At 65.6% G+C, this 226,660-nt stretch carries 207 protein-coding genes, 4 tRNA genes and 1 rRNA gene (1 of these 212 cut by a window edge); 108 read left to right on the forward strand and 104 right to left on the reverse strand.

Translation table 11 applies throughout. The annotated features are described in order from the left end of the window. Positions 1-264, reverse strand: a 16S ribosomal RNA gene (locus NO876_RS03270); the annotation flags it as partial. 682 nt (positions 265-946) lie between these two features. On the opposite strand from NO876_RS03270, the gene NO876_RS03275 reads away from it, so the two are divergent. From NO876_RS03275 to NO876_RS03320, 10 genes are all read left to right on the forward strand, one after another. Beyond that, complete coding sequence (locus NO876_RS03275) at positions 947-1,507, forward strand: TATA-box-binding protein (RefSeq protein WP_089769931.1); 561 nt, start codon at positions 947-949, stop codon at positions 1,505-1,507. Positions 1,508-1,574: 67 nt separating this feature from the next. Beyond that, positions 1,575-2,351: a helix-turn-helix transcriptional regulator gene (locus tag NO876_RS03280; protein WP_256420252.1), complete on the forward strand. Its 777-nt coding sequence runs from the start codon at positions 1,575-1,577 to the stop codon at positions 2,349-2,351. A gap of 170 nt (positions 2,352-2,521) precedes the next feature. Then, complete coding sequence (locus NO876_RS03285) at positions 2,522-3,670, forward strand: Cdc6/Cdc18 family protein (protein ID WP_256420253.1); 1,149 nt, start codon at positions 2,522-2,524, stop codon at positions 3,668-3,670. Continuing rightward, positions 3,670-5,265: an FGGY family carbohydrate kinase gene (locus NO876_RS03290; protein WP_256420254.1), complete on the forward strand. Its 1,596-nt coding sequence runs from the start codon at positions 3,670-3,672 to the stop codon at positions 5,263-5,265. Before NO876_RS03285 ends, NO876_RS03290 begins: the two co-directional genes overlap by 1 nt. Positions 5,266-5,662: 397 nt before the next feature. Further along, positions 5,663-6,793, forward strand: a complete 1,131-nt coding sequence (locus NO876_RS03295) for an extracellular solute-binding protein (protein WP_390278609.1) — start codon at positions 5,663-5,665, stop codon at positions 6,791-6,793. 3 nt (positions 6,794-6,796) lie between these two features. Further along, a complete protein-coding gene (locus tag NO876_RS03300; RefSeq protein WP_256420256.1) occupies positions 6,797-7,720 on the forward strand; it encodes an ABC transporter permease in 924 nt (307 codons plus the stop codon). Continuing rightward, on the forward strand, positions 7,720-8,553 hold the full coding sequence (locus tag NO876_RS03305) for an ABC transporter permease (RefSeq protein ID WP_256420257.1): 834 nt from the start codon (positions 7,720-7,722) through the stop codon (positions 8,551-8,553). The genes NO876_RS03300 and NO876_RS03305 overlap by 1 nt, the downstream gene beginning before the upstream one ends. A gap of 3 nt (positions 8,554-8,556) precedes the next feature. Beyond that, positions 8,557-9,588 carry an ABC transporter ATP-binding protein gene (locus NO876_RS03310; RefSeq protein WP_256420258.1) on the forward strand — a complete coding sequence of 344 codons (1,032 nt, stop codon included), beginning with the start codon at positions 8,557-8,559 and terminating at the stop codon, positions 9,586-9,588. A gap of 185 nt (positions 9,589-9,773) precedes the next feature. Then, on the forward strand, positions 9,774-11,117 hold the full coding sequence (locus NO876_RS03315; RefSeq protein ID WP_256420259.1) for a hypothetical protein: 1,344 nt from the start codon (positions 9,774-9,776) through the stop codon (positions 11,115-11,117). A 242-nt stretch (positions 11,118-11,359) separates the two neighbouring features. Next, the gene (locus NO876_RS03320; protein WP_256420260.1) at positions 11,360-12,175 is read left to right on the forward strand and encodes an HAD-IIA family hydrolase; all 816 of its coding nucleotides are present in this window, start codon (positions 11,360-11,362) and stop codon (positions 12,173-12,175) included. 24 nt (positions 12,176-12,199) lie between these two features. On the opposite strand, the gene NO876_RS03325 is transcribed toward NO876_RS03320, so the two are convergent. After that, positions 12,200-13,402, reverse strand: a complete 1,203-nt coding sequence (locus NO876_RS03325; RefSeq protein ID WP_256420261.1) for a Cdc6/Cdc18 family protein — start codon at positions 13,400-13,402, stop codon at positions 12,200-12,202. A 912-nt stretch (positions 13,403-14,314) separates the two neighbouring features. Between NO876_RS03325 and NO876_RS03330 the strand changes: the two genes are divergently transcribed. The 3 genes from NO876_RS03330 (at position 14,315) to NO876_RS03340 (ending at position 19,124) form a co-directional block, all read left to right on the forward strand. Beyond that, positions 14,315-16,420 carry a DEAD/DEAH box helicase gene (locus NO876_RS03330; protein ID WP_256420262.1) on the forward strand — a complete coding sequence of 702 codons (2,106 nt, stop codon included), beginning with the start codon at positions 14,315-14,317 and terminating at the stop codon, positions 16,418-16,420. A gap of 8 nt (positions 16,421-16,428) precedes the next feature. Beyond that, positions 16,429-18,963 carry a DNA methyltransferase family protein gene (locus tag NO876_RS03335; protein ID WP_256420263.1) on the forward strand — a complete coding sequence of 845 codons (2,535 nt, stop codon included), beginning with the start codon at positions 16,429-16,431 and terminating at the stop codon, positions 18,961-18,963. An 87-nt stretch (positions 18,964-19,050) separates the two neighbouring features. Then, positions 19,051-19,124: transfer RNA gene (locus NO876_RS03340), tRNA-Tyr, on the forward strand. 106 nt (positions 19,125-19,230) lie between these two features. On the opposite strand, the gene NO876_RS03345 is transcribed toward NO876_RS03340, so the two are convergent. Beyond that, entirely contained in the window at positions 19,231-19,950 is a 720-nt protein-coding gene (locus NO876_RS03345) for an SDR family NAD(P)-dependent oxidoreductase (protein WP_256420264.1), read from the reverse strand. A 118-nt stretch (positions 19,951-20,068) separates the two neighbouring features. On the opposite strand from NO876_RS03345, the gene cutA reads away from it, so the two are divergent. Continuing rightward, on the forward strand, positions 20,069-20,374 hold the full coding sequence (gene cutA, locus NO876_RS03350; protein WP_256420265.1) for a divalent-cation tolerance protein CutA: 306 nt from the start codon (positions 20,069-20,071) through the stop codon (positions 20,372-20,374). A 53-nt stretch (positions 20,375-20,427) separates the two neighbouring features. On the opposite strand, the gene NO876_RS03355 is transcribed toward cutA, so the two are convergent. Beyond that, entirely contained in the window at positions 20,428-22,074 is a 1,647-nt protein-coding gene (locus NO876_RS03355; protein ID WP_256420266.1) for an aldehyde dehydrogenase family protein, read from the reverse strand. Positions 22,075-22,206: 132 nt separating this feature from the next. Here NO876_RS03355 and NO876_RS03360 point away from each other — a divergent pair, with 132 nt between their 5' ends. Further along, a complete protein-coding gene (locus NO876_RS03360; protein ID WP_256420267.1) occupies positions 22,207-22,794 on the forward strand; it encodes an NAD(P)/FAD-dependent oxidoreductase in 588 nt (195 codons plus the stop codon). A gap of 139 nt (positions 22,795-22,933) precedes the next feature. On the opposite strand, the gene NO876_RS03365 is transcribed toward NO876_RS03360, so the two are convergent. From NO876_RS03365 to NO876_RS03375, 3 genes are all read right to left on the reverse strand, one after another. After that, a complete protein-coding gene (locus NO876_RS03365) occupies positions 22,934-25,645 on the reverse strand; it encodes an outer membrane protein assembly factor BamB family protein (RefSeq protein ID WP_256420268.1) in 2,712 nt (903 codons plus the stop codon). A 57-nt stretch (positions 25,646-25,702) separates the two neighbouring features. After that, positions 25,703-26,182 carry an SRPBCC family protein gene (locus NO876_RS03370; RefSeq protein WP_256420269.1) on the reverse strand — a complete coding sequence of 160 codons (480 nt, stop codon included), beginning with the start codon at positions 26,180-26,182 and terminating at the stop codon, positions 25,703-25,705. Between the two features lie 430 nt (positions 26,183-26,612). After that, the gene (locus tag NO876_RS03375; protein WP_256420270.1) at positions 26,613-31,163 is read right to left on the reverse strand and encodes a DUF7997 domain-containing protein; all 4,551 of its coding nucleotides are present in this window, start codon (positions 31,161-31,163) and stop codon (positions 26,613-26,615) included. A gap of 134 nt (positions 31,164-31,297) precedes the next feature. Between NO876_RS03375 and malA the strand changes: the two genes are divergently transcribed. From malA to NO876_RS03390, 3 genes are all read left to right on the forward strand, one after another. After that, positions 31,298-33,325, forward strand: coding sequence for an alpha-amylase MalA (gene malA / locus NO876_RS03380; protein WP_256420271.1), 2,028 nt, complete (start codon positions 31,298-31,300; stop codon positions 33,323-33,325). Further along, positions 33,325-35,802 carry a glucosylglycerol hydrolase gene (gghA, locus tag NO876_RS03385; protein WP_256420272.1) on the forward strand — a complete coding sequence of 826 codons (2,478 nt, stop codon included), beginning with the start codon at positions 33,325-33,327 and terminating at the stop codon, positions 35,800-35,802. The genes malA and gghA overlap by 1 nt, the downstream gene beginning before the upstream one ends. 80 nt (positions 35,803-35,882) lie before the next feature. Beyond that, complete coding sequence (locus tag NO876_RS03390; RefSeq protein ID WP_256420273.1) at positions 35,883-36,134, forward strand: hypothetical protein; 252 nt, start codon at positions 35,883-35,885, stop codon at positions 36,132-36,134. Between the two features lie 53 nt (positions 36,135-36,187). Here NO876_RS03390 and NO876_RS03395 read toward each other — a convergent pair whose 3' ends face one another. The 7 genes from NO876_RS03395 to NO876_RS03425 all read right to left on the reverse strand — a co-directional run bounded on the left by NO876_RS03395 (position 36,188) and on the right by NO876_RS03425 (position 47,482). Continuing rightward, on the reverse strand, positions 36,188-38,413 hold the full coding sequence (locus NO876_RS03395; RefSeq protein WP_256420274.1) for a DUF7846 domain-containing protein: 2,226 nt from the start codon (positions 38,411-38,413) through the stop codon (positions 36,188-36,190). A 3-nt stretch (positions 38,414-38,416) separates the two neighbouring features. Beyond that, on the reverse strand, positions 38,417-39,637 hold the full coding sequence (locus NO876_RS03400; RefSeq protein WP_256420276.1) for an ABC transporter ATP-binding protein: 1,221 nt from the start codon (positions 39,635-39,637) through the stop codon (positions 38,417-38,419). Continuing rightward, on the reverse strand, positions 39,627-41,240 hold the full coding sequence (locus NO876_RS03405; protein WP_256420277.1) for an ABC transporter permease: 1,614 nt from the start codon (positions 41,238-41,240) through the stop codon (positions 39,627-39,629). Before NO876_RS03405 ends, NO876_RS03400 begins: the two co-directional genes overlap by 11 nt. A 25-nt stretch (positions 41,241-41,265) precedes the next feature. Then, complete coding sequence (locus tag NO876_RS03410) at positions 41,266-42,447, reverse strand: iron ABC transporter substrate-binding protein (protein ID WP_256420278.1); 1,182 nt, start codon at positions 42,445-42,447, stop codon at positions 41,266-41,268. Positions 42,448-42,687: 240 nt separating this feature from the next. Then, a complete protein-coding gene (locus NO876_RS03415; protein WP_256420279.1) occupies positions 42,688-44,454 on the reverse strand; it encodes a PAS domain S-box protein in 1,767 nt (588 codons plus the stop codon). Positions 44,455-44,469: 15 nt separating this feature from the next. Beyond that, a complete protein-coding gene (locus NO876_RS03420) occupies positions 44,470-45,954 on the reverse strand; it encodes an ATPase domain-containing protein (protein WP_256420280.1) in 1,485 nt (494 codons plus the stop codon). 355 nt (positions 45,955-46,309) lie between these two features. Next, positions 46,310-47,482: an alpha-1 4-glucan-protein synthase gene (locus tag NO876_RS03425; RefSeq protein WP_256420281.1), complete on the reverse strand. Its 1,173-nt coding sequence runs from the start codon at positions 47,480-47,482 to the stop codon at positions 46,310-46,312. 106 nt (positions 47,483-47,588) lie between these two features. On the opposite strand from NO876_RS03425, the gene NO876_RS03430 reads away from it, so the two are divergent. After that, complete coding sequence (locus tag NO876_RS03430) at positions 47,589-48,071, forward strand: HPP family protein (protein WP_256420282.1); 483 nt, start codon at positions 47,589-47,591, stop codon at positions 48,069-48,071. A 42-nt stretch (positions 48,072-48,113) separates the two neighbouring features. On the opposite strand, the gene NO876_RS03435 is transcribed toward NO876_RS03430, so the two are convergent. Then, positions 48,114-50,504 (reverse strand): DEAD/DEAH box helicase, encoded by a 2,391-nt coding sequence (locus NO876_RS03435; protein WP_256420589.1) that lies wholly within the window; start codon positions 50,502-50,504, stop codon positions 48,114-48,116. Positions 50,505-50,693: 189 nt separating this feature from the next. Between NO876_RS03435 and NO876_RS03440 the strand changes: the two genes are divergently transcribed. Continuing rightward, positions 50,694-51,122 (forward strand): DCC1-like thiol-disulfide oxidoreductase family protein, encoded by a 429-nt coding sequence (locus NO876_RS03440; RefSeq protein WP_256420283.1) that lies wholly within the window; start codon positions 50,694-50,696, stop codon positions 51,120-51,122. Beyond that, positions 51,119-51,652, forward strand: coding sequence for a GIY-YIG nuclease family protein (locus NO876_RS03445; protein WP_256420285.1), 534 nt, complete (start codon positions 51,119-51,121; stop codon positions 51,650-51,652). Before NO876_RS03440 ends, NO876_RS03445 begins: the two co-directional genes overlap by 4 nt. Positions 51,653-52,032: 380 nt before the next feature. Here the strand turns inward: NO876_RS03445 and NO876_RS03450 are convergent, their stop codons facing one another. After that, positions 52,033-53,040 carry a PLP-dependent cysteine synthase family protein gene (locus NO876_RS03450; protein WP_256420287.1) on the reverse strand — a complete coding sequence of 336 codons (1,008 nt, stop codon included), beginning with the start codon at positions 53,038-53,040 and terminating at the stop codon, positions 52,033-52,035. 128 nt (positions 53,041-53,168) lie between these two features. Here NO876_RS03450 and NO876_RS03455 point away from each other — a divergent pair, with 128 nt between their 5' ends. Then, positions 53,169-53,561 carry a thioredoxin family protein gene (locus NO876_RS03455; protein ID WP_256420288.1) on the forward strand — a complete coding sequence of 131 codons (393 nt, stop codon included), beginning with the start codon at positions 53,169-53,171 and terminating at the stop codon, positions 53,559-53,561. A 35-nt stretch (positions 53,562-53,596) separates the two neighbouring features. On the opposite strand, the gene NO876_RS03460 is transcribed toward NO876_RS03455, so the two are convergent. Continuing rightward, positions 53,597-54,214 carry a DUF7509 family protein gene (locus NO876_RS03460; protein WP_256420289.1) on the reverse strand — a complete coding sequence of 206 codons (618 nt, stop codon included), beginning with the start codon at positions 54,212-54,214 and terminating at the stop codon, positions 53,597-53,599. Between the two features lie 97 nt (positions 54,215-54,311). Between NO876_RS03460 and NO876_RS03465 the strand changes: the two genes are divergently transcribed. Next, a complete protein-coding gene (locus tag NO876_RS03465) occupies positions 54,312-54,722 on the forward strand; it encodes an ArsR/SmtB family transcription factor (RefSeq protein ID WP_256420290.1) in 411 nt (136 codons plus the stop codon). 18 nt (positions 54,723-54,740) lie between these two features. Here the strand turns inward: NO876_RS03465 and NO876_RS03470 are convergent, their stop codons facing one another. Next, complete coding sequence (locus NO876_RS03470) at positions 54,741-57,035, reverse strand: thioredoxin domain-containing protein (RefSeq protein WP_256420291.1); 2,295 nt, start codon at positions 57,033-57,035, stop codon at positions 54,741-54,743. Between the two features lie 163 nt (positions 57,036-57,198). Between NO876_RS03470 and purD the strand changes: the two genes are divergently transcribed. Further along, positions 57,199-58,497, forward strand: coding sequence for a phosphoribosylamine--glycine ligase (gene purD / locus NO876_RS03475; RefSeq protein ID WP_256420292.1), 1,299 nt, complete (start codon positions 57,199-57,201; stop codon positions 58,495-58,497). 247 nt (positions 58,498-58,744) lie between these two features. Beyond that, positions 58,745-59,212 carry an acyltransferase gene (locus NO876_RS03480; RefSeq protein ID WP_256420590.1) on the forward strand — a complete coding sequence of 156 codons (468 nt, stop codon included), beginning with the start codon at positions 58,745-58,747 and terminating at the stop codon, positions 59,210-59,212. A 115-nt stretch (positions 59,213-59,327) separates the two neighbouring features. Here NO876_RS03480 and NO876_RS03485 read toward each other — a convergent pair whose 3' ends face one another. The 5 genes from NO876_RS03485 to NO876_RS03505 all read right to left on the reverse strand — a co-directional run bounded on the left by NO876_RS03485 (position 59,328) and on the right by NO876_RS03505 (position 63,592). Next, positions 59,328-59,687, reverse strand: coding sequence for a DUF7534 family protein (locus tag NO876_RS03485; RefSeq protein WP_256420293.1), 360 nt, complete (start codon positions 59,685-59,687; stop codon positions 59,328-59,330). 6 nt (positions 59,688-59,693) lie between these two features. After that, the gene (locus NO876_RS03490; RefSeq protein ID WP_390278595.1) at positions 59,694-60,560 is read right to left on the reverse strand and encodes a mechanosensitive ion channel domain-containing protein; all 867 of its coding nucleotides are present in this window, start codon (positions 60,558-60,560) and stop codon (positions 59,694-59,696) included. Further along, a complete protein-coding gene (gene dacZ, locus NO876_RS03495; protein ID WP_256420294.1) occupies positions 60,560-61,375 on the reverse strand; it encodes a diadenylate cyclase in 816 nt (271 codons plus the stop codon). The genes NO876_RS03490 and dacZ overlap by 1 nt, the downstream gene beginning before the upstream one ends. Before the next feature lie 183 nt (positions 61,376-61,558). Further along, complete coding sequence (gene proS, locus NO876_RS03500) at positions 61,559-63,025, reverse strand: proline--tRNA ligase (RefSeq protein WP_256420295.1); 1,467 nt, start codon at positions 63,023-63,025, stop codon at positions 61,559-61,561. 75 nt (positions 63,026-63,100) lie between these two features. Then, a complete protein-coding gene (locus tag NO876_RS03505; protein WP_256420296.1) occupies positions 63,101-63,592 on the reverse strand; it encodes a DUF7984 family protein in 492 nt (163 codons plus the stop codon). A gap of 262 nt (positions 63,593-63,854) precedes the next feature. On the opposite strand from NO876_RS03505, the gene NO876_RS03510 reads away from it, so the two are divergent. The 3 genes from NO876_RS03510 to NO876_RS03520 all read left to right on the forward strand — a co-directional run bounded on the left by NO876_RS03510 (position 63,855) and on the right by NO876_RS03520 (position 66,880). Beyond that, the gene (locus NO876_RS03510; protein ID WP_256420297.1) at positions 63,855-65,771 is read left to right on the forward strand and encodes a beta-CASP ribonuclease aCPSF1; all 1,917 of its coding nucleotides are present in this window, start codon (positions 63,855-63,857) and stop codon (positions 65,769-65,771) included. A gap of 97 nt (positions 65,772-65,868) precedes the next feature. After that, the gene (gene mgsA, locus NO876_RS03515; RefSeq protein WP_256420298.1) at positions 65,869-66,267 is read left to right on the forward strand and encodes a methylglyoxal synthase; all 399 of its coding nucleotides are present in this window, start codon (positions 65,869-65,871) and stop codon (positions 66,265-66,267) included. Positions 66,268-66,388: 121 nt separating this feature from the next. Then, a complete protein-coding gene (locus NO876_RS03520) occupies positions 66,389-66,880 on the forward strand; it encodes a DUF7332 family protein (RefSeq protein ID WP_256420300.1) in 492 nt (163 codons plus the stop codon). An 88-nt stretch (positions 66,881-66,968) separates the two neighbouring features. Here NO876_RS03520 and NO876_RS03525 read toward each other — a convergent pair whose 3' ends face one another. From NO876_RS03525 to NO876_RS03535, 3 genes are read right to left on the reverse strand one after another with little or no spacing between them, the layout of a single operon-like run. Further along, entirely contained in the window at positions 66,969-68,111 is a 1,143-nt protein-coding gene (locus NO876_RS03525) for an ABC transporter permease (RefSeq protein WP_256420301.1), read from the reverse strand. After that, positions 68,108-68,773, reverse strand: coding sequence for an ABC transporter ATP-binding protein (locus tag NO876_RS03530; protein ID WP_256420592.1), 666 nt, complete (start codon positions 68,771-68,773; stop codon positions 68,108-68,110). The genes NO876_RS03525 and NO876_RS03530 overlap by 4 nt, the downstream gene beginning before the upstream one ends. After that, complete coding sequence (locus NO876_RS03535) at positions 68,770-69,957, reverse strand: COG1361 family protein (protein WP_256420302.1); 1,188 nt, start codon at positions 69,955-69,957, stop codon at positions 68,770-68,772. Before NO876_RS03535 ends, NO876_RS03530 begins: the two co-directional genes overlap by 4 nt. A 127-nt stretch (positions 69,958-70,084) precedes the next feature. Here NO876_RS03535 and NO876_RS03540 point away from each other — a divergent pair, with 127 nt between their 5' ends. Continuing rightward, the gene (locus NO876_RS03540) at positions 70,085-70,582 is read left to right on the forward strand and encodes a VOC family protein (RefSeq protein WP_256420303.1); all 498 of its coding nucleotides are present in this window, start codon (positions 70,085-70,087) and stop codon (positions 70,580-70,582) included. A gap of 42 nt (positions 70,583-70,624) precedes the next feature. Here the strand turns inward: NO876_RS03540 and NO876_RS03545 are convergent, their stop codons facing one another. The 3 genes from NO876_RS03545 to NO876_RS03555 all read right to left on the reverse strand — a co-directional run bounded on the left by NO876_RS03545 (position 70,625) and on the right by NO876_RS03555 (position 72,652). Continuing rightward, a complete protein-coding gene (locus NO876_RS03545) occupies positions 70,625-71,107 on the reverse strand; it encodes a preprotein translocase subunit SecD family protein (RefSeq protein ID WP_256420304.1) in 483 nt (160 codons plus the stop codon). A 90-nt stretch (positions 71,108-71,197) separates the two neighbouring features. Further along, a complete protein-coding gene (locus NO876_RS03550) occupies positions 71,198-72,073 on the reverse strand; it encodes an endonuclease III domain-containing protein (protein WP_256420305.1) in 876 nt (291 codons plus the stop codon). A gap of 129 nt (positions 72,074-72,202) precedes the next feature. Beyond that, a complete protein-coding gene (locus NO876_RS03555; RefSeq protein ID WP_256420306.1) occupies positions 72,203-72,652 on the reverse strand; it encodes a DUF371 domain-containing protein in 450 nt (149 codons plus the stop codon). Between the two features lie 335 nt (positions 72,653-72,987). Here NO876_RS03555 and NO876_RS03560 point away from each other — a divergent pair, with 335 nt between their 5' ends. Beyond that, positions 72,988-73,911 (forward strand): coiled-coil protein, encoded by a 924-nt coding sequence (locus NO876_RS03560; RefSeq protein WP_256420308.1) that lies wholly within the window; start codon positions 72,988-72,990, stop codon positions 73,909-73,911. A gap of 140 nt (positions 73,912-74,051) precedes the next feature. Continuing rightward, on the forward strand, positions 74,052-75,158 hold the full coding sequence (locus NO876_RS03565; protein ID WP_256420309.1) for a DUF373 family protein: 1,107 nt from the start codon (positions 74,052-74,054) through the stop codon (positions 75,156-75,158). A gap of 21 nt (positions 75,159-75,179) precedes the next feature. On the opposite strand, the gene NO876_RS03570 is transcribed toward NO876_RS03565, so the two are convergent. Both NO876_RS03570 and NO876_RS03575 read right to left on the reverse strand, forming a co-directional pair. Continuing rightward, positions 75,180-75,374, reverse strand: a complete 195-nt coding sequence (locus NO876_RS03570; protein WP_256420310.1) for a DUF7333 family protein — start codon at positions 75,372-75,374, stop codon at positions 75,180-75,182. A 115-nt stretch (positions 75,375-75,489) separates the two neighbouring features. Then, on the reverse strand, positions 75,490-76,272 hold the full coding sequence (locus NO876_RS03575; protein ID WP_256420593.1) for an aldo/keto reductase: 783 nt from the start codon (positions 76,270-76,272) through the stop codon (positions 75,490-75,492). A 434-nt stretch (positions 76,273-76,706) separates the two neighbouring features. On the opposite strand from NO876_RS03575, the gene NO876_RS03580 reads away from it, so the two are divergent. Beyond that, positions 76,707-78,806 (forward strand): methyl-accepting chemotaxis protein, encoded by a 2,100-nt coding sequence (locus NO876_RS03580; RefSeq protein ID WP_256420311.1) that lies wholly within the window; start codon positions 76,707-76,709, stop codon positions 78,804-78,806. A 139-nt stretch (positions 78,807-78,945) separates the two neighbouring features. On the opposite strand, the gene NO876_RS03585 is transcribed toward NO876_RS03580, so the two are convergent. The 3 genes from NO876_RS03585 to NO876_RS03595 form a co-directional block, all read right to left on the reverse strand. Continuing rightward, positions 78,946-80,181: a digeranylgeranylglycerophospholipid reductase gene (locus NO876_RS03585; RefSeq protein ID WP_256420313.1), complete on the reverse strand. Its 1,236-nt coding sequence runs from the start codon at positions 80,179-80,181 to the stop codon at positions 78,946-78,948. 438 nt (positions 80,182-80,619) lie between these two features. Then, positions 80,620-81,483, reverse strand: a complete 864-nt coding sequence (locus NO876_RS03590) for a 2-oxoacid:ferredoxin oxidoreductase subunit beta (RefSeq protein WP_256420314.1) — start codon at positions 81,481-81,483, stop codon at positions 80,620-80,622. Then, on the reverse strand, positions 81,480-83,234 hold the full coding sequence (locus NO876_RS03595) for a 2-oxoacid:acceptor oxidoreductase subunit alpha (RefSeq protein WP_256420315.1): 1,755 nt from the start codon (positions 83,232-83,234) through the stop codon (positions 81,480-81,482). The genes NO876_RS03590 and NO876_RS03595 overlap by 4 nt, the downstream gene beginning before the upstream one ends. A gap of 266 nt (positions 83,235-83,500) precedes the next feature. Between NO876_RS03595 and NO876_RS03600 the strand changes: the two genes are divergently transcribed. Next, positions 83,501-84,145: an FAD-dependent oxidoreductase gene (locus NO876_RS03600; RefSeq protein ID WP_256420316.1), complete on the forward strand. Its 645-nt coding sequence runs from the start codon at positions 83,501-83,503 to the stop codon at positions 84,143-84,145. A gap of 60 nt (positions 84,146-84,205) precedes the next feature. Here NO876_RS03600 and NO876_RS03605 read toward each other — a convergent pair whose 3' ends face one another. The 4 genes from NO876_RS03605 to NO876_RS03620 all read right to left on the reverse strand — a co-directional run bounded on the left by NO876_RS03605 (position 84,206) and on the right by NO876_RS03620 (position 88,776). After that, positions 84,206-85,021 (reverse strand): ABC transporter permease, encoded by an 816-nt coding sequence (locus tag NO876_RS03605; RefSeq protein ID WP_256420594.1) that lies wholly within the window; start codon positions 85,019-85,021, stop codon positions 84,206-84,208. 133 nt (positions 85,022-85,154) lie between these two features. Continuing rightward, positions 85,155-86,024, reverse strand: a complete 870-nt coding sequence (locus NO876_RS03610; protein WP_256420317.1) for an ABC transporter ATP-binding protein — start codon at positions 86,022-86,024, stop codon at positions 85,155-85,157. Further along, positions 86,021-88,150 carry a NosD domain-containing protein gene (locus tag NO876_RS03615; RefSeq protein WP_256420318.1) on the reverse strand — a complete coding sequence of 710 codons (2,130 nt, stop codon included), beginning with the start codon at positions 88,148-88,150 and terminating at the stop codon, positions 86,021-86,023. The genes NO876_RS03610 and NO876_RS03615 overlap by 4 nt, the downstream gene beginning before the upstream one ends. Beyond that, the gene (locus NO876_RS03620) at positions 88,150-88,776 is read right to left on the reverse strand and encodes a nitrous oxide reductase accessory protein NosL (RefSeq protein WP_256420319.1); all 627 of its coding nucleotides are present in this window, start codon (positions 88,774-88,776) and stop codon (positions 88,150-88,152) included. The genes NO876_RS03615 and NO876_RS03620 overlap by 1 nt, the downstream gene beginning before the upstream one ends. A gap of 173 nt (positions 88,777-88,949) precedes the next feature. On the opposite strand from NO876_RS03620, the gene acs reads away from it, so the two are divergent. Beyond that, the gene (acs, locus tag NO876_RS03625; RefSeq protein WP_256420320.1) at positions 88,950-90,932 is read left to right on the forward strand and encodes an acetate--CoA ligase; all 1,983 of its coding nucleotides are present in this window, start codon (positions 88,950-88,952) and stop codon (positions 90,930-90,932) included. A gap of 894 nt (positions 90,933-91,826) precedes the next feature. Here acs and NO876_RS03630 read toward each other — a convergent pair. Next, complete coding sequence (locus tag NO876_RS03630) at positions 91,827-92,945, reverse strand: hypothetical protein (protein ID WP_256420321.1); 1,119 nt, start codon at positions 92,943-92,945, stop codon at positions 91,827-91,829. Positions 92,946-93,238: 293 nt separating this feature from the next. Continuing rightward, on the reverse strand, positions 93,239-93,997 hold the full coding sequence (locus tag NO876_RS03635) for a GNAT family N-acetyltransferase (RefSeq protein ID WP_256420322.1): 759 nt from the start codon (positions 93,995-93,997) through the stop codon (positions 93,239-93,241). 146 nt (positions 93,998-94,143) lie between these two features. Between NO876_RS03635 and NO876_RS03640 the strand changes: the two genes are divergently transcribed. After that, complete coding sequence (locus tag NO876_RS03640; RefSeq protein ID WP_256420323.1) at positions 94,144-94,548, forward strand: DUF7510 family protein; 405 nt, start codon at positions 94,144-94,146, stop codon at positions 94,546-94,548. A gap of 75 nt (positions 94,549-94,623) precedes the next feature. On the opposite strand, the gene NO876_RS03645 is transcribed toward NO876_RS03640, so the two are convergent. Continuing rightward, positions 94,624-95,649: a glycosyltransferase family 4 protein gene (locus NO876_RS03645; RefSeq protein WP_256420595.1), complete on the reverse strand. Its 1,026-nt coding sequence runs from the start codon at positions 95,647-95,649 to the stop codon at positions 94,624-94,626. A 130-nt stretch (positions 95,650-95,779) separates the two neighbouring features. Between NO876_RS03645 and NO876_RS03650 the strand changes: the two genes are divergently transcribed. Beyond that, positions 95,780-96,451 carry a 2,5-diamino-6-(ribosylamino)-4(3H)-pyrimidinone 5'-phosphate reductase gene (locus NO876_RS03650; RefSeq protein ID WP_256420324.1) on the forward strand — a complete coding sequence of 224 codons (672 nt, stop codon included), beginning with the start codon at positions 95,780-95,782 and terminating at the stop codon, positions 96,449-96,451. Positions 96,452-96,627: 176 nt separating this feature from the next. Then, the gene (trxA, locus tag NO876_RS03655) at positions 96,628-96,966 is read left to right on the forward strand and encodes a thioredoxin (protein ID WP_256420325.1); all 339 of its coding nucleotides are present in this window, start codon (positions 96,628-96,630) and stop codon (positions 96,964-96,966) included. 58 nt (positions 96,967-97,024) lie between these two features. On the opposite strand, the gene NO876_RS03660 is transcribed toward trxA, so the two are convergent. Next, positions 97,025-97,213, reverse strand: coding sequence for a hypothetical protein (locus tag NO876_RS03660; protein ID WP_256420326.1), 189 nt, complete (start codon positions 97,211-97,213; stop codon positions 97,025-97,027). A gap of 197 nt (positions 97,214-97,410) precedes the next feature. Here NO876_RS03660 and NO876_RS03665 point away from each other — a divergent pair, with 197 nt between their 5' ends. Continuing rightward, entirely contained in the window at positions 97,411-98,136 is a 726-nt protein-coding gene (locus NO876_RS03665) for a ribosome assembly factor SBDS (RefSeq protein WP_256420327.1), read from the forward strand. Positions 98,137-98,166: 30 nt separating this feature from the next. On the opposite strand, the gene NO876_RS03670 is transcribed toward NO876_RS03665, so the two are convergent. Together NO876_RS03670 and NO876_RS03675 are read right to left on the reverse strand one after the other, a co-directional pair. Continuing rightward, positions 98,167-98,499, reverse strand: coding sequence for an FUN14 domain-containing protein (locus NO876_RS03670; protein WP_256420328.1), 333 nt, complete (start codon positions 98,497-98,499; stop codon positions 98,167-98,169). Between the two features lie 86 nt (positions 98,500-98,585). Next, on the reverse strand, positions 98,586-99,422 hold the full coding sequence (locus NO876_RS03675; RefSeq protein WP_256420329.1) for a bacteriorhodopsin: 837 nt from the start codon (positions 99,420-99,422) through the stop codon (positions 98,586-98,588). Positions 99,423-99,590: 168 nt separating this feature from the next. Between NO876_RS03675 and NO876_RS03680 the strand changes: the two genes are divergently transcribed. The 4 genes from NO876_RS03680 (at position 99,591) to NO876_RS03695 (ending at position 103,727) form a co-directional block, all read left to right on the forward strand. After that, a complete protein-coding gene (locus tag NO876_RS03680) occupies positions 99,591-100,076 on the forward strand; it encodes an Lrp/AsnC family transcriptional regulator (RefSeq protein ID WP_256420330.1) in 486 nt (161 codons plus the stop codon). Between the two features lie 219 nt (positions 100,077-100,295). Beyond that, positions 100,296-102,362 (forward strand): PAS domain S-box protein, encoded by a 2,067-nt coding sequence (locus tag NO876_RS03685; RefSeq protein WP_256420331.1) that lies wholly within the window; start codon positions 100,296-100,298, stop codon positions 102,360-102,362. Positions 102,363-102,405: 43 nt separating this feature from the next. Continuing rightward, positions 102,406-103,074, forward strand: a complete 669-nt coding sequence (locus NO876_RS03690) for a response regulator (RefSeq protein WP_256420333.1) — start codon at positions 102,406-102,408, stop codon at positions 103,072-103,074. After that, positions 103,071-103,727, forward strand: coding sequence for an RAD55 family ATPase (locus NO876_RS03695; RefSeq protein ID WP_256420334.1), 657 nt, complete (start codon positions 103,071-103,073; stop codon positions 103,725-103,727). Before NO876_RS03690 ends, NO876_RS03695 begins: the two co-directional genes overlap by 4 nt. Positions 103,728-103,881: 154 nt before the next feature. Here the strand turns inward: NO876_RS03695 and NO876_RS03700 are convergent. Then, positions 103,882-103,955 (reverse strand) — tRNA-Lys (locus tag NO876_RS03700). Positions 103,956-104,133: 178 nt separating this feature from the next. Here NO876_RS03700 and NO876_RS03705 point away from each other — a divergent pair. Together NO876_RS03705 and NO876_RS03710 are read left to right on the forward strand one after the other, a co-directional pair. Continuing rightward, positions 104,134-105,588, forward strand: a complete 1,455-nt coding sequence (locus NO876_RS03705) for a DHH family phosphoesterase (protein ID WP_256420335.1) — start codon at positions 104,134-104,136, stop codon at positions 105,586-105,588. Between the two features lie 134 nt (positions 105,589-105,722). Then, positions 105,723-106,154, forward strand: coding sequence for a universal stress protein (locus NO876_RS03710; protein WP_256420336.1), 432 nt, complete (start codon positions 105,723-105,725; stop codon positions 106,152-106,154). A 6-nt stretch (positions 106,155-106,160) separates the two neighbouring features. Here NO876_RS03710 and NO876_RS03715 read toward each other — a convergent pair whose 3' ends face one another. After that, positions 106,161-107,366 (reverse strand): inorganic phosphate transporter, encoded by a 1,206-nt coding sequence (locus tag NO876_RS03715; RefSeq protein WP_256420337.1) that lies wholly within the window; start codon positions 107,364-107,366, stop codon positions 106,161-106,163. Between the two features lie 177 nt (positions 107,367-107,543). Between NO876_RS03715 and NO876_RS03720 the strand changes: the two genes are divergently transcribed. Then, complete coding sequence (locus tag NO876_RS03720; RefSeq protein WP_256420338.1) at positions 107,544-109,400, forward strand: cation:proton antiporter domain-containing protein; 1,857 nt, start codon at positions 107,544-107,546, stop codon at positions 109,398-109,400. Between the two features lie 1,252 nt (positions 109,401-110,652). Here NO876_RS03720 and NO876_RS03725 read toward each other — a convergent pair. Beyond that, positions 110,653-111,393 carry an Lrp/AsnC family transcriptional regulator gene (locus NO876_RS03725; protein ID WP_256420339.1) on the reverse strand — a complete coding sequence of 247 codons (741 nt, stop codon included), beginning with the start codon at positions 111,391-111,393 and terminating at the stop codon, positions 110,653-110,655. Positions 111,394-111,804: 411 nt separating this feature from the next. Here NO876_RS03725 and NO876_RS03730 point away from each other — a divergent pair, with 411 nt between their 5' ends. The 5 genes from NO876_RS03730 to NO876_RS03750 are packed head-to-tail and all read left to right on the forward strand — an operon-like array spanning position 111,805 to position 115,388. Beyond that, on the forward strand, positions 111,805-112,263 hold the full coding sequence (locus NO876_RS03730) for a hypothetical protein (RefSeq protein WP_256420340.1): 459 nt from the start codon (positions 111,805-111,807) through the stop codon (positions 112,261-112,263). Position 112,264: 1 nt separating this feature from the next. Next, a complete protein-coding gene (locus tag NO876_RS03735) occupies positions 112,265-112,708 on the forward strand; it encodes a universal stress protein (RefSeq protein WP_256420341.1) in 444 nt (147 codons plus the stop codon). A 55-nt stretch (positions 112,709-112,763) separates the two neighbouring features. Then, positions 112,764-113,450: a potassium channel family protein gene (locus NO876_RS03740; protein ID WP_256420342.1), complete on the forward strand. Its 687-nt coding sequence runs from the start codon at positions 112,764-112,766 to the stop codon at positions 113,448-113,450. Positions 113,451-113,474: 24 nt separating this feature from the next. Then, positions 113,475-113,813 carry a hypothetical protein gene (locus NO876_RS03745; protein WP_256420343.1) on the forward strand — a complete coding sequence of 113 codons (339 nt, stop codon included), beginning with the start codon at positions 113,475-113,477 and terminating at the stop codon, positions 113,811-113,813. Between the two features lie 21 nt (positions 113,814-113,834). Beyond that, on the forward strand, positions 113,835-115,388 hold the full coding sequence (locus NO876_RS03750; protein ID WP_256420596.1) for a TrkH family potassium uptake protein: 1,554 nt from the start codon (positions 113,835-113,837) through the stop codon (positions 115,386-115,388). A gap of 320 nt (positions 115,389-115,708) precedes the next feature. On the opposite strand, the gene NO876_RS03755 is transcribed toward NO876_RS03750, so the two are convergent. Then, a complete protein-coding gene (locus tag NO876_RS03755; protein WP_256420344.1) occupies positions 115,709-116,140 on the reverse strand; it encodes an SWIM zinc finger family protein in 432 nt (143 codons plus the stop codon). A gap of 174 nt (positions 116,141-116,314) precedes the next feature. Here NO876_RS03755 and NO876_RS03760 point away from each other — a divergent pair, with 174 nt between their 5' ends. Continuing rightward, the gene (locus NO876_RS03760; RefSeq protein WP_256420345.1) at positions 116,315-116,557 is read left to right on the forward strand and encodes a helix-turn-helix domain-containing protein; all 243 of its coding nucleotides are present in this window, start codon (positions 116,315-116,317) and stop codon (positions 116,555-116,557) included. Positions 116,558-117,297: 740 nt separating this feature from the next. Here the strand turns inward: NO876_RS03760 and NO876_RS03765 are convergent. From NO876_RS03765 to NO876_RS03775, 3 genes are all read right to left on the reverse strand, one after another. Then, positions 117,298-119,145, reverse strand: a complete 1,848-nt coding sequence (locus NO876_RS03765; protein WP_256420346.1) for a hypothetical protein — start codon at positions 119,143-119,145, stop codon at positions 117,298-117,300. 385 nt (positions 119,146-119,530) lie between these two features. Further along, positions 119,531-120,694, reverse strand: a complete 1,164-nt coding sequence (locus NO876_RS03770) for a tyrosine-type recombinase/integrase (protein ID WP_256420347.1) — start codon at positions 120,692-120,694, stop codon at positions 119,531-119,533. 47 nt (positions 120,695-120,741) lie between these two features. Then, positions 120,742-120,824: transfer RNA gene (locus NO876_RS03775), tRNA-Leu, on the reverse strand. A gap of 82 nt (positions 120,825-120,906) precedes the next feature. Between NO876_RS03775 and NO876_RS03780 the strand changes: the two genes are divergently transcribed. Then, positions 120,907-121,215: a cyclin family protein gene (locus NO876_RS03780; RefSeq protein WP_256420348.1), complete on the forward strand. Its 309-nt coding sequence runs from the start codon at positions 120,907-120,909 to the stop codon at positions 121,213-121,215. Positions 121,216-121,290: 75 nt separating this feature from the next. On the opposite strand, the gene NO876_RS03785 is transcribed toward NO876_RS03780, so the two are convergent. From NO876_RS03785 to NO876_RS03810, 6 genes are all read right to left on the reverse strand, one after another. Beyond that, positions 121,291-121,797: a phosphopantetheine adenylyltransferase gene (locus NO876_RS03785; protein WP_256420349.1), complete on the reverse strand. Its 507-nt coding sequence runs from the start codon at positions 121,795-121,797 to the stop codon at positions 121,291-121,293. 130 nt (positions 121,798-121,927) lie between these two features. Beyond that, positions 121,928-123,016 carry a tyrosine-type recombinase/integrase gene (locus NO876_RS03790; protein WP_256420350.1) on the reverse strand — a complete coding sequence of 363 codons (1,089 nt, stop codon included), beginning with the start codon at positions 123,014-123,016 and terminating at the stop codon, positions 121,928-121,930. Then, complete coding sequence (locus tag NO876_RS03795; RefSeq protein WP_256420351.1) at positions 123,013-123,453, reverse strand: DUF5805 domain-containing protein; 441 nt, start codon at positions 123,451-123,453, stop codon at positions 123,013-123,015. The genes NO876_RS03790 and NO876_RS03795 overlap by 4 nt, the downstream gene beginning before the upstream one ends. Positions 123,454-124,324: 871 nt before the next feature. Next, positions 124,325-124,708 carry a DUF7344 domain-containing protein gene (locus NO876_RS03800; RefSeq protein ID WP_256420352.1) on the reverse strand — a complete coding sequence of 128 codons (384 nt, stop codon included), beginning with the start codon at positions 124,706-124,708 and terminating at the stop codon, positions 124,325-124,327. Positions 124,709-124,885: 177 nt separating this feature from the next. Beyond that, the gene (locus NO876_RS03805; RefSeq protein WP_256420353.1) at positions 124,886-126,373 is read right to left on the reverse strand and encodes an MATE family efflux transporter; all 1,488 of its coding nucleotides are present in this window, start codon (positions 126,371-126,373) and stop codon (positions 124,886-124,888) included. Between the two features lie 144 nt (positions 126,374-126,517). Then, entirely contained in the window at positions 126,518-127,630 is a 1,113-nt protein-coding gene (locus tag NO876_RS03810) for a putative sulfate/molybdate transporter (protein WP_256420354.1), read from the reverse strand. 145 nt (positions 127,631-127,775) lie between these two features. Here NO876_RS03810 and NO876_RS03815 point away from each other — a divergent pair, with 145 nt between their 5' ends. From NO876_RS03815 to NO876_RS03830, 4 genes are read left to right on the forward strand one after another with little or no spacing between them, the layout of a single operon-like run. After that, entirely contained in the window at positions 127,776-128,819 is a 1,044-nt protein-coding gene (locus NO876_RS03815; RefSeq protein ID WP_256420597.1) for an ABC transporter substrate-binding protein, read from the forward strand. Positions 128,820-128,825: 6 nt separating this feature from the next. Beyond that, a complete protein-coding gene (locus NO876_RS03820; RefSeq protein ID WP_256420355.1) occupies positions 128,826-129,581 on the forward strand; it encodes an ABC transporter permease in 756 nt (251 codons plus the stop codon). Between the two features lie 34 nt (positions 129,582-129,615). Next, positions 129,616-130,452 (forward strand): ABC transporter ATP-binding protein, encoded by an 837-nt coding sequence (locus tag NO876_RS03825; RefSeq protein WP_256420356.1) that lies wholly within the window; start codon positions 129,616-129,618, stop codon positions 130,450-130,452. A gap of 3 nt (positions 130,453-130,455) precedes the next feature. Continuing rightward, positions 130,456-131,304, forward strand: a complete 849-nt coding sequence (locus NO876_RS03830; RefSeq protein ID WP_256420357.1) for a TOBE domain-containing protein — start codon at positions 130,456-130,458, stop codon at positions 131,302-131,304. 3 nt (positions 131,305-131,307) lie between these two features. On the opposite strand, the gene NO876_RS03835 is transcribed toward NO876_RS03830, so the two are convergent. Next, entirely contained in the window at positions 131,308-132,036 is a 729-nt protein-coding gene (locus NO876_RS03835; protein ID WP_256420358.1) for an SOS response-associated peptidase, read from the reverse strand. Between the two features lie 120 nt (positions 132,037-132,156). On the opposite strand from NO876_RS03835, the gene NO876_RS03840 reads away from it, so the two are divergent. Next, entirely contained in the window at positions 132,157-132,942 is a 786-nt protein-coding gene (locus tag NO876_RS03840; protein WP_256420359.1) for a ribonuclease H-like domain-containing protein, read from the forward strand. A gap of 76 nt (positions 132,943-133,018) precedes the next feature. Continuing rightward, a complete protein-coding gene (locus tag NO876_RS03845) occupies positions 133,019-133,702 on the forward strand; it encodes a dolichyl-phosphate hexose transferase (RefSeq protein ID WP_256420360.1) in 684 nt (227 codons plus the stop codon). Between the two features lie 52 nt (positions 133,703-133,754). Here NO876_RS03845 and NO876_RS03850 read toward each other — a convergent pair whose 3' ends face one another. Next, a complete protein-coding gene (locus NO876_RS03850) occupies positions 133,755-133,952 on the reverse strand; it encodes a DUF5800 family protein (protein ID WP_256420361.1) in 198 nt (65 codons plus the stop codon). 474 nt (positions 133,953-134,426) lie between these two features. Here NO876_RS03850 and NO876_RS03855 point away from each other — a divergent pair, with 474 nt between their 5' ends. From NO876_RS03855 to NO876_RS03880, 6 genes are all read left to right on the forward strand, one after another. Then, positions 134,427-135,692: a TRAP transporter substrate-binding protein gene (locus tag NO876_RS03855; RefSeq protein WP_256420362.1), complete on the forward strand. Its 1,266-nt coding sequence runs from the start codon at positions 134,427-134,429 to the stop codon at positions 135,690-135,692. Between the two features lie 14 nt (positions 135,693-135,706). Further along, a complete protein-coding gene (locus NO876_RS03860) occupies positions 135,707-136,282 on the forward strand; it encodes a TRAP transporter small permease (RefSeq protein WP_256420363.1) in 576 nt (191 codons plus the stop codon). Next, complete coding sequence (locus NO876_RS03865; protein WP_256420364.1) at positions 136,279-137,592, forward strand: TRAP transporter large permease; 1,314 nt, start codon at positions 136,279-136,281, stop codon at positions 137,590-137,592. Before NO876_RS03860 ends, NO876_RS03865 begins: the two co-directional genes overlap by 4 nt. Before the next feature lie 129 nt (positions 137,593-137,721). After that, positions 137,722-138,078 carry a DsrE family protein gene (locus NO876_RS03870; protein ID WP_256420365.1) on the forward strand — a complete coding sequence of 119 codons (357 nt, stop codon included), beginning with the start codon at positions 137,722-137,724 and terminating at the stop codon, positions 138,076-138,078. A 130-nt stretch (positions 138,079-138,208) separates the two neighbouring features. After that, complete coding sequence (locus NO876_RS03875; RefSeq protein ID WP_256420366.1) at positions 138,209-139,060, forward strand: polymer-forming cytoskeletal protein; 852 nt, start codon at positions 138,209-138,211, stop codon at positions 139,058-139,060. 121 nt (positions 139,061-139,181) lie between these two features. Next, complete coding sequence (locus NO876_RS03880) at positions 139,182-140,123, forward strand: DUF4349 domain-containing protein (protein WP_256420367.1); 942 nt, start codon at positions 139,182-139,184, stop codon at positions 140,121-140,123. 39 nt (positions 140,124-140,162) lie between these two features. Here the strand turns inward: NO876_RS03880 and grpE are convergent, their stop codons facing one another. Together grpE and NO876_RS03890 are read right to left on the reverse strand one after the other, a co-directional pair. Beyond that, positions 140,163-140,897, reverse strand: a complete 735-nt coding sequence (gene grpE, locus NO876_RS03885) for a nucleotide exchange factor GrpE (protein ID WP_256420368.1) — start codon at positions 140,895-140,897, stop codon at positions 140,163-140,165. 199 nt (positions 140,898-141,096) lie between these two features. Next, positions 141,097-141,840, reverse strand: a complete 744-nt coding sequence (locus tag NO876_RS03890) for a proteasome assembly chaperone family protein (protein ID WP_256420369.1) — start codon at positions 141,838-141,840, stop codon at positions 141,097-141,099. 187 nt (positions 141,841-142,027) lie between these two features. Here NO876_RS03890 and NO876_RS03895 point away from each other — a divergent pair, with 187 nt between their 5' ends. Together NO876_RS03895 and NO876_RS03900 are read left to right on the forward strand one after the other, a co-directional pair. Then, positions 142,028-142,966, forward strand: a complete 939-nt coding sequence (locus tag NO876_RS03895) for an RsmB/NOP family class I SAM-dependent RNA methyltransferase (RefSeq protein WP_256420370.1) — start codon at positions 142,028-142,030, stop codon at positions 142,964-142,966. Continuing rightward, the gene (locus NO876_RS03900; protein ID WP_256420371.1) at positions 142,963-143,610 is read left to right on the forward strand and encodes a DUF7122 family protein; all 648 of its coding nucleotides are present in this window, start codon (positions 142,963-142,965) and stop codon (positions 143,608-143,610) included. The genes NO876_RS03895 and NO876_RS03900 overlap by 4 nt, the downstream gene beginning before the upstream one ends. A 45-nt stretch (positions 143,611-143,655) precedes the next feature. Here the strand turns inward: NO876_RS03900 and NO876_RS03905 are convergent, their stop codons facing one another. After that, positions 143,656-145,245 carry a DUF790 family protein gene (locus NO876_RS03905; RefSeq protein ID WP_256420372.1) on the reverse strand — a complete coding sequence of 530 codons (1,590 nt, stop codon included), beginning with the start codon at positions 145,243-145,245 and terminating at the stop codon, positions 143,656-143,658. 100 nt (positions 145,246-145,345) lie between these two features. Between NO876_RS03905 and NO876_RS03910 the strand changes: the two genes are divergently transcribed. After that, entirely contained in the window at positions 145,346-145,747 is a 402-nt protein-coding gene (locus tag NO876_RS03910; protein WP_256420373.1) for a transcriptional initiation protein Tat, read from the forward strand. Positions 145,748-145,772: 25 nt separating this feature from the next. Here NO876_RS03910 and NO876_RS03915 read toward each other — a convergent pair whose 3' ends face one another. After that, positions 145,773-147,122, reverse strand: a complete 1,350-nt coding sequence (locus NO876_RS03915; RefSeq protein WP_256420374.1) for a DEAD/DEAH box helicase — start codon at positions 147,120-147,122, stop codon at positions 145,773-145,775. Between the two features lie 212 nt (positions 147,123-147,334). Here NO876_RS03915 and NO876_RS03920 point away from each other — a divergent pair, with 212 nt between their 5' ends. Further along, positions 147,335-147,547, forward strand: a complete 213-nt coding sequence (locus NO876_RS03920) for a hypothetical protein (RefSeq protein ID WP_256420601.1) — start codon at positions 147,335-147,337, stop codon at positions 147,545-147,547. 29 nt (positions 147,548-147,576) lie between these two features. Here NO876_RS03920 and NO876_RS03925 read toward each other — a convergent pair whose 3' ends face one another. The 3 genes from NO876_RS03925 to NO876_RS03935 are packed head-to-tail and all read right to left on the reverse strand — an operon-like array spanning position 147,577 to position 150,319. After that, positions 147,577-148,368, reverse strand: coding sequence for an ABC transporter ATP-binding protein (locus tag NO876_RS03925; RefSeq protein WP_256420375.1), 792 nt, complete (start codon positions 148,366-148,368; stop codon positions 147,577-147,579). After that, positions 148,356-149,249, reverse strand: a complete 894-nt coding sequence (locus tag NO876_RS03930) for an ABC transporter permease (protein WP_345780727.1) — start codon at positions 149,247-149,249, stop codon at positions 148,356-148,358. Before NO876_RS03930 ends, NO876_RS03925 begins: the two co-directional genes overlap by 13 nt. Further along, positions 149,246-150,319, reverse strand: coding sequence for an ABC transporter substrate-binding protein (locus NO876_RS03935; RefSeq protein ID WP_256420376.1), 1,074 nt, complete (start codon positions 150,317-150,319; stop codon positions 149,246-149,248). The genes NO876_RS03930 and NO876_RS03935 overlap by 4 nt, the downstream gene beginning before the upstream one ends. 255 nt (positions 150,320-150,574) lie before the next feature. Here NO876_RS03935 and NO876_RS03940 point away from each other — a divergent pair, with 255 nt between their 5' ends. Next, positions 150,575-151,699, forward strand: coding sequence for a pyridoxal phosphate-dependent aminotransferase (locus NO876_RS03940; RefSeq protein WP_256420377.1), 1,125 nt, complete (start codon positions 150,575-150,577; stop codon positions 151,697-151,699). 48 nt (positions 151,700-151,747) lie between these two features. On the opposite strand, the gene NO876_RS03945 is transcribed toward NO876_RS03940, so the two are convergent. From NO876_RS03945 to aglM, 4 genes are read right to left on the reverse strand one after another with little or no spacing between them, the layout of a single operon-like run. Next, positions 151,748-152,923 (reverse strand): redox-regulated ATPase YchF, encoded by a 1,176-nt coding sequence (locus NO876_RS03945; protein WP_256420378.1) that lies wholly within the window; start codon positions 152,921-152,923, stop codon positions 151,748-151,750. A 50-nt stretch (positions 152,924-152,973) separates the two neighbouring features. Next, positions 152,974-153,363 (reverse strand): PIN domain-containing protein, encoded by a 390-nt coding sequence (locus NO876_RS03950; protein WP_256420379.1) that lies wholly within the window; start codon positions 153,361-153,363, stop codon positions 152,974-152,976. Beyond that, positions 153,360-153,512, reverse strand: coding sequence for a hypothetical protein (locus NO876_RS03955; protein ID WP_256420380.1), 153 nt, complete (start codon positions 153,510-153,512; stop codon positions 153,360-153,362). Before NO876_RS03955 ends, NO876_RS03950 begins: the two co-directional genes overlap by 4 nt. A gap of 42 nt (positions 153,513-153,554) precedes the next feature. Then, entirely contained in the window at positions 153,555-154,847 is a 1,293-nt protein-coding gene (gene aglM / locus NO876_RS03960) for a UDP-glucose 6-dehydrogenase AglM (protein WP_256420381.1), read from the reverse strand. Positions 154,848-155,080: 233 nt separating this feature from the next. On the opposite strand from aglM, the gene NO876_RS03965 reads away from it, so the two are divergent. Further along, positions 155,081-155,992, forward strand: coding sequence for a DUF368 domain-containing protein (locus NO876_RS03965; RefSeq protein WP_256420599.1), 912 nt, complete (start codon positions 155,081-155,083; stop codon positions 155,990-155,992). A 293-nt stretch (positions 155,993-156,285) separates the two neighbouring features. Here NO876_RS03965 and NO876_RS03970 read toward each other — a convergent pair whose 3' ends face one another. Continuing rightward, on the reverse strand, positions 156,286-156,435 hold the full coding sequence (locus NO876_RS03970; protein WP_256420382.1) for a DUF7129 domain-containing putative zinc-binding protein: 150 nt from the start codon (positions 156,433-156,435) through the stop codon (positions 156,286-156,288). 109 nt (positions 156,436-156,544) lie between these two features. Beyond that, on the reverse strand, positions 156,545-157,099 hold the full coding sequence (locus tag NO876_RS03975) for a class I SAM-dependent methyltransferase (protein WP_256420383.1): 555 nt from the start codon (positions 157,097-157,099) through the stop codon (positions 156,545-156,547). Between the two features lie 151 nt (positions 157,100-157,250). Between NO876_RS03975 and NO876_RS03980 the strand changes: the two genes are divergently transcribed. After that, positions 157,251-157,454, forward strand: coding sequence for an HEWD family protein (locus NO876_RS03980; protein ID WP_256420384.1), 204 nt, complete (start codon positions 157,251-157,253; stop codon positions 157,452-157,454). Between the two features lie 53 nt (positions 157,455-157,507). On the opposite strand, the gene NO876_RS03985 is transcribed toward NO876_RS03980, so the two are convergent. After that, positions 157,508-158,188, reverse strand: coding sequence for a phosphoglycolate phosphatase (locus NO876_RS03985; RefSeq protein ID WP_256420385.1), 681 nt, complete (start codon positions 158,186-158,188; stop codon positions 157,508-157,510). A 205-nt stretch (positions 158,189-158,393) separates the two neighbouring features. On the opposite strand from NO876_RS03985, the gene glpA reads away from it, so the two are divergent. The 3 genes from glpA (at position 158,394) to NO876_RS04000 (ending at position 162,961) form a co-directional block, all read left to right on the forward strand. Continuing rightward, positions 158,394-160,199, forward strand: coding sequence for an anaerobic glycerol-3-phosphate dehydrogenase subunit GlpA (glpA, locus tag NO876_RS03990; RefSeq protein ID WP_256420386.1), 1,806 nt, complete (start codon positions 158,394-158,396; stop codon positions 160,197-160,199). Beyond that, positions 160,186-161,514, forward strand: a complete 1,329-nt coding sequence (gene glpB, locus NO876_RS03995; protein WP_256420387.1) for a glycerol-3-phosphate dehydrogenase subunit GlpB — start codon at positions 160,186-160,188, stop codon at positions 161,512-161,514. Before glpA ends, glpB begins: the two co-directional genes overlap by 14 nt. A 70-nt stretch (positions 161,515-161,584) precedes the next feature. Beyond that, entirely contained in the window at positions 161,585-162,961 is a 1,377-nt protein-coding gene (locus tag NO876_RS04000; protein ID WP_256420388.1) for an anaerobic glycerol-3-phosphate dehydrogenase subunit C, read from the forward strand. 37 nt (positions 162,962-162,998) lie between these two features. Here the strand turns inward: NO876_RS04000 and ileS are convergent, their stop codons facing one another. From ileS to NO876_RS04020, 4 genes are all read right to left on the reverse strand, one after another. Next, positions 162,999-166,130 carry an isoleucine--tRNA ligase gene (ileS, locus tag NO876_RS04005; RefSeq protein ID WP_256420389.1) on the reverse strand — a complete coding sequence of 1,044 codons (3,132 nt, stop codon included), beginning with the start codon at positions 166,128-166,130 and terminating at the stop codon, positions 162,999-163,001. A 280-nt stretch (positions 166,131-166,410) separates the two neighbouring features. Then, a complete protein-coding gene (locus NO876_RS04010) occupies positions 166,411-166,869 on the reverse strand; it encodes a DUF7992 family protein (RefSeq protein WP_256420390.1) in 459 nt (152 codons plus the stop codon). An 81-nt stretch (positions 166,870-166,950) separates the two neighbouring features. Next, positions 166,951-167,457, reverse strand: a complete 507-nt coding sequence (locus NO876_RS04015) for a bifunctional nuclease family protein (protein WP_256420391.1) — start codon at positions 167,455-167,457, stop codon at positions 166,951-166,953. A 363-nt stretch (positions 167,458-167,820) separates the two neighbouring features. After that, complete coding sequence (locus NO876_RS04020; protein ID WP_256420392.1) at positions 167,821-168,441, reverse strand: ArsR/SmtB family transcription factor; 621 nt, start codon at positions 168,439-168,441, stop codon at positions 167,821-167,823. Positions 168,442-168,589: 148 nt separating this feature from the next. Between NO876_RS04020 and NO876_RS04025 the strand changes: the two genes are divergently transcribed. Beyond that, the gene (locus NO876_RS04025; protein ID WP_256420393.1) at positions 168,590-169,177 is read left to right on the forward strand and encodes a GNAT family N-acetyltransferase; all 588 of its coding nucleotides are present in this window, start codon (positions 168,590-168,592) and stop codon (positions 169,175-169,177) included. 41 nt (positions 169,178-169,218) lie between these two features. Here the strand turns inward: NO876_RS04025 and NO876_RS04030 are convergent, their stop codons facing one another. Both NO876_RS04030 and NO876_RS04035 read right to left on the reverse strand, forming a co-directional pair. Continuing rightward, a complete protein-coding gene (locus NO876_RS04030) occupies positions 169,219-169,500 on the reverse strand; it encodes a DUF8142 family protein (RefSeq protein WP_256420394.1) in 282 nt (93 codons plus the stop codon). Positions 169,501-169,581: 81 nt separating this feature from the next. After that, positions 169,582-169,878 carry a DUF7520 family protein gene (locus NO876_RS04035; protein ID WP_256420395.1) on the reverse strand — a complete coding sequence of 99 codons (297 nt, stop codon included), beginning with the start codon at positions 169,876-169,878 and terminating at the stop codon, positions 169,582-169,584. Between the two features lie 149 nt (positions 169,879-170,027). Here NO876_RS04035 and cdd point away from each other — a divergent pair, with 149 nt between their 5' ends. From cdd to NO876_RS04050, 3 genes are all read left to right on the forward strand, one after another. Further along, on the forward strand, positions 170,028-170,507 hold the full coding sequence (cdd, locus tag NO876_RS04040) for a cytidine deaminase (protein WP_256420396.1): 480 nt from the start codon (positions 170,028-170,030) through the stop codon (positions 170,505-170,507). A gap of 76 nt (positions 170,508-170,583) precedes the next feature. Continuing rightward, positions 170,584-171,402 carry a nucleoside phosphorylase gene (locus NO876_RS04045; protein ID WP_256420397.1) on the forward strand — a complete coding sequence of 273 codons (819 nt, stop codon included), beginning with the start codon at positions 170,584-170,586 and terminating at the stop codon, positions 171,400-171,402. A 100-nt stretch (positions 171,403-171,502) separates the two neighbouring features. Next, positions 171,503-172,687 (forward strand): NAD(P)/FAD-dependent oxidoreductase, encoded by a 1,185-nt coding sequence (locus tag NO876_RS04050; RefSeq protein WP_256420398.1) that lies wholly within the window; start codon positions 171,503-171,505, stop codon positions 172,685-172,687. A 229-nt stretch (positions 172,688-172,916) separates the two neighbouring features. Here NO876_RS04050 and NO876_RS04055 read toward each other — a convergent pair whose 3' ends face one another. Beyond that, the gene (locus tag NO876_RS04055) at positions 172,917-173,450 is read right to left on the reverse strand and encodes an Rrf2 family transcriptional regulator (protein ID WP_103990019.1); all 534 of its coding nucleotides are present in this window, start codon (positions 173,448-173,450) and stop codon (positions 172,917-172,919) included. Positions 173,451-173,744: 294 nt separating this feature from the next. Here NO876_RS04055 and NO876_RS04060 point away from each other — a divergent pair, with 294 nt between their 5' ends. Then, positions 173,745-174,662 (forward strand): NAD-dependent epimerase/dehydratase family protein, encoded by a 918-nt coding sequence (locus NO876_RS04060; RefSeq protein WP_256420399.1) that lies wholly within the window; start codon positions 173,745-173,747, stop codon positions 174,660-174,662. 4 nt (positions 174,663-174,666) lie between these two features. Next, complete coding sequence (gene rocF, locus NO876_RS04065; protein WP_256420400.1) at positions 174,667-175,575, forward strand: arginase; 909 nt, start codon at positions 174,667-174,669, stop codon at positions 175,573-175,575. A gap of 113 nt (positions 175,576-175,688) precedes the next feature. On the opposite strand, the gene gyrA is transcribed toward rocF, so the two are convergent. Then, positions 175,689-178,319 carry a DNA gyrase subunit A gene (gene gyrA / locus NO876_RS04070; RefSeq protein WP_256420401.1) on the reverse strand — a complete coding sequence of 877 codons (2,631 nt, stop codon included), beginning with the start codon at positions 178,317-178,319 and terminating at the stop codon, positions 175,689-175,691. A gap of 31 nt (positions 178,320-178,350) precedes the next feature. Beyond that, positions 178,351-180,300, reverse strand: a complete 1,950-nt coding sequence (gyrB, locus tag NO876_RS04075) for a DNA topoisomerase (ATP-hydrolyzing) subunit B (protein ID WP_256420402.1) — start codon at positions 180,298-180,300, stop codon at positions 178,351-178,353. Between the two features lie 203 nt (positions 180,301-180,503). Here gyrB and NO876_RS04080 point away from each other — a divergent pair, with 203 nt between their 5' ends. The 6 genes from NO876_RS04080 (at position 180,504) to NO876_RS04105 (ending at position 182,271) form a co-directional block, all read left to right on the forward strand. Continuing rightward, on the forward strand, positions 180,504-180,854 hold the full coding sequence (locus NO876_RS04080) for a ferredoxin (protein ID WP_256420403.1): 351 nt from the start codon (positions 180,504-180,506) through the stop codon (positions 180,852-180,854). A 56-nt stretch (positions 180,855-180,910) separates the two neighbouring features. Further along, a tRNA-Leu gene (locus tag NO876_RS04085) sits at positions 180,911-180,995 on the forward strand. Positions 180,996-181,175: 180 nt separating this feature from the next. Continuing rightward, complete coding sequence (locus tag NO876_RS04090) at positions 181,176-181,334, forward strand: hypothetical protein (RefSeq protein ID WP_256420404.1); 159 nt, start codon at positions 181,176-181,178, stop codon at positions 181,332-181,334. Further along, positions 181,324-181,473 (forward strand): hypothetical protein, encoded by a 150-nt coding sequence (locus tag NO876_RS04095; RefSeq protein ID WP_256420405.1) that lies wholly within the window; start codon positions 181,324-181,326, stop codon positions 181,471-181,473. The genes NO876_RS04090 and NO876_RS04095 overlap by 11 nt, the downstream gene beginning before the upstream one ends. A 53-nt stretch (positions 181,474-181,526) precedes the next feature. Next, a complete protein-coding gene (locus NO876_RS04100; RefSeq protein WP_256420406.1) occupies positions 181,527-181,811 on the forward strand; it encodes an AbrB/MazE/SpoVT family DNA-binding domain-containing protein in 285 nt (94 codons plus the stop codon). Then, positions 181,804-182,271 carry a type II toxin-antitoxin system VapC family toxin gene (locus tag NO876_RS04105; protein ID WP_256420407.1) on the forward strand — a complete coding sequence of 156 codons (468 nt, stop codon included), beginning with the start codon at positions 181,804-181,806 and terminating at the stop codon, positions 182,269-182,271. Before NO876_RS04100 ends, NO876_RS04105 begins: the two co-directional genes overlap by 8 nt. A 406-nt stretch (positions 182,272-182,677) precedes the next feature. Here the strand turns inward: NO876_RS04105 and NO876_RS04110 are convergent, their stop codons facing one another. Beyond that, positions 182,678-183,493 carry a hypothetical protein gene (locus tag NO876_RS04110; protein ID WP_256420408.1) on the reverse strand — a complete coding sequence of 272 codons (816 nt, stop codon included), beginning with the start codon at positions 183,491-183,493 and terminating at the stop codon, positions 182,678-182,680. A 127-nt stretch (positions 183,494-183,620) separates the two neighbouring features. On the opposite strand from NO876_RS04110, the gene NO876_RS04115 reads away from it, so the two are divergent. Both NO876_RS04115 and NO876_RS04120 read left to right on the forward strand, forming a co-directional pair. Continuing rightward, positions 183,621-185,285: a TraB/GumN family protein gene (locus NO876_RS04115; protein WP_256420409.1), complete on the forward strand. Its 1,665-nt coding sequence runs from the start codon at positions 183,621-183,623 to the stop codon at positions 185,283-185,285. After that, entirely contained in the window at positions 185,282-185,917 is a 636-nt protein-coding gene (locus tag NO876_RS04120; protein WP_256420410.1) for a zinc metalloprotease, read from the forward strand. Before NO876_RS04115 ends, NO876_RS04120 begins: the two co-directional genes overlap by 4 nt. A 165-nt stretch (positions 185,918-186,082) precedes the next feature. On the opposite strand, the gene NO876_RS04125 is transcribed toward NO876_RS04120, so the two are convergent. Next, positions 186,083-186,349, reverse strand: a complete 267-nt coding sequence (locus NO876_RS04125; RefSeq protein ID WP_256420411.1) for a DUF8028 family protein — start codon at positions 186,347-186,349, stop codon at positions 186,083-186,085. A gap of 252 nt (positions 186,350-186,601) precedes the next feature. Here NO876_RS04125 and purM point away from each other — a divergent pair, with 252 nt between their 5' ends. Both purM and NO876_RS04135 read left to right on the forward strand, forming a co-directional pair. After that, positions 186,602-187,621, forward strand: coding sequence for a phosphoribosylformylglycinamidine cyclo-ligase (gene purM / locus NO876_RS04130; RefSeq protein ID WP_256420412.1), 1,020 nt, complete (start codon positions 186,602-186,604; stop codon positions 187,619-187,621). A gap of 11 nt (positions 187,622-187,632) precedes the next feature. Continuing rightward, complete coding sequence (locus NO876_RS04135) at positions 187,633-188,967, forward strand: cytochrome P450 (protein WP_256420413.1); 1,335 nt, start codon at positions 187,633-187,635, stop codon at positions 188,965-188,967. A 20-nt stretch (positions 188,968-188,987) separates the two neighbouring features. Here the strand turns inward: NO876_RS04135 and NO876_RS04140 are convergent, their stop codons facing one another. Both NO876_RS04140 and NO876_RS04145 read right to left on the reverse strand, forming a co-directional pair. Continuing rightward, complete coding sequence (locus NO876_RS04140) at positions 188,988-189,530, reverse strand: CBS domain-containing protein (RefSeq protein WP_256420414.1); 543 nt, start codon at positions 189,528-189,530, stop codon at positions 188,988-188,990. A 62-nt stretch (positions 189,531-189,592) separates the two neighbouring features. Beyond that, positions 189,593-189,961, reverse strand: coding sequence for a DUF555 domain-containing protein (locus tag NO876_RS04145; RefSeq protein WP_256420415.1), 369 nt, complete (start codon positions 189,959-189,961; stop codon positions 189,593-189,595). Positions 189,962-190,256: 295 nt separating this feature from the next. Here NO876_RS04145 and NO876_RS04150 point away from each other — a divergent pair, with 295 nt between their 5' ends. Together NO876_RS04150 and psmB are read left to right on the forward strand one after the other, a co-directional pair. Next, positions 190,257-190,442, forward strand: coding sequence for a hypothetical protein (locus NO876_RS04150; RefSeq protein WP_256420416.1), 186 nt, complete (start codon positions 190,257-190,259; stop codon positions 190,440-190,442). Positions 190,443-190,594: 152 nt separating this feature from the next. Further along, entirely contained in the window at positions 190,595-191,326 is a 732-nt protein-coding gene (gene psmB / locus NO876_RS04155) for an archaeal proteasome endopeptidase complex subunit beta (RefSeq protein WP_256420417.1), read from the forward strand. Between the two features lie 76 nt (positions 191,327-191,402). Here the strand turns inward: psmB and NO876_RS04160 are convergent, their stop codons facing one another. Then, positions 191,403-192,935 (reverse strand): glutamate-cysteine ligase family protein, encoded by a 1,533-nt coding sequence (locus tag NO876_RS04160; RefSeq protein ID WP_256420418.1) that lies wholly within the window; start codon positions 192,933-192,935, stop codon positions 191,403-191,405. A 280-nt stretch (positions 192,936-193,215) separates the two neighbouring features. Between NO876_RS04160 and NO876_RS04165 the strand changes: the two genes are divergently transcribed. Further along, a complete protein-coding gene (locus NO876_RS04165) occupies positions 193,216-195,234 on the forward strand; it encodes an ATP-dependent DNA ligase (protein WP_256420419.1) in 2,019 nt (672 codons plus the stop codon). A 54-nt stretch (positions 195,235-195,288) separates the two neighbouring features. On the opposite strand, the gene NO876_RS04170 is transcribed toward NO876_RS04165, so the two are convergent. The 5 genes from NO876_RS04170 to NO876_RS04190 form a co-directional block, all read right to left on the reverse strand. Beyond that, on the reverse strand, positions 195,289-196,383 hold the full coding sequence (locus NO876_RS04170; RefSeq protein WP_256420420.1) for a DNA topoisomerase IV subunit A: 1,095 nt from the start codon (positions 196,381-196,383) through the stop codon (positions 195,289-195,291). A 4-nt stretch (positions 196,384-196,387) separates the two neighbouring features. Next, positions 196,388-198,799, reverse strand: a complete 2,412-nt coding sequence (locus tag NO876_RS04175) for a DNA topoisomerase VI subunit B (RefSeq protein WP_256420421.1) — start codon at positions 198,797-198,799, stop codon at positions 196,388-196,390. 126 nt (positions 198,800-198,925) lie between these two features. Beyond that, complete coding sequence (locus tag NO876_RS04180; RefSeq protein ID WP_256420422.1) at positions 198,926-199,468, reverse strand: peptidylprolyl isomerase; 543 nt, start codon at positions 199,466-199,468, stop codon at positions 198,926-198,928. A gap of 63 nt (positions 199,469-199,531) precedes the next feature. After that, complete coding sequence (locus NO876_RS04185; protein WP_256420423.1) at positions 199,532-199,945, reverse strand: nuclear transport factor 2 family protein; 414 nt, start codon at positions 199,943-199,945, stop codon at positions 199,532-199,534. A 117-nt stretch (positions 199,946-200,062) separates the two neighbouring features. Then, positions 200,063-201,136, reverse strand: a complete 1,074-nt coding sequence (locus NO876_RS04190; protein WP_256420424.1) for an anthranilate phosphoribosyltransferase — start codon at positions 201,134-201,136, stop codon at positions 200,063-200,065. Positions 201,137-201,332: 196 nt separating this feature from the next. Between NO876_RS04190 and ahbB the strand changes: the two genes are divergently transcribed. Then, positions 201,333-202,394 carry a siroheme decarboxylase subunit beta gene (ahbB, locus tag NO876_RS04195; RefSeq protein ID WP_256420425.1) on the forward strand — a complete coding sequence of 354 codons (1,062 nt, stop codon included), beginning with the start codon at positions 201,333-201,335 and terminating at the stop codon, positions 202,392-202,394. A 103-nt stretch (positions 202,395-202,497) separates the two neighbouring features. Here ahbB and NO876_RS04200 read toward each other — a convergent pair whose 3' ends face one another. The 3 genes from NO876_RS04200 to NO876_RS04210 form a co-directional block, all read right to left on the reverse strand. After that, the gene (locus NO876_RS04200; RefSeq protein WP_256420426.1) at positions 202,498-202,848 is read right to left on the reverse strand and encodes a DUF5802 family protein; all 351 of its coding nucleotides are present in this window, start codon (positions 202,846-202,848) and stop codon (positions 202,498-202,500) included. Positions 202,849-202,962: 114 nt separating this feature from the next. Then, positions 202,963-203,262, reverse strand: coding sequence for a DUF7977 family protein (locus NO876_RS04205; protein WP_256420427.1), 300 nt, complete (start codon positions 203,260-203,262; stop codon positions 202,963-202,965). After that, complete coding sequence (locus NO876_RS04210) at positions 203,252-204,316, reverse strand: zinc-binding dehydrogenase (RefSeq protein WP_256420428.1); 1,065 nt, start codon at positions 204,314-204,316, stop codon at positions 203,252-203,254. The genes NO876_RS04205 and NO876_RS04210 overlap by 11 nt, the downstream gene beginning before the upstream one ends. A 171-nt stretch (positions 204,317-204,487) precedes the next feature. Here NO876_RS04210 and dnaJ point away from each other — a divergent pair, with 171 nt between their 5' ends. The 4 genes from dnaJ to NO876_RS04230 all read left to right on the forward strand — a co-directional run bounded on the left by dnaJ (position 204,488) and on the right by NO876_RS04230 (position 209,449). After that, entirely contained in the window at positions 204,488-205,660 is a 1,173-nt protein-coding gene (gene dnaJ / locus NO876_RS04215) for a molecular chaperone DnaJ (protein WP_256420429.1), read from the forward strand. A gap of 461 nt (positions 205,661-206,121) precedes the next feature. Then, a complete protein-coding gene (locus tag NO876_RS04220; RefSeq protein ID WP_256420430.1) occupies positions 206,122-207,102 on the forward strand; it encodes a calcium/sodium antiporter in 981 nt (326 codons plus the stop codon). A gap of 205 nt (positions 207,103-207,307) precedes the next feature. Further along, entirely contained in the window at positions 207,308-207,733 is a 426-nt protein-coding gene (locus tag NO876_RS04225; RefSeq protein ID WP_256420431.1) for a hypothetical protein, read from the forward strand. 102 nt (positions 207,734-207,835) lie between these two features. Beyond that, positions 207,836-209,449, forward strand: coding sequence for a succinic semialdehyde dehydrogenase (locus tag NO876_RS04230; RefSeq protein WP_256420432.1), 1,614 nt, complete (start codon positions 207,836-207,838; stop codon positions 209,447-209,449). 197 nt (positions 209,450-209,646) lie between these two features. Here NO876_RS04230 and NO876_RS04235 read toward each other — a convergent pair whose 3' ends face one another. Together NO876_RS04235 and NO876_RS04240 are read right to left on the reverse strand one after the other, a co-directional pair. Next, complete coding sequence (locus tag NO876_RS04235) at positions 209,647-209,943, reverse strand: ester cyclase (protein ID WP_256420433.1); 297 nt, start codon at positions 209,941-209,943, stop codon at positions 209,647-209,649. Next, positions 209,937-210,101, reverse strand: coding sequence for a hypothetical protein (locus NO876_RS04240; RefSeq protein ID WP_256420434.1), 165 nt, complete (start codon positions 210,099-210,101; stop codon positions 209,937-209,939). The genes NO876_RS04235 and NO876_RS04240 overlap by 7 nt, the downstream gene beginning before the upstream one ends. A gap of 122 nt (positions 210,102-210,223) precedes the next feature. Between NO876_RS04240 and NO876_RS04245 the strand changes: the two genes are divergently transcribed. The 5 genes from NO876_RS04245 to NO876_RS04265 all read left to right on the forward strand — a co-directional run bounded on the left by NO876_RS04245 (position 210,224) and on the right by NO876_RS04265 (position 212,751). Continuing rightward, positions 210,224-210,541, forward strand: a complete 318-nt coding sequence (locus tag NO876_RS04245; RefSeq protein WP_256420435.1) for a cupin domain-containing protein — start codon at positions 210,224-210,226, stop codon at positions 210,539-210,541. Positions 210,542-210,713: 172 nt separating this feature from the next. Continuing rightward, a complete protein-coding gene (locus NO876_RS04250; protein WP_256420436.1) occupies positions 210,714-211,439 on the forward strand; it encodes an AMP-binding protein in 726 nt (241 codons plus the stop codon). Between the two features lie 93 nt (positions 211,440-211,532). Continuing rightward, entirely contained in the window at positions 211,533-211,742 is a 210-nt protein-coding gene (locus tag NO876_RS04255) for a hypothetical protein (protein ID WP_256420437.1), read from the forward strand. A 130-nt stretch (positions 211,743-211,872) separates the two neighbouring features. After that, the gene (locus tag NO876_RS04260) at positions 211,873-212,325 is read left to right on the forward strand and encodes a DUF2240 family protein (protein WP_256420438.1); all 453 of its coding nucleotides are present in this window, start codon (positions 211,873-211,875) and stop codon (positions 212,323-212,325) included. Between the two features lie 45 nt (positions 212,326-212,370). Then, positions 212,371-212,751 carry a DUF7993 family protein gene (locus tag NO876_RS04265; protein WP_256420439.1) on the forward strand — a complete coding sequence of 127 codons (381 nt, stop codon included), beginning with the start codon at positions 212,371-212,373 and terminating at the stop codon, positions 212,749-212,751. 43 nt (positions 212,752-212,794) lie between these two features. Here the strand turns inward: NO876_RS04265 and NO876_RS04270 are convergent, their stop codons facing one another. Further along, positions 212,795-213,454, reverse strand: a complete 660-nt coding sequence (locus tag NO876_RS04270; RefSeq protein WP_256420440.1) for an HAD family hydrolase — start codon at positions 213,452-213,454, stop codon at positions 212,795-212,797. A gap of 59 nt (positions 213,455-213,513) precedes the next feature. Here NO876_RS04270 and NO876_RS04275 point away from each other — a divergent pair, with 59 nt between their 5' ends. Then, the gene (locus tag NO876_RS04275) at positions 213,514-214,806 is read left to right on the forward strand and encodes a DNA double-strand break repair nuclease NurA (RefSeq protein WP_256420441.1); all 1,293 of its coding nucleotides are present in this window, start codon (positions 213,514-213,516) and stop codon (positions 214,804-214,806) included. A gap of 95 nt (positions 214,807-214,901) precedes the next feature. Here the strand turns inward: NO876_RS04275 and NO876_RS04280 are convergent, their stop codons facing one another. After that, positions 214,902-215,249 (reverse strand): DUF7113 family protein, encoded by a 348-nt coding sequence (locus tag NO876_RS04280; protein ID WP_256420442.1) that lies wholly within the window; start codon positions 215,247-215,249, stop codon positions 214,902-214,904. 118 nt (positions 215,250-215,367) lie between these two features. Here NO876_RS04280 and NO876_RS04285 point away from each other — a divergent pair, with 118 nt between their 5' ends. After that, positions 215,368-217,350, forward strand: coding sequence for an ATP-binding protein (locus tag NO876_RS04285; RefSeq protein ID WP_256420443.1), 1,983 nt, complete (start codon positions 215,368-215,370; stop codon positions 217,348-217,350). A gap of 448 nt (positions 217,351-217,798) precedes the next feature. Then, positions 217,799-218,221 carry a universal stress protein gene (locus NO876_RS04290; protein WP_256420444.1) on the forward strand — a complete coding sequence of 141 codons (423 nt, stop codon included), beginning with the start codon at positions 217,799-217,801 and terminating at the stop codon, positions 218,219-218,221. Between the two features lie 27 nt (positions 218,222-218,248). On the opposite strand, the gene NO876_RS04295 is transcribed toward NO876_RS04290, so the two are convergent. Together NO876_RS04295 and NO876_RS04300 are read right to left on the reverse strand one after the other, a co-directional pair. After that, complete coding sequence (locus NO876_RS04295) at positions 218,249-218,905, reverse strand: lactate utilization protein (protein WP_256420445.1); 657 nt, start codon at positions 218,903-218,905, stop codon at positions 218,249-218,251. 151 nt (positions 218,906-219,056) lie between these two features. Next, positions 219,057-221,282, reverse strand: coding sequence for a CDC48 family AAA ATPase (locus NO876_RS04300; RefSeq protein WP_256420446.1), 2,226 nt, complete (start codon positions 221,280-221,282; stop codon positions 219,057-219,059). Positions 221,283-221,472: 190 nt separating this feature from the next. On the opposite strand from NO876_RS04300, the gene larC reads away from it, so the two are divergent. Beyond that, on the forward strand, positions 221,473-222,942 hold the full coding sequence (gene larC, locus NO876_RS04305; protein WP_256420447.1) for a nickel pincer cofactor biosynthesis protein LarC: 1,470 nt from the start codon (positions 221,473-221,475) through the stop codon (positions 222,940-222,942). 69 nt (positions 222,943-223,011) lie between these two features. On the opposite strand, the gene NO876_RS04310 is transcribed toward larC, so the two are convergent. Next, on the reverse strand, positions 223,012-223,827 hold the full coding sequence (locus NO876_RS04310) for a hypothetical protein (RefSeq protein WP_256420448.1): 816 nt from the start codon (positions 223,825-223,827) through the stop codon (positions 223,012-223,014). 145 nt (positions 223,828-223,972) lie between these two features. Between NO876_RS04310 and radB the strand changes: the two genes are divergently transcribed. Continuing rightward, positions 223,973-224,668 (forward strand): DNA repair and recombination protein RadB, encoded by a 696-nt coding sequence (gene radB, locus NO876_RS04315; protein ID WP_256420449.1) that lies wholly within the window; start codon positions 223,973-223,975, stop codon positions 224,666-224,668. 65 nt (positions 224,669-224,733) lie between these two features. Here the strand turns inward: radB and NO876_RS04320 are convergent, their stop codons facing one another. Together NO876_RS04320 and fer are read right to left on the reverse strand one after the other, a co-directional pair. Then, positions 224,734-225,879 (reverse strand): CBS domain-containing protein, encoded by a 1,146-nt coding sequence (locus NO876_RS04320; protein ID WP_256420450.1) that lies wholly within the window; start codon positions 225,877-225,879, stop codon positions 224,734-224,736. Between the two features lie 115 nt (positions 225,880-225,994). Continuing rightward, positions 225,995-226,660, reverse strand: the 3' portion of a protein-coding gene (gene fer, locus NO876_RS04325) for a ferredoxin Fer (protein WP_256420451.1). 102 nt of this gene lie beyond the right edge of the window; only the last 666 of its 768 coding nucleotides appear in the window; its start codon lies beyond the right edge, outside the window — the gene reads right to left on this strand; the stop codon is at positions 225,995-225,997.

A 226,660-nucleotide genomic window follows, 5' to 3' on the forward strand; every position in this document is an offset into this window, starting at 1 on the left:
CGATTATGGGCACGGTGGGCCGTTACCCCACCGTCTACCTAATCGGCCGCAGCCTCATCCTACAGCACCGTAGTGTTTGTGACTCCCGGCGTTCCAGCGTGGGAGTTGTATACTGAGTTGGCCTCAGTTTCCCGAGGTTGTTCAGTTCTGTAGGGTAGGTTGGCCACGTGTTACTGAGCTATCTGCCACGAGTGTGAACTCGTGCGACTAGCATGGCTAAATCGGACTCCGATAGCAATGGCCTCCGGCAGGATCAACCGGAATGGGTCTCCCCGGTGAAGGGGAGGGGTGTGGCGGGATTCCTTCCAGATGGAAGGGAATCACCAATCGTCATTGCGTGGTCCGTTCAGTGGTTCGGTGGACACCAGACAGGTGTCACCGAACCACCAAGGCTAACATCAGATTCCATCTGTACGGCGGACCGCAGGGGTGGAATCCTCATTCCGTGTCCGACTCAGTCGAATCGGCGTACGGGTATAAACCCGTTGAATCCGATCCGACCCGCGGCGTCGATCGCCGCGGGAGTCGGAGAGCGAGCGCGGACGGAGTTCAACCGCCCGCAGTCGCGTAGTGTTCTTCGCATTACTGTCTGATGCGTGGGTTGTACTTAACCTCGTTGATCTCGAACGATTTTCGAAAAATTGTGGAAGATATGTGTGATCGTCTAACAACGGAGGATGAAAACGGATTGAGGTGAACGTTCGGCCAGTGACAGAAGATCATTGGTGAGATCGTTTACGCGCGTGAGCGCGGAAGAGAGCAAGGGCGGTGGCTGCGGTGTACTGTCCTTTCGGCGATCACCGACGGCTGTACGCACGTCCGTCTCGGTGCATCGATTCCGTCTCACCGATCCCGGATCTCGGTCGACTGTTCCCTCGCGACCGCCGAATCACCCTCTTTATAACGGGGGCCTTTATAAGGGAGGGGGAAGATAATCCGACAGAGTATGAGTGCGCCGGCAGATTCAATCGAGATTCAGAACGTTGTCGCATCGACCGGTATCGGCCAAGAGCTCGATCTCGAGGCCCTCGCCGAGGACCTGCCCGGAGCGGATTTCAACCCGGACAACTTCCCCGGCCTCGTCTACCGGACCCAGGAACCGAAGGCAGCGGCGCTCATCTTCCGTTCCGGAAAGATCGTCTGCACGGGCGCAAAGAGCATCGACGACGTCCACGAGGCGCTTGGAATCATCTTCGAGAAACTCCGGGGACTGAGCATCCCCGTCGACGAAGACCCCGAGATCACCGTCCAGAACATCGTCTCCAGCGCGGACCTGGGGCACAACCTGAACCTGAACGCGCTCGCGATCGGTCTCGGCCTCGAAGACGTCGAGTACGAACCCGAGCAGTTCCCCGGCCTCGTCTACCGGATGGACGAACCCGAGGTCGTCATCCTGCTTTTCGGCTCCGGAAAGATCGTCATCACCGGCGGGAAGCGAACCGACGACGCGAAGACCGCAGTCGAGGAGATCGTCAAGCGGATCGACGACCTGGGGCTGCTGGGTTAACAGCGAGTGAGTTGTCCGGGAGGCGAGTGGATACCGTGATGACGGTCGAACCGAACGGAGTGATGCGATGAACGCCCGTGACGACATCGCGTTTCTGGCCGGATCGGAGGTCCGAGTCGACGTCCTCCGAGCGCTGCGTTCGGAGACGGCGCGGCCGAGCGAACTGGCCGAGGAGTGTTCGTGTGCACGCGAGACCGCACAGCGAGCGATCAGCGCGTTCGTCGAGCGGGGCTGGGCGGAAAAAGTCTCCCCCGAGCGAGGATATCGTCTCACGCGCGCGGGAGAGCTGGTGGCAGGTGGATACGACGAGTTCGAGCGGTGTGTAGTCGTCTCGAACCGATTCCGGGAACTGCTGGCGAACCTCGGAACGATCTCGGAGCGGATCGACTGCGAAACCCTCTCGGAGGCGACGTACGCCCGGGCGACTGCGGAAAACCCGCACGCGCCGATCGACCGCTTTCTCGCGGTCGTCGGCGACGAGCCCGTCGAACAGTTCCACGGGATCACGCCGATCGTGAGTCGCGTATTCAACCAGGCCGCCGGGCGCGTGATCGGACCGGAGACGGACGTCCAACTGATCCTCGACAGAGACGTCCTCGCGACGTCCGCCTCGGAGTATCCGGAGGCTCTCGAGCGGGCAGAAGAACTGGATGGGTTCACGCTGTACGTCGCTGAGGAGTCGCTGGAATCGGGGTTGATGATCGTCGACGGCCACGCGTACCTGGGCGCGTACGACGACGGCGGGAATCTGGTCGCGAGCGCTGATAGTTCCGGAGAGACGTTCGTGTCGTGGGCAGAGCGAACGTTCGAGAGCGTCCGCCAACGGACCTCGGAGTGGTCCTGATACCCCGGTGGTGCTGTTTGGTCCGTCCGAAGTCGATCGGATAGACGGGGAGCGACACGATGCCAGGTCCCGACCGAAAGCGACGCCTCGACCAGTCGTGTAACCCCGCGACACAGCAAAAAGAGTTTTACCGCCAGTGGTCCGTGTACTGTGTAATTCACCGTTAGCCTATGGATCTCACAGAGCGCATCGAACGGCGACGAACCCGGCGGAGTAAGAACGAACTCATCGTCGACCGCGACGCACTGAATCCAGCAGTGCACCTCTCGGAACCGGTCGGTCGAGAGACGCTCTTCGAGGCGTTGTTGAACGCGGTCGACCCGCTTTTCGACCGAGCAGTCCCGCCCAACACCTACGTCTGGGGGCCGCGGGGCTCAGGGAAGTCCGCCATCGTGACAGCGCTCATCTCGGCGCTCGACGCGGAGGTGACCGGAAAGGAGCCCTTTTACACCGCCACACGTGGGGGAAGCGACCGTCCCGACGTGCTCTTCGTCTACTTGGACGCGCGGCGGGCGACGAGTCGGTTCCGACTCTACCGGGAGTTACTCGACAGCCTCCTCGTCGAGAGCGTCCCCAAGCGCGGCATTAGCACCGACGCGCTCAGAGAACGGATCGCCGACGTCACCGAGACGAGCGAGACGGTCCTGGTCGCCGTCGACCACGTCGAGGAGGCCGGAACGCCGGATCTCGCAGAACTGTACGCTACCTTCGAACCGTTCGACGATCTGGCGTGGATCGGCGTGGGTCGAACGTCGCCCGAGGACCTCTCACTCCCCATCCCGGAACAGCAGGTCCACGTCCCAGCGTACACCTACGAACTGGTCGACGTCCTCACTGTCCGGGGCTCGCGCGGCCTCTCACAGACCCTGGATCACGTTCACGCCAAGCGGCTCGCCGAGTGGGCCGACGGCGACGCCCACGACGCGCTGGCGGCGCTCTTCGTGGCCGCGACCAACGCGGAGGCCGACGGGGCGACCCGACTCCGCGACGATGATATCGACGTCGGAACCGCGGCCGTCCCGCTCGGCGGCGTTCCGATCGGAACGGTGTTGGCCCTCTCCGACAACGAGCAACTCGTGTTAGAACAGTTGGTCGAGCGAGCGCTCCACGGCGAGGTCAGAATCGAGACGGCCGCCGAACGGATCGCAGCGCAGACGGATCTGACCGGCGGGACGGTCAAACGACTCCTGTACGAACTCGCACAGCGCGGCGTGCTGGAGCGACACGAGGTGGCCGTCGGCACGCGGATGACCGGGCGTCGACCGAGTGGCGTCGCGCTGAACTTCTCGGAGCGGTTGTTCACGACGCTCAGAGACTGATGAGCGAAACGTCTCACCTCGGCGCGCTCGATCAGGGGACCAGCGGGACGCGGTTCGTCATTTTCGACGAGAGCGGAACTCCGATCTCGGAGGCGTTCACGACCCATCAACCGCGGACGACCGGTGCCGACAGGATCGAATACGACCCGCTGAAACTGTGGGGATGCGCGACGGACGCGATCCGACGCGGACTCGCCGGGGCCGACCTCGACGCGTCGGAGTTGCGCGCACTCGGGATTTCGAGTCAACGGCAGACGGTCCTCCTCTGGGACGCCGAATCGGGACGACCGTGCACCAGCGCGCTGAGTTGGCGGGACCGCCGGACGACGGCGCAGATCAACGCACTCAACGGCGAGGAACGGCGACTGATCCGCGAGCGCACGGGGTTAGAGCCCGACGCGTACTTCGCCGCGCCGAAGGTCAAGTGGCTCCTCGACGAGGGCGGCGATGAGAATCAGAGCACCGGACGAGACGAGGGCGCAACCGGGCGAAGCCGGAGTGCTGGGGAGGAAAGAGACGTAGCCGGACCCGACGACAGTCGCGGCGACGCCGACTTGCGGGAACGGGCAGCGCGTGGTGAGGTCCTACTCGGAACTGTCGACTCGTGGTTGTGCTACAACCTCACCGGGAGACACGTGACGGACGTCACCAACGCCGCACAGACGATGCTCTTCGACATCCGCAGACGCGAGTGGGACGAGGACCTCCTCGCCCTGTTCGACGTTCCCAGGTCGGCGCTTCCGACGGTTCGACCCTCCAGCGATCCCGAGGGGTTCGGAGTGACTGACCCGGACGGTGTCCTCAACGCGGAAGTGCCGGTGACGGGCGTCATGGGCGATCAACAGGCCGCACTGCTCGGACGAGTCGCCTGCACGGAGAGCAACGCGAAGGTCACCTACGGGACCGGGAACTTCTTTTTGCAGAACACCGGCACCGAACCGATCGAGGCCGACGGGGAGTTGCTGACGACGATATGGTTCCAGCGAGCGGGGGAAGACCCGTACTACGGCCTCGAAGGACCGGTGTTCGCGACGGGCGCAGTCTTGGAGTGGCTACGGACGGTCGGACTGCTCGAAGACGCCGCCGAACTGAATCAGCCCGGGTGTACGGATCGCGACGAGGCGGTCCACTTCGTGCCGGCGTTCGGCGGTCTCGGTGCGCCGGAGTGGGTCCCGGACGCCAGAGGCGGCGTGTTCGGACTGCACAGAGACACCGATCGCGACGACGTGTTGCGGGCGGCCGTCGAGGCGATCGGGTTCGGGACTCGCGCGGTGGTCGAATCAGCCGAGGCGGCGACGGGTGTCGACCAAAACTGCCTCCTCGTCGACGGCGGGGCGATCCAAAACGACGAGTTCGCGCAGTGTCAGGCCGACCTGATCGATCGACCGCTGATCAGATCGGACGTGACACAAACGACGGCGCTCGGGGCGTGCTTCGCCGCGGGGCTGGCGGTGGGGGTCTGGGAGTCGATGGACGACCTCGAACCCTGCCGACCGACCGGTCGGACGTTCTCACCGAGCGGCGACTCGGCGGCCGTCGCCGACTCGTATCGACGCTGGCGAGACGTGGTCGAAACCGTGGCACAGATGACTTAGACGGACCGGGGGTCGGACCATCGCTTCGAGCGATGACGTTCCGGATCAAAGAATTTACTCACAGTATGGTGTGTACAAATAACTTATGTGAGTCGAATGAGTCCGTCGAATGAGAGAGATCTACGCGAGAGACACGGGAGTCTGGCGAGAGATATACCAGCAGACAATATATAGTGAAACATAGTCGTGTACAGAGATATCAAAAAGAACGGGTGGTACAGTTGTTCTATCGCATCAGAATTGGATATATACCCAGACCAGGCACCCATAAATTTATCACAATTTGTCACAAACCGCTTTACCGACGCTCGCTATGGTGCCAATGAACGATCCAACAACGCGTCGAAAGGTCCTCGCATCGAGTGGTGCAATCATCGGCGGAAGTCTGGCCGGGTGTATGGGCGGCGGCAGCGGCGACGGGAGTGGCGATGGCGGCGGCGACTCCGGCGATAGCAGTGGCGACGGGAGCGGCGACAGCAGCGGCGGCAGTTGTTCCGGGGAGACCTACGAGGTCGGATACGGCGACTCCCAGACGACGGTCTGTTCGGACGACTTCCCGACCGACGAGAAGCTCTACGTCTACGCGGTGCAGTCCGGCTGGATGAATTGGCCGTCTGTGATGGCAGCCTTCGACGAGCAGTACGGCGTCGAACTCAACGACGACGACCGTTCGTCCGGGGAGGCGCTACAGGACGCGCGGTCGCACGCGCAGAATCCGACCCACTCCGCGTTCAACGGCGGCTACACCTTCGCGATCCAGGCGATGAACGACGGTCTGACTCAGGCGTACAAGCCGGCAAACTGGGACAAGGTCCCGGACAACGCGAAGACCGACAACGGCCACTGTATCGGGACCCGAAAGGTGACGACGGCGCTCACCTATCGGAAGGACATCTTCGAGGAGCGCGGCCTCGACGAGCCCGAGACCTGGGAAGACCTCAAACATCCGGACATTATGCAGGATCTGGCTCTGCAGACGCCGCAGGCGGCCGTCGGGCTCGCGGCGGCGCTGTCGATCAACAACGCTTACGGCGGGAGCCTCGACGACGTCCAGCCGGTGATCGACTACTACAACACCATCCAAGAGGGCGGCGCTGAGTTCACCGACAACTTCCTGGCGCAGTTCACGAGCGGGGAGTACTCCTCGTTCATCCGGTACGACTACTCGGGACTGGACCTGAAGTACAACGTCGAGGATCTCGACGAGGAGCAGGTCGGCGTCGCGTTGCTCGAAGGACCGGACGGCAACGCCGGCGCGTACAACGCGCTGTACGGGTACGCGATGCTCGCGAACGCGCCGAACCCGGAAGCCGTCAAGCTGTTCATGGACTACGTCCTCTCGATCGAGGGTCAGCAGCACTTCCTCGACGCCTACGCGCGGCCGATCCGCGCGCCCGAGATGGATATGCCGGACGAGTTCCCGCCGCAGAGCCGGTACGACGAGACGCAGTTCACCGTCGATCAGACGGAACTCATCGAGAAGCAGGAGTCGGTCATCCAGGACATCACGCGCGGGGCCAGCATCTGAACGATGGCCGCCGATCAAGTATCGACGGGCACGCGGGCGGTGGAGTCGGTTCGGACCACCGTCGGGTCGCTGGTGTCGCCCGCGTCCGAGCGACAGCGGGAGATACGGCGTATCGTCGCCCTCTGTCTCCCGTTCTCAGTGCTCCTCCTCTTTTCCGGCGTGTTCCCGTTGACGGAGATGTTTCGGATCAGTTTCTCGGAGAGCAGACTGGTGACCGAGGGGTTCACCGTCGAGTACTACCGGGCGATGGTGACGGACCCCTACTACCGGAACATCGCGTTCAACACGCTCTGGTTCGCGGCGGCGACGACCGTCACGTCCATCGCCGTCGCGGTGCCGGTGGCGCACGCCCTCGAGAAGTACGCCCTCCCCGCGAAGTCGGTGATCCTCACGGTGCTCTCGTTCCCGAACAGCCTCCCGGGGATCGTGGCGGCGTTCATGATCATCATCCTGTTCGGTAACACAGGAATCCTGAGCAACGTGTTCGCCTTCCTCTCCGGGCAGTCCCGGATCGACGTCGCGATCGCGACGAGCGTCGGCGGACTGTTCTTCGCGTACATCTACTCGATGATCCCGCGCGCGCTGCTGTTGCTGCGCGGGACGTACGCCGAGGTGAACACCGACGCCGAGGAGGCGGCGCGGGTGCTGGGCGCGACGCCCCTGCAGACGTTCCGCTACGTCACGCTACCGCAGATCAAGCCGGGACTCATCGGGGCGTCCATCCTCGTGTTCAGGACCGGACTGGCCATCTTCGGAACAGTCCTGATCCTGAAGGGCCTGCTCGTCTGGACGCTCCAGATCGACCGCGAACTGGCACAGGGGTTCAACATCGCACAGGCGTCGGCGATGGCGACCGTCTGGTTCGTCTTCGTCTTCGGGTTCACCGTGCTGATGCTGCGCTACACGTCCGCGGAGGTGAGCATCTGATGAGCGGACGTTTCCGAGAGGGGAGCCTCTCCGCCCGATTCGGCCGGCAGTTCGTCACCCTCGTGCTGGCGTTGACGCTGTTCTTCCTGGCCGTCCCGGTCGTGATGACGTTCGTCAGTTCCTTCGCGTCCGACTGGTTCGGCGTGTTCCCGACGGGGTTCGTCACCCTCGGAAACTGGGAGGACGTCATCGTCGGAACTGGTGTCGGAGCCGACGTGTCCGTGGGCTCCTCGCTGGCGTACAGTACCGGCCTCGCGCTGGGTGGCGTCGTCATCAACCTCATCGTCGGCGTCCCGATCGCCTACGCCGTCGCGCGCTACGAGTTCTGGGGGCGCGACTGGGTCAACGTCTTCGCGATACTTCCGCTTGCGCCCGGGATCATCCTCGGCGTGGCCTTCCTCCGGACGTATCCGGACCTCTCGACGTCGGGAATCGCCCTGATCATCGGCTACTCGCTGCTGAAAGCACCGTATATGGTGATGGCCGTCCAGTCGAGCTTCCAGTCGATGGACCTTCAACAGATCGAAGAGAGCGCGCGCTCGCTCGGCGCGTCGTGGCCGCGGACGTTCCTCACGGTGATCGTCCCGAACGCCCGCACGGGCATCATCGCCGGGTCGATCATCTCCTGGACGCTCGCCGCAGCGGAGTTCAACTTCTCGTACATCGTGTACTCGCGGGGGACGCCGCCGCTGGCGATCTTCCTGTTCAACAACATCACCAACGCGTCGTTCCTGAACGCCGCGGCCGCGGTGTCGGTGTTCTTCCTCTTGATCGCGTTGGTCACGATCGCCCTGCAAATAATCGGTAACCGCGGAGCGGTGCGGAGGATCTAACCTATGTCCGAAGTTTCACTCGAACGCGTCACGAAGCGATTCGACTCGACAGTCGCCGTCAACGACGTCTCGATCGACATCGACGACGGTGAAGTGATGGGTATCGTCGGGCCCTCCGGCTGCGGGAAGACGACCGCGTTGCGACTCGTCGCCGGGTTCGAGACGCCGACGGACGGGACCATCCGCTACGACGGCGATGACGTCACACACGTTCCGCCGGAGAACCGCAACGTCGGGTTGGTATTCCAGTCGTACGCGCTGTTCAACAATATGAGCGTGCTCAAGAACGTCACGTTCGGCCCGAAGATGCACGGCGTCGGCAAGGAGGAACGCCGGGAGCGCGCCCACGAACTGCTCGAACTGCTCGACATCGAGGAACTCGCGGATCGGAATCCGAAGACGCTCTCCGGGGGTCAGCAACAGCGCGTCGGTCTGGCCCGGGCCCTCGCGATCGAGCCCCACATCCTCTTGTTGGACGAGCCGATGACGGGCCTCGACGCAAAGCTGAAACAGACGCTGCGACAGGAACTCGGCCAGTTGCTCGACGATCTCGGCGTGACGACGCTCTACGTCACCCACGATCAGGAGCAGGCGATGTCGATGTGCGACCGGATCGCGGTGATGAACGAGGGACACCTCGAACAGATCGGAACGCCGGCGGAGATCTACGAGGAACCGGCCAACGAGTTCGTCGCGGGGTTCATCGGCACGGCGAACCTGCTCGACGGGACCGTGCGCGACGGGACGCTCTCGCTCGGATTCGAGGACGTCGACACGCCCGAGGCGGTCGCCTCGAACGGAGCGGTGACGGTGCTGGTCCGACCGGACGACATCCCGGTCGGCTCGGGGCCGATCGACGTCGAGGTGACGAACCTCTTCTATCAGGGCGAGCACATCCAGGCGACCGGAGAACTCCCCGACGGTCGGGAACTAACACTTCGATTAGATCGGTCCGAGACGGCCGTCGGTATCGGAGATACGATATCGATCGACTTCGATCCGGAATCGCTCCACATCATCGAATCGACCCGGTGACAGACCTGCAGTGCCCTCGATGAGCGGCCCGCCACTGACTCGTTGATCGCCGCGTTTCGGGGGCAACACAGCGATTCCCCGTCATCACGCACTGGGGGCGTCTCCAAGTCCTCGGGCGGAGATATTTACTAACACCACCCATATCAGTGGTAATTTTTAAGTCGGTTACCCCGAGATGGAAAGGTATGCCCGAGCGAAGCCTCGAAGACGCGCTCGAATCAGCCGGTAGCCCTCCAGAACTCCTCCGCCAAAATCGCGGTCGACACCCCTATCCCGTGCCCTCCGAGCACACGAACTGGATCGAGGAGGTTCGGAGCTGGCGGGAGACCTGCAGTCTGTCGGACCTCTCGCACCACCAGAAGGACCTGTACGTGAGGGGTCCGGAAGCGCTCGACGTGTTCGCCGATCTCGGGGTCAACGACTTCAGCGAGTTCGAACCCGGGCAGGCGAAGCAGTTCGTCGCGTGTAACACCGATGGATACCTCATCGGCGACGCCATCCTGTTTTACCTCGGCGACGGGGAACTGAAACTTACCGGAACCCCCATCGCTCCCAACTGGGTGGAATACAACCTCGAGAGGGGAGAATACGACGCGACGTCGGAGGCCGACGAGCGGTATCACGACAAGGAGGAGCCGCACAAGACCTTTCGGTATCAGCTCCAGGGGCCGAACGCGCTCGACGTGATGCGGGACGCCGTCGACGGGGAGATCCCCGACATTCCGTTCTTCAACTTCGACGAGGTGACGATTGCGGGCGTCGACGCCCACGCGCTGAAGCACTCGATGGCCTCGAACGTCGGCTTCGAGATCTGGGGCCCCTGGGAGGCACACGAGACCGTCCGCGACGCCCTCGTCGCGGCCGGCGAGCCCCACGGTCTGCGGCAGTTGGGCGAGAAGAGTTACAAGGCCCAGGGCCAGGAGAAAGGCTGGATCGCACGCCCGGTGCCGGCCATCTACGGCGAGGAGATGACGGAGTACCGCGAGTGGCTCGACGCCGACAGCTACGAGGCGATCAGCACCCTGGGCGGGAGCTTCGACGCCGACGACATCTCGGAGTACTACCTCAACCCGATCGAACTGGGTTACGAGCGCTTCGTCGACTTCGATCACGACTTCGTCGGTCGAGAGGCGGTGCGGGAGATGGCCGAAGCGCCCCAGCGCGAGAAGGTGACGCTCGTCTGGGACGACGAGGACGTCCTAGAGCTCTTCGCCTCGCTCCTGCGCGACGGAGAGACGTACAAGTACTTCGACCTCTCGATGCCGTACTGGGCGGTGTTCCACTACGACGAGGTACTGAAAGACGGAGACTCCGTCGGCCTCGCGAAGTACTTCGGGTACACGTACAACGAGCGGGCGGTGCTCTCGCTGGCCCTCGTCGACGAGGAGTACGCCGAACCCGGAACCGAGGTGACGCTCGTGTGGGGAGAACCCGACGGGGAATCGGCGAACCCGAAAGTCGAGTCGCACACGCAGACGGAGATTACCGCGACCGTCGCACCGAACCCGTACGTCGACGCGGAGCGGTAGATACGTTCGACGGTAGCGACAGTCGAACGCACCGGAGACACCTGTCCCCAGCTCCGAGCGACAGGATGTTACAGACGCTGTGACGACAAGATTTATTTGGGAATGTGTGGCAATTGTTTATTGATGGAGTGGATAGCGCCCGTAATTTTACCCGAGAATCGCTCCAGTTCAGACCGTCAGGCGATTCTTGGTTCCGACAGGAGAGCGCAGATGCCACAGCGCGGGAAGCGAAGGAACCGACGATGAGCGGGGGCGCTTTGGAATCGTCGGGAGAGCCCTGCGAAGCCGCCATCCTCGACTTGGACGGGACCGTCTACTTGGGCGATCGACTCATCGCCGGCGCCGGCGAAAGCATCGCGACGCTCCGGGACCGTGTCGGAACGGTCCTGTTTCTCACGAACAAGGCGATCGCTCGTCGGCAAGACTACAGCGAGAAATTACGGGGGCTCGGTGTCGAAGCCACCGTCGACGACGTCGTCAACTCCGGATGGGTGACGGCGCAGTACGTTCGTGAGAGGTATCCCGACGGGAAGGCGTTCGTCGTCGGAGAAGCCCCGTTGCTCGACGAGTTCCACGACGCCGGCATAGAGACAACGACGGATCGTCCCGGAGATCTGGTCGTGGCGTCGATGGACCGCGAGTTCGACTACGAGGCGCTGGACGTCGCGATGCGCACTCTCGACGGTGGCGCGCCGTTCCTGGCGACGAACCCCGACCGTACCTGCCCGACAGAGAGCGGTGCGATCCCCGACGCGGCCGGGATGATCGGCGCGATAGAAGGCGTGACCGGAGAGACAGTGGACGAAGTGCTCGGGAAGCCCTCCCCGCGAATGATCGAGACCGCCCTCGGCCGAGTCGGTGTCGACCCAGAACGCTGTCTGATGGTCGGCGACCGAATCGAGACGGACATCCGGATGGGAGAACGCGCCGGGATGACGACCGTGCTGGTGCTCTCCGGCGTGACCGACCGCGAGACGATAGCGAAGGTCGGTGTCGAACCGGACTACGTACTGGACTCGCTGGCCGATATCGACGACGTGCTCGCCGGAGAAATGTAACGGGAACGGGCCTCTCCGACAGTATCAGGCCACGTCCTCGGTCAACACGTCCTTGACGACCTGCGGGTCTTCGAGCAGTTGGTGTTTCGTGTAGCTTCCTTCCGCGCTGCCGCCGCTGTGTTTCGACTGTTCGATGATGTCGAGGAAAGCGTGTTCCTTGAGGAGGTCGCGTACGCGCCGGAGCGAGAGCGTGTCCGACCCCTGGCCGTCGCAGATGTTCTCGTAGACCTCGTAGACCCGGCTCGTTCGAAAGCCTTCCTGACGATCGCTCGACAGCGAGAGGATCGCGAGCGCCTGCAGGACGTATCGGGAGTGCGGCGTCGAGCCACGGATGAGTTCTCGGAACCGATCGGTCTCCGCGCGCTCGCGGGCCTGCGTGACGAACTCCTCGCGGACGGTCTGTGCGCCCGTCGACTGCGCGATCTCGCCGGCGTACCGGAGGATGTCGATCGCTTTCCTGGCGTCGCCGTGCTCTCGGGCGGCGAGGGCGGCCGCTCGCGGGATCGTCGAGGCGTCGAGGACCCCGTCGCGGAAGGCGTCCGAGCGCGCCTCCATAATCTCCCGGAGTTGGTTCGCGTCGTACGGCGGGAAGACGAACTCCCGCTCACACAGGCTGGATTTGACCCGTTCGTCCATCCGATCCTTGTACTGGATCTTGTTGCTGATGCCGATGACGCCGAGTTTGCACTGCTCGATCTTGCCCGCCTCGCCGGCCCGCGAGAGCTGCATCAGGATGTCGTCGTCGGAGAGTTTGTCTATCTCGTCGAGGAGGATGAGAACGACGTCGTACTGCGCGTCGAGGATCCGCCACAGTCGCTTGTAGTACGTCGAGGTGCTGAGTCCCTTATCCGGGACTTTGATCCCGGTAACCTGGGACTCGTTGACGCCGTCGGCGATGGTCTGGACCGCCTGCGTTTCGGTGGTGTCTTGCGCGCAGTCGACGTAGGCGAAGGTCGCTTTCACGTCCTCCTCGCCGGCCGTATCGACCAGTCGCTGTGAGACGTACTTCGCACAGAGGGATTTCCCGGTCCCGGTCTTCCCGTAGATGAGGACGTTGCTGGGACTCTGACCGAAGATAGCGGGGTTGACTGCGGCCGCGAGGTCAGAGATCTCGTCGTCGCGACCGACGATTCGTCCCTCTCCGGGGAGGTGGTTGATCTCGAGTAACTCCTTGTTGGAGAAGATGGGGTCCTCCCGCGTGAAGAGATCGTCGCTGGTGTCCGGCATACTACAGGACACCGCGTTTCCGGTGAAATACGTTGTTATTCCTCGCGACTCACGGGGCGGTACCCACCGTCGGGACGCGTCTGTTCTCCTTCGGAATCGGGGGATATTTCCATAGCGGACACACACCGAGTTTCCGGTGAAACCGGGGATGGGAGGGGGAGGTTGGAGTCGAAGCGAGGGGTCTGTTCACCGGAAACACGGTGTGATCCTCGTGGAGGCCGGGGCCAGTCGCGGGGGGAGAAGGCCCAGTTATCGGGCCCAGGACATCAGTTTATCAGTCAGTATTGAAACTCCAGAACTGCATCGAGATTTCAGGGCTGCATCGAGACTTCAGGGCTGCATCGAGATTTCAGGACTGGTAGCTACCGACGACGTTTCGACCGGAACAGGCTCGACGAGCCTTATTCACTAGCGTGCGACGGAGTCATTGGTAGATAACGAAATTAGGCTATTTAATTGTTGCTTTTTGAAGGACAAAATTGTCAGAGTTCGTTGTCGAACTGTCATCGGCAAATCTGGTCTCGCTCGGTCAAACGGATCAGTTCCAGCGCATTTCACCGGAAACGCGGTGTGTCTCTCCCGGATGACGCCGTCTTCGAGGAATCCCCCAGAACCGGTTCACCGAAAACTCAGTTTTCACCGGAAACGTGGTGTGCCTTCGCGTAATCCGATTCTTCCCGAACCGTGGTTGGCGAGTCGCTCGTAACGCCGACGACGTTTCACCGGGAAAAGGCGATTTTCACCGGAAATCCGGTGTGTCCGTTCACGGGCTTCCCTCGTCAAACGTTCCCGCTCGCGGACTTCTCCCTCGACGGACTTCTCCCTCGACAGATTTCTCCCTCGTCAGTCAAGTCTGCGAGACCACCGAGAGAGTCGCAAGCCGTTTCCCAGTCGGGAGCCTTCCGGAAGACAATGACCGACGAGGAGGGGAGGACCGAATCAGACACCGACGGCCGTTCCGGATCGGACGAGACTTCCGATCGCACGGCCGAACCTGTCGACGTCGAGACCGCCAGCGTCGAAACAGTCGATGTCGAAACCGTCGACATCGAGGGATTCCGGGACGTACTGGAGGCCGAGAGACGCCCCGTGGTGACGGCGTCGGAAGTCGCCCGGCGACTCGACACGACGCAGTCAGCCGCCGCGGAGAAACTCGATGACCTCTCCGAATCGGGCTCGATAGAGCGCGTGAACGTCGAATCGGATCCGGTCGTCTACTTTCCGGCCGAGTGGAGCGAACTCGCCGAACGCGAGCGGATCGTGCTGTTCCCCGAGCGTCGGGAGGTCGTCGTCGACCGACCCACGCAGTACACTCGCGCGCAACTCTCGCAGTTCGCCCACCTGGTCGACTCCACTGGGAAGCGACAGCGGACCACTGCGGACCGAGAGACGAACACCCGCGGGTACATCTACGAGATCAGACAGGAAGACGTCTGGCAGGCCCCGTTCGACGACGTGTCCGACCTGCTCTCGCTGATGCGCTCGGTGCTCCCCCGACGCTCACCGCACCTCGAATCGTGGGTGCAGTCGCAGTGGAAGCGCGCGAACCGGTTCAGGCTGTTCACCCACGAGGACGGCTACGTCGTCATCGAGGCCGCCACCGAGAATCTGATGGGCAACGTCGCCCGCCAGAAACTCGACGAGGAGCAGTTGGTGGCGCCGATCTCCGACACCCAGAGCTGGGTCCGCGACGGCGCGGAAGCGGAGATCAAGCGCATCCTCTACGAGGCGGGATATCCGGTCATCGACGACCGGGACCTCGACACCGGCGACCCGCTCGACGTCGAACTGACCGTCGACCTTCGCGAGTACCAGCAAGACTGGGTCGAACGGTTCCTCGATCAACGCTCGGGCGTCCTCGTCGGGCCCTCCGGTGCGGGCAAGACCGTGACGGCGATCGGTGTACTGGCCGCCGTGGGCGGCGAGACGCTCGTGCTGGTCCCGTCCCGGGAGCTCGCCACCCAGTGGCGCGAAGAACTCCTTCGACACACGACGCTCACAGCCGAGCAGATCGGCGAGTACCACGGCGGGCAGAAGGAGATCCGGCCGGTGACGATCGCGACGTACCAGACCGCCGGGATGGACCGTCATCGCTCGCTGTTCGACTCCCGCGGGTGGGGACTCGTCGTCTACGACGAGGTGCACCACATCCCTTCGCGGATCTACCGACGGAGCGCGGACCTCCAGACGAAGCATCGCCTGGGCCTGTCGGCGACTCCCGTGCGCGAGGACGACAAGGAGAAGGAGATCTTCACGCTGATCGGGCCCCCGATCGGGACCGACTGGTCGAAGCTCTTCGAGGCCGGATACGTCCAGGAGCCGGAGGTCCAGATTCGCTATCTCCCGTGGGCCGACGACCTCGCACGCAACGAGTGGTCGAGCGCGGAGGGGCGAGACAGACACCGGATCGCCGCGGAGAACCCCCAGAAGATCGAAGAGACTCGGCGGCTGCTCGACGCTCACTCGGGCGCGAAGGCGCTCGTTTTCGTCGACTGGCTCGAACAAGGCGAAGCCCTTGCGGAGGCGCTCGACGTGCCGTTCGTCAGCGGCGAGATGCCGCACCACCGTCGCCAGCGCGTGTTCGATTCGTTCCGCGACGGCGACCTCGACACGCTCGTGATCTCGCGCGTCGGCGACGAGGGGATCGACCTCCCGAACGCGGAGCTCGCGATCGTCGCGTCGGGACTCGGCGGGTCGCGCCGACAGGGCGCACAGCGCGCCGGACGGACGATGCGCCCCGCCGGCGGATCGCGGGTGTACGTGCTGGCCACCCGCGGTACTTCCGAAGAGGACTTCGCACAGCGGCGGATGCGTCATCTCGCCGAGAAGGGGGTTCGCGTGACCGAATCCGACCGCACCCAGGAGGCGGCAGTCGACCAGGCTGGATCGGAAAGCGACGACCGGGACGAATCGGAAAGCGACGACCGGGATGAATCGGAAAGCGACGACCGGACGGATCCGTCCCGTACGGACACGGATCCGTCCGATCGAGATGACCTCCGAGAAACCGGAGACTGACCCGCAAGATGTCCGGGCGAGACCGACCTGCCGATCTCGAAGCCGTCTCCGAACGCTGTTCACGAGTTCTCGACACCGACCTCGTCCAACAGTACCGATCGACTCTCGAAGCCTCGTTGAGCGATCCGACGATCCGATCGGAGTTCGCCGCCTGGCGGGAGTACATCATCGAGAGACACGGCGACGTCTTCGCCGATCTTGCCGACGAGGGAGTTGATTACCGACGCCGAGAGAGTCCGCAGACGGCCGGTGCTGACCCGCCACGAGTCAGTGTCGATCAGGCGGATCAAGCGCTGTTCGTCGAGACGCTGACGTTCGATTTCCTGCTCACCGAACTGCTCGACAGGCTCGAGACTCGGGTCGACTGCACCGTTTCCAGGCCACTCGCTGCCGATGCAGGCGTTCCCTTCGAGGCGTGTTTCGCGGCCGTCCACGAGCGGATTGCCACAGAGATATCTCCGGAAGCGGTCTCTTCGTTCGATTCCGCAGCCATCGAATTTCTCGACTCGGCGAAGCCGTACGACGTCGGGATCCTCCACCGCGAGTGCGTCTCGCCGGTCGCCCGCCGCGCGTTCGGACGCTACGACACGCCAGGCGGACTCGCAGAACTCGCGGTCGACGAGGTTTTCGACGGCTCCGGCGCCTTCTATAGTGAGGAGGAGGAGGATTCTGAGACGACCGAATGCGAGGCGATGCACTCCGAAGCGTTTCCGACCGTGGTCGATCCAGGCTGTGGTGCGGGAGCTCTCCTCGCGGCCGCAGCGACGCGCCTCGCGGGGGCTCAACGGGATGCACCGGCCGCGGATCGAATCCGAACCATCTTCGATTCCGTCCGCGGTTTCGACGTCGCGCCGAACGCCGTTCGGGCCTCGCGAGTCGCGCTCGTGCTCGCCGTTCGACCGCTGCTCGAAGCGGCCGCCGATTCGGGACCCTCGCCCGACGAGCCTCCCACGTTCACTCCTCGCGTCGTTCTCGGCGACGCGTCGGAAGCGACGGTCGAGGATCCTCCGCTCGACGGACAGCGTGCGAACGCGTTATTAATAAACCCCCCGTGGCTGACCTGGGATTCGCTGCCGGAGACGGCGAAGGAGCGCTGGCGAACCGATCCGGGGAATGAGACCGAACCGGACCTGTTCGACCGCCGTGGTCTCGACGCCCGACTCGGCTACGCGAACGACGATCTTTCGGTTCCGTACACGTTGCGATGCGTGCATCATCTGCTCCGCGACGGGGGGCGCGCGTCGGTGATCCTGAAACGGGACCTTCTCACCGGTCCCGCGGGAGAAGGTCTCCGACGGGCGGGCCTCGGCGGGCGGGCGGTCGTCTACGACTGCATCCACGATTTCGGCTCGCTGAGCCCCTTCTCCGGCGTCGACGCGGGAACCGCACTGTTCACGCTCCGGATCGAGACGAGCGCGGATCCGAACGGCTGTTGCGCTCCGTTCCCGGTCGAGGTCGGGGGAGACGGTGACGAGGAAAATGACTACGACGGGGAGGGTCCGAGCAACGACGTCGACGAGGGAAACGAGAACGGCCTCCCGGACGGCGTCCCGACGGTCCGGTGGCATAGTGCTTCTCCCTCCGAGACGGAATCCGCAGTCTCGGTCTCACAACCTAACGCCGTTTCTTTCGGATCGCTGTCGACGATGCAATCCACGTTCGATCGCACACGGACGCGCCTCGTCCCGGCCGAACCGGACGTTCCGTCGTCGTCCTGGCTCCGTGCCGATGCGGAGCGAGCGGCGATCGGAACGTGCACCTACCGGATCCGACACGGCGTGAAAGACGACGCGAAGGCGGTTTACGCCGTCGACCGGGAGACGATCGAACGTCATAGTCTCGGACCCGACCACATCTATCCGTATCTGAAGTCGAAGCACATCGTGAAGTACGGCCTCTTCGGTCACGACCTGCAACTCGTCCCCCAGCGACGGATCGACGAGGACAACGAAGACGAACTCCGACGGGAGACGCCGGCGACGTACGCGTACCTCGACGCACACCGCGATCGACTGCTGGACCGCGGATCCTCGTGGTTCGACGACGGGCCGTTCTACTCGCTGTTCGGAGTCGGAGCGTACACGTGGGCGGAGTACAAAGTGGTCTGGTGTCGCCTCGGATTCAAGCCGCACTTTGCCGTCGTCTCGACGGTCTCCGACCCGATCGTCGGTGAAAAGACCGTCGTCCCGGGCGATCACTGTATGTTCGTCGGCACCGACGACGAGCGCGAGGCCCACTACCTCTGTGCGCTCCTCAACTCCGCGCCGTATCAGCGGTGTCTTCGCGACATCTCCTCCGGCGGGAAATCGAGCCTCTCGAAGTCGACGGTCGAACGGCTGGCACTGCCCGAGTGGACGGCACGGCCCAAACAGCAGCGACTCGCCGACCTGTCCCAGCAGGCGCACTCGATCGTCCCCGACCACGTCGACTGCTCGAAGCGGGCCTACAACAAGAAGACGATTCCCGAACTGGCTGCCGTTCAACACGAGATCGATACGATGGTAGAGCAGTTCTTAGTCGATGGCGTCGACGACGCGGCGTGAGAGCCGCCTGTTAGGTATCCCCACAGAATCGGCTGACGGCTCCGATGAGTAACCCTTAAGTCCGACAGCGGCGCTACGTAGAGTTGCCCGCCCTTAGCTCAGCCTGGTAGAGCAGCCGACTGTAGATCGGCTTGTCCCCCGTTCAATTCGGGGAGGGCGGACTTTCTCTCAAGTCGAGTCACGGTGGACGATGTGACTTCACCTCCTCGCTCTCGCGGAGGGTGGTGAACGGGAGGCAGCGATCGCCGTTCGATCCACTCGACTGTTTTAGAGAAACTCCGTATTCTGCGGCCCGTTCGTGATGTGCACCTCGAAGGGTTGCGTGCCGACGTCGTCCTGTTCGACGAGGTGCCAGTAGGTTTCGGCCATCTCGTCGGGGTCGAGGAACGTGTCCGCGGATCGATCGGGGTTTCGTTCGCGCGTCCCGGGATTGTCGATTTGGCCGTCGATAACGACGTGTGCGACGTGGACACCGTCGGGGCCGAACTCCTGAGCGATGTCCATCGCCATCCCGCGCGCCGCGAACTTCGCGGCCGTGAACCCGATCGTCCCACCGAGGCTCCGCACCGCCGAGGTCGCACCCGTGAAGATGACCGTTCCACCATCCGATGTTACCATATCGCCGACGGCCTCCTTCGAGCAGACGAACGCGCCGCGCCCGCCGACCTCCCACGCGTTCTCGAACTCCTCGATACTCAGATCCATCAGCCCCTTCCAGGAGGCCGCGCTCGCGTGATTGACGAGCACGTCGACGGGTCCGAACGCCTCTCGGACGGTCGCGAACCCCTCTCTGATCTCCTCGACGTCACGCAGATCAGTCGGGACTGCGAGCCCCTCACCGGGATCGGGAAGGTCGGCCGCCAATTCCTCGACGAAGTCCGCCGTCCGGGCGAACAGCGCGACGCGGCACCCCTCGGCGGCGAACTTTCGAGCGAGCGACTCGCCGAGCCCGGGGCCGACGCCGGCGATAACGGCAGTACGTGCCATACCACCACAACGCGGGGTCGCTCAAAAACTGTGGGGGTTCCGGCGGGGGCACGATGCAACCGAATTCACAGCGTACGCTGGGCACAATTTAATCGAACTCCGAGCGTAACCTGAGACGATGCCGACCGTGTACATCACTGCGCCCCGAGACGCAGCGAGCGATCTGGCCGCGTTTCTGATCGAGGAGAAGTTGGCCGCGTGCGTCAACGTCGTCGACTGCGATTCGTACTACCGATGGGACGGGGAAGTCTTCGAAGGCGACGAGGAAGCGATCCTCTTCGCGAAGACGACGGCGGATCGATACCCCAAACTGAGAGAGAGGCTCGAAGCCGAACATCCCAACGACGTCCCCTGCGTCGAACGGTTCGACGAGGCCGACGTGCTCGATTCGTACGCGGCCTGGGTCGAAGCAGAAGTACGGTAAGCGGCGGCGAGAGCGCGAGTCGGAACCGACTACCACTGACTGGGGCCGAGCGGCTACCGCCTGCCCACGTCGCCGACGACCGTTCGACTCCGTTCGCGCAGGAACTGCGGGAGGTACCAGTAGCCGCCCGCGAACTTGCTCGTCGTTCCCGAGGCCTTCCAGCCGCCGAACGGCTGGGCCTGAACGAGCGCGCCCGTCGTCGCGCTCTGCTCGCGGTTCACGTAGCACATCCCCGATTCGATCCGCTCGAACCAGGCGTCGATCTCGGCCTCGTCCTCGGTGAAGAGCCCGGCACACAACCCATAGGTACTATCGTTGGCCTTCGTGACCGCCTCGTCCAGCCCCGAAACGGAATGAACCGTCACGAACGGGACGAAGTGTTCCTCGCGTGCGAGTTCGTGATCGTGCGGAACGTCGGTCACGACCGTCGGCTCGACGAACCGGCCGGCGGAGAGGTCGCCAGCACGGTGGTTGTCGGCGGTTCCCTCACCGGATCGGTCGCCGCTGGACACGACCTCTCCGCCCGTCAGGACCGTCCCCTCCCGCCGGGCCGTTTCGCAGATTTCCACGTACCGTTCGAGCGCGTCGTCGTCGATCAGCGGCGAGACGAACGCCTCCTCGGTTCGCGGTTGGTCGATCACCAGTTCCTCGGTCGCTTCGACCAGCCGATCGGTGAACGCCTCGATCACGCGCTCGTCGACGTAGACGCGGCTGGTCGCCGAGCACTTCTGTCCGCTGTAGCCGAACGCGCCGTTTTTAACGCCCGAGACCGCCTTCTCCAGGTCAGCGTTCGCGGTGACGATCACGGGATTCTTGCCGCCGAGTTCGGCGATCACCGGGCCGGACTTTTCGAGGTCGAAGAACGTCCGGCGGATACGCCGACCGACTGCTCTGGAACCGGTGAAGACGACGCCCGCGACGTCCTCGTGCTCGACGAGCGGTCGGCCGACGTCCCGCCCGCTGCCGGTGACGAGGTTCACGACGCCGTCGGGAACGCCGGCGTCGACGAGGATTTCGACGGCCTTGTGCGCGATCAACGGCGTCGCGCTCGCGGGTTTCGCGACGGCCGTGTTCCCAGTGAGCAACGCACCCGAGAGCATCCCGCAAAAGATGGCGAAGGGGAAGTTGAACGGCCCGATCACGGCGAAGACGCCGAACGGCTCCAGCGCGTTCGTGCAGTGCTGGCCGGGCGTCGGCTCTCCGGTGTCGTACTCGTAGCCGTCGTTGCGTTCGAGTTCGCGGGCGTAGAAGCGGAGGAAGTCGATTCCTTCGTCTATGTCCGCCATCGCCTCGGCCCGGTTCTTCCCGTTTTCGAGGGTCAGCGTCGCAGCGAGTTCGAACTTGCGCTCACGTATCAGATCCACTGCACGCCGGAAGATCTCGATCCGATCGCTCCAGTGCGTCCTCCGCCACTCGTCGAAGGCGTCGCTCGCTGCCGCGACCGCCCGATCGACCTCGGTCGCTCCGCCGGCGGCGAACCGACCGATGTCGAGTTCTCCATCGGCCGGACTCGTGACTCCGTACGCGTCGTCGACTTCGACCCACCGACCGTCGATCCACAGCGAGTGGGACGCTCCCAACTCGGACTCGACGGCCGCGACCGCGTCAGCGTAGGCCCGATGGAACTCGTCGAGGCTCCCGTTCTCTCTGTGTGCGGCGAACGTGAGTTCGTTCTCGAAGGGCTGTGGGTTCATCGGCATCTATTATTATCATTCGGCCGAGATCATAATAAAGCTGAGTCACGCTCGTTGTTGGTCTCAAACTATAATCTTCCCCTACGAGCGCTTCCGTCGGCCAAACACTCAACCCTGTAGAATTCGTATTGAGAACGAATGACACGAGTTGCAATCGTCGGCGGCGGTCCCGCCGGACTCTCGGCAGCACTGTTCGCGGCGAAGAACGGCCTCGAAGCCGTCGTGTTCGACACCGACGGGACGTGGATGCACAAGGCCCACCTGTTCAACTACCCCGGCGTCGGTTCTCTCGACGGGTCGGCGTTTATGCAGACGGCGCGTCAGCAGGCGGACGACTTCGGCGCGGAGCGCCACCAAGACGCGGAGGTCACGGACGTCGAGTCCACAGACGACGGGTTCGCCGTCACCGCCGAAGGGGAGGAGCACGAGGCCGACTACCTCGTCCTCGCGACCGGCGCGAGCCGCGACCTCGCGGAGTCGCTCGGGTGTGCGTTCTCCGACGACGACACCGTCGACGTCGACGTCTCGATGGAGACGAGCGTGGAGAACGCCTACGCCACGGGCGGGATGGTCCGCGCCGAGGAGTGGCAGGCGGTCATCTCCGCCGGAGACGGGGCCGCGGCGGCGCTGAACATCCTCTCGAAGGAGAAGGGCGAACACTACCACGACTTCGACACGCCGGCGACCGCCGAGGAGGTCTTCGGCGGCCTGCGCGACGAGGTCTGATAATGAGTACTCTCACTTTGTACCGCCAAGCGCCACCACCGTTGACGGCGCTCGGCGTCAGAGACGAGAGTACTCATTATGAGACGACGCGGAGGACCGTCTCGCTCTCTGCCCCGCGGTCGACTGCGTTCCAGACCCCTCACTCCCCGACGATCGCGTACACGTTCCCGGTCTGATCGGCGACGAACACCGCCCCGTGACCGACCGCCGGCGGGGAGTCCACCCACCGACCGATCGACAACTGCCAGCGGACGTCTCCGTTCGCCGCGTCGAACGCCCAGAGCGTTCCCCCGTGATCGCCGACGTACACCGTCTCGCCACCGATCGCGGGCGTCGCCCGAACCTCGCCGTCGGTCGGGTTTCGCCAGGACACCGACCCATCGCTCCGACGCAGGGCCACTACCTCGCCCGCCTCCGTCCCGACGAACACCCGGTCGTCGATCACCGACGGGCCGCCGAAGACCGCGTCGCCGACGTCACGACGCCAGCGGCGCTCGCCCGCGACGTCGTGGGCGGCCACGCGACCCGACTCGTCGGCGACGAAGACCGATTCGTCGACCGCGACGGGGCCGGCACGGGCCGCACCGTCCAGTGACACCTCCCACTCGATTCCGGGGCGAGCCACTCCGCTCCCGCTCTCGCTATCGCCCGCACCGTCGGACGACGTTCCCTCCCCAGAATCACCGTCGGTTGAACCCTCCCCAGCATCACCGTCGGTTGAATCCTCACCCGGATCGACTGCCACGAGCCGTCCTGCGTCGGTCGCGACGAACACGCGCCCTTCCGACACCGCCGGCGCTCCGCTCACGAGCCCGTCGCCGTCGTTCGCGTCGCCGTCGTTCCCCTCCAGCGAGAGCTGCCACAGCAATTGACCGTTCCGCGGATCGACGGCGGCGAGTCCCTCGTCGGTCCCGAGGTACGCCCGTCCGTCGGCGTACGTGACCGGCGAACGCGGGCGAACGTCGAGTTCTCGCTCCCAGAGCGGTTCCGTCTCCGGAAGGTCGATGTGCGGCGTCGGCGTCCGCGTCGGCTCCCCCGGTTCGGGTGTCGCCGTCGGCGTCGGCGTGGGTCGGAGTCCGTCTCCCGGCGGCTCCCCGTAGTCGACCGTCCGGACGCGGAACAGCGAGCCGTCGGAGCCGCCGCCGAGGAGCGTCTCGATCGCCGGAGAACCCCCCCGTCCTTCCGTCCTCGTCGGCGAGGCCGCGCTCCCCTCGCCCCCCGCCTCGGAACCGCTCCCGCCCGTCTCGTCCCTCAGGAACACCGGCGTGATCGCGGGCGTGGCCGCGCCGCCGACGAGCGACAGCTCCTGGCCCTGGCTGGCGAGGACGTCGTACGTCCCGCCGTCCAGACTCCCGCCGGCGACCGTGCGCGGGCCGACGACCGGTCCGGGCATCGTCGCCGGGCGAAACGGGAACTCCCAGCGTCGCTCCCCGGTCGACGCGTCGAACGCCCAGACCGTCCCGTACTGGTCGCCGGCGTAGACGACGCCGTCGCGGAGACGAACGTCGAACTGGACCGCCGCGTCGGTGTCGCCGCGCCAACTCAACTCGCCGTCGTCCCGACCGACTGCGACGACGCCGTCGTCGGTGCCGAGGACGACGTCGTCCGCGGTGAGGACGGGATTCGTCCCGCCACCGACGTCGGACCGCCACGAGACGGCCCCGTCGTGATCCAGTTTCACGGGACCCGCTCCGAGTACGACAGCGTACACGCCGTCCGCGCCGGCGGTCGGTCCCCGGGTCACCCAGTCGCCGACGGCCTCCCGCCAGATTCGGTCCCCGGACTCGGCGTCGACCCCGAACACCGACCCCTGGTTCGTGCCGGCGTAGACGACGCCGTCGTGATGCCCCGGTGGCGCGGTCGGCGGGCCGTCGAGCGAGAGCTCCCACAGCCGATCACCCGTCTCGGCGTCGAGCGCAGCGAGAACACCCGGTGCGTCGCCACCGTCATCTGTCTCCCACCGTCTCGCGGTGACGTATGCGACGCCGTCGGCGACGATCGGCGGGTACGCTCGACTGGGATCGCCGTCCTGCCAGCGCGTTTCGCCGCTCTCCACGTCGACGGCGACGACGCCGTTCGAGAACGTCCCGACGAGCGCCCGCGTCCCGTCGAGCGTCGGCGCGTAAAGGACGCCGCCGGGGAGCTCGATCGATCTGAGGCGCTCACCGCTCGCGGCGTCGAATACGACGAGTCCCTCGCGCTGCGGGACGACGACGAACCCGGCCCCGGCCGCGGGCGGGAACTGTCCGTCGCCGACGGTTGTTCGCCAGCGGGCGTCGCCCGCCGAATCGAGCGCCGCAACGCGGCCGTCTTCGCCGACGACGAACGGGCCGGCTGTCGCATTGCGGGCGTCGCCATCGCCACTGTCGCTGACACTGCTGTCGCCCTGCACCACCGTGGCCGCACCGACGGCAGCGCCGACCGTCCCGGCGCTGTCCGTCGTCCACCGGAGGCTCGGCGCCGGGGCCGGTCCCGACGCGTCGACGGAGCCGGTGTTCCCCGCGTCCGCGCGGGCCTGCGGCCACGGGCCGATTACCTCGGGTGCCGGACCGAACTCGGAGGGTGTTGCCTCGGTCGGCGATCCGTCGGTTCCGTCCGTGTCACCGCCCGTTCCGGGGCCGGGCGTCCCCGTCCCGCCACACCCGGCGAGCAGGCCGCCGACACCGACTGCGAGACTCGCGAGAACTTGCCGTCGGGTGAGTGTCGCTGCTTCGGATGCGCTATCGAGGTCGGCGGTATCGACGACGCCTTCGGCCTTCTTGCCGTCCCGGGGCGGTTCGGTCCCGGCCGGCGTGTCTCTGAATTTCGAGGCCTCGGCCGACGAGCCGGAACCGCGTGGAGGGCGTTTCATACCGCCCCCTGTCTCGCCTTTCGATAAGTGTCTTCGGTGGAGGTCCTCTCCCGACTGTCACTCCAGGAGTTCCCTGGTCTTGCGGTGGCGCGCGCGGAACATCGGCTCGAACCCGACGACGGCCAGCGGCGAGACGCTGCGCCCGACCGCCCCGCCGGGGAGTTCGTACTCGACTTCGTCGTCGATGATCGTCTCCTCACCGTCCGCGACGAACCGGTGGGTGTGGATCCACTCGGCGAACGGGCCGCCACGCATCTCGTCGCGGAAGACCGCTCGCTCGTCTCCCTCCTCGCGGTCGACGATGACCGACGTCCACCGCTGGCGCGGCCCGACGCCGACGGGCCGCATCGAGAGGCGGATCTCGGATCCGGTCTCTAGGATCTCGGGGTCGGATTCCCCGTCGGGGCCGGTGACCGACTCGATCCGGAGGTTCATCCAGTCGGGCGTGAGCGCTTCGAGGCCGGAAATGCGGGAGTGGAAGTCCCAGACTTCGGACAGCGGCGCGTCGACGCGGGTCAGGCGTGAGTAGGTAGTCATACACGGAGAGACGAGCGGGATACGCAAAAGCGACGCGGCCGCTCAACGGCATCGAGATCCGTCGATGAGAGACGAGCAGGATACGCAAAAGCGACGCGGCCGCTCAACGGCATCGAGATCCGTCGATCGACGAAGCAACTCTGTCGCCCCCCCGATCCTTATATACGAAGGAGCGGCCAGTCGTCCCGTGATCTGAGTCCTACCCCGCGTCGCTCCGCGGTTGTTCGGCACACCGGCGCGGGATCACGAGGGCGACAACGGCATCGTCGGTCGAACGTCGGAGCCGGCCGATAGTCGCTCGCGACCGTGCCGACTGTTCGCCCTCACCTTGTCGCCGCCGAGCGGGTCGCGTCGACGTCGACGAGAGGACTTCAGCCGCCCCGTCGTACTGTCCCGCCCCGTCGCACTATCCGCTCGCACCGCCTCGACCTCACAGCGTGAATCGCGTCACGCTCGTCCCGGCCGACCGCAACTCCTCGTCGCTGGCGGCCGCGACAGTGATCTGGTTCTCCCCGTGTTCGATGTCGAGCGACGTCTCGAACGACCCCTCGACGGGTTCGACGAGCGCCGTCTCCGAGGGCGTCTTGACCGCGACGACGGCGGCGTCGGTCCGGCCGGAGACGACGAGTTCGTCGCCCATAAATCGGGTACTGACCTGGAGTCGCGGTCCCGCCGGGCGGTCGCCCTCGGCGTAGCGCTCGCGCAGGACCGACGGCATCTCGATCGGGCGGCCGGCGTCGATGCTGTGGGCCAGTCTGACGAACTGCGCCATCGACCAGGCGAGCGGCGTCGCCGCCCCGGTGCCCTCGCCGAACGCCCAGTTGTACTCGGTGCTGTGCTCGCGGTCCCAGACCTGCTCGGAGAGCATCCGACCGGAGTTGGCGAACCCGGCCATCGTCTCCAGCATGTTCTGCGGTTCGAGCGCCTCCTCGTCGGTCCCGTAGAGCAGTTCGTACTCGCCGCGCTCGCCCGTGAAGATGGGCCAGAGGCGTCCCTTCCCCTTCGACTCGATCGACCACGGCGCGCCCTCCTCGTCGACCGCTCGCTCGCCGTATCCGTCGCCGTTGTACCGGTAGAAGGCCGGTCCGTGCGGCGTATCGACGCGGAGCGTGCCGTCGACCTCCGCGACCGAGTTGCGGATCACCTCGTCGTCGGCGGGCTTGATTCCCAGTCGGGTGAGTTCGAAGAAGCCGGCGTCGATGATCTCCCGCTCGTCGAGCGTCGGGCCGTTGTTCGCGAGCGTCCGCAGGTGGCCGGCGTCGGGATCGCCGTCGCGGGTGATCCGGACGTAGTACGGCGTGTTGGTGTGCCGTTCGGTTCCGGTCTCCGTCGCGGTCCACTCCTCGACGCGGTCGGTCCAGTCGTCGGCCAGCGACTGCCAGATGAGCGCGTCGGCGGTCTCTCCCTCATCGGTCGCGATGTCAGCCGCGCAGGCCAGTCCGGCGATCTCGGCGGCTATCGACGACGGCGAGTAACCGGCTTCTTCCTCCCAGCGCTCCTGGGCGGTCGGCGGGCCGTTGCGTGCGACGTAGTCCGCCGACCGTTTGACGTTCTCGTAGCCGTACTCGGCGTCCTCGAACTCGATGCCACGCTGCCGGAGCATCCACGCCATCACCTGCGGGAACGAGATGTTGTCCATCTGCTCGCCGCCCCACCGGGCCCGCCCGTTCAGGTAGGTGTTCTGCGGGATGAATCCGCGATCGTCCTGCTGGTAGCGGTAGATGTACTCCAGCGCCAGGCGCGCCGTTTCGAGGTCCCCGACCGCCTCGAAGACGGTGAACACCTGATAGAGGTCGCGCGACCAGACGAAGTTGTAGCCGTAGCCTTTCGCCTCCTCGGCGGTGACGGCCTCGCCCCACGGCACCGACGGCGAGGCGATTCCGGCCCCCAGAAACGTCTTGTCCTCGACGGCTCGCAGCGACATCAGACAGGTCTTGTACTGCTTCGCGAGGGACTCGTCGTCGAGGACCGATACCGGGAGTTCCTTGTCCGCGAGGAAGTCGTCCCAGGAGTCGACGTAGTCGCGGCGGACCGTCTCGTAGCCGCGGCTGAGTGCGCCGGCAGCCTCGCCGAGCGCGGCCGCCGTGTCGGCGTCTTCGGCGAATCCGAGAGCCAACCGCTGGGCGACCGCCGACCCGGTCCCGATCCGACCGACGAGCACGACGCTCTCGTCGTCGACGCTGTCGACCGGTGTGGGTGCGACACCGTCCGTGAATAACTCCGCGAGGTACTCCGAGCCGGCGACGCCGACGGTCGCCCAGTCGAAGCGGCCCGCCGCGGCCATCGCGGCCGCGACGCTGTATTCGGTGCCGTCCTCGTCGATGAGCAGCGGTTCGACGTCCTGGCCCTGATCGTACGCGCTGGCGTCGCGAGCGACGAGTTGGTACCCCGCCGACCCGCCGAGTCGGAGACCGCGGTCGGTCGATCCGGTGTTCGTGAGCGAGGTGTCGGCGACGGCGTAGAGTTCGTACTCGTTGTCGTCGGCAGCCTCGAACCCGACGTCGACGAGCAGCGCGTCGTGCTCGGGATCGGTCACGTACTCCGCGGTCAACGTCCACTCGTGACCCCGACCGTCGCCGGTCTCGGAGATCACGTGCCGGAACAACAGCGCGTCGTCGTCGACGATCTCGGCCCGGCGTTCGATCGTGTCGGCGTCGTCGTCGCGGCGCGTCTCGTTGTGCGTCCGCGCCGTGTACGTCGCGTCGTCGCCGGTGTCGACCACCAGAAAGTCGAACGTCCGGAGGTTCATCAGGTCGACGCGCGGGAACCGGACCTCCGTCAGCGAGCCCTCCGTGAGCGTGAACCAGACCCGAGAGGGATCGTCCTCGGTGTGGTCGGCGACGGTCCCGACGCCGTACTTCTCGCCGGTCGTCCACCGGGGTCGCCCGGTGGGACCGGAGGGTGCGGGTTTCGGTGCCGGGAGCGCGTCGTAGGACGCGAGCCTCCCCGTGGCTCTGAGGCGCATCGCGTGCGACCACGCGAGCGGGGTCGCGCTGTCGCGCGTGCCGTCGTCGAACGTCTGCTCGGCGAGGTACCCCGCCCCGGAACAGAACGAGCCGTCACGACCCAGTAAAGCGTACAGTCTCGTCGCGTGTTCGAGGAAGGTCTCGGCCGCGCTCGCCCGGCCGTGAGCGTCGAGCAGCGCGGCCAACCCGGCGGCGGCGTTCGCGCCCCAGGCAGTCGAAACCGACCACACCTTCTCGTCGTCCTGGTCGGCGCTGCGCCAGTAGTCGCCCTCGAACCGAATCAGGCCCGCGACCTCGCCGTCGTCGGACTCGCGATAGAGATCCTCGAGCGCCGTCCGCATATGGGTTTCGAGCCGCGACAACGCCTTCGGGGAGAGGCCGTCGAGCGCGCCGACCTCGTCGTAGGCGGCGAACGCTTCGACGAGGGCGAACGATCCCGAATCGAGTCGCGAGTCGAGGCCACCGTCCCGCGCCCGAAGCGCGTACACCTCGTAGTCGTCGTCCCAGAGCCGGTCGAGACCCTCGAAAACCGCCTCCGCCTGCGAGGTCGCGTGTTCCGACAGCGCGTCGCCGACGGGTGCCTCCGCGACCGTCGCGTACGCCTGCAGGAACGTCGCGGCGGTGTGGACGAAGCGACCGACCATATTCTCCCAGGCGTTCTGACACACCGCCGGGAGTCCGTCGGCTTCGAGGTCGTCGTCGAGCGCGTCCATCCCGTCTCGAACGGCGCTGCGGAACCGACTCCGCTGGTCGGGGGTCAGATCGGACCGGCGCTCGGACAGCAGCGTCGCGAGGTAGGTGACGACGCTGGCGGTCTGATCGGCCTGGTACTCGGGGTCCTCCGAGTTCTCGATCCGCGCGTTCGCCCAGCCGGGTGCCAGCGAGCCGTCGATCGCCCACACGCGGTGCGGCCACGATCCGTCGTCGAGTTGGGTCTCACAGAAGAACGAACCGATCTTCGCGAGCCGCGAGCTCGCGTCCAGACCGAGCGTGTCGTCGCTTCGGAGCAGGTGTCGCGCGCTCTCGGCCTCGTCGCGGAACCAGGTGTAGCCGTAGCCGCCGGTGTGGGTGTAGAACGGATCGAACTCGGGGCCGGCGATGTGTGCCCCCGACGGTGCGGTCAGCAGCGAGAGTGCACGCAGGTCCGAACGGACGGACTGCTGACGGGGCGTCCCCTCGGGGACGACGATCTCCGCTCGCTCCCGAGCGGCCGCTCGAATGTCGTCCGCACTGGCGTGTGAGAGCGCACAGTTCCGGAGATCCGCCAGTGCGGTCTCCCGGTCGACCTCGTCGTGATCGGACACCTGCGTGACGAGCGTCGTCTGGACGCCGCGGCCCTCCTGTTCTAGCGGCGCGGAGACGACGATATCGCCGCTGAGGTGAGTGTCCTCGTACCGATCGAGGACGGCGTCACGCGGGAACTCGAAGGCGTCCGCCGAGAGCATCTCCTCGAACCGCTCGGGGACCTGGCCGCGAACGTCGTCGACCCCCGTCGAGGCGGTGACGTAGTCGTGCTCGTTCCGGTGGAACACCTCGACGGCCTGCGTGTCGTTCGGGCCGCCTGACTCGTGGATGAGCCGGCCGACCTGCGTCTCGCGGCCCTCTGGTGCGAGCGTCAGGAACGCGGTCAGATGGGCGTCAGTCGGAATCGCCCCGCGGAGTTCGACATGCGTGACGTGGGCCCGCCCGAGCGTGAGGTCGTACTGGTGGACGGTGTACGATCCGGCGTCGTACTCGGTTTCGACGAGGCTCGTCTCGCGGTAGTAGTGCTGTCTGACCGGTTCGAGGTCGTCGAACCACCGGATCTCGCCGTCGGCTTCGATCGCGAATCGGGAGCGATCGATCCCGTACAGCCCCGACAGCGCTGACGAGTAGTCCCGCAGTGATCCGTGTTTCCCGACGTGAACGAGCCGGTCGCCGTGCCCGGAGAGCGCGCCTTCGGTCGTGGGCAGTTCCCCGGGAAACCGCCCACCGCGGTCGCGCTTGTATTCGTTCAGCACGGTCCGTAGTCTCATACACACGGACCAGAGCCCCCAGGACATAAGTATTGGCGGAAACGGTCCCGGCGATTCGGAATACCACACGATAGATGGCTAGAAACAGCCACAGCGGGGCAAAGACAAAGTCCCGACGTCCCGTTCGAACCGATATGGATCATCCAGGCCCCCCCCGGTTCGTCGCCGTCGGCGAATCCGTCCAGCTCGCGCCCCGCGACCCCGACCCGGACGCGACGTACGACTGGCGGGTACGGAGCGCGCCGGCGAGCAGCACGATCGAGTTTCCGGAACAGAAGGCGGTCGTGGAGTTCGTCCCGGACGCCGCGGGCACCTACCAGCTCGAACTCAACGCACCGGATCAAACGCACCGACTCACTGTCAGGGCGTTCCCGGGGGAACTCGCACCCGCGGGTCGAACCGCCGGTGCGAGCGGCGCGAGTGGCTACAGCGGCCACCAGAGCGGATCGGCCCGTCCGCAGGGAGAGACCGGCGGCGTCTCGGGATCGGGGTCGGGCACCCACTCCGAGGGCGGCGGCAGCGGTCGCCCGCGGATACAACTTCGCGGATCGATCGAGGGCGACGAACTCGTCGTCCGGGCCGACCCGCAGCCGCACCCCGACAGCGACACCGACCGCGACGACATCGTGGTCGAGTTCCTGCTCGACGACCGCGACAACGTCGACGCGGACGAAATCGAGACCGAGGGCTGGGAGCTCCGGATTCCGACCGCCGCCGTGGGCGATCGCGTACGGATCCACGCCGTCGCGGTCGCAGACGCCTACAGCGTCCCCGACACGATCGAGTTCGTTCGAGAGGCCCTCCCGGACGGGAGTGGGTCGGGAAACGCGCTCACGGTCGCCGATGAGGCCCACGCGGCGGACGGGGGCGCGGTCCGGGAGACGGGATTCGAGGTCGTCCGCCCGAACGACCCTCCGAAGTGGGCGACGGAAGTCACTCTCTACGAGATCTACGTCCGCGGGTTCGCGGGCGATGGGGAGGGTGGGTCCGACGAGTCCGTCTTCGAGCGAATCGAGACACGGCTCGATTACCTGGCCGACCTCGGCGTCGACTGCCTGTGGCTGACGCCGGTGCTGGAAAACGACCACGCGCCCCACGGCTACAACATCACGGACTTCTTCAGTATCGCCGACGACCTCGGCGACCGCGAGGACTACGAACGGTTCGTCGAGGCCGCGCACGAACGCGGGATGAAGGTGCTCTTCGACCTCGTGTTGAATCACTCGGCCCGCGATCACCCGTTCTTTCGGGACGCGTATAAGAATCCAGATTCGGAGTACTACGACTGGTACGACTGGCGGGAGGACGGCGAGCCAGAGACGTACTTCGACTGGGAGTACATCGCCAACTGGAACTTCGAGAACCTCGCCGTCCGCCGGCACCTCCTCGACGCCGTCGACACGTGGTTCGAGGTCGCCGACGGCTTCCGGTGCGACATGGCGTGGGCCGTCCCCGACACGTTCTGGCGCGAACTCCGGGACCGCGTGAAGGCCCGCGATCCGGAGTTTCTGCTCCTCGACGAGACCATCCCGTACATCGCGGACTTCCACGACGGGATGTTCGATATGCACTTCGACACCACGCTGTACTTCACGCTGCGGCAGGTCGGCCGCGGCGACGCCCCCGCCGAGTCGATCGTCGACGCCGTCGAACAGCGCACCGCCGTCGGCTTTCCCCCGCACGCGGCGTTCATGCTCTACATCGAGAACCACGACGAAACGCGCTACCTCGTCGAGTGCGGTGACGACGCCGCGATGGCCGCCGCGGGCGCGCTCGTGACTCTCCCGGGCGTCCCGATGCTCTACGGCGGCCAGGAACTCGGCCAGCGGGGCCGCCGGGACGCGATCGCCTGGGACGACGCACGCGAGGAGTTCCGCGAACACTACGCGCGACTCGTCGCGCTCCGCGAGGAGGTCCCCACGCTCGGTCCCGACGGCTCGATCGAGCGCATCGAGTACGGGACCGACACCGACCGCGCGGTCGCCTTCGCGAGAGAGGGTAACGGCGAAACCTACGTCTGCGCGCTGAACTTCGGCGAGTCGCCGGCGACGGTGACGCTCGACGAACTGGACGTCGACGCCACCGACCTCGTCTCGGGCGAGTCGCTTGCGACCGCCGACGGCCTCGAAGTCGACGACGTCGCGGTCTTCCGGACGGCCTGATGAATCGAGACTCGGCCCCGGATCGGCGTTCGGATTCGCCCTCCTGTCGATCGCTCGATGAACCGACCGCGGAACTGCTCGCGTGGCACCGGGCGGTGAAATCGAGTCACGAGGACGACTTCGCGGCCGCGACCGAACTGACGACCCGGCTGGGTGCGCACCTGACGGACGAGGGGAACGCCGCGGTTGGCTTCTGGACGCCCGACCTCGTCGAGGCCGGCGTCCCCGAGTCGGCGGTGTTTCTGGAGATACTCACTCCGCCCGAGGACCTCGATCCCGGGGTGGCGGACGCCCGCGAGGTGACCTTCGACCGCTCGCTCGTCTCGCTGGAGCGGGCGGGCGAGTACCACTGGGGCGTCGTCGACGGAATGCGTCCGGGGACACGAGAGCGCCTCGGATCGCTCTACCGGTTGACGTACCGGTCCGAGGAGGGAACGGTGGAGACCGTCGCGGACCCGTTCGCGTACTCCGTCCCGTTCGGCCCGTTCGCGCCCGCGGAGTTCTACGACATCGACCGGCTCGACGAGACGCGGGCGGATCGGAACTACTTCGAGGCGCTCGGAACCGACGCCGAGCGCGTCGCGACCGCGGAGGACGACGGCCTCCCGCGGATCGAACCCGCGACGAGTATGCTCGAGATCCACCCCGGAACCGCCACGGACCGCGGGTCGCTAGCCGGCCTCGCCGCGGTCTACGAATCGATCGGCGAAGCGCAGCGAGGAGACGGCGACCTCGACGCCTGGCAGCGTAACTTCGTCGGCTACGACGCCCTGCAACTGATGCCCGTCGAACCGCTCACCGAGAGCGAGGACTCGCACACGTTCTGGCGGGTCGAAGCGGCGACGGAGGGGGAATTACGGGCCACCGTCGCGCGTCCCGAACCGCTCAATTGGGGCTACGACATCGTCGTGTCGGCGTTCTCGGCCCCGAACCCGGGGCTACTGGAGTCCGGACGCCCGGACGAACTCGTCGACTTCATCGCGGCCTGTCACCGGCTTCCGCGGCCGATCAAGGTGGTCTTCGACGTCGCGCTGGGGCACGCCGACGACCGCGGGGCGGAACTCCTCGCGGACCGGTTCGTCCTCGGACCGGGGATGTACGGCAAGCACCTCGATTACACCGAGCCCACCGCCCGCGCGGCGTTCTTGGAACTCCAGCGCCGGAAGATGGACTTCGGTGCGGACGGGATCCGCGTCGACGGGGCACAGGACTTCACCTCCTACGACCCCGAGACCGGCGAGATGTACCACGACGACGAGTTCCTCGCGGAGATGGACCGGGTCGTCCAGGAGGTGGCCGGCACCGAGTACCGCCCGTGGATGATCTACGAGGACGGGAGACCGTGGCCCCGGGAGGACTGGGAGTTGGCCTCCTCGTACCGCGCGCTGACCGAACAGCACCCGCACGCGTTCCAGTGGTCGCCGGTCACGTTCGCCCACAACACGCCGGCGCTTCTCACCTTCTGGGCGACGAAGTGGTGGCGCGTCCGCGAGATCGGCGAGTTCGGTAGCCGCTGGATCACCGGCGTCGCGAATCACGACACCGTCCGCCGGGGCACGCAGGTCGATCCGACGACGGCGTTCACCCGGTCGCCGATCAACCCCTACCTGGGCGAGTCGCACCCGGAGACGCTGGAGGAGGCCTACGACAACGCGGCCGCCTCGATGCTGTTTCACGCCTTTCTCCCGGGCGTCCCGATGGACTTCGCGCACGCGAATATGCGCGCGCCGTGGGGGTTCGTCCGCGACACCGACGACACGTGGAAGGTCAAGGTCGTCGCCGAGGAGGCGAACTTCCTCCACTGGCAGGTTCGAGAGTCCGACTTCGCCGACGAGGCGTTCTTCGAGCGCGTGAAGTCGTTCGGCTTCGAGTCGCTGTCGGACCTTCAGACGTTTATGAACGCGCTGGCGGCCGCAGTCGACGTCACAGACACCGATCTGGACGCGGCGGCGGCGATGCTGTCGGTGCTGGATTCGCCGTTCGGTCCGAGCGACGGCGACCTCTCCCCCGCGGACCTCGACGCCTACGCCGACGCGTGGATGCGGGACGTCCACGAGTTCTCGACGCTCGACCACTGGCGGGACGAACAGGGAGATCGACGGATCCGGCTCCGCCTGCGGACCCGAGAGTTCCGGCAAGCGCGCGAGTGGCTCCGCGGGGACCTCCGGGACGACGAGTACTTCACCTACCGGCACCCGACCGAGGGAACCGTGCTCTATTACGGTTTCCGACGGGCCCCACCCGAAGCAGACGTCGACGAGGAACTCCTGTTCGCGGCGAACATGGAGGGCGTCGCGGTCGACGTCTCGCCCGAGTCGCTGGCGGCCGACGCGGCGGCGGACGCGAACGCGCCGCCGATCCCGACGGACGGGTGGGAACCCGCGTTGGTCGCGCCCGGGGCCGACGGCGCGGGAGGCCCCCAATCCACGGTGACGCTCGAGAACGCGACGGCGGTGGTCTGGCGGCGGGACCCCTGACCGGGCTATCGTATGACGGGCGACCGGAGCGCCGTTCGAAACCCACAGATACGAGTTACCCCCGTCCGTACGACTTCGTAGTGACAGATTCGTACGTCTGCCCGCATTGCGGGCGCATCGAAGAACGCCCCTATCGGGTCCGGCTCATCGTTCTCACCTGTCCCGACTGCGGGGAGAACGGGCGGTTTCTCCACGAGTCCCTCGTCGATCGGTTAGACGAGGTCCCCGAACCGCAGCGACCCGAGGGCTGGGAGGAGATGCCGCTCGACGACCGACTCCGATACGCGATCCGCGAGGGACTTCTCAACGTCGGTTTCACCGGTCCGATCTGACGGCCGAGGGGAGACGAGATCCCCGGACGAGGCGCTTCCTCGGGACCCGTCGCTCACGACGCGACGCGCGCGTCCATCTCGACGGAGACGCCGTCGACGTAGTCGCCGTCGGGGCCGACCCAGGTCCCCTCGTACTCGCACTCGGTCGTGAGTCGGCAGACGCGGGTCTCGGGCGGCCAGACGACACGTACCCCCTCGCCGGCGGTGTCGCCGTCGACGGTGACCTCCTGTCTGTAGGTGACGCTGGAACCGCCGACGCCGACGAACGTGACGACGAGGTCGACCTCCGCGCCCTCGTCGGCGAGCGGGACGTCGCTGAAGCGCGACCCGCCCTCGTACTCCAGGTTCTCCGCCCGCGCGGCCTCGGGCCCGATAGTCCACTCGACGGTGACGGTGTCGTTCGTCCGCGCGGCGTCGGGGACGCTGTAGCGGGCGTACCCCTCGGGCGTCTCGACGCGGACGCTCGCGCTCGCCGCCTCCGCCGGGACGCCGACAGTCGTGACCGCGCGAACGGACGCTCCGTCGAGGACGCGGAGCCGCTGGAGTTCGGGATTCACGGGGAAGTACGCGCCGGTCCACTCGCCCCGGTAGGTGAAGCGATAGGGCGTCCGGTTCGTCGCAGCCAGGACGGCGAGGTCGCGCTCGGGGCCCCCGTCGGTCGCGTAGACGACGTCGCCGTCGTAGCCGCCGCCGGAGCGGAGGTACTGGAACGGGTGCGCCTGCCAGTCGCCGTACGGGTCTGGCGTGAACACGACGGCGTCGTCGAACTCCTGATCCTCGAACGGTTCGTACGTCGCTTCCAGACTGTCGGTGCGCCGCTCGTTCGCCGCGAACGGGTCGTCGAGGACGGCCGCCTCCGCCGAGGCGACGACCGGCGCGGAGGCGACGAGACCGACGAGGAGCGCGATGCGGGCGCGACGGCGCGTGGTCACCGAGCGGAGGCCGGAGGCCGCGCCGCGGACGAGGAACGCGACGCCCGCCGCGCCGAACACCGCGACCGGAACGAGCGCGTCGAAGTGGTAGAACGGCCCCAGAAGGTCGATGAGGCCGTTCCGGAGGCCGTTGTGCGTGCCCCAGAAGTACGCCTCGCCGAGGAACACCGACGGGAGGACCGCGAAGAGGACCGCCGCGACCTCACTGTCGCCCATCCCCGCCGCGGGGTCGAACCGGGAGACGGCGGTCCGGAGCCGACCGCGTTCGCGCCAGACTGCCGCGAGAGCGCCGACGGCGGCGAGTGCGGTTCCGGTCGGTCCCGCGGCCACCCACTCGGTGAAGAAGAACTCGGTTATCGTCGCGGTCACCTCGGCGGCCAGTTCCGGCGTGTACGCCCGCTCGTAGTTGAGGATCTCCCGCGTGCCGAAGCCGATGCCGTCGTTCGGGGCGAACGCGGCGTAGGGAAACGTCAGCGGGTCGCCGGTCACGACCGCGTTGTACGCCAGCGTCACGCCGACGAACGCCGCGCCCGGGACGGCGACCGCGAGCGACCGCCCGAGGACGTCTCTGAAGCCCGGCGTCCAGCCCGACCGTCGCCAGGCCACGCCGAGCGAGACCAGCGTGTGGCCGATGAAGGGGAGCGCGAACAGCACCGCCGTGAACGGGCGGGCGAAGAACGCCAGGCCGACGGCCGTCCCCGCCGCCGCGCCCCACCGTCGGCTCCCGGTTCGCGCCGCGCGGACGTACGCGACCGCGAAGGCGACGTTCAGCATCGTCGCCGGCGCGTAGGAGAGGAACGTCGACGAGGTCAGCAGGAACAGCGGCGACCCCGCCAGGATCGGCACCGCGAGGAGGCCGACGCGGCGGTCGAACGCGGCCGATCCGAGGAGGTAGACGCCGCCCGCGGTCCCCGCGGCGACGAGTCCCAGCGCGAGGTTCCAGTCGCCGAGGAGCCGACCGATCGCGAAGACGGCCGGCGCGACCGGCGAGTACTTGGCGTACATCCGGATCTCGCCGCCGACGTCGTCGACGACGAAGAACCACGGTCTGACCGCGTCCCAGGGGATGTCGCCGGGGCGGAGGAACAGCTTTCCCTCCAAGAGCATCGCGGCTTGATACAGGTAGACCCCCTCGTCGTCGTTGACGGAGTGATACGGGAAGAGGTCGACCGCGAGGAAGTAGACGAGTCCGCCGACTGCGAGCGTGAGGGCGGCGGCGAGGACGCGCTCGGGGCGTTCACGCCCGGCGGCGACGACGGAGCGGAAGGCGGCGACAGCGAGGCGAGGAGCGGCGCGCAGTCGGTGAAGGACCGAGCGGAGTCGGGACTCGAAGGATCGCCGCGACACGGCTCACTCGCCGTATCGGGAGTCGTCCTCGGGGCGCTGTTCGCGGGGGAACCACGCGAGTTCGTGGTCGGCGTCGAGTTCGAGGTCGACCGGGCCCGAGTCGGGGACGTTCTCGTCGTGGTTGTGCATACACTGGATCGACTCTCCGGTGTCGAGCTCCACCTCGTAGAGGAACGTCGGGCCCAGGTACCGGCGCGCGACGACCGTGCCACAGCTCGAATTCACCCCTTCGCAGTCGAGGTGGCGGACGCTCACGTCGTCGGGGCGGACGAGCAGGTCGATCCGGGTGTGGTCGTACTCGGTCGCGAGGCCGTGAATCTGATCGCGCGGGACGGTCCCGAGATCGGTCTCGACGACGTCGCCGGAGACGTACCCCGGCACGAAACTCGCGTAGCCCAGGAAGGCGGCCACGAAGCGGGACTCGGGGTGCTGGAAGACGCCCTCGGGGTCGCCGATCTGTTCGATCTGCCCGTCGTTCATCACGGCGACCCGATCGGAGATCGAGAGCGCTTCCTCCTGATCGTGGGTGACCGAGACGGCCGTGACGCCGGTCTCTTTGATGATCTGTCGGACCTCCTCGCGCATCTCGACGCGGAGGTCGACGTCGAGGTTCGAGAACGGTTCGTCGAGGAGCAGGATCTCCGGTTCGGGCGCGAGCGAGCGCGCGAGGGCGACCCGCTGCTGTTGTCCGCCGGAAAGTTGATCCGGGTAGCTGTCGCCCTGGTCGGCGAGGTCGACGAGTTCGAGCAGTTCGTCGACCCGCTTTTGCACCTCCTCGTCCGGTCGGTCCTTCAGCCCGAAGGCGACGTTCTCGCGCGCCGTGAGGTGCGGGAAGAGCGCGAACTCCTGGAAGACGACGCCGACGCCGCGCTCCTCGGGGGGGACGAACGTCGATCCCGACACCGAGCGGCCGTTCAGCCGAACCGCGCCGCCGTCGGGCTTTTCCAGCCCGGCGACGAGCCGGAGCGTCGTCGTCTTGCCGCAGCCCGAGGGGCCGAGAAGCGTCAGGATCTCTCCCTCGCGCACGGAGAGCGAGAGCCCCTCGACGACCGTCTCGGTCCCGTAAGACTTCCGGAGACCGTCGAGTTCGAGGACGACGTCGCCCTCGCTCTCCGCCGCCGAGGGTCCACCGGGCGACTCCGCGTCCGTCGGACCGTCGCCGGCCGCTGTTTCCGTTCGTTGCTCCGTCTCCGACTCTACCGCGGCGTGCGTGCTATTTGACATCGTATCCCTCCTGTCTGAGAATCACGAGCATCGAGAGCCCCGAGACGAACAGCAAGACCAGCGCCGGCACCGCCGCCTGTCCGAAGTACCCCGATTCATACGCTGTCCAGATATGCGTGACGAGCGTGGTAAAACCCGACGGTCGCAGAAGCAGCGTCGCGGGCAGTTCCTTCATCGTCGTCAGGAACACGAGCGCCGCGCCCCCGAACAGTCCGGGCGCGACGAGCGGGAGCGTGACGTACCGGAACGCGCCCGCGGAGGTCTGCCCGAGCGTCCGCGCCGCCTCCGGAAGCGCGGGATCGACCGAGAGGAACGACGCCCGGAGCGACCCGACCGACTGGGGCAAGAAGCGGATCACGTACGCGAACACGAGCAGATACAGCGTCTGATAGATCGGCGTCGCGTACTGGCTCCCGAAGAACACCAGCGCGAGGCCGAGGACGACGCCCGGGACCGCGTAACCGACGTAGCTGATCCGCTCGAACGCCGTCGGGAGGAAGCCGTCGTACCGCGCCGAGAGGTACGCGACCGGGAGGGCGGCGACGACGGCGACGGCGGCGGCGGCGGCCGCGACGGCGACGGAGTTGGCCGCGTACGACCACTGGAACGCCAGCGACTGGTTCACCGTCGACGAGGCCGTGCCGAGCCACGACAGCAGAATCACGATCGGGACGACGAGCGCGAGTCCCGCGATCGCGGCGGCGAATCCCATCGCCGGATAGCGCCACCGTCCGAGCGACACGACCGCGCGCGAGCGCCCGCCCGCGGTCGTCCGCTCCTCGCCGCGGATTCGGGATTCGAGCCAGAGGATGAAAAGCGTCACCGCGACCAGTTGCAAGGAGAGCAACGTCGCCGTGTCGCGGCCGAAGGTCCCGAACTCGACGAAGATGACGCGCGTGAACACGTCGTAGCGCATGATCGACGGCGTCCCGAAGTCCGCGAGGACGTACAGTCCCGAGAGCAGCGCCCCCGCGGCGACCGCGGGGCGGATCTGGGGGATCGTGACCCGCCTGAACGTCTCCCAGCGGTCGTGTTCGAGCGTCCGCGCGGCGTCGATCAGCGTCGTGTCCATCGACTTCAGCGACGCGCGGGCGGTGATGTAGACGTAGGGATAGGTGTACAGCGTGAGGATCAGCACGGTCCCCTCGAGGCCGTAGATCTCGGGGATCCGCTCGATCCCGATCGGCGCGAGGAGGCGCTGGAACCCGCCCTGCGGGCCGAACGCAGAGACGAACGCGAACGCGCCGACGTAACTCGGGATCACGAGCGGGAGCGAGACGACGACGGTCCAAAAGCGGCGGAAGGGGAGATCCGTCCGGACCGTCAGGTACGCCAGCGGTACCCCGATGACCACGCAGGCGGCCGTCGTCAGCGTGACCAGGATCGCGCTGTTGACGAAGACCTCGAGCGTCGTCGGGCGCGTGAGGAGGGCGACCGCCTCCGAGAAGCCGACGTCCAGACCGGTCTTGACGAGCCACAGCACCGGCAGAATCACCGCGGCGGCGACGGCGGCCGCGGCGACCGAGACACCGAGCGGGAGTCGCGTCTGCTCGTCGGCCTCGCCAGCGTCGTCGTCCGCCGTCGTCCGGTGCTCTGTGGCCATCACTCTTCCGTGTACCTCTCGGACCTCAGAGGACGCCCGTCTCCCGCAGGAGATCGATCGTCTCTTCGAGGTCTGCGAGTTGTGAGAGGTCTATATCCTCGGGCGGGTTCAACTCGTCGATCGTCGGCAGTCGGCCGATCGGTTCGATCTCGGGGACGAGCGGGTACTCGAAGGTCGTGCGCGCGAAGTAGTCCTGCGCCTCCGCCGAGAGGAGATGCCGGACGAAGTTCGCGGCGAGCGTGGAGTCGGCGGCCGTGTCGAGGACGCACGCGCCGGCGACGTTGAACACCGCGCCTGCATCGCCCTGGGTGAACGCCGTACCCAGCGGCGTCCCGGTGCCGCGCCGGGCCAGCACGCGCTGGATGTAGTAGTGGTTCGTCAGCCCCGCGGAAATCTCGCCGTCGGCGACGGCGCGGGCGATCTGGAACTCGTCGCCGTACTGGCTCACGCCGAGTTCCTGCATCCCGGAGAGCCACTCGCGGGTGGCCTCCTCGCCCTCGAGGATCCGCATAGCCGTGATGAACGCCTGGAACGAGGAGTACGTGGGTGCCCAGCCGAGTTCCCCATCGAACGCGTCCGTCTCCGGGAACGCCATAATGCTGTCCGGAATGTCGGACTCGGAGAACGTGTTCGTGTTGTACGGAATCGACCGAGCCCGGCCGGAGGTTCCGATCCACGAGCCGTCGGGCGCGCGGAAGTTCTGGGGGACGAACTCCAGGACCTCCTGCGGGAGCGTTTGCGTTCGGTCGCGCTCTGCGAGACGGCCGAGCGCCCCGGCGTTGACCGAGTAGAACACGTCGGCGGGACTGTTCTGCCCTTCCGTCTCGATCTGGTTCACTAATTCGGCGGCGGAGTTGTAGAGCGGTCGGATCGTGAGGTCGGGGTAGCGGTCCTCGATGAACCCGACGAGTTCGCCGACCAGGGCTTCACCGCGGCCGGAGTACAGCGTCAGTTCGCCTTCCAGATCGGGCATCTCCGACATCGAGACGCCCGAGAGTTCGCGGTCGCCGAAGGGGGAGTTGCCGGATCCGATCTGCTCGGGGGAGTCGCCGCTCGATCCGCCGGCCGTCTCGGTCTCGGTTTCCGTCTCGGTCCCGTCTTCACCCGGCGTGTTGCACCCTGCGACGCCGATGATTCCGGCCGAAGCCGTGGCCTGGAGGAAGCGGCGACGGGTCCGCCCGGGAGGCACGCTATCTGACTCGTCCATAGTTGATTTAGGCTTGCCTAAAAGGTATATAGCTTCCGATTCGGGAACGTGTTATCGGCACACGGCGACTGCTCCGGGCGACGGGCCGTAGCCGTTCGACCCGGAAAAGTACAAGCGAGACGAGCCACTGGTACCGATTCACTACCGACTCCGTGGCCCACCTACGCTGTCGACGTGGTTCTCCACGGACTCTCGGTTTCACGGGGGACAACCCCCGTCTCAAAGGACCACCGGACGGTATCACCGTAACGGGACGGTGACCCCGATCGCCGTCCCTTCGGGGCTCGCCTGGATATCGATGTCTCCGCCGACGTAACTGACGAGCCAGTAAGCGAACCAGAGCCCCAGTCCGGAGCCGTGTTCGAGCGGATCTTCCGTCCCGGCCTCGATGACGCGACGCTCGTGGTCGGGGATCCCGGATCCGTTGTCGACGACCGTCACGGTCGCCGTCGCGTCACCGACGGCGACGGTGATCGCGACGCGCGGCGACGGGGCGTCGGAGTGCTTGACCGCGTTCTCGACGAGTTCTCGGAAGGCGGGGGTCACTCGCGCGTCGATCTCGACAGACTGTCCCAGCTCACCTTCGAGAGAGATCTCGGCGTCGGGATACGCGGAGCCGACGCGGTCCCGGAGGCGTTCGAGCGCCGACTCCAGCGCGCAGTCGCCGTCCGCTTCGATCCGATCTGTGAAGATCTGCCTGACGTGGTGCGCCTTCTCGCTGATATCGAGGAGCGACTGCACGTTCTCCTGGATCGCATCGAGATGCGCTGTCGACGCCTCGTCCCCGAGCGAGCGTTTCAACACGTCCGCGTACCCCCTAATGGCCGTCCCCTTGTTCCGGAGGTTGTGCCTGAGGACGCGCTCGAAGACGACGAGCTGTTGCTCGCGCAGCCGATGATCCGTGATATCGTCTTGAATGGCGACGAACCCGTTGATCTCCCCGTCCGCGTCCTGGATGGGAGAGATGGTCTGATTGAGCACGATTCGTTCCCCGGACTTCCGCTCGTTCACCGTCTCGCTCGTCCAGACCTCACCGTCGAGGATCGTCTGCCACAGTTCCCGGTAGAACGCCTCGCCGTGGTCGCCGGATTTGAGAATCCGTGGATTCGCCCCGATCGCCTCCTCGGCCGCGTACCCGGTCATCTCCTCGAAGGCCGGATTCACGTACTCGATCGTCCCGTCGGTATCGGTGATGATGATCGCGTGCCCGGCGTGTTCGACCGCGCTCTCGAACTTCCGGAGGTCTCGTTCGCGCTCCTTTCGCCGGGTGACGTCCTGGAACAGTACCAACACCGCGGGCGCGCCGTCGTAGCTGATCCGCGAGGCCCGGAGATCGATGTCTTTGCGTCCACCGGCGGGCGTCTCGATGGCGACTTCGTACTGTGTTGGTAACTGCTCGCCCGCGACACGCTTTCTGTACCGGTCGCGAACGACCGTCCGGTACTCGGGTGCGACGATGTTCTCGACCGGCACTCCTATCAGGCTGTCCCGCTCGGCGATCTCTCTCATCCGCTCGTTCGCGAACGCGAACTCGCCGTTCTGTGCGACTGCGATCCCGCTCTCGCTCTGTTCGACGAGCGTCTGATACTTCCGCCGTTCCTCTCTGAGACGCTCGTTCCGCTCTTGGAGGTCCGTGGCGAGTTCCTCAGTCTGCGCGCGGCGAACGAGGAGGTTCGAGACCGTCCGGAAGAGCGCCTGTTTTCCGACCGGAGCTGTTACCACCTCGTTCACCACGAGCGGGCGCTCGCTGGTCGTGATGTCGGGCAAGGTCACCGTGGTCGATGCGTTCTCGCGTCGGATCAGGACTACCGGGCAGAACACGGGATCCTGCGCCCGTTTATGCCGCTTCAGCGCGTCTCGGTGCTCCAGAAAGGACGGCTCGTCGACCAAGTACAGCGGGACGTCACGGATCTCGTCGGCGACGACGGGCGTATGTCGGTCCGCCAGGAGCGACGAAATCGCGCGCCGGTTTCCAGCCCCGGCGAGCAGTAGTTGGATTTCGGCCATCTTGTGTCGTCCGTCTTAGGGTGAGGGCGGTGATCGCTCGCTCGATCGGTCGGGGATCCCGTCGAGGACGCCGTGGATCCCCGACACCGACTCGCCCACGTCGAGGCCGTCGGCGGTGATCTCGTAGCGCCGCGGCGTCGTCTCGAAGCCGCCGACGCGTTTCTTCAGCACGCCGACGAGGCGTTGTAACTCCCCGTCGAGTTCGATGTAGTTCTCGAAGAGGATGTTGTCGGCGATGTAGCTGACGTTGTCGCTGGTCGCCTCCGGGAGCCCCGTCACCTCGCTCCGCTGGTCGATCAGAATCACGGCGGTGTCCGTGTTCACCAGATACTGCGTCAGAGCCCGGAGACGCCGACGTAGGTCCACGCTGTTACCGTCTCCTTTGATCGCGGTTTTGTAGCCGGCGATCCCGTCGACGACGACGAGTTCCGCGTCGTGTTCGGCGACCTGCGTTCTGGCCCGGTGAGAGAACTCCTCGGGGGAAAGCGCCAGCGAATTCACCCCCTCGACGAGTAGTGATCCGTCCTCGCGCAGTGTCGATATCGGGTGCCCGAACGTCTCGGATCGGTACGTGAACGTCTCCAGGGACTCCTCGAAGAGGTACGCGATCGCCGCCTCACCGTTCGCCGCCGCAGTGGACAAGAACTCCGTCGCCGTCGTCGTCTTGCCCACTCCCGACGGACCGCTGACGATCGTCACTGTGCCGCGTTCCAGGCCGCCACCGAGCAGGGCGTCGAGCGCTTCGATGCCGGAGGAGAACTGCGTCGGCTCGAACGAACGGTCGTGACTCTCCGGGGCCAACGCCGGATACACCTCGATCCCGCCCGCTCGGATCTCCATTCCGTGCTTCCCGTCTCGCTGTCCGACGCCGCGGTGCTTGGGGACGCAGATACGACGCCCCGCCCTCTGGTTCTCGTATTCGAGGTCGATGACACCGTCGCTGAGCGACCGGAGCTGCGTGTCCATCTGCTCGTTCGGTGTCTTGGTCGCCAGTACGGTGGTGCCCCGCTTCTTGAGAAAGCGCGCCAGCGAGATGATCCGCTTCCGGAACTGATATTCGCTCGGTTCGAGGTACTGAAACTGCGATATCGGATCGATCAGGACGCGTTCGGGATCCAGCTCCTCGATCGCGTCGCGGATGTCCGAAACCAGATTCCCGTCCTCGACGTCCTGTGGGTCGACGATGTCGTACGATTGACTCGAGGTGAAGAAATCGGACTCGGGGCCCACGTCGAGAAACTCCGCGCCGTCGATGTCGATGTCGAGTTCGGCGGCGTTGGCCCGCAGGTCGGCTACGGATTCCTCTCCGTGAATAAACAGGACCGTCTCGTCAGCGGCGAGGCCCGCTCTGAGAAACTGCGTACCGAGAAGGGTTTTGCCGGTACCGGGGTCCCCGACCACCAGATACAACCGGCCGTTCACGAAGCCGCCCTCGAGCAGTGAGTCGAGCCCCGGGATACCGCTCGAAAGCTGCGTAAATGATGGTTTAGCGCGTCCCACGAGCACCTTTCCCAGAGGGTGAATTTAAATGTTTTCTCGCGTTATTGCGTGTGATACCACCGGGTCAGTCACCTGTTCGGTATCCTCGCCTCCGGCCGACTGGCGCGGGGAGAACCCCCGCAGAAATTCAGGTTATAACATATATTCTATCTGTCCTTTCAGGTGAGACAACGGCTGACAGTGAGGCCACCGATCACGGGGACTGGTGGAGCCGTGTCCCCGAGAGTGCAACTCCTCGACTACGGGTTCCGATACAAAACGGGAATAAACCGTCTCATAGGAATTATCGTAACTGTTCATAGATTCTCGCCGAACGGTACGGCGAGAATTCTATGAGGACTTACGATAATTCCTATCAGTCGTCGGCGACGGCCACGTCTCGGTCCGCCTCGTTGGCCGTCGCTCGCAGTTCGGTCAGACAGTCGAGCCAGTCGAGCCAGTACTCGCCGCAGTGGTTCAGGAACGCCCCGTTGTTCCACGCCGAGAAGTCGCCGCCGGCGAAGGCCCGGGCCATCTCGCGGGCGGCCTCCTCCCAGGAGTCCGCGTCGCCGGCGACGCCGTCGACGACCTCCCAGACGTGTTCGTTGAGTTCGAGGCCGGGAACCTCGTTGTTCAGGTCGTCGAACGTCGGTCGCGGGGCCTTGTTGTGCTCACAGAGCGGGTAGCCGTTGACGACGTCCTTCTCCAGGACGTCGGCGGCGCGCTTGAGGAACACGCCCGACCAGATGTCGTCGAAGCGGCCGACTTCCCACTCGTTGTCGTCCATCGGCAGCTGGTAGAACGCCGGAATGACCTCCCGCTCGAAGGCGAGGTTCATCGAGCAGACAGTGAGGTACTGGCCCGGTTCGGCGACGAAGTCGCCCTCGAAGTCCGCCTTCTCCGTCCGGGTCTGTGCCTGCCCCTGCAGGTCGCCGTCCATCAGGATGCGGACCGCGTCGAGGTCCGGGACGTTCGTCCAGAGACCTTGAGAGGCGACGACGTCGGTCAGTTCCCGCCGATCGGTCTCGACGTCCTCGTCCATCGCGGAGTAGGGGTACCCGCGGGGGTACAGGCCGTGCTCGTCGGCGCGCTGATAGAGGACGTTCACCCATCGCTCGTCCGAGCCGACGGACTCCACCTCGTCGGTCCGGTCGAGGTTTTCCATATGCCGGCCGAAGAAGTCCCACTCCTCGTGCGGCAGCGTGTCGTCGTCGATGAACACGCCGCGCTCGAAACGCTCGTGCGCCCACATGTAGAGCAGTCCGAAACTCGTCTGGGCGTGCGACGCGGCCGGGATCAGGTGCGAGAACGACGAGAGGTCCCGGTCCTCGAACCATTCCTCGCGGCGCGACCCGTCGTAGACCGCGCCGTCGACGCCCTCCTCCTCCAGCATCGCTTCCATCTCCTCGACGTCGCAGAAGTCCTCCGTGACGAGGAGAACGAACAGTCGGTCGAGGTCGAACCCGTGCTCGCGGGCGTTCTCGAAGTACGCCCGCATACAGTCGTAGTCGCGGATGGTCGGCACCACGACGCAGACGTCCTGCTTCATCGACTGCTACTCTTTAGGCCGCCCTAAAAGTTCTATCGCTCTGGAGTCGATCAACGCGGACGGCGAAACCGTGCCGTTCTTTCCCCGAGAGACGTTCTCCGGATCCGTGTCCGAAACAGACGCGTGGGACGACGTCACCGTCGGGATCCGCGCTGGGACGCTCCTCTCGGTCGCGGCCGCCGTCGCGTGGCTCTCGGGCGCGCCGGCCGTGTTTCCGAGCCTCGGTCCCACCGCGTTCGTCCTCTCGACGGTTCGGCGGGGTCCCACCGAGCGCGTCGTCGTCGGCGGGCACGCGATCGGCGTCGTCGCCGGTCTCCTCGCGTATCTCGCCGTCTCGACTGTCGTGCCGGTTCCGACGTCGCCGCTCGCCTTCGACCCGCCGTGGCTCGCCGTGAGCGGCGTCGCTGCGGTGGCGCTCACGACGACCGGGATGCGGTTCACGGATCTGGTCCATCCCCCCGCCTGCGCGACGACGCTCATCGTGGCGCTCGGGCTTCTCGAACCGGTCCAGGCGCTCGTCGTCGTGTTGCCGTCGGTGGTGTCGCTTCTGGCGGTCGACCGAGCGCTTTCGGGTCGCCTCTGCCGCTGATCGCGGCGACCGAGTCGGTTACGACACGAGCGCCGAGCACCGTTACGGCGTGAGCGCGTCGAGCAACAGCACGGCCTCCCCCTTCGAGAGCGGATCGTTCGCGTTGCCGCAGTGCGGCGACTGGACGCAGGCGGGACAGCCGTCGGCGCACTCGCAGTCGTCGATCAGGTCCCGGGTACGGCCGAGCAGCGTCTCGACCTCCTCGTACCCGCTCTCGGTCAGCCCCACGCCGCCGGGGTAGCCGTCGTAGACGAAGATCGTCGACTGCCCGGTGTGTGGGTGATGCGGCGTCGACAGGCCGCCGATATCCCCTCGATCGCAGAGGAACGAGAGCGGGAACAGCGAGATCATCCCGTGTTCGGCCGCGTGGATGCCGCCGTTGAAACCGTACTCGCCGCCCGCCTCGCGCATCTCGCGTTCGACGTCCGCTGGAACCGTGAAGTACAGCGCGGTCGTCCGCAGGGTCGTCTCCGGCAGGTCGAGCGTTTCTCGACCAATCGCCTCGCCGCGGCGCGGATCCCGCCGTTCGAACCCCGTGATCTGCTTGCGCATCGTCACCTCGGCGAAGCGGACCTCGGTGTCGGGTCGGGCCGACAGCGACTTCGCCTCGCGGTCGGCCTCGACGGTGATCGTCTTGTCGTGGAGGACGCGCGTGTAGTAGTCAGCCCAGGTCGGCTGGAGCGTCGCCGTGTCCCGATCCAGGTCCAGTTCGGTCACCTCGTAGGTCGTTCCCTGATGGTGATAGATCGCCCCCTCGTGGGCGTCGCGCAGGGCGTCGGCGAACGACAGCGACGCGATCACGTCGTTCGAGCGGGAGTCGAACAGATCGACCTCGCGGCGCTCGATCGTCCGCAGGCTCATCTCGTGCTGCGGGCTGCCGTCGCCGTCGTACAGCCAGCGGAGTCCCTCGTCGGTCTCGCGGCGTTCGAGCCGACCCGCCGAGGCGAGCGCGGCGACGACGTCCGGGAACGACTCACCGAAGTGACGCTCGTCTTCGGGTTCGAGCCAGTTTTCCCTCGCGGCCGAGGCGACGTGATCAGGGAGGAGTTCCCCGTTCTCGGGGTCGCAGACCGCCCGCTCCGGTTCGCCGTCCCAGAACTCCTCGGGGTGTCGGAGCAGGTACTGATCCAGTTGGTCCTCGCCGCCGACCAGCACCACCAGCGCCTCGTCGTCGCCGCGGCCCGCTCGCCCGGCCTGCTGGACCGCCGACATCCGCGTGCCGGGGTAGCCGTCGATCAGCACGGCGTCGAGTTCGCCCACGTCGACGCCGAGTTCCAGCGCGTTCGTCGACCAGACGCCGCGGACCGAGCCGTCGTGCAGCCCCGCCTCGATCTCGCGCCGGCGGTCGTGGTTCAGCGCGGCCTGGTACGCCGTCACCGACGCGGCCGCGTCGTGCTCGCCGCGCTCTCTGAGGTCCGAGGCGCTCTCGGTGGCGTAGCGCTCGGCGGTCTGTCGGGCCCGCGTGAACGCGAGCGTCTGGAACCCCCGGGATACCAAATCGACGAAGAGGTTCTTCGTCTCGACGTGGCTGGACCGACGGCGGCCGCTGCCGCCGGCGTCGGAGGCGCTCCCGCTGCTGTCGGTGCCGTCGCTGCCGCCGGCGTCGTCTCTCCCGGGGGTCGCATCCCCGCCGTCGTACTCCGGCGGGTTCCACAGCAGCCAGTGTTTCGTGCCCGTCGCGCTCGCGTCCTCGTCGATCAGCCGGAACGTCGCCTCCGCTCTGCCGGTCACCCGCGCCGCGTGCTCGACGGGGTTGCCGATCGTCGCCGAGCAGCAGACGTACTGCGGGTCGCTCCCGAAGCGCTCGCAGATCCGGTTCAGCCGACGGAGCGTCAGCGCGACGTGGCTGCCGAAGACGCCACGATAGCCGTGGATCTCGTCGACGACGACCGCTTCGAGCGATCCGAAGAACCAGTCCCAGAGCCGGTGCGCGTGCGGGAGTAACGCGTAGTGCAGCATGTCCGGGTTCGAGAGCAGTACGGTCGGACGACGGTCGCGGACGTCGCGCTTCTCGGACTGGGAGAGTCGTCCGGTGTACTCCTCGACGGAGACTCGACTCCCGAACCCGAGGCCGCGGGCGAGGTCCGAGAGCGTCTCCCGCTGATCCGCGACGAGGGCGTTCTGCGGCCCGAGATACAGCGTCCGGCCGCCGTGGTCCATCGCGCGCTCGAACGCCGGGACCGTGTAGGCGAGGCTCTTGCCGCTCGCGGTCGGGGTCGCGAGCACCGCGTTCTCGCCGTCTCGGACGGCCTCGATAGCATCGGCCTGGTGCCGGTAGAGTCGGTCGACTCCGCGGTCTGCGAGCGCGCTCGCAAGTCGCGACTCCAAGTCGACGTCGACGTAGTCGGCCGCGCGGCTCTCGACGCACCGGTGATCGCGAATCTGCCTCGCGTAGTACGGCCGATCCTCGATCCAGCCGACGAGTTCGTCGATCGACGCGCGTTCGTCCACGGTCACAGTCGCCTTCGGGGCGGTACGCTACTCACCGTTACGGTCGGGTCGCTCTGGCTGTCTCCGTCCGTCCAACGTGAAATCGTCCGTCCAACGCGAAATCGTCCGTCCAACGCGAAATTCGGACGATCCGCCAGCACGGTTTTGCCCGCTCGGCTCTTTCGTTCACCTATGGAAACGTACGACGCGGTGCTCGTCTACGACGGCGAGTGTCCGTACTGTTCGATCGCGGCGCGCGCGCTCGAACGCCTCGACGACGTCGGCGCGATCTCGTGGTACGACGACGCCGCGCAGGCGTTTCTCGACGCGCAGTTCGGCGAGGTCCCGTTCGCGATGTTCCTCGTCGACGAGCGGCGGAGCCGGGTCTACGCCGGTCGGTCCGCCGCCGAGGAGTTGGCCGATCGCGCCGGAACTCCCGGGATCGTGGGATCTCTCGTGCGGGACAACTACGACCGGATCGCGCGCGCGGTGGGCGTCGCGAGCGGCCGGGGACGCGACCCGGACGACTACCACGAGAGCTACCCGCTCGACGACGACGCGGCCGCGCTGTTCGCTCGGTTGGTCGCGGCGGCCGTCGAGCGCCCGGAGGCGCTGGCGTGACCGGCGGTTCCGAGGCAATCTGCGTCGTCGATCCCGAGGCCATAGGGGACGGAACCGACGCGCTCGGGATCGGCGACGGAGACGCGCCGCCCGGGACGTACGTCCTCCTCTTCACGCTGCATTCGGAGGCGACGATCACGGTCGGCGCGCTCGGGACTGCGACCTTCCCGGCCGGGGCGTACGCGTACGTGGGGAGCGCGTTCGGGTCGAACGGACTCGGTCGCGTGGATCGACACCGACGCGTCGCGGCGGGAGCGCACGACGTCCAGCACTGGCACGTCGATTATCTCGGCAGCCACCCCGACGTGGCGCTCGACGATGTCGTCGTCGTGCCCCGCGCGGACGTCGAGTGCCGACTCTCGATCGAGATCGCCGACGCGGTGGACCGTCGCTTCGCTATCGTGCCCACGCCGCTCGAAGGATTCGGAGCCTCCGATTGCACGTGCGGGACGCATCTCCTCGGCGGTAGCGACACCGATTCCCTCGGTGACGCGGTCGTCGCTGCCGCGGAAACGGTGAAACGGTCGTAGATACGGGTTTCGGCAGAACGAGGGTCCGATCGGAAAATCACGGGCCGTGCCGGTCCGGGCAAGGCAGACACGGCCCTGAAATTGCGTCCTAGCCGCCGATTCGGCGACTGTCCGACTGACACGCGTATCGCGTGAGTCGGCGTCGAGACGCACCGTATGCCGGTTTGTCAGAGGCACCCCGGCAGGAAACAATTCGCCGTCCTGATATTTATAATCACCTACTTGTGTGAACGAAAATGAAAGATAGACTGTCGTATCAACGCGATATATCCTGCAGCAATGTCAGAACCTAAGTAGGGGTTTATATTCACGCCGAAAGATCTTAGACGCACCGGATGGCAGGCGTCTTGGATGCCAGACCGTTCGATACACCCGGACAGCTACTCGAACATCCCCGTCGACATATATCGTTCCCCGCTATCCCAGAAGACCGTAATCACGAGCGGGCACTCGTCGGCTCCGCTCGCTAGTGCGTCGGCTGCCGCCGTCTCTCCCGTCTCCGTGGAACCGTCCGCGGCACCGATGACGTACCCCGGATCGGGATCGTGGCACTCCGCGTCCGGATCGGCGAGTCGTTCTGCGACGCGCTTCGCCGCGAGGTTCGAGGCACCGGAGGACTGGCCGACGAGGATCCCCTCCTCGCGGGCGAGACGCCGACACTCGGCCTCGGCGTCCTCGATGGTGACGGTCTCGACGTCGTCGAGGAGGTCGGTGTCGAGGTTCGGACTGACGAACCCCGGGCCCATTCCCTGGAAGTCGTCGATCCCGGGCTCTCCGCCGGAGAGGACGGCGTTGTCCTCGGGCTCGACCGCGACGATCTCCATTTCGGGGAACTCCTCGCGGAGCCGCCGGCCGATCCCCGTGATCGTCCCGCCGGTCCCGACGCCCGCGACGAGGGCGTCGACGCTCCGGTCGCCGATCTGATCGAGGATCTCCTCGCCCGTGGTCAGGTAGTGCGCCTCCGGATTCGCGGGGTTCTCGAACTGACGGAGCTGGACCATCCCCTCCGATTCCTCCAACTCGTCCGCACGGTCTTTCGCCGCCGAGATGTCGCCGTCGACCAGTTCGATATCGGCTCCGTAGGCTTTCATTATCTGGCGGCGCTCGGGGGACTTCGACCCCGGCATCACGACCGTGAGATCGTATCCCTTCGCGGCCGCGACGACCGCGAGACCGATCCCGGTGTTCCCGCTCGTGGGCTCCACCAGGGCGTCACCGGGTTCGATCGAACCCTCCCGCTCGGCGCGCTCGACCATCGCGAGCGCCGGCCGGTCCTTCGCGGATCCGCCGGGGTTCTTCGACTCGATCTTCGCGGCGATCTCCGCGCCCGCGGGCGAGTCGACGCGGACCAGCGGCGACCCGATCGTCTCGAGGACGTTCGCGTTCATCGACTCGACGTTCGTCGCTGGGGCACAAGACGGTGACGACGGCGGCCACGCGGTGCCGGTACCGGCAGGGCGTGGCTCCTCCGCCCGCCACCGCGGGGTTTACGCCCTCGGCCGTCGTACGAACGCGTATGTCCGAAGCCGACGCCGAAGCGGAAGCCGGAACGCTCGAAACGATGCGACCGAACCCCGCGTGGGACGCCGACTCCTACGAGGAAGCGGTCGAGGCCCTCTCCGAGGACGGCCTCGTCTTCCGCGTCTGGGGCGGCGACTGGTGCGGCGACTGCCGCGGGCAGCTCCCCGACTTCGGTGCCGCCCTCGACGCCGCGGACGTCCCGGAGGAACGAATCCACCACTACCCGGTCGAGAAGGAAGACGACGGCAGCAAGACGGGCGCGCTCGTCGAGGAGTACGGCATCGAACTGATCCCGACGGTCGTCGTCGAGCGCGACGGCGAGGAGGTCGCCCGCTACGTCGAGGACGAGCGCGCGCCGATCGCGGTGTATCTCGCGGAACGGCTGTAAGAGCGACCCGCTGGGGCCGGGGAAAGCGGTGGCGATCAGAGGCGATCGAGATCGCCGCGGCGCTCGCGGTGCATTATGCCGGCGGCGAACCGTCGGAGTTGGTCGACGAGTTCCGCCTCCGTCTCGTACGTTTCTATCCTGAGATCCCATCGGACGGCGGCCGATCGTATCATCGCGCTCGTCACATCCTCCTCGTGGACGAAGACGATCCGCTCTCGATGTGTCTCGTCGAGATGTTCGAGAATGCTCCCTGCCTCCTCGCCGACGCCGAAGTTGTGTCCGAGAAACGGCAGCACGAACGCGATCGCGTTGCTGCACCGCGCGTACTCGATGCTCTGTGTAGCCGCGTCTACCTCGTCGGTGTCGACGTCAACGTCGATAGCAAGGAAGGCGTTCACCCCCGGATCGGCCCGAAGCGCGCCTTGCACCCGACGCAGGAGCGCCTGGGCCGCGTCGATCTCGTCTCTGCTCCGGAACAGCCGTCGGAGCGGCCCCGGCAGGTCCGCCACGTCGATCCGCCTGCGCTCCTCCTCGTTGAGAACGTAGTCGAGGTTGAACGATTTGTACGGCCCCATCAGGTAGAACAGGAACCGGTCGTACGTCACCTCCCCGAGCCGTTCGATTACGAGGTCTCGCGTGATTTGTGTTGACACGGTTCGCATATTGCGCCGCAATATATAAAAAGGATGATTTTCAGCACTTCCTGGCTTGACAAAGACTAAGAGTCCCGTCGACGTATCAGTACCCGAGATGTCGACGGATCACACGCGTGTCGTCAACGGGAACGTCCCTGACGACCCCGCGGATCTACTTCCCGACGACAGCGTGCTCACCCTCGACGAGTACCTCGAAATGCACGCTGCGGTCGGGCACAGAACCCGATACGAGATCGTCTATCGGCTCGTCCACGGCGGGGAGATGAGCCCGAAAGAACTCGAGGCAGCGATCGACATCGACGACAGCACGCTCCATTACCACCTCAACAAACTCGTCGACGCCGGCCTCGTCGAGAAACGCGCCCGGACCGAACGCGGGCAAGACGGGCTGTACACGTACTACCGCGCGACAGTCTTCGGCGAAGTCACGCTCACCGAGGGCGTCGACGAACTGATCCGCGGCGAGCAGGCGTTCGACGAACTGTACGACAGTTCGTCGTCGTAATCTCTCTGCGCGGGCGGTTCACTTCGACTCGTTGTCGACGTCACCGGACCCGTCGTCGCCGACGTCACTGAATCCATCGTCGCCGACGTCCGGAACCGATACGTCGTCGCCGTCCACTGATTCGTCTGTCGAGCCGTCCCCATCTCCGAACCATCCGAACGCCTCCGACAGCGAGTGCGTCGGCGGCGAGCACGTGCGGCCCTCACAGACGTAGACGGTCGGCTCACCGTCGCGCATCTCTCGCCCCTTCCAGATTGCGGGAACCCCGTCGATTCCCAAGCGGTCGATCCACGCCGTCAACCCGTCGTCCGTCGGCGGTCGCGGCGAGACGATCGAATCGGGGAGGTACGTCGACGCCAGCGACTCCCGGAACGAGTCTGGAAGCGGAACCGATCCGTCGGACCTCTCGGCGGCGATCACGACCTCGGTCCCGCCGCGAGCGCGCCTGTCGGCCGCGAGTGCCAGCGATACGTGTTCGAGCGGTCCGCCGCGGATCCGGTTCGCGTGGGTGTCGAGCACCGCGCCCGCGACGTCCCCGAACCCCTCGTCGGGGGCGAACGCGTCGAGACCGAGCAGGAGCGAGGCCGCGACGCCGGCGCTGGACGGCGTCGACTGGTCCTGGAGCTCCTGCGGTCGGGTGACGAGCGACTCGCCCTCGGCGGGCGTCATATACAGCGTGCCGGCGTCGACGTCGTAGAACTCGTCGACGACGACGCGGGCGAGATCCAGCGCGAACGCGAGGTGGTCGACGTCGCCGGTCGTCCCGTACAGGTCGAACGCGCCGCGCGCGAGGAACGCGTAGTCGTCGAGGTAACCCTCGCCCTTCACGTCGCCGTCCTTGTAGCGACGGGCGAGCCGTTTCCTCTCGCTATCCCACAGGTGCTCGCGGACGAACGCGAGCGCGTCAGCCGCCATCTCCGTGTAGGCGTCGTCGCCGAGCACCAGTCCGCCGCGGGCGAGACTCGAAACCGCGAGCCCGTTCCACGACGCGAGGATCTTCTCGTCGCGCGCGGGCCGGACGCGCTCCTCGCGCGCCTCGAACAGCGCCGCGCGGGCGTCGTCGAGCCGGTCGACGATCTCACCCTCGTCGCAATCGTACGCGTCGGCGAGGTCCGGAATCGACGCGTCCACCGTGAGGACCGTCTCGCCCTCGAAGTTGCCCGCCTCGGTCACGCCGAATCGCTCTTTGGCGATGTCGGCCGTCCGCTCGTCGTCGATCGCGTCGTCGACCGAGTCGGGCGTCCAGACGTAGTACTTGCCCTCCTCGCCCTCGCTGCGGGCGTCGAGGGTACTGAAGAAGCCGCCCTCGTCGTGTCTGAACTCTCGGTCGAGGAAGTCGAACGTCTCGCGGGCGATCGTCGCGTACGTCTCTCTTCCGGTGAGCTGGTACGCCGCGAGGTAGACCCGCGGGAGTTCGGCGTTGTCGTACAGCATCTTCTCGAAGTGCGGGACCGTCCACTCCCGGTCGGTCGCGTAGCGGTGGAACCCGCCGCCGACGTGATCGTAGATGCCGCCGGCCGCCATCGCGTCGAGCGTGGTCGTCGCCGCCGAGAGCGCCTCCTCGGAGCCCGTGCGTCGGTGCGATCGGAGTAACGCCTCGATCCGCCCCGGCTGGGGGAACTTCGGCCCGCCGGAGCCGAAGCCGCCGTGTTCGCGGTCGGTCGCCCGGAGCGCCGATGTCGCCGCGTCGCCCAGGATGTCCTCGTCGTCTCGGCCTCCGCTCTCGTGGGTCGGCGCGGACGATCCGGCGGGAGCGTCCGACCCGCTCGCGGGCGTCGTCTCCAGGTTGTCACGGAGCGCGTCGGTCCACTGATCGGCCCGGTTCTCCATCTCCTCGCGGTTCGACGCCGACTGCCACGACTCGGCGAAGGACCGACAGACGTCCAGGAACCCGGGGACGTTCCCGCGCTGGGGGTTCTCGGTCTTCGGGAAGTAGGTGCCGACGTAGAACGGCTTCCCCTCCGGGGTGAGCCAGACCGACAGCGGCCACCCGCCGCCGCCGGTGACGAGTTGACAGATCGTCTGGTACACCCGATCGAGGTCCGGTCGCTCCTCGCGGTCGACCTTGATCGGGACGAAGGAATCGTTGAGGACCCTCGCGACCTCCTCGTCCTCGAAACTCTCCTCGGCCATCACGTGACACCAGTGGCACGCCGAGTAGCCGATCGAGAGGAAGATCGGTCGATCGGTGGCCCGGGCGGCGGTCAGCGCCGCCTCGTCCCACGGCTGCCAGTGCACCGGGTTGTCGGCGTGCTGCCGGAGATACGGGCTCTCCTCCTCGCCGAGGCGGTTTCGCGAAAGGGGATCGTCCATACGCCCCGTAGGGGAGTCGGCGGGAAAAGCCGTGTGACCCGGTGGCCTCGGTGATCGACCGCTCGACCGGGGCGGCTGTCGCTCGCTAGGCATAGCACGAACGTGCACACATAGGGATAGAAAAAGAGCAACATTTACACTCCCGTGCGTATGTCCTCCGGGTATGTCAAGCTCGGAGACGGTGCTCCTCGTCGGCGGCGGCGGACGCGAACACGCGATCGCGCGATCGCTGTCCGAGGACCCGGCGTGCGACCTATACGCGTGTGCGAGCAACCGAAACCCCGGAATCACGGCCCTCGCGGCGGGGTTCGAGACGATCGAGGAGACGGCCGTCGAGGAGGTGGTCGCGTACGCGATCGAGGTCGACGCCGACCTCGCCGTGATCGGTCCCGAATCGGCTCTCGAAGCCGGCGTCGCCGACGCACTCGACGAGTCCGGCGTCTACACGTTCGGCCCCGACGCCGAGGCCGCCCGCATCGAGACCGACAAGGCGTTCCAGCGGGAGTTTATGCACTCGGAGTCGATCCCCGGCTGCCCGGACTACGCCGTCTTCGACGATATGGAGGCCGCCTGCGAGTACATCGACGAGTACGGCGGCGACCTCGCGGTCAAGCCCGCCGGCCTCACCGGCGGGAAGGGCGTGAAGGTCATCGGCGATCAGGTGAACCGCGAAGAGGCGAAGGCGTACCTCCGGGAGCACGACTACGACCGGGTCGTCCTCGAGGAGCGACTCGTCGGCGAGGAGTTCACCGTCCAGGCGTTCGTCGCGAACGGCGACGTCCGACCGACGCCGGCCGTCCAGGACCACAAGCGCGCCTACGAGGGCGACGAGGGACCGAACACCGGTGGGATGGGAAGCTACAGCGACGCCGGCCCCGAACTGCCGTTTATGACGCCCGAGGACTACGCCGACGCCGTCGAGATCCTGGAGGCGACCGTCGAGGCGCTCCCCGAGTACAAGGGCGTCCTCTACGGGCAGTTCATGCTCGGTGCCGACGGCCCGAAGGTCGTCGAGTTCAACGCCCGCTTCGGCGACCCCGAGGCGACGAACACCCTTCCAGTCCTCGACACCTCGTTCCTCGACGTCCTGACCGCCGCCCGCGACGGCGAGGCGCTGCCGCGACTCGAATTCGACGGGAAGGCGACCGTCTGCAAGTACGCCGTGCCCGACGGCTACCCGACCGATCCGAGGAGCGGCGCGAAGATCACCGTCGACGAGGAGAGCGTCGGCGAGGCGCTCCTGTTCTACGCGAGCGTCGACGAGCGTGAGGACGGCCTCTACACCACGACCTCCCGCTCGTTCGCCGTCGTCGGCGTCGCCGACTCGATCGAGGCGGCGGAGAAGCAGGCCGAAGACGCCCTCGCCGCGGCGGGCGACGGACTCCGCGTCCGTCACGACGTCGGTACGGCGGACCTCGTCCAGCGCCGGATCGACCACATGAACGAACTCCGCGGGAACTGATAGGGATGAACGAGTGCGCCGCCGCTGCCGGCGCGCCGCGTGAGACTGCCGACGAGCGAACCTTTTGGTAGCCCGCGTCGTACGATCCGTTGTGAGCGACGACGCCGACGACCGAGACTCGAAGGGGCCTGACGACCGAGACTCGAAGGGGCCTGACGACCGAGACCCGAAGGGCTCTGACGACCGAGGCGGTGACGACTCGGACCGCAGACACGGCCGCGTCGAGCACCATCCGACGCCGGGCGTGATGAACTCCCTGCGGCACTGGACCGACGTGAAGCCCGTCTGGCGGATCGCGCTCAACTACGTCCTCGTGTGGATCGCCCGCGTCGCCCCCTCGCTGCGGGTCCGAAACTGGGCGTTACGCCGACTCGGCGTCACCGTCGGAGAGGGCGTCTCCTGGGGCCTGGAGGCGACGCCCGACGTGTTCTGGCCCGAACTGATCACGCTCGGTGATCACTCCGTCGTCGGCTACGACTCCGTGATCCTCTGTCACGAGTTTCTGCAGGACGAGTATCGTACCGGCGAGGTCGTCGTCGGCGAGCGGGCGATGATCGGCGCGAAGGCGGTGATCCTCCCCGGGGTGCACATCGGCGAGGGCGCGCAGGTCGCGGCGAACTCGCTCGTGACGCGCGACGTGCCGCCGAACACCACCGTCGCGGGCGTGCCAGCCCGCCGGATGGGTCGCGAGGAGGACGGCGGCGGCGACGAGTGAGGCGGCGGGTGTCGCCGGCGACGAGAATAACGGCTGCGTGAACGTCCTCGGAGACGAGTGACGTCGCGGGGACGTCACGGCGACGGGACTCCCCGCCCGTAATCCGCCCAGTGACCTACGAGAGCCGCTCTCTGAGGCGTTCGATCCCCTCACGATAGACGAACACGTACGCGAGCGGGTACGCGACGAGGAGCCCGCCCGCGAGATAGCGGAGCTGTGTCAGGGGATCCGGCGGTCCGAGTACCGCCCCCGCCGCTGCGAGCGCGTGGGCGGCCGCGACCGCACGGAACGCCCGTTCACGCTTGCTCTGAGGGGCCGCTCCCTCTCTCCGACGCCGGAGGGTGGATCGAACCACGGCCACCGACACCACGAGGCTCGTGACGACGAAGCCGATCCCGAAGAGCACGTAGAGCGGGACCCCTCCGGAGGTCTCCTGTAGCAACACCGACGGCGGAAGCGGGGAGAAAAACGGCATCGGCGCTCACTCGCGGATGCGCACGACGCCGTCCTCGAAGACCGTACTGTTGGGAACGATGAACTCCTCGCCGTCGTTCTCGATGTGCGTCACGAAGAGGCTCACCTCTTGGACGATGCCGCGCTTCTCCCCGATCTCGACCTCGTCACCGATCACGTACGGCTGATTCAAGAGGAGATACGACCCCGCGGCCCCGGATTTCAGGAGGTCCGAGAGCGCGATCGCCGAGAGGAAGACGAGCGCGAACAGATAGACCGCCAGCAGCACGACGAGCGCCAGCGTGGCGACCCCCAGTTGCGAGAGCGCGATCAGGACGGCCACGTAGATGACGGTGAACTTCGCGAGTCTCGGAAACACGCCGATCTGTGGGAGTTTGATCCCGGTGAGGCGTTCTCCGACGACGATCTGGATCTTGTCGCCGACGACGATACCGACGATGAGGATGATGATCGCGAAGAACAGTTGCGGGAGGAACTCGACGGTCCGACTCCAGAAACTGGCCGCGACCGTGACGTGAGCGACCGAGAGTACCGCGAGAAAGGTGATGCCGAGCACGAAAAAGCGGACCAACGTTCCGAGCACTTCGACGGTCGAGGTGTCGAACTCCCGGGCGGTCCGCTCGAAGGCGGTCCCCTCGATCGCTTCTGGGACTCCGATTCGAACGAGCAGGCGAGTCGTGAGCGTGCCGAGCAGGATGGCGGCGGCGATGCCCGCCACGACGACGATCAGTGCGGCCCAGACCCACCGCGGGACCGTATCGAAGACCGCCGCGAACCAACCCATGTCGACCTGTAGCGCCGGCGTGACCGAGGTCGCGCCGCTGCCGCCGGTCGGAGCCGGTTGCGCTCCGCTCGTGATCTCCGCTCCCGTCATCAGTACTCCTCCGGATCGATCTCCAGGATGATCTGTCCGCCTTTGAACGCGCGGACGAGACCGTCAGACTCCGAGAGGACGATCGCGGTGGCGTTCGTGTCGCGGGTGATCGCCGCGCCCGCCATGTGCCGCGCGCCGAGTCCCTTCGGGATGTCGACGCCCTCCGCGGCGGGTTCCAGATAGCGGTACGCGCTGACGAGTTTCCCCGAATCCGAGATGACGAACGCGCCGTCCAGCCGGGAGAACTCCTTGAGCATCACGTTCACGATCGGGTCGCCGACGTGGACGTGGGACTTCTCGAAGGGGTTGTACGACAGCGGCCGGGACTTGTTCATCACCTTCCCGGCGTCGCCGACGACGAACAGCGCGCCGACGGGCTTGCCCTTCTGTCCCTTCTTGCCGAGTTCGATCGCGACCTCGAAGACGTCGCGGATGACGCTCGGGTCCGCCCGCGAGTTCGCGAACAGGTCGTAGATCCCCGAGCGCATCGCCTCTTCGACCCGCACGCGAACCACGCCGTCGGGGTCGCCCTCGAAGATTCTGACGCTGCAGGCGACGACGTCCCCCTCCTCGACGAGGTCCTGTTCGAGCGCTCCCTCGACGCCGAACTTGATCCGATCTCTGATGTTGTCGAACTCCAGCGGTAGTTCGACGTACGTCTCGGCGTCGACGTCGTTCTCGGGAGCGACGACCACGACCTGTTCGTCGAGTTCGGCGTCGGCGAACCGCTCGTAGTGGGAACCGCTCGGGGAGAACAGGAACACGCTCTCGACGTCCGACACGACATCTCCCAGGAGGTCCGATAACGCCGACATTGGTTTCCCTACACTTTCGGCGCTGTAAAGCGTTGTGGGACGTTCTCGCCGGTGATATCTGTCTTGCAGGTGGCTGACAACCGTCTGACGCTGCGCTCGGTGCGATCACGGCGGATCGTTCACCCGTCGATTCCCGGTGACGGTGACGCGGTGTCGACGGCGGCCGTCCGGGGTTTCCGCCGCTCAGTAGGATTTCGCGAAGTACGCGGTTTCGACGGCGGCGTCGCCGCAGATCGCGCAGTCGTCGTCGTGGTGGATCTCCGCCTCGTCGTCGTCGAGGGGCACCATCACGATCTCGGCGGCGATCTGGTCTTTGATCTCGGTCTCGCAGTCCTCGTCGCCGCACCACGGCGCCTTCACGTAGCCGCCGTGCTGGCCGATCGTCCCCAGAATGTCGGCGCGGGAGTCGGCCTCACGGACGTTCTGAGCGAGATTCTCCTCGGCGGCGGCGTACAGTTTCGCGTACACCTCGTCGAAGTGGGACTCGACGGTCTCGGCGATGTCCTCGCGGTCGACCTCCGTCGACTCGCCGTCGGGGCGGTGTACGAGCGTGGCGGTCCCGTCGTCGGCCTCGTTGGGGCCGATCTCCATCCGGACGGGGACGCCCTTCAGCTCCCACTCGTTGAACTTGAAGCCGGGGTTGCGCTCGTCGCGGTCGTCGAGTTCGACGCGGACGCCCGCGTCTTCGAGGTCCTCGGTGATGCCCTCGGCGTATTCTAAGACCTCCTCCTTCGTGTCGGCCTGCCAGATCGGTACCACGACGATCTGTTCGGGGGCGATCGCCGGCGGCAACACGAGGCCCTGATCGTCCGAGTGCGTCATAATGAGCGCGCCGATCGCGCGCCAGGAGAGCCCCCAGGAGGTGGTGTGCGCGATCTGGGACTCCTCGTCCTCGTCGGTGTAGGTGATGTCGAACGCCTCCGCGAACGAGGTCCCGAGGTAGTGGGAGGTCGCCCCCTGGACGGACTTGCCGTCCGGCATCAGCGCCTCGACGGTCGTCGTCGTGTCCGCGCCGGGGAACTTGTCGTGTTCGGGCTTCGCGCCTCGCAGGACGGGCATCGCGAGCAGGTCCTCGTAGGTCGCCTCGTACTGGTCGAGGCGACGCATCGTCTCCGCCCACGCGTCCTCGCGGGTCGCGTGGGCGGTGTGACCCTCCTGCCAGAGGAACTCCTTCGTCCGGAAGAACGGCTTCGTCTCGGTCGCCTCCCAACGCACGACCGAGGCCCACTGGTTCACTCGCAGCGGGAGGTCGCGGTGGCTGCGGACCCACTGGGAGATGTACGGCGTGATGATCGACTCCGACGTCGGCCGGACGGCGAGTCGCTCCTCTAACTCCTGGTTACCCGCGGTCTCGACCCACGCGACCTCGGGGTCGAACCCCTCGACGATGTCCTTCTCGCGTTCGAGGTAGCTTTCCGGGATGAAAAGGGGAAAGTAGGCGTTCTGGACGCCCGTGTCCTTGAACAAGGAATCCAAATGGCCCTGGATGCGCTCCCACAGTTCGTACGCCCGGGGTCGCGTGACGATGAACCCGCTCATCCCCTCGGGCGCGTAGTTCGCGAGGTTGGCCTTCTGGACCACCTCGGCGTACCACTCGCCGGTGTTGTACTCCTTCGACTCGGTGATGCCGAGTTCCTGCTCGTCGCTCATTACGTGTTTCGAGCCCCAGGGCGGTCTTAAATCTCCTGAAGCGACCCGGTACTCGGTTGGCTCACCGGGAACCGCTCAGCGGGTCCGGTCGGGATCGACCGCGAACGGGCTTTCGGTCTCCTGCCACTTCCATCCGGGGAGCCGCGTCTGAAACCCCGCCGCCAGCGCCGCGTCGAGGTCGTCGATGCCGGCACCGCCCTCGCTGTGCGTCGTCACGTCCGCGAAGTGGAACGTCGCCTGCGCGAGCAGCGACAGCGGCGTCCCGCCGGCGATGGTGGCCGCGAGTTCCCGGCCGAGCACCTCGTCGACGACGAATCCGGGGTAGTCGCCGGTGACGTCCAAGCCCCGGAGCAGCGCGACGTACGCGGCCGCGTTGACGGCGACGTCGCCGTCTGAAAAGACCGTCGCGACCTCCTCGCGGTAGGCCCCCGTCGACACGGGGCCGACCTCCGTCTCGAACAGCTCGCCCAGTCGCGTCCGCGTCTCGTTGATGATCGGAACGACCTCGTCTGCCCGGTCTTGGACCCACGCTGCCTCGCTCGCGACGCGTTCGGGAGTGACCTCCATACGGACGCTCACGCGCCGTCGGGGTTTCGGCTTTGCGAAGGCTTTTATACGCAGGCGGAACTACTTCGCTCCAAGCGGGTTCTCCCTGCCTCTCAGCGGCCAGGACCGCAGACATAGTCGTTCACTACGCACTACGTTCGCCCTATGCTCTCTCACCGTCCCCTCGCGTCGACGGAATGGTCGTCCTGTCGGGTCCGCTGGGAGGACTGGGTACCCCGACCAATCAGCTGTCGTCGTCGATCACGACGGGACGCTCTCAGTTATGAGTTCAGTAGACACGCAACTTGAGGAGTTGAAAGCAGAGATCAAATCGGAGTTGCCGGCCGACATCTCGGTGTCGGACGTCACCTACGAGGGCCCGGAACTGGTCATCTACACGCGCGATCCGAAGCGGTTCGCCCGGAACGGGGACCTGATTCGCGACCTCGCGGGCACGCTCCGCAAACGAATCACCGTCCGTCCGGACCCCGTGGCGCTGTCGCCGCCCGAGCGGGCCAGAGAACGGATCCGCGAAGTGATCCCCGAAGAGGCGGGCGTCACCGATCTCGACTTCCACGAGGATACCGGGGAGGTCGTCATTCAGGCCGACAAGCCGGGGGTGGTGATCGGACGCAACGGCGCGACCCTCCGAGAGATCACCCGGGAGGTCGGCTGGACGCCCGAGGTGGTTCGAACCCCGCCGATCGAATCCTCGACGGTGTCGAACGTCCGTGACTTCCTCAAGCAGGAGCGCGAGGACCGCCGACAGATCCTCGAACGCGTCGGTCGACAGATCCACCGAGAGGAACTCGCCAACGAACAGTGGGTTCGGATCACGATGCTCGGCTCCTGCCGGGAGGTCGGACGCTCGTCGTTCATCCTCTCGACGGCCGAGACGCGGATCCTGGTCGACTGCGGCGAGAAGCCGGGGACCGGCGAGTCGCCGTATATGGACATCCCGGAGGCACTCGGTGCCGGTGCGAACTCGCTCGATGCGGTCGTGCTCACCCACGCGCACCTGGATCACTCCGCGCTGATTCCCCTGCTCTACAAGCACGGATACGACGGTCCGGTCTACACGACGGAACCGACGCGGGACCTGATGGGGCTGCTCCAACTCGATTACCTCGACGTGGAGCGCAAGGAAGGACGGTCGCCCCCGTACGACCCGGAGATGGTCCGCGAGGCGATCAAACACGCCATCCCGATCGAGTACGGCGACGTCACCGACATCGCGCCCGACGTCAAGTTGACCCTCCACAACGCCGGACACGCCCTGGGATCGGCTATCGCGCACTTCCACATCGGCGACGGTCTCTACAACGTGGCCTTCTCCGGCGACATCCACTACGGGGAGACGCGACTGTTCGACGGCGCGGTCAACGACTTCCCGCGCGTCGAGACGCTCGTGCTGGAGTCGACCTACGGCGGCCGAAACGACTACCAGACCGACCAGGAGGACTCGGAGCGAAAGCTGGTCGAGGCGATCAACGAGACGCACGACCGCGGCGGAACGGTCGTCGTCCCGACCTCCGCGGTCGGCCGCTCACAGGAACTGATGCTCGTTCTCGAAGAGGCGATGCGCGAGGGGGAGATCCCGGAGATGCCTGTTCACCTCGACGGGATGATCTGGGAGGCGACGGCGGTCCACACGACGTACCCCGAGTACCTCCGCTCGGACCTCCGCGACCGCATCTTCGGCGAGGAGGAGAACCCGTTCCTCGCGGACGCGTTCTCGCAGGTCGACGGGGGCGACGACGTTCGCCGGGAGATCGCCGAGGGTGACCCCGCCATCGTCCTCTCGCCCTCCGAGATGGTCACGAGCGGACCGATCACGTCTTGGCTCCGCCACGCCGGCCCCGACCCCGACTCGCGGCTCGTCTTCGTCGACTACCAGGCGCAGGGCACGCTCGGCCGCCGCATCCAGAACGGTCTGAGGGAGGTCCCAATCGACGACGGCGTCGGGCGCTCGGAGACGGTGCAACTGGCGATGGACGTGGACACGCTCGACGGGTTCTCCGGGCACGCCGACCGACAGGGCCTCGAGAACTTCGTGAAGACGATGAACCCCCGTCCCGAGAAGATCCTGTGTGTCGACGGCGACGAACGAGCCGTCCAGGACCTCTCGTCCGGACTGTACCACGAGTACCACCTCCGGACGTTCACCCCGAAGAACCTCGAGACGTTCCGGTTCCGCTGATCCGGCCGCTCGCGTCGTTTTTGTGCGCCATTGAGACACCGACGGACATTCTCACCCCCGACGAAGCTTCTTACCCGAGTGCGACGACAGTAGCCGTATGCGCCTCGCGCTGATCGCCCACGACGAGAAGAAGCCCGACATCATCGAGTTCACGAGGAGCAGACTCGACGACCTCGAACGGTTCGACCTGATGGCGACGGGGACGACCGGAAAGCGACTGCGGGAGTCGACCGGCCTCGACATCGAACGGAAGCAGTCCGGCCCGCTCGGCGGCGACATGCAGATCGGCGCGGAGATCGCCGACGGGAACTGCGACGGCGTCATCTTCCTTCGGGATCCGCTGACTGCGCAGCCACACGAACCGGACATCAGCGCCCTGCTTCGCCTCTGCGACGTCCACTCGATCCCGCTGGCGACGAACCTCGCCAGCGCCGACGCCGTCCTCGACGAACTCGTGCGCGTCCTCGACGGCGAAGATCGGCCGGAGTCTCACTAGACACTCATCGACGACGGCCGATCGGAGTCCCGTGAGATCCCGAACGGGGACGGACAGCGAGAGTCTCAGCGTTGAGAATTTCGCCGCGGGACTTAATCCGGTGACGTCGAAACGGTCGGTTATGGGACGCCGCAGCGGTACGCCAGTCTTCGTCCGGCTCCTCGTCGTCGCCCTCGTCTGTTCGGTCGTCGTCGCCGTCGCCGCTGTTCCGCCGGCGGCGGCGCAGTCGGGCGACACCGACGGTAGCGGATCCGCCGCGGAAACCGACGAGCGGCGCTGCTTTCCCGCCGACGGACACGACCTCACGGTCGGCGACGGCAACCCGCACATCAACGTGACCGTGCACACCTCGCTGTTCACGGACCCGTCGCCGCCGAGCGCGCTCGGTCTGGAAGCCCGCGGCGTCGCGCTCGACAGCGACGTGATCGGACTCCGGACCGGCGTCCTCTTCGAGGGGGTTCCCGAGGAGGCGTCGACGGAAGCCGTCTGGAACTCCTTCGTGATCCTCTTCGACTACCGGTTCTCGCTGCCGATGTTCTCCGACTCCGTCGACGACTCGACGTACGAACCGACCGGCGGCCCCGTCTCCGGGGTCGAGACCCGAGGCTGCTGATTCCGACCGACTTCGCTGATTCCGACCGGATCCGGCTGAAGACGTCGCGATACGAGACTCCCGACTCGGTCGCGACCCACGACCGATCTCACCCCCTGAGCGCCTCGACCGGCGGGTCGTTCGCCGCCTTCCAGGCGGGGTAGATGCCGCTCAACACGCTCGCCGTCACGGCGAACCCGAACCCGAGCAGGAGGTACCGCACGCTCGGCCACCCGAAGACGAGCAGCGGGTCCCCGGACAGCGCCTGGAATATGACCAGGCCGACACCGAGCGAGGCGACCGCGCCGACGACGCCGCCGACCACGCCGAGGAACGCGGCTTCGGCGAGTATCATCCGCAGCACCTCGCCGCGTCTGATCCCCACCGCGCGGAGCACGCCGATCTCGCCGCGCCGCTCGATCGTGCTCATCAGCATCACGTTGAGGATCGCGACGCTGGCGACGACGAGAGAGATGGAACCGATTCCCAGGAGCGCGAGGTTGAGGGTGTTCAGGAACGAGTCGATGCTCTCCTGGGTGCTCGCGAAACTGGTGACGCTCAGCACATCGTCGTTGCCTTCGTTGAACCGCGTTTCGAGCCGATCGGCGATCGCCTGGGCCTCGTCGCCGTCGGCGGCGACGACCGTGACCGTGTCGTAGTGCTCCTGCTCTGCGAGCGCGGACAGCGGGACCACGAGTTCGCTCCCGCCGCCGAATCCGGTGGAGGACTCGACCAGCCCCCGGACGCGGTAGAGCCGCCCGTCGTACTCGACGGGATCGCCGAGTTCGATCCCGAGGCGTTCGGCCGTACCGCCGGTGAGAAGCGCCCCCGACTCCAACCGATCGGGGCTGTCCCCGGCAGAGACCGTGTACAGCGCGCTCGCCTGTCTCACCGCGGTCACACGCACGAACGCCTCGGTGCCGTCACGCGCCGAGAGCGTCGTCGCGTTCGACTTCTGCGGGACGACGGCGGCGTCGCCCGCGAGGCTCCGGATCTCCTCGACCTGATCGTCGGTCACGCCGTCGGCCGTGCTGTCGGGACCCGCGGAGATCGACACCTCGTTCGTGAGGCTGCCGAGGTCGGTCGTCGCCTGCTGCTGGAGGGCGACGCCCGCGATCCCGAGCGAGGAGATGGCGACCACGCCGATGATGATCCCGAGCGCCGCGAGCGCCGTCCGGACGCGGTTGCGGCCGAGGTTCCGCCAGGCCATCTGGACGCTGGGGAACCGCCACAGCAGGTCGGTGACGCTCACTCCTGGATCACCCCGTCGACGAGGTGGACGACCCGGTCGGTGTACTCGAGTAGCTGTTCGTCGTGGGTCACCGCGACGATGGCGATTCCCTCCTCCTCTTTGAGCCGCGTCAGTTCGTCGAGGATCGTCCGCCCGGTGTCCTGATCCAGGTTCCCGGTCGGTTCGTCCGCGAGCAGGATCTTCGGCTCGTTGATCAGCGCCCGCGCGATGGCGACGCGCTGCTGCTGCCCGCCGGAGAGCTGATTCGGCGTGTGATCCAGCCTGTCACCGAGGCCCACCCGTTGCAGCAGATCCACCGCGCGGTCGCGACGGTCCCGCGAGGTGTCCCACATCGACGGGAGTTCCACGTTCTCGGTCGCGGTCAGCATCGGCAGCAGGTGAAACGCCTGGAAGACGAAGCCGATCCCGGAGCGACGCTCCTCGGTGAGTTCGTCCTCGGTGAAGTCCGTCACGTCGCGGCCGTCGACCCTGACGGTCCCCTCGGTCGGGGTATCGAGCAGTCCGACCAGGTTGAGCATCGTGCTCTTGCCCGACCCGGAGGGGCCGATCACCGTGACCATCTCGCCGCGCTCGGCGGCGAAGTCGACCCCCTTCAGCGCCTCGATGGTCTCCTCGCCGCTCTGGTACCGCTTCACCGCGTCTTCGAGTTCGACGACCGTCATCTTCGCCATCGGTAGACGCCGACGCCGACCAGGAGGACGACGACCACACCGGCGCCGATGAGCGTCAGCGGGAGGCCGCCGGAGCCGCCGGCGTCGCTTCCGGGTTGCCGCCCTCCGCTCCCTGCCGCCGAATCGGCGCCGCCCGACAGCGAATCCTCGTCGAGCGAGATCCGCTGTGTCGTCGTTACGCGCTCGTTGTCGACGATGTACGTGATCTCGACGGGCACCGCCGACGCGTTCTGATCGGCCGCCGCCGTCAGCTCGAACGTCGCGAACTCGCTGGCGTCGATCGCCCCGATGAAGTACTCCCCAGAGGGCGACACCGGGCGCACGCCGTCGGCCTCGCCGACGCTCACGAGGACCGATCGGGCGTCGGTGCCGCCGAGGTTCGCGGCGTCGCCGGATATCGTCACTCCGGAACCGCTTCGCACGGCCTCGATGGCGGTGAGCCGGATCTCGCCCGGAATCTCGGTCTGATCGTCCAGATCGACCGATATCTCCGTCTCGTGGCTCTCGCCGGCCGCGTCGTAGGTGGCGACGAACCGGACGGTCTCCGAGGCGTAGTCGCCGGTGTCGAAGGTGGTCGTTCGGTTCGACTCGGGCGCGACGTCGAACAGGAAGTTCCGCGCGACGACCTCACCATCGACGCGGGCGGCGATGTCGACGTCGGAGAGGTCGGCGTTACCGAAGTTCGTTAGCGATACCGACGTCGTTTCCCCGTCCGCGTCCGTCCGCGAGGACAGTTCCGCTCGCACGGTGGGTTCAGTCACGTCGACGTAGAGCGGGTACGTGTAGCGATGGAATTCGTCGTCCCTGTCCTGGACGACGACGTAGACACTGAGCCGCTTCTCGCCCGCTGTCTCGAACGTGGTCGAGACGGGGACCGACAGCGACCCGCCGGGGGATATCGCCCCGACGTCTTCGACGCGGGCGTACTCGTCGGTGGTTCCGGTCCTTCGGACGTAGACGTCGCGGACCTCGACGGTCGTGTCGCTGTTCTCCAGGTTCGAGATCGTCGCGTCGATGGTGACTCGTTCACCGGTGTTGGGATCCTCGGGGGAGATAGACACCGAGGAGAGCTGTACGGCCGGATTCGCCGCCGTCGCGGTCATCCCGACGGCTCCGACACCGCTCAGGAGGACGAGGAGGGCGACGAGCAGTCGGGTCGAGAGGGACCAGTTCACAGACCGACATACACGTCGGTGACACTAAACGATAGCGTCGGGCGCGGATCCCGGACGATTCCTCGAAGCTGTGGCCGGTTCGACGACGCGAGCGGTTTTATTAGCATTCACCGCGGGTGATCGAGGTATGGTCGTATCGCGGTACACGCACGTCAGTATCGTCGCGGCGGATCTCGAGGAGTCGGTCGGTTTCTACGAGTCCGTCTTCGGGATGGAGCGGATACCGACTCCGGCGTTCGACGAACGGATTCAGTGGCTGGAGTGTGGTGACAAACAGTTACACATCGTCGAACGCGACGACGAGCCGCCCGCGTTCAACCACCACGCGCTCCACGTCGACGACTTCGAGGCGGTCTACGGGGCGATCCGCGAGCACGACAGCGCCGAATTCGAGGTCCTCCCCCAGATCGAGACCGCCTTCGTCGACGGCGAGCCGCCGGTCTACGTGCTCCCCTCTGGAGAGGTCCAGTGCTACGTCCGGGACCCCGCGGGGAACCTCGTGGAGGTGAACGCGCCCGACGCCGACGCGCTCGACGAGTCGGCCGTCCGGAACTTGATCGAGCGGGCCGACGTCGAGTGGCCCAGCGGGGACGACGAGCCGGCACCGATCTATCTGGACGAATGATCGTGGCGCACTCGGAAACGACGTCTCACGCGATCACCGCCGTCACTGACTGTCGCTGATTGCTTGTGCGAAGCTCCGGTCTTCGAGCTGAATGTTGAACACCGGGTCCTGCTGGAAACCGCCCTCGCGCATCGCCCCGATGAGATCGCGCGAGAGCTGGAAGCTCTGCACCTCTCGACCGCTGAAGTAGATGAAGATCGGATGGTCGCTCGGGGCCTGGAACGCCCCGACCTCCCGGAGTGCGTCGACCAGTCGTTCCGCCGCCGCCGTGGTGAGGACGATCTCTACGACGTACATATCCCGACGCTCGCGTGGGTTCCCGGTGCTGGCGATGCCGTCGTTCTCGACCGCCGTTCGGAGCGTCCCGCCCTCGTCGGCGTAGCGGATTTCGAGACCGCCGTCGTCGGTCTCCGCGCCGTTGCCACCGGCTTCCGTTCCTCCCTGTCCGGATCCCGTCTCCGTGAGACGGAGACAGCCGGAGGTGGCGCCCGTGACCAACAGAACCAGCCAACGGCGACGTTGCATAGCTGATATCCGATCGGTGAACTGTAGTAAATCTGTCGGCCTCGGGGAACCGACTCCCGGGAGATCGGTTCGGTCTCGCGCCGGCGCGGTTCACTCGCCGGCGAGTTCCGCCGCCTCCGCTGGATCGACGACGGATTCACCGACCTCGTCGACGCCGACACGGTCACAGAGATCGTACAGCGGGCACGCCTCCGGGCCGTCGAGACACGCCGGCCTGCGGGCCGTGCAGTACTCGCGGCCGAACTGGATCATCGCCGTGTGGCCGAAGCCGCACTTCTCGCCCGGCACGTCGGCTTCGAGGTGTTCGCGGACCGTCTCGTGGTCTGCGTCCGCGGGCGCGAGTCCCATCCGGCGGGCGATTCGGTGGACGTGCGTGTCCACCGGAAAGACGCCGTCGCGGCCGCCGGCAAAGAGCAGGACGCAGTCGGCGGTCTTCGGGCCGACGCCGTGGACGTCCAAGAGCGTCTCACGGACCTCGCTCGGATCCTCAGTGCGGACGAACTCGTCGAAGCCCTCCCGGCCGCCGTACTCCTCGCAGATTCGCTCGGCAGCGCCGATGATCATCTCCGATTTCTGGTTGTACAGCCCGGCCGAGGAGATGGTCTCGGCGAGTTCGGACTGCTCTGCGCTCGCGAGGGCGGCCGCGAGGTCGCGGCCGTCGGTACCGTCACCGTCGTCCTCAGCACCCGCGTCGTCCGCAGCGTCGGCGTCGTTCCTCTCGGCTCCGTACCGTTCCATCAGCGCGTCGTGGGCCGGTTGGCTGGCGACGTCTGAGGTGTTCTGCGAGAGGATCGTCCGCACCAGCGACTCGAAGGCGTCCTTGCCACCGTAGGTCTTCTGCCAGTACAGCCCTCCGAGTTCGTCGACGACCGCCTCGGCACGCGTTCCCGCGTCGCCGGCCTCGAAGGCCGCGGCGACGCTGCCGTCGTCGCCGCCGCTGATGTTCTCCGTCGGTTCCTCGGGCATACTTCCTCGTTCGCCGGTGCGCGAAAAAAGCCGTCGGCCCGGGCGTCTTCCGCCCCCCGGTTCGTCGACGTCGCCCACTCCGTCAGCTTCGACCGCTTCGTCGACGTCGCTCACTCCGTCGTCGCCCCCTCACTCCACTGGATCGGTCTCGACGACCAACTCGAAACGCACCGACGCGCCATCGGCCAGCGCGTCGACTAAGTCCCGATCCAGGTCCGCCGCGGCCGCGTCGGCCGCGACGAGCACCGTCCGGTCGTCCACGTACTCGCTGGTCCGCCCCACGTGGCTCCGCTCGTTCTCGAAGGTGAGATCCGGATGTCCCCTGCCGGTGACGGCCTGCTCGTGCGTTTCGCCGTCGTCGCTCGTCGCCGTGATCGTCGCCGTGATCGTCGCGTCGGGATCGCGGCAGGCCGCCACGAACGACGCGTCGAAGTCGGCGGGCGTTCGGTCCGCTTCGACGGCGAGGATGCAGTCGCCGGCGGGGGTGAGCCAGTCGTCGGTCGTTACCTCGAACGTGCTCGCGTGTTCGGCCGACACGTTCTCGTGGCCGCGCGCGTGGACGACCTCTCGCTCTCGCATACCCGTAGTCTCCGGTGCGGCGGTAAGTGTCGCTCGGTCTCCGTCCCTCGACCGATGCCGTGTATGTGACGTACTATCATCTTCATTTATATACCCTCCCGTACCACTGTGAACTACTCACACGCGAAGTAGGCGGTGTGTGCGAGTGATTTACAGCCGCTCGGCTCTCCGGCAGATTTATATATGGTAGCGCGCAATGTGTAAGTACCAGAACGCCTCCGGCGTTCCGGCGGCACAGCACGCAGAATGATCGGGAATTCTTATCCACGGTTGACAGCGATCGACGAGCGGCCGCCACGGTCCGGAGCGGTGATGGTATCGAGGATTGATTACGTATGGTGACGCAGCAAGACGTTCTTACCGAATACGACGTACAGGAACTCAAAGATTCAGACAACATCGAGCTTACCGACGACAAGCTCGAAAACGGCTCGAAGGGCCAACTCATCAAAGTTGCCGGTCAGCTTCGAGACCGACGAAACGATCTGAACCAGATGGCTTCGGAGCGCGCATCCAAGCGCGACGATCTGAACGCCAAGACGCGAGAGAAGGTCGACGAGGCCCAGGAGCACCGCGAGAAGCGCGACGAGCTCAACGAGCAGGTTCAGGAACACAAAGAGAGCCGCAACGAGCTCAACGCGAAGGCCAACGAGCTCTTCGACGAGGTCGAGGAGATGAAAGAGGACCTCGAGCTCGACGACGGCAAGAACATCGAGGAGCTCGAAGAGGAGATCGAGCAGCTCGAGTTCCGCCAGCAGACCGAGGTTCTCTCGACGGAGGACGAGCGCGAACTCATCGAGAAGATCGAGGACAAGCGCGAGGAGCTCAGCCAGAAGAAGGACAAAGTCGAGGACAGCGGTGAACTCGAAGCGCTCATCGAGGAGGCCGAAGAGGTCCGATCGGAGGCCTCCCAGCACCACCAGAAGGTGACGGAGCTCGCCGACGAGGCCCAGGAGCACCACAACCAGATGATCGAGGCCTATCGCGAGGCCGACGACATCCGCGACGAGGCCGACGCGATGCACGAGCTGTTCGTCGAGGCCCAGGAGGCCGCCGACCAGCATCACGAGGACTTCGTCCGCGTCCAGAAGCGGCTCCGCGAGCTCGACAAGCAGGAAGAGCAGGAGCGCGAGGACGAGCGCGAAGAGGAGCGCGAGGCCGCCAAGGAGGAGGCCGAGGAGATCTACCAGAAGTTCAAGGAAGGCGAGACCCTCGACACCGAGGACCTGATGAAGCTCCAGAAGACGGGGCTTCTCTAAATCGGCGTCGACGCCGGCGACCGCGATCGGTTGCTGTCTTTTCGTATTTTTCAACTGTCCAGCGGCGGCGCTCGCCCCACTATCGCGCTCTCAGAGGGTCGACCGGGACTTCTTTAACCGAGTCAACCCTTCTCAGGACCGTGACTACGCTCGTTCTCTGTGTCGATCGATCCAACGACGTCGGTCGGACGGCGGGGCTGGAGATGCCGATCGTCGGCTGGGAAGCCGTCCAGTCGCTCGTCACCGACGTCGGGTTGGCCGATCCGGAGGATTCGAGTGTCAACTGTCTGCTGGAGTCGCTTCGGGTGGCCCGCGACTTACGGGACGAGCGCGAGGAGACCGTCCTGGCCGTGGTCTCCGGCGGCGGTGACTCGCTCGTGGCGGCGGATCGCTCGCTGTCGGCACAGGTCGACGCGCTCGTGGACACGTACGACCCCGACTCGGCGGTCGTCGTCCTCGACTCGGCGAACGACGAGCGGGTGGTCCCAGTCATCGAGAGCCGCGTCCGGATCGATTCGGTCGACCGGGTCGTCGTCCGGCAGGCCCACGACATCGAGTCGACGTACTACCTGCTCAAGCAGTTCCTCGGAGACGAGGAGTTGCGGACGACGATACTCGTGCCCCTGGGCGCGACGCTGTTACTCCTCCCGATTCTCCTCACGCAGTTCTCACCGGCGGTGGCGCTGGCGGGGCTGGCTGCGCTCCTGGGTGCCGTCCTGCTGTACAAGGGGCTCGCGATCGACGAGTACCTCTCCGAAATCCCCGAACGAACGCGGGCGGCGCTGTACTCCGGGCGGGTCTCGGTCGTCACGTACGCGGTCAGCCTCGGTCTCGGGTTGGTCGGCATCTTCCTCGGGGCGCTCTCGGTCTCGCCGCAGATGGGTCCGGAATCCGTCGTCGTCCGGACGATGCAGTTCACCTACAGCGCCGTCCCGTGGCTCGCGCTCGCCGCGCTCACCGCGAGCGCGGGGCGGCTGCTCGACGAACTCATCGGCACCGACGGGATCAGTACGCCGTATCTGAACCTCCCCTTCGGCGTCGTCGCGCTCGGACTGGTCGTCCGCGGGTTCGCCGGGTGGTTCCTCCAGCGGGAGGCCGTCCTCGCCGACCCGCAACTGTGGGGCTACGTGCTGACGCCACAGCAGCGGCTCGCTGGCTTCATCGTCGCCGGCATCGTCGTCAGCGTCGTCGGCGTCCGCGTCGCCGCGAGCGTCGGCGGGGAGTCGCTCGACGACGTGGCGCAGTGATACGGACGAGACGGGAGCCGTTCAGGGACTTCGAGCGCGGTATTCGCCGTGTTTGACCCCGATCGCGAGACAGATGACACCGAAGACGAGCATCGCCGGCGTCACCATCATCAGGACTGTGCTCGTCGCCATCACGCCGGCGGCGATCAGGACGCCCGTTCCGAGTACCACCAGTGCGAGGAGCGCACCGGCTGCCGTCGGGAGATTGAACTCCATACACCCCGGCCTTCGGACCGCGGAGACAAATCGGTTCCCCCCGATCATCTCCCATCGGTCCCCCCGAATGTCCCCCGTCGAAAGCGCTCGCTTCGATCTCGATTCGACCGGGACGTTACCAGGGCGCGAACCCGGGATCGACCTGCCGATCGGTCCGATCGACGGCGTCGATCGTCGCGACGTCATCGTCGTCGAGATCGACGCCGAGCGAGTTCCAGTTGTCGAGGATGTGGGCCTCGCTCGTCGACTTCGGAATCGCGGTGACGCCCTTCTCTCGGAGCCACGCCAGCGACACCTGCGCCTCGCTGACGCCGTGTTTCTCCGCGATCTCGGTCAGTTCGGGGACGTCGAAGACCTTCCCGCGCGCCAGCGGCGAGTAGGCGACGAGCTCCACGTCTCGGTCGGCGCAGTGTTCGCGGAGTTCCTCCTGCTGGAGCAGCGGATGCATCTCGACCTGGTTCGCGAAGATCGGCGCGTCCGCGTGTTCGATCGCCTCGTCGACCTGCGCGGGCAGGAAATTGCTGATCCCGACCCGCGATACCTTCCCCTCGTCGACGAGTTCGTCGAACGCGCGGAACGTCTCCTCGGGATCGTACGTCCGCGAGGGCCAGTGGACGTACAGGAGGTCGACGTAGTCGACGCCCAGCGTTTCGAGACTCGCCTCGGTCGTCGCGAGCACGTCGTCGTACGCGAGGTTGTCGATCCACACTTTCGTCGCGAGGAAGACGTCCTCGCGGTCGACGTCGGCCTCGGAAATCCCGCGGCCGACGTGCGCCTCGTTACCGTACGCCTGTGCGGTGTCGACGTGACGGTAGCCCGCCTCGAGCGCCGTCGAGACGGCGTTCGCACACGCGTCGGGATCGTCGTTCTGCCACGTCCCGAGACCGAGCATCGGCATCCCGTCGGCGCGCGGGCCACCCTCTTCGGCTGTCGATCGGTGAGTCATATCGTGTTACAGTTGCCGTTTCGCGTCAAAAGCCGTTGCGGGCGACGGGAGCGTTGCCGGAAAGCGTGCGTCGATCTCTCAAGAACCCGGCACTGAGCGGCCGAAAGGCACAGTACTTCGGATTCGAACCGACGGACGCGTGCCGGTCGGCCATCGAGTCATCACAGGGATCGACTGCCGCGTTTCGAAGGCCGCCGGGGAGGCGAGGTATCGTAGCATTCGTAAGCCGCCGTCTTCGCGGGTGATCTCCGTCGCCGTCAACCTAAAGCGAAGATCGTCTCGACAGTGTCGGCCTGCGGGACCGCCCGATACGCCCCTCCCGAATTTTCAATTATGATAACTATTCAGTAGAATATTATATTCTCTGAGTATTACTACCCCTATAGATGTTTGACAGGATAGCGATCGATCGGCTCAACCTCGGACCGAAACTCATTCTCGCGTTCGTGTTCGTGGCAGTATTGGTCGCTGTAACGGGGTTCATCGGCTATGAGGCAGTGGGTACCGTCGACGAGGAAGCTCACCTGATAGCGGAGGACGGAGAAAAGATGGACGCGTCGGCGGAGATGATCGTCGCGATCGAGCAACAACGGGGATCGATACAGGCCGCTCAACTCGGAGGTTCCGGCGCACGGGACGACTTCGACCAGGCGGCACAGCACTTCGAGGAGGAGGCCGCTCGACTGAGTGAAACCCACCTGAGTGCGGAGCAAGAAGAGCGGTTTTCGGAGTTACGATCGCAGCACGAAGCGTACAACAGTCTCGGGGCGGAGTTCTTCGAGGCACAGGCGGCCGGAAACGCGGACCTCGCGGAGCAAAAAGCCGCGGAGATGGACGCGCTGCGAATCGAGATGGAGGAGAACGCCCACGCTATAGAGGAGTCGGCTCAAGCGGATATGGAAAACCAGGTGGCGATCGCCGATAGCACCACCCAGACGAGCCAGTTTCAGATCCTCGGTGTGACGGTCGGCGCGTTCGTCGTCGCTATCGGTCTCGGCCTCTTCGTGTCGAGACGCATCACGCTGCCCGTGACCCAGCTGTCCGAGGCCGCCATCGCTGCCAGCGAAGGCGACCTCGACAATCCGCTCGACGATCACGTGGAAAGCGACGAAATCGGGCAGATGGTCGACGCGTTCAAAGAGTTGCAGCGGAACCTACGGGGAGTCTTCGGTGAACTCGAGACCGTCAGCCGCAACCTCGAATCGGGAGAACTCGGTCAGCGTATCGAGACCGACTACCCGGGCACCTACGGACAGGTTATGCGCGGTATCGATAGCGGGACCGACGAACTCACCGGGAGCTTCGCCGAGATACGGCGGGTCAGCGACGACATCAGCCAAGGCAGGCTCGACCAGAGCATCGAGACGGACCGACCGGGGGAGTACGGTTCCGTCCTCACGAACCTCGAAGGCGGCGTCGAGCAACTGAACACGCGTATTGGGAGCATCCAAGAGATCGCAGATCAGGTGGCTGGATCCAGCGAAGAGGTCTCCAGCAGCGCCGAGGAGATCAAACAGGCCAGCGAAGAGGTCGCCGGCTCCGTCGAAGAGATCTCTCAGGGGGCTGAGAGCCAAAGCGAGAGCCTCCAGGAGGTCGCAGGCGAGATGAACGATATGTCCGCGACTGTCGAGGAGATCGCCTCCTCGACGGAGGAAGTGGCCTCGACGGCTTCGACGGCCGTCGAACGGAGCGACGCCGGCCAGGAATACGCCGCCGAAGCGACCAAGCAGATCCAGTCGATCGAGGAGAGCGCGAACACGGCGGCGACTCGTGTGGACGAGCTCGACAGCGAGATGGAGGAGATCGGCGAAATCACCGAGATGATCACGGAGATCGCCGAGCGAACGAACCTCCTCGCGCTCAACGCCTCGATCGAGGCTGCTCGCGCCGGCGAAGCCGGCGAAGGATTCGCCGTGGTCGCCGAGGAGATTAAAGGGCTCGCACAGGAAGCCGCCGAAGCGACGAACGACATCGAAACCAGTATCAACGAAGTCCAGACGATGACGACGGAGACTTCCGACGAGATGGAAACGATGAGCGAGCGCGTCGAACGCGGCACGGAGACCATCGAGGAGACGATCGAAATGTTCGACGAGATCGCAGCCGCCGTCGAGCAGGCGGAGGGCGGGATTCGAGAGATCAGCACCGCCACCGACGATCAGGCGGCGTCCTCCGAGGAGGTCGTGGCGATGGCAGACGAGGTATCGAGCGTGAGTCAGCAGACGGCGGCCGAGGCGAGCAACGTCTCGGCAGCCACCGAGGAGCAGGCCGCGTCGCTGTCGGAGGCCACCGAAAACATCCAGCACCTCACACAGCTCGCCGAATCCCTGCACGAACAGGTATCGGCGTTCGAGGTCGACGAAACGGCTACGGACGCGGTGCCGTCCGCCGACGATTCGACCGCGGATGCCCCGTCACCATCGGAGGCGGCTGAGCCTGCGGCGGCACAGCCTGACGGGGGGAACGCCTTCGAGTTCCGGAGCTGACGGCGGTCCGTCTCCGTTTGCGCAGGCGTTTTCGAGACCGGGTATCCGCATTCCGTTCGCCAGCGGGGCTCGTCACCCCTCGGCACGCATATCCGGGTGGAGGCTGACTCGAGGGGTATTTGAATCGCGGACTACGGCCTCACTCGGTGAACCGGTGTTTCACGAACCGGGCGAGTAACGGCACGTCCTCGATGTGGACGAGCTTCGAGAGGCTGCGGATGCTGCCGTCGTTGGCGTCGGTGAGCGTTTCCGCGCCCATCGCGTTCAGGTCGGCCATCAGGCGGTCGTAGCGGTCGTTCGGCGCGAGGTACAGCAACTGGGTCATCGTCAACCGCGTGCGCATATCCGGCGCGACGCGGGCCCGCCAGAGGTCGTCGTAGATGGTCATCGCCTCCGCCGACGTGTCCGTCTGCGACCCCATCAGGCAGCGGTCTGCCGTGATGGCGGCCGCGCGCGCGGATTCCATACACTTGTGGATGCCTTCGCCCCACAACGGATCGATGGTCGGCACGGTGTCACCGATAGCCATGAAGTTGTCCGCGCTGAAGCCGTCCGGCATCTGGATGTGTGCGCTACCACGGTGCTGCTGCTTGTCCGCGATACGCTGGGCGTCCGTGAACCGGGGGTCGGTCTCCAGCCAGTGGTTGAGGTGGTCGTCGATGCTCTTCGACGTGTCGCCGTACTGCTGGTAGCTCCCGTTCTGGATGTAACACAGGCCGACCTTCGCGGTGTCGCCGCCCGTGTGGAAGATCCACGAGTAACCGCCGGGCGCGTACTCGTGGTCGAGGCGCAGCATCATCGCGTCGGTGAGGTCCGCGAACTCGGGGTGGTCGACGTCGACGCCCTCCATCTCCCACTCGATTCCGACCGCCTGGTGCTTCCGTTCGAGGCCGCAAACGCCGAGCTTCTTCGCGAGCGGTGCCGCCGGCCCCGTGGCGTCCACGACGATGTCGCCGTACACCTCCTCGTCGCCGGCGTACTGGACGCCGACGATCTCTCCGTCCTCCGTGATAGGGTTATTCACGCGCGCGTCGAAGCGGTACTCCGCGCCGTGCTCGCGCCCCTCCGCGACCAGCCACCGCTTGAAGTCCGCGAACTCGAGGACCGCGCCGGGCTGGTTCTGGACGAAGTGCTCGTTGGGGGACTCTAAGACGACCTCGTCGGTGTAGTTCATCACGACGTCGTCGGGAATCCCGAACGCGCCCGTCATCGACGCGAACGTCCCCGCCGTGGACTTGTTCGACTGCCGCGGGAACTGGTCTTCGGGTTCGGCTTCCAGCACGAGCACGTCGTACTCGCGCTGCGCGAGGTCACGCGCACACTGTGCTCCGGCCGGGCCTGCGCCGGCGATGACGACGTCGTAGTGTTCAGACATAGCGTGTTCTCATAGTATGCGTCGGCTGCGCGCACCGGCGTACCGGTGCGGTGGTCGCGCGGACACCGCACTGGGAGTGTAGTCCGGCCCGCCGGGGTCTTCGACTGGCGGTCGCGGCGTCAGCGGTCATTGTCACTCGTGGTAAATCGGGTCGCAGATAAAAAACACGCGGGAACGTTCCTGACGCCCGCGAGAGGGCGGAATCACAGGGGAGAAGAACAGTCGGGCTGGACGGTGACGAAACGGTCCACAACCAAGGAGAAGCATCGGCGCGCGGTGCGCGCCGTTCCCCCGTGAGGGAGCGGAGTTCCCGTGAGTCGAAGGCGAACGGGAGCACGGAGTTCTCCCGGAGCGAACGGAAGTTTTTGGTAGAGCTTTTTGCGAGGTGGGTTCCGCAGCGAGCGAAGCGAGCGCGGGACCCGCCGACGTACAAAGGGCCTAGTAGAACTCGCGGACGAGGTCCATCGCGCCCTCGGGCGCGCCCTCGTCGATCTCAGAGGTGTTCGTGTCGAGACCGTGCTTCTCACCGTACGGGATCGACTTCTCGCTCTGCCAGATGACGCCCTGGTACTCCTTGCTAGCGTCGAGGATCTTGTTCTTGGCGGCGTCGTAGTCCGTCGGGTCGTGGCCCTCCTCGGCGACGTCGACCAGGTTGTCGCGGAAGTAGTCGTAGGTGTCGACGTCGTTGAACGTGACGCAGGGACTGAACACGTTCACGAATCCGAACCCGTCGTGCTCGATGGCCTCTCGGACGATCTCGGCGTGACGCTGGGCGTCCGTCGAGAACGACTGCGCGATGAACGTCGCGCCCGACGCGAGCGCGAGCGCGAGCGGGTTGACCGGCGGCTGCTGCGGCCCCTCGGGCGTCGTCGACGTCTCGAAGTCCGATCGCGAAGTCGGCGACGCCTGCCCCTTCGTGAGGCCGTAAATGCGGTTATCCATCACGATGTAGGTCATATCGACGTTTCGCCGGACGGCGTGGACGAAGTGGCCCGCACCGATCGAGTAGCCGTCGCCGTCGCCGCCGGCGACCATCACTTCCAGGTCGGGGTTCGCGAGTTTGACGCCCGTGCCGACCGGGAGCGCGCGGCCGTGGACGCCGTGGAGCGCGTAGGAGCGCATGTACGTCCCGATCTTGCCGGAACAGCCGATCCCCGCCACGATGAACGTGTTGTCGGGGTCGTTTCCGGTCTCGGCCAGCGCCTTCATCATCCCGTTCATCGTCCCGAAGTCGCCGCACCCGGGACACCACGTCGGCTGCTTGTCTGATTTGAAGTCAGTGAATCGAACGTCGGAGCTCATTGGTCTGCCTCCTGGAGGGCCGCTTTGATCTCTCCTGCGAGTTCGTCGGCCTTGAACCGCACGCCGTCGTACTTGTTCACGCGGTCGACCCGCGAGAGCGTGTCGTGCTCGACGACGTCCGCGAACTGGCCGGTGGCGTTACACTCGACGACGACCACGTTCTCGGCGGTCTCGACCGCCTCGGTCAGGTCCGGCCGCGGGAACAGATACGGGACCGAGAGGAAGCGCACGTCGATGCCCTCCTCGTCGAGGAACTGGATCGCCTCGGTCATCGCGCCCTCGTTCGAGCCCCACGAGATGACGAGGTTCTCCGAGTCCTCGTCGCCGAACTCCCGCGGCGAGAGGTCCTCCTCCGCCCGCGCGGTCTCGACCTTCCGGGCGCGCTTGTCCACCTGCTCGACGCGCATCTCCGTGTCCTCGGTCCGCCGCCCGAGCTCGTCGTGTTCGAGCCCCGTCGACATGTGGACGCCGCCGTCCGTTCCGGGGAACGCCCGCGGCGAGACGCCGTCCTCGGTGAGCGCGTGGGGCTTGAACTGCCCCTTCTCGTTCTGCCACTCGCCGATCGATTCCTCGTCGACGACCTTTCCGCGGTCGATCTCGACCTCGTCCATATCGAACGCCTCCGGCGGGAACGTCTGCTCGGTGACTGCCATCGCGAGGTCAGCGGCGATGTAGACCGGCGTCTGGTACTTCTCGGCGAGGTTGAACGCTTCGACGGTCTTCCAGAAGCACTCCGAGATGGAAGTCGGACCGAGCACGAAGCGCGGGATCTCGCCGTGACCGCCGTACAGCATCATATTCAGGTCGCCCTGTTCCTGTTTGGTCGGCATCCCCGTCGAAGGGCCCGAGCGCATCACGTCGACGACGACCAGCGGCGTCTCGCTCGTGGCGACGAGGCCGAACGTCTCGGCCATCAGGTCGATCCCCGGCCCCGACGTCGCGGTCATCGACCGCGCGCCCGCCCGGGCCGCCCCGAGTGCGATGTTGATCGCCGACAGTTCGTCCTCGGCCTGGACGACGTGGCCGCCGAACTGCTCGATCCGCCCCGTGAGGTACTCCATCACGTCCGTCGCGGGCGTGATCGGATAGCCGGCGTAGAACTTACAGCCGGCGGCGATCGCCCCCATTCCGATGGCCTCGTCGCCGTTGAGTAGGACGTAATCCGAGTCGGTCGTCTCGAGTTCGTACTCGAACTCGTGGCCGTACTCCGCGGCGACGTAGTCGCGGCCGGCCCGGGCGGCCTCCTTGTTGTTGTCGACGAGCGACTGCCCCTTCGAGCCGAAGCGCTTCTCCAGGGCGCTGTCGAGGTTCTCGATGGGGAAGTCCGACACTTCACACGCTGCACCGAGAGCGACGACGTTGCGCATAATCGCGCCGCCGGCCTCCTCGGCGAGTCGTTTCAGGGGGACGTCGAGCCCGATCATTCCCTCGGGAATCTCGACGTTCTCCATCGTGGTCCGCTCGCCGTCGTATATGATGACGGAACCCTCGTGGAGTTCGTCGAGGTTCTCCTCGATCGTGCGCGGGGTCAACGCGATGAGCACGTCGAGCCGATCGACGACGCTCTGGACCGGATCGACCGCCGTCCGGACCTTGTACGCCGTGTAGCCGCCGCGGATCCGCGAGGCGAAGTCCTTCGACGTGAACACGTGCCGCCCGGCTCGGGAGAGCGCCTGGGCGAAGATTTTCCCCGTCGAGTCGATGCCATCGCCGGCTTCGCCGCCGATGGCCCAGTTGAAGTCCGCAGGCATGTGGCTAAGAGGTACCTCTGGACCGAAGAAAAGCCTTCTGAAAGCCATTGAAAAAAGGAACGGTTCGGTACGTTCAAAATCTAACGTACGTAAATAAAAATGCGGAAATATCGGTGTAGATAACTGCCGATATGCAAATATTGCACTTATAAATGACCGGACAGTCACACTGCTGTCCGACGGAACCACCGTCGGCACGAACGCCACAATACCGGCGACGCAGCCGGAAGGCAAAGTCCTTTTCCGCGGGTCACCAACCCCGTCGTATGGACGCGACAGTCGCCGTCAGCGCGGTCCGTGACGTCGGGCCGCGGACGGTCGCACTCGAGTTGGAGTCGCCAGAGGGATTCGACGCCGAACCCGGACAGTTCGTGAAGCTCTCCACCACCATCGACGGCGACGGGTACGCGCGCTTCTACACGCTCTCCTCGCCCGGCGTCGACGACACGTTCGAGGTCACTGTCGGGGTCGACCCCGAGGAGGCCGGACCGTTCAGCCAGTTCCTGATCGACCTTCAGGCGGGTGACGAGCTCGATATTTCGGGTCCGTTCGGCGACAGCTACTACGAGGGCGAACCGCGCGTCGTCGTCCTCGCCGGCGGTCCGGGGATCGGCCCCGCAGTCGGCATCGCCGAGGCCGCAGTCGCCGACGGCAACGACGCGGCCATCGTCTACCGAACGGACGCAGTCGCCCACGGGGACCGACTGGACGCGCTCCGCGAGTCGGGGGCCTCCGTAGATATTGTCGACGAGGGCGACGGAATCGCCGACGCCGTCGCGGCCGCCCTCGGCGACGAGGACGGCGAACAGGTGTTCGTCTACGGCTTCGCGGGCTTCGTCAACGACGCGACGAGCGCGCTCGACGACGCGGGACTCGGGCCCGAGGACGCGAAGGTCGAGAACTTCGGGTGATCGGTCGGTCGCGCCCGGGCCGGACCCCGGCGAGTCGCACCGCGATTGATGTCTCACCGATCACTCCTCGATCGGTTCGACCGCGGGCCAGACGCGCCAGAGCGCGATCGAGAGGCTTCCGAGCCACCAGGCGAGGAGTCCGAGCGCGTTCAGGGCGGCGTTGCCGGCGGCGACGTCCGCGCCGCCAACGACCCCGACCGCGCTCGAGAGTACGAGCCCGCGGAACGCGCTGTTCGGACTGAGCGCGAGCAACACCGCGAGTCCGTCTTCGGGGATCGTCCCGCTCGCGAGGCCGGCGACGAGCGCGGTGTCGATGCCGAGGACGAGCGCCAGCGCCAGCGCCGCCGCCAGCGCGAACGCCGTCCGGACCGTCCGCGTGGCCGCCGAGATGCCGACGGTCGCCGCGAGGACGACCAGCGTGAACGCCGCCGAGAGCACCACGAACCGAACGTATCGAACCCCCGAATCCGCCGCGGCGTTGATCGCCAGGAACGTCGGGATGTCGGCGGTGAGAAACGGGACGAACAGTCCGACGGCGAGGAGCGTCCCGACGACGAGCGCGACGAGCGCGAGCGCGCGGCCGAGGTAGACGCCGCCGACGTAGGAGAGTCGCTCCACGTCGAACGTCCGCAGGACGTCCAGTTCGCCGGTCTGCCTGTCGCCGAGGATCGAGCGGTAGCCGAAGGCGACGGCCAGGAGCGGCACCAGTACCTCGACGAACGTCAACAGGTCGAGCGTCAGCGGGACGAACCCCCCGCCGCCCCCGGTTCCGGCCCACGCGACGCCGACGACGCTCACCGCGAAGGCCGCCGCGAGCGCCAGAAGCGCCGGCGTTCTGACGATCGTCCGGAGTTCCCGGGTGGCGATCACGAACAGGTCCTCTGCGACGTCAGCGACCCGCTCGCGACCCGACGATTCGGTTCCGCCGTCGTCGCTGTCGCTTTTTCCCCCACTGTCGTCGCTGTCGTTCTCCCTCCCAGCGTTATCGCTGCCCCTCTCGTCATCGTTCTCACTCACCGCCGTTCACCTCCGAGTCGTCGGCATCCGTCTCGACTCCGTCGTCGGCATCCGTCTCGGCCGTATCATCCGTCTCGGCCGTATCGGCTCCAGCAGTCTTTTTCGATGAGCGTCCGCCGACGCCCGCTCGAACCGTTGACTCGCCGACCTGCGCCCGAACGATGCGGAGGAACGCCTCCGAGAGCGAGTCCGTGTCCGTCTCCGTCAACAACTCCGCGGGCGACCCGCTCGCGGCGAAGTCCCCCGCGTCCAGCACGTAGACCGTGTCCGCGTGTGTCTCGACGGCCGGGAGTTCGTGCGAGGCGACCACGACCGCCGTGCCGTCGGCGGCGAGGTCCCCCACGACGCCGAACAGTCGCTCGACCATCGCCGGGTCGAGGCCGCTCCCGGGCTCGTCGAGAATCAGAACGGACGGTTCACCGAGGACGGCCTGTCCGAGACCGAGTAACCGAGTCATCCCGCCCGAGAGCGACCCGACTGATCGATCCGCCACGCCGCCGAGTCCGACGCGGTCGAGCGTCGCGGCGACGTCCTCGTCGTCGACGCCGTCCAGTAGTTGCGCGTAGAACCCGAGGGTGTCGCGCGCGGAGAACCCGTCGCGAAACGCCGGCCGTTGCGGCAGGTACCCGACGCTCCGAGCGCCCGCGGCCTCCCGGGGTACCGCCACCGAACCGCCGTCCGGCGCGGCGATGCCGGCGAGGATGTGAAGCAGCGTCGACTTCCCGGAGCCGTTGGGCCCGACGATCGCGGCGACCTCGCCGCGCGCGACCGACAGCGACACGCCGGAGAGGACGTCGACGTCGCCGAAGGACTGATCGATCGCCTGCGCGCGCAGCGCCGTCGCGGGCGCGTCCTCGCTCACGGCGCGACACCTCCAGTAGTCACGTTGCCGGTGCGTTCGGCGGTCACGTTCCTAGTGCCTTCGGTGCTCATGTCCGCGGTGTCTACGCCGGTCACGTGTTCGGTCGGATCGACGCCAGTGTGCGACCGATCGGCTCTCCCCTCCGTCAGCGCCTCGTCGACGAGTTTCGGATGAAACGGTTCCGTCCGCGCGTCGGTGTCGACGACGCCCGACTGTCGGAGGCCGGAGACGGCGTCCTGCACGCGGCGCAGGGTCGCCACGGCCGGCGACTGCGCCAGCGCGGTCGCGCCCGAGACCGTTCCGATGCGCGAGTCGACCGTTCCGGTCGGTCGGTACGGGCGGTCGTAGACGCCGTCGTCGTCGCCGTCGGGGATGGGTAGCGTCCCCCAGTGATTGCCGACCCCGCCGTGGGACCACGTCCGGAGCGGGCCGATGCGGGATTCGACCGCTCGCTCGTTGCGGAGGAAGTCGTTTCTGAGGACCCAGTTCGAGGGCAGGATGTCGTTCGCTCGCGCGCCGACCTCGTTTTCGAGCGCGACGTTGTCGACGAAGGCGTTGCGGTCGCCGGCGACCTGAAGGCCGTACTCGTTGTCGACGATCACGTTCCGCGCGTAGTAGGAGTCGCTGCCGGCGGGGACGACGCCGTAGGTGCTCCCCCTGACGTCGTTGCCGACGACGGCGTTGTCCACCGGTCGCGTCATCACGATGACGCCGGCCTGGGCGTCGCGGACGGTGTTGTTCGCCACCAACGACTCGGAGGTGTACATCTCGTGGACGCCGTACCGGCCCGGCTCCGCGTCGTTGTCGCGCACGACGCTGCCGTCGGCTCGATGGGTGTAGACGCCGTCGCGACCACCCAGGAACGTCGAATCCTGTACGACGCTCGGGGAGCCGATGAGGACCACACCCATGAACCCCCCGCGGGCGGTCTCCGCGCCGCGGGTCGTCAGGTTCCGGATCACGGAATCGGGGCTCTCCCGAACGATGACGCCGCTCGCGGGCGTGTCGACCTCCACGTCTCGGACCGAGGCACCGGCCGCACCGTCGAGGACGACGCCCGCGTCGCCGTAGCCGTAGGCCAACTGGACCGTCGTGTCCCAGTCGCCCGAGTCGTTTCGCAGGTCCCGGCCGCGGCTTCCGACGTCGCCGACGCCGTCGACCCGGAGGTCGGAGACGGCCGCGCCGTCGGCGCGGACGTAGAGCACGCTCCGGTTGCCGTCGCCGCGGAGAATGGTGTCGGCCCCGGCCCCCGCGAGCGTGATCGAGCGGTTCACCACTAGCCTGTCGACCTCGTACGTCCCCGGCGGGAGGTAGACGGTCGTGTTCGGCGGTGCGGCGTCGAGCGCCGCCGAGACCGTCGGTTCGCTCGCGACGTCTGCCGGAACCTCGACTGGGGCCGAACCGTCGGCCGCCGCTCGCTCTGAGACGGACCCGGGATCGACACCGACGACCACGCTCACGGGTCGCTGCCCGCGCTCCTCGGCGGCCGTCACGGTGTCGTTCGCCCAGGCGTGTCGGTCGTCGACGCTCGCCTCGAACCCGTCCAGTTTCGCGGGGAGCGGATCGCCGACCCGGGATCGGAGCGCCTCCCAGTCGACGACCTCGCCCCCGTGGGCTGCGGCGAACCGCTCGGCGTCGGCGCGCTCGGAGAACGCGACTGTCACCGGGCCCGAGGGAATCGCGGCGTCACTGTCGACGACGTAGAACGCCGTGTCGGCGGGCGTCCAGCCGACCGACCGGCCGCGCTCGGGCACCACGAACCCTTCCTCGGTCAGGTTCGGTTCGATCGTCGAGAAGTCGGAGACGTAGACGGCGAGCGGGTCCCCGAACTGCCGCTGCGCGCTCGCGTCGCCGAGTTCGCTCACGGCCGTCTCGATGCCCACGTAGCCCACCACGTACCGATAGCCCGAGTAGAAGACCTCCACCTGCGGGAGGACGAACCCCTCGTCGTCCGCGCGGCGGGCGTCGACGCCCGTGCCGCCCATATCCACCGTGTCCGCGAAGTCGACCGGGCGCAGCGACTCGCCGCTGGCGGGCGTCAGGAGAAAGGAGAGGCTCGCGGCGACGAGCGCCAGACTCACGAGCACCGTCAGCCACCGAGTCCCGGTCGACGAGAGGAGCGCCATCAGGTTCCGAGGCCGGCGACCACTTCGGGCGTGACGCCGTCGTGACCGGTGAGCGAACCGCCGAACTCGGACTGGAACGACTCGGCGTCGGCCTCGTCCCCGAATCCGATCAGGTCCCGACCCATCGTCCCCTTGACCTCGGAGTCGACGACGAACGTCACGTCGGTCACGGGCGCGAACGAGGACGCCTCGTAGTGTCTCGTGATCAGCGTGTCGCCGCCGTCTTCGAACGTCTCGTAGTCGACCGCTGAGTAGTCGGTGACGTAGAAGGCCACGTCCTCCCAGCCCTCGTCGTCCCGTTCGAACTCGTACTGGTAGGCCTCCCAGGTGCTGTCGAAGCGGGCCGGGTTCTCGTGGCCCTCGGGTTCTTCATCCGCGTAGAAGATCTCCGCGCTCGGGCCGGGATGCTGCCGGATCGTCATCCCGCAGACGTCGCAGGTGGCCGCTTCGGGGATCGTGATCGCCGCGGGGGCGTCCCCGCCTCCGTCTCCACCCGATCCGGTGCCGCCGAGGCAACCACTCAGCGACCCCACGAGCATCCCGGTACCCGCGAGTAAAACGGGGCGACGGCCGATCGACGTCGCGTCCGCTTCCCCGTCCGGGACTCCCGGTTGTTCGTTATCCATACATTACAGTACGGGACTGGCGGCAAAAACGCACCGGGGCCGTTCTCGGGAACTGAGACCGAACGCAACGCGAACATCACCGGGTGAGGTCATCGCAGTCACCCGGTTAATCGGGTCGAAAACGAGGGAGTCGCACAGATTTATCATCCGGTGTTCGAATAATAAGAACGAATATGCCTGACGGAGATGGAGACGGAGAACTCGAGGCACGACTGGTAGAACAGGAGACCTTCGAGCCCCCAGAGGAATTCGTCGAACAGGCGAACGTCTCCGACGAGTCGATCTACGAGGAGTTCGAGGCGGACTGGCCGCGCTCGTGGACCCGCGCGGCCGACCTGCTCGACTGGGAGACCGAGTACAGCCAGGTGCTCGACGAGTCGAACGGACCGTTCTACGAGTGGTTCGCCGACGGAACGCTGAACGCCTCGTACAACTGCGTGGACCGACACGTCGAGAACGGCGACAAGAACCGCGTCGCGATCAAGTGGGAGGGCGAGCACGGCGAGACGCGGACCTACACGTATCAGGATCTGTATCGCGAGGTCAACGAGTTCGCGGCGACCCTGCGTGATCTCGGCGTCGAGGAAGACGACGTCGTGACGCTCTATATGCCGATGGTCCCGGAACTGCCGATCGCGATGCTCGCCTGCGCCCGCATCGGTGCCCCGCACTCCGTCGTGTTCGCGGGGTTCTCAGCCGACGCGCTCGCGACGCGGATGAACTCCGCGGACTCCCGGTACCTGGTCACCTGCGACGGCTACTACCGCCGCGGCGATCCCCTCGACCACCTCGCGAAGGCGAACGAGGGGCTCGAGGGCGTCGACCACGGCGTCGACGCGACGGTCGTCGTCGACCGCCTCGGTGACGACGGCTTCGGCCACGATCTGAAGGGTAACCAGCACGACTGGGACGATCTGCTGGACGATCACCAGGGCGACCGCATCGATCCGGTCGAGCGGGACGCCGAGGATATGCTGTTCCTGATGTACACGTCGGGGACGACCGGCGAGCCGAAGGGCGTCAAGCACACGACCGGCGGCTACCTCGCGTACACGACGTGGACGTCTCACGCCGTCCTCGATCTGAAGCCCGAGGACACCTACTGGTGCTCGGCGGACATCGGCTGGATCACCGGCCACTCCTACATCGTCTACGGGCCGCTGTCGCTCGGGACGACGACGGTGATGTACGAGGGCACGCCCGACTATCCCGAGCGAGACCGCCTCTGGGAGATCGTCGAGAAGTACGCCGTCGACGTGTTCTACACGGCACCGACCGCTATTCGCGCCTTTATGAAGTGGGGGTCGGCGTACCCCAAGCGCCACGACCTCTCCAGTCTCCGACTGCTGGGAACGGTGGGCGAGCCGATCAATCCCCGCGCGTGGAAGTGGTACTACAAACACATCGGCGACGAGGCGTGCCCGATCGTCGACACGTGGTGGCAGACCGAAACGGGAGGAATGATGGTGACGACGCTGCCCGGCGTCGGCACGATGAAACCCGGCTCTGCGGGACCGCCGCTGCCGGGGATCGACGCCAAGGTCGTCGACACCGCCGGCGAGGAGGTCGAGGCCGGCCGCGCGGGCTATCTCACCGTCGAGAAGCCCTGGCCGGGGATGTTGCGGACGCTGTATCAGAACGACGAGCGGTTCGTCCAAGAGTACTGGCAGGAGTACTCCGATCCCGACGCCGACGAGTGGGTGTACTTCCCCGAGGACGGCGCGAAGATCGACGACGACGGCTACATCACCATTCTGGGCCGCGTCGACGACGTGCTCAACGTCTCCGGACACCGCCTGGGGACGATGGAGATCGAATCGGCCATCGTCGGCGTCGAGGGCGTCGCCGAAGCGGCCGTCGTCGGCGGCGAGCACGAGGTGAAGGGCGAGGCGGTCTACGCGTACGTCATTCTGGAAGACGGCTACGAGGGAACCGAGGAGATGCGCGAGGCGATCATCGAAGGCGTCGAGGACGGCATCGGACCGATCGCCCGCCCCGAACAGGTGATCTTCACGCCCGAACTCCCGAAGACCCGGTCTGGAAAGATCATGCGTCGGCTGCTCGAAGAGATCGCCAACGGCGAGGAACTCGGCGACACGACGACGCTGCGGAACCCCGACATCGTGACGGAGATCCAGGGGAAAGTGCAGCGCTAAACATCCACCTTTTTGTCGCGGTGGGTTTCCTCGCTCGCTCCGGGAGAACAAAGTTCTCCCGTGCTCCCGTTCGCCTTCGGCTCACGGGAACTCCGCTCGCTGCGGGAACCCACCGCGCAAAAACCTGGAGGGAAAAATGCCGCTCGCTCGGCCTTCGGCCTCGCTCGCGGTGGAATATGCTAGAAGCTGAGTGTGTGGCGATCGTTCGGGGTCATTGATTTCACGTCCGTCGTCGATGAATTAGCCGTCCGATAGACAATGCGGATTGATCGGGTTCGGTGGTGCAAATTCCGCGATAGTTCTGTAATCGCCACACTTTCGTTCAGTGCTGTTATGATCCAACTCTGTGGTAACTTGCGTATGGATCGGCGGGAATTCTGTATTGCAGCAGGTGGGACCCTCGTCGGAACATCAGGATGCCTAGAGGCCGGTTTCGAACAAGGGCTTCGTCTGGGTGGTGTCGTATTGGCCAACCAGCGAGCAAGCGAGATTGTAGTTCACCTTCGGATACAACAGGGGGACACAACTGTCGTCGATAGTGAGTATTCACTAGAACCATCCGACAGCTCTGGATCTGGTATCACTATAGACGACGCGTGGAGCGACCGTGTGGATCAATACACGATCACAGTAGATCTTGACGATGGAATGACAGATTCTTTTATTTTCACAGGCGATCACAGTCACGGAGACTGCACGGTGGCATACATCGGGATACGGCCCTCGACTTTCCACTTCTCCACTCACGAAGCTTCCGACGGGGCATTCTGTTCTACAACCAGTGATTGATAGATACTCTATATTCAGCAGCTCGCTCCTGACAGATCCTGAGTAGATGACGAACCGATGTGATTCAGCGTTCGTCTGATAATGAGTAATAGCGAACCGAAGATATCACGTCTCCGTATTGCTGGACTCCTCAAAAATATCCTCGCTAAACAGCTGTTTGCTGGCTTTAGACGGCGATATTTCTTGTCGATCCGCCCTGACAAAGCACGCGAGTTCACGCCATTGGGAGACCAAACCAATGGTACTGGCCCCATCTCCCTTGACTGATTCCCCAAGCACCCAGTCCAAGTAGTGATCATATGCAGTTGTACTGATAGCCCGCATCCCTCTTAGCAGTGCGATGGCTCGAAGAACTTTCGACCCATTAGATAGGTATTGATTCCAGTCGGACATCACCACGAGTCGCTCTTGACCCTCACTCGCTGAAACATCGTGGTATAAAACCGCGTCTAATGCCGCGTCTCGGAAACTAACACCGAAGAGGATCGTTACGGAAAGGACGATACCTGCCCACTCGGGAGGAGTAAGCCACAGAGGAGGTGACAGGTTCTCCGGTAAGAACGGGAACAAGCTAATTATAGCTAGAAGTAGAGCGATGTTTGCTTCTCCATCGGATAGAAGCTGACCCGCATTATTATGAGCTGCCCGGACTTCGTTGGCAAGTCTTTCAGGCGATTTGTTCACATCAACTGTACCTTTCCGCACGTATGAGGCACCTCGTTGCACGAAATCTTCCCTAACTTCTCTCGTGAAATCCGCACCTGGAAACCACGAAAATACCTTTTTGAATAACTGTCGTGGCGAAGGAAGCGTACCGACTGCTTCAATTCTGCTGACAAATGTAGACACACTGGACAATAGTCCAGAGAGCAATAATATCCCAAAATCTGTGATACCCTTTGTTTGTGATTTCTGGCCCTCAGAGAGTCCAAGGACCAGTAAGAATGACAGAAGGACAGCTACGAAGACTAAAATGGTGATCGCCAGTCTCAACCCTACCAGAGAAGAAAGTCCGATCAAGACTATACCTACGAACAAAGCGGTTCCCGCTTCAATAAATAGTAGAAGCGCACCATACCCGACAAGTAGAATGAGTGCTGATTGGGGACCGAGGAAATAGGCAAAGATAGCTACAAAGCTAGCGGAAACTATGGCAAATTTCCAATTCACGATTAATAGAAATAATAGAACTATCGTGGCCGATGAAAGTAGAAGTGTATTCATATAGCCACATAATTTAACAGTTACAAGTAGTTTTCGTGGAGAATAGAGTAGCTGAGAAAGATGGTGTCATAGAACAGTTGTCATCCCATTTTTAGTTCACAAAATCCCCCGTGTAGCCGATTGATCACCTGTCTTGAGTATCCGCGAGCGAACGCAGTGAGCGAGCGGTTCACCGCCGACGAGCGGCCGCAGGCCGCGATGTCGGCGGCATTTTTCCCTCCAGGTTTTTGCGCGGTGGGTTCCCGCAGCGAGCGCAGCGAGCGAGGAAACCCACCGCGACAAAAAGGTGGGTCTTAGAGATAGGCGGCGTCCCAGCGGACGGGCTTGCGCCGGTTGCCACAAGCGTTGCACTCCAGTCGTTCCATCGTGTCGATCGCGACGTCGAAGCTCTCGTCGGCACCGCACATCCATCCGTAGCGTTTCGTCTGTTCCTCGTCGAGGTAGACCGCGAAGAACGGCGAGTCGGAGCCCCGCATCGACTCGTCGTAGGCGACGTAGACCGTCGTCTCGTCGTCAGTCTGCCGGCGGGCGAGCCCGGAGTCGGTCTCCTCCTCACCGTCGAGGAACGTGGTGAACACCCGTTCGGAGAACGCCTGTCCGCGGATTTCGACGGTCCGTTCACCGACCTCGCTGAAGCCCTGCTCGTCGTAGAAGGCGACTCCCTCTTCGTTCTCGGTGAGGACGCGCCCCTCCAGTCGGTCGACGCCCGCCGCGACGAGTTCCTGTCTGAGCCGCGCGAGGAGCTGCGATCCGATACCGCCGCCGCGGTGTTCGGGTACGACGTGGAGCCAATCGAGGTAGCCGACCGTCTCCCGCCCGTCCGATATCTCGCTCTGGGCGAACCCCACGACGGACCCGTCCTCGACCGCGAGCACGAAGACCTCCTGCTCGTCCCCGAGCGCCTTCGTCAGCCAGTCAGTGCTGTACCACTTTTCTACGGCCGCGGCGATCGTCTCCTCATCGATGGCGTGACCGTACGAGGCGCGTAGTGACTCGGTCGCGACCCGTCGGATCTCGTCGACGTCTTCGGTCGTTGCGTCACGGACGTCCATACACCCCGTTCGTCGTCCCACTACTTGACGTTCGGGGGCCACATATACAGGTTACCGATAAAGACTGATCACGAGCCGCCGGATTTGTTATCGAACCGTCACGGTTACGGCCGATCTATAAGTGGGTTCCGAATAATCCATCTCCTATGGGTGCACGCGAGAGCAGCGAGACGGAGACACTGGAGTCCGAGAGGCGGGACGGGCGGGTCAATTTCACGGTGAACATCGAAGACGGCGAGACTGTGATCGCGATGCGCGGCGACCGCGACACCGCCGTGATAGTTCGCTCGGCGTCCGGCGAACGGATCTATCTGCCGCCCGAGGATTTCCGGCGGGAGGCCGAACGGTCGACAGACAGCCCGTATCAGGGAGCACACGACGACAGTCCGTACCGCGGGACGCAGCGCGACAGTCCGTACCAGGGCATCGAGAGCGACAGCCCGTATCAGGCGGCCAGACAGAGTCTGCCGAGCGAGGGGCTCGTCCCGACGGCCGACGGCTACCGGATCCGCCACCCGGAACCGGTGACCGACGTTCGCGTTCTGCGATGAGGCGGGCGGACTCGACGCGTCCGTACCGACCTGCTCGCAGTCGACCCACTCGGACCGCACGGCGGTATCGACTGCTCACGCGATCCGTTCGTAGAACGCGACCGTCTCGTCGACCACTTCGTCCCACGTGATGGGTTCGTACTCCGGCGGTTCCTCGAGCGCGAGGCCGCGTTCGATCCCCTCGGCGATCGACGTCGAGTCCGGCGTCACCTCGACGACGCAGTCCTCCGAGAGGACCTCGTTGACGCCGCTTTTCGTCGCGACGACGCGCGTCCCCGCCGAGAGCGCCTCGGTGATCGTGATCCCGAACGGCTCGGCGAGCGACGGCGAGACGAACAGATCCGCCGACGCGTAGTAGTCACCGAGCTCCTCCTCGGGGACGTAGCCGACCCACTCGATTCGGTCGTCGACGTCGAGCAGTTCCGCGAACCGCTTCAGTTGGTCGGTGAGGTGGCCCGACCCGCCCATCACGAGCGTCACGTCGTCGCGCCGGAGCTTCTCCATCGCGTAGACGAGGTGGGCGATCCCCTTCTGATCGGTGTGGCGGCCGACGAAGAACAGCATCTCGCCGTCGATCTCGAGCTCTGATTTGTAGTCTCGACCAGTCGTTTCGCACTCGGAGAAGCCGTTGTAAATGACCTCGCAATCGCCGCCGTACTGTTCCTTGACGTCGGCCGCGGTGAGTTCGCTGACCGCGATGAGGTGGTCGGCGCGTTCGGCGAGCCGCCGTTCGGTCTCGACTTCACGCTTCGGTGGGTCGAGGTTCCGATCGGTCGACAGCGAGTGGAACGTGGTCACCCACTCGACGTCCGTGCTCGACTTCGCGCGGGACCCGGGTCCGTACCCGAACCAGTCGTGCGTGTGGATGATATCGGCCTCCTCGGCGCGCTCGGCGAACGTCGAACTCATCCGGCCGACGCGGGTGATGATGTCGCCGTCGCCCGTCGGGACGCCGACGATTCCATCCCGGTCGTCGGGTGCGTACTCCGACGGGAGCACGAGCTCGACGTCGAGGCCCCGCTCTCGCATCCCGTCGAACAGTTCCCCGACGTGGGTATCGAGCCCGCCGCTCACGTTCGGCGGGAACCCCCATCCGAGCATCAGGACTTTCGGCGACATCTTATGACGATAGTTCACCCTCTCGCACATAAGTTCTATCCGTATTTTCGTCACAGTTTCCCCCGACAGCCGCACCGAAATTCGCTTCCCGGACCCACCCGAACACCGAGATATGCACGTCGTCGTCAACGCCGCCGCGAGCGCGGACGGGAAGCTGTCGACGCGCCGGCGCGAACAGGTGACAATCAGCGGTCCCGACGACTTCGCTCGGGTTGATCGGCTCCGCGCGGCGAGCGACGCCGTCCTCGTCGGCGTCGGGACGGTGCTCGCCGACGACCCGCACCTCACGCTCGACGATCCCACCCGCGAGGGCGAGACGCGCGGCGATGCGGGAAACCCCGCCCGCGTCGTCGTCGATTCCAGCGGCCGCACGCCGCTCGACGCGCGAGTCCTCGACGACGCGGCGACGACCTACGTCGTGGTCGCCGGAGAAGCGACGGCGGATCGACGGGCGGCACTCGCCGACGCGGGGGCCGAGGTGTTCGTCGCCGGCGACGAGCGGGTTGCGCTTCCCGAAGCGCTTTCGAAGCTCGGTGAGCGAGGCGTCGGGGAGCTGATGGTCGAGGGCGGCGGGGAGATCATCTACTCGCTGTTCGAGGCGGAGCTCGTCGACGAACTCTCGCTGTACGTGGGATCGCTCGTCATCGGCGGCCGGGAGGCACCGACCCCTGCCGACGGACCGGGGTTCGTCGAGTCGTTCCCGCAGTTGTCGCTGCGAGACGTGACACGCGTCGACGACGGCGTGCTCCTCCAGTACGACGTCGTGGGACGGTCCGAGCGGTAATAATCACGGGCTAGAAGCTCGATGGGTTCTGTTAATCGTGGTTCGAATACGATTTCGCACCCCACGACGCCGGTCGATCTGACGAGTAACCGGTCACAAACGCCGCCAGAGCCGGTCGTGCGACGGCCGTTCCAACCCTCGAAATAGGTAAGAGGCTCCCGCCAATAGGTGTGTGTATGAGTACACCCGAAGCGACCGGCGCCCCCATCCACGTCGAGAGCGCAGCGCACCTCGAAGAACTCCTCGGCGAACACGACGTCGTCCTCGTCGACTACTACGCGGACTGGTGCGGTCCGTGTAAGATGCTCGAGCCGACCGTCGAGGAGATCGCGGCGGAAACCGACGCGGCCGTCCTGAAGGTAGATATCGACGAACACCAGGACATCGCCCGCGACGCCGGCGTCCGCTCGGTCCCGACCTTGGAGTTCTACAAGGGCGGCGAGGCCGCCGAACGCGTCGTCGGCGTCCAGGACAAGAGCGACCTCCTCGGAATCATCGAACAGCTCTCGAACTGAGTTTTCGACTCGCCCGCGACAGCTGTAAGAGGCGTTCAGTCGCGACTGAGGTCCCGAACTACGTGTTCCGTTCGTTCGGAAGCTGCGCGACCTCGATGTCGTGTCCGGTCGACGTACGGTGTTCGTCGAGTCGTTTCTCGGCTTCGGAGGCGCGTTGGGAGACGGACTCCGTCGGGCAGTCGTGACAGACGACGTGATAGAGGTACTCTCCGTCCGCGTCCGAGTCTGCATCGAAGACCTGCGACATACTAAGACGGTCCATCTTCTACCGGTATAGTTAATCGTGAATTAGCACTCCCACGCGGGACGTAAGCACTCGTTAATCCTGTGTTGCTCCACGTTCTGACCGGGATATTCGACGGTCGTTGCTTCCCGCCGGTCGGCGTGCACGCTGGGGGGCCGCGTCGGGGAGGGCTTTTTACCGCGGAGGAAGAAAGAGACGGTATGATCTCACTTGACGAAGCCGTGACAGCGCGACTCGAATCCCACGGCGAGCGGTTCGAGGTGCTCGTCGACCCCGACGCCGCTCTCGCAATCAAGCGAGACGAGTTCGAGGGGGAGCTCGAAGATGTGATCGCCGCCGAGGACGTCTTCGAGGACGCCTCCCGCGGTGACCGCCCCGCCGAGGAGGACTTGGAAACGGTATTCGGAACGACCGATCCCCTCGAAATCATCCCCGAGGTCGTCCGCCGGGGAGAGATCCAGATCACGGCCGAACAGCGCCGGGAGATGCAGGAGCAGAAGCGCAAGAACCTGATCAATCGGATCGCTCGAAACGCGGTGAATCCACAGATGGACAACGCGCCGCACCCCCCGGAGCGGATCGAGCGCGCGCTCGAAGAGGCGGGTTTCCGCGTCGATCCGATGGAGCCCGTCGAGTCACAGGTCGATGACGCCCTCGACGCGCTGCGTCCGGTCATCCCGATCCGGTTCGACGAGGTGACCGTCGCGGTCCAGATCCCCGCGGACCACGCCGGCAAGACGCAGGCGCAGGTCCGCGAGTACGGCGACCTCGAACGCGAGGAGTGGCAACCCGACGGCTCGTGGGTCGGAGTCGTGACGTTCCCGGCCGGAATGCAGAACGACTTCTACGACATGGTGAACGAATACACCTCCGGCGAGGCCGAGACGCGGATCCTCAAGGACAAAGACGAACTCAGTACGCGTTAGACGCCGGCCGGACGCGGCAGCGGGACCGAACTATCCCTTCTTGAAACCGACCAGGAAGCCGCCGGTGAACCCCGCCGAGATCGACAGCGTCGAGAGGATCGTCGAGATCCAGTCCGGCGGTGTCCCGTCAGCAGCCCCCTGCGTGGTCTTGACGAGGCCCGCCGAGAGTCGCTCCCAGTCCACGGTGAGGATGCCGCGGGATTCGAGGAATTTGAAGAGCGCCAGTTCCAGGCCGACGATGACCGCGATGATTTTGGCGACTTTCTTCGCCGCGAAGCCGATGATCCCGCCGATCACTGCGCCGCTTCCGAATTCGAGGCCGAGTTGCGTCGGATCCAGCGACAGTTGTAACGGGTCGAACATACCCGAACTCTTCCCCCGTGGTATAAGTCGTTTGTGGAGGCTGAACCACGACCGTCGGTGTGCGTGTCGTTCAGTGCGGAGTCGACTCAGTCGTCAGTGGGGGATGCTCCGGAAAGCGAACCGCTAGCGCCCACGGAGACGATCGATTCGTTCGCGGCCACCCACCGGAGGAGCAGGAACGAGAAGACGTACTTCGCGAGGATATCGAGAGCGGAGTAGCCCCACGAGGTGAGACCGACCGACTGCACGAGCGCCAGCCCTTCGATGCCCAGAGCCCAGATGATCGGATAGCCGAGCCACAGTACGACCGTCAGGAGTCTGAGAGTCGCGAAGATATCGTCTGTTCCGGCCTCGGCCGCCGCCTTCGGCCACGTCGTCAACAGGGCGTACAGGACGACGGCGAAGAACGCACAGCTGATTCCGTAGAACAGCCAGCGGAACAGGAGCGAAGAGGTCGTCAGGGCGGCCGCGAGACCCGTCACGCACATCCCGATGTCGGCCGTGATGACCGTGAACAGACTCCCAGTATCGACGTCGGCGAGCAACCCGAGCGCGAGGAGGATCATCGGCGTCGAGAGCGCCCACGTGAGATACCGTCCCCACTGGCTCATCACCTCTTCACCCGCGAGGGCGTGCCCGGCGGGCATCTCGATGAACCCGACCGTGAGTCCGGACAAGAGCCCGAGATAGCTCGAAATCGACACGAGCGGGATCATAAGCGTCGCCCCCCAGATCAGACGGGCGCGCTGGGACGTGACGTTCCGACCCATGTACACGAAGAGGACGATCGAGAGGCCGGCCAGTGCGATGTTCACCCACAGCGACGAACTGAGGAGCGCGTCCCCCTGGATCTGCGAGAACGCATCGCTCTGTGTCGCTTGCAGCAGGATATTGACCACGCCTACCGCGCCTGATGGTAGCATACAACTATCAATATGTCCCAATATGATAAAAATCTTTTAGCAGATCCAGATCTCAGTTCCTCCAAAATAATAGATCGTTTCGCGATCGCGTCTTGCGATTACCGGAATTTCGACTTCCCAAGGCGCAACATACAACCCATATGACGCGAAAGGACACCCAACTAACGTATGGACGAACGCGACATCCGCCTGCTGAAGGCCATCTCGGACCTCGGAACCGGTAGCCCCGAACGCCTGCACGAAGAGACCGACATCCCCGTGTCGACGATCCATTACCGGCTGAACAACCTTCGAGAGGCCGGTATCATCGAGAACGACCTGTACGACATCGACTTAGAGGGGGTCGGACTCGGCGTGACGGTGTTCGTCGAATTGCTCACCGATTACCACGGCTCCCACCACGACTTCGAAGAGAAGATCCTCGCCGTCGAGGGCGTCTCACAGGCGTATTTCACGATGGGTGAGACCGACTTCGTCGTCGTCGCCCACCTCCCGGACCAGGAGATGGTCGAACGGCTCATCACCGACCTCGAGACGATCGAGGAGGTCCGCCGGACGAACTCGACCTTCGTCGTTTCGACGCTCAGACGCAGCACGCGGCCGTTACAGAACTACGACTTGGAGACGCTCTTAGAAGAATTGAGCGACGAGTGAACCACCACCCCGCCTTCCGTTCGGGGACGATGGCCTCGCTTATCTCTTAAACGCTCGCGCAGGTTGCGACTGTAGACGTGCGAACTGTGAGTCCAGAGATTGTTACGTGAAACTCCGTTTGACGCCGCATCAGAAGCGGGAGCCTGTGAGTCACGGTGCAGGATTCCACGGGAGGCGAACATCTATGACACTCTGGGGGCAGAGTCACTCACAGCAATAATGGCCGACCCTCTCTTCGAACGTGTCTTCGAAGCAACCGCAGCAAGAGTCGCAGTCCACGAACCGAACACTGCCCGTTTTGCTGCGGTCAATCCGGCATACGCTGACGCACTTGGGGACGATCCGCAGGCGCTCGAGGGACAGTCGCTCCTCGATATCGCCGCACAGGACGGAACGGCACTGACGGGGGCGATCGAACGTGCTCTCAGCGGTGACTCCGAACAGGTGGAAACGCTCCTGAAAGGTAGTTCTGGGGTCGCACGGGAGATAACGATGGAACTCGATACGATTACCGAAGGTGAGCAGGTCCGGTTGGTCTCTTCGATCAGTTCGATCGGAGACCCCACGGACGAAGCCGCACCGACCCCCTCCGAGCGACGACTCGAAGTCGCGCTCGCCGGAACGGATACCGGCGTTTGGGAGTGGGATATGGCAAGCGATACCGTGATCTGGACCGAGAGTATGGAACGGCTGTTCGGACTCGAACCCGGAACGTTCGGGGGGACGTTCGAAGACTTCGTCAAATGGGTCCACCCCGAAGACCTCTCGGCGGTCCAGACGGCTATCGAAAACGCAATCGAGAGCGGCGAGATGTTCCAGACGGAGTATCGGATCGAGCGGACGGACGGCGAAAAGCGGTGGGTTCACGCGCGCGGTGAATTGCAGGAGACGGTCGACGGAGCCGGACGGATTGTCGGCATCGTGACCGACATTACCGACCGGAAGCGGACCGAACGGGCGCTTCGCCAGCAGGAGAAACAGTACCGACAGCTCGTCGAACGACTTCCGGACGCACACTACACGATCGATAGTGACTGGCGGATCACCTTCTGCAACGAGGCACTGGCGAACCGTCTCGAACGAACAGTCGAGGAGATCCAGGGCACCCACATCAGGGATCTGCTTCCGGAGGTGGAGGACACCGTCGTCGAACGGACGTTCCAACGGGTGATGGAGACGGGTGTCCCGGAGACCTTCGAGTACCAGCACGAGTCCGGTAGATGGGTCAGAGTACAGGTATACCCGTACGCTGACGGTGTCGCTGCCGTCTCGACGGACGTCTCCGATCAGCGGGAGGAGTTACTGAGCATCCTCGATGCCACGCCGATCGTCGTCTACCGGTTCGACAGAGACGGTGTGTTCCAGGACGTCCGCGGGGAGATGCTGTCGAGACTCGGGCTCGAACCCGACGACCTGATCGGCGATACGATCTTCGAAGCCTACGCCGGGAACGATCACGTAATCGCGGCTGCCAAACGCGCACTTTCGGGCGAGTCGTTCCGATACACCGCCACGCTCGACGACATCACGTTCGAGACACACTACAAGCCGGTTCGGACGGACGGCGAGGTAACGAGCGTGATCGGCGTTTCGATGGACGTGACGGAGCTCCAACGCCAGCGCGAGCGGATGGAGTTTTTCAACTCGATTCTGCGGCACGACGTCCTGAACGGGATGACGGTCATCAAGATGCGCGCGGAGCTGCTCGCCGATGAACTCGACGGCGACCACGCGCAGTACGCACAGACGATCGTCGACTGGTGTAACACGACGACGGAGGTCACGAAGCGAGTCCGGCGGGTCGTCGAGACGCTCGCCACGCCCGACGAGGAACACCGGTTAGAACCGATCGACGTGTCGGCGATCCTCCGTCGGAAAGTCCACGAACTGGGGAACGCGTACCCCGAGGTGACGTTCGAGACAGCGGTCCCGGACCAGGTTCGCGTTCGGGCGGACGAGTTGCTGTCGGACGTCCTCGGCAACGTCCTCACGAACAGTCTCGAACACAACGACACCGACGGGCTTCGGATCGAGACCGCCGTCGAGACCGCGGCGGACACCGTCCAGATACGCATCGCCGACGACGGGGTCGGGATCGAGGACGACCGAAAGAGATCGGTCTTTCGGCGCGGGGAGACGTCTCACGCGAAGGAGACCGGCTCCGGATTCGGGCTCTTTTTCGTCGACGTGATGATCGAGAAGTACGGCGGCGAGGTTCGGATCGAAGACAGCGGCGCTGGCGGCGCCTGTTTCGTCGTCGAACTGTCGCTGGCGGGTGAACACTGATGACGGCAACGCTAATCCGTCGCCCGTGCGAATCGGGGAGAGAATGACGGATCACGACAAGCCGGTCATCCTCGTCGCTGAGGACGAACGGTCCGTTGCCGAGGGATACGAACTCTGGCTCGGGGGCCAGTACGAGGTCCGCCTCGCCTACGACGGACGGGAGGCCCTGGAGACGATCGATGACTCGGTCGACGTCGTGTTGCTCGACCGGATGATGCCCAAACTGTCCGGAGAGCAAGTACTGGGGGTGATTCGGGAGCGGGGAATCGACTGTCCGGTCGTGATGGTGACAGCCGTCGAACCGGACTTCGACGTGATCGAGATGGGGTTCGACGCATACATTACCAAACCGCCGGAGCGTCAGGAGTTACTCGACACCATCGAGCAGTTGCTCGACCGGACGACGGCCAGCGACACCCTGCAGGAGTATCACTCGCTGATGGCGCGGAAAGGCGCACTTCAGACGCAGAAGACCGAGGAAGAACTGGCGGGGAGCAACGCGTATCAGAATCTGCTCGAACGGATCGAGACGAAACGCGCCGCCGCCGACGAGAACCTCGGAGATATGGGCTCGGACATCGGGTTTGTGAGTGCGATCCGCGATCTCGAGGACGACGACTTTGGGGATACCGGACTGGACGCCGCCGACGACTTCGACGACATCGAACTGGACGACGAGTCGGCGTTCGACGAAGCGGAGGATGACGAATGAATGACACGTACGACGTGAGCGGTCCCCTACCGGGCGGCGTGCTGGACGAACTACCGCCGGGAACGAACGTGGCCGTCATCGGGCCGACGATGAGCGGGAAGCGCGACGTCGCGCTGCAGTTGCTCGCGACCGGGTACGAAACCGACGAGGGGATTCTCTGTATCACGACGGACAGCGCAGTGACGATCTGTAACGAACTCGAACGGCACGTCGATGCGCTGGACCGTGGCCGTGTCGGCATCATTGACACGTCCGGCAACGACGGGCAGGAACTGTTGAACGCGATGACGGAGAACGTCTCCTCGCCGAGCGATCTAACGGGTATCAGCATCGGCGCGGCGAAACTGTCCCAACAGTTCAAAAGCCGAGGGGTTACGGACCTCCGCTACGGGCTGATCTCGATCTCGACGTTGTTGCAGTATATGAGCAGCAAGAAGGTCTTCAAGTTCCTTCACGTCTACACCAAACGCATCAGTTCGACGGGAGCGCTCGGCATCTACACACTGAACACCGACAGCCACGATCCACAGGTCGTCAACACGATGATCGGCCTGTTCGACGGTATCGTGGAGTTGCGGGAGAGCGAGACCGGGGAGTCCGAGTTCCGCGTCCGCGGGTTTGGACGGAAACCGACCTCGTGGGAGCGTTTCTAACTCGGCCGCTAACAGCCTGACTCCGTCTCAGTTCTCGAAGAAACGGGCCGGACGTGATTTGAACGCGCGGTCGGACGTGCTCGCTATGCTGTGCGCGACCTCCCTGCGATTCAAATCCAGCCGAGTTCGAGACTCACCGCTCGCGACGAGAAGACGGGCCGGACGCGATTTGAACGCGCGACCGTCTGATTAAGAGTCAGACGCTCTGCCGGACTGAGCTACCGGCCCACTGCATCCGATCGTTTCGGTGGCGCGATTAAAGATGTTTCCTTTCGCTGGGGCGGGAGTCACCGACTCCCACGAACGAAGCGACACCGGCCAACGGTGCGAACGCCCACCGCGGACGGGAACGCCCGCCATCCAAACGAGTGCTGTTAAGTGTCGTCCGATGCGAGGTAGGGCAAGAATGAGCGCTGGGGTCACAATCTCTTCGATGTCCACCTACGCTATCCTCGGGTGCGGGAGCGTCGGCTACGCGGTGGCCGAAGACCTCGTCGAGGAGGGGAAAGACGTCCTCATCCTCGACAAAGACGAGAGCCGCGTCGAATCCCTTCGCGATCAGGATCTAAACGCCCAGCAGACGGACATATCCGACACCGACGTCGCCGACGCCGTCGCGGATCGGGACGTCGTGCTGATCCTCGCTTCGGACGTCGAGGCCAACAAGGCGGCCGTCTCCGCGATCCGCGGTCGGGGCGGCGATCAATTCATCGTGGTCCGAGCGTCCGACCCCGTCTCGGAGGACGAACTCGCCGAGTTGGGCGCCGACGTCGTCATCAACCCCTCGGAGGTCATCGCGGACTCCGCGTTGCGCTCGCTGGAGTCCGGCGAACTGGAGTACAAGGCGCGACAGCTCGCGGAGGTGCTCGAAGGGGCATCCGAGGGACTGGCCGTTCTCACCCACGACAACCCCGACCCGGACTCGATCGCCTCGGCGGTCGCGCTCCAGGCGATCGCCAGGGAACACGGCGTCGACGCCGTGATCAACTACGACGGCGAGATCGGCCACCAGGAGAACCGCGCGTTCGTCAACCTCCTGGGGATCGAACTCGTTCCGCTTTCCGAGGGGAAACCGCTCTCGGAGTACGGCGCGGTCGCGCTGGTGGACCACATGAAATCCGGCGACCCCGACATCGACGTCGAGGTCGACATCTTCATCGACCACTACGAGCCGGAGGAGGGGATCGAGGCGGCGTTCACCGACGTCCGTCCGAACGTCTCCTCGACGTCGACGATCCTCACGAAGTACCTTCAGGAGTTCGACCTCTCGCCGAGCGAGGCGGTCGCGACGGCGCTTCTGTACGGGATCCGTTCGGAGACGCTGGACTTCAAGCGTGAGACCACGCCCGCGGACCTCACCGCGGCGGCGTATCTCTACCCGTTCGCCGACCACGACACCCTCGAACAGGTGGAGTCGCCGTCGATGTCGCCGGAGACGCTCGACGTGCTCGCGGAGGCCATCCAGAACAGGGAGGTCCAGGGCAGCCATCTCGTCTCGAACGCGGGCTTCATCCGCGACCGCGACGCGCTGGGACAGGCCGCCCAGCACCTCCTCAAACTGGAGGGCATCACGACGACGGCCGTCTTCGGAATCGCCGACGACCGGATCTTCCTCTCGGCGCGCTCGAAGGACATCCGGATGAACATCGGGAAGATCCTCCAGGACGCCTTCTCCGGGATCGGCGAGACCGGTGGCCACTCCACGCAGGGCGACGTCGAGATCCCGCTCGGGATCTTCACCGGGATCGAGACGAGCGACGACAACCGCGATACCCTCCTGCAACTCACGGAAGAGGCTGTCCGAAAGAAGCTCTTCCAAGCGATGGGCGTCGACAGCTCCGAGAGCGGCAACGGCAGCTAGCGGAGCAGTCGATCGCCGGGTGTTCCCGTACTCGGACTCCCTCCCGTCGGTCACCCGACTGGACTCGGGCACTACCGGCGGGCCGCGCACCGAGCAACCCCCGAGGATATGTGTGCACCGATCGTAACCCGCCTATGCACCCCTCACACGTACTCGTCCCGCTCGACGGCTCGCCGCTCGCGGGCGACGCGCTCGCGCACGCCCTCGACGTGTTCGACTGTCCGGTGACCGTCCTGAACGTGGTGACGCCAGCCGACGCGGGAATGATCGAAGGCGGAGTCCTCGAACCGGACGAAGATCGACGCGAGAGCGCTCACGAGCGGGCCGAACGCGTCGTCGACCTGGCGCGCGATGAGGCCCAGGCGGTCGACCGACCCGTCGAGACGGCGGTCGAGACCGGCGATCCCGCCGAGACCATCCTCGCGTACCTCGACGAACACGACGTCGATCACGTCGTGATGGGCGGACACGGGGGCGAGCGAAGCGGTGTCGTCAGCCGGTTACTCGGGACGGTGGCGACGAGCGTCGTCAGCGAGGCACCCGTGACGGTGACCGTCGTCCGCTGAGTGCGGTCACCCCCCGAGCACCGCGGCCAGCAACCGGTAGAGGCCGAACCCGATCGTGATCGAGGCGACGAGCGTGACGAGCCAGAAGGCGATCGTCACGCCGATTTTCCGACGAGAGACGCCGGCGGAGCCGCCGGCCAGACCGCCGCCGATGACGCCCGAGATGATGATGTTGTTGAACGAGATGGGGATGCCAAGCGCGATGGCCAGTTGGGCAATGATGAACCCGGGGACCAGCGCGGCGATCGAGCGTCTGACCCCCAGTTGCGCGTACTCTCGGGAGGTAGCCTGGAGCAGTCTGGGTGCGCCCATCCACGCACCACCGAGGATCCCGACCGCCCCGAGCGCGAGCAGGACGAATCCCGGGAGACCCAGTTCGGCACCGTAGAGGTTTTCGAGGGGACCGGTGGCCAGCCCGACCTGACTGCCGCCGCTGGAGAAGGCGACGACGCTCCCGAGTAGGACCAAGAACGTCCGGATCCCCTTGTCGACCGACTCCTGGGTGCGCCGGCGAATGAACCGGAAACTCACTGTGGCGGCGATGAACGTCACCACGATCACCGCGGGGTCGATCCCGGCGACAGGCGGGATCGGGATCTGTCTCGCGATGAATCCGGCGAGAGAGCTCTGTGCGACATCGGGCGGTGAGGGGACGATCGCCAGCTGGACGTTGGCGATGATCCCGCCGACGACGGCGGCCAACAGCGGGACGCCGACGGTCTCGGGGATGTCGTCGCGCCGGAGGATCGTCGCGGTGAGGTACGCGAGGCCGCCCGACACGGGCGGGACGAGCGCCCAGAAGGTGACGATACGGCGGTAGGTGTCGATCGCGGGATCGCCGCCGAGCGAGAGGCCGACCCCCACCATCGCCCCGGTGGTCGCGAACGCCGCGGGGACGGGATAGCCGCTGTAGACGCCGAAGGCCATAAATCCGGCAGCAGTCAGTAGGCCAGCCGTGGCCGCCAGCGACGTGATCTGGACGCCCTCGATGAGCCCCGCCCCGACCGTCTCGGAGATGGCTCCGCCCTGGGTCAGCGCGCCGAGCGCGGCGAGAATGCCGATGAGGAAGGCCGCCCGCATCGTCGAGATCGCGTTCGCACCGATCGCGGGGGCGAACGGCGGCGAGTTGCTGTTAGCGCCGAGCGCCCACGCCGTGACGAGACTCGTGAGCGTCGCGAGTACGACGAGGGCCCAGAAGAGGAGTCCCGCCACTCTCAGATTCCCCCGCAGATCCGCGTGGCAGACATATCCAACAGTTGTGTCAGCAACCGAATAAACGTTCGCGTACGCCGAGCGGTCGTCTTCGCGGTTCCGAACGCAGAATGGATATTTCGGGACCGAACGACAGAATGAATACGCTGCCCTCGAACGCCACAACTACGTCGAACAGTGGCCAGCAGCCTCCTCCCCGTCGTCGCGCTGATCCTCGTCTCCGGAATCGGCGTCCAGTTACTCGCTCGGCGGATCAAGATCCCGAGCGTCGTCTTCTACCTCGCGCTGGGGCTCCTCCTGGGTCCGGAGGCGCTCGGTCTCGTCACGATCGACACCTTCGGTGACGGACTGGAGACAATCGTCGGCCTCAGCGTCGCGATCATCGTCTTCGACGGCGCGTTCGCGCTGCAGTTCGACCGGATTCGAGAGGCGTCGACGACGTCGTTGCGACTGGTCACGGTCGGCGCACTCGTGACGTTCCTCGGGACGGCCGGGGCGGTCCGCGTGCTCGAGGGCGCCACCTGGGAGATCTCACTCGTCGTCGGCGCGCTCCTCGTCGCGACCGGGCCGACGGTCATCACGCCGATTCTGGAGGTCGTCCGCGTCAGAGAACACGTCGCCGCGGCCCTGGAGACGGAGGGAATCATCAACGACGTGACCGCGGCGATCGCCGCGGTCGTCATCTTCGAGACGATGCTGCTCGACGACATCGGCATCTCGGGGACCATCGTCGCGTTTCTGGAACGAGCGGGCGTCGGGGTCGCGGCGGGGCTCCTCGCGACCGGGCTCATCTACTTCCTCCTCACGCACGAACTCACGCCCGAAGGCGGGCCGCAGACCGCCCGGTTTCTGGTCTTCAGTGCGGCGATCGGCTCGTTCGCGCTCGCGGAGACCGTCGCCGCCGAGGCGGGCATCGCCGCCGCGGCGACCGCCGGCATCGCGCTCGGGAACCTGGATATACCCCACCGCGAGACCATCGAGGAGTTCGCCCGCGACGCGACGCTGATCGTACTGGCGTTCGTCTTCGTCTCGCTGGCAGCCCTGATCGACGTCGGCGCGATCCTGCGGCTCGGTATCGGCGGGATTCTCCTGGTCGCCGTGGTGATGCTCGTCCTGCGGCCGCTGGTGGCCGGGATCGCGACGTTCGGCGTCAGGCAGTTCAACGCCTCCGAACGCCTGTTTCTGGCCGCGATGGGGCCTCGGGGTATCATCCCCGCAAGCGTGGCGACGCTCTTCGCGATCGAACTGGCGACGGCGGGCAACCAGGCGGCGAGCCAGGTCCTCCTCGGGACCGTCTTCGTCGTCATCGCGACCACGGACGCGATCGAAGCGGGATTGGCACGGCAGATCGGCGACACCCTAGGAGTGACACCAATGCGCACGATAATCGTCGGTGGGGGCCGGGTCGGCCTGGCGCTCGCCACCAGACTGGAACGGAGAGGAGAGTTCGTCGTCCTGATCGAGGAGGACGAGAAACAGAAGCAATCGGCGCGAGAGGCCGGAATCACGGTCTACGAGGGCGACGGAACGGAGAACGACACGCTCCGTGGAGCGGGCATCGACGACGCGAAGATCGTCGTCGCGGCGACGGAGGACGACAACGTCAACCTCCTGGTCTGCCAGACTGCGCGCACGAAGTTCGGCGTCGAGGACGTGTACGCTCGGGTCAACGAACCGCAGAATATGGCCGCCTTCGAGGCGCTCTCGGTCACCGCCATCGACGGCCCGATGTCGACCGCCTTCGCGATCGACAACGAGATCGAGCGGCCGGAACTGGCCAACTGGATGTACGACGCCAGCGACGGCCACGACATCCAGGAGATCGAGATGACCGCCGAGGAGCTGGTCGGAGAGTCGATCAGAGACCTCAACGATCGGATCCCCGGCGGGTGCCTCATCGCCGAGATCGGCCAGAACGAGGACGCCCACGTTCCCGACCCCGACGAGGTCCTCGAATATGGCGATCACCTCACGTTCCTCGGTGACGCCGCCGCCGTCGAAGAGGCCGTCAAGCGGTTTCATCCTCGCGACTGACGACGAATCGAAGCCGAACCCGGACCTTCGGGGGTCGCACTCGCCAGCGTTAGTCACGGTCCGACTGCTCTGGCAGCGAAACGACGGCACGAAACGCCGTTGATTCCCCCGCGGAACCCTGCGTCTGCGGTGGGCTGTCAGAACAGCCCCTGACTGTCGGTTGGTGGATCGAGACGGCCGTTCACAGGTCGTTGTGTGGGAGTACGACGAGACCGCTGACGTTCTCCCGCCGAAAAGGCAGGACTCCACCTCGGCCTTCGACTCCGTTCGCCCTCGTGGTGCGCGGGACAGGAACGATATTCGTCCTCGCTTTCGCTCGGACAGAATATGCGCGGGACAGGATTCGAACCTGCGGACCCCTATGGGACAGCGTCCTAAGCGCTGCGCTCCGCCTTCGGCGGAATATCTCTTGGTATTTAAGCGCGCGCCGGATTTCGCTTCGGTATCGTACATTAAGGAGTGCCTCTTTATAAATACGTCTGCGGGACAGCTACACAGACTGCCGCCATTTGACGGGGAGGTACAGACGTAAAACCGTGCTTCTACACAGGCACCTGTCTGGTCGAAAAGCATTCCGAGACGTGCGAGCACACTGGTTGGAACACCGCCTACGGGTGTCCGGCTTCAGTGTCTCCCCACGCGCTTCGCCGTGGATATGTGACCGCGGCTCGGAACGCTGGTCAGCCTAAAGACGTGACGGGAGAGCGGGCGAATATGAGCGGCAGGGGGTTGGATAAACACTCTGACAAAGGGTCGGCAGCGGAGAAAGCAGGGCAAACGAGAGGTTATCTGAGAGATACTTAGAATCTGTTTTGTATTTTTTATTGTATAATTGGCACCACGAGACTCTTCGACCGTATTGTTTTCACAGATTTTTCTCTGAGGACCATATATTTGAACGGGTATAGTTATTGATTTTGTATCGTCCTATTATGTTGAGTGTCAGAGTAAGAACCGGACTAAAGTTCTCGAAGCGCAGTGACCGCAGAGTTGAAACGCAGGGGGAGAAAATAAGGTTATGATGAAGTGTGAACGGTGTGACTCGGACACACGCGTTGAACGCTACGACGTTGACGGATTCACCGGCTATCTCTGTGATGAGTGCCGGGACAAATGGGACAAAATCCAAGCCAGTGAATAACCCCCGGCTCTCAACAGCGTTCTATCACCAGCTATTAACAACTGAAATTCTCTTCTCGGAATTGTGCCGGTATGGCTATTTGTGACAGGTTGTTCGTCTTCCTTTCCTGAACTACGTCCCGAATACCTCTAACGAATCTTTTTCTAATGGTGCCTTGGAGAAGAGCGACACGATGTCCCCGGTTTGGATGACGGTTTCACCTTTTGGGGTGAGTACATCGCCGTCTCGTTCGACACCCACGACGAGCATTTCGTCGGCCAGTAGGCCTTCATCAACTGCCTGCTCGATTGTCCTCTCTGCAATCTCCGCACCCTCCGAGACGGTGAATTCGACGACCTCTGCGTCGCCGGCGAGGCTCATAAAGTCCGTCAATGACGGCCCTTTCGGCAAGTCTTCAGGGCCGAACGGACTGTACGGTGTGTGGTAATCTCCTTCGACAACACTCTCGTCATTGATTTCTAACCCCAGATCAGAGAGTTCACCCGCCACCTGATTGATATCACTAGTGTCCGCTCCAACAACGGTAATCGCCAAGTTCTCAGAGCCGGCCATCAACTCTCGGACGGAGATTACTCCGGAGATGTCCAATGCTGACTGAGCGAGGCGGGGACGGTCCGGAATAGATGCTGTACACCGAAATTGGTAGGTGACGTATCCGTTTATCGATTTATAATCAACATCAGCCAGATATCCTTGCAGAATACCACACTCTTCGAGCTGTTTGATCCGATTACGGATCGTCGCTGGCGTCACTTCTACATCCTCGGCGATATCCGATGTTGCCGTGTTTCGTGCATCTACTGCCAAGTAATAGAGAATGCGTTTATCGATCTCATCGATACGATGGGCCATACCGGCCATTAGATCAGGATAAATAAAGGGTCTTCTCTATTTGTGATCGTGACGAGTTCCAGTTCCTCGGACGGTTGCCTACATCCCACAACACTCCCTCGAAGATCCTCTACAACACTCGTCTGAACCGCTTTTGGCGTCAATCGACCCCAGATTCCGCTAATCAGGGGCACGACTAGTGGTTTAGTGAAATTGAGAAGTTGTCTGAGAGTGGTACACACCTACTTAGATACTTCTACGCCAGACACAGGATTGTTTGGATTGACACGCCGTGGTCGTTAGGGCTAGGAGGGTCCACCTAATACAGCACTCTTCACAATAAAGTGACTATATTTCGGTTGGGGAAAATTTGAGCAGGATATATTGCTCTATACCGAAATTCTATCCCAATCTTTATATAATAGAGTAAGTATGGATCGAGTGGCGAATCCCGTGACAAAAAGCATCGCGTCGGAAAGGCTGGTTCGTCGGCTACCGGAGCCACGTCGACAGACCGGAAACAACAGTGATCCACAGAGTATGACTCGATCTGATATTGATCCCCCCGAAGGTATCCCTCAGGGGGTTATTACCGCACTCAAAGACAGCAGCGATAATCAACTGAGGGAGATCATCCACTACGCGCAACAACTCCTCGAAGACCACCCGTCTCTTACGGACGCTATCGAATCACGCCTCGGAGAGGACCTCGTTCGGATAGAGGACTACGGTGAGTACACGATTGTCATCGTCGAACGTCCGGACGAAACGGGCGAAGCGCGCGGGCCGTTCGCCTACCGGGTCAAATGGGAATCCACTGTCGACGGGGAGGAGGGGCAATATCGGTGGCACTACCTCGGGAAAGTTCACGGCGATACGGGAGGTGGCTGAGATGACTGAGTTGTTTTTCGAACGGGCTGTCGTGCCGGTTGCAAACCGTGAAGATGCCGCCGCGACCGCGACCGCACTCGTCGAGAACATCGACGATTCGGATAGTACCGTGATTGCCGTCCACGTTATCGAAAAGGCTGATGGAGGAATGGATAAGGCCTCCGTTGAGCAGCGTAAGCTGTTTGCGCAGGACGTATTCGAGGTACTGACTGAGGGCCTCGCTGACACCGATATTACCCTCGAAACGGAGATCCGTTACGGCACTGATGTTGCATCGACACTCATCGATGCGGCTCAGGAACTCAACGCCAGCGCTATCGTGTTTACTCCTCGTGGTGGGAGTCGCTGGCGCAAACTGTTGACCGGAGATGTTTCTCACAACCTCATCGAGAACAGCGATATTCCGATTGTGGTCATCTCCGACGAAGGGGTGAGCGAAGCGTGAGTGCGATTAGACATCGAATGTCCGGACAGGCAGCGAGCTAATAATTCAATTTCATATGTACATCATCATCGTTGGAGCAGGCGATATCGGAACGCCACTGATCGAGATTTCGACCCGTGCTGGGAACGAAATCGTAGTTATCGAGCGGGACACACAGCGGGCCGACGCAGTCGCCAGCGAATACGACTGTCTCGTGCTGAATGCGGATGCCACGACCAAGGAAACGCTAGGCGAGGCCGGCGCAGAACGGGCCGACGCGATCATCTCGACGACTGATCAGGACGCCACCAATGTGATGGTCTGTCTGCTCGCACAGGAGTTCGAGATTCCGGTGATCACGTCGGTCGTGCACAGCGCAGAGCATATGAATCTCTTCCGGCAGATCGGAGTGAATACGATCGAAAATCCGCAGCAGCTCATCGCGGGACATCTCTATCGAGCGGTCGCCAGACCGGCGATCGTCGATTATATGCGAATTGGCGAGGAGGCGGAAGTCTTCGAAATCACGGTTACGGAAGATGCACCCATCGCTGGCAAGACACTCACGGAAGCGGGCGAGGAGGGCATCCTCTCGGACGACGTCTTGATCGTTGCTATCGGACGTGACAGCGAAGACAAGCCACTGACACCCCGGGGAAACACCCGAATCAAGGCTGACGACCTACTGACCGTCTATTCGGCGTCCGGAGCGGACCCGGAACTCACGGACATCTTTGGCCATTACGAAGACCAGACTGTGTGATCATCAGGAACAAACATAATTAGTATGTCCACTACACTTGTCGGCCGTTCTGATGCGCTAACCGCCGCAAAAGCAGTTGTCAGGGACATCGGTGCACTAAAAATCCTCATCAGCGGACTGATGTTGGTACCACTGCTTATCTCCTTAATCTATCAGGAGTGGTACAGCGCGATTGCCTTCCTGAGTGCGGCAGTAGTCACGGCGCTCGTTGGCGGAGCTTCGTACAAGCGGTGTGAAGATGCCCCTGAACCAAAACGCCACCACGCGATGATCGTCGCCGCACTCACTCTACTACCGTTGGAAACGAGGCATCGAGACAATAGACGACGAGAATGGGTCTACAAGCTGAATGTGTGGATTTGAGATAGTAAACAACTGGCTATGATGAGGGTAAACAGGAGCGCTGTCGGGCACGACGTTGGTCGGATCGTACAAGCGATAGCGTTGATGTCTGTGGCATCTATCATCGTGGCAGCCCTCAACGGAGAGTTCTACGCAATACCTGCCTTCGGTGTCACAGCGGTTATCATCGGCGGAGTCGGGACCGGACTCGTCCGTCGGTATCAGGACGCCGATCCGCCCGAAAAACGCGATGCGATGGTCACTGCGGCCACCGCGTGGGCTGTCATCGGCGTCCTCGGTGGACTCCCGTTCTTGTTCATCGCCTGGACAATACAAATTGATCCTTTCCCGGTCTGGACAAATACGCCACCGATGGATTCGACGACAGTTATCTTCCTCCATCCATTGGACTCGGTCTTCGAGAGTATGAGCGGTTTCACCGGGACGGGGCTGACGATGGCTGCTGTCGAGGAAAAGTTGCCACGGTCGATCCACTGGTGGCGGTCGTTCATCGAATGGGTCGGCGGCGTCGGGGTGATCGTGTTGACTGTCGCAATTCTCCGGCGCGGCGACGGGAGCAGTGGATCGTACACTCTGTATGAAAGTGAAGCCCGATCCGAGAAGATTCATCCGAGCATCGTAACGACAGTCCAAGAAATTTGGAAAATCTTCGTTGGCCTGACGATCGGCTCGATTATCCTATTTGTGCTAGTCGGGATGCCGCTGTGGGATGCGATCAACCACGCGATGACGGGGATAGCGACAGGAGGGTTCTCCGTCCACGGGGCATCGATCGGTCACTACGGCAGTCCGCTGATCGAATATGCAGTTGTGCCAGTAATGGTCGCCGGCAGTATCGCATTCCCTATTCACTATTTAATATTCAAAGGAGAGGTGCGAAACTTCTACGCGGACCTGCAGACGCGATGGGTGTTCCTTTGGTTCACTATCGGGTCACTTGCGCTGACGGCGGTCCTCTATGCGAACGGGCAGTACGCCACACTCGAAGAGACGTTCCGAGTGGGCTTGTTCCAATTCGTCTCCGCCACGTCGAATACCGGATTCGGGACGGCCACTATTGGTGGGGGAACGGAACAAGTCTGGAGTGCTGGTGCAACACTGTTGACGTGTCTAGGGATGCTTACCGGCGGCGCGGCTGGCTCGACAACTAGTGGACTCAAACTTATCCGGGTGATTACGCTGATCAAGGGGACCGAGTGGCAGATCCGAGAGGTCTTCCGGCCGTCAAGCGCCATTCGGTACCTCCGGATCGGCGAGCGTAAACTTAGCGAAGAACAGACGCAACAGGAGTATACTGAAGCGACGGTCGTGTTCGTCCTCTGGGTCACGTTCCTCGCCATCGGCGTTGCCGTGCTCCTGCGTGTTCTCTCTCCGGCTCACCCGCTGGAGTATGTGATCTTCGACGTGATGAGTGCTCAGAGTAACGTCGGGTTGGACTCCGGTATTACTGGTCCGACGATGCCCGACACTGCAAAAGCGATGTTGATAATCAATATGTGGGTCGGACGTCTAGAAATCATCCCGGTTGCGGTGCTGCTTGGGGCGATCTTTCAGCGGTTTAATCTCTACAGGTGAAAAAGAAAGGGAATCCAATTTGGACATCACGACAACTACAACTAGATACTGTACTGAGTGACTCATAACCCCTTCTCTCTAACGTGAGTGGCTGATTTTATCGCTGGTGAAATTGATGACACGACTCACAGCCAATTGAAACACTTAGCATCCATTCGAGCCAATTGTGCTCACGCTAATGAGAAGGAACCTGACCGCTGTGATGTTGAAAGGCTATTTAGCTAAGCTGAAGGAATAATCACCTCAATATCGGATCTCTTTCAGAATGTCATTTGCTTAGAATAGTATTTATTCGATATTTGTCGATATAATTGTACCGCTCAGACCCGTACTCCCTTGCGATAGCAGGGCCAGCACGGGAGATCTGATAGAGTAGTACAGTCACACTCGCCGGCCAAGGCTGACTTATCACTCTCTACTGATTGAGTCGAGAAGCCCGCCGCAGCATCCAACACCACCGCCCCGCCGACCGCAGCGAGTGCAACCTTGTGCTTGCAGTCGTACTCTTCGTTGTACATATCTGCCGGGCACTCGCACTCAGCCGGAACGAGGACGCCGTCACGATCTTCAACGCCGACGAGGTAACTGTGGTCGTCTTTCTCAACCCCGTAGGATGCGTTCGTGACACGGACGAGATGCGGCGCTTCAATCGTAAACTCCCACGACTCCCACGTGACGCGCTTGGACGTCTTCGCGCCGAAGTTCAGGTACTCAACAGCACTCTTATTTCTTTCCGCTGTTTTAATTTCCATTGGCTTTCTCTTCCCTGAGAAGCCGACTCCGGGTGTTCCTACCACCCGGCGTTTCAACGCCCTGAGGGAACCTGCCTTCTCACCATTACCCACGTAAGGATAGGATATAGCTGTATCGGTTCCCCACGTGCGTAGTGGGAAAGAGGTAATGTTTCGTGCGTCGAATCTGGTGTTATGGGACGAAAACGCGGCGAGGGTGGTCGGTATCAGGAGACTGTGTCCGTCGACGCCGTCCTTGAGCTATTTACCGACACGGAACCCCGGACAACGAACGAGGTCGCAGAAGCCCTTGATATAGCACAGAAGACAGCGTACAACAAGCTTGAGACGTTGACAGACCGCGGCGATATTCGGAAGAAGAAGATCGGGGGCTTGGCTGTGGTTTGGTGGCGGCCTGATCCTCCCGAGATGGAGTGAGAGATAGGTTGTGACACGGTCAGTCCGGGTGTGGTCCGAATGGAGGTAAGCTGCTCAGAATTTTTTGGAATTTTCGGCAGTTCATATTAAGCTGAACGGGCGTCAGCATTCTAATCTCCCGTGAGAATAATCCCTGGTACAGACGAAAAGCGGTGCACGAAACAAACCTCCTCAGTGTCGGTAGATAAGTGGGCAAGCTGAGAAGCCCATCACCTTGTCCCCCTCTGTCAAATTGTAGTAGTCTGTTGAGTGATTAGCCGTAGAGTGGGCATCTTCTACCGAGTATAGTCTTTCTTCGATCTCCGTAGTAACCCCCTGTCTTGCCTGGCTTCTCGACTAACTAAGACTGAGTTAGATACTACTGATCTCCCTTCTACTAAGGTAGATTCTCTACTTATCAACATAGAACTGAGTCTCTTATTTCTATAAGATCTACTCTATGCCTTACTCTATCACGGTACAGGGACCTTCGCACTCACTCAGAGGCCGCCTGAATTCGGATCTGGTAGGAGTCTCAGAACCGGAAGCATAGACGGTTCTGACGAATTTACGGATTACTCAACACGGGCCTTGAGACATTCTTACTTACCGTCGGGTTGTACCGAGATCTCCGCCTCCTTGCGGGGCCTTTCTGTTCAACTCGACTATCTAACCCCACCATCTTAGAAGGTGATCTAAGATCTTCATTTCGCAAGTTGACTTTTTGTATATTATATTATACGAAACATCAACTCAGATCATTAGCACTCACAGAGAACGATAGTATCTTTTCCCCTACGTTCAAGAGAGATGTTCCACCAATAGTCGCAGGAACCTCGACGTTCCTTGCCAATCGTATCATCCTCATTGAGCGTGTTCAAGTGCTTACGAATCTGATGATAACCTATCGGATTTTTATGTAGCTTTTCCACGATACTCTCAATCTCTTTGGTGGATCGTTCTGCGTCCTGCCAATCTTCGCCGTGAGTCAATGCGTTGTATACTTGTCTGAAGCCCTGGCTTCCCTCTATTTTCTTTACCGTCAACAGACACGGCTCGGGTTGTACCCATTCCGGAATAGCAGATGAATGAACGTAGACACGGATTTCACTCTCACGTCCCGGTTTTCGACTGAAGCGCATCGCTGCTTGAAGCAACTCATTCTCACGAGTACCGTGGAGTACGTCGTTTCCGACCGGGCCGAAGTCCGACTTTTCACCAGGAAGTCTAATTCCGTTGGTATCTCTCGCGAGGTATGGCTTGTGTCCACCAAGTGCGACCCACTTCTGAATATGTTCGTCACTTAGTTGCGGACAGCCGATGATGAGAACCGGGCTTATCTGATCGAGATCATTCCTACCCTTCAGGTTGGAGAAATTCTCTGAACCTTGAATTAGGTCCTCAAAGTCTTTGTACTGACGACGCAGGTTTTTAAGTCCCTGTTTAGAGGTCACAACAAACGGTTTAGAGTCCTCTCGCCGGTAGACCTCTTCAACAACCGCGTGAGCTTCTTGTGTATTGTTGGAACCGGCTCTCGCCGGGACAGACTTACGAGTTGTTTGGATGATCCGTATCCCGAGATGTCCGACCCATTCGGCTTTTTCTTCATCGGTCAGGACGGCAAGAGGCTCCAATTCATCACCGAGAAGAACCCGCCACATCGCAACTGACGGAGTCCCATCAAGAGCGACAACATTGGAGTGTTCAAATGGGAATGGAGGTTGGATGAACACTGTCCCTTTGGGAGATTTTACAACAATCGTTCCGTCCCCCAACTCAGTTTGATGCCAACCCTCGGGTAACACTGTGGAATCAAGGGCAGCACGGACGAGAATTGCACCATATGCGTGTGGCCCCGGATTCTGAGCATCGTAATTCCATCCTGCGGATTTGATACTGTTTCCTTCAGGAGAATCAAGCCACGTGCGGACCTGCGGGTTTTCCTCTCTACTCAATCGGAACCTGAGAATGTCTTCTGTGTTCAGGAAGGGTAGTACAGGGCAATTACTCAGATACCGGTTAATCGTGTCGTTTACGTCGTCTGCTGTGAGTTCAGTTAGAACGCTGTCACCGGGAGACTCATCAATAACAACCTGACGGGAGTTACTGTACGCCGGTTTGAACATATGCCGGTAGTTCCCGATAAGAACGTCTATCTCCTCAAAATCCTCCGCCTGTTTGTTGAGTTGAGAGAGATACGGACACTCCCCCTCAGTTTGGCAGGGAAGCTCCTCGCCGAAGATCCTGTGAGCGTGTTCGTGAAGTGCTCGGCCTGAAAATCCGGCTTCTATTTTCTCGTCAAACCTTCGTTTCCATTCGTCACCGTGTTTTCTGTCCGCTTCGCTTTTTGATGCAGTCGGACAGTCAAGGAGATGCGAGGGGAGTGTTTGATAACTCACGCCAAACTCACGGCAGTTGTCCTTGAGCTGCTCGTACAGGTCGTGTCGTTCGGTGAAGATAACGATCTGCTCGCCGCTGTTTGCAACCCACTTAATAACGCCTGTACTCTTGCCAAGTGCCGGGAGTACGTCGACAAGGACGGGTTTGTCAGACTCAAATGCTTGCTCAATTACAGCACTGCTTCGGGAGTAGAAATTTCTAAAAGACATTGTCTACAGGAGATGCCGCCGGCTCAGGATTCAATTAGTCTGCAGAAGCCGCCTGCTTTTTCTCCTCACTAATTAATGGCAGTGAGAGTATATAAACTAAGTGGTAGTACCAATCTACGCACTATGATTCAACGATCAGCTCAATAGCTTGTGAGAACCCAAGACCCACTGGTATTCTCCCCGGGCCTTAGCCTCAACAGCCTGCTTTTTGCCTAAATACGTCCATCTGAACGAATTCACGATCTACAACTGCCTCCTGAATTCACCGGTGTCCCTCAGATTGACTCAGGACGAGTTTTTCAGAGTGACCAAGGGCCATTGAATCGTGGTTGGAAAACGCCGTCAGAATCCCCTCAGACGTGCGAGGTTTGGACGCTTGTATGTTTCAACCCATCTTGTCAAGCACGTCTCGGCGGGCTTCTACCGATACCTGATCGTACTTCATTGTCGTCTTCGGACTCTTGTGTCGTAGTTGATCCTTCGCGGCTTTCAGGTCACGATGATGGGTCATATACGTCCCAACAGAGTGACGAATGGTGTACCACGACATTTGGCGGTTCTCGTAGTCGATCTCCGCTTGATCACAGAGCCGCCGAAGGAGCCGGGCGAGGCTTTTCGATCCGAACGGGTTCCCGTGGGTCGTCAACCAAAGCGCGTCAGTTCCCTCGTATCGAGGTATCTGTTCTCGTTCAGTGAGCCACCGCTGTAGTGCCGTCGCCGTCCGGTTCGTGAGCGAGACCGTCCAATTACCCTCGTTCTTGGACGACTCTTCGTAGGGGATACGAAGTACGCCGTTCTTGTAGTCTACCCATTTTGTCGTCGCGTTGCTCACCTCGTCAGGTCGAAGCCCCGCGTCGAGGCTCGTCCACACCAGTGACGTTATTTCCCATCCGTCGATCTCGTCCCAATCGTCTTTGGTGACCTCTTCATAGGGCTTGCCGAGGACGGTAGCGACGTGGTGTTTCCATCCGCTCCGCTCTTGGGGAGTCAGAGAATCGTACGCAGGGATATTCCCCTCGTTGAGCGCGGCTTGTCGGATCTTTCTGCGCTCTGGTTCTGAGAGATAGTCGCGCGGCTCAAGGCTCGATCCCCGACTTCGGAAGGTGTACTCGAACTCCCACTCGGGTTCTCCCCGCGTGTAGTGGAGCCACTTCGAGAGGTGGTTGATCGCTTCTTGCAGCTTGCCCTTTTCGACTTGGCCGGTGTCGGAGAACGCAAGGTGTTCTATGAACGCTTGCGCGTCGGCTTCCTCGGGTGGATACTTGTAATCACCATTCCGTTCCCACAGCCATTTGTCAAATCGTGCAGTACGGTATGAGTCGCTGTAGACGGTGTATTCGGCGTATCCTTCCGCCCTATTGGGGTTCTTCCCGACATTCAGCAGCCACGACAGGAATTGGATTCTCTGCTCTTTGTAGTCTACGAGCTGTTTCTCGGACAGCACGCCGTCGTGCGTTTTTGGGACGACTACGATGCTTCTTCCGGGGTCGAGATCGGGGTCAACCCCTATGTCGCAGTTATTCAGCGTTATCGGTAGGTCGATCTTCATTTTCTGGTCCTACCGAAGCAAAACCGACAGACTGCATCGAGGTCAGATGCGCGGGACAGGATTCGAACCTGCGGACCCCTATGGGACAGCGTCCTAAGCGCTGCGCCTTTGACCGCTTGGCTACCCGCGCGCAAGCCATCCTACTGCCAACTCCTAAATCAACCTGTCGCTCCGCACGGAGGGTTCTTGTGCACCGCGGTCCACTCTACAGTATGTACAGCGCCCGGGACCGAGTCGAAAACGAGGAGTGGCTGACCCGAATCGAGCGCGCTGCGGATCGGCTAGGTCTCGGCTCCGAGGCCCGCTCTTATGCGACCGATATGTTCCTCTCCGAAGTACCCGCCGAGGACCGGTCGAAGCGTGCCGTGGCGGCGGCGAGCCTCTACGCCGGTGCCCTCATCGCGGGCGAGGAACGGGCGCAATCCCGGGTCGCCGACGCGATGGAAGTGAGTCGGCTCAGCGTCCAGCAACACTGGAAACCGATACTCGAGGCTGCGGGGTTTCGCCCGCCTTCGTGGTAGGTCGGAAGCACAGACAGCCAGATCCGTATCGGTCTGACCGGGATCCGATGGTCGCGGGGGAGACTTCGATGCCCCTCAGGACGTATCTTCGGCCGGACGCTCGGGACCGCGTCCCTCGCGATCCGGCGTCACGTTCCCGTGCCGATCGATCTCGCCGCGAACGATCCGGGTCGACGATATCCGGTCTCCGTCCGCCGCAGTGACGTGATCGACGACTTCGATGTCGAGCGGCTCGTGCCCGCGCTCTCGGCGGATTTCGTTGATCCGCTCGCCCCCGTCGCGGGTCTCCGGTGAGACGATGAGTGCGTCGAACTGCGGTTCGGTGGCGATGCCAGTCGGCTCGTCCAACTGCCGGACGGTGAACTCGCGGTCGTGTTTCGCCGCGAGCGGTTCGAGTTCGTCGACGAGATCCTGCTTTCGGTCCTCGAAAGACCTGACGTAGCGGTCCACGTGGCGGGTCTTCGGGGCGAGTTCGTCGCTGGTGAGTCCGACAGTGACGTCCCCCAACTCGAAGGCTCGCTCGAAGAGCGCGAGGTGACCGTCGTGTACCGGGTCGAACGTCCCGCCCAGCGCGACGTGCATACCCGGCCGAGGACCTCCCGGGACTTAAACGGGACGGGTCCGGGATAGGTCGGAGTGAGTGATTCGAGACAGGCACCGCCGAGAGTAATGATATAGCGATATAAGATTTATTTGTCCGACCTCGACCGGTTCAATATAGGGAGTAGATATGGGATTCGTAGGTCTGACGGACCCTATCGCCCCAATTATGGGTGTAGGTATCGATGATGTCGCCCCCGACGTCGCCGCGGAGGTATTTGACGATCCCGCGGTCGCCGGTCCGATCCCTGAGGTGTGTGGTGAAGAAGTGCCGGAAGTAATGCGGCGTGACGTTCTCTTCTGCGCCACCGCCGGAACGGTACCAGCCGGAATCGGTCGCGTGGCGTTCGACGAGGTGATGGACCATATCCGGGGTGAGCCGACTGCCCCAACTCCCCGACGTGCTGCAAAAGAGGGGCTCCGCGGGCGAGCGTGTCTCCGGGCGGATCGCGAGCCATCGGCGCAACGCCGTCGCGAGTTCCTCGTCCACGGGGACGATCGTCGAGCGTTTGCGCTTGTTCGACGCCGTACGCTCCTCGCCCGCGAGTACCTCGCCCGCGGCTGGTTCCGCAGAGACGTACAGCGACGGACCCCGGTTTTCGAGTTGCGCCCGAGGGGAAACCTCCGCGCTCGATACAGCAGCGAGAGCTGTATCGCGTGCGTTACTCGTCCCCTCGGAGAGGACGATGTCTCGGAGATCGAGGTTACAGAGTTCGCCGACGCGGATACCGGTCTTCAGGAGGGTCACGACGACGGCGTGATCCATCGGATGAGCGATTTCGGCGAGGAACTCGCGCATCGCCGGAACCGACACGTCCCGACGGGACGGGTTCGTGTCGATCCGTTCGTCCATCTCCTCCATCACGAGTGTCATCGGATTGGAATCGAACGCACCGACTTGAGCCAGGTACGCGTAGAACCGATGTAGATACGACGCGTACGTCGCGACGGTGCTGTCTGCTAAGTCTCCGTGTCGAAGCGAGTGAATCCAGGCCATACAGTCGCGATGGGTGGCGTCGTCCGGTTCGATCCCGATACCGCGGGGATTCCGCGACGAATCCGCGAGGAAATCCTCGAAGCGTCGAAGCACCCGTTTGTACGCCTCGCGGGTTCGATCGGACTTTCCGTGGTACGTCATATCCTGAAGGAAGTATCCGATGGGATCCTCCAGGTCACTTTCGTCCGCCGCGCCGACGCTCATTGCTCCTCCGTAGTGTCGGGAGTCAGTGCGTACCCGCCGTGTCGCCCGCTATATCGAACCGCGTCCGAGGCCTGAAGTTCTTGTAGCGTCTCGTCGAGGCGGCTTTCGATATCGTCGGTCAGTGCTGCGAGCAGGTCGTCCCACGACTGGTACTCCGCCTCCTCGAGTACGTCGAGGACGCGGTTCCGGAACCCCTTTTCCGCTGTCTGACCCCCAGGGTTCGGGCCTCCATCAGCCGGTTCCGTGGTCGTCTCTTCGGTGTCACGTCCCGTAGTGGACGGGATCTCGAAGTCCCGCCGACCGGCCTGTACCATCGTCCGGACGAACTCGCTCTGGCTCATTCCCATCGCTTCGGCGTGTTCGATCCAGCGGTCTTTCTGATACGCCGGGACGTACGTCATCACCGTCTTCCGTTCGGTGTCTTCGTTGACGGCCATACCTGTCCGTGTATGTCCATTCACTTCACTTTACTGCAGAAATCAGAATAAGGTGGTTTAGGCGTTTATCTGCACTCAAAAATAGCACCGGAGAAATAGTTATTCCTGGAATATGAATGTACTATCTCCAGATCTGGATGTAGGAATACAAATAATAGATTATCAAAAGTGTTATGAATAACGTTTGTAACACACGCAGCATCATCGAATCGCGGACTCTGTTTTGCAGGTGGTTGCCGGTTACCGGCACCGACTATCGGACTGCTCCTTCGAAAAGAGTGGGGCATCTCGTCGAAGCGATTCAGGTCGAAGGAGACTCTTCGCTTCGAATCGGTAAGCCAGCAGTTGACCGTTTGGATTTCCGAGGAACGGCTGGTCGGTGAAAACGATATCTCGTCTCTGGTCGGTCCCTGGGGACGGGCCGTGTGCCGATGGTGGATGTCGTCCTGAAACGTCTCAAATCGACTGTTGCTTCGTCGTGAGCTATCGGGATACGATGTCGGGAATCAGGTTGTCGGCAGGGAGCTGAAATTCGTGCGAAACAGTTGCGAGCGCACCTCTAGGATTCGTGCGTAACGCTCGGCGATTTCTGTGTCTTCGCGCACCCGCCCGGCAACCGCGTGCGGTGGCTGAGCAATCAGTTGTAGACACCGCGTAATCTGTCGACGATGAACGGCGGGAGACGCGTTCTGTTGAAGGCGCGCTGACGAAGCTGAGGTTCTTGTTTTCGATTATGTGTCCGCGGTCGGAGGGCACGCTATGTTTTCAAGCGTGAGGCGAGTTCGTTCGACAGGGAGTCTCCGAGTACGACACTCTGCCCATCGGTGAGGGAGGAATCAGTGACTGGCGTAACAGACAGTACCGAACGCCGTTACGGGGCCGCCTCGGCATCGATGCTCCGCGAAATCACCGCATCGAATAGCGGGTGGAGTGGCTCTGCTCTCACCAATTCGTTTTCGCGGTCGTACGCGATGAGCTCCGCATCCGCGAGCAACGGGAGGTCCGAATGTACCAACTTGATTCGTACCTTCTTATGATCGTCTGGGGATGGATTCCCGTTCGCGTCTTCCCACTCGGTTAGGATATCTGCGAGATGGTCGACGGTGCACTCCGTTTCTTCGCGAAGTACATATAGAAGCCGCCGTCGGCGCGTCGACGCGAGTCCCTGGTAGATCTTATCGTTGGACAATTGCTGTGGCTTTTCGAGTCGCGTGCTTCGATCGAAGGGGACCGATTCGTCCCGATTGTCTCCCATTCCGTCTTGTCAGATGAGTATGAAGAATAATAAGTATTACTTCCATTCGATTGTCACCCGACCCATCTGGAGGTCGTTTACCTCCGAATTGCTAGAACAGGCCGGCGGCGTAATCGGTTCGTTCAGTAAAACTGGTGGTTCCACACAGACACGTATATCTTATATCGCTATATGGACCTAGTCGTCCCCGGTTATCGTCTCGGCCCCCGGTCGGCCCGGATCGACGACGCCGTCGGTCCACGTTCCGCGCAAGAAGTACGCCCCGGAGAGCACCACGATCAGTACGTTGGCCGCGGCGATCCCGTACCAGATCCCCGTCGCACCCAGATCGAACCACGTCAGGAGTGCGTACGCGGGCGGGATACGGAGCAAAATGAGGCCCAGGATTCCGAAGATCATCGCCAGTCTGGTGCTCCCGCTTCCGCGGTAGGCCCCCTGGATGACGTAGAACACGCCGAGGAAGACGTAGGTCGCACCGACGATTCGGAGGTACTCGGCCCCGATCGCGACGACGGACGCTGCATCCGTTCCAGTGATGAAGACACCGACGATAGCGGCCGCATTGAGATAGATGACGGCCGAGACGCCGACGAGAACGGCTGCAACGATGCCTGCACTCGCCAGGACGGCGCGTTTCGCACGTTCGGGTTGTCTGGCACCGAGATTCTGGCCGACTACCGTCTCGGTCCCGCGGGCGAGCCCGAGCGCCGGCAGAACGACAAGCGAGGTGACGCGTGTTCCGATTCCGTACGCGGCGACCGACTCCGCGCCCGCGAGTGCGACGAGGGCCGTAATGACTGTCACCCCCAGTGACTGGGTGCTCATCTCGACGCTGGCCGGCGCCCCGATCCGGAAGATTTTCTCGACAGTCTCTCGCGTCGGCAGGAAGTCTCGCGGGGCGAGGTGGATGCCGACCCGTCCGGAGAGGAGGAGACCGAACGCGATTATCGCGCCGACGCCCCGAGAAGCGATCGTCGCGATCGCGGCACCCTGTACTCCGAATCCGCCGAACCCCGTCGACGCGTAGAGCTTCGCTTGGAGCGCCGCGAGGCCCGACACCTCGAACAGGAGGTTGTCCTGAAATCCCAATATGAGGAACGGGTCGATGACGACGTTGAGGACGACGCCGAGCAGCATCAGATACAGCGGTGTCCTCGTGTCGCCCCAGCCCTGGAGTAACGACTGAAAGATGAAGAAGCCGAACACGAAGGGGATGCCCAGAAACATCGTTCGGGTATAGGTCACGGAGAGGTCGAAAACGACAGTTTCGGGAGTCGCACCGATCAATTGGAGTAGCCACGGCGACAGCGCGTAGCCGAGAACCGAAAAGAGGACCGAGAGTCCGATAACGAACGCGATGGTCTGTCCCGCGACCGCGTTGATGCGATCGAGGTTGCCGGCTCCCTTGTTCTGGGCGACGAGCACCGTGCCGGCGACGGTGAAGCCGGCCGCCAGCGTGATGACGAGAAAGACGATCGCCCACGAGAAGGAGATGGCGCTGACGGCCTCCTGTCCGAGCCGACCGACCCAGAACGTATCCGCCAGGTTGTACGCCACCTGCAGCATATTGGTGAGAACGATCGGTATCGAGAGGACGAAGAGCGGTTTCAGCAGCGCGCCGTCCGTGAGGTTCACCGCGCGTCTCGAACCGGGGCCGCCGCTCATCGTCCCTCCGCGAGTATGGTCTCGACGTCGGTGACGGGGTCACAGAGACTCCCGGGCGAATCGAGAATGTAGATCGCCTTTGACACTGGTGGATAGATAGTCAGTTGGCCCGTATATCGATTCCGTTCACCCGGTGAAGCGCCCCTATCCAGCCCTCTGATCGGGTTCCGATCCGAGCCACAGACGGACACGCTGGACGGCGACGCCCACGACGAACGCGGCCCCGACGTTCGTCAGGACGCCCAGAATCCCGATACCGACGGTGAGCGGTAGATCGGCGGTGTCGAGGCCGGCGCGTCCGAGCTCGACGGCGATGACGGCGAGAACGACACCGAGCATCGCGAGCGGGAACGCGGCCACGACGCCGACCGCCAGCACCGCCGCCAGCGCGTAGAGGACGCCGAGAATCAGGTTCGCGCCCGCCGTTCGCGCGCCGAAGGCGTACTTGCCGGCGACGCCGCCGCTGCCGTGGCACATCGGCATCGCCCCAAGGGGGACCGCGAGGAGGTTCATCGCGCCCATACTGGTCGCGAGTTCGTCGGGAGAGACGTCGGCGTCGAAGTAGTCCGAGAGGAGCAACGAGGTCGCGACTGCCGCGTTTCCGACGGTCATCGCCAACTGACCGACGGTCGCGCCGAGGGACGCCGACGACGCGTCCGCCGCCGTCGGAAGCGTCACACCGATCGAGGGGAGTCGCGGATCGGGGAGCCCCGTCTGTGTAACCGCGACGACGACGCCGAGTGCGACGACGAGGAGCGTACTCGCCCGGGGACGGCCGACGGCGACGCTGACTGCGACGGCCGCGAGTGCGAGAAGGGCGTAGCCGACGCCGTCGAGACTCAACTGAATTCCCGTCTCCAGCAGCACGAGGCCGACCGCGAGTTGGACGCCGCGGATCACCGGCTGGCCGACGTGGCGTTCGATCCGGGCCAGTGCGCCAGTGGTACCGACGAGCAACAGAACGAGGCCGGCGAGAAGTCCCGCGACGACGAGTCCGCCGGTCGTCAGGGTACCCGCAATGACCAGCGCGGCGAGCGCCTTCATCGGCTCCACCGAGATCGGCAGTCCGTAGTGAACGCCCCAAACGATCTGAAACGCTGCGAACCCCAAGAGCAGATGCGCCAGCGACAGCTCCGTGAGGGCGGCGACGGCGACGACGATCGGCAGGACTGTAACCGAATCCCCTAACGCTCCCGTGAGCTCGGTACGGGACAGAGAGATTCGATTCCCTGCGACGATACCGGTCGATGAGACCACAGTACAACACCATCTCGGAGCCATTTAATCCCTTTGTGACGGCGGAACAGCGTCGAAGAGGTGGTTCCCTCGCCAGCCCTGAGTAACCATTTATAGTTACAGCCCGATCAGAACCTTTTTGCGACGTCCGACAGTCGTTGTATCTATATTGATGCAACGACGGCAGTTCATCCGGGCGGGGGGAGTCGGCGGCCTCGTCGCACTTGCCGGCTGTACGAGCCAGGCGGATCGTACCGGTTCGGAGACCGGCGGGACGGTCGGACAGACCGCGGACGGAACGTCGGCCCGCGCGTCCGGAACCGGACAGGTCGGCGACGGCGAACTCGTGCTGGCGACGACGACGAGCACCTACGATACGGGTCTGCTCGGCCACCTCAACCCGACGTTCGAGGAGAGCTTCGGGATCACGATGAAGACGATCCCGAAGGGGACCGGTGCGAGTCTCCGGACCGCCCGCGACGGCGACGCTGACGTCATCCTCGTCCACGCGCGGACCGCCGAGGACGAGTTTATGCGGGACGGGTTCGGCGTCAACCGGCGCGACGTGATGTTCAACGACTTCGTCGTCGTCGGTCCCGAGGACGATCCGGCCGGAATCGACGGGATAGAGAGCGCGACCGGAGCGTTCCGGACGATTTCGGATACCGAATCGACGTTCGTCTCCCGCGGCGACGACTCGGGCACGAACAAGAAAGAACTCCTCGTCTGGGATGAGGCGGGCGTCGACCCGAGCGGCCAGTGGTACCGCGAGATCGGGAAGGGAATGGGCGACACGCTCGTCCAGGCGAGCCAGACCGGCGCGTACACGCTCGCGGACCGCGGGACGTTTCTCTCGATGAGAGACGAAATCGATCTCGGGATTCGGGTCCAGGGACCGCTCGAAGGCGGTCCGGTCATCCTGAAGAACCCCTACGGCGTGATGGCGGTGAACCCGGCCACGTACGACGACGTGAACTACCAGGCCGCGATGGCGTACATCGGCTTTCTGACCGGCCCACGGGGCCAGACGATGATCGAGAACTACACCTCGAACGGATCGCAGTTGTTCTTCCCGAACGCGATCGCCGGAGAGCCGAACTTCGATCAGTACGTGCCGCAGGGATACACGGCCCGAGAAGCACAGCGTCTGTCGCGACCGGACAGAGAATACGTATCGTGGGTAGAGTCCGAAGTGCCTGACGACTACTGAAAACAGATGTCACCGACGGAACTCCTCGTCGCCACCGCAACGTCGTCGGCCGCGGCTCCGCCGGCCGCGCTGCAGTTTCAGCTCCCGGACGGCGGCTGGTCGTACGTCGTGAGCATCGTTCTCGTCTCTCTCCAAGTGAGCCTGACCGCGATCGCCCTGAGCACGCTCGTTAGCCTCCCTGTCGCGCTCTTCGTCGGCTTCACCGACTTCCCCGGCAAGCGAGTCGTGACGGCGATCATCAACACCGGGATGGGATTTCCGAGCGTGGTCGTCGGGCTCGCCGTGCTCATCGCGCTCTCGAACAGCGGTCCGCTCGGCTCGCTGGACCTCGCGTTCACCCCGGAGGCGATGATCGCCTCGCAGTTCGTCCTCGCGACGCCCGTCCTCACGAGCGTCAGCCTCTCGGCGGTCGAGGGAGTGGAAAAGCCCGTCCGGGACGCCGCGTTCGCGCTCGGCGGAACGAGAGTCGACGTCGCGCTCGTCGTGATCAAAGAGGCGAGATACGGGATCGTGACCGCGATCCTCGCGGGGTTCGGCCGCGCGATCAGCGAGGTCGGCTCGATCCTGATCGTCGGCGGCAACATCGTCTTCAGCGACGGGCAGTCCTACACCAGAACGCTGACCACCGCCATTACGGTCGAGGCGCGGCAGGGGCGCTACGAGATCGGTCTCGTCCTCGGGGCCATTCTCCTCGCCCTCGTCTTCGCTGTCAACGGTCTCGGCTCGTGGATCAGAGGCAAAGGCCGGGGGGGATCGGGATGACCGTCGAGACGGGATCTGGGAGGTGTCGCGTCCGATGACGTTGTCTGGTGACGGCCTCTCGATGGGGTTCGACGGGGAACTCGTCTTGGAGGGCGTCTCGATCGACGTCGACGCCGGCGAAGTGCTCACCGTCGTCGGTCCCTCGGGGACCGGCAAGACCACACTGCTGCGTCTCCTCGCCGGGTTCCACCCGCCGGACGCGGGAACGATCGCCTGGGACGGGACCGACGTGTGGGCCCTCTCGGAATCCGAACGGCTGTCGATCCGTCGGGGGATCAGTATGGTGTTTCAGGAACCGAGCCTGTTCAACGCGACCGTCGCCCGGAACGTCACGTACGGGAGCCGCATCCGGCGCTCCTGGAGGGATCGGATCCGGGCCCAACTCGACGGACTCGTCGGCGACTCGTCGCTCTCGGAAGGCGCGCGAAGCGCGCTCGAAGTGGTCGGATTGACGGGGAAAGCCGACCAGAACGCGCTCTCGCTGTCCGGCGGGGAGGGCCAGCGCGTCGCGTTCGCCCGGGCGATGGCGGTCGACCCCTCGGTGCTGTTGCTCGACGAACCGACGTCGAACCTCGATCCGCGGAACACGGCCGTCTTGGAGGAGGCCGTCCTCCGTGCGCGAGACCGGGGGGTCGGCGTCGTGGTCGCGACGCACGATATGCATCAGGCCGAGCGGATTTCCGACCGCGTGGCCGTCCTCCTCGCCGGCGAACTCGTCGAGCGGGGACCGGCGGCGCAGATTTTCGAGGAGCCCGAGGACCGGCGAACGAAGCGCTTCGTCGACGGTGAATTGATGTACGACGTCGAGGAAACCGGAGAACGGGACGAATCGAGCGAGAGTCACGACGCGTACTCGACAGCGCCGAGGTGACAGATGGGATCGATACAACCGCAGGGGGAACCGTTCATCGAGGCCGACGGCGTCCGCGTCGACGCGCGGGACGTCGAAGCGCTCCGCGGGGTCGACGAGTACGGCTCGATGTACCGGGCGGCCGAGGAACTCGGGCGTTCCTACGCCCGGATCCAGCGGCGCGTCTCCGAACTCGAGGAGACGTTCGGGCCGCTCTTGACCCGTCAGCGAGGCGGAACGGGAGGCGGCGGGAGCACGCTCACGGCGAACGCCCGCGACCTCCTCGGGCGATTCGACCGTTTGCGCGCGGAGTTCTCGGGGCTGGCGCGGACCGAGGAGTCGGTGTTCTCGGGGACGCTCGTCGACCGCGACGGCCTCCTCGGTACCGTCGAAACGCCCGCAGGGACGATCAGAGCGATCGTCGCCGGGGCGGGTTCCGAGGGGGACGCTACTGCGGAGGCGGGAGACGATACCGAATCTCCCGACGATACGAACGAGATCGTTCAGGTCAGCGTTCGCTCCGACGCCGTGGTGCTCACGACGCCCGAGGAAGCCCCCAAACCGTCGGAGACGAGCGTCCGAAACCGGTTCGCGGGAACCGTCGAGAGCGTCGAGTCGGAGGGCGGTATCGCGCGAGTGACCGTCGACGTCGGCGTCGACGCTCCGCTTCGGGCGCTCCTGACGGAAACCAGCCGCGAGACGCTCGCTCTCGAGCCGGGAGAGACGGTCGTCGCATCGTTCAAGGCGACCGCGGCACGGGGAGTGCTCGCTCCCGAACACGGCGGCTCCGTTGGATCCGAGTCCGCCGAGGTCGACACGACGGAGAAGGGCACGAGTGAGGATACGACGGGAAACGACACGAGTGAGGAGTGAGCGCTATCGGGCCTCGACCGGCTCGATCAGGTCCGGCGCGTCGTTCGCGGGGCTGTTCACGCGCGTCGAAACCGGGTACGTCCGCCAGTCGTCGCCGGCGTGCGGTTCGAGCAGGTCCGCGACGTCCGCTCCGTCACCGTGGAGCCAGGTGGACTCCTCGTCGGGGTCGAGGACGACCGCCATCCGGTGGTGGAGGTCAGAGACGACGTCGTTCGGTTCGGTGGTGACGATGGCGAACGACTCGACGACGGTCGATTCGCCCTCACTTTCGTCGCCGCTCTCGTCGCCGACGCCACCGCCGAAGTCACCGAGCCCCGTCTGCGTGTGCGTCGGCTCCCAGCGCTCCCAGAGGCCGGCCATCGCGAAGGGGCGATCGTCGTCGAACGCGACCCGGTACGGCCGTTTCGTCTCCCCGTCTCGGACCCACTCGTAGAACCCGTCGGCGGGGACCAGACACCGCCGTCGCTCGTAGGCCTCGCGAAAGCTCGCCCTCTCGTCGACCGTCTCCGCGCGGGCGTTGATGCGGTCGTTCCCCGCCGACTCGTCGTCGGCCCACGACGGGATCAAGCCCCACTTGAGCCGACGGAACGTGTCGGGGTCGTCGTTCGCGATCACCGGCAGCGACTGCCCCGGCGCGCAGTTGTACCGCGGCTCCGGCGGCTCCGCGAAGGTGGCGTCGAACCGGGACTCCAGTTCGTCGGCGGGGGTGAAGAGCGTGTAACGGCCGCACATACTCCCGCGGTGGTGCCGGAGACGCAAAACGACCCCGGCCGCAGGGGCCGGTAGGAGTCGGGGCCTCGGCGGCGGCTTCGCCTCGAAGGGTTTAGGCCCGCTCCGCTCTCCTACTCGGATATGCGCATCGAGAACAGTTTCGTCCCGGCCGAGGGCGTCGGCGAGGGCCGCGAGCGCTCGCTGTGGGAGGCGGGCATCCTCACCTGGGAGGAGTTCGACCCCGGACGCGCGCCGCTGGGGCCGAAGACCGGCGAGCGGGTGGAATCGTTCGTCGCGGAGGCGCTGGAACGCCTCGACGACGGCGACACCCGGTACTTCGGCGAGCGGTTCCCTTCGGGTGAGACCTGGCGCTTCTACGAGAACTTCCGGGACGAGGCCCTCTTTTTCGACATCGAGACGACCGGCCTCGACTCGGATCGGGAGAACGTCACGACGGTCTCGTTCACGCGGGACGGCGAGACGACGACGCTGATCCGCGGCGAGGACCTGACCGACGAGGCGCTCCGCGAACAGTTCCGCGACGCGCCGCTCGTCGTCTCGTTCAACGGCAAGCAGTTCGACGTCCCGTTCCTCGAGGACAACTTCGACATCTCCGTCGACGCGCCGCACCTCGACCTGATGTACCCGTGCCGGCGGACCGATCTGACGGGCGGACTGAAGTCGATCGAGAAGCAGGTCGGGATCGATCGGGACCGCCCGGACCTCTCGGGACGGGACGCCGTGCGACTCTGGTACCGCTACGCCCGCGACGGCGACGAGGACGCCCTCGACACGCTGGTCTCGTACAACCGCGACGACACCGAGAACTTGCAGAACCTCGCCGACGTCGTCGCCCGACGGCTTCACGAGGACTCGTTGGGATCCGTCGCCGGCGCGTCTCCGGGAATCCCGGATCCGCTTTCGTAGCCGGCGTTACTCCGCGTCTGCCGCTACTTTTGGTGAACCTAAAAACACAAGTACCCCCCGGCGGAAACGACAGGTGATGACCGAGTACACCTTCGACGACCTCGCGGTCGTGATGGGCACCTACAACGAGGCGGCCGCCATCGAGACGGTGCTGTCCGACATCGACGACGCGACCGACGGCCGCGCGGAGGTCGTCTGCGTCGACAGTTCGAACGATCGAACGCCGGAGATCGCCCGCGAACACGGAGCGACCGTGATCGAACAGCCGCCGATGGGCTACGGCTACGCCGTTCGGGAGGCCGTTCTCGCGCCCGACCGCCCGGTCGTCGTCACGACCGACTGCGACGACACGTACCCGATGGAGAGGCTCCCGCAGTTCCTCGAACTGATCAACGAGGGCTACGACGTCGTCTCCGGCGACCGGCTCTACCACGGTGCCGAGGCGATGCCGACGCTGAACCGACTGGGCAACGCCGCCTTCGCGCTGCTGGCGTCCGGACTGATGGGCGAGCGCGTCCACGACACGACGACCGGAATGCGGGCGTACCGGCGGGAACTCCTCCACGATATCGAGTGGACCGAGAACACGGGGCTGTCCGCGGAACTCCTGATCCGGCCGCTGATGCGCGGCTACGAGATCCGCGAGGAGCCGATCCCCTACCGGGAGCGCGCCGGCGAGACCAAACTCGATCCGTTCGAGGGCGGAGCGGCGATCGCGAAGTCGATCGTGAAGGTGTGTCTCGAAGAGCGGTTCGGGTAGGCCGTGTAGCGTGCGGTTCAGGGAGTCGAGCGAGGGAGGTCGCTCCCGGCCGCTAGCGGAGGATGTCCGCGATCCGACGCGGCTCGCCGCTCAGCGATGGGTCCTCCTCGACGATTTTCAGCACCTCGTGGTCGGTGACGTCCGGGTAGGACTTCTCGGTGGCCTCCTCGATGAGCGACTTCTCGAGTCTGAATTCGGTTCCCTCGTAGACGACGTCGACGCCGTCCTCGTCGAACGAAAGCGCAGTCATACGCAGCCGTAATCGATCACGGAGTAAAAACGCATCAGTATCGGCTTTCGATCTGAAGAGACGTAGACCGGCGGGCGAACGCCCCGAAACTTCGACTCATCCACCGGCGAATCGAACGTCGGTATCTCCTACGAGCGAATCAAACGGGCGTATCAACAGTTTCGCCCCACGGTAGAATTGCCGATAGCCGTGACTACCGGAACGACGGATCGAGTGGTTAGAAACCGTCACCTCCGGGTCCGAAACGTGTGCGAGCCGTTACTGCGACCGGCTCCTCGCCGGCGACGACCGCGTCAAGGTCCAGGTATCCCGACCGTCGGGCGTCACGGACCTCGGAAATTCCTGTCGTGAGGAACAGGGGGAATTATCCGGGGGATAGACGGTCTACGTACCCGAATCAATGAGACTCTCGCCCCTTCACTCCGGCCGAGGAACAGACGAACGCGACCGCGGAAGCGAGGATCCCGACCGACGATGACGTCCGAACGCGACTCGAACGCCGACGCGTCGACAGCCAGGAGCCGGCGGGCGGTGCTCGGGCTGACGGCCGGTACGGCCCTCGGCGGCCTGACGGGCTGTCTCGGCGGCGGCGCGTCCGCCTCCGAGGGCGGCGACGGCGGCACGACGACGATCCGGTGGGCTGGCACGCAGAACCCGGACACGTCGTGCTGGGACTACGAGGACGCGTCCGACGAGTGCGGGCTGGTGTATCCCGTCTTCGAGCTCGAACGACGTCTCGAAGAGCGGTCGTCGGGGCTCGAGCTGTCGTTGATCGACAGCAAGGAGCTGTGCAGCGAGCAGTCCTGTATGACGAAGATGGATTCGGAGGTCATCCACCTCGGCAGCAGTTCCGTGGCGAACTCGGCGAAGATCTGGCCGGAGAACGAGATCTGGAGCGTCCCGTACACGATCCCGGCGCACAGTCGGGCGTCGATCGGGTACTCGTTCACGCATCCGACCGTCTGGGAGGAGTACTGGGTGCCCTTCGGACGCAAGTACAACGCGATTCCGATCGGGTTCGATCCGCCGGGGTACCGAGCCCACTTCGTCGGCGTCGGGAACGACCCGGACGAGGCGTTGACGTCGCCGGAGGACTTCGCGGGGCTGAAGATCAGAACCACCCAGAGCGACGTGATATCCGTCGCCTTCGACGAGCTCGGGATGAACCCGACGACGGTCTCGTTCGCGGACACGCTTCAGGGGATGCAATCGGGCGTGGTCGACGGGATGGAGATCATCCCGCAGTACGCCGTCTCCGCGCAGATCACGGACGTGACCGCGCAGGCGACGCTGACGCAGTGGGCGCCCGGGATCGATCCGATCTGGTGTCGCGTGGACTTCCTGAAGAGCCTCTCGGAGGCGGAGCGCGAGACGTTCGCGTCGGTGACGGCCGAACTCGCCGAGGAGAGCATCCGCCGCTCGGACGACGTCTACGAGACGTTCCAGGGACTGAGCCCGGAGGCACCCGTTGAGGGGTCGAACTACTACACCCAGGGCCCCGACGGGGAGCCGGTCCGCGTGAACTGGCTGGACGACGACCAGCTCGCGGCGTGGCGAGAGCCGATCGATCCGGCGTCCAACCGGGACCTCTACCGGGACGCGATCGACAGGGTCCACGAGGAGTTCACCGACGGGTTCTACGACCACCTGTACGAGGTCGCCCGCGAACCGGGCGTTCCGAGCCGGTCCGCGGACTTCTCGCTCGACGCGTGGTGGGACGACTACCTGGAGCGGATGTGATCTCGTCGGTGCCGATGGTTCCGAAACTCCTGCGAACGGCGCGTGTCGCCCTGGATCCGGATCGAGAGCCGGAGACGCGGCTCGGACGGATCGAGCGTGACCTCGAGCTCTACGTCGGGGGGTCACTCCTCGTGATATACGGGCTGCTCATCGGTCTCTCCGTGATCCAGCGGACGCTGACCGGAGAGCAGGCCCTCTGGGTCCAAGAGATCACGATCGGGATGTTCGTCTGGGTCGCGTGGCTCTCTGTGGCCTACGTGATCCGCAACGAGGACCACCTGCGGTTCACGCTCGTCCTCTCGCGGCTCTCGAATCGCGGTCGCTACCTCCTCTACTGGGTCGAATGGGCGCTCTGGGTCGGCTTCGCCGGGACCGTGTTCGTCTACTCCGTCCCGGTGCTCGGCGACTTTATCGCACGGCAGGCGACGATCACCGGGACGTCGATCCCGGACGCGGTCACGTATCTGGCAATCACGGTCGGCTTCGGGCTCGTGCTCCTGCGGGTCGCACAGCAGGCGGTCTCGGTGACGCTGGCGTTCCGCCGCGGGGACGACGTCACGCACTCCGAGGGGGAGGTGGTCGCGGAATGACGGGCGCGACCGTTCTCGCGAGCGCGCTCGGCTTCGCCCCCGGGACGGCGCTCGCGTTGCTCACGCTCGCCGTCGGCGTCCTGTTCGTCCTCGGAGTTCCGATACTACTCGTCTTCTCGACGTGGGTGCTCGGCTTCGCCGTGCTCTTCCCCGCGTTCGGACTGCAGAACACGTCCGTCGCGGCGTACTATCAGCTCTGGACGTTCCCGCTGACGGCGGTCCCGCTCTTCATCCTCGTGGGAGCGCTCATCAACCAGCTGCAGATCGCCCGCGACATCATCGGTCTCTCGCGGTCGCTGGCGGGCTGGCTGCCGGGGAGCGCGGCGAACACCGCCCTCCTCACCTCCGGCGTGTTCTCCGCGATCACGGGATCGAACGCCGCGACGACGGCCTCCGTCGGGGAGGCGTTCACCGACGAGCTCCGCGAGGAGGGCTACGATCCGGTGTTCAGCGCGGCGACGATCGCTGCCGGGGGAACGCTCGGGATCGTCATCCCGCCGAGCGTCCTCTTCATCCTCTACGGGGTGACGTTCAACCTCCCGGTCTCAGATCTGTTCGTCGCCGGCACGCTCCCCGGGCTGTTGATGTTGATCGGACTGATCACGACCGCGACGGTCATCTCCTATCGCAACGACTACGGGACCGACGAGTACGCGTTCGACGTCCGGGAGGTCCTCCGGTCGGTCCTCAAAGCACGGAACTCCCTCCTGGCCATCGTCGTCCTCCTGGGCGGCATCTTCACCGGCGTGTTCACCCCGTCGGAGTCGGCCTCAATCGCGATCCTGTTCGTCGTCACCGCCGAGTTCCTGTCGGGGAACATCCGCGGGACGGCGTTCCTCGTCGAATCGGTCCGGCTGACGATCTACCTCGTGGGCATCATCATCCCCGTGTTGGTCACGTCGATCATGATCCAGCAGAGCCTGTCGTTCCTCGATCTCCAGGATCTCCTCTCGAACGCCATCCTGGCGCTCGACGCCCCGATTCTGATCGGGTCGGTGCTGATCGTCGTGATGCTCCTGAGCGGCTCGGTCCTCGCCTCGATTCCGAACATGATCTTGGTCGCGCCGCTCTTGGCCCCCGCCGCGTTCGCGCTGGGGATCTCGCCGCTGATGTGGGGCGTGATCTTCATGATCAGCGACGCGATCGGGTTCATCACGCCGCCCTACGGGCTGAACCTCTACATCATCAGCAGCATCACCGACATCGACTATATGCGGATCGCGTGGGGCGCACTCCCGTACTTCTTCGTGTTGACCTCGATACTCGTCCTGTTCTTCGTCTTCCCCGAACTGAACGTCCTGGCAGCCTAACCACCACAGACCGATGATCACGACACTCGCGACTCACGAGAGACGACCGGCTCGAAACGAGAGACGATCGGTACAGCAAGAGAGGCGACCGACCCGGCACCAGACCCGACCGACCCGGAGGTGCGAGAGATGTTTCTCCTGATAACGGACGGTCCCGACGATTCGGCGGCCCCGCTTCCCTTCGTCGCCGCGAAGGGGGCGATGGAGGACGGGGACGAGGTCTCGATCGTAACGATGGCCGACGGCGTCTCGCTGCTGCGGCGGGACGTCGATCTCCACGCGCTGGAAGCGTCGGGACTGCCGACCGTCGCGGCGGCGGTCGAGGCGCTCCGGGACCGCGGAGCGCTCGCGGACGCCGTCGCCTTGCGACCCTGTTGTGAATCCCGCGGTATCGACGAAGCTGACCTCCGCGAGTGGGCCTCGATGGACGGGCCGAGCGCGATTTCTAGACTCGCCGGGGAACACGAGACGACGCTCTCGTTCTGATAGACACGAGACGACGCCCCGGTGCCGATAGCGTCGACTGCGCGCCGAGAGCGCGACCGCAGCGGACCACCGGCGCGTCCGACGATCGTCTGACGCGTCGTTTATTAGGCCCCACGTGTTGCTCGGGAGTGTGGCACTCGGTCAGGACCGACTGGATACTTTAGAAATCCCCGACGGGACGACCGCCGAGGAGCACGACCTCGTGACCGACGGGGACATCGTCGTCGGCGGGCAGAGCACCGTCGAGTTCGGCGTCCGCGGGCGGAACGTCCTCGCCGGCGAGCGCGTCACCTTCGGCGGCGACATCGAGGCCGAGGGGGACTGCCGCCTCGACGTCTGGTGCGACGTCGCCGGCAACGTCCTCGTGGGCGAGGACGCCTACCTCGGCGAGCGCGTCCACATCGGCGGTCGGCTGATGGTCTCCGGCGATCTGGACATCGGCGACGACGTCGACATCGAGGAGGGCTTCGAGGCCAACGGCTGGATCGTCATCCGGAACCCGGTGCCGACGCTCGTCTTCTACTTCGTCGTCCTCTCGCAACTCCTCCACATCGGCGAGAACGAGAGCGCCGAGGAACTCGCGAACGCGCTCTCCGGCGAGAGCGAGGACGCCCCGCTCGTGATCCCGCGCGGGTCGACCGTCTCCGACGACGCCTGGCAGGCCTCGACGCCCGCGACGATCGGCGACGAGTGTCGACTTCACGGCAACGTCCGCGCCGAGACGATCACCGTCGGCCGGGACAACAACATCTTCGGGAGCCTCCGCGCCCGCGGCGACATCGAGGTCGGCGAGGGGACGCGCGTCCACGGCGACGTGACGACCCGCGACGGCACCGTCACCATCGCCGACGGGGCGGAGGTCCTCGGCGACGTCTCCTGTGCGGACCTCGAACTCCACGACGACGCCGACGTCGAGGGGACGATCCGCGCCTCTGGCGATATGCGACTCGTCCGTTCGAAGGCGAGTCGAGACGCGGAGTGAACTCCGGATGAGCAGCGAATGAGCACCAAATGACGGCTTTCGCGTTGCGTCCGCTGTAACTCAAATACCCCTTTGTGTCACCGGCGCGTCTTTCCGTCCGTCTCGTGTAGTCGGAGACGAAATGGTATCGAGACGCACACTCGGACTCCTCGCGGTCGCTGCGCTCGTCACGCTCGCCGGCTGCGGAGCCACCGGGAGCGGCGGCGACGGCGGTGCCGCGGGCGGGTACGAGCAGGCGACCGGCGTCGAGGCCGACCGCGCCCAGGAGGCGACACCGGCACCGACGGGTGAACCGCGCGAACAGGCCAGCGACGGCGGCTCCGGAGGTGCGGGCGACGCGTCAGGCGACGTCGTCAACACGGACGAACGCGCGATCATTCGAACCGGCACCGTCGCCGTCGAGGTCGACGACTACGAGTCGGCGCAGTCGGCGCTCACCTCGACCGTCGAGGGCTACGGCGGCTACGTCAGCGACAGCCGACAGGACCGCAGACAGATCGGCAACGATACCTGGGTCCGGGGCGAGTTGGTGCTGCGGGTCCCGAGCGAGCACTTCGACGCGCTCGTCAACGACACCCGGGGCCTCGGCGAGGTCCAGACCGTCGAGGTGAACTCCCGCGACGTGACCGATCAGCTCGTCGACATCGAGGCGCGCCTGGAGAACCTCCGCGCCGAGCGAGACCGTCTGCGAGAACTCTACGACCAGGCGAACACCACCGAAGACGTCCTGGCCGTCCAGCGCGAACTCTCTGACGTGCAGGGGGAAATCGAGCGGCTGGAGGCCAGACAGCAGTCGCTGGAGAATCAGGTCGCCTACTCGACGCTGACGGTTCGGTTGGAGGAGCCCCGACCGACGCCGAATCGCGTCGCTCCGGACCGCTGGTACGACACGCCGGTCCTCTTGGCGTTCATGCAGTCGGTCGACGGCGTCGTCGTCGTCGCCCGAGCGTTCGTCGTCGGCTTCGCGTACGCGCTGCCGTACCTCCTCGCGTTCGCGCTGCCGGTCGTCGTCGTGGGTGCCGTCCTCTGGCGGGTCGCACGGCGGTTCAGAGCCAGCGAGTAATCGGAGCCGAAATTCGGGTCGTCGACGCTACGCTTCGTCTTACTCGTCTCCGTCCGCACCCTCGCCGGTGCTGACGGTCACCTGCGCCTCGCGGAGCACCGAACCGGCCATCTCGTATCCCGGCCGGTAGACGTCGACGACCGTGCCCGCCGGTTTCTCGTCGTCGACGCGCATCAGGACCTCGTGACGCGTCGGGTCGACGTCCGTCCCCGGCTCGGGATCGATCGGATCGACGTTCTCCTCCGCTAAGACGCGGTCGAACTCTTCGAGCGTCGACTCGACGCCCGGGCGGATGTCGGCGTCCTCGTCCTGATCGAGCGCGCGCACGAGGTTGTCGCGGACGCTGACGACGCGCTCGACGAAGTCCTCGGTCGCGCGCTCTCGGATCTCGTCCTGTCGCTTCTTCGCGCGCTTCTTGTAGTTCTTGAAGTCCGCCTTCGAGCGCTTCAGCGCGGCGTCGAGCTCTTCGATCCGCTCGTCTCTGGCGTCGAGTTCCGACTCCGCGGTTTCGACCCGCGACTCGAGTTCCGACACCTCGGCGGCGAGCTCCTCGTCGTACTCGGCGACGCGGTCGGCGACGTCCGGAACGTCCGCTTTCGCGGACGCGTCGTCGCTCTCGGCGTCGACGGTGTCTCCCTCGGCGTTCTTCGCGTCGCTCTCGGCGTCCGCGACGCCGTTTTCGACGGCTGCGCCGCTCTCACCGTTCTCGACGTCTTCGACGTCCGCGTCGGCGGACGCGGCCGCCGCGGTGCTCTCGGGGGACTCCTCGCTCATACCTGCAGGGAGTGGGCGACGAGCCTTAAGGGTGTAGAAACGACCCGGACGGTTTCGGCCTCCGGGCGGGTCGAACGGGCGTTCGATCGGTGGGGCGAGAAGCAACGGCTGGTCGACGGGGAGAGAAGTAGAGACGGTTGGTCGACGGGGAGGGGAGAGGCAGCGGCTGATCGACGGGGACAAGAACGCCGAGCCGGGCCTACTGATACATCCCGATCGGCCGGGCCTGCGTGCTCTCTTCCTGGCTGGCCTCTTGCATCCGCTTCGCGAGGCGTTCCTTCGCCTCGCGGATCTGTTCGGCGCGGTCGACCAGGTCGTCGACCGAGACCTCGACGTCCGCGAGGGGCTCGATCCCCCGCTTGATCAGGACCCGGGCGGCCTCGGGGTCGGGGAACCGCGGGTCGGATTCGACGACGAGACCGACGGCCGTGCGGTCGGCTTCCACGGCGGCGTTCAGCAGGACGCCGGTCGGCCCGGAGACGAGCCCGGTCTCGCTGGGCGCGTCGATGCCGACGTCGGCGACGAGGTCGACGCCCCCGGCGACGCCGAGGCCGTACAGCGACGGCGCGTCGTCGCTCTTCTCCGTGGGAATCCCCGAGAGGTAGATCGGCGTCACCGCGTTGTCGTCGAACCAGCCGGCGAGGCAGTCCGCCAACTCCGAGGCGGCCTTCGGCTGGACCGGAACGTCGCTCTGGAGCACGAGGAGATCGCGCTCCCCGTCGGCGTACAGCCGAACGGGCGGCTGGAGTGCGGTGTCGTTCTCCTGGTACACCGCGACCTTGGGGAGGCTGTCGCAGTGGACGTTGCCGTAGTGGGTCATCTCGAACTCCTCGACCAGGTGGTCGGCGGCGATCTTGCCGACGAGTCCGATGCCGGGGAACCCCTCTACGAGCGACGGATTCGAGAGCGATACATCGTCGGCGAGTACGGAGATTCGCGCCATAGACCGCGGTACGAGCGGACCAGTGGTAAAACTGCGGGCGATGCCGTGTTTCGGTAACGCGACGAAGGACCGCAGTGATGGAGATCGCAGTTATGGAGAGCGCGGAAATGAGCAACCAGTGACAGCAGAGGCGCGTCAAACGTCCGGAACCGACACCCACAAGCGGGCGCGGCGAATCTCTCACCCTATGCAACCACTGGAGCGGTACGCGTCGCTCCTCGCGGACTACGACGCGTTCCAGGCGGCGTGCGAGCGGCCGCTGCCGTCGGTCGTGCGCGTCAACACGCTGAAGGCGTCGATCGAACGCGCCCGCGACGCGCTCGACGCGGCGAGCGTCGCCTACGAGGCGACGGACTGGCACCCCGGCGTGCTCCGTCTCGAGGAGCGAGGCCCCGGAACCTCCTGGCCGTACTTCCACGGCTGGCTCCACGGCCAGGAGGAGGTCTCCGCGCTTCCCGCGCTGGCGCTCGACCCCCAACCCGGCGAGGTCGTCTGGGACGCCTGCGCCGCCCCGGGGAGCAAGACGACCCAGATCGCGGACCTGATGGACGACGAGGGGCTCCTCGTCGGCAACGACAACAACCTCGGACGGCTCTCGGCGCTGCGGCACAACGCCGAGCGACTGGGCATCACGAACCTCGCGGTGACGAACCAGGACGCCCGCAACTTCTCCTTCAAGCCGTTCGGCGATCGGTCCGAAGACGAGAAACGGATCGAGGCGTTCGACCGCGCGCTCGTCGATGCACCCTGTTCCTGCGAGGGGACGATCCGGAAGAACCCCGACGCCTTAGAGCGGTGGTCGATGGACCACATCAAAGGGATCGTGGGCATCCAGAAGGGAATCCTCCGGCGCGCGATCCAGGCGACGCGCCCCGGCGGGACCGTCGTCTACTCCACCTGCACGTTCGCGCCCGAGGAGAACGAGGCCGTCCTCGATCACGCGCTCGAGGAGGCGGACTGCGAGATCCGCGAGTGGGACGCCCCGGAGGGCTTCGAGACCGATCCGGGAGTCACCGAGTGGAACGGCGAGGAGTACGATCCCGCTGTCGAACTGGCACACCGGGTGTACCCGCACCGCAACGACACGGGCGGGTTCTTCTGCGCCAAACTGGAGGTGACGGCATGAGCGACGGGGACGCGAGCGACGACCTGACCGACGCTGAGGCTGTCGACGGCGTTTCCGACGCAGACGCGGGAACCGGCGATACCGCCGATCCGCCGGAGAACGACGGCCAGCGGTTCGATCGCCTGCCGGCGACCGCCGACGAGCGCGTCGTTCCCGGCCGACCCACCCGCGAGGAACTCCTCGAGTGGTGGGAACAGCGCTACGGGATCCCCCCGGAGACGTGGGACGGCCACACGTTCTGGGAGAAAGGAAACGGGAAGCTGTGGGCGTTCGCCGCCGACGTGGTCTCGCCGATCCCCGTCGAGGGGCTCGGCCTCCGGATCCTGCGCGCCCGCCAGGAGCACTGGAAACCCTCGACGAACGCCGTCCAGCGCTTCGGGACGGACGCGACGAGGAACGTCGTCGTGCTCGATAGCGAGGAAGCGACGCGGTTCGCGAAGGGCGAGGACCAGGAGCTTCCGCGCTGGGACGGCGACTGGGGGTACGTCATCGCCGCTCACGAGATCGCCGGTGACAGCGAGGCGTCAGAGACGCCTCGGGCAACCGGCGAAGCCGGTGACGTCGAACCGATCGGCGTCGGCCTCTACCTCCACGGCGAACTGCGATCGACCGTTCCGAAGGGGCGTCGCGAGGACCTGTCGTAGGACGATGCGGGTCGCAGTCGGACCCGCCTGTCGTCACCTCGCCGCTCACTTCTCCTCGACGGTCCCGCCGGAGAGCCCCTCCCACGCGACGCGATAGCCGAGCCGCGAAAGTGCCGCTGAAGCGTCGTCGACGCCGTACTCTTCGAGAACCGCCTCGGCGTCCGACAGCGACATCCCGGCGTCGATCTCCGCATCCAGCGCGTCGAGGGTCGCGGGACGGATCAGCGTCCCGCCGACGCGCTCGTGCTCGGGGAACGCCACTGCGTCGAGCGCGTCGATGCCCACGCCCCACTCGGCCGCGAGCGCCTCGGGCTCGATCACGTCGGAATCGGGAACGTACTCCGCCGGCAGCGACGCGGCCGCAGCGTCGACCAGTCCCTCCTCGTACCTCCGGAGCGCGTCGACGACGTCTTTCACGCGCACGCGCCCCGAGTACGTGACGACCCGGTGATCCAGCGACTCGATCTCCTCGCCGACGCCGAGGGACTCGTCGACGGCGACGAGCAGTTCCACGTCGTCGTCGACGCTGCCGAACTGGTCGAGCTTCTTCTCGACGTACTCGGGCGTCCAAAAGCCCATCACCTCGAAGTAGACGCGGAACGCGGGTGCGCTCGTGTCGTCCGCGTCGCGTTCCCCCGACTCCCGCGATCCGGCCGGCCGGTAGTCGAACGCGAAATCGGGGATCATCGCCCGCGCGCCGGCCGCGAGCGGTTCGGGCTCTCTGGACAGTTCCCAGTCCAGATCGAGGTTCGAAAAGCGCGCGGCGAAGTCGGCCTCGACGCCGCTGTCGTAGGTCGGTTCGGCGACCGGTTCGACGTCCGGAACCGAGACGTCGTCGGGACCGAGGTGCAGCTCGCGATCGGTCCCGCGGTCGTCGATCGTCGCCGACAGCGACCACTCGGCGGTGGCCGCGACGCTGCGGAGCAGGCGGGCGAAGGCGGTTCCGTAGCGTCGCGTCCGCCGGAACAGCGCGTCGGGACCGGTGACGACGAGGACTCGCTCTTCGCTCGGACCGGCGCTTTTTCCGTCGTCCTCACCGCTGCCACGCCGCCGAATCTCGTAGAGGAGCCCCAGTCGCTTGACCGCCGAGACGAGCCGCTTCGGATCCGAACTCCGAATTCGGACCTCGGTCGCGTCGAACAGCGCCGTCTGGGCCAGCGAGAGGTTGTACTGCTCGACGAGTCCGTCGGGACCCCAGCGCGGCTCGAACGACGAGAGCACCGCGTTGACGTCGCGGTCGGCGTACAGCGACTGTTCGATCGCCCCGGCTTCGGTTCCGAGCCGATCGGCCGCGGAGGCGATCGCCGCCCGTCGATCCCCGCCGTCGACGACGCCGCCGATCGCCTCGGCCGACTCGAAGGCGGCGCGACGGACGCGTTCGGGCGGGAGGGGCGCGCGCGTCTCGAAGACCGCCTCCCGTTCGAGTAACGCGGCGAACCCCCGGACGAGTTTGAAGTCGTCGGCCTCCCGCTCTAACTCGTCGAGCGCGTCGTCGAGGCGGTGTCGCGGCTCCCCGAGGTGTCCCTGGAAAACGCCGATGACTCGGGCGGCGAGCGGCCGGTCCGCTCGCCCCGCGAACTGGGGGTGGTAGCCGCCGCCCGCTCGGGAGACCCGGAGGAGGTCCTTCCTCAGCACGGCGACGGCTTCGGGACGGCGGGTCAAGAGACTGCCGCCCTCGAACGGGGATCCGGTTCCACCGAAAGACCGATACTCGCGGCCGGTCGTAGACCGGACGATGGAACGGCGAACCGTCCTCGGAGGGGCCGGTGTCTCGATTACGGCGCTCCTCGGCGGCTGTCTGGGCGCGTTTCCGAGCGCGACGGGGCCCCGGAACCCGCCCGACGCGCCGGCCGATCAGCCGCGGCGGACGCCCGAACAGTCGGATCTCGTCGTCGGAACGTTCGACTTCGAGGCCGGCGAGGAGGGAGCACTCCGCGTGTTCGGTACGGTCGAGAACCGCGGCGACGCTCAGCGCACGGCGACGGTGACCGTCACCGCGCGGATCGACGGGGAGCCGTTCGTCCGAGAGACGTCTCTCGCTGCCGACCCCGGCGAGACCGCCGAGTGGTCGGTCACCTTCGACCTCCCCTACGAGGAGTTCGCGAGCGGCGGCACCCTCAGCGTCGACGTCGGGTGACCGGCGGGACGCGGCCCGTCCCGGATCACCGCCGCCTGTCCGCCACTCGCTCCTCCGCGGTCTCCTCGCTCACGACCTCGTAGAGCAGGGCCCGTCCGCCGTCGGCCTTCGGGCGGAGGACCCGGCCGAGCCGCTGGGTGAACTCCCGCTCTGAGCCCGACCCGGCGAGGACGACCGCGACGTTGGCGTCGGGAACGTCGACGCCCTCGTCGAGGACGTTCGCGGTCACGACCCGCGAGTACGTGCCCTCGCGGAAGCGATCGAGGATCTCCCGTCGCTCCGCCGCTCCGGTCTCGCTCGTGATCGCCGGCAGCAGGTACCGCTCGGAGAGTCGGTACACGAGGTCGGTGTGGGCGGTGAAGACGATGACGCGGTCCTCGCGGTGGCGGTCGAGCAGCCTCCCCAGGGTGTCGACCTTCGCGTCCGCGTTCATCATAATCCGCCGCGCGCGCTGCTTCGCCAGCAGCGCCTCCCGCGCCTTCGGGTCGGTCCCAGAACGCATCACGAGCTTTCGGTAGTCCGAACCGCTCCGCAACGAGAGGTCCGAGCGCTTCAGGTAGTCGACGAACGTGCCCTGGGCCTCCTCGTATGCCTCCCGCTCCGCGGGGCCGAGCGCGACCTCGACTCTCCGCACCTCGTAGTCGGCGAGGTGTTCGCCCGCGAGGTCGTCGACGTCCGCCTCGTACACCTTCGGTCCCACGAGATCGGCGATGGCCTCGTGCGCGCCGTCGGGGCGCTCGAACGTCGCCGTCAGTCCGAGCCGGGCGGGCGCGGCGAGCAGGCGCGCGGCGTCGCGGTAGCCCTCGCCGCCGAGGTGATGCACCTCGTCGAAGACGACGAGGCCGAAGTCGCCGCCGACGTCCTCCGCGCGCAGGTACGCCGAATCGTACGTCGACACCGTGATCGACTCCTGGACCTGCTCGCCCCCGCCGAACTGGCCCACCGGGACGTCGAACTCCGTTTCGAGTTCGCGTCGCCACTGTTCGAGGAGGTCGATCGTCGGCACGACCACCAGCGTCGGGACGCCGAGCGCGGCGATGGCGTCGATCGCGAGGACGGTCTTCCCGGCCCCGGTCGGCAGTTCCACGACGCCCCGGTCGCCGTTCGCGCGCCACGCGTCGAGCGCCTCGCGCTGATACGGGCGGAGGTCGTAGGCGTGCGACAGCGACAGCCGTTCCTCGGGGAGGACGCGGTCCTCGAACCGGACGTCGGTCTCGTCGAGCGCCGCTCGCAACTCGGCGTACCGGTGGGCTGGCGCGCGTGCGACGAGGCCCCGGTCGTCCCACGTCACTCCCGGCAGCGACTCGACCGCCGGATCCGACTCGTCGAGGCCGCCGACGCGGATCGTGCCGTCCTCGAACCGCAGCGTGATCACACACGGTCCTGCGTCGCGATCGTATATATACTGTCGGCCGCGGTCCGCGGGCAGTCTCACCGCAGGTCGCGTCGTGCCGCGGATCGCGGCGTCCCCCGCCCGCGGCCCTATCGTCCGATCGCCCCGTCGCCCGCCGCCCAGTTGCCCCGACGTTTAATCGCCCCGCGTTCCGTGACGCGCCGCTTTTGTCCGTCGGCGCGCGAGAACGAGGTATGACCGACGAATCCGATGCGGCGACAGGGGGCTCGATGGACGGGGACGACGCGACGGCGGGCGATCTGGACGAGACCGTCGCACAGTTCCTCCGCGACGTCGACGCGGCCCACGACGACTACGACCGGGGCTACGTCGACGCCGACGCGACGCTCTCGGTGGTTATGACGCACGTCGAGGAACTGCGGGCGGCACGCGAACAGCGAGAGTGAACTCGGCGGGAGTGAGCTCGCGGGGGCAGTCACTCCCCGATGAGCGAGCGGACCCGATCGACGTACTCGCCGAAGGCCGGGTCCGTCCGATCCCGCGGCCGGTCGATGTCGACCGTGACGACCTCGCGGACGCGCCCCGGATCGGCGGCCATCACGACGACGCGGTCGGAGAGCTTCACCGCCTCCTCGACGTCGTGGGTGACGAAGAGCACCGTCTTTCCCGTCTCCGCCCAGATCCGCAGCAGTTCCTCGTGGAGCATATCCCGCGTCTGGGCGTCGACGCTCCCGAACGGCTCGTCCGCGAGGAGGATCTCCGGATCGACCGCCAGCGCGCGGGCGATGCCGACGCGCTGTTTCATCCCGCCGGAGAGCTCCTTCGGGTAGGCGTCGGCGAACTCCCCGAGCCCGACTAGGTCGAGCATCTCGCCGACACGTCGGCTCCGCTCGGGTTCTTTGACGCCCTGTTCTTCGAGACCGAAGGCGACGTTGTCGCGGACGGTGCGCCAGGGGAACAGCCCGTACTCCTGAAAGACCATCCCGCGGTCCGTGCCCGGCCCCGTGACCGGCTCGCCGTCGAGTCGGATCTCGCCGCCGGTCGGGACCTCCAGCCCGGCGATCGTGCGGAAGAGCGTCGTCTTCCCGCAGCCGGAGGGGCCGACCAGGCAGACGAACTCCCCGTCCGACACGGAGAAGTTGACGTCCGAGAGCGCCTCGACCCGCTGGCGCTCGGACTCGTAGACCTTGCTCACGCCGTCGACGACGACCTTGGAGTTCCGGTCGAGATTTGACCCGTCCCCGGGGGAGTCGCTCAGTCCCGCCACGCCAGTGCCCTCCGTTCGACCCGCCGGAACGCCCCGTCGCTCACGAGGAAGACGAGGCTGATGACGGCCATGTACGCCACGCTCACGTCGGTCGCGAGGTTCTGTGCCGCGTTGATGATCTGGAAGCCGACGCCGGGCGCGCCGAACAGTTCGGCGGCCACGACGATCATCCAACACTGACCGATGCTCGTCCGGACCCCGGTCGCGATCGACGGCGTCGCCGCCGGGAGGATCACCTTGCGGATCATCGTCAGATCGTCGTCGACGCCGAGCGTCTCCGCGACTTCACGGAGGTGCGTCGAGACGCCCTCGACGCCCGCGTACGCGTTGTAGAAGTTGATCCAGAACGCGCCGATCCCGACGATGAACGCCGCGCCGCCGTGGCCGATGCCGATCCAGACGATGGCGAAGACGATCCACGCCAGCGGCGGGATCGGGCGGAGAAAGCGCGTGACCGGCGTGAGCGCGTCGTCGAGGCGACCGCTCCAGCCCATCGCGACGCCCAGCGAGATGCCGAGAACGCTTCCGACCGCCAGGCCCGGCAGGTAGTGCAACAGGCTCTGGAGCAGGTTCGCGACGAGGCGCGTGGCCGGGATCGAAACCTCCGCGAACGGGACCGTGAACGTCGTCGGTGCGGTGAGTTCGACGACGAACGCGGTCGCGACCTCGACCGGAGACGGGAGCAGATACGTCCGTCCGACCGCCATCGCGGCGGCCTGCCAGACCGCGAGGAAGATCCCCGTCCCGGCCGCGCCGTACGCGAGACCGGCCGTGTCGAGGTCCGAGAGCGATCCGATCGACGAATCGCCGGGGCTCTCGTGGGTGGATCCGGGGTCCGTCGTCGCGCCCGTCTCGGATTCGGTCCCGGTCTCGACGCTCATAGGGAGTCGTACACCCCGAAGTCGAACAGATCGTCGTTCGAGAGCACCTCGTCGATCCGTCCCGCGTTCGCCGCGTACTCCGAGAAGATCTGCGCGCCGTCCTCGATCTTGTGCGGGTCGGTGATGAAGTCCGAGGCTGGCGAGTCCATCGCCCGCCGGGCCGTTTCGACCGGCAGCGACGACTCGCCGATGACGGTGCTGGCGTGTTGGGCGGCCCCGTCGGGGTTGTCGTTGGCGAACGTCGTCGCGCGCTGGTGCTGCTCGACGAAGGCCGCCGCCTGCTCGGGGTTGTCCTCGCGGAGTCGGTCGTGCATCAGCGCGACAGCCGCGGGCTGACCGGGCATAAAGTCGCCCGCCCAGGCGATCGGCTGGTAGGGGGCACCGCGCATCTCGATGACCGTCGGCACCGGCTCCATAATCGACGTGCCATCGATCTCACCGGCCAGGAGGGCCTGCCGAACCGGCCCTGCACCGCCGAGCGAGGTGATGTTCACGTCGGATTCGGGGTCGACGCCGACGACCTCCGACAGCCAGTAGCGAAGGAGGATGTCCGGCACCGACCCGGGCGGGAACGTCCCGAAGGTGAACTTCCGACCCTGTTCCTCCTCGAACCGGTCGAAGGCGTCCGCGCCCGATTCGGCGTCCGCCCAGACCGCCGCGAAGTCGTCGTGCGCCAGGACCTGCATCGCGTTCTGGATGTTCGCGGCGGTGATCTTCGCGGGGATGTCCTTGTCCATCACGATCATCGCGGGAACGATGCCGAACAGCATCACGTCGAAGTCGCCCGTCGCGGAGGCCTGGACGATACTCGGGCCGTCTGAGAACACCTCTCCGGAAACCGTCGCCGAAAGCTCGTCGAAGTACCCCTCCTCCTGCATAATGAAGTACTGCATATCCGGGTAGATGGGCATATACGCGACGCGGATCTCGTCGAGGCCGCCGTTCGACCCGCCGGTCCCGCCGAGGCATCCGGCGGCGCCCCCGAGTCCGGCTGCCGAAGTCGCGGCGGTCGCCTGAAGGAACCGCCGTCGCGAAATGCCCGATCGGTCGTGTGTCGAGTCTCTCTTCATTTGACCGGCTTTAGCGCCCTACACGTATTTACAGCGTGCACGCGGCGAACGTCGCTCCGACGCTCGACGCCTCTGAAACCCGATATCGGAAGAGTTAGTGGACGTAGCCTCCCGCACAGTCTGGTCTCGGTGGATCCGGATCGCGTCAGAGATACCAGATAGTATTGCTCGTACCCGGATTGCTGATTGTCCCGATGTCGCGAAAGCTCGACGGAGGAAGGAAAACCTAACTCGGTGGCCCTCCCGTCCCAGTGTATGACGCACTTTTCGGAGCGAGTCGAGCAGGTGTCGATCAGCGGGATCCGCGAGGTCTTCGAGGCCGCGGGCGAGGACGCGATCAACCTCGGACTGGGACAGCCGGACTTCTCGGCTCCCACCCACGCCCGCGAGGCCGCCGCCGACGCGATTCGCGAGGGACGCGCCGACGGCTACACCGAAAACAAGGGGCTGAACTCGCTCCGCGAGGCGATCGCGGACAAACACGCCCGCGATCAGGGGGTCGACGTCGATCCGAGTGACGTGATCGCCACCGCCGGCGGGTCGGAGGCGCTGCACATCGCCCTGGAGGCCCACGTCGACGCCGGCGACGAGGTCGTCATCCCGGATCCGGGGTTCGTCTCCTACGACGCCCTCACCCGACTCACGGGCGGGACCCCCGTTCCCGTCCCGCTCCGCGACGATCTGACGATCGACCCCGACGCGATCGAGGCGGCGATCACCGACGACACCGCCGCGTTCGTCGTCAACAGCCCCGGCAATCCCACGGGCGCCGTCTCGCCGCCAGAAGATGTCAGAGAATTCGCCCGCATCGCCGACGAGCACGACGTCCTCTGCATCTCCGACGAGGTCTACGAGTACACCGTCTTCGACGGCGAGTTCCGCTCGCCGCTGGAGTTCGCCGACAGCGACAACGTCGTCGTCGTCAACTCGGCCTCCAAGCTCTACTCGATGACCGGGTGGCGACTCGGCTGGGTCGTCTCCTCGACGCGCCGGATCGAGCGGATGCTCCGCGTCCATCAGTACGCCCAGGCGTGCGCCGCCGCCCCCTCGCAGTTCGCCGCCGAGGCGGCGCTCACCGGCCCGCAGGACCAGGTCGACGAGATGACCGAGTCCTTCGAACGCCGCCGCGACATCGTCGTCGACGGCCTCACGGACATCGGCCTCGACGTCCCGACGCCCGGGGGCGCGTTCTACTGTATGCCGGAGATCCCGGAGGGCTTCGTCGACGAGTGCCTGGACCGTGGAGTCATCGTCGTCCCGGGCGAGGCGTTCGGCGAGCACGGGCGAGGCTACGCGCGGCTGTCGTATGCGACCGACGAGGAGTCGCTGCACGAGGCGCTCGATATAATGGGCGAGGCGTACGACGCGGTGACGCGGTGATGTGGTGACGCGGTGATCCGCTGACGGCGCGTTAAGCGCCGGGGCGCGTCAGGACGCCGTACTCACGATCTTGATCACGTCGCCCTCCTCCAGTTCGTAATCCTCGGCGATTCGACGCTTCGACCGCGCGTCGACCGCGTGGAGGTAGCCCTCGCCGATGTCCGAGTGAACGGCGTACGCGAGGTCCTTCGGGGTCGACCCGCGGGGCAGGAGGAACGCGTCGGGGAGCGTCTCCCCCGTGCCGTCGGTCCACCTCGTCTCGTTCTGGACGGGGTAGGCCGTCACCATATCGAGGACGTCGTAGACGGCGGTGTCGATGGCCCGCTGGACGCCGGTCCCGCCGTGGTCGGCCATCACCTCGCGGATCGTCTCCAGGCCCTCCCGCTGCGCGTCGGAGACGTCGCCGACGACGTCGAAGTCCTCGTCGCCCGGGAGGTACTCGACGACGCCCGCCTCCGCGGCCGTCCGCAGCGCGAGTTCGCCGTCGGCGGTCGACGACACGACGGGCTTGTCGGACTCCGCGAGTCGGTCGAGGTTCTCCGGCGGGGCGACGTCGGCCTTGTTGGCGACGAGTACGATCGGCTTCGTCCGCTCGCGGACGTCCCGCGCCAGCCGTTCGCGGTCGCCGTCGCTCCACTGCTGGGGGTCGTCGGGGTACTCGACCGCCCGCAGCGACGCCGCCACGTCGTACTCGGTCGCGCCGAACCCCGTCAGCATCTCTGTCAGGGCCTCGTCGATGTCGAAATCGGGCGAGCGCGACTTCCGGACGATCGACTCCCAGTTCCGCTCGATGATCCCCGCGAGCCACTGTTCGAGCTCCGCCTCGACGAAGTCGGCCTCCTCGACGGGATCGTACGTTCCGATCTCGACGGGTTCCCCCTCCGCGTCGGTGCCGCCGGCGGCGTCGAGGACCGCGAGGATGGCGTCGGAATCGGTGAGCGCGTCGAGGAACTGATTTCCGAGACCGCGCCCCTCGTGTGCCCCGGGAACGAGGCCGGCCACGTCGAGCAGTTCGACGGGGACGTAGCGGACGCCGCCCTCGCAGTTGCCGCAGCGCTCCTCGCGGTCGAGACAGGGACAGCGCGTCCGGGCGTGGGTCACGCCGCGGTTCGGATCGATCGTCGTGAACGGGTAGTTGCCGACGTCGACGTCGGCCATCGTCGCGGCCTTGTAGAAGGTAGACTTGCCGGCGTTGGGCTTGCCGGCGAGCGCGAGCGAGAGCATACCTGCGAGACGAACGACGGCCGGAAGTAGGTTTCCGTGTACAGTTGCACCTACAGAACGTCGCCTGGATGCGCTGCGCCGTGTTCGACGAGTTCGTTGTCGAACGAGACGAGTGTCGCGTCCACGGCATCAGCGGCTGCGAGAATAAGGGCGTCCATTGGATACAGAAGCGTCTCGGACTGGAGCCGGTTGGCCGCCATCATATCGGACGCGTCGGGAAACGTAATCGTCGCGCGTGACGTGATCCGATTCTCGATTTGGTCGATACGATCTCGCTCGAACTGCTTCTTTTTTGTGAGAACGCTCCGAAGTTCCATCAGGCTCAGGACAGAGACGTACGTATTGTCGGCTTCGTTGAGTAGTTCGATCGCGTCATCGGATCGTTCAGTATCGTGAGTAACAGCGGCGACGAGAATATTCGTGTCGAGGAGCAGATTCATATCCGCTCTCGGACGTCACGAACGGCCTCGACGGAGTCGACTTCCACGTCGACGGCTAACTCCGAAAGCGCATCACCGAGCGGAACGGTGTCGTCATCCTCGGGGTCCGGATCGAGGAAATCCCTGAAATCATCCGTCGTGAGGCTCATAAACGAGAATTGAATGGCAATCTGGAAAAGCCTGCTGGTGAATCACACCAGCGACTCGTAGACGATGCCATCGCGCCGCGTCACGATCCGGCGACCGTCGACGACGACCGGTGTGGCCATCGCGTCGAACTCGGTGTCGAGATCGGCGAACTCCGGCCAGTCGGTGACGACGAGCGCCGCGTCCGCCCCGTCGAGTGCCTCGCCCGCGGAGTCGGCGTACTCGATGTCCGGGAACTCGTCTCGAAAGTTCTCCGTCGCGACCGGATCGTAGCCGACGACGTCCGCGTTCGCGTCGAGCAGCGCCTCCACGAGCGGGATGGCCCGGGAGTTGCGGACGTCGTCGGTGCCGGGCTTGAACGCGAGGCCGAGCACCGCCACGCGCGCACCGTCGGGATCGACGTGCTCGCGGAGGCGGCCCAGCAGGCGGACGGGTTGTCTGTCGTTCACCTCGACGGCGGCTTCGAGCATCGCGGGGTCGTAGCCGACGTCGCGAGCGGCCGCGATGATCGCGGCGACGTCCTTCGGGAAGCAGCTGCCGCCCCAGCCGACGCCCGCGCCGAGGAACGCCGAGCCGATCCGGTGGTCGAGGCCGATGGCCGAGAGGACTTCCTCGGAGTCGATGTCGTACTCCTTGCAGATGTTCGCGATGTCGTTCGCCAGCGAGATCTTCGCCGCCAGGAAGCCGTTGTTGGCGTACTTGATCATCTCGGCCTCGGCGACGCCCGTCTCGACGACCGGCGGGTCCTCGGCCCGCGCGACGAGGGGATCGAACACCGCCCGAAGCGTTCCGGCCGCGCGCTCGGTCTCCGAGCCGAGGACGACCTTGTCGGGTGAGAGGAAGTCCTCGACGGCGCTGCCCTCGCGCAGGAACTCGGGATTCATCCCGATGTCGAGGTCCTCGCCGAGCGTCTTGCCCGACTCTTCTTCGAGGATCGGCGCGATGACCTCCTCGGTCGTGGTCGGCACGACCGTGCTCTTCGTCACGACGAGGTGGGGTTCGTCCTTCTCGGCGAGCGTCGCGCCGAGCGAACGCGCCCCCGCCTTCATAATCGAGAGGTCGATGTGCCCGTCGTCCTCGGAGGGCGTCGGGAGCGCGAGGAACGTGACGTCGGTGTCGCGGACGGCCGCGTAGTCGGTCGTCGCGCGGAGCCGGTCCCCCGCGTGCTCGGCGACGAGGTCGTCGAGGCCGGGTTCGTGGATCGGCGCGTCGCCGTCGTTGAGCGTCGCGACGGTCTCCTCGTCGATATCGACGTTGACCACGTCGTGGCCGACCTCGGCGAAACAGGCTGCGATCGTCGTCCCGACGTAGCCGCTGCCGACGATGCTCAGTTGCATACCCGAATCGACGCTGCCCGACCGTTTCAAATTTCGCGTTCGACCCCCCTCACGAGTATCCGAACGCAACGGACGGAAGCGAAAGCCCGGAGTAGGGTGGGAGAGAACGGACGGGTATGCCGAAAGACCGAGACGGCTCACGCGGGACGGCGGAGGCGTCCCGGGACGCCGCGGCGACCCGATCGGGAACACCCGGCACGTCGTGGCTGATCGTCTATCTGAAGGGGATCTGTATGGGCGCGGCCGACGCCGTTCCGGGCGTCTCGGGCGGAACGATCGCGCTCGTGACCGGGATCTACGAGCGGTTGATCGCCGCGATCACGGCCGTCTCGCCCGCGCGGATCCGCGCCGTGCTCCTCGGATTACTCCCCGGTCGGCGAGAGGACGCCGTCGACGCGCTCCGCGCGGTCGACGCCGGCTTTCTGCTGGTGCTCGGCACGGGGATTCTCACCGCGATCGTGACGATCACCCGCGTCGTCCACGCCGGCATCCAGAATCTCCCCGTCCTCACGTTCGGGTTCTTCTTCGGCCTCATCGCCGCCTCGGCGTGGGTGCTGTTCTCGGAGGTCGCCGTCGACACGCCGCCGCGAGCGGTCGCCGCAGTCGCCGGCTTCGTCCTCGCGTTCGTCGTCTCCGGGCAAGCGGCCGCGACGCTCGGCGACGGGCTTCCCGTCACCGTCGCCGCCGGCGCGATCGCGGTCAGCGCGATGATCCTCCCGGGGATCTCCGGGTCGCTGCTGCTCATCATTCTGGGCCAGTACGAGTACATGACGGGGACGCTGTCGGCGTTCGTGGACGCGTCGCTGGCGCTCGCGACCGGCGGCCCGATCGGACCGCTGCGGGAGCACGGCGTCGTCGTCGTCGCGTTCGTCGCCGGAGCGGTAGTCGGCCTGTTCACGATCGCTCACGCCGTTCGAGCGGCGCTCGAACGCGCCCGCACGGCGACGCTCGCGTTCCTCGTCGCGCTGATCGTCGGAGCGCTGCGCGCGCCGGTCGTCCGGACCGGCGACCAGCTGGCCGAACTCGGCCGTTCCTGGACCCCGACGGCGATCGCAACGTTTGCGGCCGCCGCCGTCGTCGGGGCGGTGCTCGTGGTACTCCTGGATCACTACACCGGCATCGGCGAGATCGACGGCGACGAGTAGGGGACTGCTGTCGGCACTGTCGGCGGCGATTCGACAGGACGTGGGAGACGAAAAGCGAACGGCGGGGCCGGATCAGAACTGGCGACGGCCGGCCGCAACGACGGGTCCCGACCGCGACGGCGGTCGAACGCAGGTGTCGGCCCGGAGTCCGGCCGCCTCGGGCCTCCGCACGGTCGGGGAATGGTATCTTCGAGATCGTGGATGGTCGGCGATTCGGCGGCATACGGCGTCTCTCGACCGACGACGTGACGCCACCACCGGCTTCGCCGACCTCGTTGTGTTCGCCTGACGTCTCACTCCCGTGGGACCGAAATGTTGATCAGCGACTCGCTGCCACACGCCTCGCAGACGCCGCCGCTGTCGGTGCGGGTGCCACAGGCGCGACACTCGTACCGGCTCCTTTCCGGATGGTATGGATCGACATCGCCGTTGTATATCACCATACTCGTGTGGGACACTCACACACGGATAACGGTTGTCCTGATACAAGGAAATAGAGGATAAAGATGTATAATCAAATTATATTGTACGGTTATACGAAATAATAGCTGGCTATCTGGTGCATATATGGACGAACGTTTCTCCACGACTCCTCGCTTCAACAGTCGTAAATCCAGCGTCCTCGAACGCCCCCACCGCGTCGCCGAGACCGAAGCGCTCGTCCATCGGCGGCCCGTCGGAGCCCGCTCCCGCACTCGACCAGTCCAGCGTGACCACGCGACCGCCGGGACGGACTACCCGCGCGAGTTCGGCGAGTGACGCGTCCTCGGCGAACTCGTGGTACGTCATCGTCGAGAAGGCCGCGTCGAGTTCGTCGTCGTCGAACGGCAGCGACGACGCCTCTGCGGTCACGAACTCGACGGTGTCCGGCGCACCCTTCTCCCGGTAGTGCTCGTGCATCTCGGACTGCACGTCGACGGCGTAGAGATGGCCGACGAACGGCGCGATCTCGTCGGTGTAAAACCCGGTCCCGCTGCCGATGTCGGCGACGACGGCGTCGGGGGCCGGATCGACCGCGGCCAGCAGTTCCTCGCGGGAGCAGAAGCGATACCGCTCGGCGTCTTCGAGCGCGTCGGCCCGTTCGGCGTCGAACGTGTGAAATCCCATACGCGTGGTAGGGACGATACGGACCTAAAGGTGTGTTCGTCGGCAGCCCGCTCGGGACCGCGGAGGCAGAGGGGCAACGACCGAGAGCCACTGGGCCGCCGACGCTGCCGCAGCAGACAACGTTAACAGGGGCGCCGGCGAGTTTCGAACGATGGCACCGACACTCCGAACTCCGAGCGAACGGACCTGTGAGCGTTGCGGCCGCATCGAGGTCTGGGCGGAGGGCATTGGAACGTGGCGTCTCGCGGTCGACGAAGCGGGAGATCCGCACGCGGTGGGCAGTCCGTACTGTATTCACGAGTGGGACATCAACGGCACGTTCGCGCCCTTCGAGAGCGACGCCGCCGAGGCCTGAGACGGGCAGTCGCCGTCGCTCGACGGTGACTGACACTTCTCGACGAAGACGTCCTATTCCCCGGCGAGCGACTCCAGTACGGCGGCCGTCCCGTCGAAGTACGACCCCTCGACGACGACGTCCGCCGCCTCCTTGGCAGCGGCGTCGGCGTTCGCGACGGCGAAGGAGCGGCCGGCGACGTCGAAGGTGGAGACGTCGTTCTCGCTGTCGCCGATGGCGACGAAGTCGCGGGGGTCGCGACCGAGCGTCTCGGCGACGGCTTTCAGTCCCGTTCCCTTCTCGACGCCCGGCGTCTTCACGTGATACGCGTAGCCCGTGTCGAACACTTCGAGGTCGAACTCGGCGGCGACCGACCGGAGGAGTTCCTCGTCGGCCGATCGGTTCACCGCGATCTCGGTCCGTCGCCACTCGTTGATGGCGTCGAACGACCCCCACCCGATGTCGCCGCCGCGGTCGACGAACGCGTCGGCGGCGGCCTGGGCGCGCTCGCGGTCGCCCTGATACGAGACCGTGTCGTCGGCGAGGACGACCCCGCCGTTCTCGGCGATCACGGTCAGTTCGAGGCCGAGGTAGTGCGAGAGACTCACCGGGTAGGGGAACGCCTTGCCCGTCGCGAGGACGACGGTCGCGTCCCACGCCTGCAGGTATTCGAACGCGCGGGGGTCGAGCCGGCCCATCCCGTCCGTGAGCGTCCCGTCGATGTCGAGTGCGAGCGGCGGCGTCTCGGTGGTCATCGGCGCGGCTTGGAAGCGAGGCGTCATAAGAACTGTTGTACGCCCCCGCCGTCGATCGCGATTTCGGGGGGTCGTGACGACCAGAACGGAATCGTGACGACCAGAACGGAATCGTGACGACCGGTGGACAGCCGTCCCGACCGATCGTGATTGACACTCCCAGACGCTACAATAAAGTACGTGCTGGCCAACCTACTACTGTGAAATGAGTAAAACGCCGAGCGCTCTCGTCCTCGGCGGGGGATCGACCGGCTGCGGCATCGCGCGGGACCTCGCGATGCGCGGCGTCGACGTCACCCTCGTCGAGAAGGGGAACCTGACCCACGGGACGACCGGGCGGATGCACGGCCTCCTCCACAGCGGCGGTCGCTACGCCGTCTCCGATCAGAAGTCGGCGACGGAGTGCATCGAGGAGAACCGCGTCCTCCGGCGGATCGCGAGCCACTGCGTCGAGATGACGGGGGGGCTGTTCGTCCAGCGCCCCGAGGACGACGACGAGTACTTCGAGGAGAAGCTCCAGGGCTGTCGCGAGTGCGGCATCCCCGCGGAGGCCCTCTCCGCCGAAGAGGCCCGCGAGATGGAACCGTACCTCGCGGAAGACATCGAGCGCGCCATCCGGGTGCCCGACGGGGCCGTCGATCCGTTCCGGCTCTGCGTCGCCAACGCGGCCGACGCGATCGAACACGGCGCGCGCGTGGAGACGCACGCGGAGGTGACGGACGTCCTCGTCGAGGACGGCGAGGTCGTCGGCGTCGAGGTCGAACACGCTTCAGACGGCGGCTCCGCGGACGGTCTCGATTCGTTCGTCCACGGTGAGCCGGGGACGACCGAGGAGCTGTACGCCGACTACGTCGTCAACGCCACCGGCGCGTGGGCCGGCCAGATCGGCGAGATGGCCGACGTCGAGGTCGCCGTCCGCCCCTCGAAGGGCGTGATGACGATTATGAACGTCCGCCAGGTCGACACCGTCATCAACCGCTGCCGGCCGAAGGGCGACGCCGACATCGTCGTCCCTCACGAGACGACCTGCATCCTCGGGACGACCGACGAGGAGGTCGAAGACCCCGAGGACTACCCCGAGGAGGGGTGGGAGGTCGATCTGATGATCGACACCCTCTCGGAACTCGTCCCGATGCTTTCCGAAGCCAGGACGATTCGGTCGTTCTGGGGAGTCCGGCCGCTCTACGAGCCCCCGGAGGTCGGCAGCGAGGACCCGACCGACATCACGCGGGACTTCTTCCTGCTCGATCACGACGAGCGCGACGGCCTGCCCGGGATGGCCTCGATCGTCGGCGGGAAGCTCACGACGTACCGAATGATGGCCGAGGACATCGCCGACCACGTCTGCGAGAGACTCGGCGTCGACGCCGAGTGCCGCACGGCGGAAGAGCCGCTGCCCGGATCGGAGGACTTCTCGGTCCTGCGCGACTGGATGGACGAGTTCGGCCTCCGGTCGCCCGTGGGGCTCAGAAGTGCGGAACGGCTCGGTTCCCGCATAGACGAGGTGCTCGGCGAGTGGGACGGCCCGAATCCGACGGTCTGCGAGTGCGAGGCCGTCACGCGCGCGGAGATCCAGGACGCGATCTCGCAGTCCGGAACGGAACTCAACGCCGTTCGCATCCGTACCCGCGCCTCGATGGGGAACTGTCAGGGCGCGTTCTGCTGTCACCGAATGGCGAACGAGTTGGTTCCGGAATACGACGAACCCACCGCCCGCGACGCGCTCGACGACCTCTACCAGGAGCGCTGGAAGGGCGAGCGCCACGCGTTGTGGGGCGAACAGCTCTCCCAGGCGATGCTGAAGCACCACCTACACGCGACGACGATGAACCGCGACGGCGACCCCGCGGCTACGGGGGAGGAGATCGACTTCGGGGCGTTCGACGCCGGCGAATCAGAAGGCGAACTCTCCGACACCAGCGGCGGTGACCGCTCGGGCGACGCCGTCGCCGACGGCGGCCGTCGGACCCGAACCGACGAAACCGAGGGGGACGCAGATGGCGATTCGTGAGGACGTCCTCGTCGTCGGCGGCGGCATCGCCGGCGCGACGGCGGCGCTCGCCGCGGCCGAGTCGGATGCGAAAGTCCGACTGCTCTCGCACAAGAAGAGCACGCTCCGGCAGGCCAGCGGTCTCGTCGACGTGCTCGGTGCGATCCCCCGCGGCGGATCTACCGACGGTAGCGGCGCCGTTTCAGACGGCGCCGCACCGGCCGACGAGGGCTCGACCGATCAGTCCGAACTGGTCGCCGACCCGCTTGCGGCCATCGAGCGGCTGCCGGAGGATCATCCGTACCGGGTCGTCGGCGCGGACGGGATTCGAAACGGACTGGAAATCTTCGACGACGTCGTCGGCGACGCCTACGAGGGGGGCCACACCGACCGCAACGCGCTCGTGCTCACCCACGGCGGGACGGTCAAACCGACCGCGCGGTATCCGCAGTCGGTCGCGCCGGGGCTGGCGAGCGCCGAAAAGAAGACGCTGCTCGTCGGCTTCGCGGGGCTGACGGACTTCGACGCGCCCGCGGCCGCGGCGCACCTCGACGCGGCGGGCGTCCCGTTCGACGTCGACGGCGCGACCGTCACGTTCCCGATCCAGTTCCGCGACGACGCGCTGACAACGCGCTTCGCGAAGGCGCTCGACAAAGACCAGTCGGGAGTCAGAAAGCGACTCGCCGACGTCGTTTCGGAGCAACTCGACGACCACGAGCGGGTCGGCTTCCCGGCGATGCTCGGCGACGACGCGGGGGAAGAAGTCCGCGCGGACCTCGAAGACCGACTCGGTGCAGCCGTCTTTCAGATCCCGACCGGGCCGCCGAGCCTGCTCGGGATGCAACTCGAGGACCTGCTGTTCGACGCGTTGGATGCCGCGGGCGTCCGCATCTCTTCAGGTAACCTCGCCGTCGGGTACGAGGCGAACGACGGCCGGATCGAGTCGGTTCTCGTCGACCAACGGGGGAACGAGGTCCCCTACGCGGCCGAGGAGTTCGTCCTCGCGACGGGAGGTCTCGTCGGCAAGGGGATCGACTCCGACCGCGAGTCGGTCACGGAGCCGGTGTTCGGGTGTCACGTTCCCCACCCAGAGGACCGGTACGACTGGTCCGAACCGGCGGCGTTCGGCGCGCACGCCTTCGCGCGGTTCGGCGTCGTCCCCGACGGCGACCTGCGCCCGACGGACGGGTCCGGGAGCGAGGAATTCGAAAATCTCCGCGCGGCCGGCGGCGTCCTCGGCGGAGCCGATACGGCCCGCGAGAAGTCCGCGGCCGGCGTCTCGCTCGCGACCGGCGCGCACGCGGGCCGGCGAGCGGGCGAGGAGGCGACGCGATGAGCGGAGGAGACGAGCGTAACATGACCAGAAACGACACGACCACGACGAGCACACAGGAGCGAGTTACCAGATGAGCGACGCGGAGAACTCCCCACCGACAGAACCGATCGATTCCCCGTCACAGGGCGGTCCCGAACCCGGCTCGGACTTCGAGCCGGTCTCGGTGTTCGGGGACAGCGAAACGACGATGGACCTCCGCCCCGGCGCGGACAACTGCTACAAGTGCTCGGTCTGTGATACCTCCTGCCCGGTCGCGGAGGTCGACGACGACTTCCCCGGCCCGAAGTTCCAGGGCCCCGAGCAGTGGCGGCTCAAGCGCAAGGAGGGCTCGGAGATCGACGACTCGATCATGTCCTGCTCGAACTGTATGCGCTGCGACGACGCCTGTCCGTCGAGCGTGCCGCTCTCGCAGATGCACAACACCGCGAGAGGCGAGTACGTCGACGAGCAGATGGACAAGCTGTCGGTCGAGTACGTCAGAAACCGGATCCTCGCGAACTACCGCACCTCCGCGTGGTTCGCCAGCAAGGTCCCGCGGCTCGCGAACGCCGTGATGAGTTTCGGACCGACGCGTTGGGTGATGGAAAAGGCGATGGGCGTCACGAGCGAGCGCGAGTTCCCCGCCTTCGCGACCCAGACGTTCCGGGAGTGGTGGCGAAAGCGGGGCGGCGCGGACGCCTCCCGGCGGAACGCGCGCGAGGCCCGCGAGCGCCGCGGCGACCCCGCCGACGCCGACAAGAAGATCGCGTACTTCCACGGCTGTTACTCGAACTACAACACCCCCGAGGTGGGGAAGGCGCTCGTCCACGTGTTCGAGTCGTTCGGCTACGAGATCGTCGCCCCGGAGCAGCGCTGCTCGGGGACGCCGATGTTCGCCAACGGGATGCTCGCAGACGCCGAGCGCGCGGCGGAAGTGAACGTCTCCTCCTTCGCCGACCTCGTCGAGGAGGGCTACGACGCCGTCGCCTCCTGCACCTCCTGTTCGATGGCGCTCAAACAGGAGTACCCCGAACTGTTCGACATCGACGGCATCGATGACGTCGCCGAGAACACCTTCGAGGCGCTCGAATACCTCCGTATTCAGGAGGACCTGGAGGGGGCGATCGCCGACGCGAGCGTCGAGGAACAGGCGTTCGCCTACCACGCACCGTGTCACGCTCGCAACCAGGGTCTCGACAGACAGGCGCTCGAACTGTTCCGCGAGCTCGACGGCGTCGCAATGGAGGACGTCGGCGACTCCTGTTCGGGGATCTCGGGCACCTACGGCTGGAAGGAGGAGAAATACGAGAACTCGATGAAGATCGGCGAGGATATGTTCGAGCATATGCACGACGCCGCCGGCGACGTCGGGATGACCGAGTGTCCCACCTGCGCGATGCAGATGGAGCACGGCACGGGCTACGAGATCAAGCACCCGCTGCAACTGCTCGAAGAGGCCCTCTGTTAGAAGACCCGAGCCGGAATCCGCGACCGCGCTCCGTCCGCTACTCCCCGACCGGTTCGACGCCGATCGTGACGGTCACGCCCTCGACGTCCCACTCCTCGACCAACGCCCACTCGCCTTCTGTGGCGAGTTCGTCGCCGGCGACGAACTCGCGGGTCCGCGTCTCCTCGGCGACGACATCGCGGTGGCGGTCGACGAACGCTTCGACCCTCGCGTCGGCGACGTCGACGTACGTGTCGATCTCCGCGTCGACGTCGAGATCGAGACGCTTGCGCATCTCCTGGATCCGTCGAATCACGTCGCGGGCGTAGCCCTCGGCCTCGATTTCCTCGGTCAGTTCGGTGTCGACGTAGACGGTGCCGCCCTCGAAGTGAGTTCCATAGATGTGCTCCGGCGGCTCGGCCTCGTAGCTCACCATCTCGTCGTCGAGGTCGTACGTCTCGCCGTCGACCTCGACGCCGCCCTCGACTTCGGCGCGCGTCTTGCCTTTGACGGTCTCCATCACTTTCTGGGCTTCGCCGCCGAACGCCGGCCCGATGACGCCCATCTCCGGGTTCGCGCGCTCGATCAGTTCGTCGAACTCCTCGACGACCTCGATCGAGCGGGCGTTGACGCGTTCACCCAAGAGATCCGAGAGCGACTCGACCGCGTCGGCGACGCCGTCGTCCTCGGTGGCGACGACGACGCGCTGGACGGGCCAGCGGAGCTTTCGGCCGCCCTGCTGGCGCGCGTTCGCGGCCGCCTCCTCGACGTCGCGGAGGACCGCCATCTCCCGTTCGAGTTCCTCGTCGCGGAGGTCCTCGTTGGCAGCGGGGTACGACAGCGCGTGCACCGTCGTCTCGCTCCCGTCGAGGTGCTGGTACATCTGCTCTGCGAGGTACGGCGTGACGGGCGCGAGGAGCCTGATCGTCTCCTCGAGCACCGTCGCGAGCGTCGCGTACGCACCGCGCTTTGACGCCGAATCCTCTTCCTCCCACATCCGCTCTCGGATCGCCTTCACGTAGAAGCGCGAGACGTCCTCGGTGAGAAAGCCCAGCACCGTGTTCAGCGCGGTACTGACCTCGTAGCTCTCCCAGGCCTCGACCGCCTCGGCCTCGACGGTCTGCAGGCGCGAGAGCACCCACTCGTCGACGACCGTGAGCTCGCCGTCGGCCAGGTCGGCCTCGGCGGGGTCGTAGCCGTCCAGTTCCATATACGAAAGCGGGAACCGGAAGACGTTCCAGAAGATGTTGAGCGTCGACTGCATCTCTCCCAGTCCGTCCCACTCGAAGGAGAGGTCGACGCCCTGCTGGTCGTGGCTGAGGAGATAGGCTCGAAGCGGGTCGCGACCGGCGCGGTCGATCGCCTCCTCGGGCGTGACGATGTTGCCCAGCGACTTCGACATCTTTCGCCCGTCCTCGTCGTTGACGAAGCCGTGCATCATCACCTGTTCGTAGGGGGCCTGTCCGACCGCGGCGGTCCCCATCCCGAGCTGGGACCAGAACCAGCCCCGCGTCTGGTCGTGCGCCTCGACGATCCAGTCGGCGGGCCACAGTTCCTCGTGGGCGTCGGTCTCGCTCGGGTAGTCGATCGTCCCCCACGTCGCGACCGAGGAGTCGATCCAGACGTCGAAGACGTCCGGGACGCGCTCGTAGGTCTTGCCGTCCTCGGTGATCGTCAGCGGGTCGACCGACGGCCGGTGGAGGTCGATCTCCTCTGGGTCGACGTCCTGGTCGACGCGCTCTGCGAGTCCCTCGCGCGTGCCGACGACGATCCACTCGCCGTCCTCGGCCTGCCAGATCGGGAGCGGGATGCCCCAGTAGCGCTGTCGGGAGATGTTCCAGTCGGGCGCATCGGAGACGAAGTCGCGGAAGCGGTTGTCGCGGGCCCACTGGGGGAACCACTCGGTCTCGTCGATGTTGTCGAGCAGTTCCTGCTTGATGTCGGTGACCGTGATGAACCACTGGTCCGTCGCGAGGAAGATGATATCGGTGTCGCAGCGCCAGCAGTGGCCGTACCGGTGCTCGTGGGTTCCCGACGCGAGCAGTGCACCCGACGCGTCGAGGTCCTCGATGATCGGATCGTTGGCGTCGCGGACGAAGGTGCCGGCGTAGTCGCCGGCCGCTTCAGTGAACTCGCCGCGGCCGTCGACCGGCACGTACACGTCGAGTCCGAGTTCCTCCCCGCGGGCGAAGTCCTCCTGCCCGTGTCCGGGCGCGGAGTGGACCAGCCCCGTGCGGTCGGCCTCGACGTAGTCGGCGGTGTAGACCTCGCCCGCGCCCTCGAAGTCGGCGACCTCGTTCAGGTGGGACTCGAGCGGGTGGTCGTACGACCAGCCGACGAGGTCCTCGCCCGCGAGTTCCCCGACGACCTTGTAGTCCTCGTAGCGGCCCTTCTTCAGGACGTCCTCGACGCACGGTTCAGCGATGTAGAGGACTTCTTCCTCACCACCCTTCTCCGCGCGAACGGCCTGATAGGTCATCTCGCCGTCGACGGCGACGAAGGTGTTCGCCGGGATGGTCCACGGCGTCGTCGTCCAGATGACGAGGCTGCCCTCTCTCTCTTCGAGCGGGAACTTCACGTAGATCGAGGGCGAGGTGATCTCGTCGTACTCGACCTCGTTGGCGGCGATGGCGGTCTGACACCGCGGGCAGTAGTTGACCGAGCGCTTGCCCTGCTCGACGAGGCCGCGCTCGTCGACCTGCTGGAAGGCCCACCACGCGGCCTCCATGTACTCGGGCGAGATGGTCTCGTAGGGGTCGTCCCAGTCCATCCAGACGCCGATCGACTGGAAGTCCTCGTCCATCGCCTCGCGGTTCCGCTCGGCGAACTCCTTGCACTCGTCGATGAACGCCTCCATCCCGTACTCCTCGATGTCGCGCTTCGACTCGAACCCGAGTTCCTCCTCGACTTTCACCTCGATCGGGAGGCCGTGCATGTCGTACCCCGGCCGGTCGGTGACCCGGTGGCCGGACATCCGCTTGTACCGGATGACGGCGTCCTTCAGCGTCTTGTTCCACGCCGTTCCGAGGTGCATCTGCCCGGAGGTGTACGGCGGCCCGTCGACGAAGAAGAAGGCGGGATCGTCGGCGTGCGCCTCCTTCGTCGCCTCGTAGGCGTCGGTATCGTCCCAGTACGATTCGACCGCGGACTCGACGTCCGCGGGCGTGTACTGGTCGTCGACTTCGTCCATACCCGTGGAGTACCAGCGAACGTATATGAAATCCGTGGAAGCGCCGCGTGCGCGTCGTCGCGACTAGGGGGACGGGCGGTGACAGAGTGAAGCGGTCGCGGTGGCGGCGTGGAGCAGTCGAAGTGGTTGGGCTGTTGCGGCCGCGGTGCGGGTCGGCGAGCGATTGTACCGCGAGGCGAGCAGAGCGAGCCTCGCGGGATGTTTTTCCCTCCAGGTTTTTGTCGGGGGTTCGAGGCCGCGCTTCGCGCGGCCGAGGACCCTCGAATAAAAAGGTGGATGTTTAGAAGTCGGGCAGGTCCTCGGGGGCCTCGTACTCGGACTCCCAGGCGATGTAGTCGTCTTTCAGCACCTCACAGGCGGTCTGTCCGAGTTCGGTCAGGCCGGCGTTGATACTCGAAACCGTCTTCCAGGACTCGACGTCCGGATGGATCTTCCGCTCTTTCCAGTCTTCGGGGATCCCCGGCGCGTGGTAGCCGACCCGGTCGGCGAAGTCGTCCCAGAAGAAGTCGAACTGGGCGAGCAGATCCAGTTCGAGGACGATCTGCCACTCCTCGGCCGTCACGTCCGTCGTCGCTCGCCACTGCTCGAAGGCGTCTTCCCACGCGCCGTCGCGGAGGAGTCCCTCGAGTTGATCGCGCCGGTAGTCGGTGTCGCCGATGACCTCGGCGTCGTCGTACTCGTTGGGATCGACCACGTCTTCCAGTTCGGGAACCGGCGGCGTCTCGACGTCCAGAGTCATATCCGTACCGTTCGGGTGCCGCGGGTATAAGCGATGTGCGGTCGCGGACGTCGGCAGTCGGCGACGGCCGACGCTGTCGGGTTACCTCTCGTCGCCGAACTCCCCGAAGTCGTCGAGGTCCCCCGGGGGCTCGCTCCCGTCGGAGCCGGGGTCGTCGCCGAAGTCGAATCGCTCCGGCGGTTGCCCCGCCGTATCGAGGACGACGTCGGACACCTCGATCGGGCAGTCGACGCGGACCGCCAGCGCGATGGCGTCACTCGGGCGGGCGTCGAAGACGAACCGCTGTGGTTCGCCGTTCTCGTACCGCTCGGCGTCGATCTTCGCGTAGAAGGTGCCGTCGGCGACGTCGTCGATTCGGACCTTGTCGATCGCGCCGCCGAACTCGGTGAGCATCTCCACGAGGAGGTCGTGCGTCAGCGGCCGCTCGAAGGCCTCGCCGGTGATCGCGAGTTGGATCGCCCGGGCCTGATCGGTCGTGACGACGATCGGGAGCAGTTCCGACCGCGCCGCGACCACGACCGCGGGGATGTTCTCGCCGTCCGCGTCGACGCCGACGGCGATGCCCTCGACCTCGCCCGGGTGATTCATATCGCACTCTACTCCGCCCGGGTACGAATACTTACGGGACGAGCGATCGCGACGGATCGAGTGATCGCACCGGTAGCGTCTTCCGGAATCCCCCGCTCGACTCCCCCGATCCGTGTTGGCGAACAGTCGGCACCCGCCGGCGACGACGTCCTCGCCGGCGCCGCCGTCACTTCCCACGCCGATGTGCCGAGCAACCGCGGAGCGGCGCGGGATATCACCTACGTCACGGGGGGCCTGGCCGCCCGTTCGGAGATAAACCATCGGGTGTCGCGACGCGGGAAAACCATCGGGTGTCGCGACGCGGGAAAACCATCGGGTGTCGCGACGCGGGATGACGTTCGGGCACGCGGATGTGTGGGGCGACTACCGCTGCCGGACGAACCAGACCCCGAACCACAGGAGGAGGACGGTCAGTCCGCCGAGGAACACCAGCAGTCCCGGCGGCGGTCCCGACGCGGCGGTCGTGGCGGCCGTGTCGGCGGCGACCTGTACGGACTCCGTCTGTGTTTCGTAGCCGCCGTCAGCGCCGCCGGTCTGCCCGACGAACGGGAGTCCCTCGATCGCGAACTGCGCCAGCAGGCTCACGAGGCCGACGACGCCGACGCCGGCGAGGAGTCGCTTGAGCGCGTCCGAGAGCCCCGTCGTCTCGTCGTCGGCGGTGGCGACGACGACCAGCGGGCGATCCGCGGGGGCGTACACCTTCATCTCGCGGCCCTTCTCGGAGTAAACCGTGTCGACTACTTCGACAGCACCGGCGGACTCCAGGCGTTCGAGGTGGTACTGGACGTTCTGTAACGACGTGTCGACGGAGTCGGCGAGGGCGGCCGGGTTCGCGGGTTCGTCGTGGAGCGTTGCGAGGACGCGGCGGGCGGTCGACGACGACAGCGCCGACAGCAGGTCGTCGGCGTCCTCGTCCTCGAGGCCGACGACGCGCGGCGAGGCGTCGACGTCGGGCTCGGACTGGGAGGGCAAGAGGCGAGCCATCGTCGAGCCGTAGGACACAGACCGATACAAACCTGTTGTTCGGAGTCCCGCTTCGTCGAGCGCGTTCGACCGACGGACCTCAGAAAGACGTCGCGTCCCGACCGACGGCTCCGCAATACACTTGCGTCCCGGTTTCGTACGGTACCGTATGTACGTCCGGGACGCCAAAAACCGCGACGAGGTCTGGTTACTCGACAGGATCGAGGAGGCGGACATCGACGACCCCGCGTTCCGGTCTCGCGACTACGTCATCGCCCTCGACGAGGAGACGTCGAGAAAGGCCGGGTTCGGCCGGATCCGGGTTCACAAGACCGAGGCGGGAAACTTCTGTGAACTCGCGTTCGTCTACACGCTCCCGCCGTGGCGACAGCAGGGCGTCGGCGCGCACGTCATCGAGCGCCTCGTCGCGGAGGCGAGCGACGAGGGGTACGAGACGGTGTACACGTTCACGCGACAGCCCTCGTATTTCACGCCCTTCGGGTTCGAGCCGCGGGAGACCGGCGAGTTACCCGAGCCCGTGCGAAACCGCCTCGAAACGGTCCGCGAGGAGCGCGGCGACGAGGTCATCGCGATGAGCGTTCACGGCGACGACTTCGCGGTCCCGGAGTCGTTCCGCGAGCGGTTCAAGGAGGCCTCGCCGGCGGACAACCCCGAGGGCGGCGGCGTCGAGGAGACGCCCGAGGACTTCGGAATCGACCCCTCGGAGGCGACGTACAAGTACGACACCGGGAACTAGGCGTCGGTCTCGATGGCTCTCGAATCTAAGGCCCGTGCCGCCTACGTTCGGTCTTCGAGGAAGTCCGTACTGAAGACGATGTAGGCGAGGACGCTACAGAAGAGGATCGGTGGGAGGAGCGCGAACGCCCAGAGCGGTTCGATTCCCCAACCGAGCAGCAAGACGACGTTTGCGAGACCGATCACGAGGAACGGAGCGACCGCCAGCGCCGCCCGCTTTCGGTTCTTGCCCCCCGTTCCGGACTCCAGCGGGTCGTTCGGATCGAACTCGTCGGCGGTCGACGCGGGGTCCGCGCGGTCGTCGGCCGACGTGGACGAGGCCATAGGCGGCCTTCGAAGCGGAGCGATAAAAGCGCCGCGCTGTCGTTTCTCTCGGGATACTGCCGAGTGACTACGGCCGCTGATTCACCGCCCCGCGTTCGAGTTCCCGCCGTCGCCTTCCAGCCGCGAGGCGAGTTCGACGAGGGCGAAGAGGAGCCCCAAGAGCAGCGTCGAGACGGCGATCCCGTACAGCGCGACCGCCGCGGGCGTCACCGGAACCGTCACCTCGGTGCCGAGGACCGCCGCCTCGGAGAGTTCGACCGCGCCGTTGCTCCCGACGAGCCACCCGATCCCGCCGGACAGGAGCACGACCGTCGCACCGACTCCCAGCATAATCTTCCGTCCCAGACCCGCGCGGCCCGCTTCGGCGTCGGAGTGCACAGGGGGAGTACGGGGGCGAGCGGCTTTGCACTTACCCTTCCGATCGGAGAGCGTTCGAGGGTCAGCAGCGGGAACGGAGCGGACCTCGGCGGTAACGAGGCAACTCGTCGACGACAACGTACAAACCGCCGCCGGCCGAATCGCGAGTGATGACAGAGGATGACTCGCGCTCGACGACCGGAAGTCTCGTCGAGCGCGCCCGCGACGCGCTCGGGGACGCCTACGTTCCGTACTCGGAGTACCGCGTCGGCGCGGCACTCCGAACCGCGGACGGCACAGTGTACACCGGTTGCAACATCGAGAACGCGAACTACTCGAACAGCCTCCACGCCGAGGAGGTCGCCATCGCATCGGCGGTGCGGGACGGGCATCGCGAGTTCGACAGTATCGCGGTCTCTTCCGGGGCGAAAGACGGCGTGACGCCCTGCGGGATGTGCCGCCAGACCCTCGCGGAGTTCGCGGGAGCGGCCCTGACGGTCGTCTGCGACGAGGGCGACGGGGAGACGACGACCTACACGCTCGGCGAACTCCTGCCGAACACGATCTCGCTGGAGACGCTCTCGGCGGCCGAGAAGCAGCGCGACTCCGAGGCCGAGTCCGACGGCGACGCGGTGGAGTCGGACCGGTAGGTCGAGGACAGACCGGCAGGCGGCGAACGGTCCGTCCAGCCGACAGTGTATTTTCGCTGCGTGCGCGAGGAGAGGTATGAGCGACAGCGAAGACCCCAACGACGACGTGCAGTACCACATCGGTGTCGGTCCCGAGGACGTCGCCGACAGCGTCCTCCTGCCGGGCAACCCCGAGCGCGTCGACAAGATCACCGCGCTCTGGGACGAGCACGACGAGCAGGCGCACCACCGCGAGTACCGGACCGCGACCGGGTCTTACGAGGGAACGCCCATTTCGGTCACCTCGACGGGGATCGGGAGCCCGTCGGCCGCCATCGCGATCGAGGAACTCGCTCGCGTCGACGCCGACACGTTCATCAGAGTCGGCTCCTGCGGCGCGATCCAGCCCGAGATGGACGTCGGCGACCTGGTGATCACCTCGGGGGCCGTCCGCCAGGAGGGCACCTCGAAGGAGTACGTCCGCGAGGACTACCCGGCCGTCGCGGACCACGAGGTCGTCGCTGCACTGGTCGCGGCGGCCGAGCGACTCGATCACGACTACCACGTCGGACTGACGATGAGCGCCGATTCGTTCTACGCCGGCCAGGGCCGCCCGGGCTTCGGGGACTTCCGCGCGGCCGGCTCGGAGTCGCTCGTCGACGAGTTGCGCGAGGCCAACGTGAAGAACATCGAGATGGAGGCGGCCGCACTGTTGACAGTCGCGAACGTGTACGGACTGCGCGCCGGCGCGGTCTGTTCGGTCTACGCGAACCGGACCACCGGCGAGTTCCGGACGGAGGGCGAGTCCCGCGCGGCAGAGACGGCGAGTCTGGCCGTGCATCTGCTCGCGAAGATGGACGAGGTGAAACGCGAGGCCGGGGTCGACCACTGGCATCCGGGACTCTCGATCGACTGACGGCGTCGACCGCGTCTGCTCGGGAGCGTCCGATCGGGAAACGAGGACGCGTCAGTGACGTTTCGCAGTTCCTTTATCCGATGCGGTGGCAGATACACGTATGAGTACACAGATCGTCGTCGTCGGCTCCGGCTACGCGGGTGCCGGCGCCGTCAACCGGCTCGAAGAGGAACTCGATGCGGGTATGGAACTCACCTGGATCTCCGAGAACGACTACCACCTGGTTCTCCACGAGGTCCACCGCTGTATCCGCGACCCGAGCGTCGAGTCGAAGATCACGATTCCGATCGACGACATCAAATCCGACGCCACGGAGTTCATCAAAGGCCACGTCACCGACGTCGACGTCGACGAGCGGGTCGTCGAACTCGAAGACGACGACGTCGAGTACGATTACCTCCTCCTGGCGATCGGCTCGGGTACGGCCTTCTTCGGCATCGAGGGCCTCCGGGAGTACGCCCACGAACTGAAGGGTCTCGACGACGCCCGCGCGATCCACGCGGACGTCAAGGAAGCCGCCGAGGCGGCCTCCCGCGACGACCCGGCGCAAGTCATCATCGGCGGAGCGGGCCTCTCGGGTATTCAGACCGCCGGCGAGATCGCCGAGTACCGCGACGAACACCGCGCGCCGATCGACGTGACGCTCGTCGAGGGTCTCGACGAGGTCTTCCCGAACAACGACCCCGAACTGCAGGGGGCGCTCCGCAAGCGGCTCGAGGCGCTCGATATCGAGATTCTCACCGGCGACTTCATCTCGAAGGTCGACGAGGAGACGGTGTACCTCGGGGACGACGAGGACGACGCGGAGCTCGCATACGACACGCTCGTCTGGACCGGCGGCATCACCGGTCACGAGGAGGTCCACGGGATGGACCTCGACCAGGACGACCGCTCGCACCGCGTCTTCGCCGACGCCGACTTCCAGACGTCCGACGAGCGCGTGTTCACCCTCGGCGACACCGCGCTGGTCGAGCAGGGCCCGGACTCGGTCGCGCCGCCGACGGCCCAGGCCGCTTGGCAGGCCGCGGACGTCGCCGGAGAGAACCTCGCTCGCGCGGCCGCGGGCAAGCCGCTGAAGACGTGGCGGCACGACGACAAGGGGACGGTCGTCTCCGTCGGTGACGACGCCGTCGCTCACGACGTCAAACTGCCCGTCTTCGGATCCTTCCCGATGAACGTCTTCGGCGGCCCGGCCGCGCGCAATCTGAAGAAGGCGATCGCCGCGCGCTGGATCGCCGACGTGGCGTCGCCGAAAGACGCCCTCGACGCGTGGGAAAGCCTGTAGCGGTCCGGAAGACGCCGTCTAATCGGCGAACCTGGCCTGGCCCCTAGAAGTACGGAATCGATCCGGAGACGCGGAAAGACAGACGAGTTCGGGAGTGGAGGAAACCGGGTCGGGCCGGGAACGTAGGAAACGGTACGGATCGACCGAGGTGACTCAGTGCGGACTCCGTTCTAGCGATTCGAAGCCGACGAGAGCGCGAGAAGAAACCGAGTAGTAGTCGACCCGCGGATCAGTGCGACGCGTCGCCGACGGGCGCGCGCATGTCCTTGATCCGGAGGATGAGAATGTTGCCCGTGTCGTCTTTGCCGTCGACGGTGCCCTCGATGACGAGTTTCGAGAGGGGTGTCGGCCCGACCGTCACGTCGTCGCCCTCGTGGAAGTCGCGGACGGACCCCTGGATGTGGATCTCCGCGCGGCACAGCTCTGGGTGGTGCACCGACGAGAGGTCGATCTCGTCGACGTTGACGTTCTCGACTTCCTCGCCGTCGTGGAACAGGGGAACGAACGCCGGTTCGTCCATCTGGTTCACGTCGAGAGCCTCGTAGGCGTTGGCCGTCGGCTTGTAGCCGCCCTTCGGGCCGGGGACGCCCTCGACGAGCTGGAGCGCTTTCAGGCTCTGCATCTGGTTTCGGATCGTCCCGGGGTTCCGATCGACTTCCGCGGCGATGTCCTCGCCCTTTACCGCGTCTTCGCTCTCGCGGTGGAGATTGATCAGCGCAGTCAAGATAGTTTTCTGACTGGACGTCAGCTCGATGGATGACATAGCGAGTCGTTCGCCGCATACGGCCTTAAATCCGGTGGATGGATACACACACTGTGAAAGACTGTCCCGATTTTTTGGAGATCTGACGACGTTCGTTTCCTTTCTTTCAGAAGCAGCGGGAATGAGTGTTATCGGATACCATCCGTGAGATCGGCTATCGCCGTCCGGTTCGCGATCGAAAGTCGCGCGCACTCGCTGGGGTCGGCACCGGTCCGGGCCCGCACGCCGGATCGCTCGCGGCGGGCGTCGATCGCATCCGGTACCGCTTAGTGAGTCCTCGTTCGTGTACATTGTATGAAGAATCGACGAGTCCTCGTCACTGGCGGCGCGGGATTCATCGGATCGAACCTCGCGAACCACCTCGCGGCGGACAACGACGTCGTCGCCGTCGACGACCTCCACCTCGGAACCCCCGAGAACCTCGCTGACGACGTCGAGTTCGTCGACGCGAGCGTCCTCGACGACGATCTCCCGACCGAGGGCGTCGACGTACTGTTTCACCTCGCGGCGTACTCCTCTTACACGATGGCCGAGGAGCACAAGCGCGAGGCCACGCGCGTGAACGTCGAGGGGTTCGTCAACGCGGTCGAACAGGCCCGCGAGGACGGCTGCGAGACGGTCGTCTACGCGTCGACCTCCTCGATCTACGGCTCCAGAACCGAGCCCTCCCCCGAGGACCTCCCGGTCGAGGCGCGAACGTGCTATGAGGCCTCGAAACTCGCCAGAGAGCAGTACGGCGAGTACTTCCATCACCACTACGAGATGACGCTCGCCGGCCTCCGCTTCTTCTCGGTGTACCAGGGCTACGGCGGCGCGGAGGGGCACAAGGGCGAGTACGCCAACACGATCGCGCAGTTCACCCACAAGATCGCCAACGGCGAGCGACCGAAGGTGTTCGGCGACGGCTCGCAGACGCGGGATTTCACGCACGTCGACGACATCGTCCGCGGGATCGAACTCGCCGCCGACCACCGGTTACAGGGCGTCTACAACCTCGGCACCGGCGAGAGCTACACGTTCAACGAGATGATCGGGATGATCAACGAGGAGTTGGGAACCGACGTCGAACCCGAGTACGTCGAGAACCCCCTGGAGGTGTACGTCCACGACACGATGGCCGACAGCACGAAGATGCGGGAGGCGACCGGCTGGGAGCCGGAGATCTCCTTCGAAGAGGGCGTCGAGCGCGTCTGTGCGCCGTACGAGGAGTGAAGCGATGACTCCGACGGTTCGCGTCGTCGGCGCGCCGACCGACTACGGGGCGAACCGCCGCGGCGTCGATATGGGGCCGTCGGCCATCCGCTACGCCGGGCTCGCCCAAGAACTCGAGCGTGCGGACATAGACGTCGTCGACGACGGCGACGTGCGCGCCCCTCGCGCAGAGGAGCGCGACCCCGAGGCAGAACGTCCCGCATCGGGCCGAGCCAAGTTCCTCCGCGAGACGCGGGAGGTCGCGACGCGACTCGCCGACCGCGTCGCCGGCGCGCTCGTCGGCGACGAACTTCCGCTCGTCCTCGGCGGCGACCACTCGGTCGCCATCGGATCGGTCACCGGATCGGCGCGGAACGCCGACATCGGCGCGATCTGGTTCGACGCCCACGGCGACTTCAACACGCCCGAGACGTCGCCCTCCGGCAACGTTCACGGGATGCCGCTGGCGGCCGTCCTCGGCGTCGGCGACTTCGCGGACGTCGAGTGGGCGAACGCCGCCGGGCTCCGCGCGGAGAACGTCGCGATCGTCGGCCTCCGGTCGGTCGACCCCAGCGAACGCCCCGCGATCGCGGACAGCGACGTGACGACCTTCACGATGTCCGACATCGACGAGCAGGGGATCACAAGCGTCGCCGAGGACGCTCTCGACGTGGCAACCGCCGGAACCGAGGGAGTCCACGTCAGCCTCGACCTCGACTGGTTGGACCCCCGGGAAGCCCCGGGCGTCGGGACGCCCGTTCGCGGCGGTGCCACCTACCGGGAGGCCCATTCGGCGATGGAAGCCGTCGCCGAACGCGGCTGTCTCCGCTCCCTGGAACTGGTCGAGGTCAACCCGATCCTCGACGACCGGAACGAAACCGCCTCACTCGCGACGGAACTGGCTGCGAGCGCGCTGGGAAAACAGATCCTGTAGCGGCCATAGCGAACGTCCGGGTGCGAGAGCCCTCAGAACGATCGAAATGCGGCGCGTGCGACGCCGCCGCACACCACGTTTCCGGTGAAACTCGCCAGTTCGATCTGCCAGTCTTACTCGGCGTCGCCGGTGCCGTCCACGTCGCTGTCGGCGGCGTCGGCGTCGTCCGTGTCCCCGTCAGTGACGTCCACGTCCCCGTCGACGTCCGTGTCCCCGTCGGTCTCCTCTCCGTCAGCGGGGTCCGCTCCGTCGTCGTCGGACGGGAAGTGGACGTCGACGCTGGCGACGCTGTCGCCCGCGTCCAGTTCCATCACGATGACGCCCATCGTGTTGCGCCCGACCGTCGAGAGGTCCTCGACCGGCGTTCGAAGGATCTGTCCCGCGCCGCTCATCACGAACAGGTGATCGCCGGGACCGACGGTCTCCAGTTCGCAGACGCGACCGTTGCGCTCGTTCGTCTTGATGTCGATGAGCCCCTTGCCGTTCCGGGACTGGCGGCGGTACTGGTCGATGTCGGTCCGCTTGCCGTAGCCGTTCTCCGTGACGGTCAACACCCACTGGTGTCTGTCGGGATCGACGGCGGCGACGGCGGCCACCTCGTCGTCGGCTTCGAGGTCGATACCGCGGACGCCGCGGGCGGAGCGGCCCATCGCGCGGACCTCGTCCTCCGCGAAGCGGATCGCCATGCCGCCGCGACTCGCGAGGAGCAGATCCCGGGTCCCGTCTGTGACTTCGACGTCGGCGAGCGCGTCGCCCTCGTCGAGTTTCGTCGCGATGATCCCCGTCGATCGGATGTTCTGGAACCTCTCGACGCTCGTGCGCTTGATATACCCGTGGCGGGTCGTCATCGTGAGGAACTGCTCCTCCTCGGACTCCATCTCCGCGGTGTTGACCACGGCGGTGATCTCCTCGCCGTCGTCGAGGTCGAGCAGGTTGACCGCCGACTTCCCGCGGGCGGTCCGGGACATCTCCGGCACCTGGTAGGTCTTCAGCTGATAGACCTGTCCGTGGTTGGTGAAATACAGCAAGTAGTCGTGCGTGCTCGCGACGTAGACGGAGGAGACGCGATCGCCCTCCTTTAATTCTGTACCGATGATCCCCTTCCCGCCGCGGTGTTGCGCGCGGAATCGGTCCAGCGGCATCCGCTTGATGTAGTCGTCCTCGGTGACGACGACGACGACGTCCTCCTCGGCGATGAGGTCCTCGTGGGTGACCGTCCCGGTGTCCTCGATGATCGACGTCCGGCGGTCGTCGTCGTACTCGTCTTTGATCTCCAGCAGTTCGTCTTCGACGACCGCGTCGAGTTCGTCGGGATCGTCCAGAATCGCCCCTAACCTCCGGATTCGAGCCTGGACGTCCTCGTACTCGTCTTTGATCTCGCCGGCCTCCATCGCGGTGAGCGAGCCGAGCTGCATCGCGACGATGTGGTCGGCCTGGGCCTCGGAGAAGTCGAACGACGGCAGCGTCTCGCCGTCGGCCTCGACGACGTGCTCGCCGCGCAGCGCGGCCTTCGCGTCGTCACGACTCTCGGAGTTCCGAATGACCTCGACGACGTCGTCGACGTGCTCTAAGGCCGTCAGCCGGCCTTCGAGGATGTGGGCTCGATCCTCCTTCTCTTCGAGTTCGGACTGCGAGCGCCGTCGGACGACCTCCCGTCGGTGTTCGAGGTACTCGACGAGCGTCTCCTTCAGCGTGAGCACTCGCGGCTGACCGTCCACGAGGGCCAGGTTGATAACGCCGAACGTCGATTCGAGGTGATGTTCGAGCAGTTGGTTCTTCACCACCTCGGCGTTCGCGCCGCGCTTGAGTTCGACGACGACCCGGATGCCGTCGCGGTCGGACTCGTCGCGAAGGTCGCGGATGCCCTCGATCTTCCCCTCGTTGACGTCGTCGGCGATGCGCTCGACGAGCCGCGCCTTGTTCTGCTGGAAGGGGAGTTCGGTGATGACGATCCGGTCGTCGTCTTCGACTTCGAACTCCGCGCGGACGCGGATCCGCCCGCGCCCCGTCTTGTACGCCTTGTGGATGGCGTTGCGGCCGACGATGTTCGCGCCCGTCGGGAAGTCCGGTCCCTTGACGTGCTCCATCAGGTCTTCGATCGTCGCCTCGGGATCCTCGATGAGGTGGACCGTCGCGTCGATCACCTCTCCCAAATTGTGCGGCGGGATGTTCGTCGACATCCCGACGGCGATGCCGGAGGAGCCGTTGACCAGGAGGTTCGGGAACGCCGACGGCAGCACTTCGGGCTCTTCGAGACGGTCGTCGTAGTTCGCCTGGAAGTCGACGGTGTCCATCTCGATGTCGTCGAGCAGTTCCTCGGCGATGGGGGCCATTCGGGCCTCCGTGTAGCGCATCGCGGCCGGCGGGTCGCCGTCGACGGAGCCGAAGTTGCCCTGCCCGTCGACGAGCGGGTACCGCATCGAGAAGTCCTGGGCCATCCGCGCGAGCGTGTCGTAGATCGCGCTGTCACCGTGCGGGTGGTAATCACCCATCGTCTCCCCGACGATCGAGGAGGACTTCCGGTGGGAGGAGCGGGCGGTGACGCCCGCCTCGTGCATCGCATAGAGGATGCGCCGGTGGACCGGCTTGAGGCCGTCGCGGACGTCCGGCAGCGCCCGACCCGCGATGACGGACATCGCGTAGTCGATGTAGGACTGCTCCATCTCCTGTTCGATGCGTGCGGTCTCTACCTCCGCGGCGATGCCCGTCCCGGGATCGAAGACGTCTGGTGCGTCAGAACTCATCTATCGGCCACCTCGTGTGCGTCGAAACTCATTAGATATCCACCCATTCGGCGTCGGTCGCTCGCTCCTTGATGAACTGCTTGCGCGGTTCGACGGCGTCGCCCATGAGCACGGAGAACATCTTGTCCGCGGCGGCGGCGTCCTCGACGGTGATCTGCTTGAGGATTCGATTTTCAGGATTCATCGTCGTCTCCCAGAGCTGATCGGGGTTCATCTCCCCGAGACCCTTGAACCGCTGGACCTGCGTGGGGTTGCCGTCGCACTTCTCTTCGATGATCCGGTCGCGTTCGGCCTCGGTCATCGCGTCGTAGGTCTCGCCCCGGTACCGGATCCGGTACAGCGGCGGTTTCGCCGCGTAGACGTACCCCGCCTCGACGAGCGGACGCATGTGTCGATAGAGGAGCGTCAGTAGCAGCGTCCGGATGTGCGCGCCGTCGACGTCGGCGTCAGAGAGAATGATGATCCGCTCGTAACGGACGTCGTCGATGTCGAACTCCTCGCCGATTCCCGCGCCGATCGCGGTGATGAGCGCGCGGACCTCGTCGTTCTGGAGGATCCGATCGAGCCGGTGCTTCTCGACGTTCAGGATCTTCCCCTTGAGCGGGAGGATCGCCTGGAAGCGTCGGTCGCGGCCCTGTTTTGCACTCCCCCCGGCGCTGTCGCCCTCGACGACGAACAGCTCCGACTCGCTCGGGTCGCGGCTCTGACAGTCCGCGAGCTTGCCCGGCAGCGACGTCGACTCTAAGGCGGACTTCCGGCGGGTGAGCTCTTCGGCCTGCTTCGCGGCCTTCCGCGCCTTCGCGGCCTCGACGGCTTTGCCGACGATGGCCTCGGCGATATCCGGGTTCTCTTCGAGGTAGGTCCCGAGCTTCTCGTGAGTGATCGACTCGACGATGCCCCGGACCTCGCTGTTGCCGAGCTTGGTCTTCGTCTGCCCCTCGAACTGCGGGTCGGGGTGCTTGACCGAGATCACGGCCGTGAGCCCCTCGCGGACGTCCTCGCCCTTCAGCGAGTCGAGGTCGCCGAGGAGGCTGTGTTCGCGCGCGTAGTCGTTGACGACCCGGGTGAGCGCCGTCTTGAACCCGGTGAGGTGTGTGCCGCCCTCGCGGGTATTGATGTTGTTCGCGAAGGCGTGGATCGAACCCTGAAGCTCCTCTGTCGCCTGCAGGGCCACCTCGATCTCGATGTCCTGCTCGCTGTCGCTGTAGTAGATGACGTCGTCGTGGAGGACGGTCTTCGTCTCGTCGAGGTAGCGGACGAACTCGCGGATGCCGCCCTCGTAGTAGAACGTGCGTTCGCGGCGGTCGGCGCCGGGCTCGACGTCGTCCGCGTCGGCTGCGGTGCCCTCGTCGACGAGTTGGATCTCGACACCGGAGTTGAGGAAGGCGAGCTCCCGAAGACGAGTTTCGAGCGTGGAGAACTCGAACTCGTCGGTCTCGAAGATGTCGCCGTCGGGCCAGAAGCGGACCGTCGTCCCCGTCTCCTCGTCTTCCTCGAGATCGCGGACGCGCTCGAACGCACCTTCCGTTGGCTCGCCGTGGTCGAAGCTATCGCGCCACAGCGCCCCGTCGCGCTTGATCTCGACGTCGAGACGTTCCGAAAGCGCGTTGACGACGCTCACGCCGACGCCGTGGAGGCCGCCGGAGACCTGATAGGACTTGTTATCGAACTTACCGCCGGCGTGGAGGACGGTCATAATGACCTCGACGGCGGGCCGGTCGTACTGTTCGTGCGTGTCGACCGGGATGCCGCGGCCGTTGTCCGAGACCGACACCGAGCCATCGTCGTGGATCGCGACCTCGATGCGGTCGCAGTACCCCGCGAGCGCCTCGTCGATCGCGTTGTCGACGACCTCGTAGACGAGGTGGTGTAAGCCTCGCGAGTCCGTCGACCCGATGTACATCGCCGGGCGCTTCCGGACGGCTTCTAAGCCTTCGAGGACCTGGATCTGCCCGGCCCCGTACTCAGTTTCGCGTGACATTGATCGTATCTCCGTTAAGCCTCCTCGGTTCTTAAAACCCTCGCACGCGCGGGCGCGAAAGTACGTATAAACCACTCCTGGGGTATTCTCCCACCGATTTCGACCGACTGCGTCGCGGTTGGTGGAGTCCCCATCGGCCGCCGACCGGGCTCCCACGCCCCGGAACCGACAGCACAAAGACGCCGCCACCGTTACCGTGAGGTATGAGCGACGCCGAACGCGACGAGGCCCCGAAGCCGAGCGACGTCGGCGACGAGGCGAACGCCCCGCCCGTCTCCGAGAAGCCCTACAAGATCATCTTCGAGGGGAACAAGTGCATCGGCGCGGGCCGGTGCGCGGAGGTCGCGGACAACTGGGAGATGGACATCAAATCCGGGCTCGCCCGGCCGAAGTCGTACTTCATCGGCGAAGACGAACTCGACGAGAACGTCCGCGCGGCGGAGGTCTGTCCCGCGAAGAAAGACAGCGGCGTCATCCACGTCGTGGATCGGCGGACGGACGAGGAGATCGCGCCCGACCCGCACGGCGACGGGACGCTGAGCGTCGACTGGTAGTCGGCCGTCTCCGAAAACGAAACCACTAACCGGGCGTCCGAGGAACTGTGGCCTGCGCGGGGGTGGCTGAGCCAGGCCAAAGGCGGCGGACTTAAGATCCGCTCCCGTAGGGGTTCGTGGGTTCAAATCCCATCCCCCGCACTCGATGTCCGAGCGACAGCGAGGACTCGAAAGATACAGATGGATTTGAACCCTACCAGTCGCGCGCAGCGAGGAACGAGCGAGCACGTCTGGTTTCGGTTCAACATCCCATCCCCCGCACTCGATGTCCGAGCGACAGCGAGGACACGGTCGACGGCGTGAAGCGAGTACATCCGCGCTGTGCTCCGTGATGCGCTCAAGCACCCGGACTTCAATCGCGCCGATCTGAAAGCGACGCTTACCGGCGAGGTGGAGATCCAGGAAGGACGCACGCACTCCAGTGACGAGATCGAGGCGTCGCTCGACACCGACGATTCGGACTCGGCTGGTGACGAGTGAACGGGACCGGGAACTCACCGGCACGGCACGACGCGATTTCGAGCAGCTCGACGAGCACACCCGTGATCGGATCGTCACCAATCTCGAGGAGATCATCACCGACGAACGGCGGGATCCGTACCGGAGCGACGACGGCTGATCGTACCCCTCTCGAGCAAAGCGGTTATATCCATTCCCACTCTAGGTGGGAATATGGCTACAGTCGATTCGAAGGGGCGGATCGTCCTCCCGAAGCGCGTTCGGGAACGTCTCGGGATCGAGCCCGGTACCGAGGTGGAGGTACACGAAGAAGACGGGAAGGCCGTTGTCGAGCCGGAAGACGACCCGGAAGCGATCATCGAACGAATGGAAGCGCTCATCGACGAGACGTCACCGGCGAGCGGAGAGATGAAGCCACTAGACGCCGACGTCGATCCAATCGCCTGGAAGCATCGAGAGGCTGTTCGAGACGGAGCGGAGCAGGAATCCGATGCGTGAGACTGGTGGATCGTATCTGTTCGACGTCGGGGTGATCGCACTCGCTCACACCGATGCGCCCGTCCGCGACGCTGCACTCGAATACGTGAAAGCCGGAATCACTGGCGAGATCGACGCTACCGTTCCATACCCTGCCGTGATCGGGGCGCACAACGTCCTGACGACGTACTACGGCCGTTCGACTGCGGAAGCGTCTCGGCTGCTACAGAACTTCTTGGACGCCAAGCGAATCCACTGGTGCGACGACGTCTCCCAGGATCTCGTTCGGGACGGGTTTTCCCAGGCGAGCGACGTCAACGTCGATGGGTGGGACGGCTACTACGCACAGATAGCGATCAACGAGGGAGTGAACACGATAGTGACGATCGACGACGACTTCGAGCGATTCGATGCGTTCGACACCGAGATCATTCTCTCGCCCGAGCAGTTCCAGGAACTGAACGAGTTCCTGAGTGACTGAATCGAGCTATTCTGAGACGTTGCTCAACTCTTCTCGTACGCTCGCACCTCACCACCGAGCGCCGTCAACGAGAGTGGTGCTCGGCGGTACCAAGTGAGTGTAATCAGTATCAATCGCACGCTGTCGTGCGGTCGGATGCGTAAGGAGTGGCAAACGCCACGATCGGAGACGCTGTCGGACAATCCACTAGATGCGGTACTCATCACCTCCGAAGGTGGTTTACCCGGAATACAGTGAAGTGGGAAATCCGCCTTACGACCTCGTTTCGACGTCCCATCCCTCACATCCGAATCCGTGAGCGACAGCGAACGGTTCGATTCTCGAACGAGCCGCAGATCGAGCAGCCGCGTGCGACGCAGAACCGGCGGTAGCGACGCCGAACACGCGATGCACCGACCGCCCGTGTTCAGATGATCACCTTCGCCGAGGGGAGGTACTCGTCCTCCGTTCGCTTAGCTTCCTCGCCTGCTGGTACCAACGTCGACTCGGAGACCGGTTCCGAGAACCGGTCCGGATCCGGCGAGACAGCGGTGAGCATCTCCGTGAACATCGACTCGTAGCGCCCGCCGGCGGAGACGATCCCGCCGTATTTCCGCTCGTCGAAGGGAACGTCGTCGGGGTGGGGGAATTGCTCGCGGATGATCCCGGCGGTCTCGCGGAGGTACGCCGCCGCCCGCTCTTGCTCGTACTGGCTCTCGTCGAAGTACTGCTGGGTGTGCGGCCCCTCGGAGTCGGCCGCTCCGTGCTGCGGCGACTCGAAGGGGACCGACTCCGTCGTCGTGTGCTCGCCGGCGAACCGGAGGTTCACAGTGAAGCTGTCGGGATACCTGAGGATGAGCGGGAAGAACAGCATCTCTGAGATCGTCGATCGTTGCTGGATCCGCCAGAGCCCCTCGATGTAGTACGCCGCCAGTTCCCCCGCTCGGTCCTCACGCTCCCCGCGGAGGTAGGCCCGCGCGACCGCTTCGTAGTCGTCGCCGGCGATGCGACGTAACCGCCGCTCGAACGTCTCGGCGACGCGTTCGAACTCCGTCTCGTACGCCTTCGCCACCGAGACGGACGGATCCCCAAGCAACTCCGCTTTCCGCTCGCGTCCGTCCGCGATGGCCGTCATATTCTCGTGGAAGAGCCGCTCGGCCCGTCGATCCGGCAGCGGCGTTCTGACCGCGTTCCCGTACAGCACGTTCGCCCCTCCGTCCGGACGCGCCGCGTTCCCTCCCATACACACCACACACGTCGGCTGGGTAATAGTTTCAGCGGTCGTAGGGGTCGCCCCGAGCACTGGACCGACTGAGGAGGGCAACGAATCCTCCGACAGGGGTAAAAACCACCGTGCGATATGGAAGACAATGAGTCAGGAAGCGGCCGAATCGGGTCGCGTCCGGGTCGTCGGCACGGCGCACGTCTCCGAGGAGAGCGTCCGGGAGGTCGAAGCGACCATCGCGGACGAGCGCCCCGACGTCGTCGCCGTCGAGCTCGACGAGGGACGATACCGGCAGCTGAAGGGCGGCGAACCGGACGACATCGAGCCCGGGGACCTGCTCCGCGGCAACACGGTGTTTCAGTTCATCGCCTACTGGATGCTCTCGTACGTGCAGGCGCGCCTCGGCGACGAGTTCGACGTGACCCCCGGCGCGGATATGCTCGCGGCCGTCGAGACCGCGGAGGAGCACGGCATCGACGTCGCGCTCGTCGACCGCGACATCAACGAGACGATGCGGCGGTTCTGGTCGCAGATGGGGATCGTCGAGAAGTTCCGGATGGTCGGCGGCCTCGCGTTCGGCGTCGCGGACAGCCGCGGCGTCGGCCTCGCGGCCGGCGCGGTGCTCGGGCTGCTTTTCGGCCCGCTCGTCGCGATATTCGGCGGCAGCGTCGGAATCGGACTCCCGGTTCTCGGGCGGATCACGGGCGGTGTCGTCCTCGCTATCGGCGTCGCGGCCGCGATCTGGATCTTCGGCGCGTCCCTGCTCTCGACGGAGGACCGCCTCGTCGCGGCGGCCGCGGCGGGTATCGCCGTCGGCGGCGTCGCGGGCGTCGGCCTCGGACTCGCCGCGCCGATCGTCGAGCGACTCGGCGACTTCGCGGTTCGCGTGGTCGGGAGTATGACGCTCGGACTCGTCGGCGGCGTGCTCGTCGGCGGGGTCCTCGGACAGTTCGGATCGATGTTCGGCTACGGCGAGGTCGAGGACGTCGAGGAGTTCGATATGTCGCAGATGACCGACACCGACGTCGTGAGCGCGATGATGGAGGAGTTCCGGCAGTTCTCCCCCGGCGGTGCCGCAGCGCTCATCGACGAGCGCGACGCGTTCATCGCGCACAAACTGGTCGCGCTCCGGCAGAGCGGCGCGGACGTCGTCGCCGTGGTCGGCGCGGGCCACCGCGAGGGGATCGAACGCTACCTCGCCCACCCCGAGGAACTCCCGCCGATGGAGTCGCTGACGGGGACGGACAGCGGCGGGCTCCCGTGGGCGAAGATCGTCGGCACGGGGATCTCGCTCGTCGTGATCGGCTTCTTCGTCCTCCTGGCGCTCTCCTCGGCCGGCGACGACACGCTCCTGCGACTGTTCGGCGCGTGGTTCCTCGTCAACGGCCTGTTCGCGGCGGGGCTGGCGAAGGCGGCGGGCGCGCGGTGGACCTCCTCCCTCGTCGGCGGCGCGGTCGCGTGGATGACCTCGATCAACCCGTTCCTCGCGCCGGGGTGGTTCACGGGCTACGTCGAACTGCAGTACGATCCGGTGAACGTCTCCGACATCGGCACGCTGAACGAGCTGTTGGCCGACGAGGAGAAGCCGATCGGAGACCTGGTAAACGAGATGTTCGCGGTACCGCTGTTCCGTCTCATCGTCGTCGTGGCCGCGACGAACATCGGGAGCGTGATCGCATCGGCGCTGTTCGTGGCGTACCTGCTCCCGCTGTTCGCACTGGACCTCGGCGGCGCGGCGGGCGTCACCCGACTGCTCTTCGAGGGCGCCGAAAACGGCTGGGAGATCCTCTGGGGGGCGGTGGCGGGATGAGCGTCTCGCGGCTCTCGTTCAGCTCGAAGGAGCTCCAGGACCTCGCCGTCGCGTGGGTCGCGCTCGGCGTCGCGTTCGCCATCTTCTTCGCCGGCGGCGGCCAGCGCGCCGTCGTCGGAATCCTCGAAGGCGGCGTCTTCGGTCCCGTTCTGCTCAGCCTGCTGACCGCGGGCGTCGGGTTCCTCCTCCACGAGGTCGCACACAAGGTCGTCGCGGTCCGATACGGGCAGGTCGCGGAGTTCCGCGCCGACTACGGGATGCTGTTTCTGGCCGTGGTGAGTTCGCTCGCGGGGTTCATCTTCGCGGCCCCCGGCGCGGTCTACCACCGCGGACGACTGACCCGACGAGAACACGGTCTCATCGCGCTCGCCGGCCCCGCGACGAACGTCGCGCTCGCGGTGGTGTTCGTCCCGGTGTTCGTCGTCGGCTCTCTCCTCGGATCCGACTTCGTCGCGCTCGCCGGCTCCCGCGGCCTGATGATCAACCTCTTCCTGGCGGCGTTCAATATGCTCCCGTTCGGTCCCCTCGACGGCAAGACCGTCCTGGGGTGGAGCAAGACGGTCTTCGTGGCGTTCTTCGTTCCCGCACTGCTGCTGACGGTCGGCGCGTTCGTCCTCGGGCTCGGATTCTGAACGTCGGCGGCGGCGGACCGGCTATCGCCTCCGTTCGCGTTATGCCCCGGCTACTGCGCCGAATCGAGTAGACCAGGGAACGATGTCGCCGTTCGCGCTTCTCGCGACATCGAGACAGAAGCCGCCGTAGCTCGGGGAGGGGCGGGCCACGGCGTAGTGGAGGACTTACGCCTCCGCGGGCTCGTAGCCGTGACCGACGACGAACGCGAGCGCGTTGGCGGCGACGAGCGCGGCGAAGAGGAGGGGTTCTCCGCCGGTCAGGCCGCCGGTCAACAGCGGCAGGTAGGTGAACGGGAGGACGATCGCGGCCCAGAAGCTCGCGGCCCGCAGGTTGTGAAGGGCCGAGCGGGCCGCGGCGCTTGCGACGCCGAGTCCGCGACGGAGGGAGTCGCGTTCGAGAGGGAGATCGGGGGTGTGGGGGACACTTGACATCTGTTTCGCCTCACACGTTCGTAGGGGGTCCACCCCCATATAACGCGACGAGCGTTCAGTCGTTTCGCGACGCTTTACGGATCACGCGGACGTTTCATCGACGTTTTACGGATCGTTTAGAAGCCCGTAGAAAGTTCAAAAAAGATTTTGAGGACATTTCGTGAATAAGCGGAGAATATCTCTGGTTCGGTAGGTCCGATGGGCCAGCCGGAGACCGGACGTATTTTCTCCCCCCGAAACGGGCATTCGCGTATGACTGACGACGCGGGCGCAGACGGGGAACCGAACGCGGAGGGGGAAGCCGACGAGTCGGCCGACGAACTGACGTACGCCGAGGCAGGCGTCGACATCGGCGCGAGCGAGGCCGCGACCGCCGCGCTGATCGGCGCGGTCGGCGAGAGCGAGGGCGACTACGCGGGACTGCTCGACATCGGCGATCGCTACCTCGCGCTGGCGACGGACGGCGTCGGGACGAAACTCCTCGTCGCGGAGGCGCTCTCGGACTACTCGACGGTCGGCATCGACTGCATCGCGATGAACGCGAACGACCTCGTCGCCGCCGGCGTCCGCCCGGTCGCGTTCGTCGACTACCTCGCGGTCGAGGAACCGGACGAGACGTTCGCCGAGCAGGTCGGCGAGGGGCTCAGCGCGGGAGCCGAGGAGGCGGATCTGGAACTGGTCGGCGGCGAGACGGCGGTGATGCCCGAGGTGATCCGCGGGCTCGACCTCGCGGGCACCTGCGCCGGACTCGCCGCCAAGGACGCCATCTTCCCCGGGGAGGCGGAACCCGGCGACGCTCTGGTCGGCTTCCCGTCGTCGGGTATCCACTCGAACGGGCTGACGCTCGCCCGGACCGCGGTCACGCGCGAACGCGAGTACACCGATCCCTGCCCGTTCGGCGACTACGAGACCCTCGGCGACGCCCTCCTCGAACCGACGCGTCTCTACACGCACCTGCTCGATCCGATGCGCGAGCACGGCGTCCGGGCGGCGGCCCACGTCACGGGCGGGGGCTGGACGAACCTCGAACGGCTCGGAGACCACCGCTACGTCGTCGAGAACGCGTTCGAGCCCCAACCCGTCTTCGAGTTCGTCCAGGCGGCGGGGAACGTCGCAGACGAGGAGATGCACCGGACGTTCAATATGGGGACGGGATTCGTCTGCGCGCTCGCGCCCGAGGACGCCGAGGCGCTCGCGGACGCGACCGACGGGCGCGTGATCGGCCGCGTCGAGCCGGGCGAAGGCGTCGCTATCAGGGGCCTGGAACTCTGAGGAGTCGACGGATGGCAGACGCACACCCGCCGGCGCCCGACGGACTTCCCCTGCTCGGAAACGCGATCGGCTTCGGTCGCGACCCACTGACGTTCACCACCGACGCCGTCGACGGCGTCGGCGACGTGTTCCGGATCGATCTCCCCGTCGGCGACCGGTACGTCGTCGCCCACCCGGAGTACGCCGAGCGCGTTCTCGTCTCCGAGCGCGACGCCTTCGTGAAGACCGACGACTTCGCGCTCGCGTTCGGCAACAGCGTCGTCGCCGTCGACGGCGATGACTGGCGCGAACAGCGGGAGTTCCTCGACCCGTTCTTTTTCGCCTCGCGGATCCGGTCGTTCCTCCCGGCGATGCGCGAGCAGGTCGTCGACCGAGCCGAGTCCTGGGAAGACGGCGAGTCCATCGCGACGGTTCCGGAGATGAAGGCGCTGACGTTCGACGTCCTCGCCGCGACGCTTCTCGGGCTCGACCCCGACTCGAACCGCGCGGACCTCAGACGCGCGGCCGACGACTTGAACGGCTATTTCGACCCTGTCACGTGGGCGCTTCCGGACTGGATCCCCACCCCGAGCGGCCGTCGGTTCGACGCTGCGAAAGCGACGCTCCGGACGGAGCTCCGAACCCACCTCCAGGACGCCAGCAACACCGACGACGAAAGTCTGGTCGCGTCGCTCGCGGCGGCTACTGGTAGTGCGGGCGGTCTCGACGCCGCCGACGAACCCCGTGATGGGGACTATCCCCGCGATACGGACGCCGCGGTCGATCAGTTGATCGGCCTGGTCTTCGCCGGCCACGAGACGACCGCGCTCGCGCTGACGTACACGCTCTACTGTCTCGCAGAGCACCCCGAGACGTACGAGCGGGTGGAGGCCGAAGTCGATGACGCGCTCGGCGAGGAACCGGTCCGGTGGGAGCACCTCGACGATCTGCCGGCGCTCGAACGCGCCGTCGACGAGAGTCTTCGGCTGTATCCGCCGGTACACGCGCTACCGCGGGAGGCGACGCGGGCCGTGGAGTTCGGCGGCAGCGAGATTCCGGCGGGCGCGGAACTCCTCGTTTCGGTCTTCGCGATGCACCGCGACGAGCGGTTCTGGGACGACCCCGAGACGTTCGATCCGACGCGGTGGAAAGAGCGGGACCGCTCGGCCGGCGCGTACCTCCCGTTCGGCGCGGGACCGCGGCGGTGTATCGGCGCGGCGTTCGCGAGCGTGGAGGCGCGCGTCGTGCTGGCGGAACTCCTCCGCCGGTATCGCTTCGAGTACGCCGACGACGGCGATCTGTCGCTCTCGCCGGAGATGACGAACCAGCCCGAGGGCGACGTCCCGATGACGGTCCGTCGGCGGTAGCCGAGCGGCCTTCGTCCCGGTTACAGGTGCGCCGCGACGTCGGCCTCGGTCACGATGCCGGTCGTCTCGCCGCCCTCGACGACGAGCACGGCCGAGTGGTGGTCGAGCGCGGCGTCTATCTCTTCGAGCGTCGCCGACGGTTCCACCGTCGTGACGGACTCGCGCATCACGTCGGCGACGGGGAGCGTGCCGACGTCGTCTTCCTCCTGAGCGTGTCGGATATCGCTGTTGGAGATGATTCCGACCGGACGGCCGTCCCGGATCACGGGCAGTTGCGAGAACCCCTCGTCGAGCATCACGTCGCGGGCGAATCTGACGGAGTCGTCGGGAGCGACGCTCACGACGTTCTCGTTCATCAGATCGGCGGCGCGCACGACGCTGCCCTCGGCCTCTTCGAGCGCGTTGACGATGCGCCGGAGCGTCGACAGCCGGGGGTCGACGTCGCCGCCCTCGATCCGAGCGATGAGCGGCTGGGAGACGCCGGCCATCTCCGCGAGCCGACTCTGGGTGAGATCCAATCCCGTGCGGCGCTGTCGCAGATCCTGCGGTGTCGGGAGTTCCATGTCCCTAATTACCCGAAGTTATACGAAAGTGTTTCGGGGTGGTCCCGGAGACGTCCCGCCCGCTACTCGTCGCGTTCGTGCGCGTCCTCTTCGGTCTCCACGATTTCGATCACGGACAGTGGCACGTCGCGAAGCGCGCCGCCGACCTCGCTCTTTGCGATCCGGGAGGCGTGCTCCTCGCTGTCGGCGTTGAAGACGTCGATCTCCAGCAGGAGTCCGACGAGCGCGGTGTTGGCGGCGATGAACGCGGAGTCGAACGGCTCCCCGCAGGCCGGACACGGCGTCGCGCCCACTTCGACCTCGACGTACTCCTTGTCCTGGTCGTTGAGTCGCTTGCCGGCCTCGCTGACGGCGACGCCGATCGCGTCGTCGATGTCGTCGACGTCGCGGACCAGCCACGCGGCCTCCATCGCGACGAGATAGTTGCTCATACACCGAAGACGTTCTGTGGGGTTTCGTGTCTTGTGGTTCGCCCGTGCTGGTGTGAACCCTTGGCAGAGTGGACGTAGCGGGGTGGAACCGACCGCGTACGCGACGCCAATACTGCCCATAACTTATGCCGACGAACGGGACTGATGACGAGGTTCGTACGGGGTGATCGCGACGATTGACAAGTGGGATTGGATACAGTACAAACCGTCTTGAACCGGCAGACAGCGTCGACATCCACCGCACGACCGACAGAGAAAGTTTATATACTACCGTCGCCCCGGGTCGGTCAAGGCGATGATGACAGACCTGCACCGGAGCGCGGCATTCCTACTGTACCAGACGACGCTGCTCTTCGGGATCCTGGCGATGCCGATCGCGCTGTTCGCGCGGCGACTGGGGCTGACGCTCCCGGTCCGATCGCTGATCGAATCCGCGGAACGGACCTACGAACGAGCGGACGGCCACCGCGGGCACCGCTAGGGACGGACGCGATTTCTCGGAGGCGCTCACAGGACACACTCGGGAGTCCCGACCTCGGAGCGCGCACGTTATCGAACGGGCGAAGCCCGTCGGTACGGGCAACAGCGGTGGGAAGGGTGGCATTTATCAGCGACGGGCGACAACGCCAGGTAATGCGTACTCCCACGAGCGATGACGCCTCGGGGCGTCTCGACCCACTGAACGGCGAGCACTCGGGCGTCTTCTCGCCTGAACTCGGCGAATTCTCGAACGCGGAACAGCGCGCCGAACAGATGGGCGACAAAGAGACCAAGACCGGAACGACGACCGTCGGCCTGAAAACGAGCGAGGGAGTCGTCCTCGCGACGGACATGCGGGCCAGTCTCGGCCGGATGGTCTCCTCGAAGAACGTCCAGAAGGTCGAGGAGATCCACCCGACCGGAGCGCTGACGATCGCCGGGTCCGTCTCGGCCGCGCAGTCGCTCATCAGTTCGATCCGCGCGGAGGTCCGCCTCTACGAGGCGCGACGCGGCGAGGATATGAGTATGCAGGCGCTCTCGACGCTCCTCGGCAACTTCCTGCGCTCGGGCGCGTTCTTCATCGTCCAGCCCATCCTCGGCGGCGTCGACGAGGAGGGGCCCCACATCTACAGCATCGACCCCGCGGGATCGATCCTCGAAGAGGAGTACACCGTCACCGGCTCCGGCAGCCAGTACGCCCTCGGTGTCCTCGAACAGGAGTACGACGACGAACTGTCGATCGAGGAGGCGAAAACGGTCGCCGCGCGCGCGATCGAGAGCGCCGTCGAGCGCGACCTCGCTTCCGGTAACGGCATCAACGTCTGTGTCGTCACCGAAGAGGGCGTCGAGATCACCCAGCACAAGGACTTCGCCGAGGTCCTGTAAGTCGGCCCACGAGTAAGTCGAGACTCACTCGGCGCCCGTTGCGTCTTCTCCTGTACTCGAATCGACGGACGGACCGCTACAGCCAGTCCGCGAACGACCCGTCCAGCAGCGTCTCTCGTTGCTTCCGCACGTAATCGCGCTGCATCTCCATCACGGCGTCCGCGAAGTCGTCGCCGTCGGCGAGATACTCCCGCGTGCGGTCGACCTTCCAGGAGGCGGGCGTCGTTCCGTGTTCGACGCGGGCACGGAGCGGCCGGACGTACTTTTCCGCCTCGTCGTCCGAACACCCCGCGGCAGTGAGCCCGTCGACCGCGTGTGCGAAGATGTCGTCGTAGACGGTCTCGGTGTCGATGGTCTCCGCGCCGTCGTTACAGATCCAGCGCTGACCGCTGTCGAGTCCCTCGCGCATCGCGGCGTAGAAGTTCTCCCGAGCAGTCGACCACTGCTGATCGGTCGCCGGGTGTTGTCGGCGCGGGAGGCTCTCCATCAGGCCCGCGAACGTCGCCTGGAAGGCGACCGAGTCCCGGACGGTCGGCTGGGCCGCGATCGGCCGGAACTCGATCCGGGCGTTCGCCGAGGAGCGCGAGGCCCCGTCGAACACCGGACGGACCCATCGCCAGTAGGTGCCGTGCTTCCGTCGAAGCGTGGCGAACTCGTCGTCGAAGCGGTTCCCCTCTGGAACGGGCATCGGGACCATCGTCGCGTCGTTAGCGACGCGGTCGACCGCCTGCTCGATGTCGTCGAGGTCTCTGGGGAACCTGACTTTCTCCGTCTCCCCGGAGTTGAGAACCGACTCGAAGACGCCGATCCGGTGTTCGGCGTAGCCCTCTTCCAGAATTTTCGCCGCGCCGACGTCGTCGTACAGATCCGGCGGAAAGAACGGCGAGTTGACGCCGAGGGCGAGAAGCGGCCCGGCGATCCGGAGGGCGTAGTTGAAACGCGTCGGGAGGTCGGCGGCGTGAGCGACCTGGTAGTGCGGCTGGATCGAGGTGATGAGTGACTCGGGCATCACCGTATCCGCCGAGAGGCTGATGTTCGGCGCGTCGACGGTCATCTCCTCGGGCGCGGTCGGTCCGTTCGCCATCGCGTGGTAGCGTTCGGACCCGCTCATGTTCGTCGCGATCCGGATTCCGTCGGCCTCGACGCTGTCACTGAGGTACTCCCGAGCCGTCTCGCCGGCCGGCGGTATCGTCCACATCCCGTCGCTCACGAGGCGGATCCCCTCGGCACCGGTGCAGTCGAGGGCCGCGCCAAGGCGCGCGCGAACCTCGGACTCCTGCGCCCGCAGGCCGTCGGGGTTCAGCGGCTGCGGGCTGGTCGTCATCTCCGCGTTGTGGAGACCGAGTTCCTTCTCGAAGCCGATGAGTTCGAGGAGGCGGCGCGGGACGCGCATCAGCGCGTAGACGTCGGCGTCGTCGGAGGCGGCCCACCGCCCGTCGGCGACGGCGTAGAACTCGTACTCGAGGCCGACGATGGACTGGTGGTTGTCGAACGTCCCTTCCCGGAGTTCGGACTTCACCACCTCAGCGTCCGTCCGCGCCTGTGCCTCGAACTCCTCGACGTCGACGGCCAGCGCGTCCCGAACCGACGCCGCCAGATCCTCAGTCATAGCCGTCTTTGAGACATCGGGCGGCTTCAATCCCGTGATTCGATCGATGCGGGGACGATCGACCGCCGAGCGTTTATCTGCGATCGGGCGGCCAGCGGGCGTATGCGCTGAGCAGCGCCCCGCGCCGCTCCGCGGTTGTTCGGCACCCCGGTGCGGGGAAAGCGAGGGGACGGCGGTCCCCTCCGTCGAACGAGTGCCGACTGTACGCCCAGATCGGAACGCGTCGAGCTCCGATCGAGAGTCGGCGGACTCTTATCGAACCGACCGGTACTCCCGGCAAATGGAGTTCGCCGAGTTCGCTGCGCGCGCCGAGGAGATGGCCGGGGAGTCCGGCGATCTGGCGACGACCGACCACGTCTGTGACCTGCTCCGCGACGCGTCGGAGGACCTCTCGGTCGTCGTCCGGTTCCTCCAGGGTCGCGTGTATCCGGCGTGGGACGCGACGACGCTCGATATCGGTCCCGCGCTCCTCCACGAGGCGATCGCCCGCGCCGCGGGCCCGAACGTCGACAGCGACGACGTCGAGTCGAAACTGGCCGACGTCGGCGAGATCGGTGCCGTCGCGGCGACCTACGAGTTCGGCGGTCAGCGCGGACTCGGCGCGTTCGGCGGCGGAGCGGCTGACACATCCGGCGAGGACGGCAACGGTCTCACCGTGGCGGCGGTCGACGACCGACTTCGCGAGATCGCGACGATGACGGGCGAGGGAAGCGAGGGTCGCCGGCTCGACACCCTCTTCGGGCTGTTCAACCGGGCTTCCCCCCCGGAAGCGAAGTTTCTCGCGCGACTCGTCCTCGGCGAGATGCGGATCGGCGTCGGCGAGGGGACCGTCAGGGACGCGATCGCGGCGGCGTTTCTCGACGAGGGCGTCGCGAGCGGGGATCTCGAAGCGTCGCCCGATGGGTGCGAGGATCCCAAATCGACGGACGGCACAGGCGAAGCCGACCGAGCGTCGAACGGCGACGAGGTCGACGACGAGGAGGTCGACGACATCGAGGACGAGGAGGTCGACGACATCGAGGACGAGGAGGTCGACGACATCGAGGACGAGGAGGTCGACGACATCGAGGACGAGGAGGTCGACGACATCGAGGACGAGGAAGTCGACGACATCGAGGACGAGGACGCCGTCGACTCCCCGAACACCGACGCGATCGACGCCGTCGAGCGCGCGCTTCAGGTCTCGAACGACTACGGAATGGTGGCGCGCGTCGCCCGGGACGAGGGACGTGAGGGACTCGACAGGGTCGGTCTGGAAGTCGGCAGACCCGTCCAGGCGATGCTCGCACAGGCCGGCAGCGCCACCGAAGCAGTCGAGGAGTGGGGCGAGGCGGTCGTCGAGACGAAGTTCGACGGCGCGCGCGTGCAGGTCCACTTCGACGGCGAGGAGACCGCGCTGTTCTCGCGGAACATGGACGACGTCACCGACCCGCTCCCCGAGGTGGTCGAGTTCGTCGAGCGGGCGGTCGACGCGCCGGTCGTCCTAGATGGTGAGGTCGTGGCCGTCGACGACGACGGTTCGCCGCTGCCGTTTCAGGAGGTTCTCAGGCGGTTCCGCCGGAAGTACGACGTCGAGCAGGTGCGCGAGGAAGTCCGCGTCGAACTCCGCGCCTTCGACTGTCTCCACGTCGACGGCGAAGATCTGCTCGACGCCCCACTGACCGAGCGTCACGAACGGCTTCGAGACCTGCTCGGCGATACCGACGCGGTGTCGGCTTCCGTCGTCTCCGACGATCCCGACGAGATCGCCGCGATCGAAGAGGAGGCGCTCGACGCCGGCCACGAGGGGATTATGCTGAAAGACCCCGCGTCGACGTACGCGCCCGGCAAGCGCGGCCGTAACTGGCTGAAGCGAAAGCCGGACGTCGAGACGCTGGATCTCGTCGTCACCGGTGCGGAGTGGGGCGAGGGGCGACGCGCGAACCTCCTCGGGACGTTCCTCCTCTCGGCGCGCGTCGACGAGGCGAACGCCGGCCGCGACGCGTCCTCCGTCGACGGCGCGGCCGCAGACAGCGACGCCCACGCTACCATCGGCAAGGTCGCCACCGGGATCACCGACGAGGAGCTCGAAGCGCTGACAGAGCGGCTCGAACCGCACGTCGAACACCAGGAGGGCCAGACCGTCTCGCTCGCTCCGAAGGTCGTCTTCGAGGTCGGCTACGAGGAGATCCAGGCGTCGCCGACGTACGAATCGGGGTACGCGCTTCGGTTCCCCAGATACGTCACCGTCCGCGAGGACAAGTCGCCGTCCGACGCCGACAGCCTCGCGAGGATCGAGCGGCTGGTCGACGAGCGGTGAGACGGTTGCGAGTGGTGACGAGGTCCCGCGGATAGCCGGTCGCGACGAATCGCGCTACAGCACGCCCATCGTCGAGAGCCGGTCGGGCAGGTACGTCTCGGTGACGAAGTCCAGCCCGCGAGCGGCCAGCGCCTGCTGTTCGGCCTTCTTTTCGAGGTCGAGCTGGAGTTCGATCTGTTCGGTCCAGTAGTCGGTCTCGAAGCGGGGGTCCTCCAGTTCCGACTCCAGGGCGTTGATGTCGGAGTCAGCGAGCGGGTCGGTCGGGAGGTCGTACTCGACGATGTCTTCGGGCTGAATGCCGACGAAACGCGCCTCCGGCGTCGCGAGGTACTCTGAGAGGTGCGCGGACTTGATGGATCCGTAGGCGACCGAGCCGTAGATCCGGTAGGACCACGGGTCGCCGTCAGTGAACACCACGACCGGCAGGTCGAGTTCGTCGTGGAGGCGTTTCGTGATCCGACGCGTCGCCCGCGCGGGCTGGCCCTTCAGGTGGACGACCAGGCAGTTGTAGTCGGTATCGAAGCCGTTTTCGACCAGGCGGTCGCGCATCCCGCCGGTCTCGACGCAGAGCACGAAGTCGATGTCGTGATCCAGAAAGTCGATCGTGTCGGGGTTGTTCGGGATCTGGTAGCCGCCCTCGCCGACGTCCTTCTGACAGTGGATCTCCCGCTCGCCGCGGCGGGTCTGCTCGCGGAGTTCCAGCGGTCCCATCAGCGTCGCCCCCGACTCCTCGGGCCGCATGTGGAAGTCTTCACGGGTGACCTTCGAGACGATCTCGAGATCCTCGATGAGTTGATTCGACTCGTCCTGGCTGTTGAACTGCGCCTCCTCGTTGTCCCACGACTCCGAGAGGTAGTACAGTTCACGCAGCGTCGAGGAGCGGTCCTCCTCCAGTTGATTCACGAGGAACTCGATGGCGTAAGAGGCCTTCAGCAGTTTCCGCGCGCCGCGGACGCTGTTGGCCGACCGCGTCGAGGTCCGGTCGCCGTACACCCACACCTTCGAGTCCTCGTCGAAGACGATGTTCGACTTCGTCCGCGTGGGGATGTTCATCCGCGGCACCTCGCCCGCCGCGAACTGGTCGTAGAACTCCACGGCGAGATCGACGAGGCGCTCCTTCGCGAGTTCGTCGTCCTGTTTCGTGCTCATTGTGTTAGTCTGCGTCGATGGTCAGCTTCTCGGCTTCGACGCCGTCGACGTCGACGTCGAAGGTGGCGTCGTCCGCGATCGTGTAGGTCAGTTCGGCCGACTCGCCCGCCGGCACCGACGGTTCCCAGGAGATGAACCACTCGCCGTCGAGGTCGACGACGCTCGCGTCCTCCGGCAGATCCGAGGGTTCCGACGAGACGATGTCCGTGATTTCGGGGTTCTCGCTCCGGTCGGAGTGGTTCTCGACGGTCAGGGTGACGGTGTCGCCGTCGACCTCGCGCTCGACGCTCACGTTGTTCATAATGCGGGCGAGCGCGCCGTCGATGTTGGGTCGGGGACGCCCGGTCACTTCCGAGAGCTTGTCGGCCATCTCCGGGAGGATCCGTCCGAGGACGTCCTGTTTCTTCCGGCGCTTCTGCATGGAGCGCCGCTTGTTCAGATACGATTTGAGCTCGCGGGCGGCCTCGCGGATCGCCAGTTCGATCTCGTCTTCGATCTCGGGGATGTTCGCGAGTGCGTCCTTCGACTCGCTCGTGAACGGCACGTTCGTCGAGGCGACGTGGATCATAATCACCGCCGGGCCGTTGGGCATCCCGGAACCGCCGGGCTGGTCGAGGCCGTAGTTCCGCCAACCGATGCTCTTGACGACGTCCGTCGTCGCACACGCCCCACGCTGGTAGACGAGCGGAACGCGGTTCGCGAACCGGAGGAGGTCGACGGTGCCGTCCTGGAGTTCGCCCCCGTAGGCGATGCCGGCCTCGACGATGAACGGATCGCCGCCGTGGACCTCCGCATCGCGTGTCGCCGCCGCGTAGAAGTCGGCGTCGAACTCCTTTCGTAATCCGGCCTCCACGAGTTCGGCCGTGATCGGCGAGAGACAGTTCGTCGGGGGCGCGAGGATGTCGGTCTCTCGCATCGCCTCCAGCAGTTCGGAGGCGACGTCGCGGTCCCCGGCGATTTCCTTGACTTTCGGGACGTCGTCGGGAACGGTCCGCATCGTCTCCCAGAGCGCGTCGGCGACGTTCTCGCGAGCGGTGTCGCCGAAGGAGACGTCCTCGGAGACGAGCCGATCCGCCGAGCGGTCGACGTACCCGCGCAGTTCCGCACGGGTCACGCGGTTCAGGACGTCGCCCTCGTCGAACTTATCCGCCAGCCGGTCCGCCAGCCCCGAAACGGTCGCGTCGTCCTTTCGAGTGCTCGTCGCGTCGTCGACGAGCGAGTACAGGTCCGTCGCACGGTCGCTCGTCAGGACCGTCCAGGCCGCTTCGACGGCGTTCTCCCGAACGGTGTCGCCGAAGTTCGCCTCGAACTCCTCTTCGACGTCGTCGGCGACGGTGTCGACGATGTCCCGTAACTCCGAGTGCGTGGTCCGCTCCCGCGAGGAGAGCGTGTTCGAGACCCGTCCGGCGAACGCTTCGGTCGCGTCCGCGCCTTTGTTGACCACGGCGTTTTCGACGGCTGTGCCGAGCGGCGTCTCTGTGTTCTGTGGAACCGCCCAGCCCATCTCGCGGCCGAAGTGCCGATCCCGGAAACTGTCCAGTACCTTCTTGCTCGTCTTCGCGCCGACGCGGGTGAATTCCTCCTGGAGGAAGCCCGAAACCGAGTAGGACTCCGTCGCAGCGAGCATCTTGATGAGCGTCCCGAGTTCGACGCCGTGGGGGTGCGGGCGGATCTCCTCGGTCTCGGCCGGCAGGCCCGCGCCCTCGACGCGTTCGTAGTGGCGGGGTTCGTCGAGTCCGGGCTCCGAGAGCACCAGGCGCGCGTGGGGGTTGACGACCGCGGTGTGCTTGACGTAGTCGTGGAGCTGCTGGCGCGCCCGCATATTCGCCTCCATCTCCATCTCGATCCGGGTCCCGTGGGTCGGCGAGAGGTCCGATTCCCCCGGGGCGCGCTCCTCTTCGACCTGGATCTCCGGCTCGTTCGTGTCGGTGTCGATGATGAGCTCGAAGTACTGGGCGCGCTCGGAACGCTGGGTCCGCGACGTGATCTTGGCGGGTTTCCCGGAGGTGAGCTGTGAGTAGAGGACGGCCGCTGAGATCCCGATTCCTTGTTGCCCTCTACTCTGCTCTCTGGCGTGAAACCGCGAGCCGTAGAGCAGCTTCCCGAAGACCTTCGGGATCTGCTCGCGAGTGATGCCCGGCCCGTTGTCCTCGACGATCAGCGTGTAGTAGTCCCCGGACTCCCTGATCTCGATCGAGATGTCGGGTTTGATCCCGGCCTCCTCGGTGGCGTCGAGGGCGTTGTCGACCGCCTCCTTGACGGCGGTGACGAGCCCCCGGGCCCCGGAGTCGAAGCCGAGCATGTGCTTGTTCTTCTCGAAGAACTCGGCGATGGAGATCGCGCGCTGGCCCTCCGCCAGCTCCTCGGCGATCCCCCCTCCCTCTTCCTCGCCGAGCGTCGACTGAATCGAGGTCATTCTGTGCGCGCTCCTACCCGACGAACGGTTAAGAAGGGTTCGGGAGTGGGGTGAAAGTGAAACCGAGAGCGACGCCCTGGCCGTGGTCGGTTCAGAGCGCGGACGGGCCGGAAGAGAAATCGGCGGCTACTCGGCGTCGACGTCGATCGATTCGATCTCGATGTCGTTCAGGGGTTTGTCGTCGCTGTCGGTCGGCACGTCGCCGATCTTTTCGACGACGTCCATCCCGTCGACGACGTGACCGAAGACCGCGTGGCGGCCGTCGAGGTGGGGCTGCGCGCCGAGCGTGATGAAGAACTGCGAGCCGTTCGTGTTGGGGCCGCGGTTGGCCATCGAGAGGACGCCCGCGCCGTCGTGGTTCAGGTCCTCGTGGAACTCGTCGTCGAAGGTGTAGCCGGGACCGCCGCGGCCGGTCCCCTCGGGGTCGCCGCCCTGGATCATGAAGTCGTCGATGATCCGGTGGAAGACCGTGCCCTCATAGAGGGAGTCCGTCCGGGTCTCGCCCGTCTCGGGATCGCTCCACTCCTTCTCGCCGGTCGCGAGGCCGAGGAAGTTCTCGACCGTGCGCGGGGCGCGCTGCTCGAACAGTTCGAGCGTGATGTCGCCTTCGGTGGTCTGCAGCGTCACGACGGGGTTCTCGGGGTTCTCGAGTTCGGAGTCGTCGACCATAGGTGGAGGAGGGCGGTCAGATACAAAACGGTGTCCACTCGTGTGCCGCGGCGGCCTGAGCGCTCACTCCGGCACCGCGCTGACGTGCATTCCGACGAAGAGCCACTCCGCGCTCGTGTCGCTTTCCTCGCCCTCGCGTCGTTCGAGCGTCCCGCTCCACCGACTGTCGAACGCGCGCCCGCGGTCCTCGTCGATGTCGTGCCACTCCATTCGTACGTCGTCGGAGAACCACGCGTGGTCGCCGCGCTCGACGACCCGGAGGTCGCGGCTGTCGACCGTCCAGTCCTCGGTCGTCGCCGTCTGCTCGCGAAGCCCGGTCTCGATCTCCTCGTAGCCCGTCAGTTTCTCCGTGATGCCGAACTTCACGACCGTTTGATCCTCGGCGAAGAACGGGTACAGCGGCTCCTCGTCTCGGAGCGTCTCGTAGTACTCGCGGATGCGGCCCTCGGCAGTCGATGTGGCGGAGGCGTCGGTCATATATCCCACAGCGGCCGCGAGGAGGAAACGCCTGTCGGCGACGCCCCCGATCGGCCGGGGTTCGTATGCCAGCCGATCAGAGCGCGCCCCGATCGGCCGGTGTCGCGTTCCCGCCGATCAGAACGCGCGCAGGTCGTCGAGCACGGCCGCTGCCGCACCCGAATCGATGCTCTCGCGAGCCATCTCCAGCCCCTCGTCGAGGGATCCGGCGTCCTCGCGGGCGTAGATCCGGAAGGCGGCGTTGAGCGCGACCGCATCGGTAAAGTGATCGTCGCGGTCGCCGGCGACGACCTCCTCGGTCAGTCGGGCGGAGTCGCCCGCGACGTCGTCGGGGTCGACCTCCAGGTCCTCGTACTCGAAGTCCATCCCGTACTCGGGGGTCTCGATCTCGTAATCGTCGAACTCGCCGTCGGTCCACTCGCCGACCTTCGTGTAGCCCGGGCGGATGTCGTCGTACCCCTCCATTCCCTGGAACATCACGACGCGGTGGGGGCTCTGGCTCTCCATCTGCTCGAACGTGTCGGTGATCTTCTTCGCGAACGCGAGGTGGTAGAAGGAGCCGAGGTGGACGTCGGCCTTCGCGGGGTTGGCGATCGTCTCGACGGTGTTGACGAACGTGCGGACGCCCATCCGGTCGCGGCGGTCCCACAGCGCGTGGACCCTCGGGGCGAACTCGGGCTGGTAGTAGAAGCCGAACCCGGTCTCGTCGACCATGTCCGCGCTTTCGGTGGGCACGAGTTCCGTTCGGACCCCGAGTTCGTCGAGGACGTGCTTGTAGGCGTCCTGTTTCTGCGTCGGCACGCGGTCGCCCGAGTGGACGACGACGGGCGTGCCCGCGCCGGCGGCGACGATGCCCGCCGCGGCCCCCAGAATGGCCGTGTCGCCCTTGCCGTCGTAGTTCGCGCCGCAGTCGACGGGATCGGCGTCGGGTTCGGCGTAGACGACGTCCTCGGCGATGACGTCGGCGTAGGCGGCGAGTTCCTCGGCGACGTTGTGTTTCCAGCGGTTCGCCAGCCAGAACGCCCCGAGCGTCGTGTGATCGGGCTCGCCGGCGAGGATCCGCTCCATCGCCTCTGTCGCCTGTTCGCGCGTCATATCCTCGGCGGACTTGACGCCCGTTCCGACGACTTCGGTCATCAGTCGTTTCAACGGCCACTCCCCGAATTCGGCGGTCTCCGGCGCTTGCGCCATATAGACCGGAGTTGGTGTCCGACGGTCAAAAGTGATCGGTTCGATTCTCACGGCGTCGGAGCGGCGATCCGGTTCTCACGGCGTCGAAGCGGCGGTCCGATTCTCCACAGTCGAAGCGACGGCCCGGAGTGGCACGGAACGACCGGTGCGGACCGCGGCCGAAATAGGTACGTTCGTCCGGTCCAAGTGGGGAGTAATGAGTGCACTGGAGGACGACTGGCGCGCCGACCTCGACGACGTCGACGCCGCGCTCGTCGACGAGTACCAGAGCGGCTTTCCCGTCGTCGAGCGGCCGTTTCGCGTCGTCGGCGACGACCTCGGAATCGGGGAGGACGAGGCCCTCGACCGCGTGCGTCGGCTGCGCGAGCGGGGGATCTTCCGCCGGTTCGGTGCCGTCCTGAACCCCCCCGTCATCGGCAGTTCGACGCTGGCGGCCGTCTCGGCCCCCGAAGAGCGATTCGACGAGATCGCGACGGTGATCAACGGCTACCGGCAGGTGAACCACAACTACCGCCGCGACCACGAGTGGAACATGTGGTTCGTCGTCACCGCGGCCTCCCGGGAGAAGCGCGACGCGATCCTCGACGAGATAGAGGAGCGAACGGGGTGTGCGGTGCTGAACCTCCCGATGCTCACGGACTACTACATCGATCTGGAGTTTCCGGTCGTCAACGACGACTCCTTCGCCCGCGAGAGCCTCTCCTCGACGGACGCGTCGGCGACGCGGATCTCCGAGGAGGCCGCCGGGGACCTGACCGAACTGGAGGCCGACCTCCTCGTCGAGATCCAGGACGGATTCCCCCTGTCGGCGACACCGTATCGGGACGTCGCCGCGGCGCTCGACGCCGGCGGTCTCGACGCCGACGTCGACGACGTGATCGGCGCCGTCGATCGACTGCTCGAAAACGGGTGCATCAAACGGATCGGCTGTATCGTCAACCACGTCGTCACCGGCTTCGACGCGAACTGTATGGTCGTCTGGGACGTGCCCGACGACGAACTCGACGCTCGCGGGGAGGCGGTCGGCGAACTGCCGTACGTCACGCTCTGTTATCACCGACCCCGCCGGCCCGACCAGGAGTGGCCTTACAACCTCTTCACGATGATCCACGGCCGCGAGGGCGACGCCGTCGACGAGAAGATCGACGAACTCGCGGCGGAGTATCTCCCGGTCGACCACGAGCGGCTCTACTCGACGGAGACGCTGAAGCAGACCGGCGCGCGGTACGACGAACTGGTGAGCGCCGAGGGCGAGTGAGTCGCGGTCCTGGCGGGACGGAGGTGAATGAGTCGCGGTCCTGGCGGGGACGAAGGCGAGCGATCTACGACACCGTCGGGACGAATCCCGCCGCGGCGGCAGATCACGCCACGGCGCTGTCGTCGCCGAACCGATAGCCCGAATATTTGAGCAGTTCCGCGGCGCGGTCGGATTTCGCCAACAGCACGTCGCGCTCTGCGGGGAGATCGCCGCCGGTGACCGACTCGGGAACGACGAGCGTTCCGGAGGGAACGTCGTCGTCGCCGAGCACCGGAATGTGGCCGCTGTCGAGTTTCATCACCAGCGGCGCGTCGGTGCGGAAGAGCCCCTCGTCGCCGTAGAGGTGCTCGTTCACCCGTTCGTGATCCGCCCGCTGGATCGCGGGGACGTCCCGGTCGGCCGGTTCGACGTACAGCCGTCCCAGGTAGTAGCCGGTGGAGAACGTTTCGAACATCTGTGCGAGAGGTTGTCACACATACACGATAATAAGTCTTTCCGGCAAACTACAAGTCGAAGCGCAATCAGCGGGGTCGACCCAGGGGGACTTACTCGACCACGACGACCCACGTCACTCGTCGTTCGTCGCCGCCGTCATCGCCCAGACGGCGGTGAGACCGAGGGCCGCGGCGGGAAGCAGCGGGAGAACGAGCAAGGAGGCGATGTAGGGGATTCCGATCGCCGAGAGGATCCCGGGTCGGACGTAGATGATCCCCGGGACGATCAACAGACAGACGACGAGGACGGCGACGAGAACCCAGCCGCGCCCGCCGAAGCCGTCGGTGTCCGCCTCCGATTCCGATTCCCGGGCCCCGGCGGCCGTCTCGGTCTCACCCGGCCGATGGACGTATCCCCCGTCGTCAGAGTTCACTGTCTGGGATTACGACTACCTTGCCAAAGCCCTCCCGGTTCTCGATCAGCTCGTGGGCGCGGGCGGTCTCGCTCATCGGTAGCGTCTCTCGGATCCGCGGCTCGAGGACGCCGTCCCAGACGAGTTCGAGGACTTCTTCGGCCTGCTCTGGCGTCGCCATCGTCGAGCCGATGATCTCCAGTTGATTGAAGAAGATGCGGTTCAGCGCGGCGTCGGGGTTCGGCCCCGTGGTCGCCCCGCAGGTGACGAACCGGCCGCCCTTCCGGAGGCTCTTCAGCGAATCCTCGTAGGTGGCTTCGCCGACGTGGTCGACGACGACGTCGACGCCGCGCCCGTCGGTCAGGTCGTAGATCTCCCCGGCGAAGTCCACCGCCTCGTAGTCGATGCCGTGGTCCGCGCCGCAGTCGGCCGCGTGTTCGAGTTTCTCGGCCGACGAGGCGGTCGCGTACACCTCACAGCCGGCGTGGTCGGCGATCTGCACCGCCGCGTGGCCGACGCCGCCGGACGCGCCGTGCACCAGAACGCGTTCGCCGGCCTGCACGTCCGCGCGGTGGATCAGCATCCGCCAGGCGGTCTGGAAGACGAGCGGTGCCGCCGCGGCGACTTCCCACGCGACGTGCTCGGGGACGGGAACGAGGTTCTCGGCGGGGACGGCGGCGTATTCCGAGTGGACGCCGCGGGCGTGCTCGCCGATGATGTGGAAGTCGGGCGAGAGCGTCGGGTCGTCCCGCCGCCGGGACGCGGTCCCCCCGCCCGCTTCGACGTCTCGGCCGTCGCCGCGGACACCGGCGAGGAGTGCGACTCGATCGCCGGGGGCCACGCGCGACACGTCTTCGCCGACTTCCGTGACGACCCCGGCCATGTCGCTGCCGGGGATATGGGGTAACGACAGGTCGAGCCCCGGAAGCCCGCGTCGGGTCCAGACGTCGAGGTGGTTCAGCGCGCCGGCCTTCACGTCGACGAGGGCCTCGTCGCGACCGATTTCGGGGCCGGGAAACTCGCCGTACTCGATGACGTCGCGGTCGCCGTGCTCCGAGAACTGGACGGCTTTCATACCGGCTTCTCTTCCGGCGAGTACAAAAGCCCGGGGGCGGACGTCGCGACAGGTGCGAGGGAGGACGTCGCGACAGGTGCGTGGGAGGACGTCGCGGTTGTGGATCCGGTTCCCCGTCGTCTCCGACCCGTTCAGTTGAAGTAGCTCAATCGTTTACGACTCTCACAACGAATGAGCGAGGACTTCTACGACGTTCTCGGTGTCTCCCGAGACGCCACCGAGGACGAGATCAAGCAGGCCTACCGGAAGAAGGCCGCGGAGTATCACCCCGACGTCTCCGAGGAGGCCGACGCCGAGGAGAAGTTCAAGAAGGTCAAGAAGGCCAAAGAGGTCCTCACCGACGACGAGAAGCGCCAGATGTACGATCAACTGGGCCACGAGCGCTTCGAACAGGCCGAAAAGCGCGGCGGCGTCGGCGGCGGTGCCGGCGGCGGCCGCGGCCAGGGCAACCCCTTCGGCGGGATGGGCGGCGGTGGCGGCCAGGGAAGTCCCTTCGAGGACATTTTCAACCAGTTCTTCGGCGGCGGTCGCGGCGGGGGCGGCGGCAGGGGGCGCAACCGCCCGCGACAGGGGCAGGATCTGCGCACTCAGGTCACCCTCGACCTCGAAGAGGTCTACGAGGGCGTCGAAAAGCAGTTCACGATCACCCGCCCGGAGGAGTGTTCGGAGTGTGGCGGCCGCGGCCACCCCGCTGACGCCGACGTCAACACCTGTCCGGAGTGTAACGGGCAGGGACAGACCACGACCGTCCGGGACACGCCGCTCGGGCGCGTGCAACAGACCCAGACGTGCCGTCGTTGCGAAGGTACCGGCGAGACCTACAGCGAGACGTGTTCGATCTGCGGCGGCGACGGCGTCACCCGCGAGGAGGCGACACTCTCGGTCGACATCCCCGCCGGGATCCGCGACGGCCAGACGCTCCGGATGGAACGGGAGGGCGCGCCCGGCGAGAACGGCGGTCCGAAGGGCGACCTCCTCATCGACGTCTCCGTGCGCGACCACGACGACTTCGAGCGCGACGGCGACGACCTCTATCACCGCCACCCGATCTCGTTCCCGAAGGCGGTCTTCGGCGCGACGATCGAAGTCCCGACGGTCGACGGGACGACGGCACTGGAAATCCCGGCGGGCACCCAGAGCGGCGAGGAGTTCCGGATCCGTGACGAGGGGATGCCGCACCTCCGCGGGCGCGGCCACGGCGACCTCTACGTCCATGTGCAGGTGGTGACCCCCGACAACCTCAACACGGAGCAGAAGGAGGCCTTGGAGGCCTTCGCCGAGGCCGGAGGCGAGGACGTCGACGTCAACGAGGGCTTCTTCGAGAAGATCAAGAATTCCTTCTAACTCTACCTTTTTGTGCGGTGGGTTTCCTCGCTCACTGCGTTCGCTGCGGGAACCCACCGTGCAAAAACCTAGAGGGAAAAAGACCGCCGACGTCACGGCCTTCGGCCGCTCGTCGGCGGGGAGAATAGTCGCTCCCCCGCCACCGCACCGCGCTGGCTTTCAGCGAGGCCAGCAGTCTCGCCCGGCTCGCGGATGCTCAATGAAAGTCAACCATTGAGCGAATCGAGAGATCAGAATCCGGCGACCCGGTGGGCTCTTCGAGTTCCCGGTAGCCGGCTCACTCGCCGAAGACGAGGTCAAGAGCCGACCAGCGGGAGGCTCGCAGTTCTTTTGGTCCAGTTTTTGCTGCGGGCGGCTAAGCTGCCCGCAGCAAAAGGTGAGCGTGCAGCGCAAACAGAGAGCGCGAGAAAGCCACGTGCACATCGAAATTTAATGTCCTCCCCTCAGAACCGTGCGGTGACATGGCACAAGGCGGAATCGTCGTTCAATTCGCGATCATCGTCGGGGCCGTCTTCGGGTTGTGGATCGGCGCTCGGGCACTCGTAGACGCGGTCGTCAAGCTGGCTCAACGACTCGGCGTTTCTGAGACGACCATCGCACTAACAATCGTTGCGATCGGGACTTCGATGCCGGAAATCGTCGTGACAAGCGACGCTGCTCTCTCCGGATTCGGGGACATCGCTGTCGGCAACGTTGTCGGGTCGAACATCTACAACCTCGCATTCATTCTCGGCGTCGTGTCGCTCCTCCGGGTCATTCCGGTCGAGCGGTCACTCCTCCATCGGGACGGGATCGCACTGATTCTTGCGACCTTGGCCGGCTTCGCAGTTCTGTTCGATCAGACCGTGACCGGTGCTGAGGGGCTTGTACTCGTCGGACTGTTTGTTGTCTACACGGTCTATATGATCCGAGACGAGCGAACAACGCCTGCTCTCGACACCGAGTATCCGGAGTCACGCGTATCTGAAGCGGTCGTGAAGGCAGTGTCATTCCGGGGACGGGAGGCCCTCGTACTTGGTGGGGGGTTAGCCATCGTGTTGATTAGCGGGCACTATATGGTCGAAGCCGCGTCGGTGATCGCCCGCAGTGCGGGAATCTCGGATTGGGTCATCGGTGGGACAATCGTTTCGGCGGGAACGTCGACGCCGGAGTTCGCGGTGTCGCTCGTTGCACTCCGGCGAGGGCACATCGGGATGTCTGTCGGGAACGTCGTCGGCAGCAATATTTTCAACACGCTCGGAATCCTCGGATTCGCGGCAGTCCTCCGTCGGCTCTCTGTCGGCGGCGCGGCCATAGAGAGCCTCCTCTGGCTGACGGTGGTCACGGTCGTTATGGTCGCCGCTCTGTGGTCTGGACGAAAGCTCTCACGCCTCGAAGGCGGGGTCTTCGCCCTCTCCGAGGTCGTCCGCTGGGCGTTGGGACTGCTCCGAATTTTCGGCTGAGATGCTCGTCACTCTCCGTGGCTCACTGAACGACAGGCGGCAGACGATGTGACCGTCGCCGGATCGTTCGTAACTCAACTACCGGACACGAGACACGGACCATCGTAAGGACCTTTTGCCCACGGCCAAGCGCCCGGATCCGTTCTCGGGTGAGTACGACCGTAGGAGTGTTTATCCGCTCTACGCCTGTACGTGTTGATTGGAGATGACTTCGAACGAACACGTCTTACCAGCCGGACTCCGTACGGTCTTCAGACTCCATGCGCTCGTCGTGGCCGGAGCGACGCTTCCGCTCATCTTCATCCCGGTCGTGTGGGCAGAACTGGTCGGCTGGGCGGCGGTCGACGTAACGCTCGCTCGGCTCCTCGGTGGTGCCCTCCTCGCGACTACCGTCGGCTCGCTCCTCGCAAGTCGCGTTCGGACGTACGCAGAGGTCCGCACGTATCTCCTCTTCGAGCAGACCGTTGGAACGCTTATTTTCCTCGTCGCTGCGTACGAGGTCCTCTTCGGAGGGGCGCCACCGTTCACGTGGGCCTTCGTCGCGGTCCCTGGCGTGTTCAGCCTCGCACGGATGTACTACCTTCTGTATGACGAGGAACTCCGAGCGGACGTCCCGCGCCCGGCGTCCTAACCGCCTCAAGGACGAGGGAAGACCCGCTCTACCCGACGCTCAGTCAAACGCTGTGCCGTGCTAAGTGGTATTTATGCTGTCAGGAGTCGAATATCTACTGTTATGCCTTCGTTCGCATCGTCCCAACCGAACCCGGACAGCTCCACGCAGCGTTTACCGTGGACCACACGGGTTCGACCGGAGACGCTCTCCCGACTTGAGACGCTCATCACGCTCGCCGACGAAACCGACCGCGAGCGTCTCCCGGTCGTCGCGCCGTTCACCGGCGAGGAGTTGGCGACCGTTCCGGCTGGAACCGCCGCCGACGTCGAAGCCGCCGTTGACCGGGCACGGACGGCCCAGTCCGCGTGGGCCGAGCAGAGCATCCGCGACCGGGCGGCCGTCCTTCGGCGGTTCCGCGAACTCGTTCTTGACCGTGAGGCGTTCCTCTGTGACCTCATCGGACTTGAGGGCGGTAAACCCCGATATCACTGCTTCTCTGAGATATACGTCCTCGCCGAGATAGCGCGATACTACGCTCGACACGGCGAAGACGTCCTCGGGGAAGTCCGTCGCGCCGGGCCGATTCCCGGAGTGACCGCCGTCCGGGTCCGACACCGCCCGGTCGGCGTCGTCGGGATCATCGGTCCGTGGAACGTCCCGTTCGACCTGACCGTCGGTGATGCGCTTCCGGCTCTCCTCGCGGGCAATGCGGTCGTCGTCAAACCGGCCGAGCAGACGCCGTTCAGTGCCCTTGCCGGGGCGGAACTACTCTACGAGGCGGGACTTCCGCGGGACGCCTTCCACGTCGTGACCGGAACGGGCGAGGAGGCTGGCGCTGCAATCGTCGATACCGTCGACTTCGTCTCGTTCACAGGGAGCACGGGGACGGCGCGACAGATCGGCGAACGGGCCAGTCGACGGGGTATCGGCTACTCGCTCGAACTCGGCGGCAAGAACCCGATGGTCGTCCTCGCTGACGTTGACCTCGACGCGACGCTCGAACGGATGGTTCAGGGGTGTTTCGGGAACTCCGGGCAGGTCTGTATGGCCCCAGAACGGATCTACATCGAAGCCGCCATCTACGACGAGTTCCTCGCACGATTCACGGAACGGATCGAACGGCTCACCCTCGGCGCGTCGTTCGACTACGACGTGGAGGTCGGGTCGCTCATCTCCGAGGCTCACCTCGCGAAGGTGGCGGCGCACGTCGATGACGCCGTGGCAAAGGGAGCGACAGCCCTGACGGGCGGCCAGGCCCGGCCCGACGTCGGTCCGATGGTATACGAACCGACAGTCCTCGTGGACGTCACAGAGGATATGACGCTGTACACCGAGGAGACGTTCGGCCCCGTCGTCGCCGTTTACCGGGCCGAAAATGCCGAGGAGGCGATCGAACGGGCGAACGAGACGCCATACGGACTGAATGCGAGCGTCTGGACGAGCGACCGACGACGGGGCGCATCGGTCGCGCGCCGACTCGATGCTGGTATGGTCGCCATCAACGACGCTTACGCGGTCGGGTATGCCGCGCCCGCGGCACCGATGGGCGGAACGAAAGGATCTGGAACCGGACGCCGACACGGGCCTGAGGGGCTCCTGAAGTACACGGTTCCCCAGACGATCGCACGGAACCGGGGAATGACGTTCGTCCCCTCCGGAGAGGACGCGGAGGCTTCTGCCCGTCGACTCCTCCGACTCCTCCGCTTCTTCGGGCGCGTTCCCGGCCTACGCTGAAGTTCCTCTGATAGGCGTTTGCTCGTGACGCCCTCCCCGAGTGGACCAGACCGCTACCAACTCTGGCAGAAACGTGGGCTGATTCCGGAGGATATACTCAGTGCGTCGAAGATGAGCGGTCACAGGTCGGATCGGGCTTCGTCGGTACGGAGAACGGGTAGCGACTCTCACGAGGGACTACCGAACTCGGAGTCGCGTTATGCCTCGATGGGAAGTTCAACTCCGATCTGTCCCAGAAGCGTCGCCATTCCTGCAACGGAGGCCGTCTCCACGATTTCACCGTCCCGAACTCGGCGCATATGGACCCCCGGAACTGCAATCTCGTTGCCTGTCGGTTCGATGCCACGGAACGGTCCCTCGTGCGTGCCACGCATCGTTATGTACTGCATCACTGTGTCTCCCTCCACTACTCCGTGTTCGACTTCCACGCGCAGATCGGGGAAGGCGGTTTTCCACTCTCCGTAGAGCGCTTTGATGTCGTCTCGACTCACCACTGGCTGGCCGTCACCTCGCCCGGTTCGACGAGGACCTGATTCACCCTGAGTTCGCTCGCTTCGAGCCGCTCGGTCAGTTTTCGGACCGACGTCTCGCAGGTATTGAACTGTTCTTTCGGTACGGTCTCCGGGTGGACGACGTTGAACCCCTCCGTCATCGGCTGGTCTCGTACGTCGGTTTCGACCGCCGCGGACAAAAAGATACGGCGGGAAGTCGCTCCCCCCCGGAGAACCACCGGGACCCTCACTTTCACGTCGCTCTCGTCCGAATGGACTGTCGATGTCGTACACGAAAGCGAACCACACCGACGGCGACGAGAAGGCACCCGGAATGTACTTCCTCCGCGAGGAGCTCGACTGCGAGAACCTCGGACTCACCGTCATCGAGGCCGAGGCCGGGTGGACCGGAATGGAACACGACCACGGTGACGACGGTCAGGAGGAGGTGTACTATCTGGTCGAGGGCGCGGCGACGATGGACGTCGACGGCGACGAGGTGACGATGAGCGCCGGCGACGCTCTCCGCGTGGCGGGCGACGCGAGTCGACAACTGACCGCCGACGAGGCGAGCACGTTGGTGGTCGCGGGGGCTCCCTGACCGACAGTGGGCGAGACGTCGGGATCGCCGGCGATGGAACGTGGCACACAGAGACCCGCAGCGGCGAGATACACCACGTAGGAGTGGACGTTCACCCGTTCACGAGGGGTGACCTTCACAGGTCGTCGTGCTCGGCCGACGCCGTTTTGCCCCCCGCCGGCCGAGTGCCGGTATGAATCCCGATCCAGATCCGGAGGGATCGTCTGACCTCGGATCCACCGGAGAGTCCAACGCCGGTGAGGAGTACCCGCCGCCCCTCTCGGATCCCGAGACGGTCGGTGAGCTCGTCGCTCGCGATCGACGAACCTCGGGGGTCGCACTCCGCGCGGAGAACGTCGACCGGACGTACAGCTACCACAACTTCGTCACGACGACGTACAAGATCGGCAACGTCCTTCGGCACCTCGGCGTCCGTCGCGGAACGGAGGTCCTCGTGGTTCCGGACCCGCTTCCCGAACCGGTTCTCACCTTCTACGGTGCGGCCCAACTCGGTGCGGTCACGCGCTTTTCGGACACCCTCGCGTCGACCGACCCCCGGGTCGTGGTCGCGCCCGCGGACCGCGAAGCGGCCGTTGATCTGCCCCCCGGACACCACCTCGTCGTCTACGGCGACCCGCCGACGGCGGCGACGACGACCCACTGGGAGACGGAGGTCTGGAGCGAGAACCCGGCCGTCCATCCGACGAGCGTCGGGGGAACCGACCCGCTCTTGGCGGTCGGCGATCGAACCCACTCGCACGTCGACGCGCTCTCGAAGGTATCCGGAGGCGAGGCGAGCGAGCGACCGGAAGCGGGCGAGCGAGTCGCCGTCCAGGGCTCGTTCGAGGACCCCGACGTGGTCATCGACGGCCTCGTCGAGCCGATCGCGGCGGGCGCGACGATCACGCTCACCGAGTGACCGCCCGGTTCTGTCCGGACGTGACGCGCTCGACGTTCCCACGGGTCGAAAACCGGACGAGGATCTATCACCTATAGCGGACAATATGTAGATATGGTACTCAGAGCCATCGCCCTCGTCCTCGGCATCGTCGAACTGATCGCTCCGCGTCGACTCGTCGACTTCTGGATGGGGCTGGCGACGACGGACGACGCGGAACTCCGTCCGTGGGTCTACACCGCCGCCCGCGTCGAGGGGGTATTCCTCGTCCTGTGGGCGCTCAAGGGCGGGTGCTCCGGAGGCGACGACGACGCGTCGTCCTGAACGGATCCGCCGCTGAAATCGGAATCCGCCGCTCGAGACCGGATCCGCTCCTCCCGGGAGTGAACGGAGAACGTCCGCCGGTCGAGCGGAAACCGAGGGGTCCTTGGGGGTCGACGCTCGCCTACTGGGTATGAGCCTCGAAGTCGCCGTCGCCGTCCCGTTCAAACAGCAGGGGACGACGCGACTGGGCGAGGGGGAGTTCGTCGTCGCGCTCTCGCTGGATCGGAGCTGGTTCTCGCCGGATCAGGCGAAGCGGCTCATCGATATCGCGGCCGGTCGCGGACTGCTCGCCCGCGAGGACGGCGACGTCGTCGCGCAGTTCGACCCGCCCGCGGTCGACGTGCCCGAGGAGTACGAACCCGACGAATCCATCCTCCGCGAGCAGTCGGCGTTCGAGCGGATTCTCGACGCGCTCGTCGCGGCCGGTCACGACAAACAGGACGCGGTCGCGGCCGTGAACGAGCGCCAGCGACGGCTCGGTGTTTCCGTCGAAGCGGCCGCGGCGCTGTACGCCCGCCAGCAGGGCGTCGACGTCGGCGACGCGGCACGGAGTGCGAAGTCCGATCTCGAGAACGGGGACTGATCCGCGAACGGAGCGCTCTTCTCTCCCCGCGGAGAAGCAGCCGGTATGGTCGAGGAGCGACTCACGAGCGGGCGTCGGATCGCGCAGTTTCTCGCGAGCGAGGTCACGGGCCACGGCGACGACCTCGACGCGCTGACGGTGACCGACGCCGACCCGGACGTCGAACCGACGCCGGACGGGGCGTTCGCGTATTCGATCGACCGCGACGGCGAGCGCGTCGCGAGCGTGTTCGTCCAGCCCGAGCGGGTCCGCGTCGAGTTCCAGGCCGCCGCGGACGCCGTCGCGGAGGTCGCCAGCGCGGAAGGGCTCCGCGTCCGGCCGAAGGCGGTGGAGCCGCCGCGGGCGCTCGTGTTCGTCGAGGACGGCGCGCAGGTGAAGTGGCTGCTCCCGGCGCTCCGGGCGGTCGCGGCGGGTCCCGACGACTGAGACGGCTCCGGGCAGTCGCGGTGAAACACGGGGGCCGAGCCGTTCAGAACGCTTCGAGCAGTCGGGGGAGCCGATCGATCAGGCGCTCTCGCGGAACGTGTTCCGCGGCGCGCGGCGACGGCTCCGGACCGCCCTCGTAGAGCACCTGTATCGGGACGAGGCCGGCGGCGTCGGCGCCCGCGATGTCGGCGTCGACGTCGTCGCCGACGTAGGCCGTCTCCTCGGCGTCGCTTCCGAGCGCGTCGAGCAGCGCGGCGAAGGCGGCGGAATCGGGCTTACCGGCTTCGAGGTCGCCGGTCACGAGCGCGGAATCGAAGGCGTCCGTCCAGCCGAGCGTCGCCAGTTTGTCGCGCTGGGCCACCCGCGGCCCGTTGGTGAGGAGGCCGACTCGGTACTTCGCTCGCAGGCGCTCGAGAAACGCCTCTGCACCCGGGATCGGAGCGATCGCGTTCGAGATCTCTCGCCGATAGGCGTTCGCGAGCGATTCCGGATCGGCGTCGGTATCGTGCTCCGAGAGCAGATCGGCGAAGATCGGCGTTCGACTGTCGCTCGTGAGGTGTCGGCCGTGGACGTCGAGGTACGCCTCACGCGTCAGCGACGGGGCGTCTGCGCGCTCCGTGGCGTCGGACAGGATCGCCGCTCGGTCCCTGGTCGGAACGGCGAGCGTCTCGTCGAGGTCGAACCCCACCGCGGTTATCGTCACGTCCGGAGGCAGGAGCCCAGGACGTATGACTTTTCTCGTCTCATCGTGAGGTGGGAGACGTGACACTGGATCCCGTCCACGTCGACAGCATCGCGGACCTCGCGGCGTACCTCGCGAGCCGCGTGGACGACACCGACCACGTCGACGTCGCCTCGCGGATCTGGGAAAACTTCCTCGACCCGCTGTACGGTCCCGACGGACGGGCCGTCCTCGAACCGATCGGCGAGCAGCGGTTGCGCGCGGTCGACACCGAGGACGTCGCGCTGGCGTCGCCGCCGTTCGAGACGGTCCACGGCCTCGACTCGGGGACGATCAACCCCACGACGTTCAAGAACGGGCTGGTCCTCGACCTCGCGCAGGCCGCGATGGCGGCCGTGCCCTCCGACCTCGACCTCCACCGGCACCGGAGCATCGTCGCCGCGACGCACGTCACCGACGAGACGGCGGCGATCGACGAGCCCTGGCGGAAGGTCGACGAGGGATACTGCCGGTGGCGCGTGCTGCAGGTGCCGCGGGTGAACCGCTACGCGGAGGGAATCGTCCACGCGCTCGCGCTCTACCTCGCCGAGAGTTCCCACGCGCTCGAACACGCCGACGAGGTCGCCGACCTGCTCGTGCTCGACGGGCCGCTGTACCCCGTCGAACTGCTCAACTGGCGCGAGCGCGACGCGGAACTCAGAGCGCTCACAGAGGAGCTGAAACCCCGCTCGATCGTCGAGAACTACATCCGACTCGTCGAGTCGTTCGTCGAGCGCGAGGTCCCCCTCTGCGGGTTCGTCAAGAACCCCGCCTCGAAGCGGATCGTCGGCACGCTCCGCGAGGGCGACGCCGAGTTCGACGTCCCCTGGACCGACGACGCGGCCTTCTTCACCCGACTGCTCGAACGGCGAGAGTCGGACGGTAGTTCCGGATCACACGGGGAATCCACGCGCGGCGTCGAGGGCCGACGGACCGACGAACTGACGTTCACGAACTGGTTCGTCTCCCGCGGCGGCGTCGACGCCACCGTCGCGGCCGACGGCGACGCCTACGGCATCGAGCGGGAGTTGGACCCGAAGCTGTACGAGAAGTGCTTCTTCGCGGTATACGAACCGCGGACGGACGTCTGCTACCGCGTGGAGACGCCCTACGCCTTCGCCCGGGACGCGGAGATCAGGGAAGCCATCACGCGACAGATCCTCGGCGACGTCGCGGCCAACCGCGGCCCGCCCGAGGCCGTCGCGAAGGCCGACGAACTGGCGAAGATCAGCGCCCGCGAGAAGTCCTCGCTACGACAGAAGTTCGCGGAGACCCTCGACACCGACGAGGTCAAGCGGTACGACGACGTGCGATGGGGCGACGTCGATCAATGAGGGGGTGCAGTGGAGAGGCGTCGATCAACAAGAGGGCGCAGTGGAGAGGCGTCGAGCAGTAGAGGAGCATTCGGTCGAGTGGCCGCCCTCCGCGATCAGGAGTGTTCCGCTCCCGGCTCTTCCTTTATCACCTCGATCCGCACCTCCGACTCGGGGACGCCGACGCGGGCGAACTGCGTGCGGACGTGTTCTTTGGCGGCCTCGATCGCCCGTTCGCGCGTCTCGAAGCCGCGGGGCATCGGCGACTCGAAGGCGACGTTGACCGTCTCGCCGTCGATCGTCGTCTCCGAGCCGCCGCTCTCGACCTCGTAGAACTCGTCGCAGACCCAGACGTACGGGGCGTCCTCGTCGGGTGCGCCCTTGTAGGAGGGCGCACGCTCTCCCCGCTCGAAGACCGTTCCCGTGAGCGTGGTCCCTCCGGCGTGACCGCGTATTAAAAGCATACCCGGACTTGGATCCCGGCGGGGAAAAGCGGCGCGGCAGACGAACGGCTGACGCGGATCTGCGGGTGGGGCGCCGGGCGAGGCGTTTTAGTCGCTCCCGACGCTGTACCGAGACGAGATGGATCTCGGTGACTTCGAGCCCGGCGGCGACGACCGTTCTTCGGGGCAAAGCGGCGGGGGAGGATCGGCCGTCGGCGACGCCGCGTCCGGGGCAGACGACGCGAGCCGCGGGAGCGACGAGCGCGACGGCGGCGGGAACGTCGACGGAGCCGACGGTGACCGGGCTTCCGACGGCGATGGCGTCGCCGAGCCCGGCCCGAGCGACGACGCGTTCGAGAGCTACGACGTCTCTCCGGCCGGGGAGGACCGCGGGCTCGGCGCGATCGCGGTCTCACAGGGGCTCCGGGTCGCGGAGGACGGCGACGAGACGACGCTGCGGGCGTACGTCACCACCGACAACCGCGACAGCGTCCGCCTGGGGAAGTACCTGCTCGTCCCCTATCCGGACGGCGAACTGCTGTTCTCGCGGATCACCGCCCTGGAGTACGCCCAGGAGTTCCAGACCGACGACGCCACCGAGATCCACGCCCGGCGGGCGATGCGCCGCGACGGGTTCGAAGAGCGCGATTACAAGTTCGTCGCGTCGCTCGCGCCGCTGGCGGTGCTGTTCGAGGACGAGAGCGAAGCCGGCGGCACCGAGATCGGGAGCGACACCGACGGCGACGAACCCGGCAGCGATTCCGCCGTCGAGGCGCTGAAGCGCCGGATGGTCGATCGGGTCCCCAAGCCCGGCGCGGTCGTCGCCGAGGCGACCGACCCCGCGCAGATCAAGACGGGGCTCGCGATCCCCTCCGACGGAGTCTTCCTCGGTCACCTCTCGGTCGGCGGGGAAAAAGTCCGAACCGCGGCACAGCCGCCCACGATCGACTACCGGCTCAGGGACGACTACGCCGACGGCGACCCGCTGGTGTTCCGGCACACGCTCGTCGCCGGCGGGACCGGTTCGGGCAAGACGCACGCGACGAAGAACGTCCTGCGGCAACTGCTGGCCGAGGATCGGACCTACGAGATGGACGACGGCCGGTCGGCGCGGCTGGCGGTCGTCCAGTTCGACCCGCAGGACGAGTACGCCCAGATGCACGACGACAACCCCTCGATGGACGAGTCGACCGCGCGGCGCTACGAGCGCGAGGGCATCGTCCACGGCGGCCACGACGACACGCTGGCGCTGGTGCCGAAGGAGGACGGCGTCCCGTACGGCGGCGACAACCACCGCGCCGAGCAGTTGGAGTTCACCGTCCCCTTCTCGATGGCCCGGGACCGCCCGTGGCTCGTCGCGGGGAGCAGCCTCAACGAGAACCAGTACCCCGCTCTGATGCAACTGCTGAACCGGTTCTTCCGCGAGTACGGGAACGGCGGCACCTACGACGAGTTTCTGACGTTCCTCGACGACCCCGCGCTGAGAGAGGAACTCGACGAATCGGGTCGGGTCCACGAGGCGACGTTCGACGCGGTCAAGCGTCGGGTTCACGGCGTTCCCGACGGGGTCTTCGACCAGTCGGCGCGACCGATCACGGAACTCGATCACGAACTCGTCCGCCCCGGCGGGCTGACGGTGATCCCGACGTATCACCTCTCGACCAGCCGCGCGAAGGAGCTGTTCGTCCTCGCCGTGTCGAGTATGCTGATCGACGACAAACTCTCGAACGCCCCCGACTCCGAGCGGATCAAGGAGACGCCGCTCCTCCTAGGGATGGACGAGGCGCACAACTTCCTCGCGGACGCCGACAACGTGCAGGCGCGGAAGGTCATCTCGAAGTTCACCGAGGCGGCCAAGCAGGGGCGCAAGGAGCGGCTGGGGCTCTTTCTGGTCACGCAGGACCCCCAGGACGTCGCCGAGTCGGTGTTCAAACAGATCAACACCCGGCTGGTGCTCAACCTCGGCGACGAGGACGCGATCAAGAGCGTGAACATCCCGCCGGCGCTGGAGGACAAGGTCCCGTATATGGAGAAGGGCCAACTCGTCGTCTACTCCCCGGACAACTCCGAACCGGTCGAGCTCGTCGGCCTCCCGGTCTGTCTCACCCGTCACGGCGAGTGAAGCGGGCGTCTCGGTAAGGGGTTGGCCGAGGCCGAGAGAGTCATAGAAGAGTTACCACATTTACACGGGAATCGCTCAGTACAGGGGACCTACGTACCGCGAGCGAACGAAGTGAGCGAGCGGGCCAAGGAACCCTCGAAGCGCGGCAACGCCGCGCTGAGGGGGTGACGCAGTGCTTTTGGTCCAGCTTTTGCCAGCGCGAGACGGCAAAGCCGTCTCGCTGGCCGTACGGCGCGCTTGGGCGCGCCGTAGACGAGGGCTGCCGTAGGCAGCCCACAGCGCAAAAGGTGGGTGTGCAGGCAGGTTCTCACAACAGATTCGGCTGTGAGATCGTGGAATAAACACCGTAACAACTCATCTATAACACCCTTCGAGGCCGCCAGCGTCTGGGAGACCAGAAGCCATCCTCGGGGCCCGTTTTTTGTACCCCGCCGCTGTATCCGGACTTATGCCGAAACACGTGCTCGTCCCGGTCGACGGCTCGCCGCAGTCGCTGCACGCGGTCGGGTTCGTCTCCACCGAGTGGGACGACGTGGCCGTGACGCTCCTGCACGTCATCAACCCGGTTCAGGCGGGATACCGCGCCGGCGTCCTTCCGAGCGGCTCCGAGGAGTGGTACCAGGAGGCGAAGGCCGAGTCCGAGGAGATACTCGAGGAAGCCCGGGCCCGGTTGGAGACCGACGGCGACGTCGAGACGGCGATAGAGGTCGGCCGGCCCGCGGCCACCATCGTCGAGGCGGCGCGCGAACGCGACGTCGACCACGTCGTCGTCGGGAGTCACGGCCGCCGCGGTGTCTCGCGATTAGTGCTCGGGAGCGTCGCCGAACACGTCGCCCGGCGGTCGCCGGTGCCGGTGACGATCGTCAGGTGAAGCGCCGGCGGCAGACGGCAGCGTCGTTCAGTAACCCAACTGCTCGCGGACGAGCACGACCGTCGTGCGGCCCTCTTCGACTTCCTGGCGGAAGATGAGTTGCTTCGCGATGGCGGACTCGACGCCGTAGGCCTCCTGGGCCCGCTCGTTCTCCAGCGGGTAGGCGACGGATTCGAGTCGGTCGAGCGCGTCCTCCAGCGTCGGCACGATCTTGTTCGCACCAGTGACGATGAGGACGTTGCCCGCGGCGAAGGGGTACGCGCCGATCCGGCTGCCCGAGAGGTCCGCGGCGACGAGTTCGCCGGTCTGGGAGACGGCGTTGATGCCGCCGAGGAAGTAGTCGGCCGTCTGGGAGTCGCGACGGGCGGCCTGGCGCTCCTCGTCGTCGTCGATGCTCCAGATCTGATCCGGGAGGCTCTCCCACTCGTGGTCGCCCTCCGAGAGGTAGTCGTCGAACCCGATCTCTTCGAGCGTCGTCGAGTGACCGTTCATCACGGACGCGCCCGCGGGAATCTGTGATTGGATCGTTTCGAGGGCATCGTCGGCGGAGTCGACGACGATGACCTCGAATCCGTTTTCTTCGAGGTTCGCTACGGCCTCCTCGATGGTTTCGTCGTCGGCGAGTCCGTCGAGCGTTTCGTCGATTTCGGTGTCGTCTACGTAGTCGGATTTTTGCTGGGACATTTGTTGTGGCGTGTCGGTTTCGACACCCGACGAGAGGATCGTGAGCCACTTAACCTCTCGCGGACACCGGCATCAGGTGGTTACGCCGGCGTTATCGTCTTGTCTAGTGTCCGACACCGACCCGGGCGGAATCTGAGAAAAGTCCGAGGTCCTACTGGAACCCGATCCGGCCGTCGCGACGCCCGCCGAACTCCTCGCGGGTGCCGCCCTTAAACTGGTCCTGCATCTGTTCGTAGTACTCCAGCAGGTCGTCGGTGATTGTCGGCCGGACGGTCTCCATCGCCTGTCGGAAGTGCCGCATCTCGATCTCCTCGGCGTCGTCGTCCTCGCGAAGCGCCTCGATGGCCGCCTCGCGGGCGATGGTCTGGAGGTCCGAGCCGACGTAGCCGTCGGTGATCTCGGCGATCTCGCGCAGGCTCACGTCGGGCGCGAGCGGCGAGTCGCGGGTGTGGATCTTGAGGATCTGCTCGCGGCCCTCCTCCTCGGGCTGGCCGATGAGCACCAACCGATCGAACCGGCCCGAGCGGATTAAGGCGGGGTCGATCATGTCCGGCCGGTTGGTCGCGGCGATCACCATCACGTCGCCGTTCTCCTCTAACCCGTCCAGTTCGGTGAGCAGTTGGTTGACCACCCGCTCGGAGACGTTGTTGCCGGTCTCGCCCCCGCGGCTGGGCGCGAGACTGTCCAGTTCGTCGAAGAAGATGATCGTCGGGCTCACCTGTCGGGCCTTCCGGAACGTCTGCCGGATCGCCTTCTCGGACTCGCCGACCCACTTCGAGAGCAGCTGCGGCCCTCGAACCGAGATGAAGTTCGCGTTCGTCTCGTTGGCGACGGCCTTCGCGATGAGGGTCTTCCCGGTGCCGGGCGGGCCGTAGAGGAGCACGCCCTTCGGCGGGTCGATGCCCATCCGCTCGAACCGGTCCTGGGAGGTCAGCGGCCACTCGACGCTCTCCTTGACCGTCTGTTTCGGATCTTCGAGTCCCCCGACGTCGTCCCAGGACACCTTCGGGAGTTCGACGAGCACCTCCCGCATCGCGGAGGGTTCGACGTCCGCGAGCGCGCCCTGGAAGTCCTGGCGCTTGACGATCATCCGGTCGATGAGGCTCGGCGGGATGTCCTCCTCGTCGAGGTCGATCTCCGGGAGATATCTTCTGAGGGCCTTCATCGCCGCCTCCTTCGTCAGCGACTCGATGTCGGCGCCGACGAAGCCGTGCGTCTCGTCGGCGAGGTGATCGAGCGAGACGTCGTCCGACAGCGGCATCCCGCGGGTGTGGATCTGGAGGATCTCCTTTCGCCCCGTCTCGTCGGGGACGCCGATCTCGATCTCGCGGTCGAACCGGCCGGGTCGGCGGAGCGCCGGGTCGACGCTGTCGACGCGGTTCGTCGCCGCGATGACGATGACCTCCCCGCGGGTCTCTAAGCCGTCCATCATCGTCAGCAACTGGGCGACGACGCGGCGCTCGACCTCGCCGGTCACGTCGTCGCGCTTCGGCGCGATCGAGTCGAGTTCGTCGATGAAGATGATCGACGGCGACTCCTCGGTGGCGTCCTCGAAGATCTCGCGCAACTGCTGTTCGGACTCGCCGTAGTACTTCGAGATGATCTCCGGGCCCGCGATGGAGAAGAAACTCGCGGAGGTCTCGTTGGCGACGGCCTTCGCCAGGAGCGTCTTCCCGGTTCCCGGCGGTCCGTGGAGCAGCACGCCCTGGGGCGGTTCGATCCCGAGTTTCTTGAAGATCTGCGGGTGCTTCATCGGGAGTTCGACCATCTCCCGCACGCGCTGGATCTCGCTCTGGAGGCCGCCGATGTCCTCGTAGGTGATCCCGCCGCCCGTCTTCTCGAAGCCCGAGATGGGCTCCTCGCGGAGTTCGACCTCGGTGTCCTCGGTGACGAGGCAGACGCCGTCGGGTTCGGTCTCGACCGCGATGAGCGGGATCGCCTGGCCGGGCGATCGCATGAAGGGGTGGTTCGTCGACGACATCACCGGGACGATGTCGCGCTCGACGACCGGCCGCTTGAGGATCTGCCGTTTGACCATCCCGGCGGCGTCGGAGCCGAACTGCACGCTCGCCTCCTCCGGCGGCGCGAGCACGAGCTTCTCGGCCTTCGTCTCCTCGGCCTTTCGGATCGTCACGCGCTCGCCGATGCTGACGTCGGCGTTCTGTCGCGTGAAGCCGTCGATACGGACCGTGTCGGTGTTCCAGTCCTGTCGGTCCGCGCGCCACACCTTCGCCGCGGTGGTCTCGGCGCCCTCGATTTCGATGATGTCGCCCGGAGAGAGCTTCAGGTGGAGCAACGTGTCCGGGTCGAGACGGGCGATGCCGCGGCCCGAGTCGTTCGGGTACGCCTTCGCCACTTCGAGTTGAACTTCGTTCATGATTGGGTCGCGGGGATACGTCCCGCCAGTCGGTCACGACCGGGGTTAAGTCCTTTCCTGCGTCGGTTCGGACGCGGAGCCCTCGCCCGGGCGTGACACGCTATGACAATGTTGTCCTCGGGGATACAAATCCTTACCGACAGCGGCATCGATGCGTGGACCTTTGGCTCCCCGGATCGAGTGCTCGCGTATGCGCACACTCGCCTTCGACGGCCGGATGGGTGCCAGCGGCGATATGCTGCTCGGCGCGCTTCTGGCGGCCGGCGCGGACCGGGGCGCGCTCTCCACCGTCGAGGACGCACTGGACGTCCGCTACGACGTCGAGACCGTCGACAAGAACGGGATCGCGGCCACGAGCGTTCGGGTGCTGATCGACCACGAGAACGACGGACGGCAGCCGGAGACCGACGAACGGGACGGCGGAAGCGACGACCGCGGGGCCGAACCAGACGCCGAACCCGGGCACAAATACCACTTCAGCCACGGCCACGAGCACGACCATTCGCACAGCCACACTCACGCCGATCACGATCACTCCCCCGCCGATCACGATCACTCCCCCGCCGATCACGATCACTCCCCCGCCGATCACGACCACTCCCATACCCACAGCGACAGCCACGCACACGGTCACGACGGCTCGGACGCGACCCCCGCGGAGGGTCACGGCCCGCACCGCACGTACGCCGAGGTCGTCGAGATCGTCGAGTCGATGGAACTTCCCGAGGCGGTCGAATCCGACGCGAAGGCCATATTCCGTCGTCTCGGCGAGGCCGAATCGACGGTCCACGATACCGACCTCGACGCGACGCACTTCCACGAGGTCGGCGCGGACGACGCCATCGCGGACGTCGTCGGCGTCGTGCTTCTCCTCGATGACCTCGACGTCGAGCGGGTCGTGACGACGCCGCTCGCGACGGGCGGCGACACGCAGTCGATGGCCCACGGCGAGTATCCGGTCCCGGCCCCGGCCGTCGTCGAGATCGCGACCGAGGCGGACTGGTCGCTGAAGGGCGGTCCGGTCGACGCCGAGCTGCTCACGCCCACCGCCGCGGCGATCCTCGCGCACGTCGCCGAGGGCGTCGAAACGCTCCCCACGCTGAACGTCGACGCCGCGGGCTACGGCGCGGGCGGCTACGACTTCCCGGACCGGCCGAACGTACTGCGCGCGCTGGTCGGCGACGGCGGAAACCGCCTGGACCGCGAGGAGATCACCGTCCTGGAGACGAACCTCGACGACGCCACTCCCGAGATTCTCGGGAGCCTCCAGTCGACCCTCCGGGAGGCCGGCGCGCGCGACGTGAGCGTCCTGCCGGCGACGATGAAGAAGTCTCGGCCGGGCCACCTCGTGAAGGTCGTCGTCAAGCCCGAGGACGCCGAGCGCGTCGCCCATCGGCTCGCCGTCGAGACGGGGACGCTGGGAGTCCGCGAGCACGGCGCGGGGCACCGCTGGGTGGCCGCCCGCGGGTTCCAGACGGCCGAACTCGACATCGACGGCGAGCGCTACGAAATCGCGGTGAAGGTCGCAACCGACGCCGACGGGGAAGTCTACGACCACAGCGCCGAGTACGACGACGCCGTCGCTGTCGCCGAGGCGACCGACCTGCCCGTCCGAGAGGTCGTCCGCCGCGCCGAGGAGGCCGTTCGAGACGCCGAGTGAGGCCGCCTTCCGGCGGTACGGGCCGTTTCGTCGTGACTGGTCGTTCCGGCGGTACGGGCCGTTTCGTCGCTACCGGTCCCTCGATTCCTCCGGTCCCCCGTCGCCGCGCTCGCGGTGGGTCGTCAGCGCCTCCTCGACGGTGAGTTCGCCGGCGGCGACCCGGCGGGCGAGTCCCTCGTCGATCGTGCGACCGTCGCTGGAGGCCTCGCGCGAGCGGTCCTTGATGCGCTGGAGCTCTCCCGGGGTCGGATCGATCTCCCGCGAGCTCGTCGTCTCCCCGGAGAGTCGCGCGATGTTGACCGCCGCGAGCACGTCGCCCATCCCGCGCGCGCCGGTTCCGAGATACGGCGTCGTCCCCGTCTCGTCGACGAGTTCGACCGTGACGTCGTCGAGGTCGTTGACCAACTGCGAGCCCTGCAGCCGCGCCCCGTCGCCGACCCGGACCAGCGGGTCAGGGGCGTCCGCGACCTCCCCGCGGATCGTCTCGACGGCGTCCGCGAGCGGGACCTGGAACGCGGCGACGACCGTCTCGCCGGTCAGGACAGCGATCCCCGGACGCGTGCCGGGGTCGACACCGACGACCGTCCGACCGCCGCCGCCCCGGAGGATCGAGACCGCCTCCTCGACCGCCCGGCGGGCTTCCTCGGCCGTCGCGACGACCGTGTCGACGCTCTTCGCACCCGGCGGATCGCCGTCGCCGGAGTCAGTGACGGGGGGACCATCGCTCTCGGCGACCGCTCCGTCCTCGGGCGAACGGATCACCACCCGCGTTCGCTCGGGTAGCTCCGCGCCCGGTTCCCGGGTGGTGAACGCCACCCCGCGCTCTCTCAGTTCGTCGACGACGTCGTGGTACAGCTCGAAGTCGTCTGTCGCGACGACGATCACGCACCCATCTTGCGCCGTCTCGGTATAAAAGATGTCGCGGACGGCCGGAACGAGAGGCTCGGCGAGCCGGTTCGACCGCGGTGGGCCATCGTCGCCGAGTCGCCGGACCGGGGGGTTTTTCGCCGAAGCCGACCGAGACTCCCGCGTGTCCGACGCACTCACCACGGGGTGTCGAGCGCTCGACGACCTGCTGGGCGGCGGCTTCGAGCGCGGCACCGTCACGCAGCTCTACGGCCCGCCGGCGGCCGGCAAGACGAACGTCGCGCTCTCGGCGGCCGTGCAGGTCGCCGCCGACGGAGGAACGGCCGTCTACATCGACACCGAGGGGCTCTCGATCGACCGGTTCCGTCAGCTGGCCGAGGGCGCGACCGACGACGAGCAGTCCGTCGAGGACGTCACCTCGCGGCTCGTCGTCTCGGAGGCGCACGACTTCGAAGAGCAGGAGGAGGCCGTCCGCGACGCCGCGGAGTTCGCCGAGCGCGCGGAGCTGGTCGTCCTCGACAGCGCGACGGGCTTCTACCGGCTCGAACGCACCGGCGACACTGACGCCGGCGACTCGCTCCGCCGCGTCGCCAGTCAGGTGACGCACCTGCTCTCCCTGGCGCGGAAGCACGACCTCGCGGTAGTGATCACGAACCAGGTGTTCACCGATCCCGACAGCGACCGCTCGCGCGCGCTCGGTGGTCACACGCTCGAACACTGGACGGGCGCGGTGCTCAGACTCGATCGGTTCCGCGGCGGCAACCGCCGCGCGACGCTGGAGAAACATCGGGCGAAGCCCGCCGGCGAGTCGGCGGCGTTCGAGATCACGGGCGAGGGGCTGTCCGGCGTCGATCTCTAAGGGTCGGGGGGCGCGAGGCTGTCCGGCGGTGATCTCCGAGCGAAAAAACGAACCGGGCGTCCGATCTAGAGCTCGCCGAGCTTTCGGATGAGCTGTCCGCGGTACTTCTCGTCGGCGTTGACGCCCTTCAGTTCGAGGACGTTGCGTTCGAGCTTGTCGAGCGCGACGTGGAAAGCGTGTTCAGCGCCGTAGCCCTCGCCGCTGCCGGCGATCTGGCCGTGGCTGGTCCGCAGCCGAATCTGACTCTGGATGAGCGGCGTGCCGCGGAGCTTCTCCTTGTGCTGGTGGAAGCGGACGTGCGCGTGGAGCACCTGCATCTCCTGGTACTTGTCCACGACCGAGGTGATCGACTCGACGACCTCCTCCCGGGAGAGCGTCTCCAGCAGCCTGACGTTGGTGATCTGAACGTCCATACTCTCCTCTTCGGTGAACGTGAGCGCGCGGAGGACGTCCGTCTTCGTCACGATTCCCTGAACCAGGTCGTCGCTCTCGTCGGGGGTCACGACGAGCCCCGAGATGTCGTTGTCGAACATCCGCTCGACGGCGGCCTCGACGGTCTCCGACGGCGTCGCGGTGACCACCGGGGAAGACATCAGATCGTAGACGGGAAGATCCAACATGCGGTCGAGGTCGCCGCGCCGGTCGCCGCGGCCCTGTCGGCTGTCGTCGCGGACGACGAACTCGACGAGGTCGTGGGTGGTGACGATCCCGGTGAGCTTGCCGCTGTCCTCGTCGACCACCGGAAGCCGGGAGATTCCGTGCTCGCGGAGCTTGTTGATCGCTCCACCGACGTGGGACTTCTCGCCGACGCTGACGACGTCCTCGGTCAGGATGTCCTCGACGGAGATAGCGTCGAGGCTGTCGAGGACGGCCTCGAGGATCGCGTCGCTGGCGATGACGCCGTACAGCTTCTCGCCTTCGAACACCGGGGCGACCTGTACGTCGCCCTCGACGAGCATCCGGGCGGTCTCGCGGACGTCCTCGTGGCGGTCGATCCCCGGCGCGGACTTCATCACGACGGAGGCCTTCGTGTCGTCCTCCATTCGGGATCGGACGAGCTGCTTTTCGCCGATGACGCCGGCGTACTCGCCCTCTTGCGTGACGACGATTCCCCGGGGGTTCTCGCGCTCGAAGATGGCGCGAATCTTCCCAAGGCGCTTGTCGACGTCGACTTCGACGAAATCAGGAGTGGCAATATCAGTAATATCCATAGTCGGAGTAGCCTCCGTCCGGGTGTACGCCGGCTGCTGTCTTGAAACTTCGTCCCGTTCTCAGGACGCTGGCGACGGCGACAGGATTCCGGCTCGATCGAGGACCGGTTCCCGATCAATCGTCCGCTCGCGCGCTCTCGAACTGCTCGGCCGGGAGCCGGAGCTCAGCCAGTCCGGGCAGCCGCTCGATGTTGAACACGACCTTCAGACTGTCCGTGACCGGCTGGCCGATACAGGAGAGTCGGATCCCCTGTTCTTTCATCTCGTCGGTCAGGACGGTGCTCACCGGCATCTCGACGTCGCCCTCGACGACCGCGACCGCGCAGTTCGCACACGCGCCGCCCCGGCACGCGTAGGGCCACGAGAAGCCGTATCTCTCGGCCGCTTCCAGCAGCGTCTCTCGGTCCTCGACGACGAGGAGCCCGTGGCGGTCGACGTCGAGGTCCGCGGCCTCCGCCTTCTCGAAGAGGTCGTCGTCGGTGAGCTCCCAGCCGTTGGCTTCGAGCACCTCGTAGTCCAGGTACTCGACGGTCGGACCGAGCGTCCGCTCGTCGGTGTCGTCGCCGGCGGAGTCGTCCGCGTTCTCTCCGTCCGGCTTCGAGCGTCCCGAACCACGTCGGACGTCATCGCCGCCCCGGGGACCGGAACTGCCGTCGTTCGGTGGTCCGTTCCCATCGCGACGTCTATCCCCGACGTTGGCCTCGAACGCCGACGGATCACGGCCGTTTGTGATATGTTCGTACGCGCGCCGGACGCGCTCGAACTCCGCGAGTGACCCGCC

Source organism: Halobellus rarus (assembly GCF_024494595.1).
Lineage (GTDB): Archaea > Halobacteriota > Halobacteria > Halobacteriales > Haloferacaceae > Haloquadratum > Haloquadratum rarum.

What these genes read in the sequence shown, in the direction of transcription:
- NO876_RS03415 (WP_256420279.1), bottom strand. Translation starts at nt 44,454, where the DNA reads ATGGCCGAAATCCAACTACTGCTCGCCGGGGCTGGAAACCGGCGCGCG.
- NO876_RS04125 (WP_256420411.1), bottom strand. Translation starts at nt 186,349, where the DNA reads ATGTCAAGTGTCCCCCACACCCCCGATCTCCCTCTCGAACGCGACTCC.
- gghA (WP_256420272.1), top strand. Translation starts at nt 33,325, where the DNA reads ATGAATCGAGACTCGGCCCCGGATCGGCGTTCGGATTCGCCCTCCTGT.
- NO876_RS04260 (WP_256420438.1), top strand. Translation starts at nt 211,873, where the DNA reads ATGAGCCTCGAAGTCGCCGTCGCCGTCCCGTTCAAACAGCAGGGGACG.
- NO876_RS03635 (WP_256420322.1), bottom strand. Translation starts at nt 93,997, where the DNA reads ATGGACGTCCGTGACGCAACGACCGAAGACGTCGACGAGATCCGACGG.
- NO876_RS04060 (WP_256420399.1), top strand. Translation starts at nt 173,745, where the DNA reads ATGAAGAATCGACGAGTCCTCGTCACTGGCGGCGCGGGATTCATCGGA.
- NO876_RS03680 (WP_256420330.1), top strand. Translation starts at nt 99,591, where the DNA reads ATGGACGAACGCGACATCCGCCTGCTGAAGGCCATCTCGGACCTCGGA.
- gyrB (WP_256420402.1), bottom strand. Translation starts at nt 180,300, where the DNA reads ATGTCACGCGAAACTGAGTACGGGGCCGGGCAGATCCAGGTCCTCGAA.
- NO876_RS03550 (WP_256420305.1), bottom strand. Translation starts at nt 72,073, where the DNA reads ATGCCCGAGGAACCGACGGAGAACATCAGCGGCGGCGACGACGGCAGC.
- NO876_RS04190 (WP_256420424.1), bottom strand. Translation starts at nt 201,136, where the DNA reads ATGGCGCAAGCGCCGGAGACCGCCGAATTCGGGGAGTGGCCGTTGAAA.
- NO876_RS03580 (WP_256420311.1), top strand. Translation starts at nt 76,707, where the DNA reads ATGTTTGACAGGATAGCGATCGATCGGCTCAACCTCGGACCGAAACTC.
- NO876_RS03970 (WP_256420382.1), bottom strand. Translation starts at nt 156,435, where the DNA reads ATGGTGATATACAACGGCGATGTCGATCCATACCATCCGGAAAGGAGC.
- NO876_RS03315 (WP_256420259.1), top strand. Translation starts at nt 9,774, where the DNA reads ATGCCCGAGCGAAGCCTCGAAGACGCGCTCGAATCAGCCGGTAGCCCT.
- NO876_RS03355 (WP_256420266.1), bottom strand. Translation starts at nt 22,074, where the DNA reads ATGCCGATGAACCCACAGCCCTTCGAGAACGAACTCACGTTCGCCGCA.
- NO876_RS04140 (WP_256420414.1), bottom strand. Translation starts at nt 189,530, where the DNA reads ATGGAACTCCCGACACCGCAGGATCTGCGACAGCGCCGCACGGGATTG.
- proS (WP_256420295.1), bottom strand. Translation starts at nt 63,025, where the DNA reads ATGAGCGACGAGCAGGAACTCGGCATCACCGAGTCGAAGGAGTACAAC.
- purM (WP_256420412.1), top strand. Translation starts at nt 186,602, where the DNA reads ATGACTGACGACGCGGGCGCAGACGGGGAACCGAACGCGGAGGGGGAA.
- NO876_RS03975 (WP_256420383.1), bottom strand. Translation starts at nt 157,099, where the DNA reads ATGGGATTTCACACGTTCGACGCCGAACGGGCCGACGCGCTCGAAGAC.
- NO876_RS03595 (WP_256420315.1), bottom strand. Translation starts at nt 83,234, where the DNA reads ATGCCTGCGGACTTCAACTGGGCCATCGGCGGCGAAGCCGGCGATGGC.
- NO876_RS03845 (WP_256420360.1), top strand. Translation starts at nt 133,019, where the DNA reads ATGACCGAGTACACCTTCGACGACCTCGCGGTCGTGATGGGCACCTAC.
- NO876_RS03930 (WP_345780727.1), bottom strand. Translation starts at nt 149,249, where the DNA reads ATGAGCGTCGAGACCGGGACCGAATCCGAGACGGGCGCGACGACGGAC.
- NO876_RS03645 (WP_256420595.1), bottom strand. Translation starts at nt 95,649, where the DNA reads ATGCTCGGATGGGGGTTCCCGCCGAACGTGAGCGGCGGGCTCGATACC.
- NO876_RS03755 (WP_256420344.1), bottom strand. Translation starts at nt 116,140, where the DNA reads ATGGAAATTAAAACAGCGGAAAGAAATAAGAGTGCTGTTGAGTACCTG.
- glpB (WP_256420387.1), top strand. Translation starts at nt 160,186, where the DNA reads ATGGCGATTCGTGAGGACGTCCTCGTCGTCGGCGGCGGCATCGCCGGC.
- NO876_RS03555 (WP_256420306.1), bottom strand. Translation starts at nt 72,652, where the DNA reads ATGCGAGAGCGAGAGGTCGTCCACGCGCGCGGCCACGAGAACGTGTCG.
- NO876_RS03660 (WP_256420326.1), bottom strand. Translation starts at nt 97,213, where the DNA reads ATGTCGCAGGTCTTCGATGCAGACTCGGACGCGGACGGAGAGTACCTC.
- NO876_RS03750 (WP_256420596.1), top strand. Translation starts at nt 113,835, where the DNA reads ATGAGGGTAAACAGGAGCGCTGTCGGGCACGACGTTGGTCGGATCGTA.
- NO876_RS03805 (WP_256420353.1), bottom strand. Translation starts at nt 126,373, where the DNA reads ATGAGCGGCGGCCCCGGTTCGAGACGCGCGGTGAACCTCACGGACGGC.
- NO876_RS03465 (WP_256420290.1), top strand. Translation starts at nt 54,312, where the DNA reads ATGTCGACGGATCACACGCGTGTCGTCAACGGGAACGTCCCTGACGAC.
- NO876_RS03665 (WP_256420327.1), top strand. Translation starts at nt 97,411, where the DNA reads ATGATCTCACTTGACGAAGCCGTGACAGCGCGACTCGAATCCCACGGC.
- NO876_RS04025 (WP_256420393.1), top strand. Translation starts at nt 168,590, where the DNA reads ATGTACGTCCGGGACGCCAAAAACCGCGACGAGGTCTGGTTACTCGAC.
- NO876_RS03880 (WP_256420367.1), top strand. Translation starts at nt 139,182, where the DNA reads ATGGTATCGAGACGCACACTCGGACTCCTCGCGGTCGCTGCGCTCGTC.
- NO876_RS04045 (WP_256420397.1), top strand. Translation starts at nt 170,584, where the DNA reads ATGAGCGACAGCGAAGACCCCAACGACGACGTGCAGTACCACATCGGT.
- NO876_RS04000 (WP_256420388.1), top strand. Translation starts at nt 161,585, where the DNA reads ATGAGCGACGCGGAGAACTCCCCACCGACAGAACCGATCGATTCCCCG.
- NO876_RS04135 (WP_256420413.1), top strand. Translation starts at nt 187,633, where the DNA reads ATGGCAGACGCACACCCGCCGGCGCCCGACGGACTTCCCCTGCTCGGA.
- NO876_RS03470 (WP_256420291.1), bottom strand. Translation starts at nt 57,035, where the DNA reads ATGGACGATCCCCTTTCGCGAAACCGCCTCGGCGAGGAGGAGAGCCCG.
- NO876_RS03860 (WP_256420363.1), top strand. Translation starts at nt 135,707, where the DNA reads ATGGTTCCGAAACTCCTGCGAACGGCGCGTGTCGCCCTGGATCCGGAT.
- NO876_RS03330 (WP_256420262.1), top strand. Translation starts at nt 14,315, where the DNA reads ATGACCGACGAGGAGGGGAGGACCGAATCAGACACCGACGGCCGTTCC.
- NO876_RS04015 (WP_256420391.1), bottom strand. Translation starts at nt 167,457, where the DNA reads ATGAATCACCCGGGCGAGGTCGAGGGCATCGCCGTCGGCGTCGACGCG.
- NO876_RS04080 (WP_256420403.1), top strand. Translation starts at nt 180,504, where the DNA reads ATGAGCGACGCCGAACGCGACGAGGCCCCGAAGCCGAGCGACGTCGGC.
- NO876_RS03955 (WP_256420380.1), bottom strand. Translation starts at nt 153,512, where the DNA reads ATGAGCCTCACGACGGATGATTTCAGGGATTTCCTCGATCCGGACCCC.
- glpA (WP_256420386.1), top strand. Translation starts at nt 158,394, where the DNA reads ATGAGTAAAACGCCGAGCGCTCTCGTCCTCGGCGGGGGATCGACCGGC.
- NO876_RS04185 (WP_256420423.1), bottom strand. Translation starts at nt 199,945, where the DNA reads ATGACCGACGCCTCCGCCACATCGACTGCCGAGGGCCGCATCCGCGAG.
- NO876_RS03895 (WP_256420370.1), top strand. Translation starts at nt 142,028, where the DNA reads ATGCAACCACTGGAGCGGTACGCGTCGCTCCTCGCGGACTACGACGCG.
- NO876_RS03920 (WP_256420601.1), top strand. Translation starts at nt 147,335, where the DNA reads ATGACCGACGAATCCGATGCGGCGACAGGGGGCTCGATGGACGGGGAC.
- ahbB (WP_256420425.1), top strand. Translation starts at nt 201,333, where the DNA reads ATGAGTGCACTGGAGGACGACTGGCGCGCCGACCTCGACGACGTCGAC.
- NO876_RS04265 (WP_256420439.1), top strand. Translation starts at nt 212,371, where the DNA reads ATGGTCGAGGAGCGACTCACGAGCGGGCGTCGGATCGCGCAGTTTCTC.
- NO876_RS04180 (WP_256420422.1), bottom strand. Translation starts at nt 199,468, where the DNA reads ATGGTCGACGACTCCGAACTCGAGAACCCCGAGAACCCCGTCGTGACG.
- NO876_RS03940 (WP_256420377.1), top strand. Translation starts at nt 150,575, where the DNA reads ATGACGCACTTTTCGGAGCGAGTCGAGCAGGTGTCGATCAGCGGGATC.
- NO876_RS04200 (WP_256420426.1), bottom strand. Translation starts at nt 202,848, where the DNA reads ATGTTCGAAACGTTCTCCACCGGCTACTACCTGGGACGGCTGTACGTC.
- NO876_RS03575 (WP_256420593.1), bottom strand. Translation starts at nt 76,272, where the DNA reads ATGCCGATGCTCGGTCTCGGGACGTGGCAGAACGACGATCCCGACGCG.
- NO876_RS03620 (WP_256420319.1), bottom strand. Translation starts at nt 88,776, where the DNA reads ATGGATAACGAACAACCGGGAGTCCCGGACGGGGAAGCGGACGCGACG.
- NO876_RS03965 (WP_256420599.1), top strand. Translation starts at nt 155,081, where the DNA reads ATGGGCGCGGCCGACGCCGTTCCGGGCGTCTCGGGCGGAACGATCGCG.
- NO876_RS03650 (WP_256420324.1), top strand. Translation starts at nt 95,780, where the DNA reads ATGCACGTCGTCGTCAACGCCGCCGCGAGCGCGGACGGGAAGCTGTCG.
- dnaJ (WP_256420429.1), top strand. Translation starts at nt 204,488, where the DNA reads ATGAGCGAGGACTTCTACGACGTTCTCGGTGTCTCCCGAGACGCCACC.
- NO876_RS04055 (WP_103990019.1), bottom strand. Translation starts at nt 173,450, where the DNA reads ATGTCATCCATCGAGCTGACGTCCAGTCAGAAAACTATCTTGACTGCG.
- NO876_RS03290 (WP_256420254.1), top strand. Translation starts at nt 3,670, where the DNA reads ATGAGCGAAACGTCTCACCTCGGCGCGCTCGATCAGGGGACCAGCGGG.
- NO876_RS03295 (WP_390278609.1), top strand. Translation starts at nt 5,663, where the DNA reads ATGGGCGGCGGCAGCGGCGACGGGAGTGGCGATGGCGGCGGCGACTCC.
- NO876_RS03310 (WP_256420258.1), top strand. Translation starts at nt 8,557, where the DNA reads ATGTCCGAAGTTTCACTCGAACGCGTCACGAAGCGATTCGACTCGACA.
- NO876_RS04010 (WP_256420390.1), bottom strand. Translation starts at nt 166,869, where the DNA reads ATGACTCTGGACGTCGAGACGCCGCCGGTTCCCGAACTGGAAGACGTG.
- NO876_RS03545 (WP_256420304.1), bottom strand. Translation starts at nt 71,107, where the DNA reads ATGCAACGTCGCCGTTGGCTGGTTCTGTTGGTCACGGGCGCCACCTCC.
- NO876_RS03440 (WP_256420283.1), top strand. Translation starts at nt 50,694, where the DNA reads ATGGAAACGTACGACGCGGTGCTCGTCTACGACGGCGAGTGTCCGTAC.
- NO876_RS03725 (WP_256420339.1), bottom strand. Translation starts at nt 111,393, where the DNA reads ATGGCCCATCGTATCGATGAGATCGATAAACGCATTCTCTATTACTTG.
- NO876_RS03865 (WP_256420364.1), top strand. Translation starts at nt 136,279, where the DNA reads ATGACGGGCGCGACCGTTCTCGCGAGCGCGCTCGGCTTCGCCCCCGGG.
- NO876_RS03455 (WP_256420288.1), top strand. Translation starts at nt 53,169, where the DNA reads ATGTCCGAAGCCGACGCCGAAGCGGAAGCCGGAACGCTCGAAACGATG.
- NO876_RS03670 (WP_256420328.1), bottom strand. Translation starts at nt 98,499, where the DNA reads ATGTTCGACCCGTTACAACTGTCGCTGGATCCGACGCAACTCGGCCTC.
- NO876_RS03615 (WP_256420318.1), bottom strand. Translation starts at nt 88,150, where the DNA reads ATGGCGCTCCTCTCGTCGACCGGGACTCGGTGGCTGACGGTGCTCGTG.
- NO876_RS03305 (WP_256420257.1), top strand. Translation starts at nt 7,720, where the DNA reads ATGAGCGGACGTTTCCGAGAGGGGAGCCTCTCCGCCCGATTCGGCCGG.
- NO876_RS03410 (WP_256420278.1), bottom strand. Translation starts at nt 42,447, where the DNA reads ATGGACGAGTCAGATAGCGTGCCTCCCGGGCGGACCCGTCGCCGCTTC.
- NO876_RS04020 (WP_256420392.1), bottom strand. Translation starts at nt 168,441, where the DNA reads ATGGCTCGCCTCTTGCCCTCCCAGTCCGAGCCCGACGTCGACGCCTCG.
- purD (WP_256420292.1), top strand. Translation starts at nt 57,199, where the DNA reads ATGTCAAGCTCGGAGACGGTGCTCCTCGTCGGCGGCGGCGGACGCGAA.
- NO876_RS03735 (WP_256420341.1), top strand. Translation starts at nt 112,265, where the DNA reads ATGACTGAGTTGTTTTTCGAACGGGCTGTCGTGCCGGTTGCAAACCGT.
- psmB (WP_256420417.1), top strand. Translation starts at nt 190,595, where the DNA reads ATGCGTACTCCCACGAGCGATGACGCCTCGGGGCGTCTCGACCCACTG.
- NO876_RS03780 (WP_256420348.1), top strand. Translation starts at nt 120,907, where the DNA reads ATGTACAGCGCCCGGGACCGAGTCGAAAACGAGGAGTGGCTGACCCGA.
- NO876_RS03870 (WP_256420365.1), top strand. Translation starts at nt 137,722, where the DNA reads ATGTTTCTCCTGATAACGGACGGTCCCGACGATTCGGCGGCCCCGCTT.
- NO876_RS03690 (WP_256420333.1), top strand. Translation starts at nt 102,406, where the DNA reads ATGACGGATCACGACAAGCCGGTCATCCTCGTCGCTGAGGACGAACGG.
- NO876_RS03520 (WP_256420300.1), top strand. Translation starts at nt 66,389, where the DNA reads ATGGGACGCCGCAGCGGTACGCCAGTCTTCGTCCGGCTCCTCGTCGTC.
- NO876_RS03480 (WP_256420590.1), top strand. Translation starts at nt 58,745, where the DNA reads ATGAACTCCCTGCGGCACTGGACCGACGTGAAGCCCGTCTGGCGGATC.
- NO876_RS03685 (WP_256420331.1), top strand. Translation starts at nt 100,296, where the DNA reads ATGGCCGACCCTCTCTTCGAACGTGTCTTCGAAGCAACCGCAGCAAGA.
- mgsA (WP_256420298.1), top strand. Translation starts at nt 65,869, where the DNA reads ATGCGCCTCGCGCTGATCGCCCACGACGAGAAGAAGCCCGACATCATC.
- NO876_RS03830 (WP_256420357.1), top strand. Translation starts at nt 130,456, where the DNA reads ATGGGATCGATACAACCGCAGGGGGAACCGTTCATCGAGGCCGACGGC.
- NO876_RS03285 (WP_256420253.1), top strand. Translation starts at nt 2,522, where the DNA reads ATGGATCTCACAGAGCGCATCGAACGGCGACGAACCCGGCGGAGTAAG.
- NO876_RS03320 (WP_256420260.1), top strand. Translation starts at nt 11,360, where the DNA reads ATGAGCGGGGGCGCTTTGGAATCGTCGGGAGAGCCCTGCGAAGCCGCC.
- NO876_RS03280 (WP_256420252.1), top strand. Translation starts at nt 1,575, where the DNA reads ATGAACGCCCGTGACGACATCGCGTTTCTGGCCGGATCGGAGGTCCGA.
- NO876_RS04285 (WP_256420443.1), top strand. Translation starts at nt 215,368, where the DNA reads ATGGATCTCGGTGACTTCGAGCCCGGCGGCGACGACCGTTCTTCGGGG.
- cutA (WP_256420265.1), top strand. Translation starts at nt 20,069, where the DNA reads ATGCCGACCGTGTACATCACTGCGCCCCGAGACGCAGCGAGCGATCTG.
- NO876_RS03795 (WP_256420351.1), bottom strand. Translation starts at nt 123,453, where the DNA reads ATGGCCGTCAACGAAGACACCGAACGGAAGACGGTGATGACGTACGTC.
- NO876_RS04145 (WP_256420415.1), bottom strand. Translation starts at nt 189,961, where the DNA reads ATGAGCAACTATCTCGTCGCGATGGAGGCCGCGTGGCTGGTCCGCGAC.
- NO876_RS04165 (WP_256420419.1), top strand. Translation starts at nt 193,216, where the DNA reads ATGGAGTTCGCCGAGTTCGCTGCGCGCGCCGAGGAGATGGCCGGGGAG.
- NO876_RS03695 (WP_256420334.1), top strand. Translation starts at nt 103,071, where the DNA reads ATGAATGACACGTACGACGTGAGCGGTCCCCTACCGGGCGGCGTGCTG.
- NO876_RS03820 (WP_256420355.1), top strand. Translation starts at nt 128,826, where the DNA reads ATGTCACCGACGGAACTCCTCGTCGCCACCGCAACGTCGTCGGCCGCG.
- NO876_RS04110 (WP_256420408.1), bottom strand. Translation starts at nt 183,493, where the DNA reads ATGGGAGGGAACGCGGCGCGTCCGGACGGAGGGGCGAACGTGCTGTAC.
- NO876_RS03850 (WP_256420361.1), bottom strand. Translation starts at nt 133,952, where the DNA reads ATGACTGCGCTTTCGTTCGACGAGGACGGCGTCGACGTCGTCTACGAG.
- NO876_RS03570 (WP_256420310.1), bottom strand. Translation starts at nt 75,374, where the DNA reads ATGGAGTTCAATCTCCCGACGGCAGCCGGTGCGCTCCTCGCACTGGTG.
- NO876_RS04240 (WP_256420434.1), bottom strand. Translation starts at nt 210,101, where the DNA reads ATGACGGAGGGGTTCAACGTCGTCCACCCGGAGACCGTACCGAAAGAA.
- dacZ (WP_256420294.1), bottom strand. Translation starts at nt 61,375, where the DNA reads ATGTCGGCGTTATCGGACCTCCTGGGAGATGTCGTGTCGGACGTCGAG.
- larC (WP_256420447.1), top strand. Translation starts at nt 221,473, where the DNA reads ATGCGCACACTCGCCTTCGACGGCCGGATGGGTGCCAGCGGCGATATG.
- NO876_RS03375 (WP_256420270.1), bottom strand. Translation starts at nt 31,163, where the DNA reads ATGAGACTACGGACCGTGCTGAACGAATACAAGCGCGACCGCGGTGGG.
- NO876_RS03825 (WP_256420356.1), top strand. Translation starts at nt 129,616, where the DNA reads ATGACGTTGTCTGGTGACGGCCTCTCGATGGGGTTCGACGGGGAACTC.
- NO876_RS03765 (WP_256420346.1), bottom strand. Translation starts at nt 119,145, where the DNA reads ATGTCTTTTAGAAATTTCTACTCCCGAAGCAGTGCTGTAATTGAGCAA.
- NO876_RS04230 (WP_256420432.1), top strand. Translation starts at nt 207,836, where the DNA reads ATGCCTTCGTTCGCATCGTCCCAACCGAACCCGGACAGCTCCACGCAG.
- NO876_RS04290 (WP_256420444.1), top strand. Translation starts at nt 217,799, where the DNA reads ATGCCGAAACACGTGCTCGTCCCGGTCGACGGCTCGCCGCAGTCGCTG.
- NO876_RS04320 (WP_256420450.1), bottom strand. Translation starts at nt 225,879, where the DNA reads ATGGATATTACTGATATTGCCACTCCTGATTTCGTCGAAGTCGACGTC.
- NO876_RS03740 (WP_256420342.1), top strand. Translation starts at nt 112,764, where the DNA reads ATGTACATCATCATCGTTGGAGCAGGCGATATCGGAACGCCACTGATC.
- NO876_RS04100 (WP_256420406.1), top strand. Translation starts at nt 181,527, where the DNA reads ATGGCTACAGTCGATTCGAAGGGGCGGATCGTCCTCCCGAAGCGCGTT.
- NO876_RS04255 (WP_256420437.1), top strand. Translation starts at nt 211,533, where the DNA reads ATGGTACTCAGAGCCATCGCCCTCGTCCTCGGCATCGTCGAACTGATC.
- NO876_RS03900 (WP_256420371.1), top strand. Translation starts at nt 142,963, where the DNA reads ATGAGCGACGGGGACGCGAGCGACGACCTGACCGACGCTGAGGCTGTC.
- NO876_RS03730 (WP_256420340.1), top strand. Translation starts at nt 111,805, where the DNA reads ATGGATCGAGTGGCGAATCCCGTGACAAAAAGCATCGCGTCGGAAAGG.
- NO876_RS04115 (WP_256420409.1), top strand. Translation starts at nt 183,621, where the DNA reads ATGAGTCAGGAAGCGGCCGAATCGGGTCGCGTCCGGGTCGTCGGCACG.
- NO876_RS04105 (WP_256420407.1), top strand. Translation starts at nt 181,804, where the DNA reads ATGCGTGAGACTGGTGGATCGTATCTGTTCGACGTCGGGGTGATCGCA.
- NO876_RS04120 (WP_256420410.1), top strand. Translation starts at nt 185,282, where the DNA reads ATGAGCGTCTCGCGGCTCTCGTTCAGCTCGAAGGAGCTCCAGGACCTC.
- NO876_RS03770 (WP_256420347.1), bottom strand. Translation starts at nt 120,694, where the DNA reads ATGAAGATCGACCTACCGATAACGCTGAATAACTGCGACATAGGGGTT.
- NO876_RS04210 (WP_256420428.1), bottom strand. Translation starts at nt 204,316, where the DNA reads ATGAAAGCCGTCCAGTTCTCGGAGCACGGCGACCGCGACGTCATCGAG.
- NO876_RS04170 (WP_256420420.1), bottom strand. Translation starts at nt 196,383, where the DNA reads ATGAGCACGAAACAGGACGACGAACTCGCGAAGGAGCGCCTCGTCGAT.
- NO876_RS03630 (WP_256420321.1), bottom strand. Translation starts at nt 92,945, where the DNA reads ATGAATACACTTCTACTTTCATCGGCCACGATAGTTCTATTATTTCTA.
- NO876_RS03300 (WP_256420256.1), top strand. Translation starts at nt 6,797, where the DNA reads ATGGCCGCCGATCAAGTATCGACGGGCACGCGGGCGGTGGAGTCGGTT.
- NO876_RS04250 (WP_256420436.1), top strand. Translation starts at nt 210,714, where the DNA reads ATGAATCCCGATCCAGATCCGGAGGGATCGTCTGACCTCGGATCCACC.
- NO876_RS03585 (WP_256420313.1), bottom strand. Translation starts at nt 80,181, where the DNA reads ATGTCTGAACACTACGACGTCGTCATCGCCGGCGCAGGCCCGGCCGGA.
- NO876_RS03490 (WP_390278595.1), bottom strand. Translation starts at nt 60,560, where the DNA reads ATGACGGGAGCGGAGATCACGAGCGGAGCGCAACCGGCTCCGACCGGC.
- NO876_RS03505 (WP_256420296.1), bottom strand. Translation starts at nt 63,592, where the DNA reads ATGGAGGTCACTCCCGAACGCGTCGCGAGCGAGGCAGCGTGGGTCCAA.
- NO876_RS03710 (WP_256420336.1), top strand. Translation starts at nt 105,723, where the DNA reads ATGCACCCCTCACACGTACTCGTCCCGCTCGACGGCTCGCCGCTCGCG.
- NO876_RS03425 (WP_256420281.1), bottom strand. Translation starts at nt 47,482, where the DNA reads ATGAAGCAGGACGTCTGCGTCGTGGTGCCGACCATCCGCGACTACGAC.
- NO876_RS03800 (WP_256420352.1), bottom strand. Translation starts at nt 124,708, where the DNA reads ATGGGAGACAATCGGGACGAATCGGTCCCCTTCGATCGAAGCACGCGA.
- malA (WP_256420271.1), top strand. Translation starts at nt 31,298, where the DNA reads ATGGATCATCCAGGCCCCCCCCGGTTCGTCGCCGTCGGCGAATCCGTC.
- grpE (WP_256420368.1), bottom strand. Translation starts at nt 140,897, where the DNA reads ATGAGCGAGGAGTCCCCCGAGAGCACCGCGGCGGCCGCGTCCGCCGAC.
- ileS (WP_256420389.1), bottom strand. Translation starts at nt 166,130, where the DNA reads ATGGACGAAGTCGACGACCAGTACACGCCCGCGGACGTCGAGTCCGCG.
- NO876_RS03675 (WP_256420329.1), bottom strand. Translation starts at nt 99,422, where the DNA reads ATGCTACCATCAGGCGCGGTAGGCGTGGTCAATATCCTGCTGCAAGCG.
- NO876_RS04225 (WP_256420431.1), top strand. Translation starts at nt 207,308, where the DNA reads ATGACTTCGAACGAACACGTCTTACCAGCCGGACTCCGTACGGTCTTC.
- NO876_RS04160 (WP_256420418.1), bottom strand. Translation starts at nt 192,935, where the DNA reads ATGACTGAGGATCTGGCGGCGTCGGTTCGGGACGCGCTGGCCGTCGAC.
- NO876_RS03705 (WP_256420335.1), top strand. Translation starts at nt 104,134, where the DNA reads ATGAGCGCTGGGGTCACAATCTCTTCGATGTCCACCTACGCTATCCTC.
- NO876_RS03745 (WP_256420343.1), top strand. Translation starts at nt 113,475, where the DNA reads ATGTCCACTACACTTGTCGGCCGTTCTGATGCGCTAACCGCCGCAAAA.
- NO876_RS03840 (WP_256420359.1), top strand. Translation starts at nt 132,157, where the DNA reads ATGCGCATCGAGAACAGTTTCGTCCCGGCCGAGGGCGTCGGCGAGGGC.
- NO876_RS03365 (WP_256420268.1), bottom strand. Translation starts at nt 25,645, where the DNA reads ATGAAACGCCCTCCACGCGGTTCCGGCTCGTCGGCCGAGGCCTCGAAA.
- NO876_RS04150 (WP_256420416.1), top strand. Translation starts at nt 190,257, where the DNA reads ATGATGACAGACCTGCACCGGAGCGCGGCATTCCTACTGTACCAGACG.
- gyrA (WP_256420401.1), bottom strand. Translation starts at nt 178,319, where the DNA reads ATGAGTTCTGACGCACCAGACGTCTTCGATCCCGGGACGGGCATCGCC.
- NO876_RS04175 (WP_256420421.1), bottom strand. Translation starts at nt 198,799, where the DNA reads ATGACCTCGATTCAGTCGACGCTCGGCGAGGAAGAGGGAGGGGGGATC.
- NO876_RS04050 (WP_256420398.1), top strand. Translation starts at nt 171,503, where the DNA reads ATGAGTACACAGATCGTCGTCGTCGGCTCCGGCTACGCGGGTGCCGGC.
- NO876_RS03450 (WP_256420287.1), bottom strand. Translation starts at nt 53,040, where the DNA reads ATGAACGCGAACGTCCTCGAGACGATCGGGTCGCCGCTGGTCCGCGTC.
- NO876_RS03370 (WP_256420269.1), bottom strand. Translation starts at nt 26,182, where the DNA reads ATGACTACCTACTCACGCCTGACCCGCGTCGACGCGCCGCTGTCCGAA.
- acs (WP_256420320.1), top strand. Translation starts at nt 88,950, where the DNA reads ATGCCTGACGGAGATGGAGACGGAGAACTCGAGGCACGACTGGTAGAA.
- rocF (WP_256420400.1), top strand. Translation starts at nt 174,667, where the DNA reads ATGACTCCGACGGTTCGCGTCGTCGGCGCGCCGACCGACTACGGGGCG.
- trxA (WP_256420325.1), top strand. Translation starts at nt 96,628, where the DNA reads ATGAGTACACCCGAAGCGACCGGCGCCCCCATCCACGTCGAGAGCGCA.
- NO876_RS03400 (WP_256420276.1), bottom strand. Translation starts at nt 39,637, where the DNA reads ATGTCAAATAGCACGCACGCCGCGGTAGAGTCGGAGACGGAGCAACGA.
- NO876_RS03855 (WP_256420362.1), top strand. Translation starts at nt 134,427, where the DNA reads ATGACGTCCGAACGCGACTCGAACGCCGACGCGTCGACAGCCAGGAGC.
- NO876_RS03325 (WP_256420261.1), bottom strand. Translation starts at nt 13,402, where the DNA reads ATGCCGGACACCAGCGACGATCTCTTCACGCGGGAGGACCCCATCTTC.
- NO876_RS03590 (WP_256420314.1), bottom strand. Translation starts at nt 81,483, where the DNA reads ATGAGCTCCGACGTTCGATTCACTGACTTCAAATCAGACAAGCAGCCG.
- NO876_RS03935 (WP_256420376.1), bottom strand. Translation starts at nt 150,319, where the DNA reads ATGAAGAGAGACTCGACACACGACCGATCGGGCATTTCGCGACGGCGG.
- NO876_RS03790 (WP_256420350.1), bottom strand. Translation starts at nt 123,016, where the DNA reads ATGAGCGTCGGCGCGGCGGACGAAAGTGACCTGGAGGATCCCATCGGA.
- NO876_RS03560 (WP_256420308.1), top strand. Translation starts at nt 72,988, where the DNA reads ATGGTGACGCAGCAAGACGTTCTTACCGAATACGACGTACAGGAACTC.
- NO876_RS03485 (WP_256420293.1), bottom strand. Translation starts at nt 59,687, where the DNA reads ATGCCGTTTTTCTCCCCGCTTCCGCCGTCGGTGTTGCTACAGGAGACC.
- NO876_RS04245 (WP_256420435.1), top strand. Translation starts at nt 210,224, where the DNA reads ATGTCGTACACGAAAGCGAACCACACCGACGGCGACGAGAAGGCACCC.
- NO876_RS03600 (WP_256420316.1), top strand. Translation starts at nt 83,501, where the DNA reads ATGGACGCGACAGTCGCCGTCAGCGCGGTCCGTGACGTCGGGCCGCGG.
- NO876_RS03980 (WP_256420384.1), top strand. Translation starts at nt 157,251, where the DNA reads ATGGCACCGACACTCCGAACTCCGAGCGAACGGACCTGTGAGCGTTGC.
- NO876_RS04030 (WP_256420394.1), bottom strand. Translation starts at nt 169,500, where the DNA reads ATGGCCTCGTCCACGTCGGCCGACGACCGCGCGGACCCCGCGTCGACC.
- NO876_RS03835 (WP_256420358.1), bottom strand. Translation starts at nt 132,036, where the DNA reads ATGTGCGGCCGTTACACGCTCTTCACCCCCGCCGACGAACTGGAGTCC.
- NO876_RS03360 (WP_256420267.1), top strand. Translation starts at nt 22,207, where the DNA reads ATGACACGAGTTGCAATCGTCGGCGGCGGTCCCGCCGGACTCTCGGCA.
- NO876_RS03985 (WP_256420385.1), bottom strand. Translation starts at nt 158,188, where the DNA reads ATGACCACCGAGACGCCGCCGCTCGCACTCGACATCGACGGGACGCTC.
- NO876_RS03640 (WP_256420323.1), top strand. Translation starts at nt 94,144, where the DNA reads ATGGGTGCACGCGAGAGCAGCGAGACGGAGACACTGGAGTCCGAGAGG.
- NO876_RS03510 (WP_256420297.1), top strand. Translation starts at nt 63,855, where the DNA reads ATGAGTTCAGTAGACACGCAACTTGAGGAGTTGAAAGCAGAGATCAAA.
- NO876_RS03405 (WP_256420277.1), bottom strand. Translation starts at nt 41,240, where the DNA reads ATGGCCACAGAGCACCGGACGACGGCGGACGACGACGCTGGCGAGGCC.
- aglM (WP_256420381.1), bottom strand. Translation starts at nt 154,847, where the DNA reads ATGCAACTGAGCATCGTCGGCAGCGGCTACGTCGGGACGACGATCGCA.
- cdd (WP_256420396.1), top strand. Translation starts at nt 170,028, where the DNA reads ATGACAGAGGATGACTCGCGCTCGACGACCGGAAGTCTCGTCGAGCGC.
- NO876_RS04295 (WP_256420445.1), bottom strand. Translation starts at nt 218,905, where the DNA reads ATGTCCCAGCAAAAATCCGACTACGTAGACGACACCGAAATCGACGAA.
- NO876_RS03890 (WP_256420369.1), bottom strand. Translation starts at nt 141,840, where the DNA reads ATGGCGCGAATCTCCGTACTCGCCGACGATGTATCGCTCTCGAATCCG.
- NO876_RS04300 (WP_256420446.1), bottom strand. Translation starts at nt 221,282, where the DNA reads ATGAACGAAGTTCAACTCGAAGTGGCGAAGGCGTACCCGAACGACTCG.
- NO876_RS03945 (WP_256420378.1), bottom strand. Translation starts at nt 152,923, where the DNA reads ATGCTCTCGCTCGCGCTCGCCGGCAAGCCCAACGCCGGCAAGTCTACC.
- NO876_RS03540 (WP_256420303.1), top strand. Translation starts at nt 70,085, where the DNA reads ATGGTCGTATCGCGGTACACGCACGTCAGTATCGTCGCGGCGGATCTC.
- NO876_RS03345 (WP_256420264.1), bottom strand. Translation starts at nt 19,950, where the DNA reads ATGGCACGTACTGCCGTTATCGCCGGCGTCGGCCCCGGGCTCGGCGAG.
- NO876_RS03530 (WP_256420592.1), bottom strand. Translation starts at nt 68,773, where the DNA reads ATGACGGTCGTCGAACTCGAAGACGCGGTGAAGCGGTACCAGAGCGGC.
- NO876_RS03785 (WP_256420349.1), bottom strand. Translation starts at nt 121,797, where the DNA reads ATGCACGTCGCGCTGGGCGGGACGTTCGACCCGGTACACGACGGTCAC.
- NO876_RS03950 (WP_256420379.1), bottom strand. Translation starts at nt 153,363, where the DNA reads ATGAATCTGCTCCTCGACACGAATATTCTCGTCGCCGCTGTTACTCAC.
- NO876_RS03910 (WP_256420373.1), top strand. Translation starts at nt 145,346, where the DNA reads ATGGAACGGCGAACCGTCCTCGGAGGGGCCGGTGTCTCGATTACGGCG.
- NO876_RS03760 (WP_256420345.1), top strand. Translation starts at nt 116,315, where the DNA reads ATGGGACGAAAACGCGGCGAGGGTGGTCGGTATCAGGAGACTGTGTCC.
- NO876_RS04280 (WP_256420442.1), bottom strand. Translation starts at nt 215,249, where the DNA reads ATGCTTTTAATACGCGGTCACGCCGGAGGGACCACGCTCACGGGAACG.
- NO876_RS04220 (WP_256420430.1), top strand. Translation starts at nt 206,122, where the DNA reads ATGGCACAAGGCGGAATCGTCGTTCAATTCGCGATCATCGTCGGGGCC.
- NO876_RS03275 (WP_089769931.1), top strand. Translation starts at nt 947, where the DNA reads ATGAGTGCGCCGGCAGATTCAATCGAGATTCAGAACGTTGTCGCATCG.
- NO876_RS03335 (WP_256420263.1), top strand. Translation starts at nt 16,429, where the DNA reads ATGTCCGGGCGAGACCGACCTGCCGATCTCGAAGCCGTCTCCGAACGC.